The organism is Pyruvatibacter sp. HU-CL02332, assembly GCF_040362765.1.
Classification (GTDB): domain Bacteria; phylum Pseudomonadota; class Alphaproteobacteria; order CGMCC-115125; family CGMCC-115125; genus Pyruvatibacter.
Genome location: NZ_BAABWK010000001.1, coordinates 1 through 225,923 on the forward strand (window position 1 = coordinate 1; position 225,923 = coordinate 225,923).

The 225,923-nt window shown below is 58.7% G+C and carries 226 protein-coding genes and 4 tRNA genes (1 of these 230 running past the window's edge); 113 read left to right on the plus strand and 117 right to left on the minus strand.

Translation table 11 applies throughout. The annotated features are described in order from the left end of the window. Positions 1–191: 191 nt before the first annotated feature. Both ABXH05_RS00005 and ABXH05_RS00010 read right to left on the minus strand, forming a co-directional pair. Positions 192–265 (minus strand) — tRNA-Gly (locus ABXH05_RS00005). Between the two features lie 74 nt (positions 266–339). Further along, a tRNA-Tyr gene (locus tag ABXH05_RS00010) sits at positions 340–424 on the minus strand. A gap of 372 nt (positions 425–796) precedes the next feature. Between ABXH05_RS00010 and rlmB the strand changes: the two genes are divergently transcribed. From rlmB to ABXH05_RS00025, 3 genes are all read left to right on the plus strand, one after another. Then, entirely contained in the window at positions 797–1,777 is a 981-nt protein-coding gene (gene rlmB / locus ABXH05_RS00015; protein WP_353559216.1) for a 23S rRNA (guanosine(2251)-2'-O)-methyltransferase RlmB, read from the plus strand. A 107-nt stretch (positions 1,778–1,884) separates the two neighbouring features. Further along, positions 1,885–1,960, plus strand: a tRNA-Thr gene (locus ABXH05_RS00020). 180 nt (positions 1,961–2,140) lie between these two features. Then, the gene (locus ABXH05_RS00025) at positions 2,141–3,850 is read left to right on the plus strand and encodes a sulfatase-like hydrolase/transferase (protein ID WP_353559217.1); all 1,710 of its coding nucleotides are present in this window, start codon (positions 2,141–2,143) and stop codon (positions 3,848–3,850) included. A gap of 19 nt (positions 3,851–3,869) precedes the next feature. Here ABXH05_RS00025 and ABXH05_RS00030 read toward each other — a convergent pair whose 3' ends face one another. The 5 genes from ABXH05_RS00030 to ispG form a co-directional block, all read right to left on the minus strand. Next, positions 3,870–4,508: a class I SAM-dependent methyltransferase gene (locus tag ABXH05_RS00030; RefSeq protein WP_353559218.1), complete on the minus strand. Its 639-nt coding sequence runs from the start codon at positions 4,506–4,508 to the stop codon at positions 3,870–3,872. Positions 4,509–4,514: 6 nt separating this feature from the next. After that, positions 4,515–5,750: a BtaA family protein gene (locus ABXH05_RS00035; protein WP_353559219.1), complete on the minus strand. Its 1,236-nt coding sequence runs from the start codon at positions 5,748–5,750 to the stop codon at positions 4,515–4,517. Between the two features lie 189 nt (positions 5,751–5,939). Beyond that, complete coding sequence (gene dxs / locus ABXH05_RS00040; RefSeq protein ID WP_461495986.1) at positions 5,940–7,841, minus strand: 1-deoxy-D-xylulose-5-phosphate synthase; 1,902 nt, start codon at positions 7,839–7,841, stop codon at positions 5,940–5,942. 29 nt (positions 7,842–7,870) lie between these two features. Then, positions 7,871–8,830: a polyprenyl synthetase family protein gene (locus ABXH05_RS00045; protein WP_353559221.1), complete on the minus strand. Its 960-nt coding sequence runs from the start codon at positions 8,828–8,830 to the stop codon at positions 7,871–7,873. Between the two features lie 12 nt (positions 8,831–8,842). Further along, entirely contained in the window at positions 8,843–10,012 is a 1,170-nt protein-coding gene (gene ispG, locus ABXH05_RS00050; protein ID WP_353559222.1) for a flavodoxin-dependent (E)-4-hydroxy-3-methylbut-2-enyl-diphosphate synthase, read from the minus strand. 421 nt (positions 10,013–10,433) lie between these two features. Between ispG and ispH the strand changes: the two genes are divergently transcribed. Together ispH and hpnH are read left to right on the plus strand one after the other, a co-directional pair. Next, positions 10,434–11,444 carry a 4-hydroxy-3-methylbut-2-enyl diphosphate reductase gene (ispH, locus tag ABXH05_RS00055; protein ID WP_353559223.1) on the plus strand — a complete coding sequence of 337 codons (1,011 nt, stop codon included), beginning with the start codon at positions 10,434–10,436 and terminating at the stop codon, positions 11,442–11,444. A 67-nt stretch (positions 11,445–11,511) separates the two neighbouring features. Next, the gene (hpnH, locus tag ABXH05_RS00060; protein WP_348141578.1) at positions 11,512–12,690 is read left to right on the plus strand and encodes an adenosyl-hopene transferase HpnH; all 1,179 of its coding nucleotides are present in this window, start codon (positions 11,512–11,514) and stop codon (positions 12,688–12,690) included. On the opposite strand, the gene ABXH05_RS00065 is transcribed toward hpnH, so the two are convergent. The 5 genes from ABXH05_RS00065 to ABXH05_RS00085 form a co-directional block, all read right to left on the minus strand. Next, positions 12,640–13,335 carry a phosphorylase family protein gene (locus ABXH05_RS00065; RefSeq protein ID WP_353559224.1) on the minus strand — a complete coding sequence of 232 codons (696 nt, stop codon included), beginning with the start codon at positions 13,333–13,335 and terminating at the stop codon, positions 12,640–12,642. The two genes, hpnH and ABXH05_RS00065, sit on opposite strands and share 51 nt — an antisense overlap. Positions 13,336–13,389: 54 nt before the next feature. Continuing rightward, complete coding sequence (gene shc / locus ABXH05_RS00070; protein ID WP_353559225.1) at positions 13,390–15,345, minus strand: squalene--hopene cyclase; 1,956 nt, start codon at positions 15,343–15,345, stop codon at positions 13,390–13,392. A 92-nt stretch (positions 15,346–15,437) separates the two neighbouring features. Then, positions 15,438–16,703 carry a hydroxysqualene dehydroxylase HpnE gene (hpnE, locus tag ABXH05_RS00075; protein ID WP_353559226.1) on the minus strand — a complete coding sequence of 422 codons (1,266 nt, stop codon included), beginning with the start codon at positions 16,701–16,703 and terminating at the stop codon, positions 15,438–15,440. Positions 16,704–16,707: 4 nt separating this feature from the next. Beyond that, positions 16,708–17,643: a presqualene diphosphate synthase HpnD gene (gene hpnD / locus ABXH05_RS00080; RefSeq protein ID WP_353559227.1), complete on the minus strand. Its 936-nt coding sequence runs from the start codon at positions 17,641–17,643 to the stop codon at positions 16,708–16,710. Further along, entirely contained in the window at positions 17,640–18,563 is a 924-nt protein-coding gene (locus tag ABXH05_RS00085; protein WP_353559228.1) for a squalene/phytoene synthase family protein, read from the minus strand. Before ABXH05_RS00085 ends, hpnD begins: the two co-directional genes overlap by 4 nt. A 169-nt stretch (positions 18,564–18,732) precedes the next feature. Between ABXH05_RS00085 and ABXH05_RS00090 the strand changes: the two genes are divergently transcribed. Further along, the gene (locus ABXH05_RS00090; protein WP_353559229.1) at positions 18,733–19,926 is read left to right on the plus strand and encodes a glycosyltransferase; all 1,194 of its coding nucleotides are present in this window, start codon (positions 18,733–18,735) and stop codon (positions 19,924–19,926) included. Between the two features lie 13 nt (positions 19,927–19,939). On the opposite strand, the gene ABXH05_RS00095 is transcribed toward ABXH05_RS00090, so the two are convergent. The 4 genes from ABXH05_RS00095 to ABXH05_RS00110 are packed head-to-tail and all read right to left on the minus strand — an operon-like array spanning position 19,940 to position 23,882. Further along, positions 19,940–20,947, minus strand: coding sequence for an NAD-dependent epimerase/dehydratase family protein (locus ABXH05_RS00095; protein ID WP_353559230.1), 1,008 nt, complete (start codon positions 20,945–20,947; stop codon positions 19,940–19,942). Beyond that, the gene (locus tag ABXH05_RS00100; RefSeq protein ID WP_353559231.1) at positions 20,944–22,128 is read right to left on the minus strand and encodes an SMP-30/gluconolactonase/LRE family protein; all 1,185 of its coding nucleotides are present in this window, start codon (positions 22,126–22,128) and stop codon (positions 20,944–20,946) included. Before ABXH05_RS00100 ends, ABXH05_RS00095 begins: the two co-directional genes overlap by 4 nt. A 24-nt stretch (positions 22,129–22,152) precedes the next feature. Next, on the minus strand, positions 22,153–23,238 hold the full coding sequence (locus ABXH05_RS00105; protein WP_353559232.1) for a sulfotransferase family protein: 1,086 nt from the start codon (positions 23,236–23,238) through the stop codon (positions 22,153–22,155). Positions 23,239–23,240: 2 nt separating this feature from the next. Beyond that, positions 23,241–23,882 (minus strand): ABC transporter substrate-binding protein, encoded by a 642-nt coding sequence (locus tag ABXH05_RS00110; RefSeq protein ID WP_353559233.1) that lies wholly within the window; start codon positions 23,880–23,882, stop codon positions 23,241–23,243. Positions 23,883–24,023: 141 nt separating this feature from the next. Here ABXH05_RS00110 and ABXH05_RS00115 point away from each other — a divergent pair, with 141 nt between their 5' ends. After that, entirely contained in the window at positions 24,024–26,582 is a 2,559-nt protein-coding gene (locus ABXH05_RS00115; RefSeq protein WP_353559234.1) for an MMPL family transporter, read from the plus strand. Here ABXH05_RS00115 and ABXH05_RS00120 read toward each other — a convergent pair. Further along, positions 26,579–27,838, minus strand: coding sequence for an MFS transporter (locus ABXH05_RS00120; protein WP_353559235.1), 1,260 nt, complete (start codon positions 27,836–27,838; stop codon positions 26,579–26,581). The genes ABXH05_RS00115 and ABXH05_RS00120 overlap by 4 nt on opposite strands. A 113-nt stretch (positions 27,839–27,951) precedes the next feature. On the opposite strand from ABXH05_RS00120, the gene ABXH05_RS00125 reads away from it, so the two are divergent. Genes ABXH05_RS00125 through ABXH05_RS00135 form a run of 3 tightly spaced genes read left to right on the plus strand, consistent with a single transcriptional unit; the run spans position 27,952 to position 30,823 of the window. Next, positions 27,952–28,716: a (Fe-S)-binding protein gene (locus tag ABXH05_RS00125; RefSeq protein WP_353559236.1), complete on the plus strand. Its 765-nt coding sequence runs from the start codon at positions 27,952–27,954 to the stop codon at positions 28,714–28,716. After that, complete coding sequence (locus ABXH05_RS00130) at positions 28,716–30,146, plus strand: LutB/LldF family L-lactate oxidation iron-sulfur protein (protein ID WP_353559237.1); 1,431 nt, start codon at positions 28,716–28,718, stop codon at positions 30,144–30,146. Before ABXH05_RS00125 ends, ABXH05_RS00130 begins: the two co-directional genes overlap by 1 nt. Continuing rightward, positions 30,143–30,823 carry a LutC/YkgG family protein gene (locus tag ABXH05_RS00135; RefSeq protein WP_353559238.1) on the plus strand — a complete coding sequence of 227 codons (681 nt, stop codon included), beginning with the start codon at positions 30,143–30,145 and terminating at the stop codon, positions 30,821–30,823. Before ABXH05_RS00130 ends, ABXH05_RS00135 begins: the two co-directional genes overlap by 4 nt. On the opposite strand, the gene ABXH05_RS00140 is transcribed toward ABXH05_RS00135, so the two are convergent. The 8 genes from ABXH05_RS00140 to cutA form a co-directional block, all read right to left on the minus strand. Continuing rightward, complete coding sequence (locus ABXH05_RS00140) at positions 30,820–31,479, minus strand: class I SAM-dependent methyltransferase (protein ID WP_353559239.1); 660 nt, start codon at positions 31,477–31,479, stop codon at positions 30,820–30,822. The genes ABXH05_RS00135 and ABXH05_RS00140 overlap by 4 nt on opposite strands. 123 nt (positions 31,480–31,602) lie before the next feature. Next, the gene (locus ABXH05_RS00145) at positions 31,603–32,367 is read right to left on the minus strand and encodes a Coq4 family protein (protein WP_348141539.1); all 765 of its coding nucleotides are present in this window, start codon (positions 32,365–32,367) and stop codon (positions 31,603–31,605) included. Between the two features lie 90 nt (positions 32,368–32,457). Then, positions 32,458–33,363 carry an SDR family NAD(P)-dependent oxidoreductase gene (locus ABXH05_RS00150; protein WP_353559240.1) on the minus strand — a complete coding sequence of 302 codons (906 nt, stop codon included), beginning with the start codon at positions 33,361–33,363 and terminating at the stop codon, positions 32,458–32,460. A 3-nt stretch (positions 33,364–33,366) separates the two neighbouring features. Next, complete coding sequence (locus ABXH05_RS00155; protein WP_353559241.1) at positions 33,367–34,017, minus strand: TetR/AcrR family transcriptional regulator; 651 nt, start codon at positions 34,015–34,017, stop codon at positions 33,367–33,369. A gap of 103 nt (positions 34,018–34,120) precedes the next feature. Further along, positions 34,121–34,888 (minus strand): class II aldolase/adducin family protein, encoded by a 768-nt coding sequence (locus tag ABXH05_RS00160; RefSeq protein WP_353560960.1) that lies wholly within the window; start codon positions 34,886–34,888, stop codon positions 34,121–34,123. A 219-nt stretch (positions 34,889–35,107) separates the two neighbouring features. Then, the gene (locus ABXH05_RS00165; protein ID WP_353559242.1) at positions 35,108–36,511 is read right to left on the minus strand and encodes an FAD-binding oxidoreductase; all 1,404 of its coding nucleotides are present in this window, start codon (positions 36,509–36,511) and stop codon (positions 35,108–35,110) included. 121 nt (positions 36,512–36,632) lie between these two features. Further along, positions 36,633–38,126, minus strand: a complete 1,494-nt coding sequence (gene glpK / locus ABXH05_RS00170) for a glycerol kinase GlpK (protein WP_353559243.1) — start codon at positions 38,124–38,126, stop codon at positions 36,633–36,635. 77 nt (positions 38,127–38,203) lie between these two features. After that, a complete protein-coding gene (cutA, locus tag ABXH05_RS00175) occupies positions 38,204–38,551 on the minus strand; it encodes a divalent-cation tolerance protein CutA (RefSeq protein WP_353559244.1) in 348 nt (115 codons plus the stop codon). 83 nt (positions 38,552–38,634) lie between these two features. On the opposite strand from cutA, the gene ABXH05_RS00180 reads away from it, so the two are divergent. The 4 genes from ABXH05_RS00180 to ABXH05_RS00195 all read left to right on the plus strand — a co-directional run bounded on the left by ABXH05_RS00180 (position 38,635) and on the right by ABXH05_RS00195 (position 41,675). Beyond that, positions 38,635–39,402, plus strand: a complete 768-nt coding sequence (locus ABXH05_RS00180; protein WP_348141527.1) for an NAD kinase — start codon at positions 38,635–38,637, stop codon at positions 39,400–39,402. Then, on the plus strand, positions 39,399–40,541 hold the full coding sequence (locus ABXH05_RS00185) for an AbrB family transcriptional regulator (RefSeq protein WP_353559245.1): 1,143 nt from the start codon (positions 39,399–39,401) through the stop codon (positions 40,539–40,541). Before ABXH05_RS00180 ends, ABXH05_RS00185 begins: the two co-directional genes overlap by 4 nt. A gap of 85 nt (positions 40,542–40,626) precedes the next feature. Continuing rightward, entirely contained in the window at positions 40,627–41,169 is a 543-nt protein-coding gene (locus ABXH05_RS00190) for a response regulator (RefSeq protein WP_353559246.1), read from the plus strand. A gap of 20 nt (positions 41,170–41,189) precedes the next feature. Next, positions 41,190–41,675, plus strand: a complete 486-nt coding sequence (locus ABXH05_RS00195; RefSeq protein ID WP_353559247.1) for a hypothetical protein — start codon at positions 41,190–41,192, stop codon at positions 41,673–41,675. A gap of 7 nt (positions 41,676–41,682) precedes the next feature. On the opposite strand, the gene ABXH05_RS00200 is transcribed toward ABXH05_RS00195, so the two are convergent. Then, on the minus strand, positions 41,683–42,471 hold the full coding sequence (locus ABXH05_RS00200; protein WP_353559248.1) for an NUDIX hydrolase: 789 nt from the start codon (positions 42,469–42,471) through the stop codon (positions 41,683–41,685). Between the two features lie 162 nt (positions 42,472–42,633). Between ABXH05_RS00200 and ABXH05_RS00205 the strand changes: the two genes are divergently transcribed. Both ABXH05_RS00205 and ABXH05_RS00210 read left to right on the plus strand, forming a co-directional pair. Then, the gene (locus tag ABXH05_RS00205; RefSeq protein WP_353559249.1) at positions 42,634–43,728 is read left to right on the plus strand and encodes an EAL domain-containing protein; all 1,095 of its coding nucleotides are present in this window, start codon (positions 42,634–42,636) and stop codon (positions 43,726–43,728) included. A gap of 87 nt (positions 43,729–43,815) precedes the next feature. Next, positions 43,816–45,009: an acyl-CoA dehydrogenase family protein gene (locus tag ABXH05_RS00210; protein WP_353559250.1), complete on the plus strand. Its 1,194-nt coding sequence runs from the start codon at positions 43,816–43,818 to the stop codon at positions 45,007–45,009. A 6-nt stretch (positions 45,010–45,015) separates the two neighbouring features. Here ABXH05_RS00210 and spbR read toward each other — a convergent pair whose 3' ends face one another. Further along, positions 45,016–46,149: a SpbR family protein gene (gene spbR / locus ABXH05_RS00215; protein WP_353559251.1), complete on the minus strand. Its 1,134-nt coding sequence runs from the start codon at positions 46,147–46,149 to the stop codon at positions 45,016–45,018. 234 nt (positions 46,150–46,383) lie between these two features. Here spbR and ABXH05_RS00220 point away from each other — a divergent pair, with 234 nt between their 5' ends. From ABXH05_RS00220 to ABXH05_RS00235, 4 genes are all read left to right on the plus strand, one after another. Further along, entirely contained in the window at positions 46,384–46,563 is a 180-nt protein-coding gene (locus ABXH05_RS00220; RefSeq protein WP_353559252.1) for a hypothetical protein, read from the plus strand. Between the two features lie 86 nt (positions 46,564–46,649). Beyond that, positions 46,650–47,264, plus strand: a complete 615-nt coding sequence (locus tag ABXH05_RS00225; RefSeq protein ID WP_353559253.1) for a TetR/AcrR family transcriptional regulator — start codon at positions 46,650–46,652, stop codon at positions 47,262–47,264. Then, positions 47,264–48,475, plus strand: a complete 1,212-nt coding sequence (locus ABXH05_RS00230) for a serine hydrolase domain-containing protein (protein WP_353559254.1) — start codon at positions 47,264–47,266, stop codon at positions 48,473–48,475. Before ABXH05_RS00225 ends, ABXH05_RS00230 begins: the two co-directional genes overlap by 1 nt. A 109-nt stretch (positions 48,476–48,584) precedes the next feature. Beyond that, the gene (locus ABXH05_RS00235) at positions 48,585–49,793 is read left to right on the plus strand and encodes a CaiB/BaiF CoA transferase family protein (protein ID WP_353559255.1); all 1,209 of its coding nucleotides are present in this window, start codon (positions 48,585–48,587) and stop codon (positions 49,791–49,793) included. Between the two features lie 3 nt (positions 49,794–49,796). Here ABXH05_RS00235 and ABXH05_RS00240 read toward each other — a convergent pair whose 3' ends face one another. Continuing rightward, entirely contained in the window at positions 49,797–50,801 is a 1,005-nt protein-coding gene (locus ABXH05_RS00240; protein WP_353559256.1) for a lysozyme family protein, read from the minus strand. A 151-nt stretch (positions 50,802–50,952) separates the two neighbouring features. On the opposite strand from ABXH05_RS00240, the gene ABXH05_RS00245 reads away from it, so the two are divergent. Next, positions 50,953–52,419, plus strand: a complete 1,467-nt coding sequence (locus tag ABXH05_RS00245) for a spinster family MFS transporter (protein ID WP_353559257.1) — start codon at positions 50,953–50,955, stop codon at positions 52,417–52,419. Between the two features lie 6 nt (positions 52,420–52,425). Here ABXH05_RS00245 and ABXH05_RS00250 read toward each other — a convergent pair whose 3' ends face one another. Then, positions 52,426–53,472 (minus strand): AraC family transcriptional regulator, encoded by a 1,047-nt coding sequence (locus tag ABXH05_RS00250; protein WP_353559258.1) that lies wholly within the window; start codon positions 53,470–53,472, stop codon positions 52,426–52,428. A gap of 225 nt (positions 53,473–53,697) precedes the next feature. Between ABXH05_RS00250 and ABXH05_RS00255 the strand changes: the two genes are divergently transcribed. Then, positions 53,698–55,056, plus strand: a complete 1,359-nt coding sequence (locus ABXH05_RS00255) for an MFS transporter (RefSeq protein ID WP_353559259.1) — start codon at positions 53,698–53,700, stop codon at positions 55,054–55,056. Here the strand turns inward: ABXH05_RS00255 and ABXH05_RS00260 are convergent. After that, complete coding sequence (locus tag ABXH05_RS00260; RefSeq protein ID WP_353559260.1) at positions 55,050–56,213, minus strand: acyl-CoA dehydrogenase family protein; 1,164 nt, start codon at positions 56,211–56,213, stop codon at positions 55,050–55,052. The genes ABXH05_RS00255 and ABXH05_RS00260 overlap by 7 nt on opposite strands. A 70-nt stretch (positions 56,214–56,283) precedes the next feature. Between ABXH05_RS00260 and ABXH05_RS00265 the strand changes: the two genes are divergently transcribed. From ABXH05_RS00265 to ABXH05_RS00275, 3 genes are all read left to right on the plus strand, one after another. Then, entirely contained in the window at positions 56,284–56,748 is a 465-nt protein-coding gene (locus ABXH05_RS00265) for a MaoC family dehydratase (protein WP_353559261.1), read from the plus strand. Next, complete coding sequence (locus ABXH05_RS00270; protein WP_353559262.1) at positions 56,748–57,611, plus strand: HpcH/HpaI aldolase/citrate lyase family protein; 864 nt, start codon at positions 56,748–56,750, stop codon at positions 57,609–57,611. The genes ABXH05_RS00265 and ABXH05_RS00270 overlap by 1 nt, the downstream gene beginning before the upstream one ends. A 144-nt stretch (positions 57,612–57,755) precedes the next feature. Beyond that, positions 57,756–59,486, plus strand: coding sequence for a WS/DGAT/MGAT family O-acyltransferase (locus tag ABXH05_RS00275; RefSeq protein WP_353559263.1), 1,731 nt, complete (start codon positions 57,756–57,758; stop codon positions 59,484–59,486). A 32-nt stretch (positions 59,487–59,518) separates the two neighbouring features. Here the strand turns inward: ABXH05_RS00275 and ABXH05_RS00280 are convergent, their stop codons facing one another. Beyond that, complete coding sequence (locus ABXH05_RS00280) at positions 59,519–60,907, minus strand: MATE family efflux transporter (RefSeq protein WP_353559264.1); 1,389 nt, start codon at positions 60,905–60,907, stop codon at positions 59,519–59,521. Positions 60,908–61,139: 232 nt separating this feature from the next. Here ABXH05_RS00280 and ABXH05_RS00285 point away from each other — a divergent pair, with 232 nt between their 5' ends. The 4 genes from ABXH05_RS00285 to ABXH05_RS00300 all read left to right on the plus strand — a co-directional run bounded on the left by ABXH05_RS00285 (position 61,140) and on the right by ABXH05_RS00300 (position 64,235). Continuing rightward, on the plus strand, positions 61,140–61,412 hold the full coding sequence (locus tag ABXH05_RS00285; protein ID WP_353559265.1) for a hypothetical protein: 273 nt from the start codon (positions 61,140–61,142) through the stop codon (positions 61,410–61,412). A gap of 51 nt (positions 61,413–61,463) precedes the next feature. After that, positions 61,464–62,375 (plus strand): alpha/beta fold hydrolase, encoded by a 912-nt coding sequence (locus tag ABXH05_RS00290; protein WP_353559266.1) that lies wholly within the window; start codon positions 61,464–61,466, stop codon positions 62,373–62,375. An 82-nt stretch (positions 62,376–62,457) separates the two neighbouring features. After that, entirely contained in the window at positions 62,458–63,072 is a 615-nt protein-coding gene (locus ABXH05_RS00295) for a DedA family protein (protein WP_348141481.1), read from the plus strand. A 32-nt stretch (positions 63,073–63,104) separates the two neighbouring features. Next, positions 63,105–64,235 (plus strand): hypothetical protein, encoded by a 1,131-nt coding sequence (locus ABXH05_RS00300; protein WP_353559267.1) that lies wholly within the window; start codon positions 63,105–63,107, stop codon positions 64,233–64,235. Positions 64,236–64,253: 18 nt separating this feature from the next. Here ABXH05_RS00300 and ABXH05_RS00305 read toward each other — a convergent pair whose 3' ends face one another. Further along, a complete protein-coding gene (locus ABXH05_RS00305) occupies positions 64,254–64,841 on the minus strand; it encodes a nitroreductase family protein (protein ID WP_353559268.1) in 588 nt (195 codons plus the stop codon). Between the two features lie 80 nt (positions 64,842–64,921). Next, a complete protein-coding gene (locus tag ABXH05_RS00310) occupies positions 64,922–66,658 on the minus strand; it encodes a hypothetical protein (RefSeq protein ID WP_353559269.1) in 1,737 nt (578 codons plus the stop codon). 186 nt (positions 66,659–66,844) lie between these two features. Between ABXH05_RS00310 and ABXH05_RS00315 the strand changes: the two genes are divergently transcribed. After that, positions 66,845–69,001 (plus strand): methyl-accepting chemotaxis protein, encoded by a 2,157-nt coding sequence (locus ABXH05_RS00315; protein ID WP_353559270.1) that lies wholly within the window; start codon positions 66,845–66,847, stop codon positions 68,999–69,001. A 197-nt stretch (positions 69,002–69,198) separates the two neighbouring features. Continuing rightward, on the plus strand, positions 69,199–71,355 hold the full coding sequence (locus tag ABXH05_RS00320; RefSeq protein WP_353559271.1) for a methyl-accepting chemotaxis protein: 2,157 nt from the start codon (positions 69,199–69,201) through the stop codon (positions 71,353–71,355). Positions 71,356–71,429: 74 nt separating this feature from the next. Here the strand turns inward: ABXH05_RS00320 and thrS are convergent, their stop codons facing one another. The 7 genes from thrS to ABXH05_RS00355 form a co-directional block, all read right to left on the minus strand. Next, the gene (thrS, locus tag ABXH05_RS00325; RefSeq protein ID WP_353559272.1) at positions 71,430–73,373 is read right to left on the minus strand and encodes a threonine--tRNA ligase; all 1,944 of its coding nucleotides are present in this window, start codon (positions 73,371–73,373) and stop codon (positions 71,430–71,432) included. Positions 73,374–73,468: 95 nt separating this feature from the next. After that, positions 73,469–73,774 carry a membrane protein insertion efficiency factor YidD gene (yidD, locus tag ABXH05_RS00330; RefSeq protein WP_353559273.1) on the minus strand — a complete coding sequence of 102 codons (306 nt, stop codon included), beginning with the start codon at positions 73,772–73,774 and terminating at the stop codon, positions 73,469–73,471. Between the two features lie 91 nt (positions 73,775–73,865). Continuing rightward, positions 73,866–74,576 (minus strand): copper resistance protein B, encoded by a 711-nt coding sequence (locus ABXH05_RS00335; RefSeq protein ID WP_353559274.1) that lies wholly within the window; start codon positions 74,574–74,576, stop codon positions 73,866–73,868. After that, positions 74,576–76,306: a copper resistance system multicopper oxidase gene (locus ABXH05_RS00340; RefSeq protein WP_353559275.1), complete on the minus strand. Its 1,731-nt coding sequence runs from the start codon at positions 76,304–76,306 to the stop codon at positions 74,576–74,578. Before ABXH05_RS00340 ends, ABXH05_RS00335 begins: the two co-directional genes overlap by 1 nt. 6 nt (positions 76,307–76,312) lie before the next feature. Next, positions 76,313–76,909 carry a cupredoxin domain-containing protein gene (locus ABXH05_RS00345; protein WP_353559276.1) on the minus strand — a complete coding sequence of 199 codons (597 nt, stop codon included), beginning with the start codon at positions 76,907–76,909 and terminating at the stop codon, positions 76,313–76,315. Positions 76,910–77,013: 104 nt separating this feature from the next. Then, positions 77,014–77,352, minus strand: a complete 339-nt coding sequence (locus tag ABXH05_RS00350) for a hypothetical protein (protein ID WP_353559277.1) — start codon at positions 77,350–77,352, stop codon at positions 77,014–77,016. A 33-nt stretch (positions 77,353–77,385) separates the two neighbouring features. After that, complete coding sequence (locus ABXH05_RS00355) at positions 77,386–77,847, minus strand: iron-sulfur cluster assembly scaffold protein (RefSeq protein ID WP_353559278.1); 462 nt, start codon at positions 77,845–77,847, stop codon at positions 77,386–77,388. A gap of 332 nt (positions 77,848–78,179) precedes the next feature. Here ABXH05_RS00355 and folE point away from each other — a divergent pair, with 332 nt between their 5' ends. Beyond that, on the plus strand, positions 78,180–78,812 hold the full coding sequence (gene folE / locus ABXH05_RS00360; protein WP_461495940.1) for a GTP cyclohydrolase I FolE: 633 nt from the start codon (positions 78,180–78,182) through the stop codon (positions 78,810–78,812). 91 nt (positions 78,813–78,903) lie between these two features. After that, complete coding sequence (gene hisI / locus ABXH05_RS00365) at positions 78,904–79,398, plus strand: phosphoribosyl-AMP cyclohydrolase (RefSeq protein WP_353559279.1); 495 nt, start codon at positions 78,904–78,906, stop codon at positions 79,396–79,398. 13 nt (positions 79,399–79,411) lie between these two features. On the opposite strand, the gene ABXH05_RS00370 is transcribed toward hisI, so the two are convergent. Continuing rightward, the gene (locus tag ABXH05_RS00370; protein ID WP_353559280.1) at positions 79,412–79,942 is read right to left on the minus strand and encodes a GNAT family N-acetyltransferase; all 531 of its coding nucleotides are present in this window, start codon (positions 79,940–79,942) and stop codon (positions 79,412–79,414) included. A 133-nt stretch (positions 79,943–80,075) separates the two neighbouring features. Between ABXH05_RS00370 and ABXH05_RS00375 the strand changes: the two genes are divergently transcribed. Beyond that, positions 80,076–81,053 carry a patatin-like phospholipase family protein gene (locus ABXH05_RS00375; protein WP_353559281.1) on the plus strand — a complete coding sequence of 326 codons (978 nt, stop codon included), beginning with the start codon at positions 80,076–80,078 and terminating at the stop codon, positions 81,051–81,053. Positions 81,054–81,133: 80 nt separating this feature from the next. Here the strand turns inward: ABXH05_RS00375 and ABXH05_RS00380 are convergent, their stop codons facing one another. Beyond that, positions 81,134–81,565 carry a CBS domain-containing protein gene (locus ABXH05_RS00380; protein WP_353559282.1) on the minus strand — a complete coding sequence of 144 codons (432 nt, stop codon included), beginning with the start codon at positions 81,563–81,565 and terminating at the stop codon, positions 81,134–81,136. Positions 81,566–81,882: 317 nt separating this feature from the next. On the opposite strand from ABXH05_RS00380, the gene ABXH05_RS00385 reads away from it, so the two are divergent. Both ABXH05_RS00385 and ABXH05_RS00390 read left to right on the plus strand, forming a co-directional pair. Then, positions 81,883–83,187 (plus strand): DUF2157 domain-containing protein, encoded by a 1,305-nt coding sequence (locus ABXH05_RS00385; protein WP_353559283.1) that lies wholly within the window; start codon positions 81,883–81,885, stop codon positions 83,185–83,187. Between the two features lie 3 nt (positions 83,188–83,190). Beyond that, complete coding sequence (locus tag ABXH05_RS00390; RefSeq protein ID WP_353559284.1) at positions 83,191–83,850, plus strand: GDYXXLXY domain-containing protein; 660 nt, start codon at positions 83,191–83,193, stop codon at positions 83,848–83,850. Between the two features lie 47 nt (positions 83,851–83,897). On the opposite strand, the gene ABXH05_RS00395 is transcribed toward ABXH05_RS00390, so the two are convergent. The 3 genes from ABXH05_RS00395 to ABXH05_RS00405 all read right to left on the minus strand — a co-directional run bounded on the left by ABXH05_RS00395 (position 83,898) and on the right by ABXH05_RS00405 (position 85,781). Continuing rightward, on the minus strand, positions 83,898–84,239 hold the full coding sequence (locus ABXH05_RS00395; RefSeq protein ID WP_353559285.1) for a DUF4389 domain-containing protein: 342 nt from the start codon (positions 84,237–84,239) through the stop codon (positions 83,898–83,900). A 148-nt stretch (positions 84,240–84,387) separates the two neighbouring features. Beyond that, the gene (locus tag ABXH05_RS00400; RefSeq protein WP_353559286.1) at positions 84,388–85,167 is read right to left on the minus strand and encodes a rhomboid family intramembrane serine protease; all 780 of its coding nucleotides are present in this window, start codon (positions 85,165–85,167) and stop codon (positions 84,388–84,390) included. Then, a complete protein-coding gene (locus ABXH05_RS00405) occupies positions 85,164–85,781 on the minus strand; it encodes a 2-hydroxychromene-2-carboxylate isomerase (RefSeq protein WP_353559287.1) in 618 nt (205 codons plus the stop codon). Before ABXH05_RS00405 ends, ABXH05_RS00400 begins: the two co-directional genes overlap by 4 nt. A 229-nt stretch (positions 85,782–86,010) precedes the next feature. Between ABXH05_RS00405 and hfaA the strand changes: the two genes are divergently transcribed. Genes hfaA through ABXH05_RS00420 form a run of 3 tightly spaced genes read left to right on the plus strand, consistent with a single transcriptional unit; the run spans position 86,011 to position 88,439 of the window. Next, complete coding sequence (gene hfaA, locus ABXH05_RS00410; protein WP_353559288.1) at positions 86,011–86,574, plus strand: holdfast anchoring protein HfaA; 564 nt, start codon at positions 86,011–86,013, stop codon at positions 86,572–86,574. Next, positions 86,552–87,748: a holdfast anchoring protein HfaB gene (gene hfaB, locus ABXH05_RS00415; RefSeq protein WP_353559289.1), complete on the plus strand. Its 1,197-nt coding sequence runs from the start codon at positions 86,552–86,554 to the stop codon at positions 87,746–87,748. Before hfaA ends, hfaB begins: the two co-directional genes overlap by 23 nt. Beyond that, complete coding sequence (locus ABXH05_RS00420; protein WP_353559290.1) at positions 87,711–88,439, plus strand: hypothetical protein; 729 nt, start codon at positions 87,711–87,713, stop codon at positions 88,437–88,439. Before hfaB ends, ABXH05_RS00420 begins: the two co-directional genes overlap by 38 nt. A 120-nt stretch (positions 88,440–88,559) precedes the next feature. On the opposite strand, the gene ABXH05_RS00425 is transcribed toward ABXH05_RS00420, so the two are convergent. Beyond that, the gene (locus ABXH05_RS00425) at positions 88,560–89,195 is read right to left on the minus strand and encodes a TetR/AcrR family transcriptional regulator (protein ID WP_353559291.1); all 636 of its coding nucleotides are present in this window, start codon (positions 89,193–89,195) and stop codon (positions 88,560–88,562) included. 88 nt (positions 89,196–89,283) lie between these two features. On the opposite strand from ABXH05_RS00425, the gene ABXH05_RS00430 reads away from it, so the two are divergent. Beyond that, positions 89,284–90,855: a carotenoid oxygenase family protein gene (locus ABXH05_RS00430; protein WP_353559292.1), complete on the plus strand. Its 1,572-nt coding sequence runs from the start codon at positions 89,284–89,286 to the stop codon at positions 90,853–90,855. Between the two features lie 23 nt (positions 90,856–90,878). Here the strand turns inward: ABXH05_RS00430 and ABXH05_RS00435 are convergent, their stop codons facing one another. Further along, the gene (locus ABXH05_RS00435; protein WP_353559293.1) at positions 90,879–91,304 is read right to left on the minus strand and encodes a GFA family protein; all 426 of its coding nucleotides are present in this window, start codon (positions 91,302–91,304) and stop codon (positions 90,879–90,881) included. Between the two features lie 195 nt (positions 91,305–91,499). Next, positions 91,500–92,354, minus strand: coding sequence for a hypothetical protein (locus ABXH05_RS00440; protein WP_353559294.1), 855 nt, complete (start codon positions 92,352–92,354; stop codon positions 91,500–91,502). Between the two features lie 211 nt (positions 92,355–92,565). Between ABXH05_RS00440 and ABXH05_RS00445 the strand changes: the two genes are divergently transcribed. From ABXH05_RS00445 to ABXH05_RS00455, 3 genes are all read left to right on the plus strand, one after another. After that, on the plus strand, positions 92,566–93,381 hold the full coding sequence (locus tag ABXH05_RS00445; protein ID WP_353559295.1) for a glutathione S-transferase family protein: 816 nt from the start codon (positions 92,566–92,568) through the stop codon (positions 93,379–93,381). After that, a complete protein-coding gene (locus ABXH05_RS00450; protein WP_353559296.1) occupies positions 93,381–94,031 on the plus strand; it encodes a TetR/AcrR family transcriptional regulator in 651 nt (216 codons plus the stop codon). Before ABXH05_RS00445 ends, ABXH05_RS00450 begins: the two co-directional genes overlap by 1 nt. A gap of 61 nt (positions 94,032–94,092) precedes the next feature. Then, the gene (locus tag ABXH05_RS00455; RefSeq protein WP_353559297.1) at positions 94,093–95,874 is read left to right on the plus strand and encodes an FAD-dependent monooxygenase; all 1,782 of its coding nucleotides are present in this window, start codon (positions 94,093–94,095) and stop codon (positions 95,872–95,874) included. A 12-nt stretch (positions 95,875–95,886) separates the two neighbouring features. Here ABXH05_RS00455 and ABXH05_RS00460 read toward each other — a convergent pair whose 3' ends face one another. Next, entirely contained in the window at positions 95,887–99,024 is a 3,138-nt protein-coding gene (locus ABXH05_RS00460; RefSeq protein ID WP_353559298.1) for an efflux RND transporter permease subunit, read from the minus strand. A gap of 24 nt (positions 99,025–99,048) precedes the next feature. Next, a complete protein-coding gene (locus ABXH05_RS00465; RefSeq protein WP_353559299.1) occupies positions 99,049–100,227 on the minus strand; it encodes an efflux RND transporter periplasmic adaptor subunit in 1,179 nt (392 codons plus the stop codon). Positions 100,228–100,438: 211 nt separating this feature from the next. On the opposite strand from ABXH05_RS00465, the gene ABXH05_RS00470 reads away from it, so the two are divergent. Continuing rightward, positions 100,439–100,918, plus strand: coding sequence for a winged helix-turn-helix transcriptional regulator (locus ABXH05_RS00470; protein WP_353559300.1), 480 nt, complete (start codon positions 100,439–100,441; stop codon positions 100,916–100,918). A 245-nt stretch (positions 100,919–101,163) separates the two neighbouring features. Continuing rightward, complete coding sequence (locus ABXH05_RS00475; RefSeq protein ID WP_348141406.1) at positions 101,164–101,784, plus strand: PAS domain-containing protein; 621 nt, start codon at positions 101,164–101,166, stop codon at positions 101,782–101,784. A gap of 18 nt (positions 101,785–101,802) precedes the next feature. On the opposite strand, the gene ABXH05_RS00480 is transcribed toward ABXH05_RS00475, so the two are convergent. The 5 genes from ABXH05_RS00480 to ABXH05_RS00500 all read right to left on the minus strand — a co-directional run bounded on the left by ABXH05_RS00480 (position 101,803) and on the right by ABXH05_RS00500 (position 107,761). Further along, positions 101,803–103,293, minus strand: a complete 1,491-nt coding sequence (locus ABXH05_RS00480; RefSeq protein ID WP_353559301.1) for a pentapeptide repeat-containing protein — start codon at positions 103,291–103,293, stop codon at positions 101,803–101,805. A 134-nt stretch (positions 103,294–103,427) separates the two neighbouring features. Beyond that, on the minus strand, positions 103,428–105,089 hold the full coding sequence (locus tag ABXH05_RS00485; RefSeq protein WP_353559302.1) for a choline dehydrogenase: 1,662 nt from the start codon (positions 105,087–105,089) through the stop codon (positions 103,428–103,430). A gap of 206 nt (positions 105,090–105,295) precedes the next feature. Next, positions 105,296–106,159 (minus strand): OmpA family protein, encoded by an 864-nt coding sequence (locus ABXH05_RS00490; RefSeq protein ID WP_353559303.1) that lies wholly within the window; start codon positions 106,157–106,159, stop codon positions 105,296–105,298. A gap of 203 nt (positions 106,160–106,362) precedes the next feature. After that, on the minus strand, positions 106,363–106,884 hold the full coding sequence (locus ABXH05_RS00495; RefSeq protein WP_353559304.1) for a DUF2059 domain-containing protein: 522 nt from the start codon (positions 106,882–106,884) through the stop codon (positions 106,363–106,365). A 118-nt stretch (positions 106,885–107,002) separates the two neighbouring features. After that, entirely contained in the window at positions 107,003–107,761 is a 759-nt protein-coding gene (locus ABXH05_RS00500) for an SDR family NAD(P)-dependent oxidoreductase (RefSeq protein ID WP_353559305.1), read from the minus strand. A gap of 238 nt (positions 107,762–107,999) precedes the next feature. On the opposite strand from ABXH05_RS00500, the gene ABXH05_RS00505 reads away from it, so the two are divergent. The 4 genes from ABXH05_RS00505 (at position 108,000) to ABXH05_RS00520 (ending at position 111,568) form a co-directional block, all read left to right on the plus strand. Continuing rightward, a complete protein-coding gene (locus ABXH05_RS00505) occupies positions 108,000–108,626 on the plus strand; it encodes a PilZ domain-containing protein (protein WP_353559306.1) in 627 nt (208 codons plus the stop codon). Positions 108,627–108,726: 100 nt separating this feature from the next. Beyond that, a complete protein-coding gene (locus ABXH05_RS00510; RefSeq protein WP_353559307.1) occupies positions 108,727–109,794 on the plus strand; it encodes a lipid A deacylase LpxR family protein in 1,068 nt (355 codons plus the stop codon). A 101-nt stretch (positions 109,795–109,895) separates the two neighbouring features. After that, entirely contained in the window at positions 109,896–110,399 is a 504-nt protein-coding gene (locus tag ABXH05_RS00515; RefSeq protein ID WP_353559308.1) for an RT0821/Lpp0805 family surface protein, read from the plus strand. 419 nt (positions 110,400–110,818) lie between these two features. Beyond that, positions 110,819–111,568 carry a transglutaminase-like cysteine peptidase gene (locus tag ABXH05_RS00520; RefSeq protein WP_353559309.1) on the plus strand — a complete coding sequence of 250 codons (750 nt, stop codon included), beginning with the start codon at positions 110,819–110,821 and terminating at the stop codon, positions 111,566–111,568. Positions 111,569–111,735: 167 nt separating this feature from the next. Here the strand turns inward: ABXH05_RS00520 and ABXH05_RS00525 are convergent, their stop codons facing one another. Next, a complete protein-coding gene (locus ABXH05_RS00525; protein ID WP_348141388.1) occupies positions 111,736–112,527 on the minus strand; it encodes an enoyl-CoA hydratase-related protein in 792 nt (263 codons plus the stop codon). Between the two features lie 254 nt (positions 112,528–112,781). Between ABXH05_RS00525 and ABXH05_RS00530 the strand changes: the two genes are divergently transcribed. Then, the gene (locus ABXH05_RS00530) at positions 112,782–113,159 is read left to right on the plus strand and encodes a DUF4870 family protein (RefSeq protein WP_353559310.1); all 378 of its coding nucleotides are present in this window, start codon (positions 112,782–112,784) and stop codon (positions 113,157–113,159) included. A 14-nt stretch (positions 113,160–113,173) separates the two neighbouring features. Beyond that, positions 113,174–113,809 carry a hypothetical protein gene (locus tag ABXH05_RS00535; protein ID WP_353559311.1) on the plus strand — a complete coding sequence of 212 codons (636 nt, stop codon included), beginning with the start codon at positions 113,174–113,176 and terminating at the stop codon, positions 113,807–113,809. A 23-nt stretch (positions 113,810–113,832) separates the two neighbouring features. On the opposite strand, the gene ABXH05_RS00540 is transcribed toward ABXH05_RS00535, so the two are convergent. The 4 genes from ABXH05_RS00540 to ABXH05_RS00555 are packed head-to-tail and all read right to left on the minus strand — an operon-like array spanning position 113,833 to position 116,599. Beyond that, the gene (locus ABXH05_RS00540) at positions 113,833–114,810 is read right to left on the minus strand and encodes a hypothetical protein (RefSeq protein WP_353559312.1); all 978 of its coding nucleotides are present in this window, start codon (positions 114,808–114,810) and stop codon (positions 113,833–113,835) included. Between the two features lie 10 nt (positions 114,811–114,820). Then, on the minus strand, positions 114,821–115,660 hold the full coding sequence (locus ABXH05_RS00545; protein WP_353559313.1) for an enoyl-CoA hydratase/isomerase family protein: 840 nt from the start codon (positions 115,658–115,660) through the stop codon (positions 114,821–114,823). Between the two features lie 59 nt (positions 115,661–115,719). After that, positions 115,720–116,253, minus strand: coding sequence for a gamma carbonic anhydrase family protein (locus tag ABXH05_RS00550; RefSeq protein ID WP_353559314.1), 534 nt, complete (start codon positions 116,251–116,253; stop codon positions 115,720–115,722). A 37-nt stretch (positions 116,254–116,290) separates the two neighbouring features. Further along, complete coding sequence (locus ABXH05_RS00555) at positions 116,291–116,599, minus strand: DUF1330 domain-containing protein (protein WP_348141376.1); 309 nt, start codon at positions 116,597–116,599, stop codon at positions 116,291–116,293. Positions 116,600–116,725: 126 nt separating this feature from the next. On the opposite strand from ABXH05_RS00555, the gene ABXH05_RS00560 reads away from it, so the two are divergent. Continuing rightward, positions 116,726–118,804 (plus strand): PhoX family protein, encoded by a 2,079-nt coding sequence (locus tag ABXH05_RS00560; protein WP_353559315.1) that lies wholly within the window; start codon positions 116,726–116,728, stop codon positions 118,802–118,804. 9 nt (positions 118,805–118,813) lie between these two features. On the opposite strand, the gene ABXH05_RS00565 is transcribed toward ABXH05_RS00560, so the two are convergent. Both ABXH05_RS00565 and ABXH05_RS00570 read right to left on the minus strand, forming a co-directional pair. Next, the gene (locus ABXH05_RS00565) at positions 118,814–119,425 is read right to left on the minus strand and encodes a TetR/AcrR family transcriptional regulator (RefSeq protein ID WP_353559316.1); all 612 of its coding nucleotides are present in this window, start codon (positions 119,423–119,425) and stop codon (positions 118,814–118,816) included. 10 nt (positions 119,426–119,435) lie between these two features. Beyond that, on the minus strand, positions 119,436–120,140 hold the full coding sequence (locus ABXH05_RS00570) for a Coq4 family protein (protein ID WP_353559317.1): 705 nt from the start codon (positions 120,138–120,140) through the stop codon (positions 119,436–119,438). 202 nt (positions 120,141–120,342) lie between these two features. Between ABXH05_RS00570 and ABXH05_RS00575 the strand changes: the two genes are divergently transcribed. Continuing rightward, positions 120,343–120,780: a nuclear transport factor 2-like protein gene (locus ABXH05_RS00575; protein ID WP_353559318.1), complete on the plus strand. Its 438-nt coding sequence runs from the start codon at positions 120,343–120,345 to the stop codon at positions 120,778–120,780. Between the two features lie 127 nt (positions 120,781–120,907). Further along, on the plus strand, positions 120,908–121,999 hold the full coding sequence (locus ABXH05_RS00580; protein WP_353559319.1) for a hypothetical protein: 1,092 nt from the start codon (positions 120,908–120,910) through the stop codon (positions 121,997–121,999). 154 nt (positions 122,000–122,153) lie between these two features. Here the strand turns inward: ABXH05_RS00580 and ABXH05_RS00585 are convergent, their stop codons facing one another. Both ABXH05_RS00585 and ABXH05_RS00590 read right to left on the minus strand, forming a co-directional pair. After that, positions 122,154–122,444 carry a hypothetical protein gene (locus ABXH05_RS00585; protein WP_348141363.1) on the minus strand — a complete coding sequence of 97 codons (291 nt, stop codon included), beginning with the start codon at positions 122,442–122,444 and terminating at the stop codon, positions 122,154–122,156. Between the two features lie 451 nt (positions 122,445–122,895). Next, positions 122,896–123,207: a DUF6949 family protein gene (locus tag ABXH05_RS00590; protein WP_348141361.1), complete on the minus strand. Its 312-nt coding sequence runs from the start codon at positions 123,205–123,207 to the stop codon at positions 122,896–122,898. 299 nt (positions 123,208–123,506) lie between these two features. Between ABXH05_RS00590 and ABXH05_RS00595 the strand changes: the two genes are divergently transcribed. Continuing rightward, positions 123,507–124,280, plus strand: a complete 774-nt coding sequence (locus tag ABXH05_RS00595) for a hypothetical protein (protein WP_348141359.1) — start codon at positions 123,507–123,509, stop codon at positions 124,278–124,280. Positions 124,281–124,300: 20 nt separating this feature from the next. Here ABXH05_RS00595 and ABXH05_RS00600 read toward each other — a convergent pair whose 3' ends face one another. After that, positions 124,301–124,519 carry a DUF3126 family protein gene (locus ABXH05_RS00600; RefSeq protein WP_348141357.1) on the minus strand — a complete coding sequence of 73 codons (219 nt, stop codon included), beginning with the start codon at positions 124,517–124,519 and terminating at the stop codon, positions 124,301–124,303. Between the two features lie 112 nt (positions 124,520–124,631). Continuing rightward, complete coding sequence (locus tag ABXH05_RS00605) at positions 124,632–125,456, minus strand: SDR family NAD(P)-dependent oxidoreductase (RefSeq protein WP_353559320.1); 825 nt, start codon at positions 125,454–125,456, stop codon at positions 124,632–124,634. 232 nt (positions 125,457–125,688) lie between these two features. Between ABXH05_RS00605 and ABXH05_RS00610 the strand changes: the two genes are divergently transcribed. From ABXH05_RS00610 to ABXH05_RS00625, 4 genes are all read left to right on the plus strand, one after another. Then, complete coding sequence (locus ABXH05_RS00610; RefSeq protein WP_353559321.1) at positions 125,689–127,101, plus strand: MFS transporter; 1,413 nt, start codon at positions 125,689–125,691, stop codon at positions 127,099–127,101. Between the two features lie 108 nt (positions 127,102–127,209). Continuing rightward, the gene (locus ABXH05_RS00615) at positions 127,210–127,725 is read left to right on the plus strand and encodes a copper chaperone PCu(A)C (RefSeq protein WP_353559322.1); all 516 of its coding nucleotides are present in this window, start codon (positions 127,210–127,212) and stop codon (positions 127,723–127,725) included. A 27-nt stretch (positions 127,726–127,752) separates the two neighbouring features. Beyond that, entirely contained in the window at positions 127,753–128,184 is a 432-nt protein-coding gene (locus ABXH05_RS00620; RefSeq protein ID WP_353559323.1) for a hypothetical protein, read from the plus strand. 99 nt (positions 128,185–128,283) lie between these two features. Next, on the plus strand, positions 128,284–129,393 hold the full coding sequence (locus tag ABXH05_RS00625; RefSeq protein WP_353559324.1) for a transporter family protein: 1,110 nt from the start codon (positions 128,284–128,286) through the stop codon (positions 129,391–129,393). A gap of 124 nt (positions 129,394–129,517) precedes the next feature. Here ABXH05_RS00625 and ABXH05_RS00630 read toward each other — a convergent pair whose 3' ends face one another. Next, positions 129,518–130,345: a glucose 1-dehydrogenase gene (locus ABXH05_RS00630; protein WP_353559325.1), complete on the minus strand. Its 828-nt coding sequence runs from the start codon at positions 130,343–130,345 to the stop codon at positions 129,518–129,520. A gap of 107 nt (positions 130,346–130,452) precedes the next feature. Between ABXH05_RS00630 and ABXH05_RS00635 the strand changes: the two genes are divergently transcribed. Beyond that, positions 130,453–130,764: a hypothetical protein gene (locus ABXH05_RS00635; RefSeq protein WP_353559326.1), complete on the plus strand. Its 312-nt coding sequence runs from the start codon at positions 130,453–130,455 to the stop codon at positions 130,762–130,764. A gap of 115 nt (positions 130,765–130,879) precedes the next feature. On the opposite strand, the gene cysE is transcribed toward ABXH05_RS00635, so the two are convergent. Beyond that, on the minus strand, positions 130,880–131,719 hold the full coding sequence (gene cysE / locus ABXH05_RS00640) for a serine O-acetyltransferase (RefSeq protein WP_348141336.1): 840 nt from the start codon (positions 131,717–131,719) through the stop codon (positions 130,880–130,882). A 129-nt stretch (positions 131,720–131,848) separates the two neighbouring features. On the opposite strand from cysE, the gene ABXH05_RS00645 reads away from it, so the two are divergent. Then, positions 131,849–132,670: an alpha/beta fold hydrolase gene (locus tag ABXH05_RS00645; RefSeq protein ID WP_353559327.1), complete on the plus strand. Its 822-nt coding sequence runs from the start codon at positions 131,849–131,851 to the stop codon at positions 132,668–132,670. Beyond that, positions 132,667–133,440, plus strand: coding sequence for an enoyl-CoA hydratase-related protein (locus ABXH05_RS00650; protein ID WP_353559328.1), 774 nt, complete (start codon positions 132,667–132,669; stop codon positions 133,438–133,440). Before ABXH05_RS00645 ends, ABXH05_RS00650 begins: the two co-directional genes overlap by 4 nt. Positions 133,441–133,554: 114 nt before the next feature. Here ABXH05_RS00650 and ABXH05_RS00655 read toward each other — a convergent pair whose 3' ends face one another. Both ABXH05_RS00655 and ABXH05_RS00660 read right to left on the minus strand, forming a co-directional pair. Next, a complete protein-coding gene (locus ABXH05_RS00655; RefSeq protein ID WP_353559329.1) occupies positions 133,555–134,130 on the minus strand; it encodes a hypothetical protein in 576 nt (191 codons plus the stop codon). A 38-nt stretch (positions 134,131–134,168) separates the two neighbouring features. Beyond that, positions 134,169–134,567, minus strand: coding sequence for a DUF427 domain-containing protein (locus ABXH05_RS00660; RefSeq protein ID WP_348141327.1), 399 nt, complete (start codon positions 134,565–134,567; stop codon positions 134,169–134,171). 98 nt (positions 134,568–134,665) lie between these two features. Here ABXH05_RS00660 and ABXH05_RS00665 point away from each other — a divergent pair, with 98 nt between their 5' ends. Then, positions 134,666–135,454 carry an SDR family NAD(P)-dependent oxidoreductase gene (locus ABXH05_RS00665; protein ID WP_353559330.1) on the plus strand — a complete coding sequence of 263 codons (789 nt, stop codon included), beginning with the start codon at positions 134,666–134,668 and terminating at the stop codon, positions 135,452–135,454. Between the two features lie 67 nt (positions 135,455–135,521). After that, on the plus strand, positions 135,522–135,917 hold the full coding sequence (locus ABXH05_RS00670; RefSeq protein ID WP_353559331.1) for a RidA family protein: 396 nt from the start codon (positions 135,522–135,524) through the stop codon (positions 135,915–135,917). A 395-nt stretch (positions 135,918–136,312) separates the two neighbouring features. Here the strand turns inward: ABXH05_RS00670 and ABXH05_RS00675 are convergent, their stop codons facing one another. Continuing rightward, positions 136,313–137,071: an alpha/beta fold hydrolase gene (locus ABXH05_RS00675; RefSeq protein WP_353559332.1), complete on the minus strand. Its 759-nt coding sequence runs from the start codon at positions 137,069–137,071 to the stop codon at positions 136,313–136,315. A 109-nt stretch (positions 137,072–137,180) separates the two neighbouring features. Then, complete coding sequence (locus ABXH05_RS00680) at positions 137,181–137,717, minus strand: RICIN domain-containing protein (RefSeq protein ID WP_353559333.1); 537 nt, start codon at positions 137,715–137,717, stop codon at positions 137,181–137,183. 153 nt (positions 137,718–137,870) lie between these two features. Between ABXH05_RS00680 and ABXH05_RS00685 the strand changes: the two genes are divergently transcribed. Together ABXH05_RS00685 and ABXH05_RS00690 are read left to right on the plus strand one after the other, a co-directional pair. Beyond that, positions 137,871–139,127, plus strand: coding sequence for a M20 family metallopeptidase (locus ABXH05_RS00685; RefSeq protein ID WP_353559334.1), 1,257 nt, complete (start codon positions 137,871–137,873; stop codon positions 139,125–139,127). An 88-nt stretch (positions 139,128–139,215) separates the two neighbouring features. After that, entirely contained in the window at positions 139,216–140,106 is an 891-nt protein-coding gene (locus ABXH05_RS00690) for an SDR family NAD(P)-dependent oxidoreductase (RefSeq protein ID WP_353559335.1), read from the plus strand. Between the two features lie 183 nt (positions 140,107–140,289). Here ABXH05_RS00690 and ABXH05_RS00695 read toward each other — a convergent pair whose 3' ends face one another. After that, positions 140,290–141,645: an MFS transporter gene (locus ABXH05_RS00695; RefSeq protein ID WP_353559336.1), complete on the minus strand. Its 1,356-nt coding sequence runs from the start codon at positions 141,643–141,645 to the stop codon at positions 140,290–140,292. A 58-nt stretch (positions 141,646–141,703) separates the two neighbouring features. Continuing rightward, positions 141,704–143,116: an MFS transporter gene (locus ABXH05_RS00700; RefSeq protein ID WP_353559337.1), complete on the minus strand. Its 1,413-nt coding sequence runs from the start codon at positions 143,114–143,116 to the stop codon at positions 141,704–141,706. 321 nt (positions 143,117–143,437) lie between these two features. Here ABXH05_RS00700 and ABXH05_RS00705 point away from each other — a divergent pair, with 321 nt between their 5' ends. The 3 genes from ABXH05_RS00705 to ABXH05_RS00715 all read left to right on the plus strand — a co-directional run bounded on the left by ABXH05_RS00705 (position 143,438) and on the right by ABXH05_RS00715 (position 145,614). Then, the gene (locus tag ABXH05_RS00705; RefSeq protein WP_353559338.1) at positions 143,438–144,304 is read left to right on the plus strand and encodes an NYN domain-containing protein; all 867 of its coding nucleotides are present in this window, start codon (positions 143,438–143,440) and stop codon (positions 144,302–144,304) included. Between the two features lie 29 nt (positions 144,305–144,333). Next, the gene (locus tag ABXH05_RS00710; RefSeq protein ID WP_353559339.1) at positions 144,334–145,284 is read left to right on the plus strand and encodes an alpha/beta fold hydrolase; all 951 of its coding nucleotides are present in this window, start codon (positions 144,334–144,336) and stop codon (positions 145,282–145,284) included. 69 nt (positions 145,285–145,353) lie between these two features. Further along, positions 145,354–145,614 carry a zinc-finger domain-containing protein gene (locus tag ABXH05_RS00715; RefSeq protein WP_348141303.1) on the plus strand — a complete coding sequence of 87 codons (261 nt, stop codon included), beginning with the start codon at positions 145,354–145,356 and terminating at the stop codon, positions 145,612–145,614. Positions 145,615–145,623: 9 nt separating this feature from the next. On the opposite strand, the gene ABXH05_RS00720 is transcribed toward ABXH05_RS00715, so the two are convergent. Continuing rightward, positions 145,624–146,814 carry an amidohydrolase family protein gene (locus ABXH05_RS00720; RefSeq protein ID WP_353559340.1) on the minus strand — a complete coding sequence of 397 codons (1,191 nt, stop codon included), beginning with the start codon at positions 146,812–146,814 and terminating at the stop codon, positions 145,624–145,626. A 207-nt stretch (positions 146,815–147,021) separates the two neighbouring features. Here ABXH05_RS00720 and ABXH05_RS00725 point away from each other — a divergent pair, with 207 nt between their 5' ends. The 3 genes from ABXH05_RS00725 to ABXH05_RS00735 all read left to right on the plus strand — a co-directional run bounded on the left by ABXH05_RS00725 (position 147,022) and on the right by ABXH05_RS00735 (position 148,546). After that, complete coding sequence (locus ABXH05_RS00725) at positions 147,022–147,336, plus strand: DUF2834 domain-containing protein (protein ID WP_353559341.1); 315 nt, start codon at positions 147,022–147,024, stop codon at positions 147,334–147,336. Then, positions 147,333–147,794, plus strand: coding sequence for a hypothetical protein (locus ABXH05_RS00730; protein ID WP_353559342.1), 462 nt, complete (start codon positions 147,333–147,335; stop codon positions 147,792–147,794). Before ABXH05_RS00725 ends, ABXH05_RS00730 begins: the two co-directional genes overlap by 4 nt. A 65-nt stretch (positions 147,795–147,859) precedes the next feature. Beyond that, complete coding sequence (locus ABXH05_RS00735; protein ID WP_353559343.1) at positions 147,860–148,546, plus strand: hypothetical protein; 687 nt, start codon at positions 147,860–147,862, stop codon at positions 148,544–148,546. Between the two features lie 48 nt (positions 148,547–148,594). On the opposite strand, the gene ABXH05_RS00740 is transcribed toward ABXH05_RS00735, so the two are convergent. Further along, positions 148,595–149,122, minus strand: coding sequence for a cytochrome b (locus tag ABXH05_RS00740; protein ID WP_353559344.1), 528 nt, complete (start codon positions 149,120–149,122; stop codon positions 148,595–148,597). Between the two features lie 12 nt (positions 149,123–149,134). Then, positions 149,135–149,902 carry an antibiotic biosynthesis monooxygenase gene (locus ABXH05_RS00745; protein WP_353559345.1) on the minus strand — a complete coding sequence of 256 codons (768 nt, stop codon included), beginning with the start codon at positions 149,900–149,902 and terminating at the stop codon, positions 149,135–149,137. A gap of 147 nt (positions 149,903–150,049) precedes the next feature. Between ABXH05_RS00745 and ABXH05_RS00750 the strand changes: the two genes are divergently transcribed. After that, positions 150,050–150,463, plus strand: coding sequence for a MarR family winged helix-turn-helix transcriptional regulator (locus ABXH05_RS00750; protein ID WP_353559346.1), 414 nt, complete (start codon positions 150,050–150,052; stop codon positions 150,461–150,463). A 92-nt stretch (positions 150,464–150,555) separates the two neighbouring features. On the opposite strand, the gene ABXH05_RS00755 is transcribed toward ABXH05_RS00750, so the two are convergent. The 7 genes from ABXH05_RS00755 to ABXH05_RS00785 all read right to left on the minus strand — a co-directional run bounded on the left by ABXH05_RS00755 (position 150,556) and on the right by ABXH05_RS00785 (position 156,557). After that, a complete protein-coding gene (locus ABXH05_RS00755; protein WP_353559347.1) occupies positions 150,556–152,298 on the minus strand; it encodes an N-acyl-D-amino-acid deacylase family protein in 1,743 nt (580 codons plus the stop codon). A 128-nt stretch (positions 152,299–152,426) separates the two neighbouring features. After that, positions 152,427–152,978, minus strand: a complete 552-nt coding sequence (locus ABXH05_RS00760; RefSeq protein WP_353560961.1) for an AAA family ATPase — start codon at positions 152,976–152,978, stop codon at positions 152,427–152,429. Positions 152,979–153,002: 24 nt separating this feature from the next. Further along, positions 153,003–153,091 (minus strand) — tRNA-Leu (locus ABXH05_RS00765). A gap of 79 nt (positions 153,092–153,170) precedes the next feature. After that, positions 153,171–154,370, minus strand: a complete 1,200-nt coding sequence (locus ABXH05_RS00770; protein ID WP_353559348.1) for an SGNH/GDSL hydrolase family protein — start codon at positions 154,368–154,370, stop codon at positions 153,171–153,173. 203 nt (positions 154,371–154,573) lie between these two features. After that, entirely contained in the window at positions 154,574–154,975 is a 402-nt protein-coding gene (locus ABXH05_RS00775; protein ID WP_353559349.1) for a PaaI family thioesterase, read from the minus strand. Between the two features lie 202 nt (positions 154,976–155,177). Next, positions 155,178–155,429, minus strand: a complete 252-nt coding sequence (locus tag ABXH05_RS00780; protein WP_043949402.1) for a hypothetical protein — start codon at positions 155,427–155,429, stop codon at positions 155,178–155,180. 360 nt (positions 155,430–155,789) lie between these two features. Continuing rightward, the gene (locus ABXH05_RS00785) at positions 155,790–156,557 is read right to left on the minus strand and encodes a competence/damage-inducible protein A (protein ID WP_353559350.1); all 768 of its coding nucleotides are present in this window, start codon (positions 156,555–156,557) and stop codon (positions 155,790–155,792) included. 201 nt (positions 156,558–156,758) lie between these two features. Between ABXH05_RS00785 and sfsA the strand changes: the two genes are divergently transcribed. Genes sfsA through ABXH05_RS00810 form a run of 5 tightly spaced genes read left to right on the plus strand, consistent with a single transcriptional unit; the run spans position 156,759 to position 159,960 of the window. Next, the gene (gene sfsA, locus ABXH05_RS00790; RefSeq protein ID WP_353559351.1) at positions 156,759–157,457 is read left to right on the plus strand and encodes a DNA/RNA nuclease SfsA; all 699 of its coding nucleotides are present in this window, start codon (positions 156,759–156,761) and stop codon (positions 157,455–157,457) included. A 16-nt stretch (positions 157,458–157,473) separates the two neighbouring features. Beyond that, on the plus strand, positions 157,474–158,295 hold the full coding sequence (map, locus tag ABXH05_RS00795) for a type I methionyl aminopeptidase (protein WP_353559352.1): 822 nt from the start codon (positions 157,474–157,476) through the stop codon (positions 158,293–158,295). A 12-nt stretch (positions 158,296–158,307) separates the two neighbouring features. Beyond that, positions 158,308–159,099 (plus strand): RadC family protein, encoded by a 792-nt coding sequence (radC, locus tag ABXH05_RS00800; RefSeq protein WP_353559353.1) that lies wholly within the window; start codon positions 158,308–158,310, stop codon positions 159,097–159,099. Further along, complete coding sequence (locus ABXH05_RS00805) at positions 159,096–159,488, plus strand: hypothetical protein (RefSeq protein WP_353559354.1); 393 nt, start codon at positions 159,096–159,098, stop codon at positions 159,486–159,488. The genes radC and ABXH05_RS00805 overlap by 4 nt, the downstream gene beginning before the upstream one ends. A gap of 52 nt (positions 159,489–159,540) precedes the next feature. After that, positions 159,541–159,960 carry a hypothetical protein gene (locus tag ABXH05_RS00810; RefSeq protein WP_353559355.1) on the plus strand — a complete coding sequence of 140 codons (420 nt, stop codon included), beginning with the start codon at positions 159,541–159,543 and terminating at the stop codon, positions 159,958–159,960. Positions 159,961–159,969: 9 nt separating this feature from the next. Here the strand turns inward: ABXH05_RS00810 and ABXH05_RS00815 are convergent, their stop codons facing one another. Continuing rightward, positions 159,970–160,884 (minus strand): LysR family transcriptional regulator, encoded by a 915-nt coding sequence (locus ABXH05_RS00815; RefSeq protein WP_353559356.1) that lies wholly within the window; start codon positions 160,882–160,884, stop codon positions 159,970–159,972. 122 nt (positions 160,885–161,006) lie between these two features. Here ABXH05_RS00815 and ABXH05_RS00820 point away from each other — a divergent pair, with 122 nt between their 5' ends. From ABXH05_RS00820 to ABXH05_RS00830, 3 genes are all read left to right on the plus strand, one after another. Continuing rightward, positions 161,007–161,447 (plus strand): DoxX family protein, encoded by a 441-nt coding sequence (locus tag ABXH05_RS00820; RefSeq protein WP_353559357.1) that lies wholly within the window; start codon positions 161,007–161,009, stop codon positions 161,445–161,447. A gap of 153 nt (positions 161,448–161,600) precedes the next feature. Continuing rightward, positions 161,601–162,896 (plus strand): adenylosuccinate lyase, encoded by a 1,296-nt coding sequence (gene purB, locus ABXH05_RS00825; protein ID WP_353559358.1) that lies wholly within the window; start codon positions 161,601–161,603, stop codon positions 162,894–162,896. A gap of 8 nt (positions 162,897–162,904) precedes the next feature. Continuing rightward, positions 162,905–163,348, plus strand: a complete 444-nt coding sequence (locus tag ABXH05_RS00830) for a GNAT family N-acetyltransferase (protein ID WP_353559359.1) — start codon at positions 162,905–162,907, stop codon at positions 163,346–163,348. 133 nt (positions 163,349–163,481) lie between these two features. Here ABXH05_RS00830 and ABXH05_RS00835 read toward each other — a convergent pair whose 3' ends face one another. After that, entirely contained in the window at positions 163,482–163,805 is a 324-nt protein-coding gene (locus tag ABXH05_RS00835) for a hypothetical protein (RefSeq protein ID WP_353559360.1), read from the minus strand. A 380-nt stretch (positions 163,806–164,185) separates the two neighbouring features. On the opposite strand from ABXH05_RS00835, the gene ABXH05_RS00840 reads away from it, so the two are divergent. The 3 genes from ABXH05_RS00840 to ABXH05_RS00850 all read left to right on the plus strand — a co-directional run bounded on the left by ABXH05_RS00840 (position 164,186) and on the right by ABXH05_RS00850 (position 166,830). Further along, positions 164,186–164,950, plus strand: coding sequence for a histidine phosphatase family protein (locus ABXH05_RS00840; protein WP_353559361.1), 765 nt, complete (start codon positions 164,186–164,188; stop codon positions 164,948–164,950). 222 nt (positions 164,951–165,172) lie between these two features. Beyond that, positions 165,173–166,429, plus strand: coding sequence for a cytochrome P450 (locus tag ABXH05_RS00845; protein WP_353559362.1), 1,257 nt, complete (start codon positions 165,173–165,175; stop codon positions 166,427–166,429). Further along, entirely contained in the window at positions 166,426–166,830 is a 405-nt protein-coding gene (locus ABXH05_RS00850) for a nuclear transport factor 2 family protein (RefSeq protein ID WP_353559363.1), read from the plus strand. Before ABXH05_RS00845 ends, ABXH05_RS00850 begins: the two co-directional genes overlap by 4 nt. A gap of 358 nt (positions 166,831–167,188) precedes the next feature. Here ABXH05_RS00850 and ABXH05_RS00855 read toward each other — a convergent pair whose 3' ends face one another. Together ABXH05_RS00855 and ABXH05_RS00860 are read right to left on the minus strand one after the other, a co-directional pair. After that, a complete protein-coding gene (locus ABXH05_RS00855; RefSeq protein ID WP_348141252.1) occupies positions 167,189–167,746 on the minus strand; it encodes a MarR family winged helix-turn-helix transcriptional regulator in 558 nt (185 codons plus the stop codon). 72 nt (positions 167,747–167,818) lie between these two features. Continuing rightward, the gene (locus ABXH05_RS00860) at positions 167,819–169,759 is read right to left on the minus strand and encodes a pyrroloquinoline quinone-dependent dehydrogenase (RefSeq protein ID WP_353559364.1); all 1,941 of its coding nucleotides are present in this window, start codon (positions 169,757–169,759) and stop codon (positions 167,819–167,821) included. 106 nt (positions 169,760–169,865) lie between these two features. On the opposite strand from ABXH05_RS00860, the gene ABXH05_RS00865 reads away from it, so the two are divergent. Beyond that, positions 169,866–170,585: a TetR/AcrR family transcriptional regulator gene (locus ABXH05_RS00865; RefSeq protein WP_348141247.1), complete on the plus strand. Its 720-nt coding sequence runs from the start codon at positions 169,866–169,868 to the stop codon at positions 170,583–170,585. Between the two features lie 16 nt (positions 170,586–170,601). Here ABXH05_RS00865 and ABXH05_RS00870 read toward each other — a convergent pair whose 3' ends face one another. Then, positions 170,602–170,925, minus strand: a complete 324-nt coding sequence (locus tag ABXH05_RS00870) for a DUF1476 domain-containing protein (RefSeq protein WP_348141245.1) — start codon at positions 170,923–170,925, stop codon at positions 170,602–170,604. A 232-nt stretch (positions 170,926–171,157) separates the two neighbouring features. On the opposite strand from ABXH05_RS00870, the gene purC reads away from it, so the two are divergent. From purC to ABXH05_RS00905, 7 genes are all read left to right on the plus strand, one after another. Then, on the plus strand, positions 171,158–171,925 hold the full coding sequence (gene purC / locus ABXH05_RS00875; RefSeq protein ID WP_348141243.1) for a phosphoribosylaminoimidazolesuccinocarboxamide synthase: 768 nt from the start codon (positions 171,158–171,160) through the stop codon (positions 171,923–171,925). 170 nt (positions 171,926–172,095) lie between these two features. Next, positions 172,096–172,341: a phosphoribosylformylglycinamidine synthase subunit PurS gene (gene purS / locus ABXH05_RS00880; RefSeq protein ID WP_348141241.1), complete on the plus strand. Its 246-nt coding sequence runs from the start codon at positions 172,096–172,098 to the stop codon at positions 172,339–172,341. Next, positions 172,341–173,033 carry a phosphoribosylformylglycinamidine synthase subunit PurQ gene (gene purQ, locus ABXH05_RS00885; protein WP_353559365.1) on the plus strand — a complete coding sequence of 231 codons (693 nt, stop codon included), beginning with the start codon at positions 172,341–172,343 and terminating at the stop codon, positions 173,031–173,033. Before purS ends, purQ begins: the two co-directional genes overlap by 1 nt. Continuing rightward, positions 173,030–175,294, plus strand: a complete 2,265-nt coding sequence (gene purL, locus ABXH05_RS00890; protein WP_353559366.1) for a phosphoribosylformylglycinamidine synthase subunit PurL — start codon at positions 173,030–173,032, stop codon at positions 175,292–175,294. The genes purQ and purL overlap by 4 nt, the downstream gene beginning before the upstream one ends. Positions 175,295–175,347: 53 nt before the next feature. Then, complete coding sequence (locus tag ABXH05_RS00895) at positions 175,348–175,581, plus strand: BolA family protein (protein WP_043949423.1); 234 nt, start codon at positions 175,348–175,350, stop codon at positions 175,579–175,581. Between the two features lie 25 nt (positions 175,582–175,606). Continuing rightward, positions 175,607–175,954, plus strand: coding sequence for a Grx4 family monothiol glutaredoxin (gene grxD, locus ABXH05_RS00900; RefSeq protein WP_353559367.1), 348 nt, complete (start codon positions 175,607–175,609; stop codon positions 175,952–175,954). 121 nt (positions 175,955–176,075) lie between these two features. Then, complete coding sequence (locus ABXH05_RS00905) at positions 176,076–176,624, plus strand: P-loop nucleotide/nucleoside kinase family protein (RefSeq protein WP_353559368.1); 549 nt, start codon at positions 176,076–176,078, stop codon at positions 176,622–176,624. Between the two features lie 28 nt (positions 176,625–176,652). Here ABXH05_RS00905 and ABXH05_RS00910 read toward each other — a convergent pair whose 3' ends face one another. Further along, positions 176,653–177,234, minus strand: coding sequence for a TetR/AcrR family transcriptional regulator (locus ABXH05_RS00910; protein ID WP_353559369.1), 582 nt, complete (start codon positions 177,232–177,234; stop codon positions 176,653–176,655). A gap of 107 nt (positions 177,235–177,341) precedes the next feature. Between ABXH05_RS00910 and ABXH05_RS00915 the strand changes: the two genes are divergently transcribed. Further along, positions 177,342–178,382 carry a zinc-dependent alcohol dehydrogenase gene (locus ABXH05_RS00915; RefSeq protein ID WP_353559370.1) on the plus strand — a complete coding sequence of 347 codons (1,041 nt, stop codon included), beginning with the start codon at positions 177,342–177,344 and terminating at the stop codon, positions 178,380–178,382. Positions 178,383–178,442: 60 nt separating this feature from the next. Here the strand turns inward: ABXH05_RS00915 and rpsD are convergent, their stop codons facing one another. From rpsD to ABXH05_RS00930, 3 genes are all read right to left on the minus strand, one after another. After that, the gene (gene rpsD, locus ABXH05_RS00920; protein WP_348141229.1) at positions 178,443–179,060 is read right to left on the minus strand and encodes a 30S ribosomal protein S4; all 618 of its coding nucleotides are present in this window, start codon (positions 179,058–179,060) and stop codon (positions 178,443–178,445) included. Between the two features lie 212 nt (positions 179,061–179,272). Then, positions 179,273–180,571 carry an MFS transporter gene (locus ABXH05_RS00925; RefSeq protein ID WP_353559371.1) on the minus strand — a complete coding sequence of 433 codons (1,299 nt, stop codon included), beginning with the start codon at positions 180,569–180,571 and terminating at the stop codon, positions 179,273–179,275. Further along, positions 180,568–181,416, minus strand: coding sequence for an RNA methyltransferase (locus ABXH05_RS00930; protein WP_353559372.1), 849 nt, complete (start codon positions 181,414–181,416; stop codon positions 180,568–180,570). The genes ABXH05_RS00925 and ABXH05_RS00930 overlap by 4 nt, the downstream gene beginning before the upstream one ends. 242 nt (positions 181,417–181,658) lie before the next feature. On the opposite strand from ABXH05_RS00930, the gene ABXH05_RS00935 reads away from it, so the two are divergent. Next, positions 181,659–182,882 (plus strand): NADP-dependent isocitrate dehydrogenase, encoded by a 1,224-nt coding sequence (locus tag ABXH05_RS00935; protein WP_348141223.1) that lies wholly within the window; start codon positions 181,659–181,661, stop codon positions 182,880–182,882. 34 nt (positions 182,883–182,916) lie between these two features. Here ABXH05_RS00935 and ABXH05_RS00940 read toward each other — a convergent pair whose 3' ends face one another. The 4 genes from ABXH05_RS00940 to ABXH05_RS00955 form a co-directional block, all read right to left on the minus strand. Further along, a complete protein-coding gene (locus tag ABXH05_RS00940) occupies positions 182,917–184,152 on the minus strand; it encodes a cyclic nucleotide-gated ion channel (protein WP_353559373.1) in 1,236 nt (411 codons plus the stop codon). Between the two features lie 8 nt (positions 184,153–184,160). Continuing rightward, entirely contained in the window at positions 184,161–186,842 is a 2,682-nt protein-coding gene (gene alaS / locus ABXH05_RS00945; RefSeq protein WP_353559374.1) for an alanine--tRNA ligase, read from the minus strand. Positions 186,843–187,058: 216 nt separating this feature from the next. Beyond that, entirely contained in the window at positions 187,059–188,141 is a 1,083-nt protein-coding gene (gene recA / locus ABXH05_RS00950) for a recombinase RecA (RefSeq protein WP_353559375.1), read from the minus strand. Positions 188,142–188,370: 229 nt separating this feature from the next. Next, the gene (locus tag ABXH05_RS00955) at positions 188,371–189,087 is read right to left on the minus strand and encodes a TetR/AcrR family transcriptional regulator (RefSeq protein ID WP_353559376.1); all 717 of its coding nucleotides are present in this window, start codon (positions 189,085–189,087) and stop codon (positions 188,371–188,373) included. A 119-nt stretch (positions 189,088–189,206) separates the two neighbouring features. On the opposite strand from ABXH05_RS00955, the gene ABXH05_RS00960 reads away from it, so the two are divergent. The 3 genes from ABXH05_RS00960 to ABXH05_RS00970 are packed head-to-tail and all read left to right on the plus strand — an operon-like array spanning position 189,207 to position 191,557. Next, a complete protein-coding gene (locus tag ABXH05_RS00960) occupies positions 189,207–190,067 on the plus strand; it encodes an SDR family oxidoreductase (RefSeq protein WP_353559377.1) in 861 nt (286 codons plus the stop codon). Positions 190,068–190,099: 32 nt separating this feature from the next. Beyond that, positions 190,100–191,290, plus strand: a complete 1,191-nt coding sequence (locus ABXH05_RS00965; RefSeq protein ID WP_353559378.1) for an aromatic ring-hydroxylating oxygenase subunit alpha — start codon at positions 190,100–190,102, stop codon at positions 191,288–191,290. A 6-nt stretch (positions 191,291–191,296) separates the two neighbouring features. Next, complete coding sequence (locus tag ABXH05_RS00970; RefSeq protein WP_353559379.1) at positions 191,297–191,557, plus strand: CBU_0592 family membrane protein; 261 nt, start codon at positions 191,297–191,299, stop codon at positions 191,555–191,557. A gap of 538 nt (positions 191,558–192,095) precedes the next feature. Here ABXH05_RS00970 and ABXH05_RS00975 read toward each other — a convergent pair. The 7 genes from ABXH05_RS00975 to flgB all read right to left on the minus strand — a co-directional run bounded on the left by ABXH05_RS00975 (position 192,096) and on the right by flgB (position 198,409). After that, positions 192,096–194,861: a response regulator gene (locus tag ABXH05_RS00975; protein WP_353559380.1), complete on the minus strand. Its 2,766-nt coding sequence runs from the start codon at positions 194,859–194,861 to the stop codon at positions 192,096–192,098. A gap of 96 nt (positions 194,862–194,957) precedes the next feature. Continuing rightward, complete coding sequence (gene flhB / locus ABXH05_RS00980) at positions 194,958–196,043, minus strand: flagellar biosynthesis protein FlhB (protein ID WP_353559381.1); 1,086 nt, start codon at positions 196,041–196,043, stop codon at positions 194,958–194,960. 21 nt (positions 196,044–196,064) lie between these two features. Beyond that, the gene (fliR, locus tag ABXH05_RS00985; RefSeq protein ID WP_353559382.1) at positions 196,065–196,835 is read right to left on the minus strand and encodes a flagellar biosynthetic protein FliR; all 771 of its coding nucleotides are present in this window, start codon (positions 196,833–196,835) and stop codon (positions 196,065–196,067) included. Positions 196,836–196,850: 15 nt separating this feature from the next. Beyond that, positions 196,851–197,114 carry a flagellar biosynthesis protein FliQ gene (gene fliQ / locus ABXH05_RS00990; RefSeq protein ID WP_353560962.1) on the minus strand — a complete coding sequence of 88 codons (264 nt, stop codon included), beginning with the start codon at positions 197,112–197,114 and terminating at the stop codon, positions 196,851–196,853. 77 nt (positions 197,115–197,191) lie between these two features. Further along, a complete protein-coding gene (fliE, locus tag ABXH05_RS00995; RefSeq protein ID WP_052535011.1) occupies positions 197,192–197,521 on the minus strand; it encodes a flagellar hook-basal body complex protein FliE in 330 nt (109 codons plus the stop codon). Positions 197,522–197,548: 27 nt separating this feature from the next. Next, positions 197,549–197,959, minus strand: a complete 411-nt coding sequence (gene flgC / locus ABXH05_RS01000; protein ID WP_348141197.1) for a flagellar basal body rod protein FlgC — start codon at positions 197,957–197,959, stop codon at positions 197,549–197,551. A 30-nt stretch (positions 197,960–197,989) separates the two neighbouring features. Beyond that, positions 197,990–198,409: a flagellar basal body rod protein FlgB gene (flgB, locus tag ABXH05_RS01005; protein ID WP_353559383.1), complete on the minus strand. Its 420-nt coding sequence runs from the start codon at positions 198,407–198,409 to the stop codon at positions 197,990–197,992. A 353-nt stretch (positions 198,410–198,762) separates the two neighbouring features. On the opposite strand from flgB, the gene ABXH05_RS01010 reads away from it, so the two are divergent. Beyond that, positions 198,763–199,269: a FliO/MopB family protein gene (locus ABXH05_RS01010; RefSeq protein WP_353559384.1), complete on the plus strand. Its 507-nt coding sequence runs from the start codon at positions 198,763–198,765 to the stop codon at positions 199,267–199,269. Positions 199,270–199,286: 17 nt separating this feature from the next. After that, positions 199,287–200,021 carry a flagellar type III secretion system pore protein FliP gene (gene fliP / locus ABXH05_RS01015; RefSeq protein WP_353560963.1) on the plus strand — a complete coding sequence of 245 codons (735 nt, stop codon included), beginning with the start codon at positions 199,287–199,289 and terminating at the stop codon, positions 200,019–200,021. A 42-nt stretch (positions 200,022–200,063) separates the two neighbouring features. Here the strand turns inward: fliP and ABXH05_RS01020 are convergent, their stop codons facing one another. Then, positions 200,064–200,948, minus strand: a complete 885-nt coding sequence (locus tag ABXH05_RS01020) for a LysR substrate-binding domain-containing protein (RefSeq protein WP_353559385.1) — start codon at positions 200,946–200,948, stop codon at positions 200,064–200,066. 150 nt (positions 200,949–201,098) lie between these two features. Between ABXH05_RS01020 and ABXH05_RS01025 the strand changes: the two genes are divergently transcribed. Continuing rightward, positions 201,099–201,764 (plus strand): FMN-dependent NADH-azoreductase, encoded by a 666-nt coding sequence (locus tag ABXH05_RS01025; RefSeq protein WP_353559386.1) that lies wholly within the window; start codon positions 201,099–201,101, stop codon positions 201,762–201,764. Here ABXH05_RS01025 and ABXH05_RS01030 read toward each other — a convergent pair. The 7 genes from ABXH05_RS01030 to ABXH05_RS01060 form a co-directional block, all read right to left on the minus strand. After that, on the minus strand, positions 201,761–205,552 hold the full coding sequence (locus tag ABXH05_RS01030; protein ID WP_353559387.1) for a tetratricopeptide repeat protein: 3,792 nt from the start codon (positions 205,550–205,552) through the stop codon (positions 201,761–201,763). The two genes, ABXH05_RS01025 and ABXH05_RS01030, sit on opposite strands and share 4 nt — an antisense overlap. Beyond that, a complete protein-coding gene (locus ABXH05_RS01035; protein WP_353559388.1) occupies positions 205,549–206,262 on the minus strand; it encodes a flagellar motor protein MotB in 714 nt (237 codons plus the stop codon). Before ABXH05_RS01035 ends, ABXH05_RS01030 begins: the two co-directional genes overlap by 4 nt. Further along, positions 206,259–206,936: a hypothetical protein gene (locus ABXH05_RS01040; protein ID WP_353559389.1), complete on the minus strand. Its 678-nt coding sequence runs from the start codon at positions 206,934–206,936 to the stop codon at positions 206,259–206,261. Before ABXH05_RS01040 ends, ABXH05_RS01035 begins: the two co-directional genes overlap by 4 nt. Before the next feature lie 176 nt (positions 206,937–207,112). Continuing rightward, the gene (locus tag ABXH05_RS01045) at positions 207,113–207,835 is read right to left on the minus strand and encodes a MotE family protein (protein ID WP_348141183.1); all 723 of its coding nucleotides are present in this window, start codon (positions 207,833–207,835) and stop codon (positions 207,113–207,115) included. Between the two features lie 32 nt (positions 207,836–207,867). Further along, on the minus strand, positions 207,868–208,335 hold the full coding sequence (locus ABXH05_RS01050) for a DUF6468 domain-containing protein (RefSeq protein ID WP_353559390.1): 468 nt from the start codon (positions 208,333–208,335) through the stop codon (positions 207,868–207,870). Continuing rightward, positions 208,332–209,510, minus strand: coding sequence for a flagellar motor switch protein FliM (gene fliM / locus ABXH05_RS01055; protein WP_353559391.1), 1,179 nt, complete (start codon positions 209,508–209,510; stop codon positions 208,332–208,334). The genes ABXH05_RS01050 and fliM overlap by 4 nt, the downstream gene beginning before the upstream one ends. A gap of 37 nt (positions 209,511–209,547) precedes the next feature. Then, positions 209,548–210,081 (minus strand): flagellar basal body-associated FliL family protein, encoded by a 534-nt coding sequence (locus ABXH05_RS01060; protein ID WP_348141177.1) that lies wholly within the window; start codon positions 210,079–210,081, stop codon positions 209,548–209,550. A 461-nt stretch (positions 210,082–210,542) separates the two neighbouring features. Between ABXH05_RS01060 and flgF the strand changes: the two genes are divergently transcribed. From flgF to flgH, 4 genes are all read left to right on the plus strand, one after another. Then, positions 210,543–211,292, plus strand: coding sequence for a flagellar basal-body rod protein FlgF (flgF, locus tag ABXH05_RS01065; protein ID WP_353559392.1), 750 nt, complete (start codon positions 210,543–210,545; stop codon positions 211,290–211,292). A gap of 81 nt (positions 211,293–211,373) precedes the next feature. Beyond that, positions 211,374–212,159, plus strand: coding sequence for a flagellar basal-body rod protein FlgG (gene flgG / locus ABXH05_RS01070; RefSeq protein ID WP_353559393.1), 786 nt, complete (start codon positions 211,374–211,376; stop codon positions 212,157–212,159). A 24-nt stretch (positions 212,160–212,183) separates the two neighbouring features. Further along, the gene (gene flgA, locus ABXH05_RS01075; protein WP_353559394.1) at positions 212,184–213,188 is read left to right on the plus strand and encodes a flagellar basal body P-ring formation chaperone FlgA; all 1,005 of its coding nucleotides are present in this window, start codon (positions 212,184–212,186) and stop codon (positions 213,186–213,188) included. 76 nt (positions 213,189–213,264) lie between these two features. Next, positions 213,265–214,023: a flagellar basal body L-ring protein FlgH gene (flgH, locus tag ABXH05_RS01080; protein WP_353559395.1), complete on the plus strand. Its 759-nt coding sequence runs from the start codon at positions 213,265–213,267 to the stop codon at positions 214,021–214,023. A gap of 173 nt (positions 214,024–214,196) precedes the next feature. Here the strand turns inward: flgH and dksA are convergent, their stop codons facing one another. Both dksA and ABXH05_RS01090 read right to left on the minus strand, forming a co-directional pair. Beyond that, positions 214,197–214,562 (minus strand): RNA polymerase-binding protein DksA, encoded by a 366-nt coding sequence (dksA, locus tag ABXH05_RS01085; protein ID WP_171816003.1) that lies wholly within the window; start codon positions 214,560–214,562, stop codon positions 214,197–214,199. 214 nt (positions 214,563–214,776) lie between these two features. Beyond that, the gene (locus tag ABXH05_RS01090) at positions 214,777–215,214 is read right to left on the minus strand and encodes a flagellar assembly protein FliX (RefSeq protein WP_353559396.1); all 438 of its coding nucleotides are present in this window, start codon (positions 215,212–215,214) and stop codon (positions 214,777–214,779) included. A 309-nt stretch (positions 215,215–215,523) separates the two neighbouring features. Here ABXH05_RS01090 and ABXH05_RS01095 point away from each other — a divergent pair, with 309 nt between their 5' ends. The 5 genes from ABXH05_RS01095 (at position 215,524) to ABXH05_RS01115 (ending at position 220,370) form a co-directional block, all read left to right on the plus strand. Next, on the plus strand, positions 215,524–216,663 hold the full coding sequence (locus tag ABXH05_RS01095) for a flagellar basal body P-ring protein FlgI (RefSeq protein ID WP_353559397.1): 1,140 nt from the start codon (positions 215,524–215,526) through the stop codon (positions 216,661–216,663). Continuing rightward, positions 216,664–217,065 (plus strand): rod-binding protein, encoded by a 402-nt coding sequence (locus ABXH05_RS01100; protein WP_353559398.1) that lies wholly within the window; start codon positions 216,664–216,666, stop codon positions 217,063–217,065. Between the two features lie 43 nt (positions 217,066–217,108). Beyond that, on the plus strand, positions 217,109–217,573 hold the full coding sequence (locus ABXH05_RS01105; protein ID WP_353559399.1) for a hypothetical protein: 465 nt from the start codon (positions 217,109–217,111) through the stop codon (positions 217,571–217,573). Between the two features lie 171 nt (positions 217,574–217,744). Then, entirely contained in the window at positions 217,745–218,116 is a 372-nt protein-coding gene (locus tag ABXH05_RS01110) for a flagellar protein FlaG (RefSeq protein ID WP_353559400.1), read from the plus strand. A gap of 109 nt (positions 218,117–218,225) precedes the next feature. Then, positions 218,226–220,370, plus strand: a complete 2,145-nt coding sequence (locus ABXH05_RS01115; protein WP_353559401.1) for a tetratricopeptide repeat protein — start codon at positions 218,226–218,228, stop codon at positions 220,368–220,370. 5 nt (positions 220,371–220,375) lie between these two features. Here ABXH05_RS01115 and ABXH05_RS01120 read toward each other — a convergent pair whose 3' ends face one another. After that, on the minus strand, positions 220,376–220,549 hold the full coding sequence (locus ABXH05_RS01120) for a hypothetical protein (protein WP_353559402.1): 174 nt from the start codon (positions 220,547–220,549) through the stop codon (positions 220,376–220,378). 212 nt (positions 220,550–220,761) lie between these two features. Here ABXH05_RS01120 and ABXH05_RS01125 point away from each other — a divergent pair, with 212 nt between their 5' ends. The 4 genes from ABXH05_RS01125 to flaF all read left to right on the plus strand — a co-directional run bounded on the left by ABXH05_RS01125 (position 220,762) and on the right by flaF (position 224,202). After that, positions 220,762–221,901 (plus strand): flagellin N-terminal helical domain-containing protein, encoded by a 1,140-nt coding sequence (locus ABXH05_RS01125; RefSeq protein WP_353559403.1) that lies wholly within the window; start codon positions 220,762–220,764, stop codon positions 221,899–221,901. Positions 221,902–222,122: 221 nt separating this feature from the next. Then, the gene (locus tag ABXH05_RS01130) at positions 222,123–223,262 is read left to right on the plus strand and encodes a flagellin N-terminal helical domain-containing protein (protein ID WP_353559404.1); all 1,140 of its coding nucleotides are present in this window, start codon (positions 222,123–222,125) and stop codon (positions 223,260–223,262) included. 195 nt (positions 223,263–223,457) lie between these two features. Then, positions 223,458–223,871, plus strand: a complete 414-nt coding sequence (gene flbT, locus ABXH05_RS01135) for a flagellar biosynthesis repressor FlbT (RefSeq protein ID WP_353559405.1) — start codon at positions 223,458–223,460, stop codon at positions 223,869–223,871. Beyond that, complete coding sequence (flaF, locus tag ABXH05_RS01140) at positions 223,834–224,202, plus strand: flagellar biosynthesis regulator FlaF (protein ID WP_348138820.1); 369 nt, start codon at positions 223,834–223,836, stop codon at positions 224,200–224,202. The genes flbT and flaF overlap by 38 nt, the downstream gene beginning before the upstream one ends. A gap of 85 nt (positions 224,203–224,287) precedes the next feature. Here flaF and ABXH05_RS01145 read toward each other — a convergent pair whose 3' ends face one another. Then, the gene (locus ABXH05_RS01145; RefSeq protein WP_353559406.1) at positions 224,288–225,781 is read right to left on the minus strand and encodes a flagellin N-terminal helical domain-containing protein; all 1,494 of its coding nucleotides are present in this window, start codon (positions 225,779–225,781) and stop codon (positions 224,288–224,290) included. Positions 225,782–225,802: 21 nt separating this feature from the next. Continuing rightward, on the minus strand, positions 225,803–225,923 hold the 3' end of the coding sequence (gene flgK, locus ABXH05_RS01150) for a flagellar hook-associated protein FlgK (protein WP_353559407.1). It continues 1,760 nt past the right edge of the window; the window shows 121 of its 1,881 coding nt (coding positions 1,761–1,881); its start codon lies off the right edge, out of view; its stop codon occupies positions 225,803–225,805.

The following is a 225,923-nucleotide window of genomic DNA, read 5'->3' on the forward strand; positions in this document are numbered from 1 at the left end:
TTTTCTCTCGGACCTCTTATTCGTCGATCAAATCTGCGACCTGTCACCTGGTTGGCCGGGTCGCTCTGCCAGTAGTGGTGCCGGCACTGGAAACAGCAGCGGCGCGAAATCAGTCTCATCTCATTGGGCTAGAAACAGCCCGGATAGGTCAGGGGCTGAAAATAGCCCGGGTTTGGTTGCCCAGCCCAAGCTGGAGCGGGTGAAGAGAATCGAACTCTCGTCGTCAGCTTGGAAGGCTGCTGCTCTACCATTGAGCTACACCCGCCGGAACCAGCCTGTGTGTTGGGTCGCATAAGAGCATACCAACACCAAACAGTCGTCATGTCTTCTCGAAGGGGATGGTGGAGGGAGTTGGATTTGAACCAACGTAGGCATAGCCAACGGATTTACAGTCCGTCCCCTTTAACCACTCGGGCATCCCTCCTTAAACCAACCACCCAGGAGCACCTCAAACACGAGGATTTCAAAGGTCCTTCAAGAAGTCCCGGCAACACATGATCAGCTCAATGTTTCCCGGCAAAAACAGACAATCCATCTCGTTCGGCCTACCTGGAGGAGAAGCCGACATATTGAAGAGTGTCGCTTATATGGGAAACAACGGTCCGAAGCGCCGCTGGTGGCGAGGAAATAGGCGTTTTTGCCCCCACCTGTCAATGCCGGTATGCAGGGCAAACTGCCTGAAATCGGCCCCGGCAGCCCCCACCTGCGCACCCATCCAGCCACACACGCCAAAAATTGACCCGTCCGGCTGCTTGAACCGATTGCAGCGACGCATTTTAACCGGTAGAGCGCTCCTATGAGTGATGACAGAAATTCAGGGCCAAAACGGCCCGCTTCAGGCAGATCGGGACGCGGCGGAAACGCCGGCGGTGACCGCAATCGTAGCAATCGGCGTGGATCTGGCCCCCAGAAAGCGGGCCCGCAGCGATCAGGCGCAAAGCGCACCGGTGGCAAGGGCGGAGACAGCCGGGGCAACGCGGGAAACTCTGGCCGCCAACACGCCGGACGCCCCCGTCAGGCCTCCCAGCAGATCGTGGACGGGCCGGACTGGCTCTACGGCGCCCATGCGGTGCGCGCAGCCCTGATGAACCCCAAACGCCGCCTGCTTCGCCTGATCGCCACTGAAAATGGCAGCGAAACCATTGCTGAACCCGCCCGCCAGCGTGGCCTGCAGATCGAAAAAGCCGACGGCAAGGACATGGACCGCATGTTTGCGCCCGGGACGGTCCACCAAGGCATTGCCCTGCGCGTGGCCCCCCTGCCCGACCCGGTGCTGGCTGATATCCTCGGCGCCTCAAATGCAGCCGACGAGAATGGCGAACCAACCAAGCCGCTGGTAATCTTGGATCAGGTCACCGATCCACAGAATGTCGGTGCCGTTTTGAGGTCGGCGGCCGTTTTTGGTGCGCGCGCGGTCATCGTCACCCGCCGCAACTCCCCGCCCATTACCGGAACGCTTGCCAAAGCCGCGTCCGGCGCTGTGGAGCAGATGCCTCTGGTTCAGGTGCCAAACGTGGCTCAGGCAATTGCCGTGCTTCAGTCGGAAGGCTGGTTCACCGTGGGCCTTGAAGGCACCGGCGACAAATCACTGGCCCAGATGGACCTGACCGGCAAGATTGCCATCGTGATGGGTGCTGAAGGCACGGGATTGCGCCGCCTTACCGCAGAGCGATGTGACCTGCTGGCAAAAATCCCGGGCGAACCCGGATTTGCGTCTTTGAACGTCTCAAATGCGACTGCGGTAGCTCTTTACGAGATCAGTCGTCAGCGCGGATAGCGATCAAATACAGCCAAATTCAAAAAGTGTGGATTTCCGTCTCGCCAGAGGCCGATTTGCACGCTATACCGTCCGCGATTCAGGCGAACAGCCTTTGAGTCATGTGTGCCGGCTTAGCTCAGCTGGTAGAGCACCTGATTTGTAATCAGGGGGTCGGGAGTTCAAGTCTCTCAGCCGGCACCATTTTTCCCAGCAATACGGCTATCGACCCGCATGCCATAGAGCATGTACGAAGTCTGTTGAGGCCATAGCGCCCACCCGCTTGGTCGACATCTTCTGCCTCTTTCGTGATCTTCTCGTTTTCTAATGGCAGCATGTATTTTTATAGGGCTAGACCGGATGACATTTGCAGAGGATCTCAAAATGACGCGCATGCAACAGATGGTCGTGTACGCACTCAGCCTCTCAGTCCTGATTTTGGCCGAGTCTACCGTCTCACTAGCATCTCAAGACGCATCTGCTCTCAATTCCCCGTCCAGCGTGAAACCGAACTTCCTGTTTGTTGTTTTCGAGGACATGGGGCCTCGCATTGGTGCCTTTGGAGACACCGTCGCAACAACGCCCGTGCTGGACGCCTTTGCAGCTCAATCCGCCCAATACGCAAACACCTTCACAACGGCAGGCGTGTGCGCGCCAAGCCGATCCTCACTCATTACTGGCGTACATCAACAAACGCTGGGCACCCAGCACATGCGGACACGCTCACCCTTGTCTCTCCTGTCATCAGGCGGTCCGATCTCCTACGACGCTGTGCCACCAGCCGATGTAAAAGCCTTTCCCGAACTCCTGCGCAAAGCCGGCTACTACACATCCAACAACGGAAAGACCGACTATCAGTTCGGCGAGCCGTTTACGGTCTGGGACGACCAGGCAGCAGAACATCCCTGGCGCGGCCGCCCTGACAACAAGCCGTTCTTCGCCATGGTCAATGTTCTGGAAACACATGAAAGCGTCATTTGGCCGACAGACGCGTTTTCGATGAGCCCATTGGTCAACATCGTCCGTTTACGGAATTTATGGACGCTCTCCAGCAAGGAAGAGGTGACCGATCCTAACAACGTGGATATCCCGCCTTACCTGCCCGACACGCCTGTCGTTCGGGCTGATATCGCACGCCACTATGACAACATTGCCTTTGCGGAAAAACAGCTGGCGCAACTGCTGGATGATCTGGAAGCCGACGGGCTTGCCGACAACACCATTGTGATCGTCACAACCGATCATGGCGACGGCTTTCCACGGATGAAACGAGCCATTTATGACAGCGGCATCAAGGTTCCGATGATGGTGCGGTTTCCCGATGGCAGGGATGCTGGGGTCAAACATGACAGGCTGGTGAGCTTTGTGGATCTCGGCCCAACCTTCCTGAATCTCGCAGGCGTAGACGTGCCTGGCTACGTGCACGGACAGCCGTTGTTTTCCCAGACACCTGCAGCGCCTCGAGACTACATCGTTGCAGGCTCCGATCGTTTTGATGGCACGCCTGAATACCAACGCGCCATTCGCGATGAACGCTGGAAATACATCCGCAACTACCGGCCCGACCTGCCATTCTTTCGGCATCTCAATTTCCGCGATCAACTGCCGACGATGAAAGAACTCTGGCGCCTGCATGAGGAAGGCAGCCTGACGCCAACACAGGCACAATACTTTGCGACCCCGCGCCCGGAAGAAGAACTGTACGACACCGCAACAGACCCTCACGAGATCCAGAACCTGGCGGCAGACCCGGCCCATGCGGACACACTGGCAAGACTGCGCGCCGCCTATGACGCCTTTGCGGCCAGCACTGCTGACCTCTCGAGCATCCCCGAGGCAGAAATGATTGAGGCCATGTGGCCAAACATGCAGCAGCCCGAAACGGCTCCGGTTGTTTTCTCTTTGAACGGTGACAGTCTGAGCCTTACGTCAGCGACCGAAGGCGCATCCATTGGATATCAGCATGGCGAGAACCCGGTCTGGCATCTCTACACCGGTCCTTTCGAAATCGCGCCAGCCACAAGCGTCACGGCCAAAGCCATCCGCTATGGCTACGCCGAAAGCACACCAACGCACTTCACACAGTCGCAATAGATGAGACAAAGGCCGGTGGTCAGCGGCTTATCTCCGCCATCCGTGCATAGTCACCAAACATCGGCACCACCCGTGCCCGTTCATACGACCCAACAACAGCATTCAAACCTGACCGCGGCGTGACGTGGAACTGCTTGAGCCACCACGTCAAAAGGCGGCTGAACCAGCGGGGCAGTTCCTTTTGTTGGCCGAAATCAACTACCAGCAATCGGCCGTCGTCCGACGTGGCCGCGTATCCACACGCCAGAGCCTGCTCCCAGGCCGGGATCATTGAGATGCTGTAGGAAAAAAACACACGATCAAAAACCGGTCGGCCAAATAGGTGTTGCGGGTCGAAATCAGACCCGTCGGCCTGGGCAAGCGTGATGCGGCTCCCCAGCCCTGCCCGGTCAATTTCAGATTGCGCCTTCTCAAGCATGGCCTCCGAGATATCGAGACCGAAGAACTGTGCATGGGGATAGCGCCGCGCCGCCTTGATGAGGTTGCGTCCGGTACCGCAACCTACTTCCAGCACACTTCCGTCCTGAGGCGGCTCGAGTTCACGGATCAGACGGTCTCGACCCAGCAGATAATATTTGCGGGTCAGGTCGTAAAAGTGGCGCTGATAGTGATAGATCGAATCCATCAGATCGCCGGTCGGAGCGCTCGCGTCACTCATGCGTCGTCAGCCCTTGAAGACATACAGATGCATACCGCCATAGATCGCCGACCGGTCTCGCTTGGAATAGTCCAGGCTCTCCTCCGCGCGATAGTCCCAGCGCTCCATGATGGCGTCACCAACGCGGCCCGGCAGGATAGTAGGAGCACCTGCTGTTCGGAAAACGACCCGCGCACCAGGCTGGGCCGTGCGGGTGATCTCAGCCCAGAGTTCATTGAGCTGGGCATCCGTCATCCAGTCCTGAGCATCAAGCAACACATAGGCATCAAGTGTTGCATCCTGCTCCCTGTTCAGCTGTTCAGTGAAGGAGCGATGGCAGACCTTCACCCGGCGGGCTCGGTCTCGCACATCAGTGTAGTGATCCGCCTGCAGATATGGGGGAAGTGGGCCAGACGGGCCAGAAGCGTAGCCACGCCCAAACGCCTGCCAGGCAAAGTAGTTATCTTTCATCTCAAACCCGCAGGCGAGCTTCTCCAGACGCGCCTTGAGAACAGCAGCCATGTCGCCATTACCATCTGCAGCAAGGGCTTCGTACTGGGCGGGAGGGATACCAAGACCATAAAGCGACATCTTTTTCGACGTCACCCAACGCACCATGCGGCGGTCAAACAGGGGGGCAAGGGCCGTATCAAAAAACGTCCGCTGCTCGTCAATCGTCCGAGCCCAGACAATATGGCGGGGGTCCGTACCATGCAGGCGTGCCATCCAGTGGGCCACGCCAATGAAGTACCCAAGCAAGCCGTGGTGATAAAGATCGCGAGAGAACAGCGAAATGCGCCGCTGCAGCATCCAATCGCGGCCCTCCCAGTATTTGCGGCTCTCTTTGTCCAGACGCTCCTGTACGAAACGCATGTAAGCGTTGACGTTCGCCTTGGCGTCCGCCTCCCCAAAGAACCGATAAAACGCCTCATAGGTCGGCATGCCCTGCGCCGCAGCCAGCTTGAGCCGTGTGAGCGCCAGATGGGCGCGGTTAAGATCAACCGCGATGATTTCTTTCGGGTTCGCCGTCAGATAGGACAGCACATTGCACCCGCCAGATGCGATGGTCAGCATCCGAGAATCCGGCGTTAGGGCCAAGGCCTCAAGGTCAACCTTGGGATCTTCCCAAATCTGCGGATAAACCAGCCCTTTGAATGCAAAGGTAAACAGCCGCTCCAGAAAACCAGCACGCGAAGCGGCCTCGTTTTGATGAACTGCGGATTGAAGGTTCTTACGGGTCTGCTGAAGTGATGACGGCGGCAAGGGAAACTCCTTGCAGGCCGGCATCCACCTCGACGCACATCCGACAGGGCCTGCATGCCGCCGGGAAGACTCACGAAAATTCGTGGGTTCCGGTCAGTAGCAGGCAGGCAATGACGCTTTTGTCACAGCAAAACGTAGGCTGCGTGACGCGACAGCGACATTGTCATGACTGGACGTAAGAGCAGCGTACTACTCGGCGCCAATACCCGCAGCAGCGACAGCACGGCTTTCGTCAATGCCAAGCGCATCCAACACCCGAACCACAATGCCAGCAGCATCAAGGCCTGCTGCCGTCACCTGCGCAGCAGGTTTGTCGTGGTCGATGTAGATGTCCGGCATGAAGATCGGAACAAACCGGGCATTGCCCGTATCAAGTCCCTGACGGGCCAGGCTGTCATAGACCAGCGTTGAGAAGCCGCCGATTGATCCCTCTTCAACAGAGATCAGGAGCTCATGGTTCGTTGCCAGCTGCTTCACAAGGTCATCATCGATCGGCTTGGCAAACCGCGCATCGGCGACAGTTGCTGAAAGCCCCATGGCAGCAAGTTTGTCTGCTGCGGCCAGCGCATCCTGACGGCGTGCACCATAGCTGAGAATGGCAATCTTGCTGCCCTCGCGAAGAACCACGCCCTTGCCGATTTCGAGGATACGACCCTGTTCGGGCATCTCGACGCCAGCGCCTTCGCCACGCGGATAGCGCAGAGCGATGGGGCCTTCGTCAAAGGCAGCCGAGGTAGCGACCATGTCTGTCAGCTCGGCTTCATTGCCTGCCGCCATAATGGTCATGCCCGGAACGCAGCCAAGAAACGCCACATCATAGGCGCCCTGATGGGTCACACCGTCCGCACCCACCATACCGGCGCGGTCAATTGCAAAGCGGACCGGCAGCTTCTGGATCGCCACGTCATGAATGACCTGGTCATAGCCGCGCTGCAGGAAAGTTGAATAGATCGCCGCGAACGGCCGCATGCCTTCCGCAGCCATACCGGCACAGAAGGTCACGCAATGCTGTTCGGCAATCGCCACATCAAAGTGGCGCTCCGGGAACATTTCACCAAACTTGGTGAGGCCCGAGCCATCAGGCATGGCAGGCGACACGGCCACAATACGCTCATCCCGCTGCGCTTCAGAGATCAGCGCGTCGGCAAAAACCTTTGCGTAGTTGGGCGCAACTGGCGCTGCCTTGTCCTGCTTACCATCGGAAATGTTGAACTTCGACACACCGTGATAGCAATCAGCAGATGCTTCGGCCGGTGCATAGCCCTTGCCCTTGCGCGTGATCACGTGCAGCAGGATCGGGCCATCGTGATCGCGTGCGGCCGTCAGCACACGAACCATCTCATCCACGTCATGCCCATCAAACGGGCCCGCATAGGGCACGCCCAGATCATCAAACATGGTGGGTTGATCAACGAAGCTCGGCAAACCTTCCTCGGCAATGCCTTTGTCCCGCGTTGCTTCGTCAGGCATGAAGCCGCGCAGCTCCGTCAGATAGTCTGACAAGGCACCTGCAGGCGGTGCAATAGACATGTGATTATCGTTGAGGATGATCACCATGCGGCGCTTTTCAGAGCCCACATTGTTAAGCCCCTCAAAAGCCATGCCCGCTGACATGGCCCCATCACCAACAATGGCAACGACCTGATTGTCACGCTTCATGAAGTCACGCCCGGCGGCAAAGCCGAGTGCCGCGGAAATCGCAGTAGAAGAATGCGCCGCGCCGAACGGATCAAACTCGCTTTCAGCACGTGAGGTGAAGCCGGAAAGCCCCCCACCCGTGCGCAGCGTATTGAGACGCGACTTGCGCCCTGTAAGAGCCTTGTGCGGATAGCACTGGTGGCTCACATCCCAGATGAATTTGTCATCCGGTGTATTGAACACATAGTGGAGCGCCACCGTCAGCTCGACGACGCCAAGACCCGCACCCAGATGGCCACCGGTTTGCGAAACAGCTTCAATCACTGCCTGCCGCACTTCGTCGGAGACATGCACAAGGTCTTCCTGCGCAACACGGCGCAGGTCGGCCGGCATATCAATGCGGCTCAAAAAATCGGTCTGCTTCATCGGTGCGTGACCTTCGGCCATTCTCATATTCTCCAAAACAACACGGACCTGCCGGGCTACTGATTGCGATCCACAACAAAACGCGCCACGGCACGCAACGTGTCCGCACTGGCACCAAATGGCGCCAGATGCGCACAGGCACTTTCCACCAGGTCTTCGGCCTTCTTTCGCGCTCCCTCAAGGCCAAGGAGCGTTACAAAGGTGGTCAGCCCATCATCCTGGCCAACGGGCTTGCCCACCTGTTCTTCCGTACCGGTCACATCCAGCAGATCATCTGCGACCTGAAATGCAAGTCCCAGATCTGCGGCATATCCGGCCAACGCCATCCGCTCACCTTCGCCGGTTCCAGCCAGAATAGCACCAGAAACGCAGGAAAAGCGGATCAATTCTCCAGTTTTGAGCGCTTCGAGCTCAGCAATGGCATCATACTGCATCGTCTCTCGCGCTGGTGAGATGTCGATCATCTGACCACCCACCATACCAGCAGCACCCGCAGATTTGGCCAATTCAACCACCAGGGCTGCACGAACTGCAGCATCTCTGGACGTGGCAAACTCACCCAATACTTCAAATGCCTGGGTCAACAGAGCGTCGCCCGCAAGAATGGCAATTGCCTCATCAAAGGCTTTGTGGACAGCTGGACGTCCGCGACGGGTGTCGCTGTCATCCATAGCCGGAAGGTCATCGTGGATAAGCGAATAGCAGTGCACCATTTCAACGGCACACCCAACGCGCAACGACTGCGCAACCGGCACTCCAAAGAGACCGGCGCTTTCCATAACCAGGAAGGGTCGCAACCGCTTGCCGCCCGACAACGCTGAATACCGCATTGCTTCCACGACTGGTCCGCGAGGGCCAGCCACTTCTGGAATAAGCCGGTCAAGCTCATCAGACACGGACTTGGCCGCTGTGGTCATCAGGCCATCAAGATCTACCGGGGTACCTGATACCGGGGCAGACATGGCTGTTTGCGGCTCACCAGACGTTGCCGCCGGAGCCGCTGCTTCAATAGTCAAAATGCGTGCTCCCTACTCTGCCGCTGAAACGCGGTTCTCGGCAGCCTGATCTTCAAGAGCCGCTGCCTCTTTGGCGCGCTCCACTTCAATCTCAGCTGCCTTTTTTTCTACAAGCTCGACCAGATGATCGACCATGCCGTCATTGTCAATTTTGTGGTCCGCCAGACCAGACACATAGACCATGCCGGTATTCTTGCCTGACCCGCCACCGGTAAAGCCAACATCAGTCATCATGGCCTCGCCAGGACCATTCACGACGCAACCAATCACTGACAGTGTCATTGGTGTGGAGATGTGCTCCAGCCGCTTCTCCAGTGTTTCAACGGTCTTGATCACTTCAAACCCCTGCCGCGAACACGACGGGCAAGAAATGATGTTCACACCGCGATGGCGAAGGTTGAGGGATTTGAGAATATCAAAGCCAACACCAATCTCTTTGACCGGATCAGCAGACAGAGAGACGCGAATGGTATCGCCAATGCCCGACCACAGCAGCATGCCCATGCCGATAGACGACTTGATGGTCCCGGACTGAAAGCCGCCCGCTTCCGTGATGCCAAGATGCAGCGGGTAGTCGCACGCTTCCGCAAGCCCTTGATACGCGGCAACTGCCAGGAACACATCCGAAGCCTTGACGGAAATCTTGAACTCGAAAAAGTCGTTGTCTTCAAGAATGCGCGCGTGATCGAGTGCGCTTTCCACCATCGCTTCCGGACAAGGCTCGCCATACTTCTCAAGAAGGTCTTTTTCCAGCGAGCCTGCATTCACACCGATGCGCATCGCGCATCCATGGTCCTTGGCTGCCTGAACCACATCCTTCACACGCTGGGCATTGCCGATGTTGCCCGGATTGATGCGCAGGCACGCAGCCCCCGCTTCAGCCGCTTCGATCGCGCGTTTGTAGTGGAAGTGAATGTCCGCAACGATCGGCACGTTGGACTGCGCAACAATCTGCTTGAGGGCGGCAGTCGAATCTTCATCCGGACACGACACACGGACGATGTCCGCGCCAGCGTCTTCAAGACCACGGATCTGTTCCATGGTCGCCTCAACGTCCGGGGTAAGGGTGTTGGTCATGGATTGGACCGAGATCGGGGCGCCACCACCCACAGGGACATTGCCCACATGGATTTTGCGGCTCTCTCGCCGGTAGATGTCTCGGTAGGGTCGAACGCTGCTCAAGGCTGCCGCTCCAATTCAGATCCAAGTTCGGTATTCAGATTTTACGTAGCGTAACCAGCAACGGATCGAAACCCGCGAATGGCCGCAGCGCGAACCCATACTTACGTCATAAAATAATATGCTCTGTGCACAAGTGACAGGTCACAAATCAACTTTTCTTGGCAAAACTGTGATCTTTCTGGTCGTGGCAGAAGAGCAACGGTTTACGACGACCGATACTCAAGGCCCTATCAAAACTATGGTTAAGGCCCACAAAAGCTAAAGAAATTTGATTAGCCGTGACTTGCACTGACCAAGGTCAGCCCCCACACTCTTCTCATATTCGGGGATTACATTCATTGTCTGGTTTGACGCGGAAACGCCACCCAAACCTGCGACCTTTTGACGGCCACGCCCCAATCTCGAAAGACTATTCAGAGACATGGAACCGACAACAGATACTCAGCTCACTGAAGACACAAATACCGCGAAACCGCCAATGACGGTCGTGCTGGCCGAACCGCGTGGTTTTTGCGCCGGGGTGGAACGCGCCATTGATGTGGTGGAGCGCTCACTTGAACGCTTTGGCGCTCCCATCTATGTGCGCCACGAGATTGTCCACAACAAGCATGTGGTCGATGATCTGCGGGCAAAAGGCGTCATCTTCGTCAAGGAAGTCGACGAGGTGCCCGTGGGTGCTGTTGCCATTTTCTCCGCACATGGTGTTGCGGAGCGCGTGGAAGAAGCCGCTGGCGAGCGAGGGTTGAAGGCAATCGATGCAACCTGCCCTCTCGTGACGAAAGTCCATCGTGAAGGCCGGCGTTACGCCGAAGAAGGGTATGACGTGGTCATGATCGGCCATCTTGGTCACCCAGAAGTCGAAGGCACGCTTGGGCGCATCCCCGGTCAGGTGCAGGTCATTTCTGAACCAGAAGATGTTGCCGGACTTAAAGTGAAAGATCCTGAAAGGGTCGCCTTCGTAACCCAGACGACTCTGTCGGTGAATGACACTCGCGACGTTATTGAGGCACTCAAAACGAAATTCCCCACCATCGTTGGTCCCGATGTACGCGACATCTGCTACGCGACGCAGAACCGGCAAACAGCCGTGGCCGAAATGGCGAAACACGTCGACATGATTCTTGTTGTTGGTGCCAAGAACAGCTCCAACTCGAATCGCTTGCGTGAACTTGGCGAAACAATCGGCATCCCCAGCTATCTTATTGCCGACGCTGATGCCATGGAAAATGGCTGGATTGAAGGCAAAACGCGCATTGGACTGACCGCCGGTGCTTCCGCACCGGAGACCCTTGTCCAGGGCGTGATCGAGAGATTGCGGGCGACTTATGAGGTGGAAGTAAAATCCCTCAACGTGATCCGCGAAAATGTGACGTTCAAATTACCGCGTGAACTGCTAGATGATGCTGAACCGTCCCGCGCGGCAGGTGCCTGACACCCTCCCCGTTACGCACCAAGACCCGCCGGACGATCAACGAGCTAAAACCAGGAGTGACTGACAAGTGGCCGTACCCGTAAGACAGATGGCAATGGTTGGCGCCTATGTGATGAAGCAGCGCCTCATGGGCCGCAAACGCTACCCGCTGGTGCTCATGCTTGAGCCACTCTTCCGCTGCAACCTCGCCTGCCCTGGTTGCGGTAAGATCGATTATCCAGATGCGATCCTCAACAAACGGCTGTCAGCGCAGGAATGCTTTGATGCAGTCGATGAGTGCGGCGCACCCGTTGTGGCCATACCCGGCGGCGAGCCGCTGATCCACAAGGAAATCGGCGAGATCGTTGAAGGTCTGGTTGAACGCCGTAAATTCATTTCGCTGTGCACCAACGCGCTGCTCCTTGAAAAGAAGCTCCACCTCTTCAAGCCATCCCCCTACCTGTTCTTCTCTGTCCATCTGGATGGTCTTGAGGAAGAGCACGATAAGGCTGTGGATCAGAAGGGTGTCTTCAAGAAAGCCATCTCTGCCATCAAGGCGGCGCAGGACGCAGGCTTCCAGGTCAACGTCAACGCCACGATCTTTGACAACATGACAGCCGATCAGGTCGCAGCCTATCTCGACTATTGCACCGACATCGGCGTCTCGATCACCATTTCACCGGGCTACGCCTATGAGCGTGCGCCGGACCAGGAACACTTCCTTGAACGCCGTCGCACCAAGGACCTGTTCCGTGATGTCTTCCGCAAGGGTGAAGAACGCAAAAAGAGCGGCAAGAAGAAATGGGCCCTGAACCACTCATCGCTATATCTGGATTTCCTTGCCGGCAATCAGCAGTACATGTGCCAGCCCTGGGGCATGCCCACGCGCAACATCTTTGGCTGGCAGCGCCCCTGCTACCTTCTGAATGAAGGCTACGCCTCCAGTTTCCAGGAACTGATGGACGAAACCGAGTGGGAGCAATACGGCACCGGCAACTACGAAAAATGCTCGGACTGCATGGCGCATTGTGGGTATGAACCAACTGCCGCTGCAGATGCCGCAGCCCACCCGCTCAAGACGCTTTGGGTATCCCTGCGAGGCCCCAAGACATCAGGCGATTTTGCGCCGGAGATCGACCTGAGCAATCAGCGTAAGGCAAAATATGTCTATGACGAGCTGATTGAGAAGAAGGCCGAAGAGCAAAAGCTCAAGGATCTACACGACCCCAAGAAGACTCGGGACAAGGTCTCGGGCACAGCGGCCTAGGCTTTTAAATCCACGCGAACTGCCGGCGGCGAGACGTATCATCGCCGGCAGATCCTGCGGCCGCAGCGAAAGCCTCAAAACAGTCGTCATAACCCGTATGTCGCCGCCCGGTCCGATGGCCCCAAGGGCGGCATGTGGCATGGAGTGTTCGACCCCATCGGAGATGGCGCGCAGCGCCGTGAAGGGAATACCCTTTTCTCGGGCCACAAAAGCCACCGCGCCGCTTTCCATATCAACCGCATGAGCACCTGTGCGGCGGCCAAGAGCCCGCTTGCCCCTTTCATCTGAAACAACATCGCTGGCATCAGCCATATCCACATGTCTAAGAACCAGCCCCGCGTGTGCGGCCGCATCCAAAAGCAGTGGCATGAACACGCGCGATGTCTCGATCCGTGTGCCATCACCCATGATGATGGCCCGAGCCAAAGCAATATCACCGGGACGCAAGGCATCGGTGATGGCGCCGGACACGCCGTAACTCAATAGCGACGTGCAGCCATGTTCCTCAATCAATTCCCGAGCGATGTCTTCTGCTCTGGCAGATGACGCACCGGAGACACCAACTTTCAACCCCGCATCATCCAGCAGCACACCAAGCGATGCTTCTTCAGCCTTGACGCCGCAGACGATACCAAGCCGTTTCATAGATTGTGTTCCTTGGAGGAAGAAGCTGTGTGGATGACAGGCGGCAGGCCGTCTCTACATGCCGTAAGCGACATGCCTGTCATTGCTCTTCATCAGGTTCTCATAGCGAGCAACGGCCCATAGCGGGAAATAAGCGGCATAGCCGTGATACTTGAGATAGAAGACCTTGGGAAAGCCTGTACCCGTATAGAGTTTCTCGTCCCAGCGCGCGCCATCACGCTTGGCGGTTTCGAGATAGGCAATGCCCTTTCGGACTTCCTCACACTCAACTTCGCCGGCAGCCATCAATCCCAGCACAGCCCAGGCAGTTTGCGACGCTGTCGATTCATGCACTTCGCTTTTGCGATGCTCATGATAGGTCGCAAGGTCTTCGCCCCAACCACCATCAGCACGCTGGCGTGCCTTGAGCCATGCAACCGACCTCTGCACATAAGGCGCTGACATGTCTTCGCCCACTGCATTGAGTGCGCAAAGAACGGACCACGTACCGTAGATGTAGTTGGCGCCCCACCTGCCCCACCAGGACCCGTCGTCCTGCTGATCTCGCTTGAGGTACTTCACGCCAAGAGCGATTTCCTTGGCAAACCGGTCCTTATCCAATTGCGCCAAGAATGACAGGCAACGCGCCGTCACATCTTCCGTGGGCGGATCAAGAAGGGCTCCATGATCTGCAAAGGGAATGGAGTTCAGATAAAAATGTTCGTTCTCAGGCTCAAAGGCACCCCAGCCGCCTGATGAAGACTGCATGCCCACAACCCACTCAGCGGCCCGCTCAATGCTCTCATTGTATTCAGGCTTGCCCGTGCGGTGCATGGCCATGGCCACAACCGCTGTGTCATCCACGTCAGGGTAGTAGTCATTGTTGTATTGAAACGCCCAACCACCCGGACGAACATCAGGACGCCGCACGGCCCAATCGCCGACAACATCAAGAATCTGCTTGTCCTTGAGCCAGTCCAGCGCGCCATCAAGCTCCTTGTCGCCAGCTTCAAGGCCAGCTTCCATCAGCGCGTGAGAGGCCAGACAAGTATCCCAGACCGGAGAGACACAAGGCTGGCAGTAGAGCTCTTCGTCGGTCTCGACCAGCAACCGCTCAATGGACTCCTTGGCGATCATCAGATTTGGATCATCCTTGGGATACCCCAACAAGTCATAGGCCATGACTGAGTTGGCCATCGCCGGGTAAATCGCACCCAGACCATCCACGCCGTTGAGCCGCTCGGTGAAGAAGTCCACTGCCTTATCAACGGCCCTCTTACGCAGACCCTTGGGAAAGGCCGGTTCGCAGAAGCGCAGAACCTTGTCGAGCACCAGGAAACAGTCACCAACAAAAGTCCCATTGGGATTGATGTTGTAGACCTTCTCTTCTTCGGGCGGTGTCACGAAGAGTTCGCGAATGTTGATCCCCGTGGGATTACGAGCTTCTGCCTTGAGCGAGCAGAGGATCAGCAGCGGTGCGATCACCGTGCGGGACCAATAGGCAATCTTCGACATGTGGAAGGGAAACCACTTTGGCAGCAGCATCACCTCAACTGGAATGACCGGCACGCCACGCCAGGGGATCTGCGCAAACAGTGCCAGCATGATGCGTGTAAAGACGTTGGCTTTGGATGCCCCGCCGCGCGACAGCACCCACTCACGCGCCTTTGCCATATGCGGCGCATCAATGTCCTCACCAGTAAGCTTTAATGCCCAATAGGACTTGATGGTCGCGGAAATGTCCCCGTCCCCATCCTGAAAGAGCGGCCAGCTGCCGTCTTCGTTCTGGATACGCTTGAGGTATTTGGCAATCTTCACTTCCTTGGCGGGATCAACCTCGTCAAGAAAATGCTGAAGCAGGACGTATTCGGACGGAATGGTTGAATCAGCCTCAAGCTCGAAAACGATGTGGCCGTCATCCCGCTGCATTTCCAGCAACCGGTCAGCCTGCGTCTTAATGAGTTCCTCGCGGGCCAGTCGCTCCGCTGCGCCATCGGTGTCAGATGACGGACCAAATTCAACAACAGTCACTGCTGGTACCCAATCCAAGAATTAGTCTGAGAAAATTGTGCAGCGCGATAATAGAGCGCCAGCGCTTGCTGCGGCAAGCGCGGCATCACCGCTTAGTCAGCGTCGATGCGGGCAAGCGCTACATCCGCTGCCATTCCACCTGACCGGATTGCACCTTCAATGGTCGCCGGCAGCCCAGTATCGACCCAATCCCCTGCCAAAAGCAGGTTTTCAAACTCGGTCTTGGTACCCGGGCGGCGTGCAACACTTTCTGGTGATTGATCAAACGTCGCCCGCTTTTCCTTGATGATCTTGCCCGCAACATAGTCGCGGTCGATCAGACCAAGCGCAAAACGGGTTTCTTCCCAGAACAGCGGCAGGAGTTCCTCATTGGGCCGATCCACCAGATCACCGGCCGCCGAAACAGTCAGGCTGACGATATGCCCGCGAACAAAGGCCCAGTGGGCATGGGCATTGATCAAACCAATAACGCCGACACCATCAGGTCGTGGCGCAGGCCGCTTCAGCTTGAAATGCACATTGATGATTGTCTCGCCCTCGCCCGGCACCTCCATGTCAGGCAGCACGTCCTTTGCACGCTGCGGCGGCACAGCAAGAATGACTGCATCATGTGGATGCACCGTCACCGTCTTGTCACCAAAGGACAATGAGGTGATCCGTCCATCTTCATGCTCAAAAGAGCGAAGCCGGGTGTTGAACTGAACCGGGCGATTGGTACGTCCAAGCATCCGTACCGCTGGATCAACAAACGCCGAACCGAGGCCCTTCTTGGCTGTCAGCGGACGACAGGCCTGCTCGCCCTTCAAAAAGGTCTCCCGCATCACCGGCCAAAGGAGTTTTGCTGATCCTTTTTCCGGAAGTGTATTGAGAACAGCCACCACCATGGGTTCCCAGAAGCGCTGGAAGAGCGTGCCACGTGTCGGCAATACATCGGCAACTGTTTGATGTGGCTTCGCAAAAGGCAGCTTCAGCCCCGAAAAGTAATTGAACAGACGGGTGTCAGGCACGCGCCGGTCTGCAGAAGCAACCCACCAGGGAAATGGTCCCCAATTGGGTTTCAGCGTCCAACGCTCACGCGTCTTGGCGTCAATAAAGGGGAAAGCCGCTTTATCCGGACTGGACATGGCTTCACTGGAGCCGATGGCATCCAGATATGCCAACGCAGACTTGTTGCCGCTCAGGACAAGGTGATTGCCGTTATCAATGACGTGATCGAGGGTCTTGTCATAGTAAGACCGGCACCGCCCACCTGCATGGCCTGCGGATTCATAGACCTGCACGGGCACGCCTGCGCCTTCAAGCCGGACGGCCGCTGATAACCCGGCAAGTCCGGCACCAATGATGTGAACAGTGGGCATTAAGTCAGCTCCCCTTCACGGCACCGCGACGCGGCGGCAGGAGGAGATACCGAAGGGCAATACCAAGCTTGGCTGCCTTACCCAGCTTGACGGGGTCACCCATTGCGAAATCACGTTCTTCCATCACCCGCAAATAGCGCTCATAGACACCCATCATCAATAGCGCCGGGCGAACCTCTCGCCAATTGAGGTGCGTCAAAAGCGCCTGAGTTTCACCAAACCACCCCCTGGCCTCACGCCCAAGCCGTCGTGCGACGTCCTGAACAGCTTCATGACCGGCAATTTCATGGGGATCGCGGGTGGAAATGCCGCATTCGTCAAGAAGCTCTGACGGAAGGTAAACCCGACCCATTTCAGCGTCTTCCTCCACATCACGAAGGATATTGGTGAGCTGCAGCGCATTTGCGAGCGCAATGGCGAACCGGTCCTCGACGTCTCCCCTGCCTGCACCGAAAACAGGCATCGACAGCAAGCCGACCGCGCCAGCAACGCGCCGACAATAGGCCATGAGGCGGTCGTGACTGGGGGCAACGAGCGGCCCCTCAACATCCATCACCATGCCCTCAATCAACATCTCAAACTCATGACGGTCGAGGTCAAAACGACGTATGGCGGGAACCAGAGCGACACCCACGGGTGTTTGCGGCGTCGATTCATAGCAGCGCGCGATCTCGTCGCGCCAGGCAGCAAGACCAATCATCCGCTCGTCGTAGGTACCCCCCTCGTCCGCGACGTCATCCACTTCGCGGGCAAAGGCGTAGATGGCATACATCGCTTCACGTCGTTCACGCGACAGGATGCGCATTCCCGCAGCAAAGGATGTGCCTGACCGTTTTACGATTTCCGCTGCGTGCTGGGCCGCATCCTCAACCGACATGCCGATGCCTGCAGTTCCAAGAACAGATGTCTCAGGCGCAATGTGGGCCACACTATCCGTCATGTGAGTTCACCATCAGGCAGACGCCCCTTCCCGCCAAAGAAGAAACCGCTGACGGCGCCGGCAACACCTGCAATGAAGAAGTCGAGCTTGGTGAGTTTCACGCGCGTGGCCAGCGGGTCACCCGTGCGAAGACGCTGCGCCAGCCGACGGGCAAGTCGAACAATGATTTCCGACTCCATTGCCAACCTGCGCGAGGTCAAAGCTCGAGGAAGGTGTGCGGCCAGGGAAAGCTGCGCGTCCGTGTCATCAAGCACGCGATCAATGACTTGGCGCAGCCCCGGGGTCAGCTCTTTGCCATAAAGATCTGCGTGCTTTGCACCAGCTTCCGCCAGCCAGGCATCCGGTAGATAGCACCGATCCATCGTCATGAAGTCTTTGCCGCAATCCTGCAGATGGTTCACCAGCTGAAGTGCCGTGCACAACCCATCTGAATACGGATAGATTTTTGCACCGGCTTCAGGGCTTCCCTCATGTAGGTCCACAAGAAAGCGCCCCACCGGGTCCGCCGACATTCGACAATAGCCGTGCAGCTCCTCAAGCGAGGCATAACGACCTTTTTCAGCGTCCTGACGAAAAGCATTCAAGAGCGCGCGGGGGTGGCGCACGTCATGTCCCTGCTCGGCGAGCATGCGGGCCAATTCGCCCCCGCGTGTAGGGCTGTCAGGATGAAGCAGGCTTTGATCCATGACATCAAGACGCTCAATCTTTTCAGATGGCGAAAGGCTCGGATTGTCTGAAATGTCGTCCGCGGCTCGGGCAAACCCGTAAAAGCTGGCAATCACCGGCCTGAGATGCGCCGGAAGCAGGACCGATCCAACCGGAAAATTCTCATCCCCGGCCCCCTTCCCGGACGGGGTTTCAGCCCCTGACGCATGGAGGCTGCTGGCGGATTTAACCGCGCTGGCATCTTGGATGTCCATGAGGTGGAAAAGTGCCTTTGTTCTGCCCGATCCGGGCGACTGGATTCGACTGTGGGCGCACGCTATCGCGTCCCACATTCGGCGGCAAGAAACGCAGGTGTGAACAGCCCAAAAGCCTGTGTTACCTGTATGTTTGTGTCCCACCAGTCAAATCCAAGACCCAGCCCCAATGACCTTCCTGATCGACCTTGTCACCTTAGAACTCAGCGCGCTCACAGCACTGGCACTCCTCGCCTGGATTTACCTCACATGGATGAGGGCGGGATTCTGGAAGGCCGACATATGGTTAAAGCCCGAACCATCCTCCTTGGCCCCGGTAAAGTCGTCCGTTGCAGCGGTTATTCCCGCACGGGACGAAGCTGAAACAATTGCCACCACCCTCGCGTCGCTGACCGCACAATCCTTCTCGGGCACTCTTAAAATCTATGTTGTGGACGATCAGAGTACCGATGGGACCGGTGACATTGCCCGTGCCGCATCCACGGAAAACATTGCCGTTGAAGTAATCAATGGCACTGATCTGCCTGAAGGCTGGAGCGGCAAGGTCTGGGCCATGTCCCAGGGAGTGGCATCAGCCTCTGCCGGGTCAGACATGCCCGACTACATCCTGCTGACAGATGCCGATATTGAATACGCGCCCCATGTGCTCGACAAGATGGTGCGCGCGGCCGACGCCCACTCATATACCTTCGTCTCCCTGATGGCCCGTCTTGATGCCCGTGGTCTTTGGGGGCAGTTGCTCGTTCCTGCCTTCATCTATTTCTTCCAGCTGATCTACCCCTTCGCCAAGGCCAATACCCGCTACGACAGTCTGGCAGCAGCAGCAGGTGGTTGCTTTCTTGTGCGCCGAGACGCGCTGGAGGCAGCTGGCGGATTGGCATCCATAAAAAGCGACATCATTGATGATTGTGCCCTTGCCGAAGCCCTGAAGCGGGCACGACCTGCACAGGACACATTGACCGCCCTCACCCACGAGGTGCATTCACGCAGAGACAACCGCACCCTGGAAAGCATCTGGAACATGGTTGCCAGAACCGCTTTCACCCAATTGCGCTATAGCTGGCTAATGCTCGCAGGTGCCCTCATGGGCCTGGTCCTCACATTTCTGGTTCCGGTGTGGGGCCTGTTGTCTTGGGTATTCGCTGATGCCGGATGGACTGTTGGCGCAATCTGCATTGCAACCCTTGCCCTCATGGCGCGCACCTACTGGCCGACAGTCCGCATGTACGGACTATCGCCCATGTGGGCCTTCTCCCTGCCCGCAGCCGCGGTCATCTATGCGGGGGCGACCGCAGCCTCTGCCCTGCGGCATGCACGCGGGTCCGGTGCTCGCTGGAAGGGCCGCAGTTACCCGGCCACCTAGTGCCCCAAAGGCCTCAGCCCTTCCGCCCGCTCCACAGACCTTCAGCTTCAAACCAATTGAGCAGATCACTGAGCGTTTCATCGAGGCTATGACGTGGGGACGGAAGAAATTTCCGCGCGGCCTGCATATCAAACTGTATCGGGCGGCGGGCAAGCTTTACGCCGGTCAACGGTGCCTTGGGCGGCTTCCCGGTCAAACGGGTCGCCACGAACTCATCCGCATAGGCAAAGGCCTGCGCAACAAAGCCCGGAACTTTACTCCTGGGCATGGCAACACCACTTACAGCCTCAAGACGTTGCAGTAGATCTGATAGCTGCAGGTTCTCACCGCCTAGGAACAGTCCATGACGTGGTACGTCGATATCCAGCATCGCCACGATGCTTGCCGCCATGTCCCGTGCATCCGCAATGTTCATCCAGGTTTCCAGATAGGCCGGCGTTCGCCCCGACACAAAGTCCAGGACCATCTGGCTCGGCGGCGTGAGACCAATGTCCCCGGGGCCAAGCGGCATTGTAGGAATGGCGATGCGCACAGGCAGACCATCATCATAGGCCTGCCGTGCCGCCGCCTCAGCCAACCACTTGGAGCGCGGATACGCACCCAGCATGTCCTCCACGTCGGGCAGGTCAGCTTCAGTTACTGTCCGCGGCACGCCCCCGCCTGCCCCGGCAATCCGCGTCGTGAGCGAAGACACATGGACGAACGCAGACACTTCTTGCGCCTTGGCTGCATCAAGCATCATCTGCGTGCCGGTATGATTGACCCGGGCGAAATCCTGCATATCCGATGACCACAGATGCGGGATTGCCGCCAGATGGATGATCCGCGCGACACCGTTGCAGGCAGACGCTACGGTTTGCTCATCAGTGACTGAACCCAGAACCCACTCGGCACCCGATTGCCTATCGTCTGGCTGCCTATCAAGCACGCGAACCGGACAGCCGCCTGCAAGTAGGCAATCAACCACATGGCGCCCAAGAAAACCGGCGCCGCCTGTAACCAGCGTAAGGTTGGCAGTCATTGCTGGGCCGCCGATTGTGGAGGTTGATGCGGGCTGCAAATGCCCAAACCGGCATCCCATGCTGAAGACACAACAATCTGATCACCGAGCATCACAGCTGATGTCGCAGCACCCGGCATGGTTCCAGACGGACCTGCAATGGTCTGTTGTGACCCACCATCGGCGGATGAAATGACAACGCTGCTTTCAGGCAGATTGCCCCACCCATTGATATGCAGGAACAACGCAAAAGGGTCAGGATGGACAGCTGTTACGCTACTGCCATCAGGCGCAAGACTGACATTGTCTGGCCCACCCTCAAAAGATACGACCACATTCGGGTCGGTGTTTCCTTCAAGCAGCGCCTGTTTGTCGAAAACGCGAAGTACCTGGTCTCTCGAGGCAGTCATCAGCAGTGAGGCGCCATCTGGGGAAACCGCTACACCATTTGCAAACGCGACATCGTCAAGAACCGGCTGGGCATCCACCTGCCCGTCATCAAACCTAGATAACCGAAGGCCCGAACTGCGGGGTTGAAACACCCGCTCGGCCCAAACACCCCATGCACCACAACGGCTTTGGTCATAGGTGAAGACGGCGGTTGACGCATCCAGCAACGCAACATCATTGGCTCTGCAATATGCCTCGCCACTGCCACGACCAATCAAGGCAAGTGATTGAGCATCAAGATCAAACAACAACAAGTCGGCGGCTGATGCATCGTGCATGTCTGTCAGGCGGTTGACCACAGCAAGCCGTGACGTCTCACCATCGTCAAACAACCCAATGCCATGCGGATGTAACAAGAGAGACTCCGGAACCCGCACATCGAGCGTCTTAACCGGCAGAGAGACATCTTCATCACGTATCGAGGTCAACCGATCAACGTACAGGGAGAAAAGGCCTCCACCAGGAGGCTCCGACCCATTCTCCATTGCACGCATTGCGGCAAACCGGTCATAGGCGCTGAGGATAAGCCGACCATTGCGCACATCATACGCCATGTCCTCAATCCCAAAGATGGATTGACCCGCCTCATCAATGACTGACACAGGCCTGCACATATAGTCAGAAAACAGAACATCTTGAGATTTGGCAGGCACGGCTGTCAGCATGACCGCAAGGGTGCAAAGTGCAGCGCGATGCATGCGCTTTGAACGAAGCACCAGCCGGGTCAGAGGGTCATCAAGTTTGCGCAACATCAGCTACTGAAGATCTCGCAGTCTCTACCGCCCCGGGCGCTTATACCCGCCCTGCTCGACGAAAGCGCCGAGTCGGCCTTCGACCAGAGCAGCAGATTTGTCCGAGTAGTCAAACCGGTTCTTCTCGAACCCGGCAACCGATCGCAGATACGCTTCAAACCGAGGACGCACGGAATTGAACCCGGGAAGCCCAAGCTTTGTGTAGACGCGCTCAAGCTCTTCGATGGGGCTCTCGTCCAGGTTCTCATAGGCAATCTCTACTCGCTGCGCTTCCGGGATCGACGGCCACTGCGCCTCAATCAGCCCCATGATGCGTTCGTATACTGACAGAACAGCCTCATCAATATCCACGTGGTCATAAGGCTGCAGCGCCAGCTGCTTGAAGAGCTTGGCATAGAAGTTCCGCATGCTTTCAAACACTTCATACGGATTGCGCCGAATGTGGATAAACAGCGCATCCGGATAGAGCCTGTGCAGCATTTCAACCCGGCTCGTATAGACCGGGTTCTTGATCAAAAGTCGCTTGCGATCCTGTTGAAGCCAGAGCTTGCGCATGAAGTAGGTGAAAGTGTCCTGCCACTCCTCCACTTCGCTTTCAGTGCACCCGTCAAAAAACAGACCACGGGAGACATGATGGTCGAATGCCTTGGGGAAATAGATGCCGTGATAAAATGAAAGCGGCGACATATTCGCCAATGCAATTTCATCTTCCTGCGGCGAGTCCGGCCGAACCGGAATGTTGTCGATGTACCGTGTTTCCGGAAGTGCCCTGTCAATGACAGGCTTCAGCAAACGGCCAAGCAACAACATGTCCCAGGGCAGGCCCGTAGCAACCGGCGGCACAAAGCCGAAATCATCCTGCACCATGAGATTGTACAGATGTGTCGTGCCGCTACGCCAATGTCCGACAATGAAAACGGGGGGTGGCATGTCACCAGAAGACTTCAACTGCGCATTTGTATAAATCTTCTCGACAGCAGAAATCGGCGCACGGCCGATCACAGCACCCAACAATCCAACCACACTCGGCATGGATTTCAGAGGCACACCGCCACTGTTCGCGAGCACTGACGCCAGTGTCCCGTAATTGCTACCATTGAGAGGGTGCATTGCTATTCCGCATCAACCGCTATCTGTGCGGCCTTCTTGTTAAGGGCATCCGCCAATACATCGGCGCCCTGCCTGGCCAATGAGGACAATTCCGAGCGTCGCCGCGCCGCCTCGCTCACACCATTATACTGGACATCGGCAATTCCCGTTGTCCCGTCTTTGGTGGTTGCAACCACATAGACCAGTTGAACGGGCTCACCGGACTTGCGAACAAGCTGTGTTTCCACGACGACAGATCCGCGAGGGCCCGCAGAACTACCTACAGTCTCGAAACTGATCGGGAGTGGCTTTCCAAATCGACTTAGATAATTCGAGACAACGAACGCACGATAGGCGGCTACAACGCTTGCCTTTTGTTCTGCCTCATATCCACGAAACGTCGAAGGACCTATGGACTGAGCAGTCAGGGCCGGCAGGTAATAGGTGTCATCCACGACACCGGCAATATAGTCGGATGCACCCTCAGCGCCCAACTCCTGAGCATTCTGCATGAGATGATTGAGCCCATCATGCAGCTTTTCAACCACCACCACTGCCGCGGCACCAGAGTTCACCATTTGGTCCTGGGCAACCGCCGCGCCGGACATCGTGCCAAAAGAAAGTAACGTCAAAGCGGCGAGGATTGACCCGAATTGGCGTCTCATCTGCTGCTGCATTGTCGCAAGGGCTGTCATAGAATCGTCCTGTTTTATCGCATTGTGCTACCAGCACCTGACGGCTTGCCGAAGCCACACTGGTTTTGCACCCGCCATGTATGATCACCATCAAAGATGCACCATAGCTGAATGGCTCAAATTCTAGCGACTCTCGTCACCATCATAACCCGCTTCCCGGTTTTTACCCTTCTAGGGCTTATGCTTGGCACATTTGCGGCAGGATTCTACGCGACCACTCAATTTCGTGTGAATACCGACCAATCCTCGCTCATCGCCCCAAATTCAGAGTTTCAACAGCGGTTTGATCGCTTTCGAGATGCCTTCCCGACTTACCGCCGCACAACACTGGTAGTGGTGGAATCAGCCTCACGCTCTGCAGCTGCCAACGGCGCAGCTGACCTGGCTGAGGCTTTGGAAGCGCGTGAGGACATCTTTCGATCGATATTCACAACGGCCGCCATGCCCTTCTTCCTGCAGAACGGGCTCCTGTACCTCGATACCGAAGACGTCGCATCGCAGCTCGATGCCTTGGTACAGGCCCAACCCGGCATTGCCATTGTCGCAAATGAAAAAGGGTTGGCTGGCACCCTGAGCCTGCTGCGTCAGGGACTAACGCAGTTGGATGATACCGGTCAGCTGAATCCCTCCCTGATGGCCCTGGCCAACGACCTGACCCGCGCCGCAAGAACCATTGCTGACGATGCAGCACCACCTCTGAGATTCAATCTCGGGAGCCTTGGCAGCAACGACGCGCAAACCGCCATCGAACTGATTTCCATTCAGATCCGCGAGGACACTGGCGACTTCCTATCCCCGCGGGCCAAACTCGACGTGATCCGCGCAACTGCGGTTAACCTTGGCCTTACGCCTGAAAACGGCTTCACCGTCCGACTCACTGGCAACATCCCTCTGTCAGTCGATGAACTTTCGCAAGTCCGTGAGAGCCTTGGTCTCGCCGGTGCCCTGTCACTCGTGATGCTGGCAGTTGTTCTGGGTCTGGGTGTCCGGTCGGGTCGCATTGTCAGTGTGATGGTTATGACGCTGGCAGTCGGTGGTGTCTGGTCCATGGCCTGGGCCATGTTCAGTGTCGGCGAAGTCAACCTGCTGTCGGCCAGCTTTGCTGTCCTGTTTGTTGGACTGGGGATCGACTTCGCAATCCATTACGCCCTACGCGCACAGGAAGATGTGGAAAAAGGAATAGCTACCGGCCCGGCGCTCATCACATCCGCCCAAGATGTAGGGCCCGCCATCGCATTGGGAGCCGTTACGTCCGCTATCGGCTTCCTCTCATTTTTGCCAACCGACTACAAAGGCTTTGCAGACCTCGGCGTCATTGCCGGCGGCGGCATGGCATTGGCATTCATCGCCGCACTCACAGTTATTCCTGCCAGCCTTGGCAAATTCGGCATTCCGGCCCACCGCAATGCAGGCGGGAGTTTTGCCGCCCTGACCAGTCGCGCTTTTGCGATCAGCCAGATCCACGCACGCGGCATTGCCATGGCGGCAGTTGTCTGCGGCATCGCTTCTGCTGCAATTGCCACCAATGCCCGCTTTGATTTTTCAACCCTAGCTCTCAAGAACAGTCAGTCGGAACCTATACTTGCTCTTGCTGATCTGCAGGAGCGCGGCATGGCCACCGACTACGCCGCCTATGTGATTGCGCCCTCTCTTGAAGCATCAAGCGATACCGTCACGGCGCTCAAGACACTCCCGACCATGGGGAGTGTACGAACCGCCAACAGCCTCATCCCGACAGACCAAGGTGAGAAGCTGGCTCTGATAGAAGACACAGCATTCCTGTTCTTCCCCCTCTTCAGCAAGATCAACGGACCAGCGGCTGCCGTGCCCGATAGCCTGTCGTTCCCGATGAATGATGACTCGCATCACGACACCCGAGCCACTCTGGACGGCCTTACAACAGCGCTTTCAGCCCTGACACCGACCCAACTGGAAGGACTGAACACAGCTCTTGCAGATCAATTGACGCGAGACCTCAGCAGACTGACCGACATCTTTGAAGCGGAACCTGTCACCTCGCTCGACCAAATTCCTGCCCCCGTGAAGGGACGATATCTTTCCGCAGACGGCCAGGCGCTGGTTATTGGCTTGCCAAAAGGTGACGTAACCCGGACAGAAGATCTGCGCGCCTTTGTTGCCGACGTAAAATCGCTGTTTCCCGACAGCACCGGCCGCGCTGTTGTCGAAGCGACCGTGGGAGACATCGTCGTCAACGCATTCGTGACGGCGCTGGTCATTGCTCTGTGTGCAGTGACCCTCATCGTTTTGATGGCCACTGGAAGCTTCAGGGATACAGCTCTTATCCTGATGCCACTCTTGCTTGCGGCAGTGGCAACTGCAGCAACAGGCGTCCTCATCGACATGCCGTTCAATCAGGCCAACATCATCGTCCTGCCCCTGATCATGGGGCTGGGCGTGGACAATGGCATCCACGTGTTGATGCGCTACCGCAAGGATAGCTCCCTGGAGAGCCTTCTGAAGTCGTCAACGCCACGGGCGATTGTGCTCAGCACACTGACAACCATAGGTGCCTTCGGCGCCCTGAGCGTATCGGTACATGCCGGGACCGCCAGCATGGGCATATTGCTGACCATCGCCATGCTCTACCTCTTGATCGCAACGGTTTTTGTCTTGCCCGCCCTGCTCAGTCTGGCTGGCAAAAGACGTTAGACAGCACTCGGCTTGTCAGCGGCTTCGTCCTCTTCCTCCCCGCGCGGATCCAGAACGGCAGCTTCAGGTGACGTCGGTCGTGCAAATCCAACGAAGTCGTCTTTTTCCTCATCGGGCACCGCATCGCGCTGGCTCATTCTGTAGAAGGCAAACAGTGCAAGCGCGCCATGCATGGCGGCGGTGAAGGCAAACACGCCGGACGATGTCATCGCCATGGACAGGGCTGCCGACACCAAAGGACCAACGGCTGATCCGATACCAAACAGGACCAGCAAGCCGCCGGACACCATGATAAAGTCAGATGACTCGGCATGGTCGTTCGCATGGGCCACCGAAAGGCCATAGAGCGAAAACGCAGCCACCCCAAAGAGCGACACAAGCCCCAGAGTTACGACGCCGGGTGCACCGAACAGAACAATCGCCAAGCCGGCAACTGATCCCAGGGCACCAACACTGCCAATTACAATGCGGCGGTCAATCTGATCCGAGAGTTTGCCAAACGGCCACTGGGCCAAAGCCCCGGCAACAAGAGCAAGGCTCATGAACAGGGCAACTCCGGACGTATCAAACCCGGTTTCCTGCGCATAGACGGGCCCCAGTGTCCCAAAGCTGCCATTTGCCATGCCCACCATGAACGCGCCCGCTGCACCAACAGGAGACAGCTTGAAAAGGTGCTTCAGATTGAGCTCCACGCGCGCAGGCACCTCCGGCACGGGAAGCTTGGTAAGCGACGTTGGAATCAAGGCCAGCGTGAAGAGAATGGCGGACACCGCAAACAAGTCGAGCATCATTGGATCAAACGCCACCAATGACATCTGGCCGCTTGTCACCGCGAACAGATAAACGATCATGTAAACCGAAAACACACTGCCACGTGTCTCATTGCTGACGCGCGAGTTTAGCCAGCTTTCGATAATCATGGCCGCGCCAGCAATCGAGAAGCCTGCTGCAAACCGCAGGACAAACCAGACCTCCGCATGGACCAGCAATCCGTGCAGTAGAATGCCCACAGCGGCGATAGACGCGACCACGCCATAGGTCCTGATATGCCCCACCCGGCGCAGCGAAACCGGTATCAGATAACACCCGGCAATAAAGCCAAGGGCGTAGGCAGTCCCGAATAGGCCAATTGTCAGCGGCGAGAACCCCTCAAGGCCAGCTCTCACGGGCACAAGAATACCCTGTTGCCCGGCCCCCATATACATAAGCAGCGTGGTGAACAGCAGCACCGAGATAGGCAGAAACGTGTTTTTCACTGTGGGAATTCCTGAAACCCGGGATCCTGATCCCGAATGGGCAGCGAATGGCAATTGCACTTTGGCGGCCAAGCGCGGTCTAATAGCAAAAATGCCTCATGGGAACATCCTGGATGACCGAAAATTCGTCGACCAACGGAAAGAGGATTGGCCTCTTTGCAACCTGCCTTGTCAATACCATGCGCCCGCGTGTGGGCTTTGCCTCGCTCAAGCTTCTTGAAGACGCCGGGTATGAAGTCAGTGTGCCCGGTGACCAGACCTGCTGCGGTCAACCCAACTACAATTCAGGCGATCGGGAAAGTGCCCGTGATTTTGCCAGAAGCTTCATCGACCAGTTCAAGGACTTTGACTACGTGGTCGTCCCATCGGGGTCCTGTGCTGCCATGGCAAAGGTCCACTACCCCCGGCTGTTTGATGATACCGACCCTGAGAAAGCAGACATTGACGCTATCGCTGCCAGGACATTCGAGCTGGTCTCATTCCTGACCGACATGGCTGGCCTGACGTCCATTGAAGGCAAGAACACCACCACCGTTACATATCACGATGCCTGCTCAGGCTTGCGTGAACTCAAGATCAAGCAACAACCACGCACCTTGCTGTCAAGCATTGACGGCCTTGAAATCAAGGAGATGGAAGACGCAGAAGTCTGCTGCGGGTTCGGTGGCCTCTTTTGCGTCAAATACCCGGACGTATCCGGTGAGATGGTGCGCAAGAAATCTGATGAAATTCTCAAGACAGATGCCGACGCCATCGTGACCGGTGACGTGGGCTGCCTGCTGAACATGGAGGGCGCTCTCGCCCGGCGTGGCGAACGCACCCGTGCCTTCCACGTGGCAGAAGTGCTCGCTGGCCTGGACAAGGAGGATGCGTCCTGATGCATGTCACCTCCAAAGATTTTGACGAAAAAGCCCGCGCCGCAATTGCTGATGATCAACTGCAGATGGGTCTGTTTGTCTTCGGCAAGATATTTCCGCTGATGCGAGATGCGAAGGCGGCGGAGCTTCCCGAGTTTGAAGGTCTTCGCGATTCAGCGCGGGACATCAAAACCAACGTGCTTGAGAATCTGGGCACCTATCTCGATGCCTTTGAGGCCCGGGCGGAAGAAGCCGGTGGCCGCATTCACTGGGCCCGCACCGCCGAAGAAGCCAACTCGATTGTTGAGCGGCTATGCGAGGAAGTCGGCGCCAAGGACATCATCAAGTCCAAATCCATGGTGACCGAAGAGCTCGAGCTCAATGACCACCTGATCGACAAGGGCTACAGCGTCGTCGAAACGGATCTGGGTGAGTACATCATTCAGCTGCGCAACGAAAAACCGTTCCACATCGTGGGTCCGGCACTGCATCTCAACGCGGGCCAGGTGTCTGACACCTTCTACGAAGCCCACAAGAAGCACGGCCGCACCGAAAAGGTGGAAGACAAAGTCAAGCTGGTGGAAGAAGCCCGCATCGTTCTGCGCGAGCGGTTCAAGAATGCCGATGTGGGCATTACCGGGGCCAACTTCCTGGTCGCAGAAACCGGCCAGATCGTTCTTGTGACTAATGAAGGCAACGCGGACCTGACGGCGACCTTGCCGAAACGCCACATCGTTGTGACCGGCATTGAGAAGATCGTGCCGACCCTTGATGATCTGTCGGTGTTCCTGCGCATTCTCGCGCGCTCCGCCACGGGTCAGGACACGTCCAACTACGTGTCGCTCTATTCTGGTCCCCGTCGGGCCCGCGATGCTGACGGGCCGGAGCAATTCGACATCGTGCTGGTCGACAATGGCCGCACGGATATGCTCGGCACGCCGGTAGAGGAGATGCTTCGCTGTATCCGCTGCGGAGCCTGCCTCAATTCCTGCCCGGTCTTCTCAACCGTTGGCGGGCAGACCTATGGCTCGGTTTATTCCGGCCCCATGGGTGCGGTATGGACGCCAGCACTGGCCAGCGTCTCCAGCGCCGCCAAGCTGCCCAATGCCTCCAGCTTCTGCGGCAAATGCGAGGAAGTGTGCCCGGTACGCATTCCCCTTCCCTCCATGATGCGCCATTGGCGCGAAAAGGAGTTCGAGGCGCACCTCACGCCGTCGGGCCAACGCTGGGGCCTTGGCATGTGGGCGTGGCTGGGCAAACACCCCTCGCTCTACCGTGCCGCCACCAATCTTGCAGGCATAGGACTACGTCTGATCTCCAAAGGCCGAAGTGGCAAACGCCTTGCCACCTGGCTGCCGTTCATCGGACAGGGCTGGACTCAATCGCGTGACCTGGCCGTCCCCCAAGAACCCACATTCCTCAGTCAGTACAAGGAGGGCCGCCGCCGATGAGTGACGCAAGAAACGCGATCTTCGCCAAGATCAAGGCAGCTGACGCAAAACGCGGCAATGCGTCTCCCGCGGCAGCAAAGGCACGGCTGGAAACGCCCCCGCCCCAACTGGTGCCTGCCATGGGCAAGCCCGCAGCAGCGGACGCCCTCGACCTCTTCATCGCCAAAGCAATCGAACTTGGCTGCACTGTTGCGGACTGCCCCTCATTTGACGACGTTCCTGCAAAAGTCACGGCCTACCTGAATGAGCAGGACAGTCCGTTGCAGGTCATGCTGCCAATGGATGAAGATCTGTCGTCGCTCAACTGGCTGCAGGCTGGCCTCACCGTTTCTGCTGAGACCAGCAGACAAGCCCTTGACGGCAACACCTCCGTCACCCGTGCCATTGCAGGCGTGGCAGAGACAGGTGCCGTAGCTGTCACGTCGGGCGCCAAGTACCCGGTCAGTCTCGGTCTTCTCCCGGACCGCCACATATTTGTGCTCAAGGTGGATGAGATTACCGGCGGCTATGAGGATGTCTGGCGTCTGGCCAGAAATGCCAAAGACAATCAGGGAGTGGCGCGCGCTGTTAATCTCATCGGCGGGCCATCCCGCACAGGAGACATTGAGGCAACGCTCGTCATGGGTGCCCATGGCCCACGCACGGTGCATATCGTTCTGATCGGCCCGACCAGCTAGGCAGCGGCCTCGCCTGCCTCTCTCACCGTTCCAATCCGTTCTGTCACGGCCCAGACAATGTTTGGATCGCCAGTTTCTGCACGATGCACTCTGGTGACTTGCAGACCACAGCCGAGCAGCATTGCCAGCACCTCCTCAGAGTGCCTGAATGTGTAGACAGAGCCGGGAAAATTATCGCGAAACTCCGGGTCCTCACCTGCCCTGAAGCCAAGAATGAATGTGCCTCCGGGTCTCAGCACACGGGCGATCTCAGAAAAACAGGCCGCTGCATTCTCCCAAAAATAGATGGTATGGATGCTCAGCGCCTTGTCGAATGCCCCGTCGTCAAACGGAAGCATGTCCGCCGGTGCAAGTTCAAGCCGGACTTTGCCAGTGGCGATGGCCGGACCATTGAAGCCGCCTGCAACGCCAAGTCCCTCTGCGGAATGATCACAGCCGACCACAAGCCCTGCATCACTCTTCTCCACAATTGCGCTGAGATGTGCACCGTGCCCGCATCCGATATCAATGACGTGATCACCAGCATCAATCGTCAGTAGGCTTAGAGCCTCGACGTTCGCGTCTGCAGTCTCCCGCGCCATGATCCTGAAAATGAATCGCCCCAGCCAGCCTCGGGGGTTGCCCGCTTGCCGGGCAATGAACTTGGGACGCCGCATGGTTCGTTCTCCTGACAGGTTTCGATTGTCGGGAGATGGGAAATGTCAGGCGGTACAAAAGGAAAAGCCTGCCTGATTCAAAGGATCAGACAGGCTTTTCAAATTTCGACGATATGTAAATGCCTAGGCGGCGGCAGCCTCAGCCTGCTGTGCAGCGGCAAGATGATCCCGGAACACTTCGCGGTAGGTTTCTGGCTTGGCGACACCAAGCTGCTTGCGCACATTGTCGAGCGGTGCCGACAACAGACCTTCCCAGTCTTCACCGGCCCACCATGTGGCGCGGCGACCGTGACGGTAGCCTTCCCAGATGGCTTTCCAGATGCGCTTGTCACCGGATTCACGCACGCCACCGCGGGCACCGAAATAGATGATCATCGCGATGCCGATATTGCCAAGCTGCGCATAGGAGAATGCCAGCAGCGAAAGCTCACCAAGGCCGTCGCGGCCGTAACCGGTGGTGACATGCCAAAGGTCATGCATGTCGCGGGTCCGGTTGCTGTAGAGCTCCTGATCCGCTGTGTGGAAATAGCGACCACCCTCTTCGCTTGCGTCCGCCAGCCCATCAGCCGAAAGGTTCTCCCGTTCGACGAATGCAAGATACTCCCGACCAAGCGAACCCTCTGGCATCGCGCGCAGCGCATCGCGATCATTGAGTCGGTCAGCCAAGCTCTCACGGTTGGCAAGAACACGACGTCCAACGGATGTTTTACAGAAACGCTTGAACGTCTTTGCCCGTGACGGGCCACTCATGGCCTTGATGATCCGGAACACCTGCGCGGTGTCTTCCGGGTTCTGCATCAACTCACGAATGGCATGCATGGCAGCGCGCGGCTGATACCAGGCGCTATCTTTGATTTCTGGTGCTTCGCTCTTGGAAACGGTTTCCATGGCGGCTGCTCCTCCCGACAATTATGTAAGTAAGGTGGTGCTACTTACGGACGTCTGCAAGACTTTTGTTCACCACGGCCCAAAACCGGCCTAATTCAGCGATTCCTGGATGGCTGCGGAGGCCGCCAATTGGCGCTCCTTGATCTCCGGATCGACATTCTTGATTGCTTCGCTGTTCGCAACGGAGTCGAAATCATCCGCCATCCGCTCAAACCGGGCGCCAGCACTTTCCTTGAACTCGGGGTGGGTGAAGGCATAGAGGCGGTTTTCGAGAATGCATTCCACAACCCGCTCACCTACGGCTTCAGCCGGGATGCCGGCCGCCACCGCGTCGCCAGCCTGCGCAATCGCATCCTGATCAGGCTCACCCTCTTCGCCATACTTCGCGGAGCGCGTCCGCCGTGAATTGCCGATCTGCGTCGCCACAAATCCTGGGCACAGAACCGACACGCCGATGCCGAAAGGCTCAAGCTCCATAGACAGGTCTTCGGACATGCCAACGACGGCATATTTGGTCGCGGTGTACGGACCAAACCCCGGAATCGGAACAATGCCGGCCATGGAAGCCGTGTTCACCACATGACCGCCTTCGCCGTGTTCCTTGATCAACGGCACGAAGGCCTCGATGCCCCAGACAACACCCTTGAGATTCACATCGATCGACCATTCCCAGTCGGATGGTGTCACCTCTTCCATCGGACCACCGGCACCAATGCCCGCATTGTTGCAGACGATATGCACCTTGCCGAAGCGCTCGACAGTCTTCTTGGCAGCATCCCGCATGGCATCGCGGTCGGACACGTCCAGCAAAACACCATCCACTTGCGTGTTGGTCTTGGACAGAAGTGCGATGGCTTCTCTCAGGGGGCCTTCTTCAATGTCTGCCAGCATGACGTTGGCGCCCCGCGCGCCAAAGCTCTTCGCCATGGCAAGGCCGATACCGCTCGCCCCGCCTGTGATGAATGCGGTTTTGCCAGCCAGATCATTGATAGGCATTACTTATGTTTCCTCGTTTTTTGTGAGCCCGAGACCCGCGGCAAGAAAAGCCATCAGTGCATCGAGCGGTTCTTGTTCTGTTGTTTCTTTGCCAGCGGCGTATTCGCCTGCCTGCCGAATGATCCCGGGTATCGCGTAGCCGATGAAACCGGCGTCCACATGCGGAGCCACTTTGCCCTCTGCCTGCCAGTCAGCCAGCATTTCGCCCCACATAATGCCCCAGCGGCCCATGAGTATGGACCCACCCTCGCCGCCGTCGATAACGCTCATGTCGGTCAAGGCAGCCGCAAGAAGGCCGGGATGGGCTCTCGAAAAATCGTAAGTCAGCCGAATGGATTCCCGGATCGCCTCATAGGGCGTCAGCTCTTCACCGGCATGGCTCTCCACATAGGCATCCAGCGCTTCCGCCGCTGCTTCGGCAAATGCCAGGAAGCAGGCCTGCTTGTCCTTGAAATGCAGATAGAACGTGCCGTGTCCAACACCGGCGGCCTTAGAAATGTCCTGCGGCCGCGTGGCGTGAAAGCCCTTGCTGACAAACAGGTCCTGCGCTGCGGCAAGCAACCGGCCACGCGTATCACCGCGCTGCTGCGGCTTGCGTCCTGCGCCCTCGTCGGTCCCGATAGCGGGTTCAGCCACTGTTGTTGCATTGGTCATTGTTGGAGTCTCACTGGTCCTGACAAATTGTCAATTCAAAAAGAAACCGGCCGCAACGAACAAACGTTGCAGCCGGCTTCAAAATCATGTTTCCCGCTAAAGTCTAGGTGCGATAGCTGGGGTCCTGACGATCAAGCTTGCGCCGCATTGGCGGCCAGACCAGCGGGCTGGCGGAGCCGTCAAACAGCACTTCACTTTGATGCGTTGCTTTTTCGTGGGTGCCCTGTGGCGGGTTGTTGACGTCCACACCACCGGCCAGCGCACGAATCTGCATGGTGCAGGCGCGCTCGAGGTAATACATGGCAAGGAAGGCCGCAGGAATGTCTGGGCCAACCGTCAAAGTGCCGTGATTGCGCAGCAGCATGAACTGCTTGTCGCCCAGATCCTTGACGATGCGGTCGCGCTCTTCGTGATCCAGCGCCACGCCTTCATACTCATGATAGGCAATTTCGCCGCACTGCATGGCGTGCTGAGTGATCGGCATCAGGCCAGCAGCCTGAGACGATACGGCAACACCATCATCCGTATGCAGATGCATCACGCATTTGGCGTCTTCGCGCGCCATGTGAACGGCTGAGTGAATGGTGAAGCCAGCCGGGTTGATGTCATACGGGCTGTCCATCACCTTGTTGCCGTCCTTGTCGACCTTCACAAGCGATGATGCTGTCACTTCTTCAAACATCATGCCGAAAGGGTTCAGCAGGAAGTGATGCTCCGGGCCGGGCACGCGGGCGGAAAGATGGGTGAACAGCAGATCATCCCAGCCATAGGAGGCCACGAGGCGGTAGAGCGCTGCGAGGTCGACGCGCGCCTGCCATTCCTCTGGTGAAACCTTGTCTTTGACGGATTCAATCTCGTCATACTTTGGCATTTCAAAAGCAACGGACATCAAGTCTTCCTTTCCCGGGCCGCTTGGCGCGGCTTGTTTACGAGCGGCATGGCACCCAAGCCCATCCCTGGAGCAGGCAGCAAATCATCTGCCACCGATACTCAAACCGCCTAAATCCTCGACACCATAAGGTGTTAGCTCACGGTATAAGGCAAAATTGCCCCCATTTCGACCCCCACGCCCAACGCACGCAAAGCCAGGCTACTCGGCAGCACTTTTCAAAGGCTGTGCCTCAAAAATCTTGCCCGGATTGAGGATACCCTTGGGGTCCAGCGCCTGCTTGATCACCCGCATGGTGGCAATTTCTTCCGGCGTGCGGGTCACAAGCAGATAGGGCAGCTTTTCAAGGCCGACACCGTGCTCAGCTGAAACAGATCCACCGCGAGATCGCAACGGCTCATAGACGCAGGCTTCAACGCCCCGCCGCGCCTGCACGCTGTCATCCCCGACGCCGACGATGACATGGAGGTTTCCATCACCCAGATGGCCGAAGATCATGGCCGTGTGATCCGGATAGGTCTTGGTTAGTCGCGCCTTTGTTTCACTGACATAGGCTTCCATGTCCTTGACCGGCAGGCTCACATCGAACGTGAAGATCGGCCAGTTCTGAGCCACCTGCCCCACGTCGTCACGGATCGCCCACATCTTGTCGCGCTCGCTCTGGTTCTTGGCGAGCACGGCATCAACGATCAGTTCTTTCTCAAAGGCTTCTTCGAGCGCGCTTTCAAACCGCTGTGTGTCCTGCTCCTGCTGCGCACCCATCGCTTCGACCAGCACGTAGTAAGGCTGATCCTGTGCAAGCGGCGGTATATGGCTTGCGGGTTCTGTCGTCAGCAACCGGTAGAAATCGTTCCACAGGCACTCGAATGCCGAGAGCGTGCCGGCAAGTTTGCGGTCCATGTGGTCCAGCAGTTTCGGCAACTTGCTGAACTCATCCACCGCGATAAAGGCTGTGTCCTGACTGTCCGGCTTACGGCGCAACCGAAGCACGGCTCGGGTGACGACACCAAGCGTGCCCTCAGAGCCAATGAACAGCTGTTTGAGATCATAACCGGCATTGTCCTTGATCATCTTGCCAAGGGACGACAAAACGGTGCCATCGGCCAGCACCACTTCCAGCCCCAGCACCATGTCGCGCATCATGCCGTAGCGAATGACGCGGTTGCCGCCCGCATTTGTCGCGATGTTGCCACCAATGGTGGCGGACCCCCGCGCACCCAGATCAAGTGGCAGGATCAAATGATGCTTTTCAATGTCTTCCTGAACTGTCTGAAGGACTGCCCCGGCCTGAACGGTTGCGGTACCCGCAATCTCATCCACTTCTTCAATCGCATGCATGCGTTCAAGGGAGAGGGCCAGTTCGCCGTGGCCCACATTGGCGCTTTCAACCAGCCCGGTCAGTCCACCCCACGCGACGATGGGTTGCCCGGCCTCATGGCAGAGCTTCAGAACCTTTGAGACTTCTTCCGTGGAGGCAGGCCTCAGGACAATTGGCGGGGTTCCCAAATGGCTCCAGCCCGACTGGGCCTTGGCTTCAGCATCAGCTCCTTCAAGGTAGCCGTGCGACCCAAGCAGGTCTTTGAGTTGGCTGATAAGTGCACTCATGACGAGTCCTCCCTATCCCTGGTCAGACCAGAGCATTGCGGCTGCTCGTTAGCCCACCGGCAACCGTGGGATGACTATAGCCGAATGCAGAGATGAACTCGACCCGGCCCGTTCACATGCCTCACTCTACGCGGGCACGCCGAACAGCGTCCTGCCAGCCAGCGTAGCGACCTTCTCGCCAGTCCTCAGGCTTTTGCGGATCAAAGGTTTTGTCCAACTGCCAGATAGCTTCGACATCATCCGTTGACTTGAACAGACCAACGGTGAGCCCCGCAGCAAAGGCGGCCCCCAGCGACGTTGTTTCCGTGACGGCGGGCCGCGCAATCGGACGACCCAGCGTGTCTGCGAGCACCTGACAGAACCAGTCATTTGCCACCATGCCGCCGTCCACCCGAAGTTCGGTGGGAGCCGTAAGGCCCGCCCGGCTCATGTCATCGGCCATGGCATCCATCAGATCACGGGTCTGAAATGCCACGGCTTCAAGAGCTGCACAAACAATTTCGGCCCGCCCTGTATCACGCGTCATGCCCACAATCGTGCCCCGCGCATGCGGGTCCCAATAGGGCGCTCCAAGACCGGTAAAGGCCGGCACCAGATACACGTTGGACGCGGGGTCAGCTTCCTTGGCGAGAGCCTCACTCTCCTGAGCCGATGCAATCAGACCCATCTTGTCGCGCAGCCACTGAACCGTGGCACCCGCCATGAAGATTGATCCCTCCAGCGCATAGGTCGGCTTACCGCCAAACCGATAGGCGACTGTGCCGAGCAGCCGGTTGGCGCTGTCCACTTTCGTTTCGCCCGTATTCACCAGCGCAAAGCAGCCCGTGCCGTAGGTGGATTTCATCAAGCCCGGCGCAAAACATGCCTGCCCGACTGTTGCAGCCTGTTGATCCCCAAGAATGCCCGCAACCGGAACCGGTGCTCCAAAGTGCTGTTCGACCGCAGTGCCAAAAACCGCGGCAGGGTCCAGAACACGCGGCAGCATGTCTCGCGGTACACGAAGGATGTTCAGCAGTTCATCGTCCCAGTCCTGAGTCTCGATGTTGAAAAGCAGGGTGCGCGAGGCATTGGTGACATCCGTAGCGTGCACCTCCTTGCCGGTCAGGTTGAACACCAGCCAGCTATCGATGGTGCCAAAGCATAACTCACCCTTCTCAGCACGGGCACGCGCGCCTTCCACATTGTCCAGTATCCAGGCGACTTTGGTTCCCGAAAAATACGGGTCCAGCAACAGGCCGGTCCGCTGCTTGAACAACGCCTCGTGACCATCCGCCTTCAGGGCCGCACACGCATCCGCCGTCCGCCGGTCCTGCCAGACGATGGCGCGATACACAGGCTCACCGGTCGCCCGGTCCCACACCACTGTTGTTTCGCGCTGGTTGGTAATGCCGATGCCGGCGATCTCAGACACACCAATGTCGGCGATTGCTTCGCGGCACACTGCGAGAGTGTCATTCCAGATTTCGACAGGGTCATGCTCGACCCACCCATCGTTGGGAAAATGCTGGGTCAGTTCCTTCTGGGCCGAGGCCACAGGCGATCCGGCACCATCAAATACGATTGCGCGGGAGGACGTGGTCCCCTGGTCAATGGAAAGAATATGTGTGGCAGCCATCGTGACATCTCCCTGCATGCGCCCGCTCTATTGCCTCAGCAATACACCGGATGGCGCGCGCACGAAATGCATGGACGCTAATTCTTGTCCCGAGTTTCAGCCCCGGTTTCAGTCCTGACCCATTCAGCAAATAGCGGGTCGACATCGCACGCGGCAAAAGCAGTGACTGCGGGCGTGTCATAAGGATGCATCCGGATAATTGTATCCATGGCCGCCCGGCAGCTCTGCTGGGTCGTTTTGAAAAGCAACGCGACTTCAGATTCGGACTGCAACTCACCCTGCCACATATAGATAGAGTTCATCCCCGGCAGCATGTTCACGCAGGCGGCTTGACCGGCTTCGATAACTGCCCCTGCCAACCGCTCCGCCTCGGCCTGAGAGGGAGCTGTTGAATAGATGAATACAATCGCATCGGGGTCTGACATCACGCGCCTTTTACGTTCTTCTTCTGGCAAGCCTTCTGGGCTAAGGTCACTACCCTACCCCATTGCCCCCAGTGCCAAAAAACATGCCCCCTGAAAAACTATCATTTGTCGCCAGTCCCCATGACGAGGCGCAGGACGCGTTCAAAACGCTGACTGCACGCTATGGCAATGCGGACCCAAAGACGGCAGACGCCATTGTGGCGCTTGGGGGCGACGGCCTCATGCTGCAGACGCTGCACGCGCAACTGGGCAATGGCCACCCGATCTACGGCATGAACCGCGGCTCTGTCGGCTTCCTCATGAATGACTACTCCGAGGACGATCTTCCAGCGCGCATCGAGGCAGCGGAACACACGACCATCCACCCCCTGCGGGTCAGGACGGAAGACGTCAATGGCGAGCACGCGGAAGCTTTGGCCATCAATGAAGTCTCCATGCTGCGCGAGACCTATCAAGCAGCCAAACTGCGCATCGTGATTGATGGCAAGACGCGCATGGAAGAACTCGTCTGCGATGGTTTGCTGGTCGCGACACCTGCGGGCTCCACGGCGTACAACCTCTCCGCTCACGGACCGATCCTGCCGCTGGGGGCACAGCTTCTGGCCCTGACACCCATCAGTGCGTTCAGGCCGCGCCGCTGGCGTGGCGCATTGCTGCGCCACAATGCCTGTGTTCAGATTGAAGTTCTCGAGGCCGCCAAGCGGCCGGTAAGTGCTGTCGCCGACCATCAGGAATTCCGCTCGGTCCGCAAGGCGAGTATCGAAGAAGCATCAGACATCGGCCTGCACATGCTGTTTGACCGCGACCGCAATCTTGATGAGCGGATTATCGCGGAGCAGTTCCTGCCGTGACCTCTGCGCCCCAACCTCCCAAGGACAGCCTCTCGGCTGTTGCCGCCGGAGGTTTGGCTTTGCCCGGCTCCACACCTCCGGACTTTCGAACTGTCGCAACAACACTGCTGATCGCCAGCGTGGGCGGTGGCCTCTTCGCTATTGCTGGCGCGCCCCTGGCCTGGATGCTGGGCGCCATGTTCATCACCACTGGTGTGGCAATGGCCGGGCTAACCAAGCTGGGTATCTATGCATGGTTGCGCACCACCATGATCGCCGTTCTCGGCGTCATGCTGGGCAGCGCCTTTACGCCTGAATTGCTGTCTCAGATGTTGGGATGGTGGCCCGACATTCTGGTGCTTGCGGTCTTCATCGCCTTTGTGACCGCCACAGGCTTTATCGTCTTTCGCTTTGGCGCAGGCTACGACACCACCACGGCGTATTTTTCCGCAACCCCCGGTGGCCTGTCTGAAATGGCGATCATGGGCCATGAGCTGGGGGCGGACATCAGGACAATTTCCCTCATCCACGCAACGCGCATTCTTGTGGTGGTGGCCACGATCCCCGTCTATTTCCGGGTTGTGGAGGGGTTGGAGATACCAGCCTTGCCGCGAGATGTCGGCTCCCTGATAGATCTTGCTCTCTATGAGGCCGTCATGCTGAGCGGCTGTGCCGTGCTTGGAGTTCCCTTGGGCCGCTTAAGCCGTGTGCCCGCCGGCTCTTTGATCGGGCCAATGGTGCTGAGTGCGGCTGTTCACCTGGCCGGTCTTTCAAGTGGCAAGCCACCCGTCGAAATCGTAGCCGCAGCACAAGTGGTGGTCGGCGCTTCCATAGGGTGCCGGTTTGCTGGTCTCACACTAGCCGATGCCCGGAAAATCATCTCGGCAGGGATGATATCCGGCATCCTTATGGTCATCGCCGCAGCCCTTGCAGCCTATTCTCTGTCGGGCTTTCTGGATCGGCCAGTGGAAGTGCTGGTCTTGTCCTTTGCCCCCGGTGGGCTGGCCGAAATGGCCCTGATTGCCCTGATCCTTGGCATCGACACAGCCTTTGTGTCCGCGATGCATGTGCTGCGCATCGCCATGGTGGTCATTGGCGCACCAGTGGTTTTCAAACTGATGGGCACAAAATCCACCAAATCCGAGACAATTGAGGATTAGACTTTAACCGTCGTTAACCGGTAGGTGCGAAACTCCACACGTATTACGCGCAAACACGCTGGAAATCTGCCGGGATCGCCCAAGAATGGACGCCTACGACTTTTCCCGACTTACCGTGCTGGTGGTTGATGACAACTGCCATATGCGCCAGCTCGTCCGCAATATTCTTTACGCATTCGGCTGTCAGACCATCCATGACGCTGCAGACGGCACTCAGGCCATCAGCATGCTTCAGTCGCACCAGATTGATATCCTGATTGCCGACTGGATGATGAAGCCAATGGACGGGATCGAGCTCACCAAGATCATCCGCAAGGGCGATGTGGTACCCAACCCGTACGTACCGGTGATCATGCTCACCGCCCACACAACGATGCAGAATATCCTGGTCGCCCGCGAAGCAGGTGTGACCGAGTATCTGGCAAAACCACTAACGCCGCGCAGTCTGCTGACACGCCTTCAGATGGTGATTGGGAATCCTCGTCCCTTCGTCCGTACAGCGCAGTTCTTTGGCCCCGACCGCCGCCGCAAGGACAGCTCGTTCTATACGGGCCCGGAGCGGCGCGAAGATGCTGACAGCACCAAGGACACTTTCGAGCTCGATGATATGGAGGAAGACGCCGCCTAGCAGCTGCGCCTCGCATTCCCATGGCCAAACAGGTTCAAAAACCAATCGAGTTCATTACGCCGCCAAACGTGCTGCGTGCCAAACTCGCCACCAAAACAGCTCCCGTCAAAAACCCTCTCGCGGCTGCCAATCGGGCCCTCGCGGACATGAGCACCGAGTGCACCAAATGGGTCGATGAAGAAATCGACCGGTTGCATGAGCGGCGCCTGGCCTTTGTGGCAAAGCCGAAAGATACAAACGCGCTGGACGACCTGACCCATACGGCTATGGACGTTAAAGGTCTTGCAGGGCCAGGCGGCTATCCCGATGCAGACGCGTTTGCCGTCAGCTTGATCGCCCTTCTCACCTCCGCTGACAATCTGGCAGCCAAGAATGTGGGACTCGTAGAAGCGCATGTAGACGCCATTCGCGCGACCCGCGAAAAGGCCTACTCAGCAAAAGTCGCCGGCGCACTGGCCGCCGAACTCGCCGCGCGTACGGCGGAACTGGTGAGCGAAACCGCCTGATCTTCCTCTAGATGCTGTCCATGGTGATTTCAGTGACGCTGTATCCGGCTGCCGCGGGGATGGTCAGCATCATGGTGCCATCACGATCTTCAACCTGCGGCTCAACCGTTACGATGGTGCGCGCCTGCGCAGCTTCAAAAGCCTCTGCAACGGTTTTGCTTTCCGCCAGCTGCTCAAGATTCATCCGTGTTGGGAAGATGACTGTCCGCTTGCCGGCCTTGGCTTCCTCAAGTGCCTGCGCAGGGTTGATCCAGACTGAATCAACACCCTCTGAGCCATCATGCATTGCCACATGGTCTGATGGCGCAATGGCAAGATAGAAATGTGTATCAAACCGCTTGGGCATCATCTTCGGCGTGACCCAGTGCGCATAAGGCTCCAGAAGATCGCACGCGAGCCGGAGCTTTTCCCGAGACAGAAACTCAGCAATTGGAAGCTCACCCTTGTCGAGCCGGGGTCTGTCTGCCTCCAGTGAGGAAAGACGCTTGCCGTCAATCAATGCCCCGCTCTCGTCGCGTGCCAGAAGCACGCCGGATTCCTCAAATGCCTCCCGAATGGCAGCAACGCGCAATGCCAGCAGCGAGTCGTCAAGGTCGTCAGCGCCGTCACACAGCGGACGAACCTCCGGCAGGACGTCGCCTGGCGCCAGCTTGCCGCCCGGGAACACCAGTGCCCCTGATGCAAAATCAATCTGGTGGTGACGCACCACCATGAAGACCTCAAGGCCCTCCGCCCCGTCGCGCAGCATAAGGATGGTTGCCGCAGGAATGAGCGGTTTTTGAACTTTGTCAGACACTGAAATCTTCTCCCCCGAGCCCGCTCAATCAAGCTTAAAACTGCCAAGAGATTGCAGCTTTAGATTATGAGCGCCCGTTAACTTTTGTTTTGTATCCTTCGACCGATCAACGCTAGGCAGCCCGAAAAACGGGCCCTCGGTGCAAAAGGGCTTCGAGCAATCATGTATCGCAATTCCTTCCGCCTCACCAATAGAGAGATTGACGAGGCCTTTGCCACACGTCAGTTCCGCCTTGTTTTTCAGCCAAAAATCGACCTTGCGCGACGCACATTGGCCGGTGTCGAAAGCTTTGCACGCTGGCAACACCCACAATTCGGTGTGATCCCGCCTGCCCTGTTCCTGCCCGTACTGGCACGCCAGGGCCGTAACCAGGAGCTCACTCGCTTTGTGCTCAGCGAGGCCGTTGCGCAATTGGTGAGATGGCGCGCATCTGGTGAAACAGCAACTGTATCAATCAACGTGGCACCGGAAGAACTGGCAGACGGTTCCTTGCCGGTCTCAATCCGGCTTGCACTGAACGCAGCAGATCTTGATCCATCGAGGCTTATCGTTGACCTGCCGGAGAGCGGCCTCGCCGCTGAACCTGATCGTGCCCGCGACACCATTCATGCCCTGTCTGAAATCGGCATTGGACTGGCGCTGGAATGCGCGCAGGAGCCGCTGATTGATTTCACGAATACGGATACAGCAACGCTGGATCCCACAGCCTTTCAGGAGTTCAAGATTGGCGGCCGCGCGATCATTCAATTCGCCAGCCGAATTGAGGGCACAGGTCTGGGTCTTATGCGCAGCCGTCTGGAATACGCGACATCAAACCAGATGAAGACGACGGCCGTAGGCGCTGAAACCGCCGACACGGTGTCGCTCCTTCCGTCATTGGGATTCGAGCAGGCACAGGGAAATGCAATTTCATCGCCGCTGACGCCTCAAGCACTGCTCGACTTCGACGCATCCACTGCAATGGAAAGCCTCTTGGGACACGCAGCCCAGGATGCGTCACAGAAGGTCCAACTTGAAGAATTTGCGCCACCTAAGGCGGATGTCTCAGACAAGAAATCTCGCATCCAGGTTGTGCGTGGCAATGCGAAAGTCGAACTGATGACGCAGGGGAAAACTGGCGGGCAAACCCATGTCATCAAACTGCCTGATCCAGCATCAGTCACTGCCGGCAAGCAGCGCGACGAGCAGACCGGCGTGCCGAAGCTCAGCTTCTTCACACGACTGCAAACGCGATTTTCACGAACGTTCCAGGCCTGACACTCACGATCTTCGACAAGGGTGTTGCTGCATCACTCATGCGGCCTCATGATCGAGCGCAACAAAACCCTGCCTGCGAGGAACGTCATGGATTTGCCAGCAACTCAGTACACACCTGTTTCATTCACACCTGAGCAGGTCGGGCTGCGTGACCATTTCCGCAAATACATGATGGCCGAGCTTGATCCGCGTACGACGGATTTTGAAAACGGCGAGAGCCCCTACCCGTTCATGAAGCAGATGGTGGCGGATCTCGGACTGGCCACAGAGGCCGATCGGCTGGAGAAAACCGGCGGTGCCAAAAACCCGGATGAGAATAGCGATCGCAAGAACGACCCGGACAATGATGCGCTCATGCGCTTCATCCGCACGCAGATCCAGATTGAAGTCGCGCGGGTGAACCCCGGCTTTGCATTGAGCTGGGGTGCCAGCATCGGCCTGTTCGGGTCCAATGTGCGCAGCAAGGGCACTGTTGAACAGGTGAAGAAATACGTACCTGATGTTCAGCGCTGCGAAAAGATCGGGTCCTGGTGTCTGACAGAACCCGGTGCTGGATCAGACGCGTTTGGTTCCATGAAGACGACGGCCCGCCCGGATGGGGACGATTTCATTCTGAACGGCAGCAAGACCTTCATCACCAACGCGCCCTATGCAGACTATTTCCTGGTCTACGCACGCAACACAGACGATGGGTCCATTCAAGCTTTCATTGTCGAGCGCGATTACAAGGGTGTGGATACCTCAAAGCCGTTTGACAAGATGGGCATGAAGTCTTCTCCCACCGGACAGGTGTTCCTGGACGATGTACGCGTGCCGGGTGAAAACCTGCTTGGCGGCGGTCAAAAGGACCGCGACCACGTCCGCAAGTCCTTGGCATCAGAGCGGATTGGTATTGCAGTCCAGTCCTATGCCATCGCCGAACGCTGCTACGACATTGCCGTTGACTACGCCAAGACCCGCGAACAGGGCGGGCAAGCCATTGGCAACTACCAGCTGGTCCAAAACCGGCTGGCGCGTATGTATGTGGACCTCTCCAACTCACGCCGCATCGTCTATTCGAATGAGCAGATGGACTTGCTGGACGCTTGCGCCGGCAAACTTTTTGTGGCGGAAGCCGGCACGCGTGTGGCCACGGAGGCAATCCACATCCTCGCCGGCAATGGCTACATGGCGGAATATGTGGTGGAGCGCATGGCGCGCGACGCAAAACTGCTGGAACTCGGCGGCGGGACCACAGAGATTCAGATCCTCACCATCGGCAAGGCGATCATGGAAGGGTGAAGGCGGTCAGGCTGAAAGCGCCTGTTCCGCTGTTTCGATCTCGTGCTTGCGAGACATCTGATACAGCAGGAAATCAAGATCATCATTTTTGAGCCCGTCAGGCTGCGTCAGAATACGCTCGATGATTGACCGGCGGAAGTTCTCCCGGTCATGCACTTCGCCATTGAGCGAAATGTCGTGGAAGACATCCACGGCCGTGCGCAAAGGCAGATAGAGGTTCTGTGACAAACGGGCCTGCTGAAACAAGGCGCGCAATCCCAGACGACCGGCATCATGCACCAGTGTCCATGCACGCTCCGGTGCAACACGGGCCATTTGCGCCAGCGCATGTTCAACAAAGCGCATTTCGCCCATGCATGCAGCACGCACAATAAGAGAGCCGGACAGGCGTCCTGATGCCTGCAGGTGCTCCATCAATGCAACGTAGTCATCAATCGTGGGCAGCCCATCCAGCAGAGCGATGGTCGCTGCTTCACGTGCTTCCAGCGCCATCCGGTCCGCAAGATCAGAGCCAATGCCGTGGCGAGATACCAGACGCTCTTTCACTTCATCCGATACCAGTGTGACAAGTCGCTCAGATACATTGAGCGGAAGCGCCTCGCGCTCTGCCATCAGGCCAGTGACGTCATCGTCATCGTGCCAACGATCAATCACACGATTGTAGGAAGAAGGTGCAATGTCAGCGCCCTGGTTTTCTAGCATCCGGCTGATGGCTTCCTTGCCACCGTCTTCTGCAATTGCTTCGGTTACAGCGCTTGAGACAACAGTACGGCCTGCAATGGCGGCTGCCTTGGACCCGCCACTACTGCGCACTATTGCAATGAGGTCCTCATCGCTAATGGCTGGCGACACCTCAAGAAAAGGCACCGCAATTTCATCAATGTCGTTGGCCAGTGCAGCAGCGACATCAGCTGGGATGTCAGCGGTATTGGCAATGGACTCCGCAACAGCAATGCGAACAAGGCTGGCAGCGTCCTGCACCATGAGACGCAGAATGTCGTTTGCGAGAAGGCGTTCCTGACCAGTCAGACCACCAGCGTCGACCTGGGTGCCGACTTTGACGGCAACCTGCGCACGCGCATCCTCAGATGGCGAACCTAGAAGTCCAGAAATATCAGCTTGCGTGAGTGGCGGTACCATCGCGCTGTCCTCCTGTCAGGGCCGCGATAGACACACCACGCCCTATTTAGAGTGCAGCGTGCGCCCTCAGGGTTAAGGTTTCGTTTAGCAAAAGATCAAATTCCAGCAGCGCTATAAAGCAAGCCCCCATACTTCTGCACCTTTGCCTTAACTCCGGCGCATTCCGTCGGCAAAAGAACCCCTTCGAAGGGGATCGTCTCTAGTGCCCGTGTATGTGTGGGGAGGCGACAATTTATGGATATCACCTGGATCATCGGCGGCGGAGCTGCGCTCGCCGTCCTGTTTGTTCTCATCTTGATGGGGACCAGTCGAAGACGCGCAACCAAGTCAGACCGCCTTGACCATGCCTTTGAGCGTGCCCGCTACGCTCGACGCACCGGCACTATGGGCTCTGATCGCGGCTACATCCGCTGACTACAAGAGCTAGGTAACTTGTCATATTTGACAAGTTACCCTGATGCAGCTAAATCTTGTCACAATTGACAAGATTGGAGATGGTCATGGCTCGCCCACAGATGGGAGACGAACGCAGGGAACAGATTCTCGAAGCGTTTGAAAAATGCGTCATCCGCAAGGGCGTCGCCAAAACCACCTTGAGCGACGTTGCCGAGGAGAGCGACCTGCCCCGCTCGCTGGTGCGATACTTTGTCGGCAACCGGGCTGACATGGTTGACCTCCTGATCGACAGGATGATTGAACGCGCCGAGGACGGTCTTGCGCAATTGCGCCCCAAGTCCCGTCCCCAGACCACTCACGACTTCGTGGACTTTCTGTTCGAGAACACCTTTGCAAATGACGTGTCCAACAATGTGGTCGGCGAGCTTTGGTACATGGCCGAGCGCGACGAGAGCATACGGAAGCGCCTGGCGGCGATGTATGGACGCGTCATCCACCTGATGGTGGCGCAGATGGAAACGGACGGCATCGGCAGCTCAGCCCGCGAGCGCCGGGACGCTGCCAACATCATTCTGTCCCTCGTCTACGGACAAGCATCTTTTCGAGAACTGGGAATGCCTGGCATGGCCAACAATGCGGCCCATGCCCACGCCCGGACAATCATCGATTCGCTTGCCTCACAACCCAAGAAGAAGACATCCAACAAGGAGACTGTGTGATGAAGAAATATCTGATTGGCGGTGCAGCTGCCATCATCGTTATCGGTGCTGTGGCCTATGCATTCCTGGCCGATAACATCGACCGCGCATCTACGATTGCCACGCTGTTCAGTGGTGCTGAGCAGTATGAGAATTTCAATCGCATGGATGAGATGTTCCCGGTCAATGCGGTCGCGGCATCCACCGCGCCCTATGACTTCCCGGATGGCGATCCGATCACGCTGCCTGAAACCTTCACCTACAAGGGTGAACAGGTGAACACGGAAGCGTTGCTCTCTGAGACGGACACAAGCGCACTATTGGTGTTGAAAGACGGCAAGGTCGTTTTTGAACGCTACATGCTGACCGGCGGGCGTGACGAACAATGGCTGTCCATGTCCGTTGCCAAGAGCTTCATCTCTGCACTTGTTGGCATTGCTGTTGAAGAAGGCTTCATCAAGAACATTGAAGCTCCGATTTCTGACACACTGCCTGAGCTGGCCGGGTCAGCCTATGACGGTGTGCGCATCAAGGATGTGCTGCAAATGTCATCAGGTGCCGCCTGGAACGAGGATTACTCTGATCCCGAGTCAGACATCAATCGCTTCGGCCGCATCTTTGCGCTTGGTGGATCCCTGAACGAATTCATGACGACCCTTGAACGCAAGAATGAGCCGGGCACGGTCAACCACTACAACTCTACAGACACGCAGGTTCTAGGAGCTCTGCTCGTCAAGACCACCGGGCGCACCGTGGCGGACTACATGACAGAGAAACTCTGGCAGCCGCTTGGCGCTGAGAGTGATGCCTTCTGGCTGACCGATAGCGAAGGCATGGAAATGGCCTTTGGCGGGTTCAACGCGACGGCGCGCGACTATGCCAAGCTGGGCGAGCTCTTCCGCAATGGTGGCAACTGGAACGGCAAACAGATTGTTCCCGCTGACTGGGCCAAGGCATCCATCACGCCGGATGCCCCCCACCTGCTACCCGGCGCCAATGACGAAGCGTTCCTGCCAGTCGGCTACGGCTACCAGTGGTGGATCCTTGACGGCGATGAAGGTGAGTATTCCGGCATCGGCGTCTACAACCAGTTCGTCTATGTGAACCCCACCGACAATGTCGTGATCGTCAAACTGTCCGCCAACAGCAACTATGCCGTTGATCTGGAGGAAAGCTCCTATCGCGAATATGAGACGTTCCACCTGTTCCGCGAAATCGCAGACCGGACATAATCGCCAAAAAGAGCGGCGGCAGTTGATGCGTGAGGACATGCATTGACGCCGCCGCTTGCTTATGGATGATCGCCCCCAAACAAACACACGCGTTTTCGGGGAGAATTCCATGCTTGAGGGCATCCGCGTCGTCGAACTGGCCACCTACATTGCAGCACCGGCCGCTGCGGGCATCATGGCTGACTGGGGTGCTGAGGTCATCAAGGTCGAGCCGCTTCAGGGCGACGCCATTCGCGGCATGCTCAAGAACGTCTCCGCCTCCAATGTTGAAGGCAACCCGATCTTCGACATGGACAACCGCGGCAAGCGCGGCCTTGCGATTGATCTGCGCAACGAAAAAGGCGCCGCTGCTCTCAAGAAGCTGGTGATGTCGGCTGACGTGTTCATCACCAATGTGCGCCCCGGCGGCCTCGCCCGTGCCGGTCTGGACTGGGCAACCCTTCACGCAGAAAAGCCCGAGCTGATTTATGCCAGCGTCACAGGCTACGGCCTGCAGGGCGAAGACCAGGATCGCCCTGGCTTTGACATGGCAGCCTTCTGGGCCCGCGCCGGCGTTGCCAACCTGACGGCGCCCAAAGGCACGGACCCCTTCCCGCTTCGCGTCGGCCAGGGTGACCACACAACTGGCCTTGCAACCCTCAACGGCATTCTCGGTGCCCTGTTTGAACGCACCAAGACCGGCAAGGGCCGCCTCATCGAAGCATCACTGCTGCGGACAGGCATCTACTCAATCGCCTCAGACATGGCGATCCAGCTGCGCTATGGCCGCGTTGCCTCTACCAAGTCCCGTGACCAGGCAGTCAACGCCCTCAACAATTTCTTCCAATGTGCGTGCGGCACATGGCTGTGTCTCCTCACCCGTCACTCCGGCGATATCTTTGGCCCCATCGCCAAAGCCATTGGCCGCCCGGAACTGGCAACAGACGAGCGGTATCTCACCGCAAAGTCACGCCGCGCCAATGCGATCGAACTGGTCGAAACGCTGGACGCTGAATTTGCAAAACATGACATTGAGGAATGGGGCCGTCGCCTTGATGCCGAAGATGTTGTGTGGGCACCGGTCCAGACCATGGCGCAGGTCGCCGACGACAAGCAGGCCGAAGCGGCAGGCGTATTTGTCGACATCCCCGATGGTGCCGGTGGCACAGGCCGCTCGGTTGCCAGCCCGGTTCGGCTGCCCAACGACGACGGCACCACAGCGGATCGCGTACGCGGCCCGGCACCGGGCATTGGCGAACATACCGCTGATATTCTGAAAGAGCTTGGTTATGACAATGCGGCTCTTGAGGACCTCAAGGCAGCAGGCGCGATCAACTAGCGACTAGGCAAGCGTCCCGCGCAGCACGTCGGCATATGACGTGCCAAAGGCGCGTGCAGGGATTTTGTAATCGTCATTGTCTGCGTTGCGGCGGTCATCGGCGGAGTTATCCCCGTTGAGCGACGGCAGTGGATCAAGTGATGCCAGCACATCCATGACGGCCGGTGTCAGAACCAGCGCCGGGCGCGACGTGGGCACGGGTGACGACCCGGGAAGCGGGCTTCCAGACAACTGCATGGTCAAGGGGCTTGGGCCACTGTGCCGGGCGCTCTGGGTACGCACCACAAGCGGTATGGCCTGATGGGCGCCGGCAGTATTGGGTGCAACGGAAGCAACCTGCTGCGGGGCGTCCTTGAGGGCTGCAATGGCGGCCTTGGCTTTGCCGCCGATATCTGTCTCGCGTGTCAGCCGGTCATAGACCTGAGATACCGTCTTGGCGCTGCCGTCCTTGTTGTAGAAAATCGACTTGTTGGCTTTCGCGGCACCCGGAAAGAGTGCTGACGCATTGGCGCGCGGATCACTCTCGGCTGCATTGATGAGTTTGATGGCCCCACCCGCCCCAAGGAAGTGTGCTGTGTAGAGTTCGCCGGACGTTGCTTCGCGGCCAATGCCGTTTTCGAGCGCCTGTTGGCTTTCCTTTGTGAGAGCACCGGCCATGAGCGCGGACACTTCAGGGTCATGCCGCAGGGCAAGAATTGCCTCCCTGGCGTCACTATCAGTCACTTTGTGCCGACCACGCGAGGTGGTGTCGATGGCAGCGGCATGGTCCTCAAGGCCAAATTCTGCGCCATGCCGTTTGACCACGCCCAGCCATGTCTGCTCGATAAACTGGAAAAGGCCTGATGCGCTGGATGTCTTGGCTTTAGCCGCAGGATTCAGCGAGCTTTCGCGCACTGCGGTCTGCAGCAGATAGTCAAAATCCGCCCCCGTAGAGGCTGCAGCGGTCTTGACCGCGGCAACCACATTCGTGGTCGATCCGGACGCTTGGATATTGGCAACGGCAGTCATCATCAGGCTCCTTTGTGCCCCTACCGTTTCAAACCCCATGCCAACTAAAAAAGCGAGGTTTTCTGTTGGTTTCCCAGGCTTCCTCGTTAGGATGTTGTTAACGAGGCCATAGAGCCCGACACCAAGACACTATGCTGGGGAGGCATGCCGCATGACCGGAAACGGCCGCGACGACGAAATTCAACACATTGCAGATGACATGGTGGAAGCCGGGACACAGACCCCCGCCATCCATGACGACGCGGCGCCGTCAGCAGACGAGCCGCCCTACCCCAGCCGGATGTATGCCTGGTACGTGGTGGGCGTGCTGGTACTGGCCTACACATTCTCATTCATCGACCGACAGATACTCAGCCTGCTGGTCGTTCCCATCCGCCGTGATCTTGAAATCTCCGACACGGAGATGAGCCTGCTCATCGGGTTTGCGTTTGCGCTGTTCTACACAATCTGCGGCCTGCCCATCGGTCGCGCCGTTGACGTTCAACACCGTGTTCGGATCATTGCCATAGGTATTGCCTTCTGGAGCGTCATGACCGCCCTGTGCGGCGTCGCCAAAACCTACTGGCAATTGTTCCTGTTCCGCATGGGTGTTGGCGTCGGTGAAGCAGCCCTGTCGCCCGCCGCCTACTCGATCCTTGCCGACTACTTCCCGCCGGACAAACGCGGCGCCGCGCTTGGTGTGTACGGCATGGGCGTTTACATCGGCGCAGGTCTTGCGCTGGTCATTGGCGGCATCGTTGTGTCAGCCGTATCAGGCGTCGAGCACACCATTCTGCCCATCGTCGGCGAAGTCTATGCGTGGCAGGTTGTGTTCTTCGTGGTTGGCTTGCCCGGGCTGATTGTTGCCCTGTGGGCCCTCACATTGAAGGAGCCCATCCGACGCGGCCATGTGCGTAAGAGCGTCGACGCAGATGGCAACGAAAAAGTTGAATCCGTTCCGGTGAAAGACGTTGTCGCCTACATGAGCGACAACGCCCGCACCCTCTTTTCGCACCATGTGGGATACGCCCTGTGCGCCATGATGGCCTATGGCGTCTCCGCCTGGATCCCGACCTTCTTCATCCGCACCCATGGATGGACCGCAGGCGAAGCCGGCATCTATTACGGCCTTGTGGTGGTCATCTTCGGAACCGCGGGTGTGGTGACCGGTGGCTGGATGGCAGACAAGCTCACATCCATTGGTTACAAGGACGGCAAGCTGCGGGTGCTCTTGTATGGCGCTGCTGCCGCCATCCCCTTCACCGTGCTGTATCCATTTGTGGAAAGCGCAACGCTGGCAATGGTGCTGATTGCACCCTCTACTTTCTTTGCCACCTTCTGCACCGGTGCTGGTCCATCCGGTGTGCAGGAAATCATGCCGAACCAGATGCGCGGTCAGGCATCCGCCTTCATGATCTTTGTCGTGACCATCATCGGCCTTGGCCTTGGACCAACCGCAATTGCACTGGTCACAGACTTCTGGTTTGCGGATGACACGATGCTGAACGTGTCGCTGGCCATCGTTGCCACAACAATCCTCGTGATTGCTGTTGCGGTGATCTGGTGGGGCCTCGACTCCTACAAGGCCAGCCGTGACTACCTGGAAGACTGGCAGCGCCAGCACGAAGGCGCCGCCTAGTCCGACCTATGCTGAGAAGGCCTGACGTCGATATTCACTCGGCGTCAGGCCCAGCCGGGCCTTGAACGCCCGGTTAAATGGACCAATGGATCCAAAGCCCACATCAAGCGCGATGGTCAGAATGGGCAGTCGACGCATCTCGGTGTTCCTCAAGCGCTCCGCAGCATCTTCAATGCGATAGCCATTGAGAAAATCCGAAAAATTGCGGTAGCCAAGCGTGCGGTTGATGATGTCCCGCGTGCGGTATTCAGGCAGCCCTGCCCGCTCAGCCAGTCCGCCAACCGTCAAACCTTCCTGCAAATAGAGCTTGTCAGTCTGAAGCAACGAGACAATACGTTGGGCATCAGGGTCCGTATCAGCGGCGGTATCTGCAGCCTTCTTGTCAGCAGCAACAGGTCCAAACAGATTGCCCAGCTGAAACACCGTGACGCACAGCCACAGGGCCAGCGCCCACACCGCCGCAGCCTGAAGCAGCAGGAGCCATGCAACATCATCAGGCTCCACCACCACGATCTCGACGACCGCGATGATCAACAGCAGCCCGCCACCAAGGGTGACGAATTTCTGTCGGAACTGACGCCGTGCTTCCACAAGGTCATTCTGTCGATCTCGCCAAACCCGCCACAAAAGATGCAGCGCCAGTGACAGCTGGATCACGCCATGGATCGCCTGAAAGACGGTAGCGACTTCGCCATCGCCAACACCGGCCACCAGAAGCCGCAGCACGTACAGTCCAAACAAAACCGCAGGCATCGACCACTCAAACAACCCCGGTGAGAAATCATCCTCAAACAGGGACCGCCCCAGCAACCAGAGCAGCGCCGGATTGATGACACAGAAAATGGTGACGGGAACGGTGTACCAGACCAGCCCATCAATGAACGGACAGATGAGATAAGCCGCTCCGCCCAACCCCGTCAGGGCGCCAAAGCGCCCGACCCATGTGGCGCTCATCCGCACACCCAGCAACAAGGCGATAAGCAACAGCATCGTCATCCCGCTGAAGCGAAGTCCGGTGTCTGCGATGATGAGAAGGGATTGATCTAAAATCATGTCACTGGGCCAGCATTTGAGTGTGGCTCACCGTGCCACACCAGACCTGAAAGTTTCGTGCCCGCAGCATAGCCGATACTCAAAAAGCCTTGCTGATTTTGAAAACGCCCAGCATTTCGGGGACTTCGGCGCGAATAGCGGCCCCTATTTTCCTATCTCGGCGTCCTGAGACACCACCCGACCGCCACACATAAGGATCGGTCGATTGTCATTGGGAGACCGAGCATGACGACACAGACACTTGATCACAGCGGCCTTGGCGAAGGGCTGTCGAGCAGCCGCAAGGCACGACTAGGATGGATCCTCTACGCGCCGGGCAATGAAACCATAAATGTCCTGCTGCTCTACTTCATCATGGCCCCTTACCTCACCAATGTTGTGGTGGGAGACGGGGTGGCCGGCCAAACCCTGTGGGGATGGATATCCGCCTTCGGTGCCATCATCGTTGCCATCGGTGGACAGATACTCGGCTCCGCAACGGATGTGATCGGCGGTCAGAAGCGGTTTATCTCGGGCTTCGTGCTGATGGCATCAGCAGGCGCTGCCGCCCTTTGGTTTGCAACGCCCAACGCGGGTACGGGCCTCGTGATCCTGATGTCTGTGGCGACGCTTGCCATCATGGTCGGGGCGGAACTTACCAGCGTATTGCACAACGCGATGCTGCCCCGTCTCGCACCAAGGCATCTTGTGGGCCGCCTGAGCGGAACGTCCATTGCGACCGGCATCGCCTGGGGACTGACGGTCCTTGGCGCCTATATCGTGCTGTTCATGATCCCCGAAGTGCCGTTTCTTGGCCTCGACAAGGCATCTCACGAGCATGACCGGATTTCCGGTCCGATAGCAGGCGTCGCTCTTCTGCTTTTCACCGTTCCACTCCTTCTGCTGACACCTCCAACCCCTATCAATCGGGTGTGTCTGCCGATCAAGCGGCTGACATTTGGTGTGCTTGGCGAAACCTACAGAAGCCTGCGCAGCCACCCGCGCATCGCCGGCTTTATCATTGCCCGGATGATTTATCAGGACGGCATTGCCGTCGCCCTGGCGTTTGGCTCCATCTACGCCGCAGGTCATTTCGGCTGGGACGGTCTGGAGCTTGGGATATTCGGCATGGTGGTGCTTGGCTCTTCAGCCATTGGCGCGTTCATTGGCGGCAAAGTGGATGATCACATTGGCGCCAAACGCACAATCCTGATCTCCCTGCTCATCCTTCTGACCGGCATCATCGGGCTGGTCAGCATTCCGGCACCTGCGGAGGCCATCAGCGGATTTCTGGCGACGCCGCAGGAACAACTGTTCATCGGACTTGCCTGCGTTCTGGGTGTCTCCATAGGCCCGGCCCAAGGCTCCGGGCGATCCTTGATGGCGAGACTGGCGCCTGCAGGCGAAAGCGGCCGCTGGTACGGAATCATGGCGCTGACCGGAAATGCTGTTGCCTTCACCGGACCTCTGATGGTCGCCATCGTGACCGATGCCACGGACAGTCAACGCGTGGGCCTGATGGTTTCACCGGTTCTGATCTTCATCGGCCTGCTGGTGCTGCTCAAGGTTGAGAACGACAATCCGAAAGGTCCGCAGCCTCAATAGCTCTTGGGCAACCCAAGCACCCGTTCGGCCAGGAATGACAGAATGAGTTCCCGGCTGACGGGTGCGATGCGGGCAATCATGACTTCGCGCAGGTAGCGCTCCACATGAAACTCCTTGGCATAGCCCATGCCCCCATGGGTCATGACGGAGCGCTCGCACGCGGTGAAGCCAGCCTCTGCCGATAGATACTTTGCTGCGTTGGCCTCGGCCCCGCAGGGCTTGTCCGCGTCATACAGATGCGCCGCCTTCATGCACATGAGCCAGGCTGCTTCCAGTTCTGCCCAGCTTGCAGCCAGCGGATGCTGAATGGCCTGGTTCTGACCAATCGGCCGCCCAAACACCTCACGCTCCCGCGCATAGGTCGTTGCGTGTTCAAGTGCCAACTGGCCAAGCCCCACAGCTTCCGCACCAATCAGAATGCGCTCCGGGTTAAGGCCATGCAGCAGATACTGAAAGCCCTTGCCTTCTTCACCGATCAGATCGGCGGCAGGCACCTTGAGACCGTCAATAAACAGTGCATTGGAGTCGACGGCCTTGCGGCCCATCTTGTCGATGACATGCACGTCCACCGCGGAACGATCCATGTCCGTATAAAAAAGGCTGATGCCATCCGTAGGCTTGCGCACATCTGCCAGTGGTGTGGTCCGTGCCAGCAGCAATATCTTGCTCGCGCTCTGAGCCGTGGACGTCCACATCTTGCGGCCATTGATGACGTAATGATCGCCCACCCGCTCCGCCCGGGTTTCAATGGCTGTGGTATTGAGGCCCGCATTGGGCTCGGTCACACCGAAGCAGCACCGCTCCTTGCCGGCAATCAATGGCGGCAGGTGTCGTTCCTTTTGCTCGTCCGTGCCAAACACAACCAGAGGCATCGGCCCAAACATATTTATGTGGATGGCGCTGGCCCCTGAGAAGCCTGCGCCGGACCGCGCAACCGTGTGCATCACCAGCGCAGCCTCCGTCACCCCAAGCCCCGCGCCGCCATAGGCCTCCGGCATCGCAGTGCCCAACCAGCCGCCGGATGCCATGTCCGCAACAAACCCATCCGGAAAAACGCCATCCGTATCGCGCGCCAGCCAATAGTCGTCCCCATAGGCGGCACACACCTTGTTGACGGCATCCACAATGGCCTGCTGATCGTCGTTTAGCTCAAACATGGATCTTCCCGGTTGACGTTGTTGGCAGTCACGTATTTACAGTCATGCCCCAAAGAGCACGAGGGTGGAAATGGCTGGATTGTATTTTGAAGAGTTTGAGGACGGGCTGGTTATTGACCATCCGATCCGGCGCACCATTACCGAAAGCGACAATACGCTGTTTTCGGCGATGACCATGAATCCGGCAGCCCTCCACCTTGATCATCACTACGCGGAAACCCAGACCGAGTTCGGCAAGCCGCTGGTGAACTCGCTCTTCACCCTTGGACTGATGATCGGCCTGTCGGTCCATGACACCACCATGGGCACAACCATCGCCAATCTCGGCATGACTGATGTCGTGTTTCCAAAACCGCTGTTTCACGGCGACACGATCCGGGTGGAAACGACTGTCATCTCCAAACGTGAGTCAAAGTCGCGGCCGACCCAGGGCATCGTGACCATGGACCACGTCGCCTTCAATCAGCACGGCGATGAAGTGGCGCGGTGTCGCCGTCAGGCTTTGATGCTCAAGAAACCGGAAGACAAATCCTGATGCGATCTCTCCTCTTTGTACCTGCCGACAGTGAGAAGAAACGCACCAAGGCGCTGGATACACAGGCCGACGGCATCATCCTTGATCTTGAGGACTCAGTAGCTGAAAGCGCTAAGGCAGATGCGCGCGCGGACACAGCCGCATTTCTGTCGACCGGCGACCGAAACGGCAAAGCCATCGTCGTGCGGGTGAACCCGATGGATGGCGACTTCTGCGAAGCTGACGTGGCGACCATTGTCCCTGCCCGCCCCGATTACCTGATGCTGCCCAAGGCAACGCCTGAAGGTGTTCAGGACCTCTCCGACATGATGACCGCCCATGAAACAAAGGCCGGCATGGATGTAGGCACCATCGGCGTCCTCACAGTCTCCACCGAAACACCCGCGGCGCTCTTCGCCATGGATGGATATGTCCACGCACCAGACCGGCTGGCGGGTCTGTCATGGGGCGCGGAAGACCTGGCTGCCGAATTGGGGGCAACGTCCAACCGGCGCGCCGACGGCACCTACACGGACATTTTCCGTCTGGCCCGTTCTCTCACTCTCGCAGCAGCCAGAGCTGCAGGCGTTCTGGCCATCGACGGGGTCTATACGGACTTCAGGAATGAAGACGGCTTGCGTGCTGAACTGGCTGACGCAGTGCGTGACGGGTTTGATGCCAAGCTCGCGATCCATCCTGCCCAGGTGCCCGTCATCAACGAAGCGCTGACGCCGTCACCTGACGAAATTGCCCACGCCAAAGCCATCGTGGACGCGTTCGATGCAGCACCTGATGCAGGTGTCCTGTCCCTCGACGGCAAGATGCTGGATCGTCCGCACCTGCTGCAGGCCAGACGCGTACTCATGCGCGTGTCGCAACCCTGATCTTCGGTGCTGCAGTGCAAAATTCACCATGCACGCATTGTGTGCGGTGCAGCAATTGTGTAAACACTTGGAAACAAAGGCTTTCCGGCGTTATGGTATTCGAAAAGCCAAGGAAAACAGCGCTTTTCATCAGGGAATGCCATTATGCGTCGCTTGAACATTCAGGATTCCGCCTTTCTCACCGTCGAAACTGACGAGAGCCCGACCCACGTTGCCGGACTGCAGATCCTCGAACTGCCGCCACGCTACAAAGGCAATTTCTTTCAGGACATGTTCGATCGCTTCGACCTGTCCGCCCCTCCCCAGCCTCCCTTCAATCTGAAGCTCGGCGGCGACCTGTCGCGCCTGGAGCTGACACCGCGCTGGGTTGAGGATCAGGATTTCGACCTCGATTACCACATTCGTTTCGTCCGCCTGCCGGAGCCCGGCACGATGGAACAGCTAACGACATTCGTCTCACGCCTGCACGGCCAGCGCCTCGACCGCAACCACCCTTTGTGGGAGTGCTATTGCATCGAAGGCATCGAGGGCAATCGCGTGGCCATGTACATCAAGGTGCACCACGCCCTTGTTGATGGCGTTGCCGCAACAGCGATCATGTCTTCCACATTGTCACGGTCTTCCCGGAACAAGATGGAACAGGGTTTCTGGCAGATGACGCCCAAACGGGCAAAAGTCCCTGCCAAGCAGCCAGTCAAGCAGGACATGCTCTCGCTCGCGACAGAGTCACTTGGTCAGGTTGTTGAAGGCGTTGGAACGACAACGCGCACATTGGGTGAACTCGGCGGCCGGATGCTGCGTGGCGGGTTCCACATGCTGTCCGGTGACAGTCGCGAAGCACCGCTCCCCTTCCAGTCTCCCAACACGGTGTTCAACACAACCATCACGCGGCATCGCCGCTTTGGGGTTGCAACCCTGCCGCTGAGCCGGGTCAAGGATGCCGGCAAGAACCTTGATGCCACCATCAATGATGTGGTGCTGGCCATTTGCTCCGGCGCCTTGCGCAAATATCTCAAGCTGCACAATTCCCTGCCGACCAAGCCACTGACGACCATGTGCCCGGTATCCGTTCGGCCCAAGGACGCTGTGCAGGAAGGCAACTCGATCTCCATGATCATCACCACACTGGCAACAGATGTGGAAGATCCGCTGGAACGTCTTGAAGTCATCAAGCGGTCATCACGGGCAGCAAAGGACAAGGTGAACCACCTGTCCCGCGAAGCCGCCACAAACTACTCGCTGCTTCTCAATGCAGCCGTGCTCGCAACCAACGCCGTTGGCCTTGGCGGTACGGTTCCACCACCAGCCAATCTTGTCATTTCCAATGTGCCGGGTCCGCGCGAACAGCTGTTCATCAATGGTGCAAAGCTGGTGGCCAACTATCCGATGTCCGTACTGGTTCATAGCCAGGCCCTGAACATCACCGTCACAAGCTACATGGACTCCATCGACTTCGGCCTGATGGCTGACCGCGAGACCATTCCCGACGTGGATGTCATGGCGGAAATGATCACCGAGGCGGCGCTCGATCTGGAAGAAGCGTTTGAGCGCAAAATGGAATTGCAGGCCTTCCAGGCATCTGAAGCCCTGGCAGGTCACAAGCGCCTGAAAGAAGCCCAGGCTGAAGCACAGGCCAAGGCGGATGCAAAGCGCAAGCGCAAGGCCAAGTCAGCGGCCAAGAAGACCGCCGCCAAGAAGAAGGCCGCGCCAAAGACAAAGGTGAAGGCAAAAGCCAAGCGGACTTCCAAGCCAAAGGCAAAGGCTTCGCCACAGGCGGACAACACCAACAAGGCTGAAACAGTCGCCGTGACGGCAACAGTGGACACCCCTGTGCCCACGCCTCCCGGTGAGAACTTCTCATCAGCTGCTGAGTAACCGACGCCTAACGTGATTGCCGGAGGGTTGGCCTAGTTGGCCAGCCCTCCTGCACCCCCCCGCCCCGCAAGGGAGCGAAACCGCAGACTGATGACAAATGCGGAAAAGACGCTGGCAACCAGGAACGCTTCGAGCAGTCCGATGGGCCCACGTTCGAGATACAGCCCCAGATACCAGGCCAGAGGCACCATGATCCCAAAGTAGGAGATCAGGTGAAAACCTGTTGGCACCCAGGTTTCCCCCATGCCGCGCAAGGCACTGGCCATAACCGTCTGTACGGTGTCTAGCGGAAGTATGATCGCGATGAAGGCAATCATGCCTGCCGCAAGCATGATGAGGTCCATGTCGTCGCCATAAGCACCTGCAATCGGTTCGGCAAACACGATCAGGACAGCACCCAGCACGGTCATCACCATCAGGTTGAAAACCAGCCCGGTCCACCCGGCAACGGCCATCTGATCTTTGTCGCGCTGGCCATAGTAAAAACCGACACGCACAGCTGTAGCCGTGCCAATACCGATAGACACCATGAACGCCACCGCAAAAGCATTGAACGTCACGGCATAGCCCGCAAGCGCAATGGGCCCCATCAGCCCGGCCATCAACTGCATGATGGAAAAGGCCGCGTTCTCCGTGCCCAGGCTGGCACCTGCCGCATAGCCCAACTCACGCTGACGCTTGCCGCCGTTCCAGAACGTGCGCCATTTGTCCGCGACACGGCGGCGAATGCCAAACTCTTCTCCGTCACGCAGATGCCAGATGTACAAATTGACCACCAGTGCCTGGAACGTCCACACGGTTGCCGTGGCAATAGCCGAACCGACAGCCCCCATGGCAGGGAACGGACCGACGCCAAACACCAACACCCAGTTCGCCAGAATGTTCAGCAGGTTTGCTGCGATCATGATGATCATGCCAGGCAATGGCCGCTTGATGCCTTCAAGGAAGTAACCGCCGGCAACCGTCATCAGGAGGAACGGCAGCGCGATGCCGAGTACAATGCTGACCTTGCCGCCTTCAAGCGCCAACTCATCCGACTGCCCCGTCAAAGACAGGATGGGTCCCCCAAAGACGCAGAAGATGAGACCAAGGCAACCAAGCCCAAAGGCATAGGGCACGCCCCGTCGCCAGGCCGCGCCACAGGCATGGTGCTCACCGGCCCCATAGGCGTTGGACGTCACAACGAGCTGCCCCATGATGCCACCGAGCAAAAACAGCATCACGAAGGCATAGGGCACATGACCAATCGCCTGAAAGGCGAGCTGCTCCGAGGAGAAATTGCCGACCATAACCGTGTCCACCACCGACATGGTCAGCACACCACCGCGCTGCACCATCGTGGGCGCGGCAAGACGCATAAGCTCCAAAAGGTGCGCACGGTAGAGCGCCAGACGCTCGGCAGAAAATGAAACCAGGCTCATGGAGAAGACCAATATGAGGCAGTGCGGGCGGGTGCCCGGCATGGCAGGGCTGCGCACGCTATCATGCCAAATGCGGCAGGGAAGCCCGTTCATGTCACACCCGCCATGCGTCACGCATGTTGGCAGGCCGCACCGCACATTAGGCAAATCTGTCGTGTAAACTTGTCTGGTATCAACACAAGTGCTCACCTATCTCCAGAAGGGTCTCTAAATCGACCGCAGGGAGGACATTATGCGTACCAAGCTGATCACTTTTCTTATCATCGCAGTTCTAGGCGCTGCAGGTGTCTGGCAGATACTTCAAACAAGCCAGCCCGGCGCGATCGTGTTCGGAGCATCCATGTTGCTGGTCGGCATCGCAGTTCTGTTTGCCCGCACCTCAAAATCGTCAGGGAAGAAGCCATCCGACAAAATGCCACCACATGCGGTGGCATTTCGGCAAAGCCGCGCCATGGTGCGGGGTCAGGATGGCGAGATCCAAGGACTTCCCGGCGGGCCAGCCTAGCGTTGATCCAGACCAAACTGCGTCTTTCAATTGCCTGAGGTAACTTCCTGAATGACGTCCCCTGTTTCCACGCGTGTGGTCAAATCGGCGCGTCCCTCTTCTGCAGATGATCGCAAGCGCAAATCGCGCTCCGTGCACACACTCAGCCTCATCGCTGCCAGTCTGACAGGCGCAACACAATTTGCCGGCGCACAGACAGCTGAGACAACTGACCTCATTCACTATGAGTGGAATGACACGCGCATGGTTGCGCAACGCGCCGGTGATCCCGACGGCACCCGGGTCATCTTCATTCATGGCACGCCTGGCTCAGCCGGAGCGTGGGAGGACTATCTGTCCGACGTGCCGGACGGCTTTGAATACGTTGCCGTAGACCGCGCGGGATTTGGCGAAAGCGGGCCGGACGACGCCGTGACGTCCCTTGCAGACCAGGCGGAAGCCCTTGCCCCCCTGGTTGACGGCGCAAATCGCGCGGGCGTTGTTGTCGTGGGACACTCTTTAGGCGGGCCGGTGGCCACCATGCTGGGCGTGTTGCGCCCACACAGCATCAAAGCACTTGTGATTGTGGCAGGCTCTTTGGACCCCACATTGGAAGAAATCCATTTCATGCAGCCAATTGGCGAATGGTGGGGCGTGCGCCACATGCTGCCGCGTATGATCCGCAACGCAAATCGTGAATTGATGGTGCTGGAGGCCGAACTTGAAGCCCTTGCGCCCTTGTTGGTGAACCTCAAAATGCCAATTCAGGTGGTGCACGGTACGCAGGATAATCTGACGCCATTCCAGAATGTGTCGTACATGGAGGCGCATTTCACCTCTGCCCCCCTGACCGTGACCGTTCTTGAGGGCCAGAACCACTTTTTGCCCTGGAATTCCAAGGCAGAAATTGATGCAGCCATTGACCGGGCCGCCAATTCCAGCCAATCAACACCCTCTGAAAGTGAGCTTTCAGAAACACCGTAACCTACCTGAAACGCGATTTGGGCGATCCTGCCAAGACGGGTAGATTGCCCGCGACCTGATTCACTCCTGCGCCGGACACCATATGGACCTGTCCTACGAAGGGCTCCTGGCCCTCATCGAGTCGTTTTCCGACAACCAACTGCTGGTGATGTTGGCAATTACGATCGGCACCCTCATTCTTGAGGATGCGGCAACGGTGACGGCTGCCCTGTTGGCGTCAGAAGACGTGCTGCCTCATAGCGCAGCGCTGCTGTCGCTCTATGTCGGCATACTTTTCGGTGACCTTGGTCTCTATGGTCTGGGGGCCGCCGCGGCCCGTTGGCCGCGGGCGCGACGTTGGGTGTCAGAACACAGAATAATGCGGGGCCGGGAGTTTCTAGAAGGCTCCCTCTTCGTCACGTTATTTGGTGCACGATGTATCCCCGGCATGCGTCTTCCGACCTATACGGCAGCAGGATTTGTCGGCATTCCCTTCCCTCGTTTTGCCCTCTATGCAGGCGCATTGGCTGCTGGCTGGTCCACGGGGCTCTACACCATTATCGCCATTCTGGGCGAAACAGTGCTCAATGAACTGGGGCCTTGGCGCTGGGGCGTTGCCGCACTTGTGATTGCCCTGGCCATTGTGTTGCCACGCGTTACAGAGAAAATCATCAAGAGCCGCAGTCAGAAAAAGGCTGCGCCGACTGATACGCCCTAAGGGCACCTTTTCTTTTGCACGACACGAAACCAATGACCGGCACTGCAATTCCACCCAACCGCCCCATTCATGTCGGCATGCCGCCTCTCGATATGTCAGGCCCACCGGTTTCATTTTTTGAGTTCTGGCCGTCCTGGCTGTTTTACGCCCCCATCGCCCTTCAGTGGTGCTGGCTGGCCCTGCGCTATCGCGGACCGGGGCTGGCGCTCCTCGCCAATCCGTCGTTCCCCGACGGCGGCATGGCTGGCGAAAGCAAACTTGAAATCTTTGATATTCTTGAAGGCAAGGCCAAGGAAGCTACCGCCCGCTGGGTGCCTCTCACGCGCACGACTGCCGATGATGCAGATGGTGCCGTTGATCTGGAAACTGCCTTAAGCGCCCTGCGGGACAAACATATTGAGCTGCCCATTGTTGCCAAGCCGGACATCGGCTGCCGCGGTGTTGGTGTGCAGCCAATCAGGTCGGTCGAAGATCTGAGGGCCTATCTGATCGGCTTTCCCGCTAGCGCCAGCATGGTTCTACAGGAAATGATTGAGCACGAAGCAGAAGCCGGCGTGTTCTACATTCGCCTGCCGGGCGAAACCAAAGGTTCCATCTTCTCATTGACGTTGAAATACTTCCCCCACGTCATCGGTGATGGCGTTTCAACCCTCAAGGAGCTCATCTCTGCTGATGGTCGTGCTGGGGTACTGCAACACATCTACCTGCCCCGTCACTCGCACCAGCTCGACAAGGTATTGCCAAAGGGTGAGCCCTTCCGCCTTGCCTTTGCGGGCAGCCATTCCCGCGGCACGATCTTCAGGGATGGCGCGGCTTTCATAACCCCGCAGATGGAAGATGCCTTTGACGACGTCGCAAAGAGCATTCCCGAATTCTATATCGGGCGATTTGATGTGCGCTTTGAGAGCATGGAAAAGCTGCAGCGAGGCGAAGGCTTCAAGCTGATGGAAATCAACGGGGCCGGTGGCGAGGCAACCCACATCTGGGATCGTAAGACCACGCTGCGCCAAGCCTACGCCACCTTGTTTGAACAGAACCGGCTTCTGTTTGAAATTGGCTTCCGCAATCGCAAACGTGGTTTCAGGCCACCAAGCATCTGGCGGCTTTATGAAGCGTTCAGGCGTGAGCAAAACCTCTATGGCCGCTACCCGCTGACCAAGTAAAACAGGGCTGGCGCGCGATCAAAGTTCAGGGCGCCAATGGCTCATGCGGTCATCAAGGTCCGGCCGCACCCGTTCGTTTGGAGGCGTGACGACTGACCCGAAATACATGAAGCCCGCCACACGCTCGTTCTCATGCAGGCGCATCGCCTGCAGAACCATGGGATCATAGGCATACCATTCGGTCAGCCACTGCCCGGCCAGCCCCATGGCGGACGCAGCGTTGAGCATGTTCTGGCATACCGCACCGGACGACAAAATCTGTTCCCACTCGGGTATTTTGGAGTCTGGATTCACCACAGAGATGACAGCGACGACCGCCTTGGCTCGGGTAAATCGCTCGCGCTCGAACTGCCGCCGATCATCTTCGTCGGGCATACCGCTGGCGAGATAGGCTGCCTCCAGCACACCGCCGAACTGAGCGCGCGCACTTCCCTCAAAGACGATGAAGCGCCAAGGGCCCAGCTTGCCGTGATCCGGCACACGAAGACCGGCCTTCAGAATGTCGGACAACTGATCTGCATCCGGACCGTCCTGCCCCATATCCCGGGCAACAATGGAGCGGCGCTTTTTCAGAAGCTGGACGAGGTCGTTGGGCGAATTGGTCATACTCACAAGCCTACAGGTTGGCGATCTTCACCCGCCAACGTAGTGGCTTTGCGTGCAATCGCAAGCAGAAGCCACGCAAACTACTGAGAGACAGTACCCTCAATATCCGCGCGGATTTGCGACGCTGGAGACGAGAGCAATCCAACCACGTCGATGTCAGGCGGGGATATTTTGCCTGACCCCTTTGCACCAGAGCGCAACTGCGCCAATGAAAAATCCATCCGCACATCGTAGGTCCGTTCGGTTTGATTGCGCAGACGCTGCTCGGCCTCGTACCAGGCACGCTTGGTATTGCCATCTTTGCAGGACGCGAGTTCCGCAGGATCAGTCGCACCCCAGCGCCGCTCCGGGCAGTGGTACGGGTCAAACGACAGATCAAACAGCCGGTTCTGCACCTCATCAAACCCAAGTTCGACGGGGGCGCCCGCAGAGTTTGTATAGGTGATGGAGCAAGCAGCCACTTCCTGACGATAAACAGAAAGCAGATCAGCGCGCACATCTGTACCGGTGTACTTCACCCGTTCACTGCCATTCTCGACAAGCTCCACGAACCGGGCAATCTCGTCGCGCAGCTCTACAAAGGATGTTTTCAGCCGCGCATCACGTGACGGCGTGGAATAGGTTTCCCACTCACCGCTCGTCCCATAGATGTTCTGAGGCAGGCGCGACGGTTGTGCCTTGCGGTTGATGCCGCCGGAAACCGCTTCCTCTACCGCATACACACGATAGGTCAGGTCATCACACAGACCGCGCATCATGTTGCGCGTTTCTGTCAGCGGATCATAGACGAGGTTACGCCCGGCAACCGCCGTGCGGACCCAGTCATAATAGTTGAGCCGCTGACCATTGAAGGCAAAGGACGCTCCCTGCCACTGACGCTTGTTCTGCGTGCCATTGCCAAAATATTGATCGACTGAGAAATCTTCCAGATCACTATTTTGCGTATAGGTATATCGGCCACCGACGAGACTGCCATCCGGTGCCCGTGTGGCACCGACAAGCTGAACAGGGCGCCAGTTCTTGAACCCCGCGCCCATTGTAGGCCTAGCTCGCACAAACTTGCGGCCATAGACACCACGGGTGATTGAATTGTCCGGGTGGGCGTCGATGTAATGAATGCGTCCGTCTGGATCGACCCGGTACACGACTGCTACATGACCATTGGGGTCATAGATGTTTGTGCCCGGGCGAATGGAACGTGGGTCAACGCTGCTGGAATAGTGATCCGCTGGCAGGCCCCGCTTCTCTTCAGGGTGATAGCGATACATCGCCGTCGACACGTAGTTCGAGACCCGGCGCAGCACATCCGGCCCGTCCATGGGTTGCTGGCCAGGCCAGTTGATTACCACTGCTTTTTCAATGATGCGGTTGCCCGATGCCACATACCGCACGTCGCGCGTATAGCCATTGGGGGCCACAGCAGAAGCAAAGGCGAACGGCAGACCATTCATCCACGCGAAATAGCCGCGCAGGGTGTAAGGCAGGTCCGCGCAGTCTGCAAAGTAGTTCACGCCGCGCGGGTTGCTGCCGCGATAGACATTGGCGGCATGCTTCAGGCACTGATCCGTCGTGCGGCAGTTGCTTTCACCAATGGCCGTGATGAAATCCTCGTAGGCCTTCTCATCAGTTGCGGTCCAGCGGTCACGCAGGATGCGCCACGACCGGTCTGTCCGGACCGGCGGCAGTGGTGCCGCAGCGTCAGATGACTGGTCAAACTGTGTTGGATTTGTCTGGGCGAGTGCAGCAGAGGGAGCCGTGGCACCGGCCAAAGAAACAACACCCGCAACAATTGCGGACGCGCAAATTCGAGATCGCATACCCAGCCCTTCGATTTCTTCAACAGCACCCGGGTAGAAGGTTAACAAGTTCTGACGCTAGCGTCGCTGCAACTTTTCTGCAACCAAGCCGAGTTTACGCAACTTTAAAGTGTGACCTCTAATTATGCACTCGGGGACTAGCCGGGATGCGTCAACGAATGCGCCCGGTCTGTTAGGGGCTGCAGAATGCACATCAAATCTTTGTCTTCCATGAAACTGTCGCGCAAACTGCCGGCGGTCATAATCGGACTTGCGGCAACGGCCGCGCTTGTAACCAGTGTTCTAGGCTTTTTCGGCGCTCGGTCGGCGCTGGACCATGCCATTGAAAAAGAACTCATGGTCATCTCGACTGATCGGGCACATGCCGTTGAGACCTACCTCAAGAGCATCGATGAAGAGATCAAATTCCTTGCCAGCAATGACATGATCGCAGATGCGGTCATTTCCTTCACGGACGGCTGGAAAGCATTGCAAAGCCAGCAGACATCAACGCTGCAGAAGCATTACATCACAGAAAATCCCAATCCCATCGGATCCAAGGAAGTTCTTGATCAGGCGCGGGATGGCTCGCTGTATTCGGATTATCACGGCTACTATCACCCGTGGTTCCGCGACCTCCAGCAAAGCCGCGAATATTATGATGTCTTCCTGTTCGATACGGATGGCAACCTGATCTATTCCGTCTTCAAGGAACTCGACTACGCCACCAACCTTGCCTCCGGTGAGTGGGCAGACAGCGGCCTTGGCAGGGTTTTCCGCGCTGCCTCCAAGGCAGCCGTCGGGGAAACAGTATTTGACGACTTTGCGCCTTACGGGCCTTCCGCTGATGCACCCGCCAGCTTTATCGCAACACCTGTCTTCGACCGCAACAACACCCGTATCGGCGTGATCGCCTACCAGATGCCGGCTGGCGTCATCAACCGGATCATGGCCGAAGTCGAAGGGTTGGGAGAAACCGGGCAGAGCTACATTGTCGGCAGCGATCTTCTGATGCGATCGAATTCCCGCTTTCAGGAAGAAAGCACGATGCTGACCGTCAAAGTGGATAGTCCTGCCGTGCATCATGCACTGGAAGGTGGCCATGGCGTCGACATTGAGCCAAGCCTCGAAGGCCAGGAAGCATTTGCTGCTTATTCACTGGTGGATGTGTTTGGCATCAAATGGGCCGTGATTGCCGAGATTGAAATCGCTGAGGCAGAGAAGGAAGTAACCACCCTCCTCTACGTCTTCATGGTCGTCGGCCTCATCGTTATTCTCTGCGCCGGCGTTCTGGGCACCTTGATGTCCAGACATGTCTCCAAACCTGTTACCGCGATGACGGGCGCCATGAGGCGTCTTGCTGACAAAGACTGGTCCGTCGAGATTCCCTACACCGATCGCCAGGACGAAATCGGCGAGATGGCAAGTGCCGTCCTGGTGTTCAAGGACAACGGCCAGGAAGCGGAACGGCTGCAGGCGAACGAAGCTGAACGCGAGGCGCGGGCCGCTGAAGAAAAACGCCAGGCCATGAACCAGCTGGCAGATTCCTTTGAAACCTCTGTGGGAGAAATCGTGGAAGCGGTTTCAGCCACCGCAATGGACCTCAAGGAAACCGCACAGGGTGTTGCCGCCATTGCCGAAGAAACCACTGCCCAGTCTGCAACTGTTGCGGCTGCAGCAGAGGAGTCTTCCGTCAATGTGCAAACCGTGTCCTCAGCCACAGAGGAAATGTCCGCATCAATCTCTGAAATGCAGCAGCAAGTCATGCGCTCACGCGACGTGTCCGAACATGCAGCAGAGAGTGTGGAACAGGCAGTAGGACAGGTGACCGGTCTTTCCGATGCCGCCAATCAGATTGGGGATGTACTGGGTCTTATCCAGGACATTGCAGAACAGACCAATCTCCTGGCTCTCAACGCCACCATTGAAGCAGCCCGCGCCGGAGACGCCGGCAAGGGCTTCGCCGTGGTTGCCAGCGAAGTGAAGTCTCTGGCCACCCAGACCCAGAAAGCAACGGAGCAAATCCGGCAGCAGATTGAGGGTGTTCAGACGGAAAGCCAGACTGCGGTTGCTGCCATTGGTGGCATTCGGGAAGTAATCAGTCAGGTGACTGAAATCTCCCAGTCCATTGCGGTTGCCATTGAAGAACAGACGGCCGCAACCGGTGAAATTGCCCGCAACGCGCAACAGGCAGCCAGCGGCACACATGAGGTCTCTTCCAGTGTGCAGGGTGTCAGCGAAGCGTCACAGCAGGCATCAGCGGCATCGACTGAACTTCTGGCATCATCCAACAGCCTTGCAGAACAGGGCGATACCCTGCGTGAGCGGATGGGCACCTTCATTGAGAAGGTCAGAGCCGCATAGTCCGAATACGGACGATACAGCCAAATACCAAGGAACTACTGAAAGGCGTCCGGGCAACCGGGCGCCTTTCTACTTTTGCGCGTACCACAAGATTATACACGCATTGCGGGTTCACCCAAATTTAGGCTGCAACCCATAGCGTCTTATCCCGAAACATAACCCGCCACGTCAATTTCAGTGACCCTCGGAGCAGCTTGATGCGCGCACCCCGCCTTTCTGAACTCACACTCTCCCAAAAACTTCCCGCCGTCATGATCGGCCTGACCGTAGCTGCGGTGACGATCACGACATCACTGGCTTTCTTCGGAGCCAAGGATGCCCTGGATACACAAGTCAGCAACAAGCTGACGAATGTCGCTGCGGACCGCGCTCTCGAGGTTGAAGAATACGTGGATGCACTCGGGCAGGAACTCGCAATCCTGGCTGCCAGTACAACCGTCATTGAAGCAATTGGCGCATTCGACGACGCATGGTTGTCCCTTGGCAGCAACGCGGCTCAGAAGCTCCAGCGCGACTACATTACGGACAATCCCTACCCCGCGGACAAGCGACATGAGCTGCTGACAAAGGAAGACGGGTCCTTCTACTCCCACACCCACAGCTACTACCACCCATGGTTCCGCGACCTGCAGCAGCGTCGTGGCTATGACGATGTCTATCTCTTCACGACATCAGGTGATCTCGCCTACACCGTCTTCAAGGACGCGGACTTCGCAACCGACTTTGCAAATGGCGAATGGGCACAGTCCGGCCTGGGGCGGGTGTTCAACGCAGCGATCAAAGCTGACGCGGGAACCATCATCTTTGAGGACTTTTCTGCCTACGGCCCCTCTTCCGGCCAGCCGGCCAGTTTCATCGGGATGCCGGTATTTGACCGCATCGGCAATCGCGCAGGCGTCATCGCCTATCAGATCCCAGCAAGCGTCATCAATGGTCTGATGGCCAAGAGCAATGGATTGGGTGAGACCGCCGAAAGCTTCCTGGTTGGACCAGATAAGCTCATGCGCTCGGACTCACGCTTCAGCGCCACACCGACCACCCTAAGTCGCAACGTAACATCCAATGCGGCGTCATTGGGCTTGTCGGGCAATGCTGGTGTCATCTCCTCAGTAAACCTGATGGGCGAAGACGCCTATGCCGCCTATGACCATATTTCACTGTTCGGCAAGGACTGGGCGGTGGTCGTGGAAATCAGCAAGGCGGAAGCTGAAGCCGAGATCTCGGCTCTTCTCATTCAGTTTCTGGTCGTGGCCACCCTGGTTCTCGTCGGCGCAGCAGCGGTTGGCTTCTTTGTTGCCCGCGGCATCACCAAGCCTCTTACCGCGATGACATCTGCAATGGACGGCCTCTCCAACAAGGATTGGTCCATCAACATCCCAAGTCTTGACCGCAAGGATGAGATCGGCGCCATGGCGCAGGCAGTTCAGATTTTCAAAACAGCGGGCCAGGACGCCGATCGCCTTCAGGCTGAAGAAGCCGAACGTGAGGCGCGTATGGCGAAAGAAAAACAGCAGGCAATGAACCAGATCGCGGACGATTTTGAATTGTCCGTAGGTGAAGTTGTTGAGGCCGTTGCCTCAACAGCGCGCGACCTGAAGGACACGGCTCAGGGCGTCTCCTCCATTGCAGAGGAAACAACTGCGCAGTCTGCCAATGTTGCAGCTGCGGCCGAAGAATCTTCGGTCAACGTACAAACCGTGTCCTCTGCGACTGAGGAAATGTCGGCATCAATTTCAGAAATGCAGCAGCAGGTTCTCCGGTCGCGCGATGTGTCCGAGCAGGCCGCCGAAAACGTTGAGCAGGCTGCTGGTCAGGTAACCGGGCTGTCAGATGCTGCCAACCAGATTGGGGACGTGCTGGAGCTTATTCAGGACATCGCAGAACAGACAAACCTGCTCGCCCTCAATGCCACCATCGAAGCAGCACGTGCCGGCGATGCGGGCAAAGGCTTTGCGGTGGTCGCCAGCGAAGTAAAGTCACTGGCAACCCAGACCCAGAAAGCAACCGAGCAGATCCGTCAGCAGATTGAAGGCGTGCAGTCTGAAAGCAAAACGGCTGTGGCAGCCATCAGCAGCATCCGGGATGTGATTGCCCAGGTGACGGAGATCAGCCAGTCCATTGCGCTCGCAATTGAGGAACAGGCAGCAGCAACCAATGAAATCGCTGGCAATGCTCAGCAGGCGGCCAATGGGACGCAGGAAGTGTCTTCCAGTGTGCTTGGTGTCAGCGAAGCATCCCAGCAGGCTTCAGCAGCATCGACCCAGCTGCTGTCATCATCAAACACACTGGCCGAACAAGGCGACACACTGCGCGAGCGCATGAACGCCTTCGTCAACCAGATCCGGGCAGCATAGACCTAGTACAAGTTCCAAAGAAAAAGGGCGGCACCTTCTGGGTGCCGCCCTTTTGCATTGTTACGAGCCTGCCGCTATTCAGCGGCAGCCGCTGTAGCCACCTTGGCGTGCGGCGGCAGCGCTTCCTCGGCAAGCAGCCTTGCGGCTTCTTCCAGCGGCAGAATGGTCTGCGCCTTGGAACCAAGTCGGCGGATCGCGACGGTGCGTTCCTCTTCTTCGCGCTGACCAACCACCAGCAAGGCCGGAACCTTTGCCAGAGAGTGCTCACGCACCTTGTAGTTTATCTTCTCATTGCGGAAATCAGAGTCCACGTTGAGGCCGTGGCGCTTGAGCACCTCGACAACTTCGCGGCCATATCCATCCGCATCAGACGTGATGGTGGCCACCACGCATTGCAGCGGCGCCAGCCACAGCGGGAAACGTCCTGCATGGTGCTCAATCAGGATGCCGAGGAACCGTTCGAGTGACCCGAACAGCGCCCGGTGGATCATGACCGGCACATGCTTGTCGCCGTCCTCACCGATGTAGAATGAGCCAAGACGACCCGGCAGATTGAAGTCCAGTTGCACGGTGCCGCATTGCCAGTCACGCCCAATGGCATCGCGCAGAACGAACTCGATCTTGGGGCCATAGAAAGCACCCTCGCCTTCGTTCAGTTCATACTCGAGACCTGTCGCCTCAATGGCGGTCCTGAGAGACGCTTCCGCCTTGTCCCAGACTTCATCTGAACCGACGCGCTTTTCAGGCCGGTCAGAGAATTTGAGCCGCACGTCCTCAAAGCCGAAATCGCGGTAGATCGACAAAATGAGATTGGTGACCGTCACGCATTCATCCGTGATCTGCTCATCCGTGCAGAAGATGTGCGCATCATCCTGTGTGAAGTGACGCACACGCATCATGCCGTGCAACGCGCCGGACGGCTCATACCGATGGCACTTGCCGAACTCTGCAAACTTGAGCGGCAACTCGCGATAGCTGCGCAGCCCATGCTTGAAGACCTGCACATGACCCGGGCAGTTCATCGGCTTGAGACAGAACGTACGGTCATCCGGTGTCACGGATGTGTACATGTTCTCGCCAAACTTCTCCCAGTGACCGGACTTTTCCCACAGGGATTTGTCCATCACGTCAGGCGTGTTGATTTCCTGATACCCGGCCTTTGTCTGCTGATCACGCATGTAGTCGATCAGCGTCTGGAACATCCGCCAGCCATGGGGGTGCCAGAAGATGGACCCCGGTCCCTCTTCCTGGAAATGAAACAGGTTCATTTCGCGACCCAGCTTACGGTGATCGCGCTTTTCTGCTTCTTCCAGCATCGTCAGATGACGCTTGAGGTCTTTCTCGTTTGCCCAGGCTGTGCCGTAAATGCGCTGAAGCTGCGCATTGTTGCTGTCGCCACGCCAATAGGCGCCGGCAAGCTTGGTCAGCTTGAAGGCTTTGCCCACGCGACCCGTGGACGGCAGATGCGGCCCGCGGCAAAGGTCCTTCCAGTCGCCCTGACGATAGACCGTAATCTCGTCGCTCTCAGGCAGGTCTGAAATGATCTCGGCCTTGTAGGCCTCACCAATGGACTTGAAGTGCTCAATCGCCTCATTGCGATCCCACACTTCGCGCGTGATGGCTTCGTCACGGTCGACGATCTCGGCCATGCGTTTTTCGATCTTCTCAAAATCATCCGTCGAGAAAGGTTCCTCGCGGGCAAAGTCATAGAAGAAGCCGTTTTCGATGTTCGGCCCGATGGTGACCTGGGTGCCTGGAAACAGTTCCTGCACTGCCTCGGCCAATACGTGCGCCGTATCATGGCGGATGACCTCGACACCTTCAGGTTCATCGCGCGTCACAAGCCGCACGGTGGCGTCCTTTTCAATCGGGCGCGTCAGATCCCAAAGCTCGCCGTCCACATCAATCAGGACGACTTTCTTGGCCAGTGATTTTGAAATGTCTTCCGCAAGCGCCAGTCCTGTGACGGCGTCTGGGAATTCACGAATAGATTTATCGGGGAGCGTCAGCTTGACCATCCCTCTCCTCCTCATTCTCTGCACACAATGCAGGTAAGCCCGAGAGCGTTAGTGGTGTGGGACAAATGGAGTCCCTATGAATGCGGACCCGTTTTCTACTCGGGATACTTTTCCCGAATATGGGCACCGGTCCAGCGCCCGTACTTCCAGGGAGTAAGGGCACTTACATGCTCCAACTCCTCAGGAACCGGATCGAACCCCTGTGTGCCCCACGGATGGCACCTCAGAATGCGCGATACGGCTAACCAGCCGCCTTTCCAGACACCGTGATGCGTAATCGCCTCCTGTGCATAGTCAGAACAGGTCGGCAGATGGCGGCAACGCGGCCCCAAGAAGGGCGACACGGCGTTCCTATAAACCCAGATGAGGCCTAAGGCCAAATACTTAAACGGATTAGGCATCGCCGTTACTCATAGTGTCCACGCTAGGCGGACAGGATTAATCATGTGTTAACCCCATCCGCCGATCGGAGCAATCACCCCGCGCGCAGCCCTAATATGCGAAACGGACACCCGCAACAAAGGATGTTGCGTCCGTATCTTCCCCGTGTGCACGGGCAAAGTCGGCCGTCTCACCCAGTTTCGCCTCGTAGTTGACGCCCACATAAGGCGACAGCCCGCCCGTGACCACGTAGTGGAACCGCAAACCCGCCTCGACCTTAGAAAAACCCGCACCAATCTCACGTGCCTGATTCTCGCTGGCGCTGATGTCCAGCTCCACCAAAGGCTGCGCAAACACACGCCGGGTCAGGAAGACTTCGGTCTCAGCTTCCATCCGGAACGCCACATCTCCATCGTCAGACAGATAGGCATTGCCCTCAAACTCGATCCACTGCTCAAGCAGCCCGGTGAGGCCCAATGCCAGATGCGTGGTCTCGGGATCCGGTGCCAGATCGTGACGGATACCGGCCTGGACATCGAAGAAGTCCGAGATCGGTTTGCGGTAGAGCAGATGCACCTCGGAGCCTTCGAACTGGCCACCGCCGGTGCTGCGTTCAGCTTCGATCCCGAGCACCACCTTGTGGTCGTCATTGCCGATCACGAGATCACCTTCAACAAACCCCACATCGTCCCCGTCCTGAACGCGGTATTCAAGACGCTCTATGGAGACGTGAGTGAGGATCATATTGTCCATCTCTGCCGCAGCTGCCGGCAAAATGAACGTCGCGAGCACACAGCCCGCTGCCAATACAGGCCACCGCATCAGTGATGTGCTCCTGAGACAGCATCCGCATTGGCCATGCCCCAGAGCTTTTCAAGTTCCGGGTCAATCATCGCGGTGTCTTCAGGGCCACCCTCCACAATGACCTTGCGGAACATGCCCGCGGCCATGTGGTACATGAGGTGGCAATGAAACGCCCACTGCCCCGGCGCATCAACCTCGACATCCGCCGAGATGGTGACATTGGGCGGCACCGTCAGCACATGCTTGAGCGGGTTCCACTTGCCCGCTCCCACATCAACGATTTTCCACATGCCATGCAGGTGCATGGGATGCGCCATCATGGTCTCATTGATGAAGGTGAAGCGTACGCGCTCTCCATACTGAAGCCGAAGAGGTTCTGCCTCTGACAGCTTCTTGCCATTGATGGACCACATATAGCGCTCCATGTTGCCCGTGAGCCGCAGCCTGATCTCGCGATCATAGGGCCGCTCATCGTAGAGCGGTTCCTGCGCCCGCAGATCTGCGAGCGACAGAAACTTGCCGCCATTGGCTGCATCCGGTTCAAGCCCCGAGCCGGGCGCATAAAACGGGTCATCATCCTCCCCGGACATCATGGCACCCATGTCATGGCCCATGGCCGCATGATCCATTTTGGAGTGATCCATGCTGCCCATGCCGTGACCCATGGCCGCATGGTCCATCTTTGAGTGGTCCATGCCCTCCATCGATCCATGATCCATGTCGGCCATGGTCAGACGAGGCGGGTCGCGAAGGTCCGGGACCTCGCCGGACATGCCCTCGCGCGGGGCAAGCGTGCCGCGGGCAAACCCGTCGCGCGCCATGGTTTCCGCAAAGATGGTGAAAGCCTTGTCCTCGCGCGGACGCACGATGACATCATAGGTTTCAGCAACAGCAATGCGGAATTCATCCACCGGCACAGGGCGCACATTATTGGCGTCCGCCTGCACCACGGTCATCTTGAGGCCGGGAATGCGCACATCAAAAAACGTCATCGCCGACGCATTGATGAACCGCAGACGGATACGCTCACCCGGCGCGAACAGGCCGGTCCAGTTCTGGTCAGCGTTCTGCCCGTTCATCAGATAGGTGTAACCCTGCACGTCGGAGATATCAGACGGCATCATCCGCATCTCGCCCCAGTCCAGCCGGTCCGAAATCGTCGCATCAAGCCCGTCCTGTTCAGCGTCGCGGAAGAACTCGCCAACGGTGCGCTGAATACCGTTGTAGTAATCCGGTGACCGCTTGAGATTGCGGAACACCTGCATCGGGCTGTCTTCGTGCCAGTCAGACAGAACCACCACATGGTCCCGGTCATAGCGGAACGGTTCGCGGCCTTCAGGTTCAATGATGATTGGGCCATACATGCCCGCCCCTTCCTGCAATCCGGAATGGGAGTGGTACCAATAGGTCCCTGCCTTGGGCGCCTTGAAGCGATAGGTGAATGTTTCACCCGGCTTGATGCCGGGAAAACTCATGCCCGGCACACCGTCCTGATCAAACGGCAGCACGAAGCCATGCCAGTGGATCGAGGTATCCACCTTGAGTGTGTTGGTGACATTGATGGTGAGATCTTCGCCTTCCTTGAACCGAAGCAGCGGTGCCGGCACCTGGCCGTTGATGGCAAAGCCGTCAACGGACTGGCCGGACACATCAAGCGAGATTGGCCCCACTTCCAGATCATAGGTACCAGCAACAGCCGGGGTAATCCCCAGAAGCAGGCATAAGGTTGTCAGGATACGGAGTTTCATGACCACTTACTCCACGTCGACCGTGCCAACCATGCCAGCCGCATAATGGCCCGGCACGTTGCACGCAAACTCGATGTCACCGCCGGACGTGAATGTCCAGACAATGTCACCGCTCTTGCCCGGCTCAAGCAACACGCTGTTGGGATGATCGTGGCTCATGACATGACCATCATCACCCATGGGCATGTTCATCATCTCATGATTGATGTGATCGCCCATGAGCACGCCATGCTGCTGCATCATCATCATCTCGCCTTGATGGGCCTCGTGATAGGAGGGCGTGCCCAGGTTGAACTCATGAACCAACGTGCCGCGATTGGAGATTTTGAATTGAATGGTCTCACCTGCTGACACCGATAGCGTTTCCGGTTCGAAATAGTTGTCACCCATGACGATCTCGATGACCCGGTCAGCATCCGCCAACTTGCCCGGTTTGCCGAAAGACATGGGGCCGGCCATCGCCGCCTCACCGCCATGCATCGAGCCATGCCCGGCGCCATGATGATGGTCCCCTGAACCGGCAGCATGTGCGCTCCCGATAGAGACTATGGCAAATGCTGCGATAAGCGAGGGAAGCTGATGAAAACGAGTTTTGATAGACATGAAAGGCTCCGCATATGAGCGCGAGGCGTCCCGGTCGGGCACGCTGGCGCAGATGAATTGTCTGAAAGGCTTAAGCTGAAGCTGCCGTCGAAAACGGCAGCGACTTAGCCCAGACGGGGCGGAGGTGGGTCGAGTGCGTAGATCCTGCCGACACTCACCGGGGCATAGGCAGCCTCGAACGATGCGTGGACCCAAGGCTGCGCAACGCGCAACGGACCCAACGCGGTTTTGATACCGACCATGCAGGATGCTGCCAGGGGACAGAGGCGAAGTTTGGCGGCGTCCTTGTCCGGGTCTTCGGGCATGTCGTGGCCTGTATGATCCATCGCCATCATGTCACAGCCAAAAGCGTGCGCGCCCGCCATCTCAGCAGATGCAAGAGCAGGCGCAGCGGCAGTGACCAGAATCAGGACGGCCAGACATTTGGCGATAAGGAAACGCATGGCAGAAAGATGCACCTTCCAGCGGGGGGAAGGTCAAGCAGCACTTTGGGCTTCAATCTGCCCAATCGCATCCAGTGTCGCCTCAAAGGTGAGCAGGATCGACTGATGGCGGTTGCGGAACTCACGGGCCGGCTGCAGAACTTCAAGGTCTGCCCACTTGCCCGTCGGCGGAGCCCCCTCTTCCTTCAGCATGGCCCGCATGGCGTCCCGTGCTACTTCAACCTCGTCGCGGGTTGAGCCCACAATATGCGCGGCCAGAACGGATGAGGACGCCTGCCCCAGAGCGCAGGCCTGAACCTCATGGGAAAAGTCAGTGACCGTGCCGCCTGCCATCTTGAGATACACGGTCACTTTGGATCCGCACATCTTGCTGATGGCGGTCGCTGACGCATCCGCATCCTCCAGGACGCCGATGCGGGGGATATCCGCAGCGAGCTCCAGAATGCGGCGGTTATAGACCTCGTTCAGGCCATTTTCGGTGACTGTTTGGCTCATGGCGTTGAATTTGTGCTCAAATTGGCAGAATTCCAAGCCCTCTTGTCATCCAACCTGCTGCAACACACGTATGTGTTAACGGTTTCAGACAAGATTTCATCGCGGCTGATATCGCAAATGTGCAATACTGTATGCGCAGTTTAAGCAATGTAGCACGGGCTTGTCCGTGCCATATATCCACTACCGGCGCGCGTGCCGAATACCAAAAGACTTTGCTGCCAACAGGCTTCGCGCACCGTTTTCACCAATGAAGCGCCTCGCCGCGCCTCATGCCCGGATGTTTTTCGTTACCGGGACGGGGGGCCGCGCGTGCGCAAGGAAGGACCAGACCGATGGACGCCATGGTTGATAAAATGGATGCCACCGACATGACTGAAACAACCGACACCCGCCCAAGCCGCTCCGAAGCCGAAGCGGCAGTGCGTACCCTTATTTCATGGGCCGGTGACAATCCGGACCGCGAAGGCCTGATCGACACCCCATCACGGGTTGTGCGCGCCTACGAGGAATTCTTCGAAGGCTATGACGAAGACCCTTCTGAAGTGCTGGGCCGCACATTTGAAGAAGTTGAGGGCTACAACGACATCGTGATGCTTCGCGATATCTCGCTGGAAAGCCACTGTGAGCACCACATGGTGCCGATCCTCGGCAAGGCGCACATCGCCTACATGCCGATCAATTCGGTTGTGGGCATCTCCAAGCTTGCCCGCGTGATCGAGATCTACGCCAAGCGCCTGCAGACGCAGGAAACCATGACAGCTCAGATCGCAGAGACCATTGTCAGCGCTTTGAAGCCTGCCGGTGTTGCTGTGATGATCGAAGCCAAGCACCAGTGCATGACCACCCGCGGCATCAAAAAGCCTGATGTAGCCACGATTACGACCCAGTTCACGGGCGTCTTCAAGGACGACCCGCGCATGGAAGAGCGTTTCTTCCGCCTTGTGCGCGGCGACCGTAGCTACTAGAACCTGTCGCTTCAGACATGATTTCTGCGGCCCTGCATATTATGTATGCAGGGCCGTTGTTGTTTGCAGATGTTATTTGCGAGTTAGACCTATGACCACAAAACCTGAATTTGCCCCCCGCGTCACCGTTGAGCAGGTGGAAGAAGGCTACGACCTGGCACCGAAATTCGATGCCAATGGCCTGATGCCAGTTGTGACCACGGATGTGCATACGGGTGATGTGCTGATGGTCGGCTACATGAACGACGAAGCCTTTGCCAAAGCCATTGAAACAGGCGAAGCGCACTACTTTTCGCGCTCGCGTCAGGCCGTCTGGCACAAGGGCGCAACATCCGGCCTGGTGCAGAAGATCGTCGAGCTGCGCATCGATGATGATCAGGACTCTGTCTGGATGAAAGTGGATGTGGCCGGGTCAGGCGCATCTTGCCACGTGGGCTACATGTCCTGCTTCTATCGCGAAGTGCCCATGGGCGCGCGCGAGACGGAAGGCGACTTCAAGTCGGTAGTGCTGACCTACAAAGAGGACGCAAAGACGTTCGATCCGGTCGAAGTCTATGGCGACGCGCCGAACCCGACAAAGCTTTAGCGCTGACCCGACACTAGGTCCGTCGACCACCCCACTGGTCCCGGCTCATCTTGCAGAAGAAATGCGGGAGGCCGACGTGATCCCCATGATGGGTGAACACGAACCCTGCGCCCTGCATGACTTTCTGGGAGGCAGTGTTACGCACGAGCGTGAAGCACCACGCTTCTTCAAGGCCGGTGCGCTCAAACACATCGTCCACGCAGGGCCGCGCGAACTCGTGCCCCCGCCCCTGTTTCCAGAACTCAGGCACCACCGCATAGGCCATCTCTACAATTGGCTTGCCGTAAAACAGCACAAGCCGCAGCCCGGCATAGGCACAAAACCGGTCGGTTTTTTTGTCGGTGATGTGCCAGAGGCCAAAGCCGTGGAGATCCCAGTGGGCCGCCCAGGTGCGTGCAGCATGACGGCTTTTTTGCTCGGGAAAGGGCTTGCCGTCGGCGGACAAGGTATCAGTCGCGCGGGCATCTGACTGAATGGCTCTGAGGTCCTGCCAGTCGTCAGGCTGGAATGGGCGGAAGGCCATGCGATCTGTCTGGAGTTCCATCGCTCACGTCTCCTCAAATTTGTCGCCCAAGAGTGACTTGCACATATGGCCAATGCTGGCATCCTGCGGCCCACAGCATTGAGTGAGAGTCGCGCGGGCCAAAAGGGCTGCGGACCATAAGGATTTTGAGGCTATGACGCGACCCCGAATTGGCTTGGCACTTGGCGGCGGCGTCGCGCGCGGCTGGGCGCATATCGGCATCATGCGGGTGTTGATGGAAGAAGGCATCAAGCCAGACATTATTGCAGGCACCTCCATCGGGGCCGTGGTCGGCGGCTGCTACTCCGCCGGCAAGCTGGATGAGATTGAAGCCTGGGCACGTAGCCTGACGCCGCGCCGGGTGCTGGGGTTGCTTGACATGACCTTCGGCGGATCTGGACTTCTGTCCGGCATGAAGCTCGCCCGGCTCCTGGAAGAGGATCTCGGTGATATTGAACTTCAGGAACTGGGCACGCGCTTCATCGCGGTCGCAACAGAACTGGCCACCGGCCATGAGATCTGGCTGCGGGAAGGTAAGCTCGTTCCCGCCCTGCGTGCCTCTTACGCCCTGCCGGCCGTCTTTACGCCGGTTAAAATCGAAGATCGCTGGCTTGTGGACGGTGCGCTGGTGAACCCGGTGCCCGCATCCGTATGCCGCGCGTTCGGGGCACGCCTCGTGATTGCTGTGTCCCTGTCATCTGACACCTATGGTCTGGGTATGGTCACGGAAGGCGAAAAGATCGACAAGCTGGACTTTGGATATGAAGAACAGCAAAACGGCGGCGGCGCATCCCTTGCCCGCGCCATGGTCTCCCGTGCCACCCGGCCGGACCGCGCGCTCGTTCGTCAGCTGTTTGGCTGGGACAAGAAAACCCCCGGCATCACCACAGTGATGATGGGCGCCCTCAACATTATTCAAGATCGCCTGGCCCGCATGCGCCTGGCGGGTGACCCACCCGATGTGATGGTCGCACCGCGCATTGGCCACATCTCGCTGAGTGACTTCCACAAAGCAGATGAGTGCATTCAATTGGGTGAAGAAGCCGCACGTCAGGCCATGCCTGTCATCCGCGAGGCCATGGACTTCCTCAGCGGGACACCCGACATGCCCGGCGAACCGGTCTCGGAATAGCAGCACCTTTGCCCGGCACACCCCATCTGGTGGAAGCAGATACCGGGCAAAGATCAGCTAGAAATCGCGAATCAAAACTCTTAACCGCTGGCGATATACGCCTTCAAAGACTCGGCCTCGAGCTCTGCATCAGCGATGCGCCGCTTCACAACGTCACCAATTGAAATGATGCCGGTCAGCTTGCCGTCTTCGGTAACGGGCAAGTGCCGCATACGCCCTGCCGTCATCATTTCCATCAGGCGTTCCGTTGAGTCCTGCAGGCTGCAGGTCACGACTTCACGGGTCATATGGGCGGATACAGACTCTTTAAGAGCATCGCAGCCACTGCTGGATGTCGCCCGCACAATGTCACGTTCAGACAGGATGCCCGACACGCGCTGTGCAAAGTCCGTCACGACGATCGCGCCAATGCGCTTTGCCGCCAGCATATTGACGGCCTCCTGTAATGAGGCCTCTGGCGTAATCGTCGCAACATCCCGACCCTTGTCTTTCAGGATGCTAGATACAGTCATCACACGCTCTCCCTTATCCAGCGATGATGAAACCAACGCGAAGCGCCGTTTTTCGCCAAAAACCGCCCTTTTGAGCCACTTCCAGCGGAAACACGTACGAATCCTTCTCAGGAACACTCCGCGCATACGAAACGCAAGTATGAGCGCGACATTCCGACGCGACAAGCCAAGAAGATGAATAAGGTCAACGAGTTAGGACAGCTATGTTGACACATTTTGGGGCTTTTATGGCGTATTTCAGGGCCTAAGCTGGCCCCATTTCGGGCGCATTGCCCCCCTACTCGCGTTCCACCACACATTCCAGGGACGGCCAGATCATGATTCTGCGGCAGCAATACCTCAAACGTCTGAAGAGCGATCTCGACCGCTGGTCCCAGCGTGGGCTGGTAGACCCGGCAAAGATCCCCTCCATCATCAAGGATGCAGAAGGCACCGGCGGCGGTACATCCCTCACCACCATTCTGGCCGTGCTCGGCGTGGTCCTGCTCGGCTTTGCAGCCATGAGCTTTGTGGCCGCCAACTGGACTGATATGTCGAAGCTGACAAAGCTGCTGATGCTGGCATTCGGCATGTGGGGCGCTGTGGGCATTGCCGCCTGGCGCATCCGCGTGGACGAGGAAGGACAGGCGCTCTACACCGAGGCCGCCATTCTTCTGGCGGTGATCCTGTTTGGCGTCTCCATCATGCTGATTGGTCAGATGTACCATATCGGCGGTGAGTACTCGGACGGCCTGATGCTCTGGCTGGCGGGATCCCTGCTGACCGCCTGGCTGGTGCCGTCACGCGCGGCCCTTGTACTGGCGATCATCCTTGCACCCATGTGGAGCATTGCGGTCCTGACCGAGGACCCATCCGTCCTGCACTGGCAATTCCTGATCCCAATCTCATTCGCCAGCCTGCTTGCCGCCGGCATGGGGTGGCGCCCGGCCGCTCACCTCATCATCGTTGCCTGGGGTGTCTGGTTCTTCGTGACGGCAATGTGGCTGCTGGACTACCTGGACTGGTCGCTGGACAGTGTAATGGTGCTGGCAACATTGGTGGCTCTCACGATCTTTGCCAAAGGGCATATCTCCATGCGTGCCATCGCTCCATTCGAGGACGCGATGATCCATTGGGGATTGTTCGCCGCCATGGCTGTTGCGTTCTGGCTGCCGCTGGCGGCTGAAGGCCTACTACCCGACGAAGACAGTTACATCTGGCTGGCCGTGCTCCTTGGCGCATCTGTTCTGGGCACCGGCGGGTGGGCCTTTGCCCAGTCACGCGTGTCGCTGCCGGACATGGCGGTCCTCGTCGCATCCGTGCTGGTGCTCATCGCGTTTCCCTATGCACGACTGGCATGGGGAGACGTCGTCGACTGGCTTTTCGTCATTGCCTATTTTGGCGCGTCCGTATGGTGTGTGAGCTACGGCACCCGCACCCATGACCGCTTCAGCATCAATCTGGGCTTTACGGCCTTTGGCCTTATGGCGCTGTACGTCTACTTCGAAACGGTGGGCACGTTGCTGGATACCGCGGCCTTCTTCGCCATTGGTGGCCTGCTTCTCATCGGCCTGAGCGTCGGCCTTGGCCGCATCAGGACGCAGTTGCTGGCGCAGCAACCCAAATCACAGACGGAGGCCTGAGCCATGACAGACTGGTTGGAAAGCATTGCGCGCGCGCCCTACCGGCTTTGGGGTTTGATCCTCGCCGGCGTTTTGATGACCGCCCTGCTCGGCCAGATCGTGATCGAGCGCATCACGCTGCTGACGTCAGGAACAGAAGTGCGGCTGGCAACAGCACCGGTCGACCCGCGCGATATCTTCAGAGGTGACTATGTCATCCTGACCTATGAGATCACACGACTGCCGCTTGACCGGTTGGCGGAGAACAAAGATGTGTTTGAACCAGGCAGCGTGGTTTACGTGACCCTTGAAGAAGACGCCTCCGGCCTGTGGCAGGCCAAGTCCATCGACCTAGACCGCCCGGATGCATCATCCGACACGGTCTTCATCAAAGGCAAAATTGACTGGATGGATACAGCGCCACTGGTACCAACAGCTGTACCCGGCGAGGACACCACCCTCACGCCACGCGCTGAAGAGCCCTGCATCAACTGCCTCAATGCACGCATCGCCTATGGCATTGAAAGCTACTTCGTTCCAGAAGGCGAAGGACGCGCCCTTGAGGACATGCGCGATGAGCGCAGCGTAACGGTGATTGCGTCTGTCTCCAAAAACGGAACCGCCGCCATCAAGGGTTTGATCCTCGACGGCGGCGATCCGGTGTATCTGGAGCCTCTGCTCTAGCAGGGCCGACTTCCTAAGTGAGCCTCTGCTCTAACGGGCAGAAGTTTCTAGTCGTCGTTCTTGGTGTCCGGGAAGCGGTTCAGCGGGAACGGCTTATCGTCCTGATTGAACGTCACATAAGCCAGGCACTGCCAGACGAACTGGATGAGATTGCGGCTGAATGTTTTCAGCTCTGCATTGGCTTCACCGCGAACAAGGATCACCACGAACTGCAAAGCACCGAGGAAAATCGAGATCGAAAAGGCCAGATTTCCGAGGAACCAGAAACCAAGCATAAACAGCAGCCGGACCCAGAGCGCTTCATCACCATTGGCATCGGAACCGAGGCGTTTGGTGTTGGCGTCTTCGTTGGGTGTTTCACCGGCGTTAGAAGCTGTGGCGTCGCTCATTTTGAACAATCACTCCTGAAAAAAGGATGCTCCGCAGGCACCCGACTGCCGCATCAAGTGACAAGTCCGTTGCGCGGGGCGTGTTTTGGATTTGGGAAGTCACGCAACGCTTTCAATAGGTTAATCCCTATTTTCCGTAAGTTGGCTGTTATTCACCCGCCTCAACACCCGGATCAAACCGGCGGAACAGCAAAATCCCCGCAACAAAGCCAGCAATATGAGCCTCCCAGGCAATGCTCTGGGTCTCCATTGTGTCACCGACGCCCAAAAAGCCCATCAGCAGGGCCAGTCCCAGCCAGACCGCGACAAACATCATGGCCGGGCCACTGGACAGCACTTTATGGGCCGGGCGACGTGGAATGGCGCGCAGGGCTTCAACTGAATGATCAAACCCAAATCGCGCCAGCGGGCCGCTGCTTTCGAAAACAAACAGTGCCGCCCCGGCAATGACGCCGGAAATGGCGCCGGACGCACCAACCACAATGACAAACTCACCCACATGGGCTGTCGCATAAACGATCCCGGCAATGATGCCGCATATCAGGAAAAAGCCGATAAACCGGAAAGTTCCCAGCCGCCGTGCGACCGGGGTGCCGAAGGCCAGCAGCCAGACCGAGTTGAAGACCAGATGCATCCACCCGCCATGCAGGAAGATGTACGACAGGGGTGTCCACACGGCCCCCCAGATCGGATAGGGGAAAACCAGCTGCGCCCCATCCGGCCCCGCCCCATAGCGCGCTGGAATGAGAGCAAAATTGGCGAGAAACTGAAAATCCGCCTGCACATCGAAAAACAGCTCCCGGGCCAGATGAATGCCAATAAAGACAGCGACCAGGCCGATCAGGATGGTTGGTGCGCGAAAAACCGGATAACTGGCCTGCGGCTGGCGGTCGTTTGAGCCCGTTGGCGGGGTCAGGTCGTCATTCACGCGGCATCTCCTGCGGCTTTGAGGGCTGATTCAACAAGTTCCAGCCTGTCATTGCCGAAATACATGTCCGTCTTGTTAACGAACATGGTTGGCGACCCAAAGCCACCTCGCTCTATGACTTCTTCCGTATTGGCCCTCAACCGGCCTTTGACATCATCAGAAACGATGGCCGCCTGAAAGCCGTCCCAGTCCAGCCCCACCTGATCGCAGATTTCATTAAGGATTTCCGGCTGTGAAATATCCTTGAGGTCGCCCCAATACGCTTCAAAGGCCGCACGGCTGTAGTCCACGATCTTGCCTTCATCCAGCGCATAGATGGCGCCACGCATCACATCGACGGCCCGCACCGGAAACACCGGCGGCATACCGATCTTGATGCCGCAGAACTTTGCCCAGTCCTGCAAATCCTTAACGTAGTAACGGCCTTTGACCGGGTGCGGGTTGGCACGCTGCTCATAAACCGCTTCGTTAACCTTGTTGAAGATGCCGCCCACCAGAACCGGCCGCCAGTCGATGGTCGCCCCCGCCCGCTTGGCCACATCTTCGACCCGCGAGAAGGCCAGATAGGTCCAGGGGCTGGAACAGTCGTAAAAGAACTCGAGGGTCGCTGGCACGTGATCTCTCCCATAAAGCCGCATTTTGCGTTGTTTTCAGCCCTAGATGGACGCAACGCGCGCAAATTGGCAAGCCGCCAGCCCTCGGGTGGCCCGATTAAGCACGCCGGACCCATCCAATTGTCCCGCTTTGGATCATAGCGGGACATCTCAGACTGGCACGGTTCTCGCGATTGTCAGCTTGATGAACAGCCGTTGCCCGGCTCCCCCACTGAAAACTGCCATTTCCATGGTTAATCCGTATCCGGACGGCACGACTTTTCGCTGGCACGCCCATTGCTCCTATCGGTCTGTGCGCCACCCCCGGACGCACTTCTACGAAGGAAAGCGACACGCCATGTTGGGCTCTACGCAAAACCAGAAAAAAGCACAGAAGCGCACCGATTGGTTCGCCGCTGTAGCCGGTGGCGTTGCAGCAATGGGCATTGCAGCCCTGAGCATGACGGCAGGTGAAGCTCTGGCGGCCAACGAGCCGTGGGAAGAGAACTACACCATGAACACCCCATACGGTGATCAGCCGGGCGAAACCAATCGCGCCTTTAACCCGTCAACCCGTGATGCAAACGGGAATCGGGTCGTTTCCAATACGTTCACTCAATTCAGCAACACTGCAGGTGTCGCTGGTGAAGGTTCCGGCGTCGGGACTTCTGGCATCTATGGCTCTGCGTTGGCCGTAGGTAACCAGCTCAACGTCGTAACCAATGGCAACAACAACACAGTGATCGTCAACTCAACACAAATAAACAATGGCGATCAGGAGGCCGTTCTCAATGGCACGCTCGACCTTGATTAAGTCCCCGACAAAGACACGCACACCGCTCCGCGGCATTGCACTGACGTTTGGCGCGCTGGCTCTGGCCGGCTGCATCAGTCCTGTTGCAGGCCCCAGCGGCACCTACGCGACACCCATCGGCAACGCGCCGGTAATCAGCAACGAAACACCGTATTCAACGGCGCTGCGTTGCCTGTCTCGCCAGGTGCGCAGCCAGGGCATGTCCGGTCCGCGCATCGCGGTTGGTCAGATTGCTGACTACACCGGCAAGGAAGAATTCGAAGGCGGCCGCAAGGTCACGCAGGGCGCTGCCCTAATGGCCATCTCCGCCCTCGCCAAGTCCGGCGTTCGTCTCGTCGAACGTTTCGACACAGGCGTATCCGAGCTTGAGCTGAAATATGCCAACAACAAGCTGATCGGCGACACTGGTGAAAAGGGTGCGTACCGTCAGGTACATGCCGGCCAGATCCCCGGTTCTGACTACTACCTTGTTGGCGGCATCACGGAACTGAACTTCAACATCCGCTCCGGTGGTCTTGACGGTCTGTTCTCTGAAGAAAACCCGCTGGGCACGACGGCAACCCTGGTTGCCAAGCAGTATGTGCTGAACGTTGGTCTCGACCTTCGCCTGGTGCGCACATCCACACTCGAGGTTGTGGACGTGATCTCCTACCAGAAGCAGATCATCGGCCGCGAACTGCGCGCAGGTGTGTTTGACTTCTTCGGCGGCAACCTGATCGACGTTGGTGCTGGTGAAAAGGCTCTTGAGCCAATCCAGCTGGCAGTCCGCTCTGTCATCGAACGCGCCGTGCTTGAAATGGTCGGCAGCCTCTACAGCACAGGCCCACAGACTTGCGCTGGCAACGACCCGCTCGGCGGCAACCTGCACAACAACCGCTACGTGAACGACCTCAACGGGTCTTCCCACGCAGTGAAGGTACCCCATGCAGCACAGGGTCACACGACCCAGACTTACGCAGCTGCACCAACTTACAACGCGCCTGCTCCGATCCAGGCCCATGCTGCTCCGGCTTACCCGGCAGCGCCTCACTACTCCCCCCGTGCAGCTGTTGCTCCGCAGGCTGCACCGATGACGAATTCTGGAGGATACGACTATGGCACACGCAATCGCCCGTACGGCTGGTATGCAGGCTCTAATGGCAACGTCGATAGCGGTCTTCGCGGCTCTCTCTAGCACTGCCTACGCTCAGGAAGCCACGACAGGTGGAGTTGGTGCTGACGCAATTGTTGACGCCATTGCAGACACCGACGCCTCTGATGCTTCCGCTGCCACTACGACACTTCCAACGTCTACGGTCCTCAACGGACAGATCAACCTCAACACGGTGATCTCAGATGTGAAGGTTGTGTATGACGATGGCTCCGGCGTGGACGCAACTGCGGCTTCCTTTGCCAACGACTTCACAGCGGCGACCCGAGGCTCAACTCTGGACCTCACGTCAAACCAGACCAATAGCGGCCAGGTTCGCGCGAAGGTCGATGTGACGGTTGATGAGATCGATGGTTATGTCGGCGCCAACTCTGTGGCCATCGGCAACAAGGTCCTCGCCGGGTCAAACTTCACTGGGTCCAATCTGGCCATCGGCCAGACCAACAATGCCCGTGTGACTGCAACGACCAACCTCACAACCAGCGATGGTTGGGGTCAGGTGCACGGTTCGGCAACAGCAATCGGCAACTCCGTTCATGGTGCAGCCGCCGGCTTTGGCAACGAGGCACCCCTGAATGCGACGAGCAACCAGACGAACAATGCGAACATCAAGTCTTCTGTGAACCTGAAGACAGACAACACAAACCACGCGGCCTTTACATCTATCCAGGCCACGTCAATCGGCAACACCGCCACTTACGGCTCAGACTGGTAGGCCACGCAGGGCACCAACTTGACCCGTATCGAGCAGCGCTAACAACCGTCGGGGTTCTAGGCGCGAACACTAAGGGGAGATCCAGAACGGATCTCCCCTATTTTTTTGTGTCGCTCATATCTATTGGCGAGGGCGCGAGACAGGCAGCTGCGACGTTAGGGCGTTGGCAAAGGCAGCAATCTCATCAACGGTATTGCCCGCATCAATACGCTTGTCGACGATAAGCATTGAGGCGCCGTGCACGAGCGACCAGGCGGCAGTGCAGGCGGCATCTATCTCGGCATCACTCGCCCCGTCCAGACACGCCGCAACACCGTCACGTAGCATATTGAAACTTTCCGTCGCGACAATGAGCAGATCATCGTATTTCTCGGCAACCACAAAGCGCGGGCCATGCATGAGGCGGAACAGCTCCGGGTTTTTGAACGCAAAGACAATGTAGCCAGCACCCAGGCCACCCATATGGGCGCCGGAGTTTTCAGCGCCCGCTGACCTCTGGGCCATTTCCGCCGACAGACCCGCAAATCCTTCAGCTGCTATGGCCGCCAGAAGCGCATCCTTGTCCGCAAAGTGATGGTAGGGCGCAGCCTGGCTGACACCGGCCTCCCGCGCGACGCCGCGCAGCGACAGACCCTCCACGCCACTTTCCTCGAGCACACGCCGACCAGCAGCCACGAGCTCCCGCTTCAGGTCGCCATGGTGGTAAGCCGCAGATTTGCTCGCGTTTGCAGGTTTTTTCGCCACTTTCTTGGTCATGTCATTTTCTAATCTTGACAGCGTTAGAATGCAACCTATCTTAACGTCGTAAAGATTGTTCCATTTCGCTCTGCAGGGAGAGCTCAGAATGACCAATGACGCCAACAAAAATCCGACCGGCCAGCCATCCGGATTGACCCGCCGCCGTGCTCTTCTCACCGGAACGGGTGCTGCCGCAGCCGCCCTTATCCCCATGACGGCTCAGCTATCGACCGGAGGATTCATGTCATCAGCACGCGCGTCAACGGCTACGAAAGCGGCCCCTCACTGGATGACTTTGCTGGGTGTCTCTGAACAGGGCGGTCGCAACTACGTGCCTGAGATCGAAGGCACCCTCCCCGCTGAAATGTCCGGCACACTCTATCGCAACGGCCCTGGCCTGTTTGAGCGCAACGGCTACCGCAAGCAGCATCTGCTGGACGGCGACGGACTGGTGCAGCGCCTGGCGATCCGCGACGGCAAGGCCCATTACTCAAACGCCTTTGTGGACACACCAAAGCTTCAGGCCGAGGAAGAAGCGGGTAAGTACCTGCACGCGACATGGACAACACGTCGCCCCGGCGGCGTCTTCTCGAACCTCATGGGCGGAGACATCTCCAGCCAGGCCGGCGTGACGGTCTATCCAGTCAACGGCAAGATCGCAGCGCGTGATGAAGGCGGGGCGACGTTCCTGCTCGATCCCGAAACACTGGAAACGCGCTCCACCCTCCCCACCTCTGCCATATCTGGTGGGTATAAGGCGCACGCCAAACTGGACCCCGTCACCAACGAATGGATTCTGGCCGGACAGGGATTTGGCCCCACCATGTCGCTGCATGTATCGGTCTACAAACCGTCCATGGAGTTGGCGACCGAGTTCAGCTTTGACTCACCGCGACAGGTCTACATCCACGATTTCTTCGCGACAAAATCCAGCATCATCTTTGTGCTGCACCCATGCACCTTCTCACCGGTTGGTTTCCTCGCAGGCTTCAACAGCGTCACCGACAGCCTGTCTTTCGACAAGTCACAGGGCACCATTCTGGCGGTGGTTCCCAAGTCCGGCGGCGACCCGAGGTTCTTTGACGTGCCCGGCTCCTTCATGTGGCATGCGCTCAATTCCTATGAAGCCGGCGACGAAATCATTGCCGATTTTGTCGGCTATGACGACCCCGACCACTTCATCGGTGACAACCCACTCTTCAAGAAAATCATGACAGGCCAGATGGGCAACTCGCAGCAGCCAGGCACCATCCGGCGCTATGTCATGTCACTGAGTACGGGCAAGGCACGCGAAGAAATTCTTGATACGGACAATCATGAGTTCCCCATGACGGACCCTCGCGTCCAGCTTGGCGAACACAAGGTCGGTTACTACGCCGTTGGCGGCATTGGCGGCGTGAACAGTGGCGTCAAGCGTATGGACATGCAGTCCGGCAAGACGCAGGTGTTTGATTTCGGCATCGACAATGCGCAAGTCGGCGAACCTGTGTTCGTGGCCCGCGATGAACAGTCCGGCGTTATTGATGATGGTTGGCTGATCACCCAGTGCCTGGACGCCAAGAGCGAACGCACCTTCTTTGGCGTGTTTGATGCCAATGCAGTGGACGCCGGTCCAATGGCAAAAATCTGGCTCAGTCACCACGTACCGATCTCATTCCACGGCGGGTGGGCTGCGTAACAGATGGCGCCCGAAAGCTCAGCCTAGGCTGTGGTTGGTGGAACCGGCGGCTGAGCGTCGAAGGCAACAAGCCGGTCATCCGGCCGCGCCCAGTCCGGCGCTTCTGACAGCCATATGTTGGAACCGGGATCGACCAGCGATTGATCATCAAGCGTGCCGGCGCGGACGATAATCAAATGAGGGCGCGCCTCAGCCTCGCTGAACATATGGGTGCCGCAGGCCGTGCAGAACCGGCGATGCATGGTGTTGCCGCTGTCAGCAACACTCACATGGTCGCTCGTGGTCCCGTCGATTTGGAACCCGTCCGACGCGAACACGACATTGACGGTGGCATTCCCGGCGGCCAGATAGCGGCAGGTCCGACACCAGCAATAACGGGCTGATTGTGGTGGCGCTGCAGCCTTGTAGGTGACAGCGCCGCACAGACATTTTCCAGTTAGGTGAGACATTGCAGCCCTCCAGCAGATCCGGGGGCAAGGAAACCACACGCGGCACCCGCTGAGCCACTGCAAATCTGAGACGCAGCACTGCACAAAAGAAAGCGGGCGTTCAGGTCCCCCAACCTGAACGCCCGCCATTAAAGATGAAGGCTGCACCAAGGACAGTCAGCGCGCTTTCACCTTCAACTCTCCTTTCAGAAAGCCCTAGTAAACGCGACCGCCAACACCACCGGTCAGCACAAGGCCACCGAGATCAGCAGCACTGCCGTGACCACCGCTCGTAGCGCCAGTTCCGCGATGAATCAGGACTTCGGCAAGCGGGCCACCAGCCAGCTGTGAATGACCAAGGTCGGCACGACGCTCTTCAGGCGCACAAGCCAGACGACCCGCCTGACCAAAGCGCAGAGCTTCGCCGCCCTGGCACTCGATCACAAAGCCATTGGTGTAGTCTGCGCGGCCATTGACCCACTCGCCCACCGTGGCGCCCAGCGCATATCCGGTGGGGCAGCGGAACACTTCGCCCTTGTAGTCCACACCGATTTCAGCGGGCGCAACACGCCATGCATTGGACAGGTGACCCTTACCGTCAATGCACTCAGCCTTCACAGGCTTGGGAGCAAGAGGCTCCACCACGTTGATCTTGCCCAAGGCAACCGGTGTCGGCTGCATGATGACAAAGGATGACCCGCCGCCACCGCCAATGAAGACAGTTTCGTTGTTGATGACTTCACGCTCGATGATCGTGGTCTCGCGAATGGTTTCGCGCTCGATGATTGTTTCTTTCTCGCGGAAGGTGTCCGTACCGCCGTCCTTCTTGTCCTTCTGTCCGTTGAACATCGGCACATGCACGTTGGGAACGGGCACAGACACGTTGAAGACGTGGGTGGAAACCTTGGGCACGCCAACAGACACATGCGGTGCATTTGGCATTTTCGGGCCGTGGCCGCCGTAACTTCCCTTGCCCTTGTCAGGACCGGCGAAGGAAACGGCGCCAAGCAGCGTTGCAGTGAGAGACACTGACAAGGCGCCGACGGCAGCAATCCGGGATACGTGTTTCATTTTGGCACTCCTGCGGGTCATTCAGGGGGGTAAATGACCCAGTTTCTGTCCTAAAGCGGCCAATTCACCGCTGATGTGACAGAAAATGCAGTTTGTGTGCCGCCGTGCCGGTATCCCGCCCCTATCAAAATTATTCGATTGACAAGCGAAATGCTTTGCTGTTCAAGTGAACAGCGAATTGTTATTCAGTTGAATAATTTTGAGGCTGCTCATGCTGACCCTGTTTCACAATGCCGTCTCCACCTGCTCACAGAAGGTGCGGTGGATGCTGTCTGAAAAACAGATGGAATACACGTCACGGGAAATCGACCTCCTGGCTGGAGAGCAGCACGCGGACTGGTACACGAAGATCCATCCCGATCACGTCGTGCCCGCCCTGCAGCACGGTGAGACCGTCATTCTCGAGTCCTCACTGATCATGATGTATCTGGATCAGATCGGTGGCGGCGAGCCGCTTGTCCCCAATGCTCCCCTTGAGGCGCACCGGATGCGGTCATGGACGCATCTGATTGACCACCAAATTCACGCAGAAGCGGCAGTCGTTACGTTTGCGCTCGGCCCCCGACACCTCGTCAATGCACAGCCCGCCGAAACACGCGAGGCAGCAGTTGCCAGCATTGTCGATCCAACGGCGCGCGCACAGCGAAGGAGCGTTCTTGAGCTCGGTGTGGAGGCCCCCGAGTTCAAGATTGCCATGGAGCGCTTCATCAAGATGCTGGACGAAATGGAATCCCGGCTCCAACACGCCCAGTGGCTCGCCGGATCGGCACCGACCATCGCCGATGGCGCGGTCCTGCCCTATGTCCTGAGGCTTGAGCATCTTGGCTTGGACAGCATGATCGCCGCCTATCCAAGTGTCACTGCATGGCTTGCACGCATGAAACAACGCCCGAGTTTCGCAAGCGCCGTCGGGCAATGGATTCCCGACGAAGTCATCGCCTTCCTGAAACAGATGGCCCCTGGCGACCAAGAAGCTATCCAGCAACTTCTCCATGAGATTGAGACCACAAAGAAGGACGCATCCTGATGGTTCGTGATGACTCAAAATCGAAAAACGCCGCGTCAGCAAAATCCACAGGTACCGCGCGGTCCAAAAAGCGCGAGGAGACATCCGCCCGCATTGTGCAGGCGGCACGGCAATCCTTTGCCAAGCGCGGATTTCACGGCACCAGCACCCGTGACATCGCCAACGTGGCAGGTACCAATCAGGGATTGATCACCTATCACTTTGGCACCAAGGACGTGCTATGGCGCGCTGCTGCCGACAATCTGTTTGAAGAAATTGGCGAACGCTTGTTTGACCGCCTCGCCCAGCGGCCATCAGCTGATGAGCGGGAGAATGCACGCGAGTCCATAAGGGAGTTCGTCCGTTTCTCTGCCGAGTATCCAGAGTTCTTCTGGCTCATGGTGGATGAGGGCAAGAACGCTGACGAGCGGCTCGACTGGCTGATCTCGACGCATCTGCGCCCGCGCTTTGAAGCCCTGGCAGACTACATGCTCAATGCGCTTGGCTACTCGCAAGACGACTTGCCCCATGTCTATTACACACTCGCTGGCGCTGCGTCCCTGATCTTCGCGGTGGCGCCTGAGTGCAGGCAACTCACCGGAATCGACCCCCTGAAAAAAGATGCCGTTGAACGCCACGCGGACTTCGTCGCGCGGCTCATCATTACCTAACGCCAGGCCGGTCCACACGCCAGACCAGTCAAGTCAACAGGCACGACCAAGGAAAACGATCATGAAAACCATAGAAACTCACGTTCTCATCGTGGGCGCGGGACCCGCTGGCCTTACAGCTGCAACCCTGCTTGCCCGCTCCGGGGTCGATGCGCTGACGCTGACCAAGTATGGAACTGCCAACGCGCCGCGGGCACACATCACCAACCAACGCGCGGTCGAAGTTTTCAGAGACCTCGGTGTCGAAGAGGAAGCGCAGGCAAATGCCCTGCCCCACGTCCTCATGGGCAAGCAGGTATATGCGACGACATTCGCAGGCCGCGAACTGTCTCGGATGATGACCTGGGGCACGGGGGATGATCGCATCGGCGACTATCGGGCTGCCAGTCCGTCGGAGATGTGCAACATCGCGCAGAACACCCTGGAACCAATCCTGCTTCGCCGCGCACAGGAGTTGGGCGCCGACATCCGGCAAGACCATGAGGTCCGCTCAATCAAGGACATGGGTGACTATGTGGAAGCGCATGTTGTGCCCCGAGACGGCTCACCAGAATTCAAAGTCAAGGCCCGCTACGCACTCGGTTGCGACGGATCGCGCACAGTTGTGGGCACCGACGGGGGATTTGAGTTTGAAGGTGTGATGGGTCTCCGTGATGCCGTGACAGTCTGGATCGATGCGGATCTGAGCCGCTATACGGCTCACCGGTCCGGTGCGTTGTTTGTCACGCTTACGCCGGGAAGCCGCGACACCATGGGCGTATGGACCTGCGTCAAACCGTGGACCGAGTGGAGTACCATTTTGCTGCGCGCCGAAGGGGACCCCCACGACCTCGATGAAGAAACGATCAGGGAGAGTATCCGTGCCTCCATTGGCGACGACAGTGTTGAGTTTTCAATCCGCAAGATTAGCTCATGGCAGTTCAACCATATGGTTGCGTCCGACTATCAGCGCGGCCGCCTGTTTATTGCCGGCGACGCAGCGCACCGCCACCCGCCCGCAAACGGGCTGGGCAGCAACACGTCGATCCAGGACAGTTACAACCTGGCCTGGAAACTCGCTTTGGTGGTGAAGGGCCATGCGAGCGAAGACCTGCTGCGCACCTACACCGTGGAGCGGCAGCCAGTAGGCCGGCGGATCATCGACCGCGCCATCCAGAGCGTCCTGGAGATGGTCGAATGGGTCAACATCTTCGACTTCAGCCCACAGACAAGCTGGGACGAAGCAAATGAGAAAATCGACGCGATATTTGGTCCCAATGGTGGCCCCGAACGGCAGAAGATCTTTGATGCTCTGAAGGTGCAGAACGGCCAGTTCAATGCCCATGGCGTTGAGCTGGGTCAGAGCTATGAATCGGACGCGATGGTCAGTGACGGATCAAGCGTCAAGACACCTGAGCGGGACGCAGACCAGTTTCATGTGCCAACAACAGTACCCGGCAACCCGGTTCCCCATGCATGGCTGACAGTCGGCGACAAGGATACGTCAACGCTTGATCTGTGCGGATATGATCAGTTCACACTCATAGTCGGCGCCGACGGCGGCAAATGGATGGACGCCGTGGAAAGCGTGGCGTCCGAGCTGGGCGTCAAGATGGAAGCCGTCCAGGTGTCTCTGGGTCTACCCGTCAACGATGTGTACGGACACTGGATCAAGCGGCGGGAAGTCGACGACGATGGATGCGTGCTGGTCCGCCCCGACCGCATCGTAGCCTGGCGGTCCATGGCCATGAGCAACGACCCGAAGGCCGCCCTGCATGACGTGATGTCGAAGATCCTTGGAGCAGGCAAGACCGCCTCGTCAGCGGGTTCATTGGAGAACAAAGAACCCGCCTCAGTCGCTTAGCCAAAGCCGCCCCTACTCTGCGGGCGCAATACGCCCCTTGAGCCGCTGTTCTTCTGCCCGCCTTGCTTCACGCCGGGCGATCCAGATGAACAGCGCCGGGGTGAAGTAGAGCGCCAGAATGGCAGAGCCACCCACGCCGCCGGCAATGCCGGTGGCCATGGGCTGCCAGAAGCGGCCACCGAACAGGATCAAGGGCAGGAAGCCACCGACCGTTGTCAGGGTCGTGGAGATGATGTGGCGGCTGGCGTTGACCACAACGTCTTCCGCCGCCTGCAGGTCGCCCTCCTTGGCCGCGTCATCGGCCCTGAGTGCCGAGAGGACGATAATGGCCCCGTTGATTGCAAGGCCCACCAGACCCATGGTGCCGACGATGGCAACAAACCCGAGCGGATTGCCGAACAGCCAGACGCCAAACAGCGCCAGACCAACGGACAGGAAGGCGACAGCAAAGACGATGCCCGCGTAACGGAAGGAATTGAACGACAGGATGATGGACGCGGCCATCAACACCAGCAGCGGACCGGCAAAGGCGGCAAAGCTGCCCAGCGCCTCTGACTGGTTTTCCGCGTCGCCACCAAACTCGAACCGGTATCCACGCGGCGGCTCATAGTTAGCGTCTGCCATGTGCTGACGGAATTCGGCCAGATTTTCAGCCGGCAGTTCGAACGGTACCAGGAAGCCCTGAATGGTGTTGGTCCGCTCTCCATTGCGCCGGGTGATACCGGCAAGTTCAGGAACCAGTCCGATTTCCGCAATCGCGGTCAGCGGCACACCGGGCATGCCATTGTTCGTCAGCGGACCACGTATGGTCGGCAGAATGTATTCAGAGCGAATGTCGCTGATCTCACCGCGACCACCATCACCCACACGCACACGCACAGGCAGTTCTTCTGTGGCTTCCACAACGGAGCCACCCACGGAGCCTTCAAAAGAAGCGTCCAGAGAGCGGGCAATATCAACCGCCTGAAGACCCGCATTCTTCGCCTCGTCTTCATTGGTGATGACGCTCAGCTTAGGCTGGCCGCCAGAGAGCTTGGCAATGGTGTAGGTGACACCGGACGTGCGATGCATGATCGCGCGCAGCTTCTCACCTTCTTCACGCAAGACATCCAGGTCCGGCCCGACAACGCGCACTTCAAGTGGCGCATCCGCTGGCGGACCTTGCTCAAACGGCACAGCCAGAATGGTGGCATTGGGAAACGCATTGCGCAGATCGTTCTGGATTTCCGGCAGGAATTTGAGCGTCGCATCACCTGACGTGGTGCGCACAAAGGCACCTGCATAGGACGCGAGCCCCTCGGACGAATTGGTCATGGTGTAGAACACGCGCGGTGCCGGGTCACCAATCACCCAGTAGCTGTCGAGAACCGACTCGTGCTTATTCAGGCGATCACGGATCTTTTCAACTTCAACACGTGTTTCAGAAAGAGATGTCTGCGCCGGTAGAAAGACCTGCATCTGGAACATGTCGCGGTCATTGGCCGGGAAGAACTGGCTCTCCAAGGTGCCCGCCATGGTAAAGCCGAAAATGGGCAACACCATCGCAACTCCCACACCGATGATGGGTCGCCGCAGAATGAGCCGGATGCTCCTGCGATAGACGTCCGCCAGCTCACGGTTGACGTAACCGTCTTTCCACCATGTGTGTTCCCGGCGGGTGTCCGCGTCGTCATCGCTGGACACAAAACCGGCGATAGCCGGGATGACCGTCATCGCGAGGAAGAACGAACTGGACAGGGCGATAATCACGCCGATGGCCAGTGGGCCCACAAACTCCCCGGCCCCGCCCGGCGCCAGGAAGATCGGCGCAAAGGCCAGAGCAGTTGTGAGTGTGGACGCAAACAGCGGCACAAACAGATGCGAGATGGTTTCGGATATGGCTTCGCCGGGACTTGCCCCTTTCTTGCGGGCCGCATTGAAGTCATCAACCACCACAATGGCGTTGTCGATCAACAGACCCAGCGACACGATGATGCCCACCATGGACGTCTGGTGCAGCGGCATGCCGATGAGATTGTAGCCGATGAACACCATCAGCACGGACAAAGGCAGGGCCGCGCCAACAAGCAGCGCCGACTTCCAGCCAAGGGTAATCAGCAGCACGCCCATGACAATGGCCGCGCCCAGCAGCATGTTGGAGCCGAGCTCAACAAGGCGCGCGGACGTATAGACATTCTGGTCAAAGACGATGACCTGCTTGATGCCACGCGGCAGGTCTGCCTCGAAGTCCTCAAGGATATCGGCAGCCCGAATGGACCAAAGGTCAACGCGTCCGCCTGCTTCCATCTCGGCAGAGATCATGACACCGCGCTCGCCGCGCACCAGTGCCACGCTGCGCGGGGGATCACGTACGCCCTTGGTGACAGTCGCGATATCGCGCAGGCGCACAATCTGACCGTCAGGACGTTGCTTGATCGGCAAATCGGCAATCTGCGTGATGCTTTGCAGTTCGCCGGTCACTTCAATTGACAAGTCATTGACCGAGTTGCGGATCTGACCGGCAGACACCTTGGCATCTGCCAGCGTAATGGCACGCGAGATTTCTGCCACGCTGAGATTGAGCGACGACACCGCCACCGCATCGAGCGTGACGAGAACTTCCTCTTCGGCTTCGCCATAAAGGTCCGTTTCGCGGGTGCCGGGAATGTTCAGCAAGCGATCTTCAAGGTCATCCGCAAGCCGAGTGAGAATATCAACCTGCGGCGGCCCCTCCTGATCCCACACCAGCCCGACCGCAATGGTCACCGCCGTTGACGAGCGGTCCTGAAGGTCGGGCTTGGAGGCCGCAGGCGGCAGTACCGCTTCGGCTTCGGTGAGTTTGTTGCGCGCCTTGGACCAGACCTGGTCCGGCACCATCACGTAGTCATGCAGCTCGATGCGAACCAGGGATGTGCCTGCCCGTGAGTCGGAATTCACTTCCTTGATTTCGGGAACTTCGCGCAGACGCTCTTCGATGGGTTGCGAAATCAGGCTTTCCATCCGCAGCGCATCAGCACCGGGCATGAAAGTCACAACGGTGGCGAAGCGGCGGGTCAGCGCCGGGTCTTCCTGACGACCCAGACTGGAGAACGCGAGCCACCCCGCAATGACGATGAGGCCCAGTGTCAGGGCTGTCAGGCGCGGGTTTCTATAAAACAGGTTCGACCACATATGCGCTGCCGCCTTTGCTAAACGCTACTGGACGCTGGATTGACTGACTTGGGCAGTGCTGTTGCCCGCCGGTGGCTCAACGATCCGCACACGCTGACCGGGTGCCAGACGATGTGAGCCTTCAACAACGAAGGCTTCGCCATTCTTGAGCGTCCCGCGCACGAAGGCCCGGTCTGCCTCAGTGTGGAGCAGCTGAACCGTGCGGCGTTCAACGATCCCGGCATTCTTGGGTGCCTGAGCAGCGGCATCGCCCGTGGCTGTGTCAGGTGCCACAACGAACAGCGCCCACAATCCTCGCCGCCCTTCCGTAAGCGCTGCAAGCGGCACCCAGAAGCCTGGCTCAGTTACTGTTTGCGTCAGGGTCACACGGGCAAGCTCACCGGCCCGCACCTGCGAAAACGGCGCTTCAACAACGAAGATGGCATTTACTGTGCGTGTCTCGGCATCAACCTCTGACACGACGTTCGACAAGGCTGCGGGATAAAGCTGACCGCGCACGTCAATCTGATGAATTTTGCCGTCGTCCAGGCCAATCAACGCATCCGGCGGAATACCGATATGCGCTTCAAGGCTGGCACTTTCCAGAAGGCGGAAGATCGGCTGTCCGGCATTCACCACCGTGCCCTCATCCACCATGCGCGCGACCACATGACCGTCATAGGGCGCGCGGATGGACGCAAGCTCGATGGCGACTTCAAGCGACGTAATGCTGGCGCGAGCACCGGCCAACTGAGCTGCAATGGCCTGCCCTTCAAAGCGCGCCTCGTCATAGCGCTGCTGGGAGACATTCTTGCGCTCAAGAAGTTTCTTCTGCCGCTCAACGGTCACTTTGGAGAGGGATAAGCGTGCACTGGCTTCACGTTCCTGCGCGCGGGCCTGTGCCAGTTGCGCTTCAAGGCTGCGGATGTCTAGGGAGGCAAGAACATCGCCCGCCTTCACCACAGCCCCTTCATCAACGGTGACAGAGGCAAGAAGACCCGGACGTTCAAACCCAAGATTGCTGGAGCGGCTGGCATTGATGCGTCCGGCATAGCGTGCCTGCACATCGTAGGTGTCGGTCATTTCGACATTAGCCGTGACCACCGGCATCAACCGGTCCCGGTCGATGCTCTGGCTGATCGCATCCGGCGCGCCGCTGAAGAAGAAAATCGTGGCGCCCGCTACCAACAAAACGGCGATGCCCAACAAAAGACGTCTGTTCACGCTCTAACCCCACCCACTTTGCTCGCTGGCGATACATGCCACCTTCAGCCACTGGTCAGTTACGCCGTGTAACACCAACCGGACCACAGATGATCCCGATAGTTAGTTGCACCACGCAACTTAGGTTGTCATGGTAGGTTGCGTCATGCAACGTACCAGACACCAATTTCCCCAAAAACTGCGGGGAAATGCCCGCTAAGGAGATAGATGGGTGCGCCGGACCAGTTTTGCCAACACTGATTGCACGCTTGCCGGGTCGCTGGAGATCATCGGCGAATGGTGGACAATGCTGATTATCCGTGAGGCATTAACGGGTTACCGGCGGTTTGAGGATTTTCGCGAGCGCCTGGGCATCGCCCGCAACATTTTGACGCGCCGCCTCAGGCATCTGGAAGCCAATGGCATTCTTGAACGGGTGAAGTACCACGACCGCCCACCCCGCTACGAATATGTGCTGACCCAGAAGGGCAAGGAACTGGGCACATCGCTCATGGCCCTCGCCCAATGGGGCAACAAATGGAAGACGGCCGGCGACACGCCCTCCCCCATCCGCTTCAACAGCGCCGAAACGGGCGCTCCGCTGGAAGTGCGCATCATCGACACAGCCACCGACGAACCCGTTTACTATAAGTCTGTGGTCGTCACCCCGCCCGACGGCATTACCCGGCATCCCGGCAAAGACAGCGACTGACGCAAAAACCCAAGGTTTCTGCGGCCCTACCGCGTTGTCCACAGAAAAATCACTCTTATCCCAAGGCTCTCCCCACCCCGACGCGGGGCTGGCATGGCGTGTGCTCATTTACGTCCAAAGGGCCCATTCGGGGGCTTTTCTGTGCCGCAGCGGCACGGAAGTGTCCCGGATAAGCCCATCGGATCAATCAGGGACGCTTTCTCGGGACACATGGGAAAGCCGACAGCTAAAAGAGCGCGTATCCAATGACCAAAACGCGAGCCGCACGAGACCTTCTTGCTTACTGGTACCGGTTGTCAGCCGGCCGACAGGCCCCGCGCCGCGACGAGATTGAACCGCGCGACATCAAACGCCACCTGCCCGAGATGTTCATTCTGGAACTCGAACGGCCCGGCGTCTTTACGTTCCGCCTGGCAGGCACGGCCCTGTGCGCCAATTACGGTTTTGAGCTGCGCAACGAAGAGTTCTCGTCCCTCTGGCACGGCGAAAGCCGCGTCACGGTCACAAGCCTGCTGGAACGCGTCGTCGGCAATGCCGAACCTGTGCTGGTTGAGTTTGCTGCTGAGAGCATGCGCGAACGCAATGTACGCTTTGAACTTCTGCTTCTGCCGCTTGCAGCATCAAACGGCCGCCTGTCCCGCGTCCTGGGCTGCGTCGCCCCGCTGGAAGACCCCTTCTGGCTCGGCACGGACCCGATTGTGCGTCAGTGGACTGAAACCATCGAAGTACTGGATGCCGAAGAAGGCGAGACCATTCCCATGACGGAACGCGTCGAGCTGGACGTGGAAGACAACCCCCATGCACCGCCCGCCATCGCGTTTCGCGAAGTGCGCCCTTACCTGCGACTGGTCAAGACAGACAGTTAGTCCGGACACCAAACGCCATCAGGATGCGGCGGGCATCACCAGTTCATCGTCAAAGTCGATGAGCTGAACGCGAAGCTCGTCCGCGCCCTTGGCACCTCGCAGGTCCACACCACTGAGAGTGGCTCCGCGCAGATCAGCGCCGCGCAAATCAACATCCACGAGAATGGCACCCGTCAGGTCCGCATCCCGCAGATCGGTCTTGAAGAGCGACCCGCCGGTCAAATCAATGCCGCGCATGTTTGTCTTGCGAAGGTCACCGCCGGACAGCACCGCGCCATGCGCCCGCACAGGCCACTTCTTGCCGCCAAGCCCACCGATTGGCATGGGCGACAGATCAGCATTCATCATCACGACACCATTGGCCTTGATCCCGGAGAGCTTGGCACCGCGCAGATCCGCAAAGGCCATACGGGTCTTTCTGAGCGTTGATCCCTCAAGGTCACTCATGGTGAGATTCACATGAGACAGATTGGCGTCCGCCAGCACAGTGTCGCGCATGTCAGCGGCCGGCAGTTTTCCTCGAGCTGCCTCAAGGCCGGTCGCATCAATGCCGCGCGCATTCAGCTGACGGCCATGCTGGCCAAGGCTTGCCACCCACAACCCATGGTCCTGGATCATGTCTTCGATGGTTTCACCGTCACTGGTGCGCTTTTGCGGGATGATGGCACCGGTCACGTCCGCATGGGTCAGCTCACTACGGGTCACTTGAGATGCCGTCAGATCAGCGCCCTGCAGATTTGTGCCATCCAGCACGCCGCCCACAAGCGTCGCACCGCGTAAGCAACAGCCTGACAGATCAGCGTCCGTCAGGTCGCACCCGGTAAAGATGACGCCAGACAGGTTTGAATCGCACAGTTGCGTCTTGCGCAGCTTGGCATTGGTAAAATTGGCGTCCGTCAGATCTGTGCCATTCAACTGGGCGCGTACGACACGGGCCCCTTCGAAGTTCACTTCGCGCAGTGTCGCACCGGACATATCGGCACTGGCATCAATGCCATTGAAGTAGGCCAGATTGCCGCCGCCATCCCGCGCCATGATCATGCCGTCTCGAATGTCAGCGCCTTCCAGATTGCTGCCTTCAAAGTCCGCGCGGGCAAATATCCCACCGCGAAGATCAGCCCTCATGAGATTGGCACCGCGAAAAGAAGCGCCTGTGAATTCCGCGCTGAAAAAGTTGGCCCCCGTGAGGTCAGCGCCATCAAACTGCGCGCCGTCACCACTCACACCGACAAATTCAGCCTCGCGCAAATCCGCGCCTCGGAAGTCCATGTACTCGATACACTGAAACGACAGAACCAGCCGCTGGCCACCTTTGCGCCCGGTGATGAAGTTCCGATGGCGTGCCAGGGCAATGCGCAAACTTCGCTCGTCTGGACCCTCCTGCGTCGTCACGACGCTGGACGGCATGGCGTTTGCCGGTGCTGCCTTGAGACCCACGCCAGGACCAAGCGGCGACCGCGTTCGAATGCGGCCGCGCGTACCAGAAGTTTCTGCTTTTTGATCGCCCATGATGTGGGAATTCCTCCATTCAGGAGAAACTACAATCAAACACTACAGGTCCAGATAAGGCAGCCGCCCGAACTGGTCTAAAACTCTAGTCAAATTTTAGACAGTTCCGGGCAAGAAGACGCCGCTAACAACGCTTACTCAGCAGCAGCAGCAGCCTCGCGGTCTTCAGCAATCTGCACATTTTCAGGCGTCAGCGCAGAACGACCACGGATCATGTCAGCGGTCTTTTCCGCAATCATGATGGTGGGCGCATTGGTGTTTGCACCGACCAGCGTCGGCATGATGGACGCATCCACCACACGAAGCCCCTCAACGCCGCGCACCTTCATGCTCGGATCAACAACGGCCATATCATCGGTGCCCATCTTGCAGGTCCCGACCGGGTGATAGAGCGTTTCAGCTGTGGCACGGATCCAGGCATCCAGCTCTTCGTCCGTGTTGACGTCTGCCGGTGGCTTGAGACGGTCACCGCGATATTCGTCAAACGCCTGTTGGCGGAACACTTCTTCCGTGCGGCGAATGCCGTCACGCATGGCGCGGCGATCATTCTCAGATTCAAGATAATTTGGCTGCAGTAGCGGCGCATCCAGCGGATCAAGCGACTTGAGCGCAAGATAGCCACGGCTTTCAGGACGCGTTGGATACATGACGCAGGAGAAGCCGTGCTTGTCGGTGATGCCGTCACGTCCGTGGCTGTCGCCCATGGCAACACTCACATAGTGAAGCTGGATATCCGGCAGATCGAGGTCCGGGCGCGTCTTGAAGAACGCACCAGCCGCAGTCGGCGGATAGGACGCGTCGCCCGTGCCGAACAGCAGATAGGACAGACCAGCCTTGATGCGGTTGATCGGAGACGCGGCGCGGTGAAGCGTTACCGGCTGCGTGCATTCAAACTGGCTTACAACACCCAGGTGATCCTGCAGGTTCTGGCCTACGCCCTTGACGTCGGACACAACGTCAATGCCCCACTTGCGCAGATACTCAGCGTCACCAATGCCTGACAGCAACAGGAGTTGCGGTGAATTGATGGCACCACCGGACAGGATCAGTTCCTTGTCCACCTGCACCTGCTTGGTTTCTCCGTCCTGCACATATTCAATGCCGGAAACCTTGCTGCCATTGAACAGGATGCGCGTTGTATGCGCCCCGGTTTCAGCCACAAGGTTTTCGCGCTCAAGTGCCGGCACCAGATAGGCCTGCGCAGCGGAGCAGCGCTTGGATCCTTTGATCGTGTGTTCGTAGCGGGCAAACCCTTCCTGCTGCGCACCGTTGAAATCGTCCGTCGCCGGATGACCGGCCTGCTGACCGGCTTCAACGAAGACATCCATCAGGATGTCGTTGGTCCGATTGGACTTCTGCACATGAAGGGGGCCTTCCTGACCGTGGAACGTGGTGTCGTCACGGTTGGAATGCTCGGCTTTCTTGAAGTATGGGAGACAGTCCGCATAGGCCCAGCCTGGGTTGCCGAGCTGACGCCACAAATCGTAGTCGCGCGCATGACCGCGGGTATAGACCATGGCGTTGATGGACGAAGACCCACCCCACCCACGACCGCGCGGCCAATAAAGCTTGCGGTTGTTCAGATGCGTCTGACCTTCGGTTTCGTAGCCCCAGTTATTTTCGTTCTTGGTGCCAACAATCTGGGAATAGCCAGCGGGCATGTGAATGAAGGTGTTCTTGTCCTTGGGACCGGCTTCCAGGATCAGCACCCGCGATCCTTCATCTTCGCTCAGACGGTTCGCAAGCACGCAGCCCGCGCTGCCTGCGCCCACAATCACATAATCAAACGCTTCCATCGTTTCCTGCCTTTACTGCAAAGGCGCGCGTCACTCTTTGGCTGTCCCAAATGAGCCGCGCTGCCCTACGCGCCATATAGTCGACGCGGCTGCCCATTTCGAGCAGCCGCGCCAAATCACGTGAGTGACAATACCGTAAAAAGTGACGCCTGCGTCAAGTTCTATTCAACGCCGCGTCAATAGCGGGCGGAACTCCGCCCGCAGCCCTACGGAATCAGCTGGATTTCAACCCGTCGGTTAAGCGCTTCACGGACATTATCACCGGTCGGCACAGCCAGCTGGGTCTCGCCATAGGCCACAACACGGATTGCATCAGGCAGTGCGCCCAGCTCGATCATGGTGGCTTTCACAGCTTCTGCGCGGCGCAGCGACAGCCCGTCATTGTATGAGGCACGGCCAGACGTATCTGTGTGGCCGCCCAGAACAATCTCGCCATGCCCGCCGGTGCGTGCGGTTTCCATGGCAGCCCCGATGACGTCCAGTGCATCTGCACGCAGGAACCACTCATCGAAGCCGAAGTAAGATGTGAAGTTGGCCGGGTCTGGAAGCGTCACCTGCACCGGTGGTGGTGCAATTGCAGCCTCAAGGGCAGCGATGCTTGAATTGAATTCAGACTGGCAACGCGATACCGCAGCGGCATCGGATTCAGGATCAATCGCCCGCAGGTACCAGCAATCAAAAGCGGCCTGGGCATTGGCGGCCTGCGCTGGCGCTGACGACCGGCCCGTAGACAAGGCGCTGGTCAGACGGCCACGAGCCGCATCAAACGTGGCAATTGAGCCCCTGCCCGACTGAAGAGCCCCGGAGACCGGCACAACAGGTGCCACCACCGTTCCCTGCGCAGCTGCAATGGCGCGCGAGGCAAAGGCATTGGACAGCTCTTCGTTTTCTTCCTCGTAGGCCCGAGCGGAATGATTGAGATACGCGTCATACAGTGCCTGCGTGAAGGGATCGCCGGACGGCGTCATTTCACGGGCGTCGTCCAGCTGATAGCTGGCGCAGGAAGACAGAAACACAGCAATCGCCACGAAGGCAGCATGCCGAATATTCAAACCAAATAGCTGACGCATGTTCTTATTGATCCCCAACGCGAGCGTTAACCGTAATTGCCGGGGACAGTATCAGCGTGTGGCCACCGCGCCAATGGCGGAATTAGGGGCGTTTTAGGCCTACTTTGCCGCCACCGAGCCCCTGATCGCCCATCGCCATCGAAACGCCGTCACAAACAATCGTACGAAGGCCAATTTGCTCCGACCGCCAAGGCACTCATCCGCTATAGATCAATGCCCTTGTTGGACAGACGTGACTTCAAGCGCTGCACCATTTCGGGCATCCGCTTGATCGCCGCGCCAAGACCGACCTGCATTCCACGTTGCTGCAGCGCCGGCATTTCTTCCAACATGCGCTGGCCTGTGTCGGATTTGTAGAACGAGACAATGTCCTGCAACTCTTTTGCTGAAAATGTTTCAGCATAGATCGGCACAAACTGCGCGATGGCATCTTCCACCACAAACTTCAGCTCATCCCGCAGGACTTCTTCCACGATCACATATTGCTTGTCGGTGAGCTTGGGATGCGCCTTGCGAAGCTGTGCCAATTGCAACGGAAGCATGGCCGTTATCATGCTCTGAGCCATCTGCTCACCCTGGGAAATCTCAACGACTTCGGCGGCGAGCCGCAATCTCTCAGCTTCAGTGTCTGCTGCACTTACTTGCGAGCTGACCATCACAGACGCCAGCACAATGAGGCTGATAGTACGTCGGACCCCGACAAGGTTCTTTAGAACAGGAAGCATTCTTCTCATCTCCGACGCTATGCCACGCAACAACCCGTTGCCACTCTTAAGAGCATAGGTCTGACCAGACGAGCGTCGCAACCCTCAATGCCCGCCTCGGTCGAGCACGTGACATCGCCTAAAATTCTTCCTTGTACGGACGAAGATCAAGCTCAAGCGTCCATGTGCTGGCGTGCTGCATATGCAGGTTCCAGTATTCTGCCGCGACCGCATCCACGTTCAGGCCGCCATCTTCGCCTTTGGCTTCAAGGTATTCAGCAAAGCGGGACTTGAGCTGTGCGCCGTCAACGCCGCCGTCAATAACGGCGTGACCCACATGCAGTCCGCGCTTGCCGAACTCACGCGCCATGCCGTGTGCCAGCGCGCGCTCGGCAGCTTTGGCGGAAGCAAACGCCGTGAACGGCGGACGTGCCCGCATCGACGCCGTCGCACCAGTGAAGATGAGCGTTGCCTGAGTGTCGCGCACGCCCTCGCCTTCCGGCAGAACCCGCTGCGCCATTTCGCGCCCGACAAGGAAACCGCCAAATGCACACAGGCGCCACAGATCCTCGAAGAACGCGTCCGACATGTCGGTCAGAGCACTGAATCGGTTGTTGCCGGCGTTGTAGACAACAAGGTCAGGCTTCCCGGCGCCCTGCTCTGCCGTGTCAAACATCCGCTTCACATCAGCGGTCTGGGTGGTATCCGCCACAATCGCGGTGGCTTTACCGCCGGCGGCTTCGATTTCGCTGACAACCACATCAAGCTTCGCCTGTGTTCGGCCGGCGACATAAACATGCAGCCCTTCTGCCGCAGCCCGCCGGGCAATCGCCCCGCCAATACCTTCGGACGCGCCCACACCCACGATAAGCGCCACTGAACCTTTTTCGATTTTCATTGGATAGTTCCCTGCATTGGACGGCAGCCTGACTTGTTAACGCTTTGCTTACCCTGAAAGGCCAAGCCTGCTGCCAAATCCAGCCCGTTCTGATTTCGAACCCACATATTGGAGCACTCCGAGGCCTTCGCCACAAAAAACTGTACCCGCGAATGCAACCTGCCGTTAACCCGGCCCATGAAAGCATGGGGGTCCGACATTCAATAAGGACGCCCCAAGAACGGGCTGGAGCAAAACGATGGGTAGCATGGCAGAGATCGAGCACGATGAACGCCGCACATATCAGCGGATTCCCGTTGGCTACACGTCTCGTTGCCTGATGCCTGACGGTGGCGAGTACGAAGGCAAGGTGTCCAACATCTCTGCCTGCGGCTGCTACATCGAGCTCGATGCCTTTGCGACCCGGCCCGACCCCGCCCAGCGCGTGGTTGCCTATGTCGACAAACTCGGCCGGTTTGAAGGCATTGTTGTCCGAAGCACCGAAGACGGCTTTGCCCTTCAGCTTGAAATGACGCCGCCCAAGCGTGAGCGGTTCGCAGCCATGCTGACCAAGGTTGCCAACGGCGATCAGGCAGCCCTTGAAGAAATCCGCCGCCACCCCCGCGTGGACGCGGCTGACAAGCCAACGACACTGAAGCTCGCCAACGGGTCAACAGGCAGCTGCAAGATCATCGACATGTCTTTGAGCGGTGCTTCCGTTGAGACCCATCTGCGCCCCACCATCGGTGTGTTCGTGGAACTGGGCCGCATGAGTGGGCGCGTCGTGCGTCATCACGAAAACGGGTTTGCTGTCGAATTTGCTGAAGTGGCCCCCACACCCAAGGCCGTGATGCGCCACTTCGAGCCGACGCACCAGGCCATGTAGCCTGCGGGCCTCCCAAGACGGAGGCATGAGACATCGTGTCAGTCTCGGCCACAAAAATGCCACTGGACCAATAAGCCTCAAGGCCAGTAGCGTCCGCCTTATGACATCGATTCAGTCCACCTTTTTTGCACCTGCTGTAGCTGCCGGCATTACCCTGCTTGCGGCTTCTGTCACATCAGCCACACCTGCCTTTGCTGCGTCAGACGCCTGCACCAAGGAACGACACAGCATTGCCTCCGTGCAGATTGAAAATGATCTGTTCGGCAACGGCGCTGACCGCAACTACACCCATGGAACGGCAGCCTCTTTGGTGTCAGCTGGTCCCGTACCGCAAATCCTCAAGGATATTGGCGACGGCACGCCGGGCTTTCGCAACAGTGACCGCATGCAGTTCTCTGTCTCTTTGGGACAATCGATTTTCACACCGGACGACATCTCCACGCCCACGCTGCAGCGCGACGACCGGCCCTATGCGGGTTGGTTGAACATGGGCTTTGGCGTGGTTGCCTTCCACGATGGCTGCAATGGCGAACCAGGACGCATCGACGCCCTTGAGATCGCCATCGGTGTGGTCGGGCCATGGTCACAGGCAGACGATGTTCAAACCACCTGGCATGACTGGATCGACACCGTCGAACCGCGCGGCTGGCGCAACCAGCTGAAGAACGAGCCCGGCATCGTCCTCACCTATGAACGCCGCCTGCCGCGCTCCATTGATGTCCAGTGGATCGAAGACGCACTGCCGTTCCGACTTGAAGCCGACGCGACCCCACATTTTGGCTTTTCTGCTGGCAACATTTTCACTCATGCCGTCGCCGGCGCCACCTTGCGGGTGGGCACGGACCTCAGATCCACAGACGGCGTGCCGCGCATACGTCCCAGCCTGCCGGGATCTGCCTATTTCGAACCAAGCGACAGCATCGACTGGCAATTGTTCGCGGGAACGGAAGTGCGCGCTGTGGCCCGCAACATCTTTCTGGACGGCAATACCTTCCGCAAAAGCCACCGGGTGGAAAAAGAGCCACTGGTGGCAGATTTCCAGGCCGGGCTGTCCGTCACGGTTGGACGGGCCCGCATCAGCTTCACCAATATCTGGCGAAGCAAGGAATTCGTGAAACAGGACGCCTGGGACGAATTCGGCTCAATTTCGGCCGCTTTTCACTTCTAAGCCCCTCTGACGCAGACCGGCATTCCGTTTGGCAGGCAAAATGTCGCCAAATTGGGCTAGGATAAGGTGTGTGCATGACTGTTCACGCTTAGGAGAAAACCATGCCCTTGAGCCTCAAGTCGTTGACCACCGGGTTTTTGGCCCTTTTCGGCGCCATTGCCATATTGGCTGCCTCCCCGAACCCCGCCCGCGCGGAATGCAGCGACACCAATACTGGCGGCATTGTTGGCGGGATCGCCGGTGCGGCCCTTGGCGGATGGCTCGGCTCACAATTCGGGTCCGGCGGCGGCAAGACCGCAGCAACCATTGGCGGCGTGGTGCTTGGCGGCATCGCAGGGAACCAACTCGGCAAGAACCTCACCTGCGAAGATGAGGAATATGTCGAAGACACCACCTATGAGTCCCTGGAAACCGGCGAAGACGTCGCCTGGAGCAATCAGGACAGCGGCAATTATGGTCATGTACGCCCCGGCGAGGCCTATACCAATGCCCAGGGCCTAGAGTGCCGGACCTTCGAGCAGGAAATTTATGTCGAAGGACGTCCCGTGAAAGACACTGGCACCGCCTGCAAGCAGCCCGATGGCTCCTGGCAGATCAGTTCCTGAGCCTTTCCGGACAGAAAAAGCCGGTCTGACACGGTGATGGCACGGTCAGATCGGGCCGGTTGAAACTTTTTTCGAGTTTTTTGCATCTTTTTGGAGGCGCGATTCTGATCTGGAATCGCGCCTTTTCGCTGTTTCAGCCTCCCCGATACCCGGCCAATCCGCTGCATATTCGCTCCAGCTTCAGCTCATAGCAGATGGTTTTTGGCTGAAACCCGGACTTTTTTGCCCGTCAGGACAATTCGGCACAAAACCCCATAAAAATCGAAGCGGAATCTAATCTGAATTGGCTCTTTCTGTACTTAAATATAGATGGGATTTACATTCACATCTACTCAAATACAGATGCCAATGTCAGAAGTATAGAAAAGGAATAAGCGCAACCTCTGCTCATCTTCCAGAGTAACCAAGGGGTTGGTTCAATGTTTATTCTTCGCAGCGCACTTATGCTGGCAGTCGTCTTCGCACTTGCCGCATGTCAAACCACCGGCAGTTCGGCTTCGCCCAACACACCGGCTCAATTTTCCAATGCAGCCATGCCTGTCTCCAGCCAGTCCGCCAGGACCATGGTGGAAGGCGACCGGGCGCGTCCGCCAATCGGCTATATCGGCTTTTGCCTTCGCCACCGCGAAGACTGCGAGCCGGACGCGGGCATCACCACTGCATCCACAGGCGCCGCGACCACCGCAAACCTGTCTCATGTCGCTTTGACGCCGCAGAAGTGGCGCGAGCTGAATGATGTGAACACTTATTTCAACCGCACGGTCCGTCCGGTCGAAGACATCGACCTTGTGCAGAAAATTGAGTGGTGGAGCTATGCCATCAACTCAGCCGGTGACTGCGAGGACTATGTGCTTGAGAAACGCCGCGCTCTTATTGCGCGAGGCTGGCCTGCCGACGCCCTTCTGATCACTGTTGTCCGACAGTGGAATGGCCAAGGACATGCTGTGCTTACCGTCGTAACCGACAAGGGCGACCTTGTTCTCGACAACCTGGCAATGGGTATCGTGTCTTTCGACAAGGCCCCCTACTCCTGGCTGATGCGTCAGTCCCGCCAGCACCCCATGCACTGGGTGAAGCTTAACGGTGAAGGTACGTCCGTCCAGACCGCTGCCCACACTGCTTCCACTCAGAGCTCCAACTTCGTGGCGGAGGGCACTTCGGGCCTCTAATCGCGCCGACCCCGACGGAGGGTTTTCTGCCACGAAACTCATCGATCCTGCCGGACAGCTGGATCAATACCCGACCCCGCCGGACAGCGAGGTCAAACTAAAGAAGGCCGATACCGCCGGACAGCGGTATCGGCCTTCCCGGTTTTTCAGGCACCTGTTGTCAGGTGCTAGCGGCCCTTCCACACGGGCTTGCGCTTCTGGGCAAATGCCATGGGCCCTTCGATCAGGTCTTCGCTCTTGAAGAGCGCGTGCACCGCGTCGTATTTGCCCGTCACGGCCTTTTCAAGATTTGCCTCGTCTAGGCCACCATAGACACTCTGCTTTGAGGCACGGATGGACATCGGGCTGCAGGCTTCAATCTGCTTCGCCCAGTTCATCGCCACGTCCATGAGGTCCGCATGCGGAGCAACTTCATTCACGAAGCCCAGCGTCTGACCTTCGGCCGCTGGAACCACACGACCCGTCAGGATCATGCCCATGGCCTGCTTTACAGGTATCTGGCGCGGCAACCGGTGCAGACCGCCGGCAAGTGCAGCAAGCCCCACCTTGGGTTCAGGCAACGCGAAGGTCGCCTTGTCTGACGCAATGATGAGATCGCAAGCCAGGGCGATTTCAAAACCGCCGCCCATGGCAACGCCATTGACCGCAGCAATCACAGGCTTGGTAATGCCATAGCGTGCCGTCAGACCCGCAAACCCGGTCTTGGGAACTTCAATCGCATTGCCTTCAGCCTGCCATTTGAGGTCGTTGCCCGCAGAAAACGCGCGGTCGCCGGCACCGGTAATAATGGCAACCCAAAGATCATCATCAGCCTCAAAAGCATCAAAGATCTTCTCAAGCTCAAAGTTGGCTGGTGGATGCAGCGAGTTCATCCGGTCAGGGCGGTTGATCGTGACCTTGAGCACATTGCCGTCTCGTTCAGCGGCAGAAAACTCAAGATTGTTGAAGGCATCACTCATGGGGCGCTCCGTGTGTTGATTGTTCGTTTGACGTCGCGTGTAGCGCCTGGAAGCCTGAAGCGCACACCACGTTCGCGGGCACAGTGCGACGGAGGCTCCGCCGCTTCAAGCCTGCCAAGCGCGCAAAGCACCATGCGCGCACAAAAAGCCCGATGGACCCTGCGTCGGCGCTTCCCTATTCTTTTTGGCGAAGCGTCTGAATTGATTCGGTGCCGATTTCATTCGTGCATCCGACAGCAAGCGGAGAAGCGCCCATGACCGACCAGAACCAATCGGCGGCTCCGGTTCACGAGGAGCACTCAAGCGCGCCGGACCCGTTGATGGCCCACATAACCTATGGCCTGTACGCCGTGGGTTTCCTCAACGGCCTGACGGCGATCATCGGTGTCGTCATAGCCTATGTGCGCCGCCCGGATGTGAAAGGCACTTACCTTGAAAGCCATTTCACCTATCTGATCCGCACCTTCTGGATTTCGCTTCTCTACGGGATCATCTGCACACTGCTTTTGATCATCGGCATCGGCTTCATTCTTTTCTTCGCTCTGGCGATCTGGGTCATCTACCGGATTGTCAAAGGCTGGATCAGACTGGCAGATGCAAAACCGGTCGATGATCCGACCAGCTGGATTTAGAAACACAGACACCCATGAACGACGCGCCTCACACTCCCGCAGATGCAGACCTCGACGACCCGCTTGACGGGCGCTGGGTGCTGCAGGTCAGTGGGCGCATTTATGGCCCCTACACAGGTCACGCCCTGCGCGACTATGTGCGCGAGGGCCGCGTGGTTGCGAACTCAATGCTTGCACGTACCGGTCAGCCGGCGGGCGAAGAAGAATGGATGCATGCGGCTCAGGACCCGGTTTTAAGCCAGCTCTTCTCAGCAGCAGATGCAGAACTGGTGCCGGTCCGCCTAGAGAAGAATACGCCAGCGCCAACGGGTGCCGGCCCACAAGGTTTTGGATCAAAGAAGACGCAGACCGACCGGCGCGACCAGCCAACATCATTCAACATCGTCATCATAACGGACGTGAAATCACGCTCGAGTGGTCCGCTTGAAAACGCCTTGATGTCGCTGGGACCGGCCTACAAGATTTCAGCAAATGTGTGGGTCGTACATACGCCATCCGGCGCACCGGAAGTCGTGAACCTGCTGACCCAACACTTGGGCGGCAGCGACCGGCTGTTCGTGGTGGACGCCACGCGTAACCGCACGGCCTGGTTCAACATGGGCCCGGAAACAGACGCCAAGATCAGGCAGGTCTGGAAGCAGAACAACTAAGGTTGCTGTTTGGGCCGGACCGCCTACTGCTGCGGGCGTGCACCGGGAACCGGTACACCGGAGGCAGCATTATCCCCCACACCGCCACGCAAAGACAGTGGACCAGCCGGCGCTGACCCGGTTGCCGCACCCGTGCCACCACGGTCGGCAACTTCCGCATAAATTACCGCCGCCCGGCGCCACTGCTCAAACATGGCCGCATTCATGGCACCGGCCGTCTGGCAGGTCTCGGCATTGTTGTCGCCCTCGTTACAGGACATGGTGGTCGTCAGCAGTTCCTGCTGGATCGCCAGACGCGTTTCAAAATCGTCGTAGTTTTCCGATGCAATAGCACGCTCTTTGAGGGTGGAGATGGCGCTACATCCAGCCTGCTGTCGCTCAAGCGCCAGCGCAACGGCACGGTGGCTCTCAGACAGATCACCGGCTTTCACAGCCCCGCACAGCCGCCCTGTAAGATGCGCCTGCACATGATCGAACAACCGGATCAGCTCACGTTCGCGTGGCTCAAGCTGCGCGTACTGGGAGGCAAGTTCTTCACCCTCAGCCCCATCAAGCAGAACGACAGCGCCATCACTTGCCGGGCGCGGCGCCTGACCAAGCAAAGTCTCCACATCCACGCTGTCACGTGCCAGCGCGGCTTGAAGGGCATTGGCCATGTCAGGACGACCGGTGTCGCTGGACGGAATGTAGAGAAACTGAATGCCCAGTGGCCGGGTCTCAAACTGGAAGAACGCCTGGACGCCATCACGTTCCAGCAGGCCCTGAGCTCCCTCACCGACCCGCTGGCCATTGAGGGCAAAAACCTTGCCTGCAGAATCCGTGTACTGACCAACAACGCGACCATTGTCCTCAGCAATGCTGGCAACCACCCCTTCACTCAGGGCAAAGCCGACATACCGGCCAGAGAACGTGCCACCGGATTGCGCATGGGCGGCAGAAAGCAGCCACAGGCTTGCCAACACTGCAGCCAGCAAACGAGACGTGATGACCCTAACCCGCAACCGGAAACTCCTACTGACCCTTGAACTCAGGTTTGCGCTTCTCAAGGAACGCCATCATGCCTTCCTTCATATCTTCTGACCGCATTAACGGCAGAAGCTGCAGGTAGACGTGATGTACATGATCCGGGAACGTCTCGTTGAGTCCGATCCGCATCATGCGCTTGGAAGCCTGCACCGCCAAGGGGGCATTGTCAGCAATCTCGCGCGCCAACTTGCGGGCCTCACCCATGAGATCAGCAGCCGGGACCACCCGGGATGCCAGGCCCCATTCGACACTTTCTTCGGCTGAAAGCGTGCGGCCGGTAAAAATGAGTTCCGAGGCCTTTTCCCACCCGATCATCCGCGGCAGGAACCATGTCCCGCCGGACTCAGGCACCACACCGCGCTTGGTGAATGCGGCGGCCAGCTTGGCGGTGTCAGCCATCAATCGGATGTCACAGCCAAGAGCCGTATCCATGCCGTAGCCCGCAGCACCGCCATTGACGGCGCAAATGGTGGGGGTATCCATCGCCTGCATCACGGTTGGCGGCGTGTTGCGCAGGTCCAGCGTAGCGCTGACCTTGTTGCTGTTCATGCCACCACTGATGCCGCCACCGCCGGTGGCTTCTTCAAGATTGAGCCCGGCACAGAATGCGCGACCCGTGCCGGTGAGAATGACGCACCGCACGTCTTTGTCTTCTTCAGCCTTCACCAGAAGAGCCGTCAGTTGCGACAGCATCTCACGTGAAATTGTGTTCATCCGCTCAGGTGCATTCAACGTGATGGTCGCAATGGCGTCCGTCACGTCATACAGCACCTCGTTAGATGCCCCTGCGTCAGACACCTGCCCAAGATCATGCGCTTCGCTCACGATCGGCTCCTCCCGATTTGGTTGTTTTAATGGCTTTTGCCAACCCTAGCGCCGTTTGATCAGTCCGCCAACTTGCGCATGTTCTGTGCAAACCGCTTCCAGTTTTCCACGTAATGCAGGGCTGACAGCTTGAGGGCAGCGCTGTCCTCGGGAGTCAACTCACGCACAACCTTTGCAGGGGACCCCACCGCCAGAACGCCATCGGGAATCTCCTTGCCTTCGGTCACCAGCGCGTGGGCACCGATGATCGAGCCCTTGCCAATTTTCGCGCCATTGAGAACCGTAGACCCGATGCCGATAAGGGAGCCCTCGCCGATGGTGCAACCATGCAGCATGACCATGTGCCCGATGGTGACATCCGGCCCGATGGTGAGCGGCATGCCGGGGTCTGAATGAAGCACGGACCCATCCTGCACATTGGAGCGCTCACCAATGGTGATCGGTTCATTGTCGCCACGCACTGTGGCACCGAACCAGACACTTGCATCCGGCTTCATGATGACATTGCCCATGACAGATGCACTGGGGGCGACCCAGAAATTGCCGTCGCCGGGCAGCTGTGGCTTGAGGTCGTCGAGTTCGTAAATCGCCATGGTTAGAGCACTCCTGAGGATCATTTCCTCATCAGCGCTAACCTACAGCAGCAGCAGGAGCAAGCCCTTTGACCAGGACACCCGTTCCCACGGTGGCCGCTTCGCGGTCCTTGGCAATCTCCAGATATTCAGGCGAATGGGCCCAGGCGTAATAGGCATCCGCATCGGGGAACGACATCATGATGAGCTTGTCATAGGGCCAGTCCCCCATCAGAAGCTCGGGATGTTCGTCCGACACAAGCAACCGGCCATCAAATTTTGAAAACACCTCAAAGAAACGGCTGGCATAACGGTCATAGGTCGGCCGGTCATGAATACAAATGCTCACAATCGCATATACAGTCATCTGTCCTCTTCCCATTGGCTGTTCCCATGGCGAATGTGAGCGGAAAACAAACTCGCCGTCATGACCGTGTTATCGCAATGCCATAATGTGTCGCTGCAACAGCACTTGAACATCAGGAAGCAGACAATGAGCGAACGTAAGACATCAGATGTAAATTGCGGCGTCGCTCTTGAGCCAACCGAAGACCGACGCTCCAGCCCCGCGAATGTCGCAACCTTCGGCGAGGTCGCCGCAGCTCGCATGGGACGTCGCAGCTTTTTGAAAGGCGCGTTGGGCACAACTACCTATGCAGCCCTCGCCGCATCTCCTGCAGCCCTTCTTGCCGCCTGCGGCGAGGATGAGTCCCTGGACGTGCCGGCAGTCAGCTCTTTCGCTCCCAAGCCCGGATCACTGGCAGACTTCACAGAGGTCAGCCACGGGGTCTCCACAGACCATGTGGTGTCGCCAGGGTACTCAGCCGACATCCTCATCCGCTGGGGTGACCCGGTGCTGGCCGACGCGCCGACTTTCGTGCCCGGTGCGCCTGATGCCGACGCGCAGGAAAAACAGTTTGGCTACAACAACGACTATGTGGGGTTTGTGCCCCTGAATGACGACGGCACGCGGGGTGTGCTGTGCATCAATCACGAGTTCACCTCCAGGGACATCATGTTCCCCCATGACCTGCGCAACACGAGCCCCAAAGAACTCGCCGCAACGGAAATGGCGGCCCATGGCGGATCAATCATCGAGGTCGCACAGACCAGTGACGGGGGATGGCGTGTCGTTGCCGACAGCAAGCTCAACCGGCGCATCACCACCCGCTCCACGGCCATGGATCTGTCCGGCCCGGCTGCCGGCCATCCACGCCTGCAGACCAATGCCGACCCGACGGGCACCCGCGTCGTCGGCACGCTCAACAACTGCGCCGGCGGCATCACGCCCTACGGCACCTATTTGATGGCAGAAGAAAACTTCCACTTCTATTTCCTTGGCGAATTGGATGACGCCGAGCGCGAAGGCGCTACCGCTGGCGACCTTGAGGCCGCATGCGCGGCGGGAGACGCCAGCCATCCCGAGGCCCGCAACTATTGCCGCTATGGCGTGGCCATGGGCGGCGGCTACGACTGGGGCCGCCATTTCGACCGGTTCAACATCAATAAGGAACCCAACGAGGCAAACCGCTTTGGCTGGGTGGTCGAAGTTGATCCGCTCGATCCCACATCAACACCCGTGAAGCGCACGGCTCTTGGACGCTTCAAACATGAGGGCGCCGAAAGCATCGTCAACAAGGATGGCCGTCTGGTCATCTATATGGGTGACGACCAGCGGTTTGACTATCTCTATCGCTTCGTGAGCGACGGCACCGTGAACACCAACGACCGTGCATCGAATTTCGGCTTGCTGGACTCAGGTGTTCTCAGCGTCGCCAAATTCAATGACGACGGCACACTGGCCTGGATGCCCCTCATACATGGACGAGGGCCGCTGACCCCGGACAATGGGTTCGACACTCAAGCTGATGTAATGATCGAGACCCGCCGCGCCGCTGACCTGTTGGGGGCAACCCCCATGGACCGACCGGAGGATGTGGAACCTAACCCCGTCACCGGCAAGGTCTATGTCGCCCTTACCAATAACTCTAAGCGTGAAGCGTCACAGGTGGACGCAGTGCATGATCGCGGGCCCAACTATTGGGGCCTGATCGTGGAAATGACGCCACCGGATGGTGACCACTCAGCCGATACATTCATCTGGGACATTCTGGTCAAAGGCGGCGACCCGTCCGTGCCTGTGATCGGTGCCCAGTTCGCAGACGCCACAAGCAGCAATGGCTGGTTTGCCTGCCCGGACAATCTGGCGGTCGACCCCTCCGGCCGGTTGTGGGTCACAACCGATCAGGGCCGTGGCTGGCCGCAGATATCCGGCACAGCCGACGGCGTGTGGTCTGTCGGCACGCAGGGCGATGACCGGTCCGCAAGCGCCATGTTCTACCGCGTCCCCGTAGGTGCTGAAATGTGCGGCCCCTGCTTCACACCGGATGGCGAGACGTTGTTTGTCGCAGTCCAGCACCCGGGCACCGACGGCGCTCTTGCGTTTGAGGGGCATGCCCGCCCGTCTGATTTTGAAGACCCGATGACCCGTTGGCCGGACTTTCAGCCAGACATGCCACCGCGACCCTCCGTCGTGATGATCCGCAAGGAAGATGGCGGGCGAATTGGCTAGGTGACTTGCCTAAGCAGGAGGATGCAGATGCTCCATCAGGGCGTCCACCATGTCGCCGGTAAGATGATCGCGTTCCTTGAAGGCGAAGCGGTCAATATTTATCGGCAGTGCCAGTGCCCCATGCACACTGGCCCACAAGAGTTGCGCCATTCGCACGGGTGACCCAGTGCGGATGACGCCGGCTTGCTGGCCTTCCGTGATGGCGTCCACCAGCAAGCCCATGATCGGCAGATCTTCAGCGGACTGTTGCTCGGGCTTTGGCAAATCTTCCGGCCGCACAAACATCAAGGCCCCTTTGTAGAGGTCAGGGTTGTTCTGTGCGAAAGCGATATACGCTTCCAGAATACTCCGTATACGGTCAACAGGGTCCGGCTTGCTTCGGGCAACCTTCTGCAGCTTTTCTATCAGTTTCTGCACCCGCCCCTGCCAAAGCGACTGCATGAGCTCGGTCAGACTGTCGAAGTAGCCATAAATCTTGCCGACCGACACCCCTGCTTCCTGTGCCACCGCGCGTGCCGAGATGGCGGCAATGCCCTTGTCGGCGTAGATCTTAGACGCAGCCTCACGTATGCGGCTGCTTTCTTCGCGTCGCTGGGCCTCGGTCGCAGGGGTTCTCGGCATTAGGCGTCTGCTACGCTGCTTGATCGCGGCGCGTCAGGCCAAAGCGCTCTCTCAGCACCTCAAGAGGCGTGTCGATTTCATCTTCCCACCGCTCGAAATAGATGTTCTTCGAGTTACGGCCAAAGCTCCAGCCGTCAGTGAACGCATCCATGCCCTCGGTGATGAAGCCCGGTGCCAGAAACGCTGTATGAGCTGTCGTCACTGCCACGCGGAATGCATGGTAGGGCTGACGAAGTTGCGCGAGGTAATACGCCGCCAGCGCCAGTTCGCCATAGATGGTCGCTTCATACCCCGTCAGCACGTGATGGAAGTCATGGGTCTGAAACCCGCGCACCATCATGTAGCTCAACTCCTCGGGCAACCGGTCAAGCTTGCCGGACGCCTTCAACTCTTCATTGAAGGTGCGATAGTTCTTGCCGAGATTTGCTTCCAGATTGTTGTCGATGATGAATTTGAGGTACTCCGCCCCAAGCGTGCCGGGCGCGCATTGCTTCAACCGGTCCAGGCTGAGCGGCTCGGCAATATAGCCTTCCTCGATCACATCCTTGATGCCCGGGATCTTGTAGAGCTCCGCAACATAGGCATCGATGGCACTCTGCGGCGCCTTTTCCCAGTAGTCGTGAAACAGGAAGTACACGCCGTACTCAAGCGGCGTGTTCACCGACCGCATGAACTTCTCAACGAATGCGTCATCTACTTTGGGACTGTCACTCATCACACCGCTCCTCCAATGGCCCTGGCTACGGGCATCAAATTTCTGGAGACAGAGATAAATGAACATGTTCACTATTTCAACTAAAAATGAACACGTTCATCCATATGTGCGCAAACTGTCCGCCAACTGTTCAATCTTGAGCATCCCAATCGCGCCAGCCTCAGGTAGAGTCCGGCAACTCAAAGGACGTCAGGAACCCAAAATGATCGAAAAATGCATCGCCGACTGGCACGACTACATCATCCACAAGAAGCCCGGTGGCCTTGAGGACCTGATTGCAGATGATTGCGTGTTCCTGTCACCGGTCGTCTTCACGCCCCAGCACGGCAAGGACATAACCCTCGCCTATCTGCGCGCTGCAGGCGGGACACTGGGTGGTCAGGCCAAGGATGATGACGGCAAGCCCGCGGACAATGCAGGCAAGTTCAAATACACCAAGGAAGTGCTGGCCGGGCATCACGCCGTGCTCGAGTTTGAAACCGAGATGAATGGCAAATACGTCAACGGCGTCGACATCATCACCTGCAATGACGAAGGCAAGATCACAGAGTTCCGCGTGATGATCCGCCCGCTGCAGGCGGTCCAGGCCGTTCACGCCGCCATGGGTGCCATGCTCGAAAAGATGAAACAGGCCGGCTAGCCGCCCTTACGCCCATTTCGCCCGTTAAGCCTCACTCAACCCCTTTATTGCATCCCGCCGCGCAATACCGCAGGCTTGCGGCAGTGTGGGGGTCCCAGACATTTGTAATGTGTCTTGGAGGGGTAAAATGCGTGCGTTTCTCTTAGTTTTTCTGGCCATCGTCATTCCTGGCGGGACTATTCTTGCGCTCGAAGCAGGGCTGCTGGACGAGTATGTGGACCAGATCCCCGCAGAGACCCTGATCCTGCAGGAACTCAATGCGAAAGTCGGCCCCGACGAACTGGACGGCCGCATCCTTGAAGCGCTGGAAGACGGCCGCCAGGACGACGCGGAAATGTATGCGGAAGTTGCCGCCTATATGAACCGCCCCCTGAGCCCCCAGACCGCGGACGCCCTTGCTGCCTCCCAGACCACCACCGCCGTGGTGCTGCGCAACACCGGCAATTTCTTTGAAGGCTTTATCACCGGCGACGGCAGCGACAGCGCAGCCTTTGCAGGCGCTGTGACCTCAGACCTCACCGTCATTGGAGACATCCGCGACATTGGCGGCGAAGGCTCCAAGATGGTGGCGGGCGAGGAATACAGTGAGGTCATTCTCGGCCTCTCCGTCGTGGGCCTTGCGGTAACAGCAGGCACAGTTGCCAGCGCTGGCGGCGGCCTGCCCGCCCGTGTAGGCGTCTCGCTTCTCAAGGTCGCCAAGAAGGCCGGCACCATGACCAAGTCCTTCACCAAGGAACTGGGTCAGCTTGTGTCCCGCGCCGTCGACTTCCCGGCCCTGCGGCGCACGCTCTCTGATGTGTCCCTGGCCAACCCGAACGCAACCCGGCGTGCCGTTGGCACCTATGCGGACAGTGTGAAAAGCGCAGAGCTGTTTCCCGTGCTCGCGCGTATGGATGACATGCGCACAGCCGTCGGTCCCGCTGAAAGCGTGCGGCTGATGAAATACGTCAAATCCACCCGCGACCTGGACAATATGGCCGACATGTCAAAGACGCTGGGCGTCAAGACTCGCGGCATTATTGAACTGACCGGCAAGACATCACTGCGGGCGTTCAAGGGTGCGGTCAATATCATCCGCTGGATGCTGGAATGGGTCTGGGCGCTTGGCGTTGCCGTCCTCGGCTGGCTGGGTCTTGCTGGCAGCCGCCGTGTTCTCAAGGGACGCCGGACCCGGATCGCCAATGCGCAGGCCGCAGCAACGCCCAACAAGCTTGCCTGACGTCCCTTCTGCCATCTTGTTCAGCGCATAAAAAATGGGCGCCTTCCTGAGGAGAGGAAGAGCGCCCAGTATTTCAAGACGTCAAGGGAGGAATGCGTCGTCTTGAGGAAGATCGTTGGCCCTGCCGCCTGGCAGGGTGCCTGAGGCGTGAGCCCTAGATGTAGGCCAGCGTCTGTACAATCACGATGGCACCAAGAGCGGTTGAACCGACATACGCAGCGAACGTGCCGCGACCGGCATAGGACGCCGGGTTGGTGAACATGTTGACAACGGCATCACGCAACGGCTGGTTTTCGCGCGCGATAAGCTGGTTGGCTGTAAACATCAAAATGACGAGCGTCACTGCGAAAAACGCATTGCCCGGAGCCATCAGGCCCATCTCGAAAAGAACCACCGTTACAACCATCGCTGCAGCGGCAACAAAATTACCAATCATCGTCTGCATGGTTTTACTCCCCGTTGCACTGCGGAATGAGGGGTGCCCGGAGGCGTTTTGCAGTGCATCAAATACTGAACTCGTATCTTCAAATAGGCGCAGCATGTGACAGGGTCAAGACAATGGGCCCAGCTTGGTTACGGATTTATATAACAAACCGATATGACTTCGCCGGATTGACGATTTGTCAAACAAATGCATAAAATTGTTAGTATGTTGTTTTTATTGATATTTTTGAAACAACGCGGCAAATAACACCGGAATTCCGCGTTTATGAACGCTGAATCATTTTCGGATCATTCTCATTTGAGTATGCCAGCCATGCACTCAGGCAAGGCTATCTATGCGTCTGACGCACCGCAACAAGCGCTGCAAACGTCAAATACGCGCATTTTGAGTGATGACTGTCAGAAGGGATGTCGGCTGTGAAGGGCCGTCGATTCCGGTCAGAGCCGGCGTGTCAGCGTGCGAAAATCAGGCTGAGCACGAAAATTCCGGACATGAAGCTCCAGAAGATGGCGATCGATACAGACAGCCCGAGCCAAATCCACGGACGCTGCTCAAGAACCCGGGCCCGCACCGCGTTGCGCATGATCACTGCCGGACCGGCAAACACCAAAGTTGCCATCCCAGTGACGACTTCAGGCAGCGGCGCGGTCAGTACACCAAAGCTCGGCGCCTTGTTGGTCACAAGCCGATAGAAACTGGCTGTCAGCCCTGCCGTAACCAGCCCGGTCAAAACCGCCATCGCAAATGCAGTCATCTCGCCCATGTGACGTCTTAGTCCTCAGATGGAAACCACATGCCTGCACACCACCGCGCGGCATTCTTACGGGCGATAATCCGCAAGAGACGTACCAACGCGAAAATCGGCAGTTTTGCTGGAATTTCGGGTGTGCCCCCTGGGCGGGAGCAGCCTCAGGGACCATTCCATGACACCGGCGCACGCCCAGCCAACCGGGTTTGTCCCAGTTCTGGACGTCATGCGTTGCCGCGCCCCCGAATCCTATGAAATGCTGCGCGCAACTCCCCTCCTCTCACCAGCCCGCGACCCGGGCACAAAGGACATTCATGGCCCGCCGTCAGCAGCAAGCCCGCACTCAGGACGAAGTTGTTGAACGCCCGCCATGGCTCATCCCCGTCCTTGTCGCCAGCGGTGTGGTGGTCTTCGCAGCCATCTTCCTTTGGTACTATGTCGGCCCGACCACGGAAGAAATCCTGGGCACGGCCCCTGAATCAACCGACCGCCTCCAGGACGTCCATATTTCCATTGGTGACGTGCAGCTGGCGGTCCCCGCCAACTTCACCCGCTTTGCCGCCGCCCGTGACGGGGGCGCACTTGAACGCATAGATCTCCACGCCCTGCTGCCGGAGCTTGATCCGTTCACGGAGCGAAAACGCGACCAGTTTGACCGCTCTGATTCAGAGTCGCCCGTTCTGCACATGCGCATAGATGAGACAACCGCCGTGCTGGCTGCCCAGCCACGTCTTGAACTGGTCTATCTGCCGGCCGTCAGCAACCGCGCCGGTGAACCCGGCCCGTTTGGCTTGCGGCATTACATTTTCAGAAACGAAACCGGCTTCAGCGGCCAGGACATGTATGTGGGCGCAGGCCCTGCCGGGGCGCCCGCTGTGTTGCTATGCGCCCGCGAAGAACCTCTGCTGTGGTGCCGCCGGGAAATACTGCTGAGTGAGAACGTCGTGCTGCGCTACCGCTACAAGCGGGCATTCCTGCAGGACTGGAAAGAGATCGACAATCAGGCGCTGGCCCTGATCGCGTTGTTCCGCGACAGGGCAAAGCCCGCAGAGCCGCCGGAAGAACTCCGGCTTGCTCCTGCGGAGTAAACGAGCCCTAGTAAATCGACTTAGGAGCCGGTTTCCAGGTCGAACGCGAGAATGGCCATGTTGAAGTCATAGGAGACTTCGCCGTCTTCATCATCGCGGAACAGCACGCCGATAAACTCATCGCCGATATAGACCTCAACCGAGTCATCCTTGATGGGACGATTGCGGACTTCAATCGTATCCAGCCGGAACTTCTTCCGCAGATAGGTTTCAAGCTGCTTGATTTCTGACTGATCCACGGCGACGGCTCCAGGCTGGCAATGAGGGACGTGATTTCGGGGGATATGATTTGGGCGCAAAGGCCGTGCGCCTCATGTAACGCCTGAGAGCCCAGACTGCAAACGGGCGGCTTCAGCCTTTGGCAGCCCGCGCCGCCATCATCTTCTCGATCATGCAACCGACGTCATATTCATCGTCGCCGTCATAGCGTGGGGCATAGGTCTCAAAGGCCTTGCTCAGGGCTTCGTAGCGCTTGTTGATGTGCACCATGTTGTAGGCGTGGGAGACCACGTACAGCTCGCCCGCCTTGAGCTGTTTCAGGGTCAGGGCGGTGAACTCGTCTGTGGGCATGCCACCAGGATTACCGGCCGTCATTTCAGACCGCACATAGCCAGGGCAGATGACCGAGACATCGATGAAGTCCGGCACTTCCTCTGCCAGCTGCTCGGTGATGGCCAGAACCGAGTGCTTGGAGGAGATATAGGCCGACGAGCCCGGCACCGCAGGGAAGAAACTGTTTTCCGACCCCACATTATAGATGGCGGCAGGTGTGCCCTGCTCCACGAAGCGTGAGCCAAAGACCTGAATGCCGTGAAGCGTGCCATACACATTGATGCCCAGAACCGTGTCGAACTCTGCAAGGTCGAGCGACATGACCGGGCCGCGCTTGCCTTGTGCAATGCCCGCATTGTTGAGCAGCACATCCGCCTTGCCGAACGTCTCCCAGGCAAAATCCGCCAGCGCTTCCATATCAGACCGCTTTGAGACGTCGCAGGCCGTCCCGGCCGCCTCGTAGCCCAGATCCTTGAGAGCCGATACGGCCTCATCCACTCGGTCCTTGCGACGGCTGGCGATGACGAGCTTTGCGCCGTCCGCGCCAAACTGCTTGGCAAAGGAGAAGCCGATGCCGGTCGCACCACCTGTGATGACGACAACCTTGTTCTTGAAATCCTGCATGGCGCTTCCCTCCCTTGCGGCCCTTAATGACCGGCGTTCATTTTTACAAACAAGAGGTAATCGTCCTGCCGGTGGGGCGCAATCACAAATTTCAGTTTGCGAATTTGGGCCGTCAGTCCCCTGCGGGGGTGACATTTTCGCAAATCCCCCCACATGATGAGGTGACATCTGAGAAAATCTGTATGACGGCCCAAACCTGCGCAAAAAAGCGGGAGTGGCTGCGGAGGAAACTTTGGCTGACCCCGCTTCTACCGGCACCACCGGTACCAGTGCACCTGCGGCTGTGCCCGCAGGCGAGCGTTTGAAGAACACCCCGCTGGCAGCCTATGCCGCCCTCACCTTTCCCATGGGAGGGCTGGGCCTTCCCATCACCGTGTACCTGCCACCGCTCTACGCCACCGAGGTCGGCCTTGGTCTGGCGCTGGTCGGCACGATCTTCATGATCACCCGGATCTTCGATGTGGTGACGGACCCCATCATGGGTGTCGTCATTGACCACTACCCCACACGCTGGGGACGGCGGCGTCACTGGATTGCCCTGTCTGTTCCCCTGCTGCTGGTGTCGGCCTTCTTCATCTACTTCCCGCCCATAGGCGCTGGTGCGTCCTACCTGCTGGTGTGGATGCTCGTTTTGTATGTCGGCTACACCATGCTGACCATTGCGCACCAAAGCTGGGGCGCGGAACTCTCCAACGACTATGCCGAGCGTAACCGCATCTATGGCTGGCGCGAAGTGGCGATCATTCTGGGCATGGTGTCCGTGCTCGCCCTGCCCGCCATTCTGGAACAAACAGCCGATGTGGATGCCTTTGGCAAGGTCAGCGCCATGGGTTGGTTCCTCATCATAAGCCTGCCGATCACAGCCCTTGCTGCCATCCTGTTGGTGCCCGATCGCTCCGCACCCGTGCGCAAGGAGCGCAAGGTCGAGTGGCGTGAAGCCCTGAAAGTCCTGTTCACCAACTGGAGCATGGCGCGCATCGTTGCCGCCGACATGATGACGAGCCTTGCCATTGGCATCATCGGCTCAAGCTATCTGTTCCTTGCCCGCTTCGTGTGGGAATTGCCGAACTACTCCAGCCTCATGTTGCTGGGCTACTTCGTGCTTGGCTTTGCGGGGATGCCGTTCTGGATGTGGCTGGCCAAACGCATGTCCAAACACCGCGCCCTGTGTGTTGCGCTGATCTGGAGCATTGTCGCCCAGCTCACCTATCTGTTTGTCGGCGCCGGTGATTTCTACCTGGCATTGTTTGCAACATTCTTCCTGGGCTTCGCGTTTGGTGCCGGCCCGTTCCTGCTGCGCTCCATGATGGCGGATGTGTGCGACAAGGACCGTCTCGACACCGGTCACAACCGGACGGCGTTGCTCTATGCCCTGCTGACGACCACCGCCAAGGTTGGCGCGGCAGTGTCCGTCGGCGTGACCTATGCCCTGCTGGCATGGGTCGGGTTTGATCCGGCGTCCAGCACCAACACGCCTGAGGCCCTCAACGGGCTGAAACTCATTTACGCGCTGCTGCCCCTGGGCTTTCTTGCCGCCGCAATCGCTTTGATATGGAACTACCCGATTGACCATGCGGCCCAGGCGGACATCCGCCGACGGCTCGCAGAACAGGAAGCGGTAGATCAGGCGCTGACGACGGACTAAAGCGCGCTTTGAAGCGTCGGGCTGGTGTCGCCTGCGTCATTCCGCGCTTTTATCTGCCCCCACGTTCACGCTAAACCTCATGCAACAAATTGTATGAGGGAACGCACCATGATCCGCCGCATTCTGTTTGCTCTGACATTGTCGATGCCGCTCGCGATTGCTGCCTGCTCTGATGGCGGCCCCAGCGAGATCAGCGTGGAAGAGCCGTTTGCCCGTGAGACCATCGGCGCGGGCACAACCGGTGCGGCCTATCTGGTGATCCGCAACACCGGCGGTGCAGACCGGCTGATTGCCGCCTCAACCACCGCTGCCGCATCAACGGAACTGCACACCCACGAAAAAGACGGTGAGATCATGCGCATGCGCAAGGTCGACGCCATCGACGTCCCCGCCAATGATGTTGTGACACTGCAGCCCGGCGGCAAACACATCATGATGTTTGATATCACCGCACCGTTGAAAGACGGCGGTAGCTTCCCTCTCACCCTGACATTTGAGGATGCCGGCGACGTGACGGTTGACGTGACGGTTGTCGCGACAGGCGGCAACGCATCCGGCATGGATCACGGCGGGATGGATCACGGTGGCATGGATCACGACATGATGGACCATAGCGGCCACTAGCACGCACATTTTGGGGCGGGGGCCTTCATGAGATCAGGCGACCAGATACAGCAACGCTTCAGGCGCAGGGGCACAGCCCTTGCCGGCCTGCTTGCGCTTGTTGTTCAGATGGCAGCCTTCTCTCTTGCGTCCGTCATGCCCATCTCCACGGCCCTTGCTGCCGCTGAAGCTGAGCCCTTCGAGATTGTTATCTGTACGGTTCATGGACCGGTGGTGATGGATGCCCGTGACCTGGGCATCACCGTGTCAGGCGATGAGACGCCGGACATTCCCCGCAACGCCTGCGACCTGGCCATGCAGGCCACCGCAGCCTTTGCACTGGACACGACCACGCACGCCATTGTGTGGCCGGTCACCTATGAAGACACCCGCGTTGTACGGGCAACGGGCAGCGCACCTGCCTATACCGCACCGCTCATGCGGTCCGCGCCGCCGCGCGCCCCTCCCCACAGTTCCTGAAGCCCACTTCCGTTAAGTGCTGACTGACCGTCCGCAGGTGCTTTCACCTGCGCGTACAGCAGCACTTGGCATCCTCTATTTTTTTCAGGACCATTTCCAATGACACTGCGTTTTTCCGCAGGCCGCAACGGCCTGCTTGCAGCAACATGTGTTGCCGCTCTCGCCTTTGCCGTTCCCGCATCAGCCCATGACGGCATCGACCATTCCAAGCCTGCCGAAATCCGAGCGGACAGCCACGCGCCCATCGGCGTGATGGGCGACCACATGCACAAGGAAGGAGAAATCATGTTCTCCTACCGCTACAAGCGCATGGATATGTCTGACGTGCGCGACGGCACCGACGACCTCTCAAATGCGGAAGTGCTGGCAACACCCAACCGCTTCTTCGGCAATCCCGGCCAGCCGCCGCGCCTGCGCATCATCCCGACCGAAATGGTGATGGACATGCACATGCTCGGCGCCATGTACGCCCCCAACGACTACCTGACCTTGATGGTCATGGGCATGTACATGAAAAAGGAGATGGACCACATCACCTTCAACCCGGCAGGCACCACACAGATCGGCGGCTTCACCACGGTGACGGAAGGCTTCGGCGACACGCGCATCTCAGGTCTCGTGCGCATCATCGATGACAACAACGCGAAGGTGCACCTGAACATCGGTGTCAGCCTGCCCACCGGCTCCATCAAGGAAGAAGACACAATCCTGACGCCCCTGGGCACGACCGCCAATGTCCGCCTGCCCTACCCGATGCAGCTTGGCTCCGGCACCGTGGATATTCTGCCCGGCGTCACCTACTCCGACCGCACCGGCGACATCTCCTGGGGGGCTCAGGCCATGGCTACCCTGCGCTCGGGCCGCAACAGCGAGGAATACAAGCTGGGCAACATTGCCGAAGCCACCACATGGGCGGCCTATCAGTTCGCGCCATGGATCTCGACGTCGGTTCGTCTGAAGGCGGAAAGCATCGGCAAGGTGTCGGGGCAGGACGCCCGCATCATGGGTCCCGTCCAGACAGCCGACCCCAGCAATATCGGTGGTCGTTTTCTTGAAGCAGGTTTGGGCGTCAATCTCGTCGGCCAGGAGGGCTTCATCCGCGGTCACCGGCTTGCCATCGAAGCGTCCATGCCTGTCGTGCAGGACCTGAACGGCCCGCAGATGAGGCGCGACTGGACGCTGACAGCTGGCTGGCAATACGCGTTCTAGGACGTATCCGCACATTCTTCGGAGCCGCTGCCCCTCCCCCCGTTAGCGCTCCGAAGAACAAGGAAGGCGCAGGCACCCCAAAATGCTTGCGCCTTCCGCTAGGGGGCTCTGATTTCCAGTGCAGCTACTGAATGGTGTAGCCGCCATCGACCACAAGCTCTGTGCCGGTGACAAAGCCTGAGCGGCTGCTGGCAAGGAAAACGACGGCGTCGCCGATGTCGCGCGGGTCACCCAGCTTGCCCAGCGGGTGGGCCATCACCAGCATGTCGATCATTTCATTTGAACTCTGGAACACAGCGTCCGGCCGCTTGGTGCCCTCTTCCACCGCATCGCGCACAAGCGCTGTGTCGATGAACCCGGGGTGGATGGAATTAACGCGGATGCCGTAGCCAAGTTCAGCGCACTCAAGAGCTGCCACCTTAGTCATGATCCGCACACCGCCCTTGGCGGCGTTGTAGTCCGCATTGCGCGGAAAGCCGACAATGCCCATGACGGACGAGATGTTGATGATCGCGCCGTCGGCCGCTTCCTTGGTGGTGTATTTCTTGATGGTGCGGATGCCGTGTTTGCAGCCAAGAAACACACTGTCCATGTCAATCTCGGTGACGCGCTTGTAGTCCTCAAGCTTCAAATCTTCGATGTATTCGCCTGCCGGGGCGACGCCTGCATTGTTGACGAGGATATGCAGCGCGCCGAATTCTTCTTCCGCTTTCGCGACAGCTGCTTCCCACTGGTCTTCCTTGGTCACGTCATGGGCGATGAACACGGCCTTGCCACCTTCATTGAGGATGGCATCCACAACGACCTGGCCCTCGTCCGCTCTCAGGTCAGAAACGACGACGCTTGCCCCTTCTCGTGCAAGGCCAAGGGCCGAGGCTGCGCCCAGTCCGCGTGCACCGCCGGTGACGAGCGCCACTTTTCCCGCCAGAGCGGGTTGATCCTGTTGAGCCATTTGGTCCCTGCTTTCAGTCTTGTTGTTGTTGCGTCAATATCGGTCTTGCGTATTGTGCCGCCAACAGCGCCAAGCGCAACCACCAATAGCCCCAACAGGAGCAATCCATGGCCAGCGAAACCGCCTTCGTCCATCTCATTACCTTCACAGGGGCGACTGACACGGTGGCATCCAACCTGCGCGGTTATCTCGAGCGCGAGCTGGCCCGCTCCGCGCCTAAGGGTTTCTTGTCTGCCGTGGTGATTGAGGCAAAGGACGGCGAAAGCGCCGGTCTCCTGTCCTATTGGGAAAGCATGGAAGCCATCGAGGACATCACCGACGCCGCCCCATGGGAAGCCGCCATGGATCTGTGCGAAGCCGTGTGTGATGAGCGCAAGGAAATGTCCTACGCCATCAGCGGTGCTGCAGCGGCTGGGTAGCTCGCGCCATCCGTATCCCCGGACTTGATCCGGGGTCCACTCTCATTGGCTTTGCAGTTGATCGTCCACGAGTAGGCCCCGGATCAAGTCCGGGGCTACGGGTCTTGGGGACGCGTTAGATAGAGGACCCGTCTTCTTCGCCGCAGCCAACCATCTGGTCCATGGAGCGGGCGGGTTCGGGGCAGCCTGATTCACCGATCACTTTGGCAGGCACGCCGGCAACGGTGGTGTTGTTTGGCACGTCCTTGGTCACCACGGAGCCTGCAGCCACGCGCGAGCAGTCCCCTACATGGATGTTGCCGAGCACTTTGGCACCGGCACCCAGCAGCACACCACGGCCGATCTTGGGATGACGGTCACCGTCTTCCTTGCCGGTCCCGCCCAGAGTAACGGAATGCAGCATGGAAACGTCGTCACCAACGACGGCGGTCTCGCCAATCACGATGGATGTTGCATGATCCATCATCACGCCGCGGCCGATTTTGGCATTGGGGTGAATGTCCACGCCATAGGCTTCAGAAATGCGGCTTTGCAGATGATAGGCCATGGCCAGTCGGTCCTGCTCCCAGCACCAATGGGCAACGCGGTAGCACTGCAAGGCCTGGAAGCCTTTGAAGTAGAGCAGCGGCTGCAGGAAAAAATCGCACGCCGGGTCACGGTCAACCACAGCCATGAGGTCAGCGCGCGCCATGTCGGCAATGTCCGGCGTCGCCTCATAGGCTTCATCAAAGACCTGCTGCAGCAGCATGGCACCGGCCTGCTTGTTGCCCAGCTCTTCCGCCAGATGATAGGCGAGCGAACTTTCAAAACTGCGATGGTTCAGGATGGCTGCATGCAGATAGCTTGCAAGGATCGGCTCAGCAGCAGCGGACGCTTCAGCTTCCTGACGCAGACGAGCCCAGACCGGATCCACCTTGCTGAGGTGGCTTGCAGATGTATCAACTGACTGGGACATGCGCCCCTCCCGAAACGTCAGGCCCGCCGCGTACATGGACAGGGCCTGATTTACTAATGCGCGAATTTACCACATATGGTGCCTTCAGCGAATTACAATTACCCACACAGTTTACGGATATCAAATCAAATGCCGATCACCCGCGCTGGCGACATTAACGTTTACTGGGAAGAACACGGGCCGCAGGACGCGTCGCCGGTGTTCTTCATCGGTGGCTCGGGCGGAGACCTGCGCAAGAAACCCAACATCATGGATGGACCGCTGGCCAAATCTGCCCGCGTCCTCGCCTACGACCAGCGCGGCCTGGGCCAGACCGACAAGCCCGACGCCCCCTACTCCATGGCGCAATACGCAGACGACGCTGCCGCGTTGATGGACGCATGCGGCTGGAGCAAGGCGCATGTGATTGGCGTCTCGTTCGGTGGCATGGTCGCGCAGCATCTGGCGCAACGACACCCCGACAAAATCGACAAGCTGGTGATGTGCTGCACCTCGCCCGGTGGCGACGGCGGTAGCTCCTACCCGCTGCACACAGTGGCCGCCATGGGAGAGGAAGAGCGCATTCGCTTCATGGCGCCCATCTCCGACACCCGCAGCGATGAAACCTGGCAGGCCGAAAACGCGGACCTGTTCGCCAGCCTGATCAAGATGCAGGTGGAAGCAGAAGCACCCTATGCGGATGAACATCGCCGCAGCGAAGGCGCCCTGTGGCAACTCGAAGCCCGCAAGGATCACGACGCCTGGGAGGGTCTTGCGACCCTGCCCCATCCAACGCTCATCTGCGGCGGCAAATATGACGGCATTGCCACGCCGGACACCCAGCAGCGCATGGTGGATCGCATTCCCAATGCCACCCTCAAGATGTATGAAGGCGGCCACCTGTTCCTGCTGCAGGACCGCGCAGCCTGGGCAGACATCATGGCGTTTCTTGATCTGGACACTGACAAATGACCATCCGCACTGAAACTGAAGGGACTGTCGGCTGGATCATCATTGACCGTCCCACGCAGAAAAACGCTCTGACCACCGCCATGTGGGATGACATTCCCCGTGCGGTTACAAAGCTCGATGCAGATGACAGCGTGCGCGCCATCATTTTGCGCGGTGCCGGGGATGACGCCTTTGCCGCCGGGGCTGACATTCGCGAACTGCATCAAATGGGCGATGACCCAAAGGCGCTGGCAGACTTTGAAGACAAGTTTGAAGCCGCGCAGGCGAGCCTGGAAGACTGCAGCAAGCCGGTGATCGCGGCCATTCAAGGCCCGTGCATGGGCGGCGGCCTGGCACTGGCGCTTGCCTGCGACATGCGTATGGCGGCCGTCGAAGCAACATTCGCCATTCCCGCCGCGCGTCTCGGGCTGGGCTATGCAGCCCCCGCCGTAGCCCGGCTCACCCGCGCTGTGGGACCGACAAACGCGTTTGAAATCCTCGCCACGGCGCGGCGATATGATTCACTGAGTGCGCACCGCCTTGGATTGATCAACGACCGTTTGCCCGACTGGGACGTGTTTCGCCATGCCGAACAGGTGGCCACCCATATGGGCCGCAACGCGCCCCTCACCCTGCATGCCGCCAAGGCAACCATCACCGCCCTCAACCGTCAGGATGGGTCCTTGCAGGCCGCCGAAGAACTGATCATGCGATGCGGCAGCAGTGAGGATTTTGCGGAAGGTCGCAAGGCATTCACCGAAAGCCGTGAGCCTAAGTTTCAGGGCCGCTAGACTTACAAGCCCCCGTATCCCCGGACTTGATCCGGGGTCCACTCTCGTCTGCTGAGCAGTTGATCGTTTGCGAGTAGGCCCCGGATCAAGTCCGGGGACACGGATGGTGGGTGTTTACGGGAGTCTGGGCTCGCCTGGAGCCACTGTCAGCGGCGTGTGCTTTTCGCAGTCAAAATTATCTGCCGTTGTATCTGCAATCTGCTGTGCGACTGCATTGGCATCTGTGACGGCCTTGGCATCCACATAGCCGATGTGACAGGAGCGTTCGCCCGGCGTGGCGGGTACCTTGGTGACGACCAGCACATTGCCCTTGCCGCTCTCTTCACCCATGCCGCTATCGGTGAAGTAGCGCAGGATCATGGCGTAGGGTTCAAACGAACCCGCCGCCACTTCGCCGCGCCATTCAGCTTTTGTGTGCACGTTGTTGAAGGATGAGAGTGTCTGGAAATGCGTCTCGGTCTGCTCGCCTGCGCGGCGCGGCTCAACCCAGAACCGCAAATCGCCCTCCATCACCCGCAACTCCCAGCCATCGGGGCCCGGGCAAATGGCTTCATACGCGGGCTCGTCGCCAAAGTCCTGACCCTGCGGGCAGGTATCGAGATTGATGTCGGAGTATTTGCTGACCGGTTCGGCGGATGCAGGTGCCGCAAAGGCCGCAACAAACACTCCGGCGATGATGAGATGGCGCATGACTTGTCCCTCAATGGATGCCCGCTGCAATGACGGGTCTAGTGTTCTTCGACCTTAATGCGATCCGTGTAGAAAGCCAGATGGTCCTTGATGTCGGCCCATTCGGCAAACGGGTCCTCATAGGTCCAGACCGCGTTCACGCCCGGCTCCCCTGCCGCCGTCACGGAGTAATAGGAGGCAGCCCCCTTGAGCGGACAATAGGTTGTGTGATCGGTCTTGGTCAGGCCGCTGAAATCCGTATCCGTCGCCGGTACATAGATCATCGGCGTGTAGTCGCCTTCATGCAGGCGAATGGCATTGCGGGTGCGGGCGATCTGGATGTCGCCCATGGTCACCACCACCTCACCAGAAACAGGTTCCAGTCGGATGCGGCCCGGCGCTTCCGCCAGCCGGGATGGAAGCTCTGCGCCGGATACCGTCTTTGATGTCGCTGTCATGTCGCGCTCCTTAATTTCGTCGGTCTGGGCTTGAAGTCATCGTCCATCCCCGCCTTATTGGGTGCAACAAGATAAAGCACCAGCGAGGGAGACCATTCATGCGTATCGACGGACTGACCGCCATTGTCACAGGTTCCGCCACCGGCCTTGGCGCGGCCATTGCCATCAAGCTGGCAGAACGTGGCGCCAATGTGGTGATCAATTTTACAAAAAGTAAGACCGAAGCCGAAGAAACAGCGGAAGCATGCGAAGCAGCAGGCGGCAAAGCCGTGCTGGTGCAGGCGGATGTCTCCAAGGACGAAGACTGCCGCCGCATGGCCCAGGAGACGGTTGATGCCTTCGGACGCATCGACATTCTGGTCAACAACGCAGGCGGCACCAAGTTTGCCGACCACAACAAGCTCGACGATCTGGATGCCGAAGACTTTCACTGGATCTACGGCCTTAACGTGGTTGGCCCCTACCAGATGATCCGCGCCTGCCTGCCGCACCTGAAAGAACACGGCAAAGGCAAGGTCGTGAACGTCTCTTCCATTGCCGGTGTCGCGGGCATCGGCTCGTCGGTGGCCTATGCAGCCTCAAAGGGCGCACTCAACACCATGACGCTGTCCCTCGCCCGCTCACTGGCACCGGAAGTCCGCGTCAATGCCATCTGCCCCGGCTTCATCGGCACACGCTGGTTCAAGGACAAGTTCGGCGACAACATGTTCCAGCAGATCGTGGCGGATCAGGAAGCCACCATGCCGCTGAAGCAGGCCGGCACCCCGGAACTGGTGGCAGATGCCGCCGTGTTCTTTGCCTGTGAAGGCGGCGAACACATCACCGGCGAGACACTCATTACAGATGCCGGTATGCATATGGGATACGCGCCACAAGTCGCCCGTTAGGGCGCCGACCAGATAAGTCGCCCGCTAGGGCGCCGAGAAAACAAGTCGCGCGATAGGGAGAAGCAGAATGACAATCACGAAACACAACCCCGACACCATGCCGGACGCGGGTGCCATGGGCTACACACAGGTAACAACCACACCACCGGGCGAAATGATCTTCCTGTCCGGTCAGGTGGCATGGAGCCGCAATGGCGACCCGATACCCGAAGCCCTGGCGGATCAGTCCGCCATCGCCGTTGGCAATGTTAAGAAAGGCCTTGAGGCTGTCGGCGCAAGTGCTGCCAACATCACCTCCATGCGCATCTATGTGGTGGGCCTCACTGACGACAATGCAGGCCAGGCCTATGCGCCCCTGCCTGAGTTCTTTGGCGGACAGGCCCCCTGCGTCACCATGATTGGGGTTTCATCACTGGCATCCCCGGAACTGAAGATCGAAATCGAGGTTATGGCGGTCAAATAGAGGGCCGGGCCTCTCGCATCACATCTTCAGATGACGATGGAAAAACCGCCGCTTTCGGCGGTTTTTTTGTTATGTGACATTTTTATTGCCCAAAAATGACGCACCGCCTGCAGACATCTGACGGGCGCACTGCAGCGCAATATCTAGGCATTCGCACTTGCAGCAAAAAATCTGTGCAACTCCAACATGGCCTTGGTTATTCCTTGAGCGAAATCCCTAAAAACTCAACACGTTAGAGCCTTTGACGGCCGCGCATTTCGCTGATAGCGAGGAGATATATCGGGTCTTTCGGCGTTGGCTGCGTGTTCTAGAAGCGAAGCTGACACCACAAAAGGAGCTCGTCCCTCCTTGCGCGGGCCGGATCACTTGGGGGAGTGATCCGGCCCGTTTGTTTTTCAATCAGCAGTGGTGAGAAAACGAATGACCTCGGCTTTGGTCACCTTGTCACCCACCGCGCGCATGTGATCACGGCGGGGCACCACCACGCAGTCAGCACCGGGAATGAGCGCCGCCAGGGGCGCCGGATCACGCGCCACATCATCCGCCTCACCTGCAATCACCAGTGTTGGCGCTGAGATCGCACCAAGATCATCCGCTGTAAAAGCCTTGCCGATGCCGCGAATGCAGGCGGCCAGTGCTCGCTTGTCGGCGCCGGTCTGGTCCGCAAACAGGCGGAAGCGGCGCGGCACTTCCTGACTTTGAGGCGGCACATCGTCCTGCAGCAGGCCTTGCGCAATCTCTTCATTGCGATGGCCCGTCTCCCGCAACATGTTTTCGCCCACGCCCGCCAGCACGAGGCGGGACACAAGCTCCGGCCGCTGTACCGCAAGCACGGCGGAGGTGAAGGCACCCATGGAATACCCCATGACCATCACCGGTCCTGAGTCGAGCGTCTCGATCACAGCGGCAACGTCAGCCGCCAGCTCCTCAAGGGCATAGTCCGCTGGATCATAGAACTTGGTGCTGCTGCCATGCCCCCGCAGATCAGGCGCGAGGGCACGAAAGCCAACGTCAGCAAGCGGCGCAATCCAGCCCGGCGCCACCCAGTTGGTGACATGGTCTGACGCGAAGCCATGGACCAGCATTATGGGCGCACCGCCATCGTCGCCTTCATACACGTGAATATGCGCATCACCGCGCGTTACAAGATCCATGTCATACCTGTCAGTCTGCGGGCCGTTGAGCGGACTTCATCATCATATCGTGTCCACAAAAAAGGGGCACACCCTGCGGTGCGCCCCTTCAAACTGCTACGTGTCGAATTTAGTTCCCTGCAGGAACGAACTTCCACAGCTGTCCAGACACGTTCTGGCAATTGTCCATGAAGGCTGCGCCTCCAAGGGTAGAAGCCGGGTCAAACTTGTTGCCTTCCAGGCACTTGTTGTTGCCCTGGAACACTGTCTTCAGCTTGTACCAGCCATTGCCGGCAGGCTCGAACTTCCAAAGCTGACCAGACACATTCTGGCAGTCATCAAGGAAGGCCGCGCCACCAAGAGTTGATGACCGATCAAACTTGTTACCTTCAAGGCACTTGCCTTCGGGCATCTGGAAGGCTGTGGACAGCCGGTAGCGGCCCTGTCCTGCTGGAATGACGATCCAAAGCTGACCGGTGACATTCTGACAGTCATCCATGCGCGCAGCACCGCCCAAAGACAAAGACGGGTCGACGCGGCTGCCTTCAAAGCACTTGTTTTCCGGTGCCTGGAACTGCGTCTGCATCCGATAGAATCCAGGAAAGTCCTTTGCAGCCAGTGGTGTTGTGATCATCGCCGCCAAAAGGCCGGCCAATAGATACTTCATATTCGATGTCCAGTTCGCGTGTGTTTATCTGGGCGGAAGCAGCCCAATTATTATTGCCCCCAGCGCCACGTGACCCACTTAGTCCCGCTCTGTCAAACACCACATGCGTCGTTTATGCTCGTGCCAACCAAATAGCGCATTGGAGCCTGAGCTGTGAGTGATCTGGACGCCCTCAAACGCGAGACCTGTGACCGTATTGATGCGATGGCGCCTGAGCTGATCGACATCAGCCACCAGATCCACGCAAAACCGGAATTGGCCTTTCAGGAGCATTTTGCAGCGGGGCTATTGGCAGACACGCTCGACAAGCATGACCTGCCCGCAACCCGCAATGCCTTCGGGCTCGACACAGCCTACGCGGCGTCATTTGGCGAAAGCGGCGCGGAAGTCGGTATCTTGTCCGAGTACGACGCCCTGCCCGGCATCGGCCATGCCTGCGGACACAACATTATCGCAACCACAGGCCTGGGCGCGGCGCTGGGCCTTGCAGCCCTTAACGGCAAACTGCCGGGCCGCATTCGCTATCTCGGCACACCGGCAGAAGAAATGGGCGGCGGCAAGGAACTGATGGCGCAGGAAGGCGCGTTTGACGGACTGGATGCAGCCATGATGGTGCATCCCGCAGGCATCGACCTTGAGACCATGCCGTGCATCTGCGTCAGCGAAGTGCGTGTGACCTATCACGGCAAATCCGCTCACGCCTCCGCCATGCCACATGCAGGCCTCAACGCGCTGGATGCGCTGGTCACCGCCTATCAGACACTCGCACAGCTGCGGCAGCACATTCGTCCGACAGAACGCATCCACGGCATCTTTACGGAAACGGGCCTTGCGCCAAACATCGTGCCCGATAGAGCCGCTGGACTGTTCTACGTGCGCGCGAAGAACGCAGGCGATCTGGCTGACCTCAAGGTGCGTGTTCAGGCGTGCTTTGACGCAGGCGCATTGTCGTCTGGCTGCCGCGCAGAAGTGGAATGGGCCAAGGCGGATTATCTCGACATGAAGACAAGCTTCGCGATCTCGGAAGCCTACGTCAAAAACGCCGAGACCCTGGGCCGCAACTTCGTTGACCTTGCAATGCTGCCATCAAGTTCCGCCGGCTCAACGGACATGGGCAACGTGTCCCACCGCGTGCCGTCCATCCACCCGATGATTTCCTGCGCGCCTGCCAATGTCGTGATCCACAATCCCGAGTTTGCAAAATGGGCGGGCTCTGACCTGGGCGACAAGGCCGTGGTAGATGGCGCCAAATCCCTCGCCATGACAGCACTTGATTTCCTGATGTCGCCGGACATGCAGCGGCAGGCAAAGGCGGACTTTGAGGCAAGCGCCGACGTGTCTCGCGATGCTGTGTCCCGCGCCTACAATCCGGATGGCCTCGCCGACATTGGCGGCTGCGGCTGCTGCTGACGGACCTCATGACGTCTCTTTGATGTTTCCCATCACGCAACCAGCCAAGTAAGGTTGCCGCGAAAACAAAAATGATGAGGAAACACCCATGAAAGATTTCAGCGGAAAGATCGCTGTCGTAACCGGCGGCGGCTCAGGCATTGGACGTGAACTGACACGCCAACTGGCAGAAGCTGGCTGCAGCATCGCCATTTGCGACGTCTCCGAAGAGGACATGGCGGAAACCGTCGAGATCGCTATGACGGGTGCACCACAGGGTGTGAAGGTCACAGCCTTCAAGGCAGATGTCAGCAACGAAGATCAGGTCAACGCGTTCCGCGACCATGTGCGCGACGCCCACGACATTGATCACATCCACCTGCTCTTCAACAATGCGGGCATTGGCGGCGGCAGCAGCTTCATCACCACCCCGCGCGAAGGCTGGGAACGCACATTCAATGTGTGCTGGTTCGGCGTCTACAACAACGCCCGCGCCTTCATGCCCCTGCTCCTTGCTGCTGACGAAGGACACATCGTCAATGTGAGTTCGGTCAATGGCTTCTGGGCAAGCCTTGGGTCAGATACCGCTCACACGGCGTACTCCGCCGCAAAGTTTGCGGTAAAAGGGTTTACCGAAGCGCTGGTCAACGATCTGCGCCTCAATGCGCCCCACGTCAAATGCAGCGTCGTGATGCCCGGTCACATCGGCACCAACATTGCCCGCAGCACATTCCGCGAGTTCAGTGATGCAGAAGAAGCGCTGAGCCCGGAAGAAGCAGCCGCCGTCAACGATCACTTCCGCACCAGTGCAACGACAACTGCAGCGCAAGCCGCCACCGTCATTCTGGATGGTGTGAAGGCTGAGACATGGCGCATTCTCATCGGCCCGGACGCTGTTGCTCTTGATAAAGCTGTGCGTGCCACACCCGAAGCTGCCTATGACGGTGATTTCGGCATGGAGATTTTTGCCAACCTGCGCTCGGCAACGGACAACGCCTGACACCTGCAGACCATATGGATCCCCAGGTCAAGCCGGAGGATGGCGTTTGTAAAACGGCATTACGCCCCCACCACATTCCGTATCCCCGGACTTGATCCGGGGTCCACTCTCATATGCTGCGGTTTGAAGCGTCTGCGAGTAGGCCCCGGATCAAGTCCGGGGCTACGGATATAATGGTGTCGCCTACTCGAATGGAACGATGGGTGGTTCGCGCTCGGTGCGCTCCATGATGCGGCGGCGGTTTTCTTGCTGCTGGGCTTCGTCCAGCGGGAACGACCACATGATGGCACCGACGGCAAAATACATGACCGTCGGGAGCCACACGAATGTGGCGCGCACGCCATCAAGCGCCGCCTGTGTGTTGTCACCGCGCGGGACGAACCCGAGCGTATCAATGAGGTAGTAAGTCAGGCCCACCGCAAGCGCAGCACCGACCTTGCTGGTCATGGTCAGCAGCGAGAAGAAAAGACCGGTCCGCTGATTGCCGGTCTCTACTTCGTCGTGGTCTGCCACATCGGCCATGACCGAGCGAAGCAGAAATGAACCCGCGCCCAGATTGATGCCGAACATGGCGGTGAAGATCACCATCATCAACACGTCGCCCGGGCCAACGATGTAGATCAATGGCAGGCCAAGACCGTTGAGAACAGCAGAGGCTGCCAGCGTTTGATGCTTGCCGAAGATGTATGACAGCTTGATCATCAGCGGCACGAAGATGACGCCCGCACCGAAGTAAGCAAGCAGAATGGCGCTCGACCAGGCACCCATTTGCAGGACGTCTGCCGCAACGAAGATAAACAGCGCAGCCATGGTGCCCGAGCCAATGCCGTTGGCGAGGTCAGCGGCCAGCAGGCGGCGCAGCGGGCTATTGCGCAGCAAGACGCCAATCGCTTCGCGGAATGGCACGTGCTTGGGCTCCGGCACCTCGCGCTCGCCCACAAGCGAGACGGCGGCCAGAACAGCAATCGGCAGCAGAATGATTACAAACCAGCCCATGGCCGCGACACGCGCTGTGCCAACGTCCTCAGGTCCGATGTAGTCAATGACGGCAGGGGTGATCAGCACGAGGAGCATGCCGAGGATCAGCGATCCTTCGCGCCAGCCCTGCACCAGGGATCGTTCATTGTAGTCCGGTGTCAGTTCCGCTCCCCACGACATGTGCGACAGGGTAAGCAGCGTCCAGCCGATATACAGGATCACCATCCACATTAGCAGATAGGTTGCCGTCACCGGGGCTGTAGGAATGAACAGCATGTAGGTGGCGACCAGCATCACCGGTAGTGATGCCACGATCCAGTGCCGCCGCCTGCCCCACCGCGTGCGGTATTTGTCAGAGAGCAGACCAAGCACCGGGTCAGTGAATACGTCCCAGAAGCGCGCAATCATGAAGACCCAGCCGACGGTAGCCAGGCCGAGGCCCATTTCCGTTGCATAGAATGGTGGCAGATAAACCGCGATGGGAAGCCCCATGGCAGCAATGGGGGCTGCCGGTGAGGCAAACGCCAGCAGGCGAAGCGGTGTCAGTTTCAGACTGGCCATTAGAAATTACGCTCTAACCGGGGATACCAAGCATCAACACGATATGGGCACGGAGGTGCTAGTTTGCACCCCCGATAGGCGCAACGGAGGCGCCGGCATTTCCGCCGGCTCCCTCAGCCATGGACTGACGCTCCTGCAGGATGCGCCGGTTCTTCGACTGCTGGTCTTCGTCGATGGGGAAGTTCCACATCACCCACGCCACAAGAAACCCGATTGCCGCAGGCGGCAGCACGTAAACGAGCTTGAGCCCCAGTTCAGCGGAGGCCGTGTTCTCAATGCCAGGCACAAAGCCGATGAGTTCAAGGGCGGGATAGGTGAAGCCAATCGCCAGTGCCGCACCAATCTTGTTGGTCATGGTCAGCAGTGAATAGAAAAGCCCGGTGCGCTGATTGCCGCCTTCCACGTGATCGTGGTCAGCCACATCAGCCATGATGGAGCGGAACAGGAACGGGCCTGCGCCCATGTTCACGCCAAGGCAGATCCACACCGCAATGGCAAACCACAGATCGCCCGGCTCAATCAGGAAGATGAGCGGCACCGTCACAGCTGAAAACAGCGACGAGTAGGCCAGGGTGCGGTGCTTGCCCCACATATGCGACAGGCGAACCATGATGGGCACAAAGATGCAGCCCGCGGTCAGGTAAACGAGAATGAGAAGGCTGGCGAATTGCAGCTTGAGGACGTCAGCTGCCAGGAACAGGAACAGCGCCGTCACAATGCCGCCGGAAACACCGCCCAGCAGGTCCGCAATCAGCAGACGCAGCAATGGCCGGTTCTTGATGAGAATGCGCAGCGCTTCGCGCCACGGCACATGGGTCGGGTCCGGCACCTTGCGCTCAGGCACAGCCCACACAGCGATCAGGACCGTGATGGGCAGCAGGATCAGCACATACCAGCCCATGGAGGCGACACGCGCTGCCGCCACATTTTCCGGCTGCATGGCTTCAATGAAAACAGGAACCAGCAGTACAAAGATCATGCCCGCGATGAGAGCGACTTCACGGAACCCCTGAATGGTCGAGCGCTCATTGTAATCCGGCGTCAGTTCTGCGCCCCACGACATGTGCGAGATCGTGAGCAGCGTCCAGCCGATATAGGCAATCACCATCCACCACAGGAGATAACTGCCGGAGACCGGTGCCGTGGGCATGAACAGCATGTAGACCGAGACCAGCATGATGGGCACGGAGATGACGATCCAGTGCCGCCGACGGCCCCAGCGGGTTTTGACCCGGTCAGACATGACGCCCAGCACGGGGTCAGTGAACACATCCCAGAAGCGGGTGATCATGAAGATCGCGCCAACGAGGGCCAGACCAAGGCCCATCTCCCCTGCGTAAAACGGTGGCAGGTACACAACGATGGGAAGACCCATAGCGGCAATCGGGGCAGCAGGAAGCGCAAAACCAGCAATGCGCCAGCGGCTTAGTCCTGACGCCCGTCCGTTTGCGGGAATCTCTGTTTGGCTCATACGTTACTCTTCGGACCCTGGCACCCATCCACATGGATGTGTGCAGTGGGCCCGCGTCCTCCTTGGGTCACCTGCCTGATGTTGCCGCTGACAAAAGCCCTAGCGCAACGTGATTGTGGTGGCTGATTTTTTATCACTTCATGTGATGAAGCGGTCGCACTCACATTGTTGTTGGGTGCATGATACGCACAAAATTGTAAGTCGAGAAGCCACGATCCCTTACAAACTGGTGACTTTTACAACCAACCCGCGGTCATATTCCCAAACCGCCCGCGTTGCGGGTATGCAAAGAAGCCCGCACCACGCTGTTTACAGGACCAGATGACCGCAAACGCACCAGATGACGATACAAAGGCAGGAGATACCCCTCCTCCCAGTGTGGTTGTGCTGTGCCATGCAGCGCCGTTTCGCGACGGCCTGGCCCATGCCTTCGGCCCGACGAGTGCAGACATTGACCCCGCCGCCCTGGCAGATCGGCTGGCGGCGGAACGCGGATGGTTGATCGCCAGAACAAACATCTACCACTCCAGTGATGAGCGTCTGGACGATGACCACCGCACCTGGATTGAAAAACTAAAGGGCACCCCATCAACGCTGGTGACCCAGCCCGGCGACATTCGCGTGCGCATGGCCCTGGACGGCATGCGGGCGCTTCGCGAACGACAGGCGGACATTCTGCTGGTCATGGGCGGTGACACATCCTTCATGGCGCTGGCGCAGGACACACGCACAGCCGCCCGCGAGCAGAAGAGAAACATCAGATTCGCCAGCGCGTTTGCGCCCTCGTCGCATCCATTGGGACAAACCATTCCGTCTGCTGATCATTCCATCACCATCGACCGTGACGTGGCTGAAAAGTGTCTTGTGTCGGCCACTTCCCCTGCGCCGTCGCGCCGGATCGATGCCGGGCGGTCAACGGACACGACATCAGCTTCATCCGCTAGACCTCAGGCCCCGCCACCCCGTCGTGCGAGACGGCGATTGATGCCTGCCATTTACAGCATTGGCCTGATCGCCAGCATGATGGCGCTGATGTGGGAGGATGTGGTGGCATCCGGCGGAGCTGACGCCCTGGACTGGCCAGCGGAGCGCTGGGGCGTGTCCACACTGCTGGCCCTTGGCAAATCAGTTGTTTGGCCGCTCTACTGGCTGGCCCGAGCCTTTGGCATCGACGCGGGCGGCGCATAGGCCATGGACATTCAAGCGGAGACGACCCAATGAACTGGATAGTGCTGATCATCGCCGTCGTGCTGACCGTTGGCTATATCACCTATGTAGCGCTCGATATGGGCCTGCGCCCGCTCACCGAGGCGGAACAGGAAAAGGCCCCCGGTGACTTCATCACCGTGACAGGCGGCAGGCTGCACTATCGCTGGGACGGTCCAGCGGCAGGACCGGTTGTGGTGATGGTGCACGGCTTCTCCACGCCGCACTTCATTTTTGAGCAGAATGTGTCCGCCCTCACCTCTCAGGGATATCGCGTGCTGCGCTATGACCATTTCGGCCGCGGATGGTCTGATCGTCCACGCACCGCCTATACGGTGGATTTCTATGACACCACATTGATGGAACTGCTGGACGGGCTGAACATCACAGCACCCGTGGGCCTGGTCGGCCTCTCCATGGGCGGTCCGATTGTGGCTGAGTTTGCAGGACGTCATCCAGACCGGGTGAATGCCGTGTTTCTTTTCGTGCCTGCGGGCCTCGACGTTGCAGGCGGGGATGATCTTGCGGCCAAGATCGTCCGCCTGCCCGGCATCGGTGACCTGATGTGGCGCATTGTTGGTCGCGGCGTGCTGCTGGGCGACCCACAATATGACGAGAGCGGCCTGGCTGAAGAAAACCGGCTGGTCGGTGATATCCGCATACAGATGGATTATCGCGGCTATCTGGATTCGCTGCTGTCCACCTTGCGCAACACGCCGATGACGTCCCGCACCGAAACCTACCGCCAGCTGGCAGCCACCGGCATGCCCGTTGCGGCCGTCTTTGGCGCGGACGATCCAACCGTCCTGCCTTCGAGCGCCGACAGATTGCGCGACCTGATGCCTGAAGCCTCCATCCACATGTTGGAGAATGCCGACCACGGCCTCAACTATAAGCGTCAGGATGCCACAAACCCGCTTCTGGCGGACTTCTTCAGCCCCAAAAACGAGCCCGCCAGCTAGCGCTTGCAGCCTACCCGCTGCCAGCGGTAGAAGATGGCACCAGCAGTTACACAGACAGGGAATCTCAAGATGGCCGGAGCTGTCGTACCCAAGTTCAAAAACGACGATGCCGTCGCGATCATTGAGGTCGGGGTGAAGGAATTTCACTGCACCGGCGCAAGCGCACCCCACGATCACCCGCATGTCTATCTCGACATGGGGTCGGACGATGAAATCATCTGCCCGTACTGCTCCACTCTTTATCGGCTGAACACCTCTCTTGAGCCGACCGAGAGCATCCCGCCAAGCGCCATCCTGATCCCCGAGCTGACAGGCTCGGACCGGCGCTAAGCCAACAAGCTAGGCTGCAACCAGATGGGCGGGACGGCGCAGATCTTCCGCCAGCCCCTCACCCATCAGGTCGATGAAGTTCTCAGCATAAAACCCGTCAATCGCTGTCTGCGGCATGCCTTCAAGGCTCGCATCAAACCGCTTGAGCGGATTGCGCCCCCCTTCCACATGCGGGAAGTCGGTGGAAAACAGGCATGTCTCCTCGCCTGAATTAGCGATGATCCAGCCCGCGTCTTCGTGCGGATAAGGCGCAACGCGCAATTGACGCCGCACAATCTCCGACGGTTTGTCTGACAGGTTTTGCAGCCGCTCTTCATTGCGCATGAAGGCATGGGCCGCCGAATCCATGGACCGCATCCAGCCAGGAAGCCACGCGGCACCCAACTCGATGGCGCCCCATTTGAGGCTTGGGAAACGGTCAAACACCCCGTCAAAAATCAGTGTCGCCAGCGTCTGCATTGCTGACTGGGGAATGGGCATGTAGCTCACGGACGTGAAATTGTCGTCGCCGCCGTGAAAGTCGGGCACCGGCGGCAGACCATTTTGCTTGTAGGTCGGGTTGAGTTTGTCCTCGCCACCCACGTGCATGAGAACGGGAATGCCCGCCTCCTGCGCCATCGCCCAGACCGGGAAGAGACCCGTATGGCTGGGGCTGTGGCGTTGCGGGCACCAGGACGGGATGAGCAAAGCCTTGGCACCAAGCGCGATGGCATCTTTTGCAATGGCTTCCGCGCGGGCAAAATCTTCAAGCGGCACATAGGCTGTTGCCAGCAAGCGGCGATCCACCTTGCAGAAATCGGTCATCATGCGGTTATGGGCATGCGCGACCGCGTAACACAGTTCCATGTCGTTGCTCTGGTCGAGATCAAAATTGCCAAGACAGAAGGTCGTGAACACAAGCTGGCTTGCAACGCCAAGCAGATCGACAGCACGCGGGCGATCGTCCGCAATGAACGACCCCATGCCTTCATAGTTCTTGCGCGCCATGATGTTGGCGTCGGCCTCGGCACGAAAAGCGTTATCCGCCTGGGTCGCGCGCGCGGCATCGGCCCACGCATTGTTACCAACCTTGGTGCGGTAGATATCCAGCGCGTGATAGCGGTCCAGCAGACGCTTTTCGAGATAGGGATCCAGACAGTCCCCAAGTTCCATCAGGTGACTGTCCGCGTCATGAACGAGACGTCCGTCAATATAGGCCATGCTGTCCTCCCCTCGGCGTGCGCAGCTTTGATGCTGCTTTTGGTGCCGGTCTTCTTCATGCAGCAAGAGTGGCCCCACAAATCGAAGCTGTCCAGCATCGAGCGCTTCCGGCTGCTTACGTACCAGGTAATTGGTCCACCGACCTCCCGCGCCCATTTTGAGCCCACGCACCGCAGCCCGACCAACTCGGAAATGGGAGACATCTCAATGTCACGCAAACACCTGTATCTCGCCCTCACCATCATCGGCATCATCATGCCGTATTCCTATTTCGTCCCGTGGTTTCTGGAGAATACTGGCGACGTGGCCGGTTTCTTTGCCCTGGCAACAGCCAACCCGATTGCCACCATGCTGACCTGGGACATCGGCATCTCGGCGCTGGTGCTGGTGGTTTTTGCCCTCGCCCACCTCACGCAGCTTGGCGTCGGCAAGATCGTTGCTGTCATTGCCGGCACATTTCTCATCGGCGTGTCCTGCGGCCTGCCGTTGCTTCTTTACTTCCGCGAAAGCGACGCCACATGACTGCGCGCTCCGTCCTCGGCGTCTTTTCAATCGCGTTCGGCGTCATGGGTCTGCTCTTTGTCCTGCTGCCTGGCCTGACGCTGAGCTTCTTCGACTGGATGGTCTATGGCGGCTATGACGCAAGCCCCGTGCAGTCAGGCTTGATGGATGGCGAAACCCGCCGCTATGCCGGGTTCATCTATCAGGTGCTTGGCGCTGTGCTGTTCGGCTGGGCCGTGCTGTTGACGCTGGTAATACGCGGGCCACGGCTTGAGACAGACAGCGCCACCACCGCCACACAGGTGTTGGATGCATGGACATGGCGCGTGTTCGCAACGTCATTTGTCGCGTGGTACGTCCTCGACACCACCATGTCGCTCGTCATGGGCTTCTGGCAGAACGCTGTGTTCAACACCCTGTTCGGCATCGTCGTTGCGGTCCCCCTGATCCTTGGCTGGAACAAAGCGACGCAGAGATAGGGCTGGTGACCCCAATGTGGTGCAGCTAGGCTAGCCGCAACAACAAATGCGGGGGAACAAAGCGGATGGAAAACGTCAAACGGCACTGGTTGCATTGTGTGCTGGCAGGTCTGGCGGTGTTGCTGATCGCCATCTTCCTGATGCCGAAATTTCCAACAGACAGCGCAGGCATTGAGCCGGGATATGGTTCGCCGATCATTGCGTTTGAAATGGCCCGCTCTGTTGCTGACCTCCATGCCGTATTCGGCACGCCCGATGATCCCGAACGTGCCCGTCGCATTGCCATGATGGACGACGGCAACATCTGGGACTTCCCCTTCATGATTGCCTATGGCCTGTTCATCGCGCTGTTCCTGCGCGCCGCGGGCAAGGCGACCGGCAACACGATCTGGTACCTGCTGGCCATGCTCGGCATTGTCGCCGGTGCCGCAGACGCCATTGAGAACAACATTCTGCTGGGCCTGACCGCCGACATTGAAGGCGCACCCGATATCGGATTGCTGGCCTATCCTGTCTGGACCAAATTCCTGAGCATCATGATCACCGGCGTTGCTGGTGGCATCGTCATCGCCACCCAGGGCCGCCACTTCTGGCGCATCCTCGGTGTGGTTGCCGCAGCAAGTGCATTACTTACGCTGCCCGCTTTCTACGACCCTGCAACATACGGCGCCCTGCTGACGCTTGGCGTCACCATCTGCTGGGTCATCATGCTGATCTTCGCCATCACCCGCTGGCGGCAGGCGGCGGCGTAGAGCTAGCACAACACTACGCCCTGCCGGCCGACCGCCTCACACAGCGCGTCAGTCAAACCACATGCGCCCGATCAGGCCATCTTTCTTGATGAAGTGGTGATAGAGCGCAGCCCCGATGTGAAGGAAGAGCAACGCCACCATGAAGCGTGCACCAAGCCCGTGCGGCAGGCGGGGCGCGTAGTCATGAAAATCCGGAAGCGACGCAGAGGCGCCGGCGAACAGGCTCTGCCCTGCCCCGGAAAGAACGACCATGCCAATTCCGCTGGCGGCCATCCCAAGGATCACCACGTAAAAAAGAACGTGGACAGCCTTGGCGCTGGCAGTCTGCCAGGCGGGGTCGCCTGCGACCGGCTTGGGCTTGGTATCACCAAAGCCCCACCATACGAGACGCGCCAGAGTGAGGACGAGAATGGCAACCCCCAAGGGCACATGCACTGACAGAAGGGATGCCTTGGCAGCGCTGTCCGCAAGTCCAGCCGCGCGGAAACCCGGGCCCAGAAGAGCAAGAATGAGCAGCGCACTGATCCAGTGAATGGTGACCGCGACCGTACCGTATCGGGTGGACGTACTTTTCATGCGCTTTGCCCCCTAGTCCCGAGCCACGACGGTGTAGAGACCAGGCGTGAAGCTGAGCCCTTCGATTTCAGGTGCCTTGCCATTGGCATTCATGGCCGCCGACGCAGACTTGAAGGCGTCCGCACTTTCCCAGACGGCAACATTGATCAATGCAAATTTTGCATCCGGCGTGATGGACTGATGAAGCGCTGTGGAGACATAGCCCGGCTGCGTTTGCAGGAAGTCCCGGCTCTTGGTCCACATGGCGATTGCCTGATCAAGCGCACCGTCTGTCACTTCAAAGACATTGATGAGGGTCACCTCGGTGCTGACGTCAATTGCATCATTCATGTCCGCTATCATCCTTATGTTTGATTTGAAGGCTGCGAAAGTGAGCGGCGTGTCGCTGTTGCTTGCCGCCACATAGAGGTCTTTGGAGTTGGACAGGCTCTGCTCGGCTGCATCGAGCGCACCATCGCCATTGACGTCCCAGGCTTCAAAGATGCGGGTGCGCACCTGGAGGTATTGGTCAAAGAGGCCCCGCTTTTCTGCAAGGTGGCCCCACCCGACACCCCACCCGAGATGTTCCTCGGCCGTCACGACGCCATCATCGTCCACGTCCTGGGAAATCATCACGTCCTGCCGGAACACATCCATTTCCCGCGGTGACACCACAGCGTCCCCATTGAGATCAATCGACTGGAACAGCGTGCGGTTCACATCATCCAGTTCACGGTCCAGCGCATGGGCGGGTGCCAGTGACAGACACAGAGCAGCGCAGGTCAGCAGGAGAGTTTTCATTTTGATCGGTCCCTACAGTGTTTTTTTCATAGCAAGCTATGCTTAAGATGGATAGCAAGCTATACTTTTTGATAAATAGCAAGCTATTTATATCTGTATCGCGAACCCGGCAGTACGCTGCTAGATAAACACATGGACTTTAATCACATGGATTCTGCCGGATATCTGGTGAACCACATCGCGCGGCTGTTTGCAGACGGCCTGCGGCGGCGGGTGGAACCGCTTGGCATTGTGCCGGGTCAGTTCCCCGCCCTTCTGGAGCTCTGGATCGAAGACGGGCAGACCCAAAAGCAGCTCGTCGAGAAGCTGGACATCGAGCAGGCAACCCTCGCCTACACACTTGGGCGCATGGAACGCGACGGCCTCATCACCCGTGAGGAACATCCCGATGACCGGCGGTCCCGCATTGTCTATTTGACCGACAAGGCAAAGGCGATCCGCGATGACGCCTACGCAGCGGCCCACGAAACCAACACCATTGCCATGTCCACGCTCTCCAAGAGCGAGCAAAAGCAGTTTGTGGATTTCATGCAGCGCATCATCAAGGTGATGCGGGACTAGGCGGCGGACGCGGGATTGCTCCCGCCCGCTTCTGCGTTAGCGGACGGTCACATCCCGGCTGCGGACGAGCCAGCGTGGGTTAGGCCGGCTCTTTATTCAGCTGCTTGAAGCTGTTCGACGGTCTGTGGCCCACGAACCAAACCACCCGGACGCTTGTCAGTCACAACGCCGCCCTTGAAGGTCACCTGCCCCGACTTGATGGTGTAGTCATAGCCATCGGCCTTTTGAAGCAGGCGCTTGCCACCCGCTGGCAGATCAAAGGCCAGCCAGGGCTTGCCAAGTTTGATCTGGTCCATGTCGATGACGTTGACGTCTGCAAGGTAGCCCGGCTTCAGCACGCCGCGATCATTGAGGCCGTAGAGGCGCGCCGTATCCAGACACTGCCGCTTGATGGCGTGCTCGATGCTGAGCGTTCCACGCGACCGGTTCTTGACCCAGTGCTCGAGCATGAAGGTCGGGCTGGCCGCATCACAAATGGTGCCGCAATGGGCGCCACCATCAGACAGACTGTTCACCGTGTCGTCGGCCTGCTGCAATGCTTCGAGGAAATCGAGATTGCCGTCCATGTAGTTGAGCAGCGGCAGGTAGATGAAGCCTTTGCCGTCATCGCCCATCATCAGGTCATACGCATATTCTGCGCCCGATTTTCCGGCGGCTTCAGCGCGGCTGGCAATACTTTCGTCTGCCTGCGGCTCATAGTTGAAGTCTTCATCCATCTCGAACTGCATCGCCCAGCCCTGGGTCACCACCATGAACACCGGCACCAGATCAACTTCTTCGGGCATTTCACTGGTTTCGCTCAGCAACTGCGCCTTGAATGCTGGATCCTTGAGCTTGGCGTATTTTTCGTCCCAGCTCAGATCTTCCATCGCGACCCAGCTTGGATGACGAACGAAAGGATGAACCGTCCCCTGCCACGCCATCACGATGCCATTCCCGCGCAACGCAATCTGGGCAACAATGTTGGCCCCGTTGTCATTTTCAGCGCGCATATTGGCAATCTGCTCATCCAGCGACTGATCCTTGGCAATCGACTGGAGAGCCGCAAACGTCACCGGCATTCCGGTTTCGCGGCTCAGATCACCCATCCACTCGAACTCGTTCCATTCCTTGTTGAGATCGCTGGCCATTTCAAACACGCCATAGCCGACGCGACCCATCGCGCGGCCAATGCCGATAAGCTCTTCCTTGGTCGCCGTCGTGCCGGGCACCAGTTCGCCATCAATCGACCGGTGCAGGATCGTCCGCGATGTCGAGAAACCAAGCGCGCCGGCTTTCAAACCGTCCTCGACGATATCCGACATTTGCTGAATTTCTTCTTCCGTGGGAACAGCGCCGGGTTTTTCCTTGTCGCCCAGCACATAGGCCCGCACGGCACCGTGGGGGACATGGGTTGCCACATCGACAGTCCGTGGAAGCTTCTCAAGCTCATCGAGATATTCGGGGAACGTTTCCCAGTTCCAGCTCATGCCTTCGGCCAATGCAGTGCCGGGAATATCTTCCACGCCTTCCATCAGACCAATCAGCCAGTCATGGCGATCAGGCCGGGCGGGCGCAAAGCCAACGCCGCAATTGCCCATCACCACCGTGGTGATGCCGTGCCAGCTCGAAGGCGCCATTTCGTCGTCCCACGTGGCCTGGCCATCATAGTGGGTGTGCACATCCACAAAGCCGGGGGTGACGACTTTACCGGTCGCGTCAATCTCTTCGCGCCCTTGCGCCTTGACCTCGCCCACGAGGGTCACACGGTCGCCATCAATGGCAACATCCGCTGTGAAGGGCGCAGCGCCCGTCCCATCAACAATTGTCCCGCCACGAATTACTAGATCATGCATCGTCTTTTTCCCGCCCTGTCGAATGACAAACTGTCATTAAGGTAACGAGTTTGGCGAGCGGATCAAGGTGAGGACATGCTGCAGTGCAGTGCTGTCGACAGGCTGCCGGGCTTGAACCAGCTTGGACGTTATTGTCCGAGGGACTTCTTGGCAGCTTCTCGCAGTATATCGTCGACCACCGTCTCGAGCGGTGCAGCAGCATCAATCACGATGGCATTATCAGGCATGTCTTCTTCGGTGCGGTGTAGGCGCGCAACAAGGTCTTTTTCTTCTGGTCTGCCGCCAAAATCAGTCGGGTCTATTGCCACTCTCTCATCAAGTCGTCGATGTATCGTTTCGATATCATCGACCTTGAGAACAAAGACCCCGTCGAGCAGATCAATAAAGTGATCGACATTCCGGCAGCCGCCGCAAAAGAAAGAAACCTGGACACCATGGTCAGCGATGACGGATTTCACTTTGTCCGTGTCCCACAATAGATGCGTGTGCCGCCATAGGGTTTTGTCTTTTGCACTCGCGTGAACAGGTTCTTCCACCGGCTCGCCGGTCTTGGGATCGCCTCGATACTTAAGCTCCCGGTCCCCGTGCAAAACGTGATACCCGCGCCGCTGCAATTCTTCAGCTACGGTCGTCTTGCCGGTGCCCGATACGCCTTCGATCAAAAAGTTTTTGATGCCCATTTTTCTGCAAAACATAGAAGGCAATGGTGCGGGCTGCCGGACTTGAACCGGCATGGACGTTACCGTCCGAGGGATTTTAAGTCCCTTGTGTCTACCAATTCCACCAAGCCCGCAGCTTCAAGGAATCAATCCTGAGGCGACCATAGTGATGGAATGCGCCAAGACAACAAGAACGCGCGCAGGGCGCGGGCTCTAGTCACTTTGTTGATTAGTGTGTTGGCGGATGTGGTCCGCCACCGCCCGCGCGGCCACGTCATGGCCATAGGCGTTCCAGTGATTGTCCACATCATGCTCGAAACGCTGCTGATGGGCGTCCCAGTCCGCTGAAAACACCGGCTGCAGATCAAGAAAGGCAATGCCGAGCTTGTCCGCCTCGCGGGCCGCCATCTCATTGAGCACCAGGGCCGGGCCATTCTTGTTGCCCTCGCGCAGACTGCGGCGATCGCCATCCATCACCAGCAACAGATTGGCACCCATATCCGTCGCAGCGCGTTGCAGCTGGTCAAAGCCATAGCTGGTGGCGGCTTCTACATCGCTGCGGGCATTGAGCAGATCGGTCAGATTGACGTTGGCTGCAAATTCCGGTGCTGACCCAGTCTCTGCCGGTGGGCCATCTGCAGGCTGGGTTGTAGCGTCAGATGGCGCAGCAAGCGGTTCAGCGGGCGATGAGGAAAACAGATTGGCAAGAATGACGTCCGGCCGCACCTGCCAGCGATAAACCAGAAAACGGAGTGTCGCGAAGTTGCGAAACCACCCATAGGGCGACGGCCGCAGCGGCTGAGGCGCAATTTCACCAACCACAGCCCCCTTCTCCACATCAAATTTCAGGAAGCTGCTGGCATAGCGACCGGCCTGAAAGCGGAATGACTCGTCAAAATCATTGTGGATGAGCAGCACCACCAGCCAGTCCGGCTTGTAGTCAGCCACCTCGTGCCGCGCCATATGCACATACTGGCTTAGCGGCGCGCCGGACATGCCGAAGCGATAGACCTCGCCGGGTTTGTCCGCTGCGACATACAGGGTTTCAGAAAGGCGCTCGGCCATGCTGGCGTCGGGCGGCACCTGAAGCGCTTCCACATAGCTGTCGCCCACAACCGCAATGCGCGGCACACCGGGGGTGCGGGCTTCGGTGTAGCCATCAAGGCCGGAGTTCCATCCTTGCGCGTTGATGGCATAGGGCGCTGCGATCTCGTTGCGCACCCGCCAGGTGCCCGTCTGGCCCGGCTCATACCGCACAACATCATCGATATAGGCATTATCCGGTGTCGACCCGGACGGCAGGATGGCCCGAAACACCAGCAACTCGCAGATGAGCAAAAAGACAAAGACGCTCACAGCAGAGACCGCGAGATTTGTCAGCAGATCACGAAGGCGGGGTGAGAGACGGTCCATAAGAGGGATGCAATGAATCCTGAGCAGGAGAAGTGTCACCCCGGTTTAGGCGACGCCTCCCCTGCTTACAAGCAACTCGCAAAGATTTGGTAAGAGCCTCGGCCGGCTCACCTTCCCACAGCGATTCAGAGCTTTGTGGATAACGATTCAACCGCCTGAAAAGACTCACACAAATGAATCGATCCCCGTTATTGCGCGGACAGCTAAAGGATCATTTGCGTCTGGCTGGTGAGCGCCACGAGCTTGCCGTCGGCGCGCTCAATGCGGGTCTGCCACATCTGCGTGCGGCGGCCGCGGTGCACCGGCGTTGAGGTCGCTGTCACCTTCTGGCCCGCGGGGCACGCCGCCAGGAAGTTCGTCTTGCTCTCGACTGTTGTGGTGCCGCCGGCCCCTTCAGGAAGGTTCAAAAAGGTGGCCACCGCCCCCACCGTATCGGCCAGCGCCATCGCCGTGCCGCCATGCATGATATTGCCGGAGGTGCACAGATCGTCGGTGATCTCGAGTTCCGCCACCACCGCGTCAGACTCGGCGGAGACAAACTGGATGCCCAGATGCTTGGCGAGGGGGAGTGGGTTGGCGTTGAGCTGGTCTGCGGTGTTGGACATGGAAGGTGCCTCCTGAGGTGAGTGTCTGTCTGGCGGATAGGTACCCAGCCCACCGCCGACAGAACCATTACCTGTCAGGTAGGATAGCCAGCCAAGTCTGCCCTTCCGCATCCCCCGAAACGCAAAAACGGCGCCCTTCGTTTCCGAAGACCGCCGCTTTGCCACTCAATGAAGAGTGTTTGGATACGCGTGTGACCCGTCTTTAGTTGACGAGGCCCTGCCAAACTGGCTTGCAAGTTCCGCCTACGGAACCCTGCACAGATGCCATGGCTTCTTCCATGTTGGCACCATCGGCAGTTGTTTCGCTGTCAGCAGCGCCCGTGCACCAAACGTAGAACTGGTGCGTGCCAGCCTTGCTCTGTGCTTCGTAGCTGGAGTCCAGCGCGAATGCTGAGCCGGTCATGATGAGCGCGGCAGCGGCAACACCGAATGCGCCTGCGAGAATCTTTTTCATACTTAGTCTCCCTCGAGAGGTTTCCCCGCCCCCGTTAAAATCGGAGGTGATGTCCCTGAATGACAGTTCCGGTTTCTACGTTATGCAGATCCGTCCTGCCGGTCGCTTATTTGGACGGCAGATGCTCCGTTCCGGTGAAAACGAAACGATCTCCTGAAAGACCGTCGATCCCCTCACCGGGCCGATGCGCATCGCGCCGCCCTTGTTTCCGGGCAGAACGATAACCGCTCCTGAGACTCATACTAATGGATTCCGCGCGGAATGACCTGAAATCTTCGTAATGTTGAGGGGGGTGTTGCCAAACTGTCACGAAATCGCGGTTAACGCAGCAATTTCAGACGGTTGAGACCGCTCAAGGCCTCAGGTGCCATCCCCGACAACCGGCTCGACACCCAGCGCTCGGACCATCTCAATGGCCTCATCCTGCACTTTGGCAAGCAGGTCAGCATCCGTTGTGCGGAACACCAGATTCGCGCCGAACGTGCCGTCCTTGTAGTAGGGATAGCTGCCCATGGAGACCTGCGGATACTTGTCCTGCAGCACGCCCAAAGGCTCCGCAATCACCCCTTCGGCAATCTGTCCGGCGACGGAGCATGCCAGCATCCTGGCACCGCCCGTGAGGCGATCCTCGATGCCGGTGATCATCGCCTGCATGACCGAGGGAATGCCCGCCATCACAAACACATTGCCGATCTGAAACCCCGGGGCCTTGGACACCGGGTTGTCGATCAGGGTCGCTGTGTCCGGTATCCGCGCCATCCGCTTGCGCGCGTCATTGAACTCGATGTCCGACGCATCGTAATGGGCCTGCAGTCGCGCCATCGCTTCAGGGTGATGACCAATAGGCACGCCGAACGCCACGGCAATCGAGTCAGCAGTAATGTCATCATGGGTCGGGCCGATGCCGCCGGAGGTGAAGACATAGTCAAACTTCGCCCGCAGCGTGTTCACCGCGTCAACGATCTCTTCCTCGATGTCAGGCACAACCCGGGCTTCCATCACCCGGATGCCCCGCTCCCCCAGCCAGGTGGCAATGAACCCCAGATTCTTGTCCTGGGTCCGCCCGGAGAGGATTTCGTCACCAATCATGATGACGGCGGCAGTTACTTTTTTGTCTGACGTGCTCATGGCGGGGGATATAGCACGGCAGGATGCAAGGGACAGTATCGGTGTGGCCATGAATCCCGTAGCCCCGGACTTGATCCGTGGTCCACTCTCAGTCGCCGTGCAGTTGATCGTTTGCGAGTAGGCCCCGGATCAAGTCCGGGGATACGGGTTGTTGCGGGACTTGTCTTGACCACTTTTGCCGGTGCGGCGATACACACTCCCATGAAACTCCCCCCTCTCGTGCCCGGCACGCTTCTCAAGCGCTACAAGCGGTTCCTCGCGGATGTTGAACTCGACACCGGCGAAACCATTACGGCCCACTGCGCCAATCCCGGCGCGATGATGGGGTTGAATGATCCCGGCAACCGGGTGTGGCTATCCAAGTCGGATAACCCCAAGCGCAAGCTGGCCTACTCCTGGGAGCTGGTGGAAGTGGACGGCACGCTCATCGGCATCAACACCTCCATGCCAAACAAGCTGGCTGAAGAAGCCATTGCAGCCGACCGCATTAAGGAGCTGACCGGCTACGACACCATGCGCCGGGAAGTGAAGTACGGGCAGAACAGCCGAATCGACATCCTTCTGGAAGACGCCAAAAAACCGCTTACCTATGTGGAAGTGAAAAACGTCCACCTGATGCGCGAACCGGGGCTGGCCGAGTTTCCCGACAGCGTGACCGCCCGCGGCGCCAAACACCTGGTGGAGCTGGGCGACATGGCCGAACAGGGCCACCGCGCGGTGATGCTGTATCTTGTGCAATATCCCGGCACCCAGCGGTTCAAGCTGGCGGACGACATTGACCGCAAATACGCGGCCGCCCTTGAAATTGCCCGGGGTCGCGGTGTGGAAACACTATGTTATGGTTGCGACATCACCACCGACGCCATTGAGCTGACCTATCAGCTCAAGATTGAGATTTGAGAAAGCACGAACGCCGATGAATTACGTGGATGCCTTTGACGCGCCGCTCGTCAACACCGGAGCCATCAAGCTGCATGGCCCGGCTGACTTTGAAGGCATGCGCAAGGCCGGGCAGATGTCTGCCGCCGCCCTCGACATGCTGGTGCCCCACGTTGTGCCCGGCGTGACAACGGCTGAGCTGGACAAACGCGTGCTCGAATTTGCGCTGGACCATGGCGTGGTACCCGCGACCTATGGCTATCGCGGTTACCGGCACTCCTCCTGCACCTCCATCAACCACGTGGTGTGCCATGGCATCCCCGGCGACAAGGCGCTGAAGAACGGCGACATCGTCAATATTGATGTGACCCTGCTGGTGGACGGCTGGCACGGCGACACGAGCCGCATGTTTGGTGTCGGTGACATCAACCGAAAAGCAGAACGCCTCATCGACGTGACCTATCAGGGCATGATGCGCGGCATCGAAGTCGTGAAGCCTGGCGCAACCCTTGGCGACATAGGCGCAGCCATACAGACATACGCGGAAGCGGAACGCTGCGGCGTCGTGCGGGACTTCTGCGGCCATGGTCTGGGCAAAGTGTTTCATGACGCACCCAACATTTTGCACTACGGCAAGGCGGGCGAAGGTCAGGAACTCAAGGCGGGCATGTTCTTCACCATCGAGCCGATGATCAATCTGGGCCGTCCCCATGTGAAGCTGCTGTCAGATGGCTGGACTGCCGTCACCCGTGACCGGTCCCTCTCCGCCCAGTTCGAGCACTCCATCGGCGTGAGCGAAAACGGCTACGAGATTTTTACAAGTTCACCGGCCGGGCTCGACTGCCCGCCCTACGCGTAAGGCGCATCCGGAATGTCGGGCTTTGAGGATTCAGGCGGCAAGCCGCTCCCCAAGCTGCAACCTGAATCGCGCACTGGTGAGTCCGTAAAGGCAAAGGCCGAAACTGCCCCCAAAAGCAGTCCAAAGAAGGACCCGCCCTCGCACACCGGCCACCGCCAGCGCCTGCGCGAGCGGTTCATTCAGGGCGGAGCCGATGCCCTGCCCGACTATGAGCTGCTGGAAATGATCCTGTTCCGCGCCATCCCCCGGCGCGATACCAAGCCGCTGGCAAAGGACCTTCTCAAACGCTTTGGCGGCTTCAACGAAGTCATCACCGCACCCATGGAACGGCTGATTGAAGTACCCGGTGTGTCAGAAGGCGTGGCCACCGAACTCAAGCTCGTGCAGGCAGCGTCGCTCAGACTGGCAAAGTCAAAAGTCATGGACCGCCCGGCGATCTCCAGCTGGTCATCGCTGGTGGACTACTGCACCGCCGCCATGGCCTACGAGTCGACCGAGCAGTTCCGCATTCTGTTTCTTGATCGCAAGAACATTCTGATTGCGGACGAAGTTCAAAGCCGCGGCACCATCGATCACACCCCGGTCTATACCCGCGAAGTGGTGAAGCGCGCTCTTGATCTTGGCGCCAGCGCCATCATCCTCGTCCACAACCACCCGTCGGGTGATCCGACACCCAGCCGCGCTGACGTGGACATGACCAAGAAGATCGAAGACGCCGCCAAGCCAGTTGGCGTTGCCCTGCATGACCACCTGATCATCGGCAAAGGCAATCACGCAAGCCTGCGGCAGCTCGGGTTGCTGTGAACAAGAACACGCAGGAGATGATCTCTCGGATTTTGAGGCGGATATTTGGCGGCAGGCTGGCGTTCAAAATCGACGTTTGGATGGACGGACGCAGACGCACTTCCTTGACTGAAGCCGAGGCTGCAAAGCAGGGCAAAAAACCGATCTTTGTTGGGATAGACTACAAGCACGCTTCAGTTTGGTGCGTCATCTACGCCCGATCATTCGAGGAAGTCAGGCGGATTTACGCTGACTATGTCTTTGTGTTGGAGACACACGATCCCAATCGATGGCCATCGTTCACGGAAGAACAAAAGAGCAATCTGAAGCTCACCAACGCATATGACATAGACGAACCGCAAAACCTGCCGTTCGATGACGACAAACGTCCGCATGCAATGACAGGATAGGTGGGGCATTCGTCCTTTCTGAGCGCACATCAGATCCGGCACAGTCGCCCCCATGACACGCCTCTACGACAAGCCCTTGCTGCGCTGGTACCTGCTGTTGATTGCAGCCTTCTATGCCTATGGCGCTGCAGTCCATGTGGCCAATATGGCAAGCCTGACAGGCTTCGACTGGCTTGCCGCGCCGCGCCTCTGGCAGGCTCTGGATATTGTGTATCTGGTGCTGGACATTGCCGTTGTTGTAGGGCTTTTGCTCAGGCACGCATTCGGGCTCGGCGCATTCATTGTTGCGGCAACAAGTCAGATTGTTCTGTATACGGTGTTTCGGGACCACGTGGCGATGCTGGGAACGCCCCATGCACTGGGCCCTGAGCAGATGGCGTATCTCACCACGCTGGTGGCGTTCCATTTGGCAACATTTGTGCTGTTCGCCCTGCTGGCTGTCTTCGCGCCAACCAGAGCGCAAGCAGCTTAAGCCCAGCACTCACTCAAACGCATCCCATGGCGGCACGGGCCCAAAACGCTCTGCCAATAAGTCAATCAGTAGACGGACCTTTGCAGACAAGACCTTGCCCGGCGGATAGACCGCATACATGGCGATTGTCGGCGCACACCACTCCGGCAGCACGCGCTCCAGAGCGCCGGACTTCAGGTCCTCGCCGATGATGAAGGTCGGCAGGCTGGCGATGCCGCAATCGGCCAGCATGGCATTGCGTATCATGTCGCCATTATTGACCCGCAGAGCGCCCGTCGACCGGATCTGTGCCGCCACAGCGCCGGGCGTGGCTTCCCGCTCGAGGTCCAGCGTGTCGCCGCCAATCGAATAGCGCAGACACCACTCGCCATTTATGTCAGCGGGTGTCTGGGGTCGGCCGACCTTGTCGAGAAAGCCCGGTGACGCCGCGAGCACCCGGCGCACCGGCGCGATGCGGCGGGCCTTGAGGCTCGAATCCGCCAGCGTCCCGATGCGGATGGCCACGTCGAACCCTTCATCCACAATGTCCACGAACCGGTCATTGAGCACGAGATCAACTTCCAGCCTGGGGTGCGCCGCCATGAACTCGGACAGGACAGGCGACAGATGCCGAAGGCTGAAGGAAAACGGCACCGAGAGCTTGAGCAGGCCGCGGGCCTCGTCGTGCAGACTGGCCGCCGCCGCATCCGCCTCCTCAAGATCAGCCAGCACACCCCGCGCCCGCTCCCAATAGGCCTGCCCTACATCGGTAAGACTGACCCGCCGGGTCGTGCGGTTGAGCAGCCGGGCGCCGAGCCGGTCCTCAAGGGCAGCCACCTGTTTGGAGACCGCCGAGTTCGACAGCCCCAGATCCTCCGCCGCCTTGGAAAAGCTGCCCCGCTCCGCCACCGCAACAAAGACTTCCAGGGTCGATAACCGGTCCATCTGATTTATCCCATTCAGGAAACAATATTATTCTTATCTACCCGATTATCCCACCTTGAGGAACACCTACCTTCATCTCCATCGACACATACAGACATCAATCACCCATCTGGAGATGACCCATGTTCAAGACCCTTCTGGCTCAAAACGAGCTTCACACCCCCACCGCACCCCTCGCCGCCACGCTGCTGCGCATCACGTTGGGGGTCGCATTCCTCGCCCACGGCCTTTTGAAAGTGCTGGTTTTCACCCCCGCCGGCACAGTGGCCTTCTTTGAGAGCCAGGGGTTTCCCGGTGTCACGGCCTACGCTGTGATTTTCGCGGAGATCGCCGGCGGGCTGGCCTTGATCCTCGGCCTGCACACCCGCGCCGTAGCGCTTGGCTTGGTGCCGGTTTTGATGGGCGCCGCCCTCGTTCACCTGCCCAATGGCTGGGTGTTCTCCAATCCGGGCGGCGGCTGGGAATTCCCGGTTTTCTGGATCTTCGCCAATCTCGTGCAGGCGCTTCTGGGCGACGGCGTGTTTGCCCTGCGCTCCCCCCTTGCGTCAGGTGATGCCCGCTAGGGTCGTCTCCATTCCTGATGGCGGGCCGACCCGCCTCGACGCAACCTCAGCCCCGCATGCCTCATTTCCGTTAATCGCGGTGGAAGTGTGCGGGGCCTTGGCGTATCAACACCCGCAACGAACAGACTCACGCAGGTTTTGGAGCCGCCGCACATGATCCCCCGTTACAGCCGCAAGGAAATGGCCGATATCTGGTCACCCGAAACCAAGTTCCGTATCTGGTTCGAGATCGAGGCCCATGCCTGCACAGCGCTGGCAAAGCTGGGTGTAATCCCAGAGGACGCCGCCAAGAACATCTGGGACAAGGGCTCAAAGGCTGAATTCAACGTGGAGCGCATCGACGAGATCGAGCGCGAAGTGAAGCACGACGTCATCGCCTTCCTCACCCACCTAGCCGAATTCATCGGCGAAGACAGCCGCTTCGTCCATCAGGGCATGACCTCTTCAGACGTGCTGGACACCTGCCTCTCCGTCCAGCTCACCCGCGCCGCCGACCTGCTGCTGGCCGACATGGACGCCCTCCTGGCGGCTCTCAAGAAGCGCGCGATTGAACACAAGAACACGGTCACCATTGGCCGCTCCCACGGCATCCATGCGGAGCCGACAACCTTCGGCCTCAAGCTGGCCCAGGCCTATGCTGAATTTGAGCGCGGCAAGATGCGCCTGGAACAGGCCCGTGCCGACATCGCCACCTGCGCGATCTCCGGTGCCGTCGGCACCTTCGCCAATATTGATCCAAGCGTCGAAGAGCACGTGGCGCTGGAAATGGGCCTTGTGCCCGAGCCTGTCTCGACGCAGGTCATCCCCCGCGATCGCCACGCGCAGTTCTTTGCAACCCTGGGCGTCATCGCCTCATCAGTTGAGCGTCTGGCAACAGAAGTCCGTCACCTTCAGCGTACGGAAGTTCTCGAAGTTGAAGAGTTCTTCTCCGAAGGCCAGAAGGGTTCGTCGGCGATGCCGCACAAGCGCAACCCGATCCTGACCGAAAACCTCACCGGCCTCGCCCGCCTTGTCCGCGGCATGGCTATGCCAGCGATGGAAAACGTCGCCCTGTGGCACGAGCGCGATATCTCGCACTCCTCTGTTGAGCGGATGATTGGCCCGGACGCGACAGTGACACTCGACTTTGCCCTCGTGCGCCTCACCGGCGTGATGGACAAGCTGCTGGTGTACCCGGAAAACATGCAGGCCAACATGGACAAGCTGGGCGGCCTCATGCACTCCCAGCGCGTTCTGCTGGCCCTGACGCAAAAAGGCGTCAGCCGCGAAGACAGCTATCGCCTCGTCCAGCGCAACGCCATGCCCGTCTGGCGCGGCGAAGGCGTGTTCCTTGATCTGCTGAAGGCGGACGAAGAGGTCGTGCTGTCAGACGCCGAACTCGAAGACCTGTTTGATCTGGGCTACCACACCAAACACGTCGACACGATCTTCAAGCGGGTGTTCGGGTAACCACACCCATGGCAGTGCAGATTGAACACCTTCATGACGCACTGCCCGCGGGCATCGACGCGCTTGCGACCGCCAGCCGTGCCGAGGGGATACGCAACATCTCCCTGCTGGTGGAGCAGTGGCAGTCTGGCGCGCAACGGTTTGATCAGCACGACGCAGCGCTGTTTGCAGCGTTTCGCGATGGCGAGCTAGCCGGCATCGGCGGCATCACCCGCGAAGACGGCCTCGACGAACCCGCCATGCGCGTGCGGCGGTTCTACGTGCTGCCACAGTTTCGCCGGTCCGGCATTGCCACTGCGCTCGCCAAGGCGTGCATGGCGCACGGTCTCAGAATCTGCCCCATCCTCACCTGCAATGCACAAGCAAGCGATGCTGCCGGTGTGTTCTGGGAAGCGATGGGGTTTGAGGCGGTTGAATTGCCGACAATTACGCATGTTTTCCGACGCCACTAACATCCCGTGTCCCCGGACTTGATCCGGGGCCTACTCGCGGACACTTCAGGGTACAGCGGATGAGAGTGGACCCCGGGTCGAGCCCGGGGATACGGACGGCTTTTAAAAAAATTCAAAAACTTATCCCCGGTCCTCAAACCTCGCGGATAATGCTCGTATCTCCTGCCACAAGGGCATCCGGGCCGTCCGGACTTGGGTGGGAGGTGCGAATGCCTGGAAGGCAGTGCGAGTGGCGGGTCCTTGGGAACGTGGACCCTGCGCGCGGTGCCGGAGCACGCAAGTAACGGGTGCGTGCTGCAAGGGCAGCGATGGATCGGGCCTGGTCACGCCGTGGAAAAGCTGGCCCCGTATCCAACCGTGCCGTTCCAAAGTGCGGGATGCGGACGAAAGGCTCGCGGTGATCAAGGTCGAGGGTAATGCCCGATCGGTCACCGTCAAAGTCCATCGCTGAAGACATTTGCGTGTGGAGCGCCCGGGAACCGGCTCTCTCGTGACTGATATCGCCATGAGACCTGCGCACGAGCAGGCCCCAGGCGCTCCCACTCCCCTTCTTTGGGGACAAGACGGAATGAATACCCGTGGCGAGGTTTCGCTTGCGGCGGTGGGCGGCTGTCTTGGCGGACGCGGCTCGGAGTCAGATGGCCCCTCCGGTCAAGCCGGAGGGAAAGCGGACAAGGGTGAGGTGGTGCATTCAACCACTCGCTCTCCCTCCGGCTTGACCGGAGGGCCTATCCGAGGTCGCGATCATGTGGAAAACCGCCGCGCCCGTCACACAAATGGTGCCGAAGGCCTATACTGAGTGCCAAACACAAAACCCCAGTCCCGGAGTTCCCCTACATGACACCTGAACCACGTATTGCCTTTGACGGTGCCTTGCGCCGCCGCGTCTATCTGTTCCGCCATGGCGACGTGGCCTATGTGAGCAAGGACGGTTCGATCGTGGCAGACCCCCGCGCGGTGCATCTGACGCCACAGGGACAAGCCGAAGCCGACGCCATGGGCGGCATGATGGCAGACGTGCCGCTGGACAAGGCAGTGAACTCCGGCCTGCCGCGCACCAGGCAGACGCTGGCGCGCATTCTCAATGGCCGTGACGTCCCCACCGAAGAAGTGCCGGATCTCGAAGAGCTGCGGTCAGATCGCGCGCAGGCTGCCTATGAGCAGGGTGGCGCGCCGGACCCTGTTCCCCTGCCTGATGATCTGGACGAAGTGGCCTATGCCTTTTTGAACGCCCACGAGCCGGGCATGCGCTATCGCAACGGCGAAGCCTTTGAAGATTTTCAGGCCCGCGTGGTGCCGGCCTTCGAAGGTCTGCTGAAAAAGCCGGACTGGAACCACATGGCCCTGGTGGCCCATGGCGGCGTCAACCGCATCATTCTGGGCTGGGCGCTCGGCACCGGCCTCAGGACCTTTGGCCAGTTCGAACAGGACACCTGCTGCCTCAACGTGCTGGACGTGGATCAGGACCCCGACGACCTGTCGATCCGCCGGGTGCTCGTGCGCGCCGTCAATGCCACGACGTATGACCCGCCGAAAAAGGACCGTCACCTGACAACGCTGGAAGGCCTGGCGCACAGGCTTCGGGAGGCACGGAGCAAGTAAGACCTGTCAGTCACCGTATCTCCGGACTTGATCCGGAGCCTACTCGCCGATGCTGCAGACCGAAGCAGTCGAGAGTGGACCCCGGATCAAGTCCGGGGATACGGCAGGCACAGAGCCTTGACTGCCTCCTTGATTGTTAACTCAGTAAACAATATACTGCGTCAATAATGAGGGAGGCGAAAAGACCTCCCGCACATCCCGATGTTCCTGGGGAGGAATTCTATGGCTGACGATATTGCGGCGCTCGTTGCCGCTTTGCCCAGCGGCGACACGATCGCCAACCCTTATCCGCTCTATACAAAGCTGAGGCCACACGCACCGGTGCAGGGCTACAGAGACTACCCGCCCGGCACAGTGCCCGGCGAAGACGAAGCCGTGAATGCGTGGGTGTTGCTGGACTATGACCAGGTGTCCAAGGCAGCCCGCGACCACCGCACATTTTCGTCCCGCGATCCTTTGCAGGAAGGCTCCTCGGCCCCGACGCTGATGCTCGTCAACCACGACAACCCGGAACACGATCGCCTGCGCAACATCGTCAACCTCGCCTTCTCCCGCAAACGCATCGAAGAGCTGTCCCCACACGTCAGCCGCATGGTGCACACGCTGCTGGATGAAGTGGAGAGCGCGCGCGGGTCCGACATAGAGGCCATGGGCGATATCTGTGCGGCTTTGCCTGCCCGGGTGATGGTGCATCTGCTGGGATTGCCAAACGAGATCGCCGCCAAGTTCCGTCACTGGGGCACAGCGTTCATGCTGTCCGCAGACCTGACGCCGGAAGAGCGCCAGACATCCAATGTGGAGCTGTACACCTACTTTGTGGAACAGGTGACAGCGATGGACGAAGCGCTGGCCGCTGGCAAGGATGTGCCGGACAGCCTGATGCGCGCGCTCCTGACCGCAGAAGCTGACGGTGAAAAACTCACCCGCGATGAAGTCATCCGCTTCTGCCTGACGCTGGTGGTTGCCGGTGCCGAGACGACAACCTTCCTGCTCGGCAATCTGCTGCATCACCTGGCCACCATGCCGGAGATGACTGAGCGTCTACGCGCCAACCGGGACGACATCGAAGGCTTCATGAATGAAAGCCTGCGCCACTCCGGCCCGCCGCAACGCCTGTTCCGCATTGCAGAAGCGGACGTTGAAGTCGGTGGACAACAGATCAAGAAGGGAGACTGGGTGGCGCTGTTCTTTGCAGCGGCAAACCACGACCCGGCGATGTTCCCGGATCCTGAGACCTTCGACATCGACCGCACAAACCTCAACAAGCAACTGACCTTCGGCGTCGGCGTGCATCACTGTCTGGGGTCCGCCCTTGCCAAGGCCGAAGCCCGCGAGCTGATGAATGCCCTGCTGGATCGCTACGGCGCCATCACTGAAACCGGCAGCGGGTCTGAACCCCAGCGCGCCAGCCTGCTCAACCATGGGCTGGCAACGCTCAACATTCACCTGACACCCAAGATCAAGGATGCCGCACAATGAGCCTTCAAGAAGATAACATCGCCGCCACCCAGCAACTTTTTGCAGCGTTCGGCGCCGGCGACATTCCCGCGATCCTGTCTCACTGCAATGACGACATCCGCATTGAGTTTTACGGGCCCGACGACATCATTCCCTATGCAGGCATGTATGACGGCATGGACGGGGCACGGACGTTTTTTGAAACCGTGCTGTCATCGGTAGACATTCACGTCTTTGATCCGCTGGAGTTTCTGTCTGACAAGGACAAGGTGATTGTGACTGGTGTGCTGCACCTCACCGCCAAGTCTACCGGCCGGGACATCAAGTCAGACTTCGCGCATGTCATCACCATGCGGGACGGCAAGTGGCTGAAGTTCCGCGACTTCATGGACACCAATCAGGCCGTAAAGGCGTTCTCCTAGATCACCTCACGACATGTCATTCCGCGCCCTTATCGCGGAATCCAGCTAAAGCAGGCGGAGGGGCTCCGCCTGCGCCCTGGGCCCCGCGACACCGTCGCGGGGTGACGTGTTTTGGCAAGCAAATACTGGCCGTATCCCCGGACTTGATCCGGGGTCCACTCTTGGTCGCTGTGCAGTTGATTGTTTGCGAGTAGGCCCCGGATCAAGTCCGGGGACGCGGGTTTCGTGACCCGACCATCACCCTTTGGTGCCATTGTCCGGTTTAACCGGACAATCCATAGATGGCAGATGCTGCATGGATCCCCCGGTCAAGCCGGAGGATGGCGTCGTTGGGAAAAGACGACGGACAACGAAGGCCTTACGACTTATCCCCGCTCTCCATCATCACGATAGAATTGGTGATGGCCTGGAAAAACTTGATGCCTTCGCGGATCGTCGCTTCGTCCATTGGTTCCATCATCTCTTTGATGACGTCGACGCCACGATCCATCATGGCGGCAATATGCTTGGCACCCTTGGGTGTCAGCCGAACGATTTTTTCGCGTGCCGAGTTGGGATCTTCTTCCTGCACCACAAGTGACAGCGGCGGCGATGCCATGGCGCGAATGGCCTTGGTGATGGCCGCACTGGAAATATCGAACCACGAGCGCAACGACTGCTCAATGTCCTTGCGGCGCATCATTGTGCCGTTCTCGCCTGCCGAGTGGATATGCCAGAGGACCGCCACCTGATGGCGGCCAAGTTCACCCGTGACACCCTTGTCGCGCAGGGCGTCTTCCACCTTGATGCCGGCCTTGTAGTGGATGGGATAAAAGAAGCCGAGCAGCGCCAGTGCGGCAGCAGGCCGGTCAAAGCCTTTGCCGTCTTTAAGGCTGGGCCCAGACTTAGGCGCAGTTTTGGATTTTGCAGGCGGCATGGGCAGCACTCCGATTCTTCCAGTGCCCCATCCTACCGCGAGTTATGCCATGCCACCTATGGCGGCAATTTCCTATGGCAGCGCGAAGGCGACAACCCGGTCATTCAACGTCGTTGTCGAGCGCGAATGACCGCCTGCAGAAATCACCACATACTGCCTGCCCTGCCATTCATAGGTCATGGGTGTCGCCTGTCCGCCACCGGGCAAACGGCCTTTCCACAGCTCTTCGCCGGTCTTGGCATCAAAGGCGCGCAGATAATCATCCATCGCCGCGCCGATGAAAACGAGGCCCCCGGCCGTCACAAGTGGACCGCCGAAATTGGGCGTGCCCAGCTCCCAGGGAATAGGCACGGGCGCCAGATCGCGCACGGTACCCAAAGTGGACTCCCACGCAATTTCACCGGTCGACAGATCAATCGCGTGCAAAACACCGAACGGTGGCTTGTTGCAGGGCAGACTGATCGGCGACAGCAGCAGGTCGCGCTTCATGCCATAACGCGTCCCCGCCTGGGCGCTGATCTCCTTGTTGGGCTCGGCTTCCTTGGCGGCAGCAAACTCATCACGCGGAATAAGCTTCACCACATGCAGCGCGCGCGACGTGTTGACGTACATGAGCTGGGTCTGCGGGTTGAACGCCATGCCGCCCCAGTTGGCACCACCGCCGGAGAACGGGAACATCAGCGTCCCCTGCTCGCTGGGCGGGGTGAAGAGACCATCGTTCCTGTACTGAGCAATCATGTCGCGGCAGGCCCCGCGATCCCAGAAGGTAAGCCCCCAGGCATCGTCCGGGCTGATGCTGTGGGGCACCAGCGCCGGCGGCTTTTGCGGCATTGGCTGGGTGGGCGACAGCACTTCACCCGGTGCGCCATCCTGCGGCACGGGCACTTCATCAACCGGAAACACGGGCTCGCCCGTGTCGCGGTCCAGTACGAACACAAAGCCGGTCTTGGCGACCTGCACCACGACGTCGCGCGGGCCATCGCCCTTGTTGATGGTTACAAGGCTTGGCTGTGCGGGAAGGTCATAGTCCCACACATCATGGTGCACGGTCTGAAAATGCCAGCGCACCTTGCCGGTCTCGCCTTCGAGCGCCACCACGGAATTGGCGTAGCGATTGTCCCCCGGTCGCGCGCCACCATAAAAGTCCGGCGACGGAGACGAGGTGGGCAGAATGACCAGACCGCGCTCATGGTCGACGGACATCGGGGCCCACACATTGGCATGGCCGGTCCTGGCCGCATCTTCAGCCCGCCAGTTGCCCGGTTGCTCCGCAGCACCGCGGGCCACCGCATCAAACTCCCAGCGCGGTGCGCCGGTGCGGATGTCAAACGCACGCACCGCACCCTTGGGCGCATCCGCACGGGCATTGTCACCGATCGCGGAACCCACAACGACGACATCACCCACGGTGACCGGTGGAGAGGTAATCTGAAACTCACCGGGCCACCACAGATCCATGCCTGGATTGATTTTGACCTGCCCCGCCTCGCCGAACTGCGCACAGGGTTGACCGGTTGCCGCATCAACGGAGATCACCCGGCTGTCCGCCGTCCCCAAAAAAATGCGCGCGGCGCACGCAGCACCCGCCTCCGCCTGTGGGTCTTCCCAATGGACAACCCCGCGGCACAGATACTGGTTGGCGGGCTCGTAGTCCGTGGCAATGCCCGGGTCATACCGCCAAAGCTCCGCACCGGTGCCGGGATCAAGCGCAATGATTTCGTTGAAAGGTGTGCAGTAGGTCAGGCGACCATTGGCCAGAATGGGCGTGCCTTCCGACGCGCTCTTTGCCACCGCCTCAGGGCGCGCCTCCATGTCGCCGGTGGAATAGTCCCACACCAGTTCGAGATCGCCGACCGTGTCTGCGGTTATCTCCACCGCCGGGCTGTACCGGCTGCCGCCCGCGTCACCCCCATAGTGAGACCAGTCAGCTTCCTGAGCCTGAGCGCCTCCCGCGCCAAGCAGAACACCTGCACCCATCAGCACGGTTTGTCGGATCAGTCGGGACAAGGTCATGGCATCAATTCCAGATTGGTTGCGCATTAATTGAATGAATGATTTATTTAATTATTGCGCGCCGTCAAGGGGTAAGATGCACCTGACGTGACATCAGTGAGTCGACATGCCAGCCAACAGACCGCCCTCCCGCCGCTCGAAGAGAGGCGAAACCCCGCAGGAACGCTTGGAAGTTGTGGCTAGGGCCGCCTTTGAGTGCATCAGCCGCACGGGCTATTTGCGCACCCAGATGGCGGACGTGGCAAAAGCCGCTGATCTCTCACCGGCGGCGCTGTACAGCTACGCCAAGGGCAAGGAGGGGCTTCTTACCCTCGCGGTTCTTCATGCGCTGGGAGATGGCCTGCCGGACGGGCCATTGCCGATCACCCCCATGACGCCCGACGAGATTGTTGATCTGAGCGAGAAGCGGATTGCCCAGCTTGCCCGCTGGGACACACTGACCGCAGCCCTGAAGGCCAAGACACCGCCGACCCTTGCGACGCTCCGGCAAATAGGGGCTGAGGCGTATGACCTGCAATCCACCAACCGCAAGGGCATTTGGCTGATCGACCGGCTGTCGCTTGAACTACCTGAAATTGAAAAGATGCAGGCCACCCGGATGCACGGGGCCTTGATGAGCGACCTGACAAAACTCATCGCCAAATGGGCTGAACCGGGAATCGTGCCCGATGTCGCAGCCCGCAACGCCGTTGAAATGCTGGCCTGGCCGTCCATGCACCGCCATCGCGATGCCTGGCTCAAGCCAAGCGCAGATGAGGCCCAGATACGCGAAACAGCGCTGCGTCAGTACGCAGCGCTGCTTGCTTCAACGATTCGAAAAAAGTAAGGAGGGCGCCTTAGCCTTAGCCTTCAGTTGAGACCTGCTCGCGGGCTTTGGCCATCAGTTCCTGCATGGTGCGGCGGATCTGGTGCTCTGACTTGTCCACACCGCGCGCTTCAAGATCGCCGGAAACCTTGCGGTACACGTCTTCTTCGCCAGCCTCTTCGAAGTCGGCTTTCACCACTTCCTTGGCATAGGCATCCGCATCGTCACCGGTCAGGCCCATGGCCTCTGCGGCCCACAGGCCAAGCAGCTTGTTGCGACGGGCAACAGCCTTGAATTCGAGTTCCTGATCATGGGCAAACTTGTTCTCAAAGTCCTTGCCACGCTTGTCTAGTGAACTCATCTCGAAACGCCTCTTGCCAAATGGGTGCCATGCTGTGGGGCATCAGTCCCACGAACAGACAGAAAACTGCCAAATTTCAGGGATTTTGACCATATGCCAGCCCTGAACTTCGGCTAGGCATAGCCCCCAATTTCCGCTAAAGCAACACGTGTGCACGGGCGCGCTTGAGGTCAAGTGGTCGCACCGCACAATCCGCCAGTTTTGGCGCCAATCCAAGATGGATTCCCAATCGATGACTCGCCGCAGAAAAATCTACGAAGGCAAGGCCAAGATTCTCTATGAGGGCCCCGAGCCAGGCACGCTTGTTCAGCATTTCAAGGACGACGCGACCGCCTTCAACAACAAGAAACACGACCTGATCGAGGGCAAGGGCGTCCTCAACAATCGTATCTCCGAATACGTGTTTACGCGCCTGGGCGAGATCGGCATCCCCACCCACTTCCTCAAACGCGTCAACATGCGCGAACAGCTGGTGAAGGAAGTCGAGATCATCCCCATTGAAGTGATGATCCGCAATGTGGCCGCAGGCTCCCTGGCTAAGCGCCTTGGCATTGAGGAAGGCACACCCCTGCCCCGCTCGATCATCGAGTTTGCCTACAAGTCCGATGAACTGGACGACCCGCTGGTCACCGAAGAACACATCACGGCCTTTGCCTGGGCAACGCCTCAGGAAATCGACGACATGATGGCCATGAGCCTGCGCATCAACGATTTCCTCTCCGGCCTGTTTCTGGGGATCGGCATCAAGCTCGTCGATTTCAAGATCGAGTTTGGCCGTCACTTCGAAGGCGAAATGATGCGCGTCATTCTTGCCGACGAGATCAGCCCGGACTCATGCCGCCTGTGGGATACCGCAACAAACGAGAAGCTCGACAAGGACCGGTTCCGCCGCGACCTGGGCGGGCTGATGGATGCCTATCAGGAGGTGGCCCGCCGCCTCGGCATCCTGATGGAAAACGAAGATCAGACACCCCGCACGGGACCCGTGCTTGTGAAATAAGCCTGGTCACGTAGCTGCCATGCGCCCACCAGTGGGCACGCCGGTGGGGTCCCTGATATTTTCAGGGACCCGCCAACCCGATTCGAAACCTCGCCCCCGCGCCCGTCACTCCTGACACGCATGCGGCGAGCACCAAGGAGCTCCGCCAGAACAGGCCGGAGAACATGTCCATGAAGGCACGCGTTCACGTCACGCTTAAGAACGGCGTTCTCGATCCCCAGGGCAAAGCCATCGAAAAGACGCTCGGCAATCTGGGCTTCTCAGGTGTTGGTGATGTCCGTCAGGGCAAGGTCATTGAACTGGACCTCGACGAAACCGATGCCGCCAAGGCAGAAGCCGCCGTCAAGGACATGTGCGAACAGCTCCTCGCCAATACGGTGATCGAGAACTACACCATCGAACTGGATGCTGCGTAATGAAGGCAGCAGTTGTGATCTTCCCTGGCTCCAACTGTGACCGGGATACGCTGGTGGCGCTGGAACGCATCACCGGACGTAAACCCACACAGGTGTGGCATACGGAAACCGAGCTTCCCGCGTGTGACCTTGTGGTCCTGCCCGGCGGCTTCACCTATGGCGACTATCTGCGCGCCGGTGCCATGGCGGCCCGCTCACCTGTGATGGCCGCGGTCAAGAAGCGCGCCGAGGATGGCGCGCATGTGCTGGGCATCTGCAACGGCTTCCAGATGCTGACCGAAACGGGCCTGCTGCCCGGCGCATTGATGCGCAATGCGGACCTCAAATTCCTGTGCAAGGACGTGCATCTCAGCGTCGAGCGCAACGATACGGCCTTTACCCGCAAATACCCGACCAGCAAGCCGATCCGCATTCCCATTGCCCATCATGACGGCAACTATTTTGCAGACGACGAAACCCTGGCCCGTATTGAAGGCGAAGGCCGCGTGGCATTCCGCTATGTCACCAAGGACGGCGCGCCTAGTGACGCTGCCAACCCCAATGGCTCGCGCGGTAATATTGCAGGCATCTATTCAGACGATCTACGGGTGCTCGGCATGATGCCTCACCCCGAGCGGCTGATTGAACCCGCCCTTGGCGGCAGCGATGGCCGCCCGATGTTTGAAGGTCTTCTGGAGGCCCTTTCCTCATGAGTGAAGCTGTTTCAAACGAGCAGGAACTCCCGCAGGCGGACCCCGGCGTCCATGAGCCGGAGATCACACCGCAGATCGTCAAGGAGCACGGCTTCTCTGAAGAAGAGTATGCCCGCGTGCTGCGTGCCCTGAACCGCACGCCGACCATGACCGAGCTTGGCGTTTATTCCGTCATGTGGTCCGAACACTGCTCTTACAAGTCGTCGCGCGTGTGGCTGAAACAGCTGCCCACAACCGGTGAACAGGTGATCTGTGGTCCCGGCGAAAACGCAGGCATCGTGGATATTGGCAATGGCCTGGCCGCCGTCTTCAAGATGGAAAGCCACAACCACCCGTCTTTCATCGAGCCCTATCAGGGCGCGGCCACGGGCGTTGGTGGCATCATGCGTGACGTGTTCACCATGGGTGCACGCCCCATCGCCAATCTCAATGCGCTGCGCTTCGGCGCACCGGAACACGAAAAGACCCGCCACCTTGTGGAAGGCGTGGTCTCCGGCATTGGCGGCTACGGCAACTGCTTCGGCGTGCCGACCGTGGGCGGCGAGGTTGAGTTTGACCCGGCCTACAACGGCAACATCCTGGTCAACGCCATGTGCGTTGGCCTCGCGCCGGCAGACAACATTTTTTATGCGGCGGCATCCGGCATCGGAAACCCCGTCGTCTATGTGGGCTCCAAGACCGGCCGCGACGGCATTCATGGTGCCACCATGGCATCCGCCGAGTTTGACGATGACAGTCAGGAAAAACGCCCGACCGTGCAGGTGGGTGATCCGTTTACGGAAAAACTCCTGCTGGAAGCTTGCCTAGAGTTGATGGCCGAAGACGCCATCGTCGCCATTCAGGACATGGGCGCTGCTGGCCTCACATCCTCATCCGTTGAGATGGCGGGCAAAGGCAATGTGGGCATCGAGCTGAGCCTCGATGACGTGCCGTGCCGCGAAGAAGCCATGACGGCCTATGAAATGCTGCTGTCTGAAAGCCAGGAGCGCATGCTCATGGTGCTGAAGCCGGGCCGCGAAGACAAAGCCCGTGCCATCTTTGAAAAGTGGCAGCTGGACTTTGCCGTTATCGGCACCATCACCGATACCGGCCGCATGGTCGTGCGCCACAAGGGTGTGATGGTGGCAGACTTGCCGCTGGACAGCCTCAATGATGACGCGCCCATGTATGAGCGTCCGTATGAGTTCACCAAGCCGCCGGCACCCTTTGAGACGGCCAGGGCATCCGCACCGGACAACGCGGCAGAAACACTTGTGAAGATGGTGGGGTCACCCGCCCTCTCTTCACGCCGCTGGATCTATGAGCAGTACGACCACACCATCATGGGCGACACCATTCAGCGTCCCGGTGGCAACGCAGGCATTGTGCGTGTGCACGACACCAATACGGCGCTCGCCACAACCGTTGATGTGACACCGCGCTATTGCAAAGCCGACCCCAAGGAAGGCGGCAAGCAGGCTGTGGTAGAAACCTGGCGCAATCTGGTCGCCACCGGCGCCAAGCCTCTGGCCATCACCGACTGCATGAACTTCGGCAATCCCGAGCGCCCTGAGATCATGGGCCAGTTCGCAGGCTGCATCCTCGGGATGAAGGAAGCCTGCGAGGCGCTGGACTACCCGGTCGTCTCCGGCAATGTGTCGCTCTACAACGAAACCAACGGCACCGGCATTCTGCCGACCCCTGCCATTGGCGGCATCGGCCTCATTGAAGACGCCCGCATCTATGCCCGCACCGACGGCATGAAGGACGGCGACGAGCTGATCCTGATTGGTGACGAGAACGGCTATCTGGGCCAGTCCCTGTACATCCGCGATGTGCTGGGCATGGACCTGGACAAGGATGGCGGTGCACCGCCCCCCATCAACCTGGAGATTGAACGCCGCAACGGCGACTTCGTGCGAGGGCTCATCGGCACCGGGCGTTTGTCCGCCGTGCATGATCTGTCAGATGGCGGCCTCTATGTGGCGCTGGCGGAACTCTGCGTCTCCAGCAATGTGGGTGCGGACGTAACGCTGCCCGACGGCATCGAGGCTCATGCGGCTCTCTTTGGTGAGGATCAGTCCCGCTACATCATTGCCCTGCCCGCCAACCTGGTTCAGCAGGCGCTGAAGGCCGCTGGCAAAGCTGGCGTGACGGCCCGCCATCTGGGCAAGGCGGGTGGCACCCAATTGACGGCGCAGGGGTGTGACCCCATATCTGTCGAGACATTGCGCGAGGCCCACGAGGGCTGGTTCCCGACCTATATGGATGCTACCCATTAGGCTTCATAAAGCGGGAAAACCGCAAAGAAACTAAGAGTTTAGGAGCGTAACCCATGGCCATGGCCGCAGCAGAGATCGAAAAACTGATCCGCGAGGCATTGCCTGACGCTGAAGTCGTGATTGAGGATCTGGCAGGCGACGGAGACCACTACTCCGCCGTCGTCAAGACACCGGCCTTTGCCGGCCTCACCCGCGTGCAGCAGCACAAGATGGTTTACGACGCGCTGCAGGGCCGCATGGGCGGCGAACTGCATGCTCTGGCGTTGCAGACATCAGCGCCGAAATAGGCTTAGGAACGTGAAGGACACCACCATGAGCGACATTCCCGCATTCGACAAAATCGACGCCGCCATCAAGTCCGACGACGTGATGCTGTTCATGAAGGGCACGCCTGTGTTCCCGCAATGCGGCTTCTCGTCCACCGTCGTGCAAATTCTCAGCTATCTCGGCGTGAAATTCTCGTCGATGAATGTGCTGGAAGACGACGACGTGCGCGAAGGCATCAAGCAGTTCTCAAACTGGCCGACCATTCCCCAGCTCTACGTCAAGGGCGAGTTCGTCGGCGGCTGCGACATCCTCCGCGAGATGTTTGAAGAAGGCGAGCTGCGCGACTACTTCGCCGGCAAGGGCATCGCCATGGAAGCGCAGGCTGACGCCTAGGCTGATTTCCCTGCCCCACAGCACACGAGAACAACGCCGCGACTTGATCGCGGCGTTGTTGTTTCAAGACTCGGCGCGCGGCACTAAGGTCAGCGTCTGAAGCGCAAACCGGCCTGGCACATTGAAGCAAGCACTGGTCATAAGCGGGTTACCCGCCAGCGGAAAAACCACACTGGGCAAACAGCTTGCGCAGTCTCTGGGATTTGATTTCCTGGACAAGGACGACTTCCTCGAACAACTTTTTGACGACCAGGGTGTTGGCGACCTCGCCTGGAGACAAAAGCTCAGTCGGCAAAGCGACCATGATTTTCAGGACGTCGCTAGAAATCTTGATTCAGCCGTGCTGATTTCCCACTGGCGCCCACCGGGCACAGACGGATCTTCGGGAACACCCACAGAGTGGCTGAAGGACACATTTCAAAAGGTTGTTGAGGTCTTTTGCGATTGCCCGCCCGAAGAAGCAGCAAGGCGCTTTGCCACACGCTCAAGGCACAAAGGGCATGGCGATGGCTTCCAGACCGGGGACGAGATCAACGCAAGAATGTCCGCCTGGGCAAAAGGCCTGCCACTGGGTGTTGGTCCCTTGATACGCATCGACACAACGTCGCCTGTCAGTATCGATGACGTCATGAAGCAGGTTGAAAGACACCTGGGCTCAACAGCCTCCTGAATTCGCACAGGTTGGGCCAGTCAGCCGACTACGCCGGCGTCATCGCCTTTACCTGAGCAGACAACAGGGAGGCTGCGGTCTTGATTGCCACGTCTTTCTTCTCGACCCGTGCAATCATCATGGCGCCCTCAAACGCCGCGAGGGTGTGTGTGGCAAGGGCTGTCGCATCCTTGCGCGACAGACCATCGGCCAAAAATTTATCCCCGGTCACCTGGCGCCACCTATCATAAGCCGCATGACCTTGCGCTCGTATCTTGTCGCTTTCCCCCGCCATCTCCAGCAACACGGTGGAGATCGGGCAGCCTTCTTCGTAGCGAGAGTTTTCCAGCCAGCCGATCAACAGACGCGCAAAGCCGCGCAGATAGGCCGGGCTGTCCTTGGTGGACGCCCCAAGCTCTTCCAACGTCTGCCCCACCATGATGCCCCCGGCCTTCACCGTGGTTTCCGCCAGTTGTTCCTTGCCTTGCGGAAAATAGTGATAGAGCGACCCCTTGGGGGCACCGGATGCCGCCAGAATGTCATTGAGCCCGCTGGCCCCATAGCCGCGCCGCCGGAACAGTCGCGCCGCTGCGTGGATCAATGCCTGTTTATGTTCTGCTGCCCGGGGCATGTCTCTGGCCTTGTTTTCTGGTTCCGCAAACCGTTTTGCGTGAAAACCTCATAGCACAGGATCAAAATTATATAGACTGGTCTAAATCAATTTGAGAAAGAGACCAGATGCAGCAACTCAACTACATGGGCACCCGCGACGTGCAATGGCGCGATGTGCCCACTCCCTCCCTGCCCGGCGCGGATGGTGCCCTCGTCAGACCGCTTGTCGTATCCACCTGCGATATGGATGGTGCGGTTATTCAAGGAGCCGTGCCCCTGAAGGGTCCCGTGCCTTTGGGCCATGAAGGCGTAGGCGAAGTCCTCGAGACTGGCCCGGATGTAACCCACCTCAAACCCGGCGACCGGGTCATCATGCCGTGGAAGATCGCTTGCGGGCATTGCACCCATTGCGGCCGGGGCCATACAGCCCAGTGCATTTCCGTGCCCCGCGAAGCCGCCTATGGCTGGGCCCCTACTGCCCCTGAATGGGGTGGCTTTTTGCAGGACGTGGTGCCGGTCCCCTGGGCAGACGCCATGCTCACCGCCCTGCCCGCGGGCATGGACCCGCTCAAGGCCTCAGGTCTGGGCGACAATATCCCCGATGGCTACCGCACCATCGCGCCCCACATCATGGAGCGCCCCGGAGCAGATGTTTTGGTGTGCGGCGGCATGGCGCCGGGATCCATAGGTCTTTTCGCCGTCCGCTTTGCCAAGGCATTGGGAGCTAGCCGCGTAGTGTTCGCGGACTTTGACAAGACCCGCCTGGCCATTGCTGAAAGCTATGGAGCCGAAGTCTGGGAACTCACCGATACATGGCTGGATGGCATCAAGCAGCGCTTTGACATCACGGTAGATGCCAGTGGTCGGGCTCAGACCGTGCCTGAACTGCTCCGCATGACCGGTCGGGCCGGTGTCTGCACCTCCGCCAGCGCTGCTGTCTACATTGGCGGCGACGTGCCGGTGCCGATGTTCCACATGTATCGGAACTCGATTTCGCTGCACACCGGTTGGGTCCACACCCAGTCCATCCTTGAGGAGCCCATGGCCCTCATTCAGTCCGGCGCGTTTGACCCAACGCCCGTCACGTCAAACGTCGTCTCCTGGGAGGACGCAGCTGATGCTCTGATCGAGCCTTTCACCAAGCTTATCATTTCCCGCGCCGACTAGCTGAAACGAAAAAGGGCCGCTCGAATGAGCGGCCCTTTTGATCTTTGGTATGAAACCGGATTAGCGGGAATAAAATTCCACCACCAGGTTTGGTTCCATTGTGACCGGGTAAGGCACATCCATCAGCTGAGGGATACGCACATAGGTTGCGGTCATCTTGTTGTGGTCAACGTCCAGATAGTCCGGCAGATCACGCTCGGGCGAGCCAACGGCTTCAAGCACCAGCGGAAGCTGCTTTGACTTTTCGCGGACTTCAATCACGTCGCCTTCCTTGACGCGGTAGCTGGGGATGTTCACCCGCTTGCCGTTGACCTTGATGTGGCCGTGATTGACGAACTGACGGGCCGCAAAAACGGTCGGCACGAACTTGGCGCGATACACAACCGCATCCAGACGACGCTCGAGCAGGCCGATCATGTTTTCGCTGGTGTCACCACGCAAACGCACAGCTTCTTCGTAAGTCGCGCGGAACTGCTTTTCGGTGACGTCGCCGTAATAGCCCTTGAGCTTCTGCTTGGCGCGCAGCTGGATACCAAAGTCAGAAACCTTGGACTTGCGGCGCTGGCCATGCTCGCCCGGACCATAGGAACGGGTGTTGAACGGGCTCTTGGCACGACCCCAGATGTTTTCACCCATCCGGCGGTCGATCTTGTATTTGGCGCTTGTGCGCTTGGTCATGTGCAGCCTCTAGGTTGCTAGGTGTTGCCGGTTGCCCGTCGCACCCCCGAAATATGAGGGAAAAAGCGCCGAAAACTGCCGGAAATTAAAGGCGGGCCCGACCGATTCCGGTTGAGCCCGCTTGATGGCGCCGGAGTATAGCCACGCGCCCCTTTGTGTCAAACGCTTAAAACACCCCGCAAGTGCCCGGCCACGCTGGGATTTTTGGCCCGTCACGCCGGAGTGTCGGACGGATCAATCGGCGGCATCTTGTTGGGATTGGGAAAGCGCACAAAAAGTGCCCCGGCAAGAATGATCGTGAGGGCCACAAGACCAAAATAATGCGGCAGATCCGGCGACAGCGTGTAGCCGCCGGGGCCGACAAGACTGCCGATCATGAAGCCCGTGGCGCTCATGGAGGCATTGAGGCCAGCCGCACTCCCCTGCTCGTTCGGGGTCACTGACAGCGAGATGGCAGCCGAGATGCCCGGGTTGGCCATACCGAAAGCAATGCCGACCATGACAAGGCCTGTGGTGAGCATCCAGAACGACGCCGCCATGGTGAGGATAGTGTAGGCCGCAACCGCCAGCACAAGCCCGCCATAGATCAAAACCGGCGGCGCCAGCCGGAAGCGCTGGACGATGGCTGTCTGCACAAACAAAGTCGCCCCGGCCATCATCATCAGCGCAGCACCGGTCGCCCGCGCGGTGCCTGCAGCGTCCAGTCCCAGAATGTCCTGAAAGTAGAAGGCGGAGGTCTGTTGGGTGACGGCCACCATCATCGAGATCGCCATAGAGATGGGCATCATGGCGATGATGCGTCTGTCGCGAAGCTGGAGCTTTGGCCGCGGTGTATCCTTCTGCGCCTGGGTGCGCGGCGGCTCGGGCAGCAGACGCCACGCCATGATACCGCCGATGATGCCGAGAGCCGCCGCCAGGTACATCGGTGCCAGCAACTCATACGCCGACATGAGCCCCGCGATGCCCGGCCCGGAGATGAGACCAAAGCCCATGGCAGCCGCGACCATGGACGTGCCGGACGTGCGGTCTCGCGCAGACGTGGTGTCCGCCACATAGGCCTGTGCTGCGGGAAACACTCCGGCAGACGCCGCCGCGGAGGCCACACGCGGCACGAACATCAACAGGAAGATCGCCCATAGTGGCAGAGCGACCGCGAGCCCCGTCGCGACGGCTAGCGTGAACAGCATCATGAACACACCAAAGCCTGTAAGCCCCAGGGCAATGACACGCACCCGCCCCACCCGGTCCGACAACCGTCCCCATAGGGGCGAGGTAATGGCGAACATGCCCGCTGCCGCCGCAAACATTAGCCCGACGAGTACTTCCGTGAACCCAAGCTCACGCGCGATGGGCGGCAGAACCGCAAACAGCATTGACCGGGAAATGCCGACCGTGACCAGCGCCAGAAAAAGGATTGCCAGCGGACTGCGCCAGAAGGCTGCACTCAGTATCTGAGGCGCTTCGGTACTCGTTGAACTGTCGGTTTCACTGTCGGCGCGCGGGTCACTCAAGAGGCATCATCACTCTTCGTGCGCTCAGCTTTGCCTGCTTTGCCTTTATTGGGCCGCTCCTTATAGGGCACCCGCTCGCGCGGCGGCCGCACCAGCGCTGTAACGATGCCACGCAGGGTGCGCACCTCTTGCAAGGTCAGGTTGGCGCGCTGAAACAGGTTGCGGATATTGCGCACCATGGCCGGACGCTTTTCCGGCGGGTAGAGGAAGTTGTGCGTATCAAGCTCACGCTCCAGCTGCTCGAAGAACCCGACAATTTCGCCTGTGGGCGCCATCTCCTGATCCTGCGTCGCCTCAATGCGGGGCTCTGCCTCCTGCGTCTGCCGAAAGTACTCATAGCCCAGCAGCAGCACAGCCTGCGCCAGGTTGATCGAGGCAAAGGATGGATTGACCGGCACCGTCAAAATCGAATGCGCCAACGTCACATCATCATTGTTGAGGCCGGACCGCTCGCCGCCGAACAGAACACCCACCCGGGCGCCGCTCTCCTCAATGCCACGCGCTTCCGCCATCGCAGTCTGAGGCGTCACGGTCGGCTTGATGAGGTCGCGGCGACGGGCTGTCGTCGCATAAACCCGATCGAGGTCGGCGATGGCGTCCTCTGTCCGGTCAAACAGCCGGACGGTCTTGATCTGGTCAAACGCCCCCGAAGATGCCTTGACCGCATAGGCATTGGGCCAGCCATCGCGGGGCCGCACGAGGCGCAAATCAGTCAGGCCGAAATTCAACATGGCCCGGGCAGCCGTGCCGACATTCTCGCCTAGTTGCGGTGCAACAAGAATCACAGCCGGGCCCGAATGTGCTTCCACGACAGTTTGTTGCTTCGTCCGGTCCGTTCCAGCCATGAAATACTGCTATTTCCATCAACCACGCAGCCGCCGCTGCTTTAATCGTTAACGATGGGGTGCTATACGAAAACACCAGCCGACGCCAACTTTGCGCCGTCGGCACCCCACATATGGCGCGGCCTCGCTTTGGCCTCGCGCCTCCCACTTTCAGCGCAGCGTCATATATGCGCGATGTCCGTGTGGTTCCATTCTCCCGGAATCACTAAAGGCAACACATACAGACCGGGTCAGAGGATTACATGTCGAAAATCAAGGTGGATAACCCCGTTGTAGAACTTGATGGGGACGAGATGACCCGGATCATCTGGCAACTCATCAAGGACAAGCTGGTCCACCCCTATCTCGACCTCGACCTTGAATATTACGACCTGGGCATGGAGTACCGCGACAAGACCGACGATCAGGTCACGATCGACGCGGCTGAAGCCATCAAGAAGCACGGCGTCGGCGTCAAATGCGCCACCATTACCCCGGACGAAGCCCGCGTTGAGGAATTCGGCCTCAAGAAGATGTGGCGCTCGCCCAACGGCACCATCCGCAACATCCTCGGCGGCACAGTGTTCCGTGAACCAATTATCTGCAAAAACGTGCCTCGCCTCGTGCCGGGCTGGACAGACCCCATCGTCATCGGTCGTCACGCTTTTGGTGACCAGTATCGCGCAACGGACTTTCTGGTGCCCGGCGCCGGCAAGCTGACCATGAAATGGGAAGCCGAAGACGGTTCAGATTCCAAGGAATTTGAAATCTTCAATTTCGAGGGCCCCGGCATCGCCATGGGCATGTACAACCTCGACGCCTCCATCATCGACTTCGCCCGCGCCTGCCTGAACTACGGCATCCAGCGCAAATGGCCTGTCTACCTCTCCACAAAGAACACCATCATGAAGGCCTATGACGGCCGCTTCAAAGACCTGTTCCAGAAGGTCTATGAGGAAGAGTTCAAGGCGGAATACGACAAGCTCGGCATCACCTATGAACACCGCTTGATTGACGACATGGTGGCGTCATCCATGAAGTGGTCGGGCAAGTTCATCTGGGCCTGCAAGAACTACGATGGCGATGTGCAGTCTGACTCCGTCGCCCAGGGCTTTGGCTCACTCGGCCTTATGACTTCCGTGCTGCTGACGCCGGACGGGAAGATCTGTGAATCTGAAGCAGCGCACGGCACCGTCACCCGCCACTACCGCCTGTGGCAGGACGGCAAGGAGACCTCGACCAACTCCATCGCGTCCATCTTTGCGTGGACCCGTGGTCTCTCCTTCCGCGCCGAGCTCGACAACAACGACGCCTTGGCCAAATTTGCCAAGACCCTTGAGAAGACATGTGTGTCCACGGTTGAAGGCGGCTCCATGACCAAGGACCTGGCCCTGCTGGTGGGTGCGGAGCAGAAGTGGCTCTCAACCGAGGCCTTCCTCGACAAGGTCTCTGATAACCTGGAAAAAGCGATGTCGAAGGCCTCCTAGGAGGCGCTTCGGCGTTTGCCGCCCGGCAGGCCGCTCAATCGTTCCTGAGGGCCTCTTCGATTTCTTCGTCTTCTGTAAAGGCAGTCGCATCGCCTGCGCGCTCGCGGGCGACCTTCAGCACGGCCTCGCGAATTTCCGGATGGCGTCGTGCCAGCATCGTGAAATCGTCGGACGCCAGCTTCAACAGATCGCAGTCAGCTGAAACCGTCAGCTCATGCTGCCGGGTGGAATTGCGCAGCAGCGCCATCTCGCCGAAGAAGTCCCCTTCGCGCAGATAGATCGACTCTTCGGGATGGCGCTCCACCAGCACTTCACCACTGACGATAAAATACATGGCGTCCGCTGGATCCCCGGCGTGGGCGATGTGGGACCCGCGTGGCAGTGACACAGCTTCAAGCCTGCCCATGATGGCAAAAATCTGCTCGGCCTCGAGTTCCGAGAACAGGGGTACGCGCGCCACCATGCCCCAGGTGATGGCAAATTCCCGACGGTGAATCTCCTGGGAGAAGCCGGTGGCAATGATACCGATGGGCAAGGCAAACATGCCAAGGCCAAACAGCATGACCAGCGCACCAACAAGCCGACCCGCCGCCGTTATAGGCACCACATCGCCATAGCCAACCGTCGTCAATGTCGCCATGGACCACCACATGGCGGCCGGCACACTGCCGAAGGCTTCGGGCTGTTCATGACGCTCAATGAAGTAGAGCAGCGTTGAAGAGACAAGCAGCGCTCCGCTCATCACAATCATGGCCGCACCCAGCGCTCGCCGCTCCTGCCACAGCACCCGGCTAAGCGAGGACAGCGCCGGTGAATAGCGAGCCAGCTTGAAGAAGCGCAACAGTCGAAAGACCCGCAACACCCGCAGATCAATCGCCAGAAAGAATGCAAGGTAAAACGGTGCGATGGCGAGAAAGTCCACAACCATCATTGGCGTCCGGACGAAGCGCACGCGCGCGGTCAGACCGTGCAGCCGCCGGTATGGCCCGTGCTCTGTGCACACCCAGATACGCACCAGATATTCGATGGTGAATATAGCGACCGACGCAATATTGAAGGCTTCAAGCAGGTCGCCATATTGCGCGGCAATGCCCGCGACAGTTTCAAGCGAGAAGGCCACCACATTGGCGATGATCAGGATGGTCATCGACACATCAAAGATCAGACTGGCCCGGTCGCTGGTCTTGCCAGCTTCAAGAACATGATAGAGCCGTGCCTTAAGGCCCTTACGGGCAGGTCGCGGATCAGGAACGGTTCCAGCCTGCGGCACGCCTCACCTCACGCAGCGCTTGCAGGCTCAGCCACCTGCGAGGTGATGGCGGCAAGCGCTTCATCTGCCTTGTCCACATCAGGCCCACCAGCCTGCGCCATGTCAGGTCGGCCACCGCCGCCCTTGCCTCCAAGCGCAGCAGACCCTGCCCGCACCAGATCAACCGCGCTGAGCTTGCTCGTCAGATCATCCGTCACCCCAACGGCAACAGCTGCCTTGCCGTCGGCGATGGCCACAACAGCCACGACACCGGACCCGATTTCCTTCTTGCCGTCATCGACAAGGCCCCGCAGTTCCTTTGCTGGAACGCCATCCAGACGACGCGCCATGACCTTGATGCCCGCAATTTCCTGAACGGCAGGAGCTGCAGCGCCGCCGCCGCCACCAGCACTGGCAAGAGCTGCCTGCTTACGGGCTTCGGACAGCTCACGTTCCAGCTTCTTGCGCTCATCCACCAGCTGCGCAACGCGGCCAGGCAAGTCATCAATGCTGGTCTTGAGGGCGTCAGCTGCTGCCTTCGCCTTGGCTTCCTGTGATGCCATGTGCTGGCGTGCTGTCTCACCAGTAAGCGCTTCAATGCGGCGCACACCTGAGGAGACTGCGCTCTCGGAAAGAATCTTGATCAGGGCAATGTCGCCCAGACGGCGCACATGGGTGCCGCCGCAAAGCTCTGTCGAGAAAAAGCCTGCCCGGTCCTGTGGTCCGGAATGCCCCATGCTCAGCACACGGACTTCATCGCCGTATTTTTCGCCGAACAACGCCAGCGCCCCGGCCTCGATTGCTTCGTCCGGTGTCATCAAACGCGTGGTGACGTCACTGTTGTCGCGCACCACGGAATTGACGATGACTTCGACTTCAGCGAGTTCCTCTGCCGTGATGGCCCGCGGGTGTGAAATGTCAAAGCGCAGCCGGTCCTGCGACACCATGGAGCCCTTCTGGGTGACATGATCGCCAAGCACGCGGCGCAGTGCTTCGTGCAACAGGTGGGTTGCCGAGTGATTGGCCCGCAGCCGCGAGCGGCGCTCGCCATCAACCCGAAGTTCAACAATGCCGCCTGTGGTCAGGCCACCCTTGGCGACCTTGCCCACATGCACATGCAGGTCCCCGCCCCGCTTGGCGGTATCCGTCACGCAAAACTCAATACCCTCAGCACCAATCATGATGCCGGTGTCACCCATCTGGCCACCGGACTCCGCATAGAACGGTGTCTGGTTGACGATGACGGAGCCTTCGTCTCCTTCACCAAGCGCATCGACCAGTTCACCATCTTTGAGCAGTGCAACGATCTTGCCCTCTGCCACTTCCGTGTCGTAGCCAAGAAACTCAGTCGAGCCGTGCTCGTCACGCAGTTCCAGCCAGATGACTTCCGTCGCAGCATCACCGGAGCCCGACCACGCCGCACGCGCTTCCGCCTTCTGACGTGCCATGGCCGCATCAAAACCGTCCGTATCCACCTCAATGCCCTTGGTCCGCAGGGCGTCCTGGGTGAGGTCAAGGGGAAAACCATAGGTGTCATAGAGCTTGAAGGCCGCTTCGCCGGCGAGCGTCTTGGCGTCGCCAAGCTGTGCCACTTCGTCGTCCAGCAACTTGAGACCGCGATCAAGGGTGACGCGGAAGCGCTCTTCTTCCAGCTTCAGAGTTTCTGTCACCAGGGCCTGAGCACGCTGCAGCTCCGGATAAGCCTGACCCATCTGGGTCACAAGTGCCGGCACCAGCCTGTGCATCAACGGGTCTTTTGCGCCAATGATGTGCGCATGGCGCATGGCCCGGCGCATGATCCGGCGCAGCACGTAGCCCCGGCCTTCATTGGACGGCAGCACGCCGTCAGCAATCAGGAAGCTTGTGGCGCGCAGATGATCTGCAATCACCCGATGGCTCACCGCATGGTCACCATCTGCTGCAACACTTGAGGCGTCAGCGGATGCTTCAATCAGCGCGCGCATCATGTCCGTGTCGTAATTGTCGTGCTTGCCCTGCAGCACGGCCGCAATGCGTTCGAGGCCCATGCCGGTGTCAATGGATGGCTTGGGCAGGGCGACCTTCTCGCCGCCTGCCTGCTGGTCGAACTGCATGAAGACCAGGTTCCAGATTTCGATGAACCGGTCACCGTCTTCGTCCGGCGAACCGGGAGGACCACCGGGCACCTTCTCGCCATGGTCAAAGAAGATTTCAGAGCACGGACCGCACGGGCCGGTGTCGCCCATGGACCAGTAATTGTCCGCAGTGGCGATCTTGATGATCCGGTCGTCTGTCAGGCCTGCGATCTTCTTCCACAGGACCGGCGCCTCTTCGTCTTCGTGATAGACGGTGACGGTCAGCTTGTCCTTGGGCAGGCCGTAGTCTGTGGTGAGCAGTTCCCAGGCATAGGCAATCGCTTCTTCCTTGAAGTAGTCCCCAAAGGAGAAGTTGCCGAGCATCTCAAAGAAGGTGTGGTGGCGCGCCGTGTAGCCCACATTGTCCAGATCATTGTGCTTGCCGCCCGCCCGCACGCATTTTTGCGATGAGACCGCGCGCACATAGTCGCGTTTCTCAGCACCGGTAAACACGTTCTTGAACGGCACCATGCCCGCATTGTTGAACAGCAGTGTGGGGTCATTGCGCGGCACCAGTGGCGCCGATGCGACGGGGGTATGCCCTTTGCCATCGAAGAAATCGATAAACGTCTGGCGGACTTCATTGACGCTCGTCATAGCCTGAACCTGCACTCTTATTCGTTAGCTGCGGATAGGGAGACAGAAGGACACCCGCAGATTCGCGCGGGGCCCCTCACCCTTTATATAGGCCCTTATACAGACAAAGGGCGCATGGAAGTACCATGCGCCCTTCATGACTGATATCAGCCATATTTCTATCTGTGACAGCAGGGCCTCGTCATCGCCGAGATAGCCTGCCTGTGGACGAAAAGCCTAAACGGCTTCTTCCGTCGCGTCGTCCTCATCCGCCTCGTTTTCCTCACCCGCAAGCTCAACGACACCGGCGGCATCCGCCCGGATCCGACGCTCGATATCATCGGCAATATCAGGGTTTTCCTTGAGGAAATTCTTGGCGTTTTCACGGCCCTGACCAATGCGCTGGCTGTCATAGGAGAACCAGGAACCGGACTTCTCGACGATGTCCGCCTTGACGCCCAGATCCAGCAACTCGCCGGTCTTGGAAATGCCCTGGCCATACATGATGTCGAACTCCACCTGCCGGAATGGCGGCGCGACCTTGTTTTTCACCACCTTCACACGGGTCTGGTTGCCCACCACTTCGTCCCGATCCTTGATGGCACCGATGCGGCGGATATCAAGGCGCACAGAGGCATAGAACTTGAGCGCGTTGCCGCCGGTGGTGGTTTCAGGATTGCCGAACATCACGCCGATCTTCATCCGAATCTGATTGATGAAGATGACCATGGTGTTGGATTTGGAGATCGAGCCCGTGAGCTTGCGCAGCGCCTTGGACATCAAGCGCGCCTGCATGCCCGGCTGCATGTCACCCATATCGCCTTCAAGCTCAGCCCGCGGCGTCAGGGCCGCCACTGAGTCAATCACCAGCACGTCGATGGCACCGGAGCGCACCAGCGTGTCAGCAATCTCAAGGGCCTGCTCGCCTTCATCCGGCTGCGAAATCAGGAGTTCGTCAATATCAACGCCCAGCTTGCGAGCATAGGATGGGTCCAGCGCGTGTTCCGCATCCACAAAAGCACAGATGCCACCGCTCTTTTGCGCTTCGGCAACCGTGTGCAGCGCCAGCGTGGTTTTACCCGATGATTCAGGACCATAAATTTCGATGATGCGTCCGCGCGGCAGGCCCCCAATACCCAGCGCCACGTCGAGCCCGAGCGAGCCCGTGGACACAGCTTCAATCTCAACAACCTGGCCATCCTTGCCAAGCTTCATGATGGAGCCCTTGCCAAAGGCGCGGTCGATCTGGCCAAGGGCCGCTTCGAGCGCTTTCGACTTGTCCACGTTCTTGTCTTTGAAACTCACTACATTCTCGCCCATTTTGAACCCCTTCTGTCAGCGCCCCTCAAACCTGATATTGGCCGGGGGAAAGGGAGTGCGGCCACCCGCATTTCCCTGACTCATGGGGTTAATGTACACAGTTTGTTCTCACTCGCAAGCATTTTGGTGCAACGAGTAGAAAACGTTGAATTACTTACGGTTTTGGAACATTCGTTCCCGGCATGTTCTCGCCCGTGGAGCCAAAACTGGCATCCGGCGTGCCGGTGAATCACTCCACCGCGATACGGTCGATAGTAAGCACAATTTGCGCAGCCTGCTGGCGGATATTCTCCAGCCGAGCCGGATCCACCAAAAGCCCGTGCAGGGCCAGGTCGGCAGCAGCCAATGCCTGCTCATCGGGCGTCAGGTCCGCCACATTTTCACCGGCCATGATGCTGGTTTCCGTGAGCTGAAATACCTGTTCCGCTGCCAGAGCGGGATGCGCCGTGGCCATCAGACCCAACGTGCAGCCTTCGATAATCAGCCAATGAAAATGCGTCACCATGTCGGCGCGCACCTGCTGGGCGGTGGCAAACTCCGGCTGGCGCAGCTCCGGCAGATAGAACAGCCCTGCCTGCTCGCGATCAAACGACGCCACCATCCGGGTTTCCTCAAACACACTCTTGTAGAGCGTCACATCCGGCGGCAGGTCGAGCTCGTTGACCTGGGCATAAAAGGCCAGCGAGGGGGCAGCTGCAAAAGCAATCAGCTCGTTCAGCAATTCCGCCTTCGACTCGAACAGATGGAACAGCGATGCCGGAGACGCTTTGAGGTCCTTGGCAATCATCCGGATGCTGGTGCCGCCATATCCGTGAATCGCCATCAACCGGGCAGCCGCCGACAGCACCATATCGCGGGTGAGATGCGGCTTCCCGTCGCCGCGAGGACGTCCGACAGGGCGGCGCTTGGGCGCCGACGTTGCCGCTGAAGTGGCTGTATCGCTCATGGACCCTGTTTAGGACTGTTCGCTGCCTTTGTCTATTTTATATCAACCGTTCAATATTAATTGACTCTAGCTAATCTCCAGTGCTACTCACAGCGAAACACAGGCTGGGGAGACACATCATGCCAACCGCACTCATCACCGGATGCTCTCGCGAAACGGGCTTCGGCCAGATCACCGCCAAAACACTCGCCAAGGCTGGTTTTGACGTGGTCGCCACCATGCGCAACGCGGAACGCGGCGCCCCGCTGACCCAGTGGGCCCGCGATCACAATGTCCGTCTCGACGTGATGGAGCATGACGTTCTGGACCCGGCTCAAAATCGCCGCGTCGTCGAGCAGACACTCACAAACACCGGGTCCCTCGATGTGCTGGTCAACAATGTGGGCATGAGCAGCTTCGGGGCGCTGGAAACGCTCCACGACGACCACATTCGCCAGACCATGGAGACCAACTTCTTCTCAGCCGTGGACATGACCCGCGCCGCCCTGCCCGCCATGCGCAAGCAGGGTGCAGGTCGCGTTTTCTTCGTCACCTCCATGGCAGGCGTCACCGGCATACCGGGCGAGAGCATCTACTGCGCCAGCAAGTTCGCATTGGAAGGCATGGCAGAGTCACTCGCCATGGAAGTGGCCCGCTTCGGCATTCACGTCAGCACCATCCGCCCAGCTTTCTTCAACACCGGCATGAGCATGCACAACACGGACGCTTCCAGCTTCTTCGAGCGCGGCAACGCATACGACGGCTTCAATGATGCTGTGGTTGCCTCAACGGCGGAAGGGGAAGTCGCTGGTGAAGATCCGCAACTGGTGGCCGACATGGTCCTGGAGGCTGCCACAACAACGGAACCAAAACTGCGCTGGAACCCCGGCCAGTCTGCGCCGGAAGTCGCGGCCGCCCGCGCATCCATGTCCGATGAAGACTGGCGCACTTACGTCATGGCCGAGCTGGGCATGACCGACTGGCTCACACCAGCCGCTTAGACAAACACAGCTTACGAAAAAGGGAGACCGTCATGACCATTCAGCAAACCAGAATGCCCGCACTCTCCGCCGAGGAAATCGCCCGCGTGCGGCAACCACTGGCGCAGGCCTATACCCTGCCCCCCGCTGCCTATACGGACCCGGAGATCTATGAGCGCGAAGTCTCACTCATCATGCGCAAAAGCTGGCTGCCACTGGCACGTGTGGATCAGGTGGCCAAGCCCGGCGACTACATCTCGATTGATCTGTTTGGTCAGCCGGTCATGGTCGTCCACGGCAAGGACGGCACCATCCGCACCATGTCCCGCGTGTGTCTCCACCGCGCTGCACCGCTAACCGAGGACGGTGCCGGACACCGCAATCTCTTCACCTGCCCCTATCATGCCTGGAGCTATGACACGGCGGGTGAACTCGTCCGGACCCCGTTGATGAACGGTGCCGACGGGTTTGACGAGATGAGCGCCACCGAAAAAGGCTGTCGCCTGCCGCAGATCCGCACGGAAATCTGGAACGGTTTCATCATGGCCAATCTGGATGAGGACGCAGAGCATTTCGCGCCGCAGGTTGCAGGCTTCACGAAGTACTTCGAAAAATTCAACCTCGACGACCTGGTGGTGGTGAAGACCCTCGATTTCCCCAGCAACTGGAACTGGAAGGTGCTGGTCGAAAACTTCATGGAGGCCTACCACCACATCGCCACCCACGCGACGACCTTCGGCCCTGTCTTCCCGGCGGCTGAAAGCAACGTGCCTGACAATAACGGCGCCGCAGCGTCAGACCTTGAAGGCGGCCCATGGTCGATCCTCCACATGCCGACCAGTGCCGAACATGACCCGGCCGCAGACAATCCTGAGGACGCGTCCGACAGCTCGCTCGGTGGTGATCTCTATGCGAGCGTTATCTTCCCGCATTTCCTGCTGGGCATTCAGGGCACCGGCACCGCGTGGTACCAGGTCCTGCCGGACTCCCATGACCAGCTGATGCTGAAGATTCACTTCTGCCTGCCCCGCCACCTTGCCGAACAGGACAAGGACGGATCAGGCGCCGACGCCACAGCCGAAATGCTCATGCTCATCCACAACGAAGACATTGAGGCCAACGATCTGGTCTGGCGCGGCCTCAACGCCCCCCTGACCAAACAGGGCCGCCTATCGCCGCTGGAAAAAAGCATCTGGCAGATGAACCAGTGGTGGCTCGACAAGATGACAGACGCAGAGGCTTAGAGGGCCATGCCGGACCTCGCGCCCGCCGACTGGATCGGTTCCACCGGCGTCGCCCTCTTGCTGCTGGCCTTCGCCCTCAACCTGACGGGTCATCTGCGACACGAGAGCCTGACCTACCCGGCCATGAACTCCGTCGGCGCCGGGCTCGCGGCCTATGCGTCCTGGCTCATCGACTACATGCCGTTCGTGGTGCTGGAGGGAACGTGGATGGTGGTGTCGGTACTGACAATAGTGACACGCATGACCCAGCGATACGCAAATGCTTGAAGCCGGAACGGGTCAACCTGAAACGGTCTTTGGCAGCTTCCACGAAATGCGGCTTCTGATGAAACTTGATGTCTAAAAGAGGTATTACTCTCTTCAGCAAGCTCCTAGCGATATTTGTTACACGACCGCCAGTTCAGTCCGTGCTCAAAATTGAGCGCAGGAAACAGCTTCATCCACACACATAGGCAGAAATCTGACTTGCGTAGAAAATGCTGACGCCGGACATGACATGCAGGATCATGAACGCTCTAAAGCATGTTCCACGATTCTCGCGAAACAAATGCTGGTAGAGTTTCCCATAGCCGGCCACGTCTGCACGGCTATCTAAGGAGTCGAGCCCAAGCTCAGCGATTTCTCTTTCGAGTTGTCTTCTTGCCAAGCTGTGAAATAACGCCATCGAAATGAGCGAAATCCACACAAATATGACCGGGTCACAGTTCACAGAATAACATCCGCTTGTTGCTCAACGGCACAACACTCAACAATCGATGGGCGAGGCGAGGCTGCCGGTTCTAGCCGATCCAGACTGACCATCATACTACTCCCCCTCAATCACCTCTTTCACCTTCGCGGCCAGCTGCTTGAGCGAGAACGGTTTGGGCAGGAACTGGAATTCCACGTCCTTGTCGAGGTTCTTCTTGAAGGCTTCTTCGGCGTAGCCGGAGATGAAGATGATCTTGAGGCCCGGCTTCACCTTGGCCAGGTGGCTGACCATGGTCGGCCCGTCCATGTTGGGCATCACCACGTCTGACACCACCACGTCCAGCTCGCCGTCAAAGTCTTCCATCACTTCAAGGGCGTGTTCGCCCGACGCCGCTTCCAGAACCGTGTAGCCACGGGTCTCCAGCGCACGGACGGCGAAGCTGCGCACGGCGTCTTCGTCTTCCACCAGCAGCACCGTCCCCTTGCCCGACAGATCAGCCGGCTTCTTCGCTGTTTCAGCAACAGCTTCCTTCGGCTTCTCGGTTTCAATGTGGCGCGGGATGTAGATGCGGAAGCTCGTGCCCGTGCCCACCGTCGAGAACGGGAAGATATAGCCGCCGGTCTGCTTGACGATGCCGTAGACCGTCGAGAGACCCAGCCCAGTGCCCTTGCCCACTTCCTTGGTGGAGAAGAACGGCTCAAAAATCTTGCCGAGGTTTTCCTTGGCGATGCCGCAGCCCGTGTCGCTCACTTCAATCAACACATACTCCGCTGCCGGCATGATGGCATGGTCCAGCGCGGCTGCATCGTCCTTGGTGACGTTGGCCGTGCGGATGGTCAGCGAGCCGCCGATATTGCCTTCCGCGTCCGGTTCCAGCATCGCGTCGCGTGCATTGACTGCAAGGTTGATGATCACCTGCTCGAACTGGTTCTGGTCCGCCTTGACGGTCCACAGATCGCGCCCATGCACCATCTTGAGATCCACCGTTTCGCCCAGCAGCCGCCGTAACAGATTGGACAGATCGGCCAGCGCGTCCGTCGGCATCAGCACCGTCGGGCGAAGGGTCTGCTGCCGTGAGAACGCCAGCAACTGCCGCACAAGGTTTGCTGCCCGGTTGGCGTTCTGCTTGATCTGCATGACATCCGCAAAGGAAGGGTCGCCCGGCTGGTGGCGGACCAGCAGAAGGTCGCAGAAGCCGATGATCGCGGTCAGCAGATTGTTGAAGTCATGCGCGACGCCGCCTGCCAGCTGCCCCACCGCCTGCATCTTCTGGCTCTGGGCGAACTGCACTTCCAGGGTCTTCTGCTCGGTCAGGTCCACGAAATAGATCATGACGCGCGCATCGCTGTCCTTACCGTCATCGTCAGCGGCAGACCCGGCGCGGCTGATATAGGCCTGCAGCACCTTATCGTTTTCACCGCTGTCGTTCTCAGGTGTCTCGACGCCCGTTGGCGGCAGCAGCCGCACATCCACAGGCCCCTTGTCCGGTTCGCCCTTGGCGGCATCCAGAATGGCCGTGTCAAACGCGGCCCGGTCCTCATGCGCCACAAGGTCAGACAGCAAAACCGTCTTCTTCTTGTCGCCGGTCAGCGACCCTTCCGGCAAGGCCTCACCCACAATGTCCCGGAACGTGCGGTTGACGGAGACCACCTGCCCTTCGCCATTCACCGTCGCCATGCCAATGGGCGCATTGTTGAAGAAATGCGCAAACCGCACTTCGGCTGCATCCAGTAAGTCACCGCCTGCATCCGTGCGGCGGTCATGCAGCACCAGGAACGTAACTTTACGTCCGTCGGGCATGTTGCCATCACGCTGAACAATGCGCACCGGCACGACGCCCGCGCCCGAGGCATCGCCACCACGTGGCTTGAGATCAGCGTCGGACACTTTGATGCCGTTCTCACCGGCGTTTTTGCCCAGCGGCACGCGGGTGCCTGCCAACAGGCTGTCAAATTCAAGCGCACCTGCCGTAAACGTCGCCGCATCAATGCCGACCCAGCCCGCCAGCGTGCCGTTGAGATAGAGAACACGTCCCTGCTCATCCAGCGCACAGACGCCGGACACAAGCCCGTTGAGATAGGCCCCAAGGCGCAGGGACTCCCGCTCGCTGGCCTCAAGCCGCTCCTGAGACGCGGTCTGGTCCGCCACCCGCCATAGCGCATAGGTCTGACCGACACTGCCCGGCGCCAGTTCGGCAGGCAGCGGCGACACGCTGGCAACCACTGCCCGTGTATCCCCTTCAGCAGTCTTGAGAGAAATTTCTTCGCTGGCATCGCTGCCCGAGCGCGCCGCCCGCGCAAGCCGGAAGGCCCGCGCACCAGCAGTCTCGCCCTCGTCGCTTGCGTCATCATGGTCACCCGCCCCGGCAAGCACGGTTTCCGCACTGCGCAGCTTGCGGCCACCCGCCAGCGCCATGAAGGCCTTGTTGGCGTAAACCATGCGACCGCGATCATTGGTGACCGCCTGCGCCAGGTCAGACGTTTCAGCCAGGCCCGCTGCCAGCCGCTCGCCCAGCATCCGGCCGCGCAGATCAAGCCGGACAAGGCCCGCAAAAATGCCGGCAACCACGAGCAGCCCAAGCGCACCAAAGCCGCCGAGAATGTAAAACGCGATCTGCCCCATGGAGCCGGGGTCGAGCAGCGCAAAGCCGACTGCCACCAGACCAACAAAACTCAGCAACAGGCCCAGCCAGCGGCCTGCCGGTTTGGGTGCCTGATCAAGGTCTTCAGGTGCCGGCTCAAACACAGCCGCCCCGCCTGTCTCTTCTACAAGAGAAAGTGGCGGCGAGGACGCAGCGACAGTTTCAGCCTGCGCGGGAGCCGGTGCTGGCGTGTCTGCGTCGTCAGAAGGTGAAACGGCGGGGTCTGCCGGGCTTGCCATTTGAGGCCTCCATCAAATGCGCTTTGTCCGGGGTTACCCCGGGGGCAGAGTATCTACCCGACGCATGAGGCCATTTGGCGGCGCATCAGAAAGGAATCAGGTGCGCGCTGAGCCTCGGCGCATTTTACCCTTGAGGCGCATCACATAGCCAATGACTTGCGCCACGGCCTTGTAGTGCTCTGGCGGCACCTCATCATCCACCTCAACGGTGGCGTGAAGCGCACGGGCCAGCGGCACATTTTCCACCAGCGGAATGTCGTGTTCTTTGGCGATTTCCCGGATCTTGAAGGCCATCCGGTCCACGCCCTTGGCCACGCAGATAGGCGCCGCCATGCCCTCTTCATATTTGAGCGCAACGGAATAGTGGGTCGGGTTGGTGACAATCACAGATGCTTCAGGCACCTGCGCCATCATCCGCTTGCGGCCACGCTCATGACGAATCTGCCGCAGCTTGGCCTTGACCGCAGGGTCACCTTCCATCTGCTTGTATTCGTCCTTGACCTCTTTTTGGGTCATCTTCTGCTTCTTGGCCCATTGCGCTTTTTGAAACGCAAAGTCGATGCCGGCAATCACCGTCATGATGGCGATGACACCACCGATCAGCTTGAGCACTTTTTCCTGAAGAACCCCCGGCACCACGGCCAGATCCACGCGCATCAACATCCCAAGCATGTCACGCTCGGGCCACACGACCCAGAACGCGATCAGCGAGACGATCACCAGCTTCGCCAGACCCTTGAAGAAGTTCATCATGCCTTGCGGCCCGAAAATGCGCTTCAGGCCCGCCAAAGGAGAAATCTTGGAGAATTTCGGCTTCATGTTCTCTGCAGAGAACACCGGTTTGTGCTGAACCAGATTGCCCGCAATGGCCATCACCACAAGCACCAGCATCGGCAGACCAAGGGCAGCGACCACCGCAATGCCCAGCTGCTGGATGATGCGCAGAATATTGCCGCCATCCATGTCATAGGCGTGCGGCTCAATAATAAATGTCGAAAGAGGTGCGGCAAGCTGCGCCGCCATGGGCCCCGCAAACAAAGCCACAATGATGCCGATGCCGATCATGCCGAACCAGGCACTGACCTCCTGGCTTTTGGCAACGTCACCCTTCTTGTGCGCCTCCTCGAGCTTTTTCGACGAGGCGTCTTCGGTTTTTTCACTTTGGTCGGGTTGGTCCGACATCGCGTGCGCGGCCTCCCGATCCTAGATGATGAAACGCAGCAGCACGGCTTCAAAATGCTCCAGGAAGTAGAGCATGATGGAACTGAGCATCATGAACATGATGATGAAGCCAACCAGAATGTTGGCAGGCATTGCCACGAAGAAGATCTGCACCTGCGGGATCAGCTTCGACAGGATGCCGATGCCCGAATAGAAAACCAGCGAGAACACAATGAACGGCGCCGCAAGCTTGACCCCAAGTGTGAAGGCGCTGGCCATGGTATCTACCGCCACCGCCAGAAAATCAGCCGTCGGAAACGCACCCAGCGGCGGAAACAGCGTGTAGCTGTCACGCAGGCCGATGAGCATGAGATGATGCAGGTCAGTCACAAAAATCATCGCCGTGCCAAGGACGGCCAGATAAGTACCGACAATGGCACCCTGAATACCCTGGGTCGGGTCCATGTTCATGGCAAAGGCAAGACCCGTCTGAAACGCAATAATGGTACCGGCAACCTGCAGCGCACTCATGAACATGCGCGCGGTCAAACCGATGAAAAGACCAATGCCGATTTCACCAATCATGCTGGCGGCCATCGACCCAACGCCCAGCGGCATCGCCGGATAGGTTTCTGCAATGACCGGCGCCAGAACCGCTGTGACCGCGATCGCCATCACCAGTCGGATACGCGCACTGACGCTCATTTCGCCAAGCCCCGGCAGAACCATCATGGCCGTGCCGATGCGCGCGAAAGCCAGCACATAGACCAGTGCTGTTTCAGGCAGAATGTCAGTGGGCAGAGAAAAAATCATCAGCGCTGTTGAGCCCTAAGCGCCGATGATCAGGCCGCTGATGCGGCTCATATAGGCCGCAAGCACCGACGCCATGAATGGCAGAGCAACAATGAGCCCCAGAAAAATGGAGATGATCTTGGGCACAAACACCAGGGTCATTTCCTGCACCTGCGTCAGTGCCTGAACCAGCGCAATCGCCAGACCGACAACAAGACCTACAAGCATCAGCGGACCCGCCAGCTGCAACAGCAGCCAGATGCCTTCGCGTCCGATATCCAGAACCTCAGGCCCTGTCAGCATTGTCTTCTACTCCCCCAAACGCCCCTATTTTGGTCCCGAGCGTTTGCCTTTTGGATTGCCCCATCAAATGCCGGTTAGATCGGCATCCGCATGATTTCCTGATACGCCGAGATCACGCGGTCACGCACGGTGACGGCTGTCTGCAGCATGACTTCGGCTTCCGCGACCTGCGTCACGAGGTCAACAAGGTTGCCCTGACCGGCAGCGGCCTGTGTGGCAGCGGCTTCGCTGGCCCGAGACGTGGACTCGATGCCCTTCATCTGCTGCGACAGCACGTCACCAAAAGAGGCAACCGGGTTCTTGCCGCCGTCAGCAAGGCCGCCGGCCTCACCGGTGGATGACTGGGCCATGCGTTTGATGGCGTCGGTATAGGCGCCCGCGGCGTTGGCTACATTAATGCTCATGAGCTTTGCTCCTGTTCAGGCAGCGCGTTAGCGGCGCAGCAGTTCAATCGTCGCATTCAGCATGCGGCGCGATGTGTTGATGACATTGAGGTTGGCTTCATAACCGCGCTGGGCCTGACCCATATCAATGCTCTCGATCATGCTGTTGACGTTGGACGTCTTCACATAACCCTTGTCATTGGCCGCCGGATGCCCTGGCTCGTAGCGCTCACCAAACGCGCTGGTGCTGCGCTCGATCTTGCCCATCTTCACCCGCTCAACGCCATTGGCGCGGTCAAGCTCGGTGGTGAAGGTAGGGATTTTCCGGCGATACGGGTCACCGTCCGGCGTCTTCGCCGTGGACCCTGCATTGGCCATGTTTTCTGCGATCACCCGCATACGTCCGCCCTGCGTCTTCAGGCCGGATGCGGCAATCAGCATTGATTTCATGAGATCCATAATCGTGTCTCCTCTATTAAGCGTCAGCGCCTAGGACTGGCGGCCGGTTACGGCCATACGCAACATGCCAAGACCCTTGCTGTAGAGCGTGGTGGCGGTCTGATAGTCCATCTGGTTTTCAGCGACTTTCATCATCTGCTCTTCAAGCACCACGGAATTGCCGTTGGATGATGTTTCGCTGTCGGGTGCATTGCGGGTCGAAAAATCTCCCCGCGCGCTGGTAGATGTCGTGGAGCCGGATAGATGCCCTGCTCGCGTCGATGCCATGTGAAGCGTGCCTGACGTCGTGCTCCTGAGCACGTTTTTAAAGTCAGGTTCCTTGACGTCCTGCGCTGTAAAGCCAGGCGTGTGAGCATTGGCAACGTTCTGCGACAGCACACTCTGGCGCGCCTGCACCCAGTGCATCCGCTCGCGCAGCATGCCGAAAAGAGGAATATCTGAGAAAGCCATACGCAACGAACCCCAGGTATTTGGCCGAGCAACTGCTCAGCAGACGGACGGAAATTCCACGGCATAAATTTCTGATGTGGAAGGCGCGCTGGTCTGCGCTGCTAAACCCGTCCTGGGTTCGTCTTGAGTAGGCAGTATCTGCCGGGCGAATTAAGAAGGCCTTAAACGAACCATCCACAGGCATTTTTCTCGCAAGACACTGCAGCCACATAGAAAAGTGGAAAGGTCTCGTTAGCCTTAATCGGTTGTTAAGCGCGTAGGCGGAAAATCCTGCCTAGTTGATCACCCGTCTGCGAGAGCCGCGCCTTGATGCGCCCGCCCGCAGGCCAGAGATAAAAGCTGCGAGAGCCGACATGGAATATGCCGATTACATGCGCTTCTTCTTCGCCCTCATGTTTGTGGTGGGTTTGATTGGCGGTGTTGCCCTGCTCGCCAAACGCTTTGGCCTGGCGCCGGGAACGGCCACAGGTGGCCGCGCCAGCAAGAAGCGTCTTGAAATTGTTGAAAGCCTCAACCTCGACACCAAACGCCGCATGGTCATCATCCGCCGGGACGACCGCGAACATCTGGTTCTGCTCGGCGTCGATGGTGAAACGATTGTCGAAACATCATTTGACCGCCCTGCGCAGCTTCCAGTCGAAGTATCGCAGACGGAAACGCTGCCGACAGAAACAACGCCCGCGACATCGAGCAAGCCGAGTGAAGATGACGATATCTTCGCCCGTCTGCGCAAAGTCGCCGAATTGATGAATGAGAAGCGCGCTCTTGCGCTGCGCACCGGACGCGCCACCTCAACCGCTAAACCAACAAGTGCAGCCCGTCACGAGGCCCTTCGCAAAGTTGCAGGAGACCTCGGGTGACCCTGACGTCTCCTTTCATGAAAGTCGCACCAGCCCTTGTTGCAGGCCTTGCCGCAGCAGCAATCCTGATGGCGCCCGCCCACGCGCAGGAAATCAGCCTCGCACTGCCTGAAGAAGGCGCGCTGACGTCACGCATCGTGCAACTGGTGCTGCTCGTTGCAGTCCTGAGCCTTGCGCCGTCCATTCTCATCATGGTGACGAGCTTCGTGCGCATTGCCGTTGTGCTTTCCTTGCTGCGTACAGCGATGGGCGTTCAACAGGCGCCGCCGAACTCGGTTCTCATCAGCCTTGCCCTTTTCCTGACGGCATTCGTCATGGCGCCGGTGCTGCAGGACAGCTACCGCGACGGCGTTGCGCCCTACCTTGCGGATGAAATCAGCACCGAAGAGGCCTGGGACCTGTCTTCGGGACCTTTCCGCGATTTCATGCTGAGCCAGGTGCGCGAAGAAGACCTCCAACTCTTTATCGATCTGTCCGATACAGCCGTACCTGAAACCCCTCAGGCGACGCCCATTCATGTGCTGATCCCGGCCTTCATGATCTCAGAGCTGCGGCGCGCCTTTGAAATCGGCTTCCTGCTCTTCATCCCGTTTATCGTGATTGACCTTGTGGTCGCCTCAGTCCTCATGTCCATGGGCATGATGATGCTGCCACCCATCATGATCTCCCTGCCCTTCAAGCTCATCTTCTTCGTATTGGTAGATGGCTGGCGGCTGGTTGCAGGCTCGCTGGTGCAGAGTTTCGGCACCTGACCCAATCTCCGCGACGCCCAAACGCTTGTCCGGTGTTCCCGGTCAGCCCTGTGCGCCGGTCGATGCCTCTTCCTGTAACCAGGACATAAACCGTCGCACTTTCCCGACGCCCGCATGGGCCTCGGTCGCAACAGCTGAATAAGTGAGCCCCGGGAGCACGATGTCAGGCCTGTAGGCCATCAGCCAGCCGCGGCGCACCATGTCCCCGACCAGTAGCGAGCTCATCAGGATCAGCCCCTGCCCCGCCAGCCCCGCCTGCATGACCTCTTGCTCTTGATCGAAATGGCGCGGACCGGTTTCAGGCCCCGTCTCGGACGCAGCCTCTGCCCAGTCATCCCAGGTAATGGCGGGCAATGTCGGTGACACCCAGCGGGTGTTGATCAGCGCCGCATCTGACAACCGCGTCAGGCCGCGGACATATTCCGGCGCCCCGAACGCCCCCAGCGTCTCTGTTGCGAGCGGTATCGTCTCAACGCCAGTGTAGTCGCCGTCGCCATAGCGAATGGCCAGATCGATACGACGATCGCGGTTGAGATCGACGATGTCCGTCGACGTTTCCACGCGCACGCTGATGTCCGGATGCCGCGCCTCGAATGCACTCAGTCTTGGGGCGAGCCACAGCGCCGCGAATGCCGGCACCGTCGAAATCGTCAGCATACGCTCTGACTGCGTCAGATCCTCAAGCGCATCCGTGATCTGCTGGAAGGCCACCGACGTGGCTGCCGCCAGCCTTGTGCCCGCCTCCGTCAACTCCACCCTGCGCGTCCTGCGGACGAACAGCGCGACCGATAACTGCTCTTCAAGCGACCGTATCTGATGGGACACCGCTGTCGGCGAGACGCCCAGTTCCCCAGCCGCGGCCTTGAAGCTGCCCAGCCGGGCGGCGGCATCGAAAACCCGGAGAGCTAAGGCAGAAGGAAAACGCATCAGTCAATCTCATGGATGAGCCATTTAGTTTTATAGATGAGGCCCTTTCTGTTGTCATGCCCACAATTATTCCCAATCTTTCACTCAGCGAGGCCATTACCACCAAAATCCCTCATCTTAAGATGCGCATCTAGCACCGAGGCGAACCCCATGACCACAATCCTCCGACTGGACGCCAGCGCCCGAAAGGCCCGCTCCCTCACACGCTCCCTGAGCACATCCTTCATCAACCATTGGCTGGAGGCTGACCCCACCGTCCGCATCATTGAGCGCGATGTCGGGACCAACCCGCCATCATTCATCACAGAAGACTGGATCGCAGCGGTCTTCGCTGACCCGGCGGATCTGACCCCGGACCAACAGGCGCTGGTCGCAGAGTCCGACGAGTTGATCGAGGAGGTCGAGAGGGCTGACATCATCGTCATCGCCTCGCCGATGTACAATTACGGCATGCCTGCACACCTCAAGGCGTGGGTCGATCAGGTTGTCCGGATCAACAGGACGTTCACGTTCGACCTTGCGCGCGGCGATCAACCGCTGCGGCCGATCCTGAGCGGCAAGACGCTCGTCTCACTCACGTCCTGGGGTGAGTTCGGCTTCGGTCGCGGCGAAGCCAATGAACACGCCAACCACCTGACAACACATCTGCAAACAGTGTCGAAATATCTGGGTGTCGACGACATCCATCACATCGGAATCGAGTACCAGGAATTCGGCGACGAGCGCTTCGCGGCCTCGAAGGCGAAGGCAAGCGCAGATCTTCAGATGATTGTATCGAGGCTGGCCTCGCGAGCAGCGGACCAGAGTGCCGCCTAGTTGATCACGCCTTCACCGGCCTGTCCGGCTTCATAGCGACCGCGATAGCCGTTCATGAAGCGGTCCAGCGTATCGACCTGGGCAATCTCACGGGCCAGGTCGCGGAAGGCAATGCCGCGTCCATCTGATGAACTGGCGACAATGGAGAAGGCCGCCGCCTGCGGGCCTTGCGCCATCTTCTCAGAATACTTCTGACGAATGCGCTCCACGCCGTCGCTTTCACGCGCCAGCACATAGGAGATGGCAGACCGCAGAACATCGAACTGTTCGTCACTTGTCAGCGGCACATCTCGCGTCCAGGCAAGACCCAGAAGGTCCTCAAGGGCACGGCCGGACTCAGCATACATGCCCGCTTCCCAGTAAACGTCAGCCGTAAGCGCCCGAGCAGGGTCCGAGCGATTGTCTGCAAGCAGCTCAAGCGCATGATCGTGACGTCCCAGCGCACTGAGCGCCTTGGCTTCAAACAACAACCGTTCGTCCGCAACCTGCTGCGGCAACTGGGCCTGACGCGTCTTGCGCAGAGCTGACAGCGCTTCACCGGGTTCACTGTTCAACAGATGCACCGCAGCCAACCGGCCTGCCACCTGAGCGCGTGCCACACCACGAAGGCGGTGCGTAACCTGATGCTCAAGCATTTCAGCGGCCTGATCGAGCAGATCAACAGCAACCAGTCGGTCAGCAAGTTCACGGATCATCCGGTCACCGTCGCGGCCAACCGGCGTCAGTTCACGGAAGTCATAGAACAGGCTCAGCGCTTCAAGCGGCTTGAGGCTGTCCACTTCTCCATCAAGGAACAAGCGGCGGAACATCGCGACCATCTGGTCGGCAATCTCGCGGCCCTTTTCAGCACTGGGGAACTGCGTCGCAACAGTACGCATCACACTCAGTGCGCTGCGATAGTCACCTTGCTGCTCATAAATCTTGGCAAGTTCTGCAACCGCATCCAGCTCAACGTCACCACCACGCCATGTGAAGCGCAGACGGTCCAGTGTGTTGATTGCTTCATCCAGACTTGCAACCACGGCGGCGGCTTCCGCTTCACCTTCCGCAGCTTCTTGATCTTCAGATCCTTCAGCAGGCTCCACAGCAGCAACCGTGACAACCTCACCATTTGCATCAAGCGCGCGCAACAAACCTGCTTGCAGCAGCGTGGCGCGTGCTGCGATTGGCCGATAGTCCAATGCCACAGCCTGCGCGAAGCGGGACAACGCCTCTTCCGGATTGCCATTGGCCTGCGCCAACTGGCCCGCCAGAAGGGTCCGTTCTGCAAACAGGGCATGATCCAGACCATCATCCGGCACCTTGCGCAGATCACTTTCCACATTGGCAATGTCATTTACCCCAAGCGAAACACTCGCCGCCGCCAGATGGAAGCGCGCCTGAACACTGGGCGCATAGTCTGAAATGACTGTCCGGGCCCGTGTTACGTCAGACCGTGCATCCGCAAACTGACCAAGGCGAACATTGGCGAGGGTGCGCCAGACGGCAGCATTGGGATCATATTTGAGTGCGGCTGAAGACAGGTCCGCCATCGCATCGTCATACCGGCCGATCATATAGCTAGCGATACCGCGCAGCATGATGAACTCAGGGTCAGACGTCTGATCTTTGCGGGCTTCCGCCATCAGACGCATCAAGCCGAGCGCTTCAGTGCCGTATTCATATCCAAGATAGAACCGCACCAAGGCCAGTCGCGCATCCTTGCGCTCATCCGGCGTCGTTGCATTGGCAACAGCCGAGTTAAGGGCGGCAAGGCCGGGGAGATAATCATCGGGGTCACCGCTGGCGAGCCTGAAGCCAACCACGCCCGGCGCAAAGATATTGTTCTGCCTGCTCAGTTCAGCAGCAGCCGGGCGGCGCGGATTGGCTGTCAGTACAAGGCCAGCACGGCGAGACGCAGCCACCTGCCCCTGATTGTTGAGTGAAATCACAACATCATCTGCAATCGGGCGGAAGATCAGACCATGTGCAGACGCTAGAACCTCAAGATCAACCGTTTCGCGTGGGGATACCACGCCGCGAACCGGACCAGGCAAGGGAACAATCGCCAGGGTATCGCCTACCTGCGGATCGGTAATGCGTCGCGTCGCAGCCGCATCCGGAGCAATGGCGAACAGCTTGCCGCCGCCGTCAGCTTGCACGCCACGACGAATGGCCAGAGGTCCAGGCGGGCGCAGCACGGTCTCGCCGATGGCGACCGACCACGTCTCACCTTCAAGCTGCGCCGTCACCAGCGCATCGCTTGCAAGCCGCAGGCGCACGCCATGCAGGCCATCAGCTTCAACAATTTCGGCAGCATCGACAAACCGCACATGCTCTTCGGTCAGAACCGGCTTATCGATGGCAACATCGGTTTCAAACAGCGCCCACACATGGCCAGCACGCTCGAAAATAGCCGCAGGCGCATCAACAAGACCTGCGAATGAAAATGTCACCGTGTCACCGCGGCGACGGACCTTCACGCTCCCGGCCGGCTCACTTGGCACAGTGGAAACAGCCTCTTCCGCCACCGCAACGTCTGTAGACGCCACGTCGGTTGGCTCGGCAGCAGGGTTTGATGAGTCAGCAATGTTCTCGCCGTTTGGCTTCACGATACGCGGAGTTTCAACGGAAAGAGTGTCACCGCCTGTATCAGGCGTCGCAACATTGACCTTGTCTGTCGTGCCATTTAGCGCCACGTCTTCGGCAGCACCCTGCGCGGCATCAGCCGTTGCGGCGGAGCTGGATGGATTGCTCGCATCACTCGCCTGCCCTTCCGCATACCCACTGTCTTTGACAATGCGCGCCGTATCAGGCCGCCCGATACGACGCGGGTCAATCATCGTCACAGCCTCTTTGGAGGCTTCTTCATTTGCAGGCGTATTGGCAGATGGTGCGGGCTCGACAGGAACCGGTGTTGCAGCATTGCGGCTGCCGGCATCTGCGGCGTCGCTTGGCAGCACGCCTGCAAACTGGTCCTGATTGAGCTCAAGCGCAGCGAGGGCGCCCGCGTCTTCTGAGGCTGCCGTAAGATCAAGCACAATGCCGGTCGGCTCGCGGAACATGCGGAATTCGGCTTCCGGCGAAATCGTCAGGCGCAGCTTCGCGTTGGTGGAATCTGTATCCGTTTCCGCATCCGTCACGAAGGGCGGCGGGTCTACACGCAGACGTCCGATTTTCAAATGACCCGGCGCGCTGAACTCAAGATCCAGCCGCGAACCATCGCGCGAGACCTTGTAGTCAATATCATCGGGCCAATCGAAGACGATCCGGCTGTAAGAGTTATGCACCCCGACGCGCACCGGCACATCCGGCAGCTCGACAAGGGCAAGTGCCTTTTTGGCGGCAGCAGCTTTTTCAGCAGCAGCCCGAGCCGCCTGTTCACGCTGCAGCACTTCAGGCGGAAGCCCGGGAAATGCGCGTTGCGAGTTTTCCGGAATGAGATTGACGTAAACCTCATTGGCCGCTGTCAGCGCTTCAACCCTGAACGGGAACTTGAGCGCCAGACGCAGCGTTGATCCATCCGCATCCTGTCGGGCAAGCGCAACATAATTTGGAAGCTGGATCGGCAGATCGTTCAGGGCCGCATCAAAGGCACGCCCGAACTTCAGAACAACAACACCGTTAGATTCCTGTGCGTCCACCGTGACCGCATCCGGCCACTGGAACCGCAACCGCGCAAAGCCCTGAAGCTCTTCCGCCTTCACCGACACAGCGTCCGCTGCATGGGCGGGCAATGCCGCCAGAATGGACATCACGGAAAGAGCCGCTGCAAGAAGTCCGGCCATCACAATGCGTGTAACGGTCATGATGCGCCTCCAACTTGCGAGGACGTGCGCGGATCACGAATGGAAATGGCGACTTCGCCTGGCGCAAGCCAACCTGCAAACCCTGTCTCAACACCCGTTGGCGCAAGGCGCAGGGCAGACACAGATTCCATAAGACTGCGGCTGTCACCAAGCGCCGACGCAGCAAAGACAGTCACGCGCCCGGGGGCGGCTGCGGAGATACGTTGCAACGTCGTGTAAATATCTGAGCCCTCGCGAGCCCCTGCAATCAACGCAGCGGGCACAACCAGCACCACGCCACCAGCGCGCGCATCCATGCGCCCCTGTTGTGACCCGGCAACCGCGCTTACCTGCTGCATCAGCACACTGCCCAGATACCGGGCTCCTGCGCCCGCTTCAGCTGACACAGTCGTCGCGAGCGCAACACCTGTGCCGCGTTCTGCAGCCGGGTCTGACATGGCACCAGCAGCACCGGCCGGCTCGCCATTCAGCCGCGCAATGGCATCTGGCTCAAACGCTGACATGGACAGGATCAAAACAAAGAACGCAATCAACAGCGCCACGAGATCTGCAAAGATCACCAGCCACCGCGGCGCGCCATCAAACCGCACCGCTGCAAATGGCAGTACTGTCCGCCGCCGCGGCAGGGATGTGACAGGAGCAGGCGCGTCCGTAACGGGCGCACCGTCCATTTCAATTGGGGCATCGGCAGCAAGAGCCAGATCACTCATGACCGCCCTCCCCGCACTGTGTCGCCAGCAACCGCGTAAAAAACCATCTCGGCGGTGTTGGTCGCATCAATTGTTCGCAGGCTGACAGCTTCAGGGCCATTGACCCCGGTAAAAATAGACGCCAGCGCCACAGCCCGGCGAAGGGCCACGGCACTCTCACCGCCCACGGCAATGTCCACACGACGATTGGCAGAGCCAGCGCCCGCGTCCTGAACCGCCATGGCCGAGGCCGCAGCTTCAAGCGCCTGACGTCCTGTGGCACTCAGCGCCGCTGTATCGCGAACAAAAAGTGCGGATGCATCAAGACGCACCCCGTGCCAGGCAACGCCATCGGTCACCGCCAAATCTTCGCGGCGGCCTGCAAGGTCCTCAAAGGCTGTGGCAACGCGGCTGGTGAAAGCAGCATCCGCGACAATGTGCTGACCGGCGGGTCCCGCGAAATGGGGTGTTACCCGCTCCGGTCCGGCCTGAGCCTCTACGGCCCTGGCAAACTGCGCTTCGACTGAATCAATAACCGAGACAGCCCGTGCGGGATCAAATGTTGAAATGGAGGTCAGGAACAGGAAAAAGGCCAGAAGCGCCAGAAACAGCGCGAGATACAACGTCGCCGCCTGCGGACGTGCCGCGGCGGAATGCGATGTTCCCTCAATATGTGCCTGCGCACCTGTCGTCACCGGAGAGCCTCCTGCCCACCACATGCCGGAGCAACCCGGCAAAGGACCAACAAATCACCCGCGAATCGCACGCGCGTCTGCTGTCCCTCTCATGAGGACAAAATCTAGCTCTGAAGCAGTTAAACAGCCGTTAAGGATTATCGACCGAGAGGGGTTCTGCGGCCAAAATCAGCCACTTACCCGGCATTTCCTGGGAGGATGGGCTCTAGTTCTTCAAGTCCCAGAGGGGCTGGCGCAGCAGGGATTGGCACGGCAGACAGGCGATCTTCGTTTTCCGTCGCCAGTGCCACAGTCACAGCCTGGGCCCGGGCAGGGTCCATGGCGGCCAGAACAGCTGCCAATTTGCGTTCATTCATGCGGTCCAGAAGCTCCAGCAGAACCGTCATGTCCAGCTGTTCAAACACAGCTGCCGCGTCCTTGGGCTTCATGTTCTCATAGACCTTCACAAGGCTCTTGAACTTGGCATCGCCCTTGGACTCTTCAGTCTTGAAGACTTCATCGATCTTGGCCTTGAGCTCCTTGAGCTCAACAATCTTGTCGTCGATCCGCGCTTCTGCAGCCGCCAGCAGCTTTTCGCGCATAGCAACTTCGTTCTGCCGTGCATCAAGTGCCTTACGGCGCTGAGCCAATGCTTCAAGCACGTCATCGCTCTGGCGGCTCACAGGCCCCGGGCGCGCAGCGAGATTTACCGCCGGACGTGCATTCTCATCTTCTTCCGCCGCTGCTTCCTCAACAGCTTCGGTGGTTTCTTCTTCAGGTTCTGAGGACGCCGCTTCCACGGCAGGCACAAGTGGCGATGATCCTGTCACCAGCGCTGTCACCTTGAGGGTCAACAGCAATGCCGCGCCAATCATGACGGCGGGGAGAAGGCGCATACGGTCAGCAGACTGAGTGCTCATATCCTTGAACTCTTTCTTGATACCAAATGTCTCTAGCGAACCTGACGCAGCGCTGCAGCCAGCCCTGTTTCAGCCAGCGGGTCATCCTGAACCGGCGGTTCTGCGTATGTGTCGTTTGAAACGTTGCGTGATGTGGCCTTGGGCGCATCACCCGCCTCGTCAGCCTTTGGACCGCCGGTGCCTGAGAGCGCCCCAAGACGATCCGCAATGTGGTCACCAGCTTCCACCATCAAGGCCAGTTCGTCGGCCAGGCCACGTGCCTTTTTGAGGTCACGCTGCATATCTCTTGTCAGCCCGTCACAGCTCACGCGCAAATCCGTAATGGCGCTCTGCGCCCGTGTCGTCGCGCGATCAAGCGCAACCACAACCTGCTTGAGGTCGCCTTCCCCGTCGCGCAAGGCGCGCAGGCGGCGGTCCAGCAAGAAGCAATACGCGATCGTCGCAACCAGCAATCCGCCGACAACCAGTTCAATCAACAGTCCAACCAGAAAAGAACTCATTCGCTCGCCTCCCCTCGCAACCCAAGAGCGGCAGCGCGATGTGTCGTGTGTTTCAGAGCCTTGTCCACCAGCACGCCCACATGGTTGCCGACACGGCCCATGCTGCCTGTGGTGATGGGAATACCGCCCGAGCGCAAATGTACCGGGCTTTCGCCTGTGCAATTAAGCATCAGCGTCTGCCCGACTTCGAAATTCATGACGTCGCGAAGCGACATCACCTGTTCGTCCAGCAGGGCATCAAGTTCGACTTCCGTGGACCACAGCTCGGTTGCCAGATGGCTTTCCCAGATTGAGTCACGGCCGAATTTTTCACCCATGAACATCTGCAGAAGCAGCTCACGAATGGGCTCGAGGGTGGCGTAAGGCAGCATCAACTCAATGCGCCCGCCACGGTCTTCCATGTCGATACGCAGCTTCACCAGAATGGCCGCATTGGCCGGACGGGCAATCGCTGCAAAACGGGGATTGGTTTCAAGACGGTCCAGCTCGAATTGAACCGGCGACAGGGGTTCAAAAGCCGCGCACGCATCCTGCAGCACGACTTCAACCATGCGCTGGACGAGATTGAGCTCAATCGTTGTGTAGGGCCGGCCTTCAATGCGCATGGCCGCTGTGCCACGACGTCCACCCAGCAACACATCCACAATTGAGTAGATGAGATTTGAGTCGACCGTAAACAGACCAAAATTGTCCCATTCACGCGCCCGGAACACCGCAAGGATGGCAGGCAGTGGAATGGAGTTGAGATAGTCGCCAAACCGGATCGACGTGATGTTGTCCAGGCTGACTTCCACATTGTCAGACGTAAAGTTACGCAGGCTTGTCGTCATCAACCGAACGAGACGGTCAAAGACGATTTCAAGCATCGGCAGGCGTTCGTAGGACACCAGCGCGGAGTTGATGATCGCGCGGATACCTGTGCGGTCTCCACCACCTTCTTCATCAAGCTCAAAGCCAAGCAGACTATCGATTTCATCCTGATTGAGAACGCGTTCACCAGCACCTGAAACACCAGGCGTGGCTTCTTCTTCCTCATCATCAGAAAGGCTGGCTTCCCACTCGGCTGCCATCGCATCTGCATCACCATCCTCACCGTCGTCGGAAGGGTCAGCTTCTGCTTCAGCGGCCCAGGCGGCTGCCATGTCGTCCTGGTCTGTCTCGTCTTCCATAGCCATTGTGTATGCCTGTCTTGTCCGCGCGATATCGCTGCGGCTACTGGATAATCATTTCGGTGAACAGCACGTCCGCCACTTCATAAGGGCGAACATCCATGTTGATGCGACGGAGGATTTCCTCCTTGAGGCGAAACAGCCCGGCTGACCCTTCAAGGTCGGACGCACGCAGTTCACGCAGATAAATCTGGAAATTGTCGATGATGCGCGGCATCAGCGGTTCAATCTTCGGCAGGGCAGCAGCGTCATGCAGCTCAAGGGTCACCTTGAACTTCACAAAAGACCCGCGCGGATCGTCTGTCTGAAGATTGATGATGAGTTCTGGAAGCTCGTAAAAAACAATCTGGGAAGGGTCGACGACCTTCTTGCCGTCTACGCCGACTTCAACATGCTCTTCTTCGCCACCGCCAAAGACGCCCATCATAAAGGCGCCGCCGAGGCCACCAATAATCAGCAGCAATGGCAAAGCAATAAAGAGGACAAGCTTTTTGCCCGACATCTTGCCGGACGCTGCCTCGCCTTCTTCATCATCAATGTCAGCAATGTCGTCGGCTGATGCCGTGGCGTCACTCATGTTGCAAACCCTGCGCGTGATGGAGCGTCTTTAAGACCAAGCTCCGCGAACTATCCCGGTGCATCCCACCCGTCCTTGGGGGTTTGCGTTTGATATGTCCGCCGCCGCGCGTTCTGCCGGTGGCACCAGTTGGAGTGAGACGCTGAATTTAAGCCCGTCCCCCAACTTCGATGCTCGCAGTGTGAGGGTCGGCGGTTAACGAAGCGTTTTACAAACCGCCCACCGAGGCAAAAAACCGGCAAAAAGTGCCGGGTGCCCGGCAATCGGCAGCCTTTTGCCGCCCCTGCCAACCGGCACTACATCGCTAAACTATTGATTTGATTCATATTTCAGTTTGGCACGGCCAATGCACAGCTAGGTCCGTGGTAGCGACCCGAAGCCGCCACATCGACGACACATAAATCCGTCCACAGAGCTTTTTCCCGAGAGCCGCGTGGACATTGACCAGCCTGAGGTCCGTTATGGAACAAGCAATTTCAATTGCACTGTCGCGTCAGATGACGCTGCGCCGCGCGATGGACATCGTTGCCAACAACGTTGCCAACGCGAACACATCGGCCTTCAAGGCAGAGTCCCCTATCTTTTCTGAGTTCCTGATGCCCGGTGCCAAAGCCGATGATCGCTCAGGCCTCAACAATGCAGGCGCACTCTCCTTCGTCCTCGACAGCGGCACAAAGCGCGATCTGTCCGAAGGCGATATTGAAGTCACCGGCAATACGTTTGACGTTGCCATCAGCGGTGAAGGTTTCTTCGCTGTCCAGACGCCAGATGGCGAGCGCTACACACGCAGCGGCCATTTTGGTGTCGATCAGAACAACCAGCTGGTCACCCAGCAGGGCGACCCGGTGCTGTCTGCAGCAGGTGCACCCATCACAATCAACCCGGATGACGGCGTGATTGAAATCGGCCGCGACGGCACCATCGCTGCGGGCGAAACCACCATTGGCCGCATCGGCGTCGTCAATGTGGACAATCCCGCTGCCATGAAGAAGACCGGCGACAACTACCTGGAAACCGATCAGGCCGCTGTCGCAATCGAGAACCCCACCGTGATGCAGGGCTTCATTGAAAGCTCGAACGTCAAGCCAGTGGTGGAAATGACACGGATGATCGAAGTCATGCGTGCCTACACCTCGACCCAGAAGACCATCAACAAGATGGGCGAACTCCAGCAGTCCGCCATCCGCCAGCTCGGCCGGGAGCCGCGCTAGCACCTGAATTTTGAACAGGGCCAACCTGAGGCCCTTAAGACCTGAACCCGGATACCCGTCCGGCAAGAGGAGACCGAAGAGATGAAGTCACTCAGTATCGCAGCCACCGGCATGCTCGCTCAGCAGCTCAATGTCGAAGTGATCTCGAACAACATCGCGAACATGAACACGACCGGCTACAAGCGCCAGCGTGCGGAGTTCCAGGACTTGATCTATCAGAACCTCCGCCGCGTGGGGTCCACCTCATCAGACGCAGGCACCGTGGTGCCGACAGGCATTCAGCTTGGTGTCGGCGTCAAAGCCGGGTCTGTTTACCGCATCTCGACCCAGGGCAACCTTACGCCGACCGACAACACCTATGATCTTGCCATTCAGGGCGAAGGCTATTTCCGCGTCACCCTGCCCTCAGGCGAAGATGCCTATACCCGCGCCGGTGCCTTCCAGCTCAATGCCTCAGGCCAGATCGTCACAACGGACGGCTATGAACTGTCCCCATCCATCACCGTGCCGCAGGACGTGCGCGACGTCTCAATCAACAGCCAGGGCCAGATTGAAGCCTTCCTCGATGGCCAGACCAACTCGACGGTTCTGGGTCAGCTGGAAGTGGTTCGCTTCTTCAACAAGGCCGGTCTTGAAGCACGCGGTGGCAGCCTGTTCACCGAAACTGCCGCCTCAGGTGCCCCTGCTGCGGCAACGCCGGGCTCTGTTGGCTACGGCACATTGCTGCAGGGATACCTTGAAACATCGAACGTGGACTCGGTGGGTGAAATCACCAACCTCATCAGCGCCCAGCGTGCTTACGAGATGAACGCCAAGGTCATCACCTCCACAGACGAGATGCTCTCCGTCGCATCCAACCTCCGCTAGCCCGGTCAGGAACAGGACAGTCTCATGAGTATTCTTCGTACTTTCTCACTGCGCGCGATCCTCGCCACCGCCGTGCTGGCAACCGCCGGCATTGCAGGTCACGCGGAGGCCGCCGCCCCCACCGAAGCCGTGCTGCGCGACAAAGCCATTGTGTCAGGCGACGCAGTCACCCTCGGCGACCTGTTCATCAATGCCGGCAACCAGGCCTCAGCGCTTGTCTCCCGCGCACCGGCGCCAGGCGAGCGTGCCGCCATCAATGCGGTGCACGTCACCAATGCTGCCCGCGCTGCTGGCATGCTGTGGCCAAACAACGAGCGCTACACGCACATCATCGTCAATCGCGATGGCACGCCCGTGCCCGCTGACATGGTCCTTGATACGCTCGCCAACACCATTGCTACAGCACAGGCCGCCAACACACCGTTTGACGTGTCCTACACTGTGACCCTGGACGCAGACCCCCGCACGCTTTTCGTTGCCAAGGGCAACGCGCCTGAAGTGATCGTCAAGGACATGTCCTTTGATGCACGCTCTGGCCTCTTTTCAGCACGCATCACCACACCAACCCGTGGCGCATCCATTCAGCGGATCGCCGGTCGTGCAAAGCAGACCCGTGAAATCCCGGTTGCTGCAACCGGCATTGCCCGCGGCGAAGTCTTGCGTGAAGACATGCTGACCCTTGTCGACATGGAAGTAAGCCGCATCGCGCCAGGCACCGCATTGAGCATGGAAGAACTGGTGGGCATGACACCGCGCACAGCACTGCGTGTCGGCCAGCCGGTACGTGCCAAGGACATGCGCCTTCCCATTGCCGTCAACAAGGATGCGCGTGTCACCATCACCTATGAGATGCCCGGCATGGTGCTGACCGCCACAGGCCGCGCCCTTGAGAATGCGCCCATGGGTGGCATCGTCCGGGTCATCAACACCCGCTCTCACCGCACCGTCCATGCTCGCGTAACCGGCCCTGGTCGCGTGGTGATCGAAAGCGGCCAGCCCATGCAGGTCGCCGGACGCCCCATCAACTAAGCACCTCTCGTCATCACTCCATTGCTCCGGCACCCGAACCGGACATTGACTCCCTACAGCCTGAAGGACCAAGACCATGACGACCACATCAAAATCAGTTCTGCGGATCGCAGCCCTCAGCAGCCTCGCAATGGCGCTCACCGCCTGCAACGCAGCAGACCGCCTCAAGAACATTGGCAAGGCGCCGGACCTGACGCCGATCGAGAACCCAGCCCATCGCGCGGAGGCGCAGACCGTATCTCTGCCCATGCCGCAGGCAGAAAACATTTCCTACCAGCCCAACTCACTTTGGCGCGCAGGGGCACGCGGCTTCTTCAAGGACCAGCGCGCCTCCGCCCTTGGCGACATCCTGACGGTCACAATCGAAATCACTGACAAAGCCGAGATCGAAAACACAACAGAACGCTCTCGCGCAAACTCTGAAGATGCAGGCCTCGACAATCTGTTCGGCTACGCGGCCAACCTGGACCGTTTGTTCCCCGACGAGGTGGACAACGCCAATCTGGTGGGCGCTGACTCAACGAGTTCCAGCCGGGGCGCAGGGTCAGTTGACCGCGAAGAAACTGTCAACCTGACTGTTGCCGCCATCGTCACCCAGATCCTGCCCAACGGAAACATGGTCATCCAGGGCAAGCAGGAAGTCCGCGTGAACTTTGAAGTCCGCGAACTGCTGGTCGCCGGCGTCATTCGCCCGGAAGACATTTCCAACCAGAACACCATCAACCACACCCAGATTGCTGAAGCCCGCATCTCTTACGGCGGCCGCGGTCAAATCACGGATGTGCAGCAGCCGCGCTACGGCCAGCAGGTGTTCGACATCATCATGCCGTTCTAGTGAGGCCTCCTCTGGCACACACTTAACGAGCTGACGGAGCGGGCGATTCAGGCCGCCCTCTCCAGCAGCGCTGCCATCGGGACCTTCTTGAAAAAGAAGGAGGCAGCGCAAACCAAAACGGCGCATGAGCAAAAGCTCATGCGCCGTTCTTGTTTTTGATCCTGCAAAGCAGCCTATTCGTCGCGATAGACTTTCTCGCGCCGCTCATGCGCTTCTTGCGCCTCGATGGACAGCGTCGCGATGGGACGTGCTTCCAGACGCTTGAGCCCGATCGGCTCTCCGGTCTCTTCGCAATACCCGTAGGTGCCCTCTTCAATGCGCTTGATCGCGGCATTGATCTTGTTCACCAGCTTGCGCTGCCGGTCACGCGCCCGCAGTTCAAGCGACCGCTCCGTCTCTGACGACGCTCGGTCGGTCAGGTCTGGATGATGGCTCGTATCTTCCTGAAGGTTTGTGATCGTTTCTCGCGTCTCGCGGAGGATATCTTCCTTCCAATCGATCAGCTTTCGGCGGAAGTATTCCTTCTGCCGGTCATTCATAAAGGGCTCGTCGTCAGACGGCGTGTAATCCTTGGTCAACTCAGCGGTCACCGGTGTCTCTCCCTTCACTGGCGCCAGCTACCTCCGTACAGATGAAGGTGGCTTGATGGCGCGGGAATATATCGGCGGGTTCGACGATGCACAACATCGCCCGATAGGCTTAGTCCATGAATTATTTGTATAATTTCGCCTCTTGCGGTCTCAGATGTGCAGGTTACTGCGCAAAAAGCTGTTCATACTTGGCCAGTTCAACTCTTGCGCGCAGCTCAATTTCGTCAAGCACATGGGCCAGGCGCGGGTCCTGAAAGGTCGTCTTCGAATCACGTCGCTGCTCCACCAGCTTCAGCAGCTGATCCAGCTTCTGTTTGGAAACACCACCCGCCAGGAGGGATAGTTTGATGTCGTCGAGAATATCCAGCATGGCTTCCGCACGGACCACCGCCTTCCGGCTTCCGTCGGTGGCAGTGTCCACTTCCTGAAGACCAATCAGCGCATCAACCGGCGCGACTGACGCCACAGAACCTGTTGCATGTGCAGCTTCCGCCTGCCCCATTCCGTCCACACGGAATCGTTCGCCGCCCGCTGACCGGGATTTCCCGGCGCGGCCTGCGGTAGCTGGTCCTTGCGCACGTCCCGCGCCGCCAACCTTCATGGGCCAAGGCTCCTGCCAAACTGGGCGCGCAAATCGCACCCGTGTCTCTACAGGGTGCACGCTGCGCCAAACTGCTTAATGCCGTCTTAACGGTGTCTCACCGGCTGGGCAGAAGCTGCCGGGTTGCCGCGCCAAACGGCAGTCCATGCCGGGTTTGCCAAAATCGGTACTCGAAATAGTCCAGCAAAATCAATGAGTTGGAAAACACGGCGCGTGGCACGGGTTTCGCAAAACCAAGCGCAAAGCATATCCACCGGTGCGCCAGCCTGAACCTGACATCGCACCCAAGAGAACGGAACACCGACCCGAATGTTGTTCTTTGCACGCAAATCACTTTCACGCGCACGCACTCTCCTGGCGCTCACCATCGCAGCTTCCCTGCTGTGGCCGGTCGCAGCCCAGGCGTCGTCGCGCATCAAGGATCTCGCCTCCGTTGAAGGCATCCGAGACAACCATCTGGTCGGCTATGGCCTTGTGGTTGGTCTTGATGGCTCCGGCGACAGCCTGCGGAATGCCCCGTTCACCCGCCAAAGCCTGCAGTCCATGCTGGAACGTCTGGGCGTGAACACCCGCGATGCAACGCTCAACACCAACAACGTGGCCGCTGTCATGGTCACCGGCAATCTGCCTGCCTTCGGTTCCCAGGGCAGCCGTATGGACATTACGGTCTCAACCTTGGGCGACGCGTCCAGCCTTCTGGGCGGCACGCTTCTGGTTACACCGCTCATGGGCGCCGACGGCGAAGTCTACGCGGTAGCACAGGGCCCCGTTGCCATTTCAGGCTTCAGTGCTGAGGGCGATGGCGCCAGCGTAAAGCGCGGTGTTGCCACATCCGGACGCATTCCCAACGGTGCCATCATCGAACGTGAAATTGCCTTTGCGCTCGAAGACATGAGCACGGTGCGTCTTTCCCTGCACAACCCGGATCTCACCACCGCCCAGCGCATGGCCAACGTCATCAACACATTTGTTGGTGGCAGCACAGCCCAGGCGACGGACCCCTCAACGGTATCACTTACCGTGCCACAAAAGGGCAAGGGCAGCGTCGTCAGCATGCTGACGGAAATCGAGCAGCTGCGTGTTGCACCAGACAGCCCTGCCAAGGTCGTGATTGATGAAGCCTCCGGCGTCATTGTCATGGGCAAGGATGTGCGCGTCTCTACTGTTGCCATTGCACAGGGCAACCTGACAATCCGCGTCACCGAAACACCGCAGGTCAGCCAGCCCAACCCCTTTGCGGAACAGGGTGACACTGTTGTTGTGCCCCGCACGGACATTCAGGTGGATGACGATGCAGAAAACCGCCTGGGCCTCCTGCGTGAAGGCGTAACCCTTGAAAGCCTCGTGGACGGTCTCAACTCTCTGGGTGTTGGTCCTCGCGACATGATCTCAATTCTGCAGACCATCCGCGCTGCCGGTGCCCTGCAGGCCGAGCTGGAGGTTCTTTAAATGGATATCTCCCTCCCCGCGCCTGTCGCTGCAAATCCGTTCGGTCAGGTTCTGCCAAAGGCTCTGGCCCATGCCCCCAAGGCATCCACGCCCATGTCCGCGTCCAAGGAACAGGCCATGCGCGAAACGGCGCAGGAATTCGAAGCGGTCTTTATCGGTCAGATGACAGAAGCCATGTTCGCCGGTCTTGAAACCGAGGAACCATTTGGTGGCGGCCACGCTGAAAAGATGTGGCGCTCTCAGCTGTCTCAGGAAATGGGTCGCTCCATCAGCGCGTCCGGCGGCATCGGCATCGCAGAGTCCGTTTACCGCTCCATGATCGCGCAGCAGGAAGCAGCCCTTAATCCGCTGCCGCAACCTACACCGCCACCACAAGCTGCTGCAGCGGCATACGCCAACTAGAAATCTCGAAAATCACAGGTCCAATCCAATGAGCAACTTCCAGATGCAGCAGCCCCCCGCTCCCAAGCAGTGGCAGCCGCCGGTTACCTTTCTTGAGGACATGGCGTCGCTCGCAACCGCCCTGGACACCATCATCACCAAGGAAAATGCGCTCGCCCAGGACAACAAGCTGGCCGACATTGCCGGCATGGCTGGTGAAAAAACACAGCTGGCTGTTGACTACGACCGGCATGTCCGCGCCTTGAAGGCGGACCCGTCCCGGCTTCACGCTGCACCTGAAAAGGTGCGCGCCAACCTCAAAACCGCCATCACATCGCTTGAAAGCAAGCTTGCGGACAATGAACGCTATCTGGGTGCCGCCAAATCCGTGTCGGAAGGCATCGTGAAGGCAGCCGCCCGCGCGGCGAGCGAAGCACGCGCGCCGACCATCGGCTACGTGCCCAAATCGACCGCAAAAATTCGCCCCATGGCAGCAGCAGCAACCATTGCGCTGGACAAACGCGTGTAAAAGCGCCGTTTTTACGGCCAAAGTGCATTCAATTTGAATCAATGTGTGCGGTGACGTTTAACGTCACTTTCACGCGCCTTAGGCAAAATTTGCCTAGGTCTGCATGTGCAGATCTGCAAGCAGTGGGATGTTTGCTAACCGGGGGGCGCGACCCAAGAAATGGGTGCCGCCATGGAAAGTATTTCTGGGCCCCGGCCCATAGTTGATCCAATCACAGCACCGCGTGCAGCCACGCCGTCCGGCCTGGTTACGGCCGGCGCAAAGTCTGTTCCACCGGTTGAACGCACAAACGGATCACAAAACCAGACCACGCAGCAGCAAGACCCTGCCCTCTTGCGCAAGGCAGTTGAGACGCTTGAAAAGCGTTTGCCAGTCAATGTCAGTCTCGACATCACCTATGACGAGACCATCAAGCGCGAAGTCGTGCGTGGAACCAGCAATGTCACTGGCGAAACCGTCATGGAATTTCCCACGGAGCAGATGCAAAAGCTGATCCGTGGCCTGCGCGAAGAACTCGGCCTCACAGTGGATCAGCAAGTCTAGCGCATCCACCATTGCCGATCTGGAGCAGTCATTAAGACGCCGGTAACCACGATCTGCGACTTAGGAAGCTGGTATTATTGCCAGGTCCAGATTCGTCAAAGGCTGCTCCATGTCCGCATCCCTTCCAAAGACAACGGCCAAGGTCGTCGCTGAAGAGTTCAATCGCGCCATCGACAGCCACCAAAAAGGCAAGCTGGACCGCGCAAAACGCGGCTACAAGCGCGTCCTTCAGACAGCACCCAATCATGCAGAAGCACTACACCTACTAGGGGTGATTGATCTTCAACGCGACAATTTCAGCCAAGCTGCCGACCTCATTGCAAAGGCCGTAGAGCTGGCACCTGATCTTGCGCCGGCGCACTACAATCTGGCCCGCGCGCTCAAATCACTGAACAAACTCCCCGAAGCATTGGAGTCCGTCAGAAAAGCAGTTCACCTATCACCAACAGATCCAGACTGCTGGCTTCTGTGCTGCAACATCCTGATAGACCTCGACTTGAAAAAAGAGGCCGCCTCAGCGCTGGGCACCTTGCTCCAGCTGTCACCGGAACTGGACGATGTGCGGCGGGCGCGCGCCAACCTTCTGATGGATATTGAGGATACCGAGGGCGCGCTAAAGGAGTATGAGTTTCTCGCCAGCAATGCCCGCGTCCCTCATGAGGCCCTGCGGGATATGGCAATCTTGCGCGTGCAGCAAGACGACAAGCTGAGCGCCCTCCCCCTGCTTGAAAAGGCTTTGGAGATCAAACCTGACGACTGGCAATCACGCAGTCTGGCGGCGGGTCTTCTAATTGACCTTGATCGCAACCGGGATGCGCTGCCCCTCGTTCGCGCCATGCTCGACGAGAAGCCGGATGACATTGAGGCAAAACTCAAGATGGGCATTATCCTGTCGAACATGCGGCGCAACAAAGATGCTCTGCCGATACTTGAGTACGTGCACGAGATGGAGCCCGAAAATTCCACCGCTCTGCTGAAACTCGCATTCACGTATCAGTCCCTCGAGATGTTCGACAAAGCCATCGAGCATTACGAGAAAATGAAAGTCCTGATGCCAGACGAAGCGCGAAGCTGGTCCAATCTCGCTGGCCTGTATTTCGAGACCGAGGACTATGACAAGGCGCTGACTGAGGGCATGGAAGCGCTCCGGATTAACCCAAATGTCGAGCAGACCTATCTCAACATCGGGGTCATGCTGCAAAAAATTGGTGACTATGACCGCGCGATCGACCTCTACCAGCGCGCTTTGACAGTCAATCCTGAATACTCAACGGCAGGCTCCAACCTCTCCCATCTTTTGCTGGCAAGAGGCGATATCGAGAATGGTTGGGATCTTTATGCCCATGGTTTCAATGCTGGTCTGCGTCGTCCGATGCGTCACTTCTCAGTGGACCTTTGGGACAACAAAGACTGTTCCGATGACCGAGTACTTGTTTGGAAAGAACAGGGCGTGGGCGATGACATACGCTTTGCCTCCTGCCTCCCGGATGTGATCAACCGCGTGGAACACGTGATTATCGAAACGGACCCACGTCTGGTAACGCTTTTCCAGCGGTCATTTCCCACGACAACAGTGCGGGACGAACGTCCAAAGCTGGAGCACACATTCGTTGGACCGCCCGACTACAACAAGCACATACCCGCTGGACAGCTGCCTGTTCATTTCCGCCGAACCCTGGATGCATTCCCGGCAGAAGACGGATACCTCGTCCCAGATCCCAAACGCATCGCCTACTGGCGCGAAAGGGTAGAAGCATGTGGCGAAGGTATCCGCATCGGACTTTCCTGGCGCAGCATGCACCAAAGCGCCACCCGTAACCTCGTCTACACCCAACTGGACGATTGGGCGGAGCTGATGAAAACGCCCGGCATTACGTGCATCAACCTCCAATACGACAATGCGGATGCTGAAATAGAAGAGTTCACAGAGAAAACAGGCCTCAAGCTACATGTCATGGATGGCCTGGACCTCAAGGACGACCTGGACGAAGCCGCTGCGCTGACAAAAGCATGTGACCTTGTCGTAAGTGCAGGTACCTCCGTGTCCGACATGGCCGCGGCTGTCGGCACGCCTGTCATCTTCTACGGTGATGCCCGGCACCCCATGCAGCTGGGCACAGACCGGTTCCCCTGGTACCCGTCTTCCAGATTTGTGAGCCGGGAAGCCCGGCAACCCATTTCAGACATCGCTAAAAGCATCACAAAGGATGTCCAAGCCTTCGCCAAGCAGTGGCACAACGGCGAAATAAGCTAGAAATTTCACAAGATATCCACAGAGCACACGACCAAGACTGAGCGGAACTGCATGAAGGCAGTTTCGCTCTTTTTGCTTTTGATGCCCGGCAAAAACTGCCCAAGCACGGCAATCAATGCCGCGCCGCTCACTTCCAAATCGAAAAAATCCCCAGTTTTCTGCCATTTTTTTGTTGGCACAGAGCATGCTCCTACAGGGCCAAGCGTTGGTCACCGTAGATCAGCTCCCTCGCCCTAGAGGACCAGGCAAAAATCCCTGTGTCCCAAATTGATGGACCGAGGCGGCAAAGTTTACCGGCGATTAAGCATTAACGATCAGTATCCAGCGTAACGAACTGGGACACATCCCTCATTGTGAGGGCGCTGGAAACGGTCCTAGGAGGACATGAGATATGGGTGACATTGTACTTTCAGCGGGTATCCGCTCCAACCTTCTGAGCATTCAGAACACCGCGAAGCTTCTTGATCAGACGCAGACGCGTCTGGCAACCGGACTAAAGGTCAACGGTGCCATTGACGATCCCACGGCCTTCTTTACGGCTCAGGGCTTGAACAATCGGGCACGTGATCTGGAGTCTTTGCTGTCATCGATGGATCAGGCCGTTCAGACACTGGACGCAGCAGATCAGGGCATCAAGTCGGTCATCAAGCTGATTGAAAACGCCAAAGCAACCGCCAACCAGGCACTTGTGACAAAGATCAAAGCCTCAACGGCAACGAGCACCAACTCAACCGCCTTTACCGGAACACAAACCATCAGCACCATTGCTGGCGTGGACAATGGCGACAGCTTCACCATTCAGGTCGGCACAGCAGCGGCAGTAACTGTCAATATTGCAGCGACCAACCAGGCTGTTTCGGTCATTCTTGCCAGCCTTTCAGGCATCACAGACGTAACGGCCTATCTGACCACCGACGGCAAGATCAAGATTGAAGCCACAAATGGCGAAGATCTGGCAATTACCGACGTATCTGGCTCAGCAGCAAACAGCCTCGGGGTTTCAGGCACATCAACCAACGGTGTGAACCGCCGCTCCTTCGAGTCTGACTTCAATGCACTGCGGACCCAGATGGACCAGTTGATCTCTGACGCATCCTACAAAGGGGTAAACCTGCTGCAGGCCACCAATGACCTGACGGTTTTCTTCAACGAAGGTCAAACATCCAGCCTGACGATCAACTCTCGTCTGCTTGATACATCCTCCGCTGGCATGAACATTTCAGAGATTGTCTCCAAGGCTTGGGCGACGGATGGCAACATCTCCGGTGCCATTGATCAGCTCGATCAGGCCGTCATTACACTGCGGCAACAGGCGTCCACTTTCGGTGGCAACCTGTCAGTCGTGGAAACAAGGTCTGACTTTACTGAGAACATGATCAATACGCTGGTCGGCGGCGCGTCTAATCTGACAATCGCTGATACAAACGAAGAAGGCGCAAACCTTCTGGCCTTGCAGACCCGTCAGTCCCTGGGTACCACCGCCCTTTCACTGGCATCGCAGGCAGATCAGAACGTGCTGCAGCTCTTCTAGTAGCGCTTTCAGCAAAAAATCAGGGCGGCTGCACTTTTTTGCAGCCGCCTTTTTTGTTTGTTTTCTGCGGATCTGCGCAATACCAGGCAACAAAGACAACGGGACTTACCAAGCCTGTTGGATTGCAGTAACTCCCCCTTAAGACCTTTCCGCCACTGTGATCCTCGACACCTCAGAAAGAGGGTCAGTTACATAGTCTTCCTAGGAAAGGAACTCAGTTCATGAGTGAAATTGCTCTCTCCAGCGCCCTGCGCTCGAACCTTAACTCTCTCCAGAACACGGCGTCTTTGCTTTCTCAGACTCAGGAACGTCTTTCGACGGGCCTGCGTGTGAACAGCGCTATTGATAACCCGACGTCATTCTTCACTGCTGCCGGCCTGAACAACCGTGCACAGGATCTGTCTGCTCTTTCTGATGACATCGGCCTTGCTGTTGACACACTGAAAGCTGCCGACGACGGCATCAAGGCGATCACGACACTCGTTGAGAACCTTAAGTCCACTGCCAACGAAGCTCTGACAACAAAGATTGCTTCTTCTTCTGCAACCAGCACGAACTCAACTGCGTTCACTGGTGCACAGACGATTTCAACAATCTCTGGTGTCGACAACGGCGACAGCTTCACCATTCAGGTGGGCACTGCTGCTGCTGTCACGATCAACGTTGCTGCAACCAACCAGTCTGTTACTGCTCTTATCACCAGCATCTCCGGCATCTCTGGCGTAACTGCCTCGCTGACGTCTGACGGTAAGATCAAGATTGAAGGCACAAGCGGCGAAGATCTTGTGATTGCTGACGTTTCTGGTTCAGCTGCCAACTCACTGGGCGTTTCAGGTACGAAGACAAACGGCACAAACCGTAACTCTTTCGTGACTGACTTCAACAGCCTGCGTACGCAGATTGACCAGTTGGCTGGTGACGCATCCTTCAAGGGTGTGAACCTTCTTCAGGCCAACAATGACCTGACAGTGGCCTTTAACGAAGACCAGTCTTCCAGCCTGACGATTTCGTCCAAGCTGCTTGACACATCTTCCGGCGGCCTGAACGTCTCTGCTGCTACGAACAGCGCTTTCGCAACTGACAGCAACATCGACGCTGCTGTTGCTGAGCTGGACGCCGCGGTGAGCACGCTTCGTGCACAGTCTTCTTCGTTCGGTAACAACCTGTCGATCGTGGAAAACCGTCAGGACTTCACGTCCAACCTGATCAAGACACTCGAAACAGGTGCTGGCAAGCTCACCCTCGCCGACACCAACCTTGAAGGTGCAAACCTGCTTGCCCTTCAGACACGTCAGTCACTGGGTACCACGGCTCTGTCCCTGGCTTCTCAGTCCGACCAGAACGTCCTGCGTCTGTTCTAATCAGACCAACAGGCGGCCTAGCCACGAAGGCGAAGCCATCTGGTTATCGAATACGGGAAACGGCGGTGCAGAAGCACCGCCGTTTTTCTTTGTCGATCTGCGGGTTTCATTGAAGCAAAGCCTGTCAGTGCGCTTGCCCTATACTGTGGAGGTCCGAATCAATGCGTGACCTGCCCCACAACCCGGAGAGACACCATGGCCCTCAAAATCGAGCTCAAGCCCGGCGAACGCTTCATTCTGGGCAACGCAGTCATTACCAATGACGACCAGCGGACCCGCCTGTTCGTTGAAGGCTCTGCACCCATTCTGCGCGAGAAGGACATCATGCGCGCTGAAGACGCAGACAGCCCCTGCAAACGGCTCTATTTGGCTGTTCAGCTTATGTATCTGAGCAACGACCCGTCAGATCAGCACAGCGTCTATTTCAAGCTCACCAATGACATCATCAAGGCAGCACCTAGCACCCTTGAGTACATTGAGCGCATGAACAATCAAATCTTAACCGGCGCATTCTATAAAGCTCTTAAGGAAGCAAAGAAGCTCATCAAGTATGAGCAGGAGCTCATGTCGAATGCACAATCCGGCGCAGGCCTACGGGAAGACAGCTAAAGTTGTTGCCAACCCGCGTGAACACGAAGCCAATCTGCTCACCAAGGCTGCGCAGCAGCTCATGGCTGTCAAAGATCCGTTTGAGCCGCGCAGCGACGCATTCCGCAACGCATTGATTTACAATCGCAAGCTATGGAGCATCTTTGCAGGCTCTGTGACCGGCGACGACAACCCCCTTCCCGATCCGATCAAGCAGAACATTGCCAATCTCGGTATTTTTATTCTCAAGCACACAGTGTCTGTCCAGGCGAGCCCTTCACCTGAGAAGCTTGATGTGCTGATCAATATCAATCGCGAAATTGCAGCCGGCCTCTATCAGCGCCCGGCGTAGCAACGTCACACACCACACACAAAAAGAGGCGCTGCTCATCAAAGCAGCGCCTCTTTTGTTTGGGCCGGCTGAAAGTCTGCCGCCGCTAGATGTAACTGGTCAGCGTCAGCCGTGAGACAATGGACGTCGCCTGGAAGCTGGCCGTAAGCTGATTGTTCAGCTGCAGGATCATCGTCCCAACCTCATTCGTGTCCGCATTCTCGGACTTTGCTAGCAGCACTTGCGTGGCATTGATGGTCCGCTCATGACGGTCCTTGGTGGCCGCCAGGCTGCTTTCCTTCAGACCAAGCTGCGTGCGCACATCTGCCAGGGACGTCGTATCCTTGAAGGCAAATTTCGAACCTGTACGCTGCGTTGTCTCGTTGTAGGCACGCTGCGAGAGCGCGTCTGTGTTATCAAACTCAAGCGCAGACAGAACAGCAAGCGCCTTGACCGTATCGCGCGTTGGGCCCTCATCGGCACGGGTTGCATACCCAATAGTACGACCATCATCGATCTTCGCCAGTGCGCTATTGCGGATCGGTGTTGTTGCCGTATCGCCCTTATACCAGAACACTGTGTCCGTCGTTGTTGCATCCACAACGCCTGTCGCAGTCGCAAAGGGAGGACCGTCAACACGCTTTGGTGGGTTGCCAGCGTCATACTCAAAAAACTCGGTCGCCGCCCTCTGTGCGCTGGCTGCCTTCAATGATGTCTGCGCCAGCACTTCAACGTCTCGCGCAAGTGCAGTCTGGAAATTGGCCGCTGTCGCATTGGCATCGGCACCGACAAGAAACTCGCCTTCTTTTGGCGTGCCACTCTCAATAGCCACAAGAGACAGGGTCTCCGTAGTGCCGTCCGGCAGCGTGAAGGATACATCCAGCTTCTGACCTGCGGTGGGAAGCGGCGCGCCAAACGCAACCGTCAGAGCCTGCGGAGCACCGGCAATGCCAGCCGTAACATTGTTCAGGTCCGTGGATACGGCGCTGAACTTGAGACCAAATGGCGGTGCGTTGTCCTCAGTGACAGTCACCGTATTGGCACCAGGAACCGGAATGGACAGGCGACCACGATTGTCTGCCCCCAGGTCAGCCTGGGCACGCTCGGAAACAATCTGCTTGAAACCGGCGAGACCGACATCGCCGTTGATGACCTTTTCATAAACCTCAACGGGCTGCGTCTGCGTAGCTGCCCCACCAAACAGGTGACGACCACCAATGTCTGTGTTGAGCACGGCCAGCGTCTCTTCCAGACGCTCCTTCGCTGTAAACTGAAGCTGCGTCTGCTTGCCATCCAGCGTTTCATAACCGGATGTCAGCGACGCCGTGCGCATCTCTGCTGCAATATCATCAATGCGCGACAGACCCTGCTGCATTGTGGTGAGACGAAGCTGTGTCTGATCAATCGTGCGCACATACCCATTCATCTCACTGAGTTCTGCGCGCAGGTTCAACACCAGCGACGCATCTACGCCCAGGCCGGAATGGGTCTGTGATTTCTTGCCCGTCGCCAGCTGCGTCTGCAGATCCGTAAGCTGGAGCTGCATGGTCTTGATCTGATCGCGCGCTGTAAGCGACTGAAGAAGTGAGGGAACCTGCATGGGTCTCTTCCTACCTGTCCGCTATCGCAGGATGTTGCCGAGCAGGGACATCATTTCCTGCACTGCTGACATCACCCGCGCATTTGCGGCATACGCATTTTGCAGCAAAAGAAGCTGCGCCATTTCATCATCTATCGATACG

Bases quoted from the DNA above. Each gene is read 5' to 3' on its own strand.
- rlmB (WP_353559216.1), top strand. From the start codon at position 797: ATGAGTGATGACAGAAATTCAGGGCCAAAACGGCCCGCTTCAGGCAGA.
- ABXH05_RS00025 (WP_353559217.1), top strand. From the start codon at position 2,141: ATGACGCGCATGCAACAGATGGTCGTGTACGCACTCAGCCTCTCAGTC.
- ABXH05_RS00030 (WP_353559218.1), bottom strand. From the start codon at position 4,508: ATGAGTGACGCGAGCGCTCCGACCGGCGATCTGATGGATTCGATCTAT.
- dxs (WP_461495986.1), bottom strand. From the start codon at position 7,841: ATGAGAATGGCCGAAGGTCACGCACCGATGAAGCAGACCGATTTTTTG.
- ispH (WP_353559223.1), top strand. From the start codon at position 10,434: ATGGAACCGACAACAGATACTCAGCTCACTGAAGACACAAATACCGCG.
- ABXH05_RS00065 (WP_353559224.1), bottom strand. From the start codon at position 13,335: ATGAAACGGCTTGGTATCGTCTGCGGCGTCAAGGCTGAAGAAGCATCG.
- hpnE (WP_353559226.1), bottom strand. From the start codon at position 16,703: ATGCCCACTGTTCACATCATTGGTGCCGGACTTGCCGGGTTATCAGCG.
- hpnD (WP_353559227.1), bottom strand. From the start codon at position 17,643: ATGACGGATAGTGTGGCCCACATTGCGCCTGAGACATCTGTTCTTGGA.
- ABXH05_RS00085 (WP_353559228.1), bottom strand. From the start codon at position 18,563: ATGGACATCCAAGATGCCAGCGCGGTTAAATCCGCCAGCAGCCTCCAT.
- ABXH05_RS00090 (WP_353559229.1), top strand. From the start codon at position 18,733: ATGACCTTCCTGATCGACCTTGTCACCTTAGAACTCAGCGCGCTCACA.
- ABXH05_RS00095 (WP_353559230.1), bottom strand. From the start codon at position 20,947: ATGACTGCCAACCTTACGCTGGTTACAGGCGGCGCCGGTTTTCTTGGG.
- ABXH05_RS00100 (WP_353559231.1), bottom strand. From the start codon at position 22,128: ATGTTGCGCAAACTTGATGACCCTCTGACCCGGCTGGTGCTTCGTTCA.
- ABXH05_RS00105 (WP_353559232.1), bottom strand. From the start codon at position 23,238: ATGCACCCTCTCAATGGTAGCAATTACGGGACACTGGCGTCAGTGCTC.
- ABXH05_RS00110 (WP_353559233.1), bottom strand. From the start codon at position 23,882: ATGAGACGCCAATTCGGGTCAATCCTCGCCGCTTTGACGTTACTTTCT.
- ABXH05_RS00115 (WP_353559234.1), top strand. From the start codon at position 24,024: ATGGCTCAAATTCTAGCGACTCTCGTCACCATCATAACCCGCTTCCCG.
- ABXH05_RS00125 (WP_353559236.1), top strand. From the start codon at position 27,952: ATGACCGAAAATTCGTCGACCAACGGAAAGAGGATTGGCCTCTTTGCA.
- ABXH05_RS00130 (WP_353559237.1), top strand. From the start codon at position 28,716: ATGCATGTCACCTCCAAAGATTTTGACGAAAAAGCCCGCGCCGCAATT.
- ABXH05_RS00135 (WP_353559238.1), top strand. From the start codon at position 30,143: ATGAGTGACGCAAGAAACGCGATCTTCGCCAAGATCAAGGCAGCTGAC.
- ABXH05_RS00140 (WP_353559239.1), bottom strand. From the start codon at position 31,479: ATGCGGCGTCCCAAGTTCATTGCCCGGCAAGCGGGCAACCCCCGAGGC.
- ABXH05_RS00145 (WP_348141539.1), bottom strand. From the start codon at position 32,367: ATGGAAACCGTTTCCAAGAGCGAAGCACCAGAAATCAAAGATAGCGCC.
- ABXH05_RS00150 (WP_353559240.1), bottom strand. From the start codon at position 33,363: ATGCCTATCAATGATCTGGCTGGCAAAACCGCATTCATCACAGGCGGG.
- ABXH05_RS00155 (WP_353559241.1), bottom strand. From the start codon at position 34,017: ATGACCAATGCAACAACAGTGGCTGAACCCGCTATCGGGACCGACGAG.
- ABXH05_RS00160 (WP_353560960.1), bottom strand. From the start codon at position 34,888: ATGCCAAAGTATGACGAGATTGAATCCGTCAAAGACAAGGTTTCACCA.
- ABXH05_RS00165 (WP_353559242.1), bottom strand. From the start codon at position 36,511: ATGAGTGCACTTATCAGCCAACTCAAAGACCTGCTTGGGTCGCACGGC.
- glpK (WP_353559243.1), bottom strand. From the start codon at position 38,126: ATGGCTGCCACACATATTCTTTCCATTGACCAGGGGACCACGTCCTCC.
- cutA (WP_353559244.1), bottom strand. From the start codon at position 38,551: ATGTCAGACCCCGATGCGATTGTATTCATCTATTCAACAGCTCCCTCT.
- ABXH05_RS00180 (WP_348141527.1), top strand. From the start codon at position 38,635: ATGCCCCCTGAAAAACTATCATTTGTCGCCAGTCCCCATGACGAGGCG.
- ABXH05_RS00190 (WP_353559246.1), top strand. From the start codon at position 40,627: ATGGACGCCTACGACTTTTCCCGACTTACCGTGCTGGTGGTTGATGAC.
- ABXH05_RS00195 (WP_353559247.1), top strand. From the start codon at position 41,190: ATGGCCAAACAGGTTCAAAAACCAATCGAGTTCATTACGCCGCCAAAC.
- ABXH05_RS00205 (WP_353559249.1), top strand. From the start codon at position 42,634: ATGTATCGCAATTCCTTCCGCCTCACCAATAGAGAGATTGACGAGGCC.
- ABXH05_RS00210 (WP_353559250.1), top strand. From the start codon at position 43,816: ATGGATTTGCCAGCAACTCAGTACACACCTGTTTCATTCACACCTGAG.
- spbR (WP_353559251.1), bottom strand. From the start codon at position 46,149: ATGGTACCGCCACTCACGCAAGCTGATATTTCTGGACTTCTAGGTTCG.
- ABXH05_RS00220 (WP_353559252.1), top strand. From the start codon at position 46,384: ATGGATATCACCTGGATCATCGGCGGCGGAGCTGCGCTCGCCGTCCTG.
- ABXH05_RS00225 (WP_353559253.1), top strand. From the start codon at position 46,650: ATGGCTCGCCCACAGATGGGAGACGAACGCAGGGAACAGATTCTCGAA.
- ABXH05_RS00230 (WP_353559254.1), top strand. From the start codon at position 47,264: ATGAAGAAATATCTGATTGGCGGTGCAGCTGCCATCATCGTTATCGGT.
- ABXH05_RS00235 (WP_353559255.1), top strand. From the start codon at position 48,585: ATGCTTGAGGGCATCCGCGTCGTCGAACTGGCCACCTACATTGCAGCA.
- ABXH05_RS00240 (WP_353559256.1), bottom strand. From the start codon at position 50,801: ATGACTGCCGTTGCCAATATCCAAGCGTCCGGATCGACCACGAATGTG.
- ABXH05_RS00245 (WP_353559257.1), top strand. From the start codon at position 50,953: ATGACCGGAAACGGCCGCGACGACGAAATTCAACACATTGCAGATGAC.
- ABXH05_RS00250 (WP_353559258.1), bottom strand. From the start codon at position 53,472: ATGATTTTAGATCAATCCCTTCTCATCATCGCAGACACCGGACTTCGC.
- ABXH05_RS00255 (WP_353559259.1), top strand. From the start codon at position 53,698: ATGACGACACAGACACTTGATCACAGCGGCCTTGGCGAAGGGCTGTCG.
- ABXH05_RS00260 (WP_353559260.1), bottom strand. From the start codon at position 56,213: ATGTTTGAGCTAAACGACGATCAGCAGGCCATTGTGGATGCCGTCAAC.
- ABXH05_RS00265 (WP_353559261.1), top strand. From the start codon at position 56,284: ATGGCTGGATTGTATTTTGAAGAGTTTGAGGACGGGCTGGTTATTGAC.
- ABXH05_RS00270 (WP_353559262.1), top strand. From the start codon at position 56,748: ATGCGATCTCTCCTCTTTGTACCTGCCGACAGTGAGAAGAAACGCACC.
- ABXH05_RS00275 (WP_353559263.1), top strand. From the start codon at position 57,756: ATGCGTCGCTTGAACATTCAGGATTCCGCCTTTCTCACCGTCGAAACT.
- ABXH05_RS00280 (WP_353559264.1), bottom strand. From the start codon at position 60,907: ATGAGCCTGGTTTCATTTTCTGCCGAGCGTCTGGCGCTCTACCGTGCG.
- ABXH05_RS00285 (WP_353559265.1), top strand. From the start codon at position 61,140: ATGCGTACCAAGCTGATCACTTTTCTTATCATCGCAGTTCTAGGCGCT.
- ABXH05_RS00290 (WP_353559266.1), top strand. From the start codon at position 61,464: ATGACGTCCCCTGTTTCCACGCGTGTGGTCAAATCGGCGCGTCCCTCT.
- ABXH05_RS00295 (WP_348141481.1), top strand. From the start codon at position 62,458: ATGGACCTGTCCTACGAAGGGCTCCTGGCCCTCATCGAGTCGTTTTCC.
- ABXH05_RS00300 (WP_353559267.1), top strand. From the start codon at position 63,105: ATGACCGGCACTGCAATTCCACCCAACCGCCCCATTCATGTCGGCATG.
- ABXH05_RS00305 (WP_353559268.1), bottom strand. From the start codon at position 64,841: ATGACCAATTCGCCCAACGACCTCGTCCAGCTTCTGAAAAAGCGCCGC.
- ABXH05_RS00310 (WP_353559269.1), bottom strand. From the start codon at position 66,658: ATGCGATCTCGAATTTGCGCGTCCGCAATTGTTGCGGGTGTTGTTTCT.
- ABXH05_RS00315 (WP_353559270.1), top strand. From the start codon at position 66,845: ATGCACATCAAATCTTTGTCTTCCATGAAACTGTCGCGCAAACTGCCG.
- ABXH05_RS00320 (WP_353559271.1), top strand. From the start codon at position 69,199: ATGCGCGCACCCCGCCTTTCTGAACTCACACTCTCCCAAAAACTTCCC.
- thrS (WP_353559272.1), bottom strand. From the start codon at position 73,373: ATGGTCAAGCTGACGCTCCCCGATAAATCTATTCGTGAATTCCCAGAC.
- yidD (WP_353559273.1), bottom strand. From the start codon at position 73,774: ATGCCTAATCCGTTTAAGTATTTGGCCTTAGGCCTCATCTGGGTTTAT.
- ABXH05_RS00335 (WP_353559274.1), bottom strand. From the start codon at position 74,576: ATGCGGTGGCCTGTATTGGCAGCGGGCTGTGTGCTCGCGACGTTCATT.
- ABXH05_RS00340 (WP_353559275.1), bottom strand. From the start codon at position 76,306: ATGAAACTCCGTATCCTGACAACCTTATGCCTGCTTCTGGGGATTACC.
- ABXH05_RS00345 (WP_353559276.1), bottom strand. From the start codon at position 76,909: ATGTCTATCAAAACTCGTTTTCATCAGCTTCCCTCGCTTATCGCAGCA.
- ABXH05_RS00350 (WP_353559277.1), bottom strand. From the start codon at position 77,352: ATGCGTTTCCTTATCGCCAAATGTCTGGCCGTCCTGATTCTGGTCACT.
- ABXH05_RS00355 (WP_353559278.1), bottom strand. From the start codon at position 77,847: ATGAGCCAAACAGTCACCGAAAATGGCCTGAACGAGGTCTATAACCGC.
- folE (WP_461495940.1), top strand. From the start codon at position 78,180: ATGGACGCCATGGTTGATAAAATGGATGCCACCGACATGACTGAAACA.
- hisI (WP_353559279.1), top strand. From the start codon at position 78,904: ATGACCACAAAACCTGAATTTGCCCCCCGCGTCACCGTTGAGCAGGTG.
- ABXH05_RS00370 (WP_353559280.1), bottom strand. From the start codon at position 79,942: ATGGAACTCCAGACAGATCGCATGGCCTTCCGCCCATTCCAGCCTGAC.
- ABXH05_RS00375 (WP_353559281.1), top strand. From the start codon at position 80,076: ATGACGCGACCCCGAATTGGCTTGGCACTTGGCGGCGGCGTCGCGCGC.
- ABXH05_RS00380 (WP_353559282.1), bottom strand. From the start codon at position 81,565: ATGACTGTATCTAGCATCCTGAAAGACAAGGGTCGGGATGTTGCGACG.
- ABXH05_RS00385 (WP_353559283.1), top strand. From the start codon at position 81,883: ATGATTCTGCGGCAGCAATACCTCAAACGTCTGAAGAGCGATCTCGAC.
- ABXH05_RS00390 (WP_353559284.1), top strand. From the start codon at position 83,191: ATGACAGACTGGTTGGAAAGCATTGCGCGCGCGCCCTACCGGCTTTGG.
- ABXH05_RS00395 (WP_353559285.1), bottom strand. From the start codon at position 84,239: ATGAGCGACGCCACAGCTTCTAACGCCGGTGAAACACCCAACGAAGAC.
- hfaA (WP_353559288.1), top strand. From the start codon at position 86,011: ATGGTTAATCCGTATCCGGACGGCACGACTTTTCGCTGGCACGCCCAT.
- hfaB (WP_353559289.1), top strand. From the start codon at position 86,552: ATGGCACGCTCGACCTTGATTAAGTCCCCGACAAAGACACGCACACCG.
- ABXH05_RS00420 (WP_353559290.1), top strand. From the start codon at position 87,711: ATGGCAACGTCGATAGCGGTCTTCGCGGCTCTCTCTAGCACTGCCTAC.
- ABXH05_RS00425 (WP_353559291.1), bottom strand. From the start codon at position 89,195: ATGACCAAGAAAGTGGCGAAAAAACCTGCAAACGCGAGCAAATCTGCG.
- ABXH05_RS00430 (WP_353559292.1), top strand. From the start codon at position 89,284: ATGACCAATGACGCCAACAAAAATCCGACCGGCCAGCCATCCGGATTG.
- ABXH05_RS00435 (WP_353559293.1), bottom strand. From the start codon at position 91,304: ATGTCTCACCTAACTGGAAAATGTCTGTGCGGCGCTGTCACCTACAAG.
- ABXH05_RS00440 (WP_353559294.1), bottom strand. From the start codon at position 92,354: ATGAAACACGTATCCCGGATTGCTGCCGTCGGCGCCTTGTCAGTGTCT.
- ABXH05_RS00445 (WP_353559295.1), top strand. From the start codon at position 92,566: ATGCTGACCCTGTTTCACAATGCCGTCTCCACCTGCTCACAGAAGGTG.
- ABXH05_RS00450 (WP_353559296.1), top strand. From the start codon at position 93,381: ATGGTTCGTGATGACTCAAAATCGAAAAACGCCGCGTCAGCAAAATCC.
- ABXH05_RS00455 (WP_353559297.1), top strand. From the start codon at position 94,093: ATGAAAACCATAGAAACTCACGTTCTCATCGTGGGCGCGGGACCCGCT.
- ABXH05_RS00460 (WP_353559298.1), bottom strand. From the start codon at position 99,024: ATGTGGTCGAACCTGTTTTATAGAAACCCGCGCCTGACAGCCCTGACA.
- ABXH05_RS00475 (WP_348141406.1), top strand. From the start codon at position 101,164: ATGACCAAAACGCGAGCCGCACGAGACCTTCTTGCTTACTGGTACCGG.
- ABXH05_RS00480 (WP_353559301.1), bottom strand. From the start codon at position 103,293: ATGGGCGATCAAAAAGCAGAAACTTCTGGTACGCGCGGCCGCATTCGA.
- ABXH05_RS00485 (WP_353559302.1), bottom strand. From the start codon at position 105,089: ATGGAAGCGTTTGATTATGTGATTGTGGGCGCAGGCAGCGCGGGCTGC.
- ABXH05_RS00490 (WP_353559303.1), bottom strand. From the start codon at position 106,159: ATGCGTCAGCTATTTGGTTTGAATATTCGGCATGCTGCCTTCGTGGCG.
- ABXH05_RS00495 (WP_353559304.1), bottom strand. From the start codon at position 106,884: ATGCTTCCTGTTCTAAAGAACCTTGTCGGGGTCCGACGTACTATCAGC.
- ABXH05_RS00500 (WP_353559305.1), bottom strand. From the start codon at position 107,761: ATGAAAATCGAAAAAGGTTCAGTGGCGCTTATCGTGGGTGTGGGCGCG.
- ABXH05_RS00505 (WP_353559306.1), top strand. From the start codon at position 108,000: ATGGGTAGCATGGCAGAGATCGAGCACGATGAACGCCGCACATATCAG.
- ABXH05_RS00510 (WP_353559307.1), top strand. From the start codon at position 108,727: ATGACATCGATTCAGTCCACCTTTTTTGCACCTGCTGTAGCTGCCGGC.
- ABXH05_RS00515 (WP_353559308.1), top strand. From the start codon at position 109,896: ATGCCCTTGAGCCTCAAGTCGTTGACCACCGGGTTTTTGGCCCTTTTC.
- ABXH05_RS00520 (WP_353559309.1), top strand. From the start codon at position 110,819: ATGTTTATTCTTCGCAGCGCACTTATGCTGGCAGTCGTCTTCGCACTT.
- ABXH05_RS00525 (WP_348141388.1), bottom strand. From the start codon at position 112,527: ATGAGTGATGCCTTCAACAATCTTGAGTTTTCTGCCGCTGAACGAGAC.
- ABXH05_RS00530 (WP_353559310.1), top strand. From the start codon at position 112,782: ATGACCGACCAGAACCAATCGGCGGCTCCGGTTCACGAGGAGCACTCA.
- ABXH05_RS00535 (WP_353559311.1), top strand. From the start codon at position 113,174: ATGAACGACGCGCCTCACACTCCCGCAGATGCAGACCTCGACGACCCG.
- ABXH05_RS00550 (WP_353559314.1), bottom strand. From the start codon at position 116,253: ATGGCGATTTACGAACTCGACGACCTCAAGCCACAGCTGCCCGGCGAC.
- ABXH05_RS00555 (WP_348141376.1), bottom strand. From the start codon at position 116,599: ATGACTGTATATGCGATTGTGAGCATTTGTATTCATGACCGGCCGACC.
- ABXH05_RS00560 (WP_353559315.1), top strand. From the start codon at position 116,726: ATGAGCGAACGTAAGACATCAGATGTAAATTGCGGCGTCGCTCTTGAG.
- ABXH05_RS00565 (WP_353559316.1), bottom strand. From the start codon at position 119,425: ATGCCGAGAACCCCTGCGACCGAGGCCCAGCGACGCGAAGAAAGCAGC.
- ABXH05_RS00570 (WP_353559317.1), bottom strand. From the start codon at position 120,140: ATGAGTGACAGTCCCAAAGTAGATGACGCATTCGTTGAGAAGTTCATG.
- ABXH05_RS00575 (WP_353559318.1), top strand. From the start codon at position 120,343: ATGATCGAAAAATGCATCGCCGACTGGCACGACTACATCATCCACAAG.
- ABXH05_RS00580 (WP_353559319.1), top strand. From the start codon at position 120,908: ATGCGTGCGTTTCTCTTAGTTTTTCTGGCCATCGTCATTCCTGGCGGG.
- ABXH05_RS00585 (WP_348141363.1), bottom strand. From the start codon at position 122,444: ATGCAGACGATGATTGGTAATTTTGTTGCCGCTGCAGCGATGGTTGTA.
- ABXH05_RS00590 (WP_348141361.1), bottom strand. From the start codon at position 123,207: ATGGGCGAGATGACTGCATTTGCGATGGCGGTTTTGACCGGGCTGGTT.
- ABXH05_RS00595 (WP_348141359.1), top strand. From the start codon at position 123,507: ATGGCCCGCCGTCAGCAGCAAGCCCGCACTCAGGACGAAGTTGTTGAA.
- ABXH05_RS00605 (WP_353559320.1), bottom strand. From the start codon at position 125,456: ATGCAGGATTTCAAGAACAAGGTTGTCGTCATCACAGGTGGTGCGACC.
- ABXH05_RS00615 (WP_353559322.1), top strand. From the start codon at position 127,210: ATGATCCGCCGCATTCTGTTTGCTCTGACATTGTCGATGCCGCTCGCG.
- ABXH05_RS00620 (WP_353559323.1), top strand. From the start codon at position 127,753: ATGAGATCAGGCGACCAGATACAGCAACGCTTCAGGCGCAGGGGCACA.
- ABXH05_RS00625 (WP_353559324.1), top strand. From the start codon at position 128,284: ATGACACTGCGTTTTTCCGCAGGCCGCAACGGCCTGCTTGCAGCAACA.
- ABXH05_RS00630 (WP_353559325.1), bottom strand. From the start codon at position 130,345: ATGGCTCAACAGGATCAACCCGCTCTGGCGGGAAAAGTGGCGCTCGTC.
- ABXH05_RS00635 (WP_353559326.1), top strand. From the start codon at position 130,453: ATGGCCAGCGAAACCGCCTTCGTCCATCTCATTACCTTCACAGGGGCG.
- cysE (WP_348141336.1), bottom strand. From the start codon at position 131,719: ATGTCCCAGTCAGTTGATACATCTGCAAGCCACCTCAGCAAGGTGGAT.
- ABXH05_RS00645 (WP_353559327.1), top strand. From the start codon at position 131,849: ATGCCGATCACCCGCGCTGGCGACATTAACGTTTACTGGGAAGAACAC.
- ABXH05_RS00650 (WP_353559328.1), top strand. From the start codon at position 132,667: ATGACCATCCGCACTGAAACTGAAGGGACTGTCGGCTGGATCATCATT.
- ABXH05_RS00655 (WP_353559329.1), bottom strand. From the start codon at position 134,130: ATGCGCCATCTCATCATCGCCGGAGTGTTTGTTGCGGCCTTTGCGGCA.
- ABXH05_RS00660 (WP_348141327.1), bottom strand. From the start codon at position 134,567: ATGACAGCGACATCAAAGACGGTATCCGGCGCAGAGCTTCCATCCCGG.
- ABXH05_RS00665 (WP_353559330.1), top strand. From the start codon at position 134,666: ATGCGTATCGACGGACTGACCGCCATTGTCACAGGTTCCGCCACCGGC.
- ABXH05_RS00670 (WP_353559331.1), top strand. From the start codon at position 135,522: ATGACAATCACGAAACACAACCCCGACACCATGCCGGACGCGGGTGCC.
- ABXH05_RS00675 (WP_353559332.1), bottom strand. From the start codon at position 137,071: ATGGATCTTGTAACGCGCGGTGATGCGCATATTCACGTGTATGAAGGC.
- ABXH05_RS00680 (WP_353559333.1), bottom strand. From the start codon at position 137,717: ATGAAGTATCTATTGGCCGGCCTTTTGGCGGCGATGATCACAACACCA.
- ABXH05_RS00690 (WP_353559335.1), top strand. From the start codon at position 139,216: ATGAAAGATTTCAGCGGAAAGATCGCTGTCGTAACCGGCGGCGGCTCA.
- ABXH05_RS00695 (WP_353559336.1), bottom strand. From the start codon at position 141,645: ATGGCCAGTCTGAAACTGACACCGCTTCGCCTGCTGGCGTTTGCCTCA.
- ABXH05_RS00700 (WP_353559337.1), bottom strand. From the start codon at position 143,116: ATGAGCCAAACAGAGATTCCCGCAAACGGACGGGCGTCAGGACTAAGC.
- ABXH05_RS00705 (WP_353559338.1), top strand. From the start codon at position 143,438: ATGACCGCAAACGCACCAGATGACGATACAAAGGCAGGAGATACCCCT.
- ABXH05_RS00710 (WP_353559339.1), top strand. From the start codon at position 144,334: ATGAACTGGATAGTGCTGATCATCGCCGTCGTGCTGACCGTTGGCTAT.
- ABXH05_RS00715 (WP_348141303.1), top strand. From the start codon at position 145,354: ATGGCCGGAGCTGTCGTACCCAAGTTCAAAAACGACGATGCCGTCGCG.
- ABXH05_RS00720 (WP_353559340.1), bottom strand. From the start codon at position 146,814: ATGGCCTATATTGACGGACGTCTCGTTCATGACGCGGACAGTCACCTG.
- ABXH05_RS00725 (WP_353559341.1), top strand. From the start codon at position 147,022: ATGTCACGCAAACACCTGTATCTCGCCCTCACCATCATCGGCATCATC.
- ABXH05_RS00730 (WP_353559342.1), top strand. From the start codon at position 147,333: ATGACTGCGCGCTCCGTCCTCGGCGTCTTTTCAATCGCGTTCGGCGTC.
- ABXH05_RS00735 (WP_353559343.1), top strand. From the start codon at position 147,860: ATGGAAAACGTCAAACGGCACTGGTTGCATTGTGTGCTGGCAGGTCTG.
- ABXH05_RS00740 (WP_353559344.1), bottom strand. From the start codon at position 149,122: ATGAAAAGTACGTCCACCCGATACGGTACGGTCGCGGTCACCATTCAC.
- ABXH05_RS00745 (WP_353559345.1), bottom strand. From the start codon at position 149,902: ATGAAAACTCTCCTGCTGACCTGCGCTGCTCTGTGTCTGTCACTGGCA.
- ABXH05_RS00750 (WP_353559346.1), top strand. From the start codon at position 150,050: ATGGATTCTGCCGGATATCTGGTGAACCACATCGCGCGGCTGTTTGCA.
- ABXH05_RS00755 (WP_353559347.1), bottom strand. From the start codon at position 152,298: ATGCATGATCTAGTAATTCGTGGCGGGACAATTGTTGATGGGACGGGC.
- ABXH05_RS00760 (WP_353560961.1), bottom strand. From the start codon at position 152,978: ATGGGCATCAAAAACTTTTTGATCGAAGGCGTATCGGGCACCGGCAAG.
- ABXH05_RS00770 (WP_353559348.1), bottom strand. From the start codon at position 154,370: ATGGACCGTCTCTCACCCCGCCTTCGTGATCTGCTGACAAATCTCGCG.
- ABXH05_RS00775 (WP_353559349.1), bottom strand. From the start codon at position 154,975: ATGTCCAACACCGCAGACCAGCTCAACGCCAACCCACTCCCCCTCGCC.
- ABXH05_RS00780 (WP_043949402.1), bottom strand. From the start codon at position 155,429: ATGAAAAAGATTCTCGCAGGCGCATTCGGTGTTGCCGCTGCCGCGCTC.
- ABXH05_RS00785 (WP_353559350.1), bottom strand. From the start codon at position 156,557: ATGAGCACGTCAGACAAAAAAGTAACTGCCGCCGTCATCATGATTGGT.
- sfsA (WP_353559351.1), top strand. From the start codon at position 156,759: ATGAAACTCCCCCCTCTCGTGCCCGGCACGCTTCTCAAGCGCTACAAG.
- map (WP_353559352.1), top strand. From the start codon at position 157,474: ATGAATTACGTGGATGCCTTTGACGCGCCGCTCGTCAACACCGGAGCC.
- radC (WP_353559353.1), top strand. From the start codon at position 158,308: ATGTCGGGCTTTGAGGATTCAGGCGGCAAGCCGCTCCCCAAGCTGCAA.
- ABXH05_RS00810 (WP_353559355.1), top strand. From the start codon at position 159,541: ATGACACGCCTCTACGACAAGCCCTTGCTGCGCTGGTACCTGCTGTTG.
- ABXH05_RS00815 (WP_353559356.1), bottom strand. From the start codon at position 160,884: ATGGACCGGTTATCGACCCTGGAAGTCTTTGTTGCGGTGGCGGAGCGG.
- ABXH05_RS00820 (WP_353559357.1), top strand. From the start codon at position 161,007: ATGTTCAAGACCCTTCTGGCTCAAAACGAGCTTCACACCCCCACCGCA.
- purB (WP_353559358.1), top strand. From the start codon at position 161,601: ATGATCCCCCGTTACAGCCGCAAGGAAATGGCCGATATCTGGTCACCC.
- ABXH05_RS00830 (WP_353559359.1), top strand. From the start codon at position 162,905: ATGGCAGTGCAGATTGAACACCTTCATGACGCACTGCCCGCGGGCATC.
- ABXH05_RS00835 (WP_353559360.1), bottom strand. From the start codon at position 163,805: ATGTCTTCAGCGATGGACTTTGACGGTGACCGATCGGGCATTACCCTC.
- ABXH05_RS00840 (WP_353559361.1), top strand. From the start codon at position 164,186: ATGACACCTGAACCACGTATTGCCTTTGACGGTGCCTTGCGCCGCCGC.
- ABXH05_RS00845 (WP_353559362.1), top strand. From the start codon at position 165,173: ATGGCTGACGATATTGCGGCGCTCGTTGCCGCTTTGCCCAGCGGCGAC.
- ABXH05_RS00850 (WP_353559363.1), top strand. From the start codon at position 166,426: ATGAGCCTTCAAGAAGATAACATCGCCGCCACCCAGCAACTTTTTGCA.
- ABXH05_RS00855 (WP_348141252.1), bottom strand. From the start codon at position 167,746: ATGCCGCCTGCAAAATCCAAAACTGCGCCTAAGTCTGGGCCCAGCCTT.
- ABXH05_RS00860 (WP_353559364.1), bottom strand. From the start codon at position 169,759: ATGACCTTGTCCCGACTGATCCGACAAACCGTGCTGATGGGTGCAGGT.
- ABXH05_RS00865 (WP_348141247.1), top strand. From the start codon at position 169,866: ATGCCAGCCAACAGACCGCCCTCCCGCCGCTCGAAGAGAGGCGAAACC.
- ABXH05_RS00870 (WP_348141245.1), bottom strand. From the start codon at position 170,925: ATGAGTTCACTAGACAAGCGTGGCAAGGACTTTGAGAACAAGTTTGCC.
- purC (WP_348141243.1), top strand. From the start codon at position 171,158: ATGACTCGCCGCAGAAAAATCTACGAAGGCAAGGCCAAGATTCTCTAT.
- purS (WP_348141241.1), top strand. From the start codon at position 172,096: ATGAAGGCACGCGTTCACGTCACGCTTAAGAACGGCGTTCTCGATCCC.
- purQ (WP_353559365.1), top strand. From the start codon at position 172,341: ATGAAGGCAGCAGTTGTGATCTTCCCTGGCTCCAACTGTGACCGGGAT.
- purL (WP_353559366.1), top strand. From the start codon at position 173,030: ATGAGTGAAGCTGTTTCAAACGAGCAGGAACTCCCGCAGGCGGACCCC.
- ABXH05_RS00895 (WP_043949423.1), top strand. From the start codon at position 175,348: ATGGCCATGGCCGCAGCAGAGATCGAAAAACTGATCCGCGAGGCATTG.
- grxD (WP_353559367.1), top strand. From the start codon at position 175,607: ATGAGCGACATTCCCGCATTCGACAAAATCGACGCCGCCATCAAGTCC.
- ABXH05_RS00910 (WP_353559369.1), bottom strand. From the start codon at position 177,234: ATGCCCCGGGCAGCAGAACATAAACAGGCATTGATCCACGCAGCGGCG.
- ABXH05_RS00915 (WP_353559370.1), top strand. From the start codon at position 177,342: ATGCAGCAACTCAACTACATGGGCACCCGCGACGTGCAATGGCGCGAT.
- rpsD (WP_348141229.1), bottom strand. From the start codon at position 179,060: ATGACCAAGCGCACAAGCGCCAAATACAAGATCGACCGCCGGATGGGT.
- ABXH05_RS00930 (WP_353559372.1), bottom strand. From the start codon at position 181,416: ATGGCTGGAACGGACCGGACGAAGCAACAAACTGTCGTGGAAGCACAT.
- ABXH05_RS00935 (WP_348141223.1), top strand. From the start codon at position 181,659: ATGTCGAAAATCAAGGTGGATAACCCCGTTGTAGAACTTGATGGGGAC.
- alaS (WP_353559374.1), bottom strand. From the start codon at position 186,842: ATGACGAGCGTCAATGAAGTCCGCCAGACGTTTATCGATTTCTTCGAT.
- recA (WP_353559375.1), bottom strand. From the start codon at position 188,141: ATGGGCGAGAATGTAGTGAGTTTCAAAGACAAGAACGTGGACAAGTCG.
- ABXH05_RS00955 (WP_353559376.1), bottom strand. From the start codon at position 189,087: ATGAGCGATACAGCCACTTCAGCGGCAACGTCGGCGCCCAAGCGCCGC.
- ABXH05_RS00960 (WP_353559377.1), top strand. From the start codon at position 189,207: ATGCCAACCGCACTCATCACCGGATGCTCTCGCGAAACGGGCTTCGGC.
- ABXH05_RS00965 (WP_353559378.1), top strand. From the start codon at position 190,100: ATGACCATTCAGCAAACCAGAATGCCCGCACTCTCCGCCGAGGAAATC.
- ABXH05_RS00970 (WP_353559379.1), top strand. From the start codon at position 191,297: ATGCCGGACCTCGCGCCCGCCGACTGGATCGGTTCCACCGGCGTCGCC.
- ABXH05_RS00975 (WP_353559380.1), bottom strand. From the start codon at position 194,861: ATGGCAAGCCCGGCAGACCCCGCCGTTTCACCTTCTGACGACGCAGAC.
- flhB (WP_353559381.1), bottom strand. From the start codon at position 196,043: ATGTCGGACCAACCCGACCAAAGTGAAAAAACCGAAGACGCCTCGTCG.
- fliR (WP_353559382.1), bottom strand. From the start codon at position 196,835: ATGATTTTTTCTCTGCCCACTGACATTCTGCCTGAAACAGCACTGGTC.
- fliE (WP_052535011.1), bottom strand. From the start codon at position 197,521: ATGAGCATTAATGTAGCCAACGCCGCGGGCGCCTATACCGACGCCATC.
- flgC (WP_348141197.1), bottom strand. From the start codon at position 197,959: ATGGATCTCATGAAATCAATGCTGATTGCCGCATCCGGCCTGAAGACG.
- flgB (WP_353559383.1), bottom strand. From the start codon at position 198,409: ATGGCTTTCTCAGATATTCCTCTTTTCGGCATGCTGCGCGAGCGGATG.
- ABXH05_RS01010 (WP_353559384.1), top strand. From the start codon at position 198,763: ATGGAATATGCCGATTACATGCGCTTCTTCTTCGCCCTCATGTTTGTG.
- fliP (WP_353560963.1), top strand. From the start codon at position 199,287: ATGAAAGTCGCACCAGCCCTTGTTGCAGGCCTTGCCGCAGCAGCAATC.
- ABXH05_RS01020 (WP_353559385.1), bottom strand. From the start codon at position 200,948: ATGCGTTTTCCTTCTGCCTTAGCTCTCCGGGTTTTCGATGCCGCCGCC.
- ABXH05_RS01025 (WP_353559386.1), top strand. From the start codon at position 201,099: ATGACCACAATCCTCCGACTGGACGCCAGCGCCCGAAAGGCCCGCTCC.
- ABXH05_RS01030 (WP_353559387.1), bottom strand. From the start codon at position 205,552: ATGACCGTTACACGCATTGTGATGGCCGGACTTCTTGCAGCGGCTCTT.
- ABXH05_RS01035 (WP_353559388.1), bottom strand. From the start codon at position 206,262: ATGAGTGATCTGGCTCTTGCTGCCGATGCCCCAATTGAAATGGACGGT.
- ABXH05_RS01045 (WP_348141183.1), bottom strand. From the start codon at position 207,835: ATGAGCACTCAGTCTGCTGACCGTATGCGCCTTCTCCCCGCCGTCATG.
- ABXH05_RS01050 (WP_353559390.1), bottom strand. From the start codon at position 208,335: ATGAGTTCTTTTCTGGTTGGACTGTTGATTGAACTGGTTGTCGGCGGA.
- fliM (WP_353559391.1), bottom strand. From the start codon at position 209,510: ATGGCTATGGAAGACGAGACAGACCAGGACGACATGGCAGCCGCCTGG.
- ABXH05_RS01060 (WP_348141177.1), bottom strand. From the start codon at position 210,081: ATGAGTGACGCCACGGCATCAGCCGACGACATTGCTGACATTGATGAT.
- flgF (WP_353559392.1), top strand. From the start codon at position 210,543: ATGGAACAAGCAATTTCAATTGCACTGTCGCGTCAGATGACGCTGCGC.
- flgG (WP_353559393.1), top strand. From the start codon at position 211,374: ATGAAGTCACTCAGTATCGCAGCCACCGGCATGCTCGCTCAGCAGCTC.
- flgA (WP_353559394.1), top strand. From the start codon at position 212,184: ATGAGTATTCTTCGTACTTTCTCACTGCGCGCGATCCTCGCCACCGCC.
- flgH (WP_353559395.1), top strand. From the start codon at position 213,265: ATGACGACCACATCAAAATCAGTTCTGCGGATCGCAGCCCTCAGCAGC.
- dksA (WP_171816003.1), bottom strand. From the start codon at position 214,562: ATGAATGACCGGCAGAAGGAATACTTCCGCCGAAAGCTGATCGATTGG.
- ABXH05_RS01090 (WP_353559396.1), bottom strand. From the start codon at position 215,214: ATGAAGGTTGGCGGCGCGGGACGTGCGCAAGGACCAGCTACCGCAGGC.
- ABXH05_RS01095 (WP_353559397.1), top strand. From the start codon at position 215,524: ATGTTGTTCTTTGCACGCAAATCACTTTCACGCGCACGCACTCTCCTG.
- ABXH05_RS01100 (WP_353559398.1), top strand. From the start codon at position 216,664: ATGGATATCTCCCTCCCCGCGCCTGTCGCTGCAAATCCGTTCGGTCAG.
- ABXH05_RS01105 (WP_353559399.1), top strand. From the start codon at position 217,109: ATGCAGCAGCCCCCCGCTCCCAAGCAGTGGCAGCCGCCGGTTACCTTT.
- ABXH05_RS01110 (WP_353559400.1), top strand. From the start codon at position 217,745: ATGGAAAGTATTTCTGGGCCCCGGCCCATAGTTGATCCAATCACAGCA.
- ABXH05_RS01115 (WP_353559401.1), top strand. From the start codon at position 218,226: ATGTCCGCATCCCTTCCAAAGACAACGGCCAAGGTCGTCGCTGAAGAG.
- ABXH05_RS01125 (WP_353559403.1), top strand. From the start codon at position 220,762: ATGGGTGACATTGTACTTTCAGCGGGTATCCGCTCCAACCTTCTGAGC.
- ABXH05_RS01130 (WP_353559404.1), top strand. From the start codon at position 222,123: ATGAGTGAAATTGCTCTCTCCAGCGCCCTGCGCTCGAACCTTAACTCT.
- flbT (WP_353559405.1), top strand. From the start codon at position 223,458: ATGGCCCTCAAAATCGAGCTCAAGCCCGGCGAACGCTTCATTCTGGGC.
- flaF (WP_348138820.1), top strand. From the start codon at position 223,834: ATGCACAATCCGGCGCAGGCCTACGGGAAGACAGCTAAAGTTGTTGCC.
- ABXH05_RS01145 (WP_353559406.1), bottom strand. From the start codon at position 225,781: ATGCAGGTTCCCTCACTTCTTCAGTCGCTTACAGCGCGCGATCAGATC.